The organism is Streptomyces sp. NBRC 109706, assembly GCF_000974485.1.
Taxonomy (GTDB): Bacteria; Actinomycetota; Actinomycetes; order Streptomycetales; family Streptomycetaceae; genus Streptomyces.
This window is the reverse complement of record NZ_BBOM01000011.1, coordinates 1-226,681: the sequence shown is the minus strand read 5'-3', so window position 1 is coordinate 226,681 and position 226,681 is coordinate 1. Positions and strand designations below refer to the sequence as shown.

General features: G+C 72.4%; 209 protein-coding genes, 6 tRNA genes, 2 pseudogenes and 1 riboswitch. Of the genes and pseudogenes, 66 read left to right on the top strand and 151 right to left on the bottom strand.

The features are described 5' to 3' along the window. Positions 1-85 precede the first annotated feature (85 nt). The 3 genes from AOM46_RS25790 to AOM46_RS25780 all read left to right on the top strand — a co-directional run bounded on the left by AOM46_RS25790 (position 86) and on the right by AOM46_RS25780 (position 2,450). Positions 86-610, top strand: coding sequence for a helix-turn-helix transcriptional regulator (locus AOM46_RS25790; RefSeq protein WP_062215658.1), 525 nt, complete (start codon positions 86-88; stop codon positions 608-610). 164 nt (positions 611-774) lie between these two features. Continuing rightward, positions 775-1,221 carry an ImmA/IrrE family metallo-endopeptidase gene (locus tag AOM46_RS25785; protein WP_062215655.1) on the top strand — a complete coding sequence of 149 codons (447 nt, stop codon included), beginning with the start codon at positions 775-777 and terminating at the stop codon, positions 1,219-1,221. Beyond that, positions 1,191-2,450 carry a site-specific integrase gene (locus AOM46_RS25780; protein WP_158920627.1) on the top strand — a complete coding sequence of 420 codons (1,260 nt, stop codon included), beginning with the start codon at positions 1,191-1,193 and terminating at the stop codon, positions 2,448-2,450. Before AOM46_RS25785 ends, AOM46_RS25780 begins: the two co-directional genes overlap by 31 nt. An 86-nt stretch (positions 2,451-2,536) precedes the next feature. On the opposite strand, the gene AOM46_RS25775 is transcribed toward AOM46_RS25780, so the two are convergent. Next, complete coding sequence (locus AOM46_RS25775; protein ID WP_062215653.1) at positions 2,537-3,901, bottom strand: C39 family peptidase; 1,365 nt, start codon at positions 3,899-3,901, stop codon at positions 2,537-2,539. A gap of 166 nt (positions 3,902-4,067) precedes the next feature. On the opposite strand from AOM46_RS25775, the gene AOM46_RS25770 reads away from it, so the two are divergent. Beyond that, a complete protein-coding gene (locus tag AOM46_RS25770; protein WP_062215651.1) occupies positions 4,068-4,640 on the top strand; it encodes a uridine kinase in 573 nt (190 codons plus the stop codon). Positions 4,641-4,691: 51 nt separating this feature from the next. Beyond that, the gene (locus tag AOM46_RS25765) at positions 4,692-6,563 is read left to right on the top strand and encodes an AAA family ATPase (RefSeq protein ID WP_062215650.1); all 1,872 of its coding nucleotides are present in this window, start codon (positions 4,692-4,694) and stop codon (positions 6,561-6,563) included. 249 nt (positions 6,564-6,812) lie between these two features. On the opposite strand, the gene AOM46_RS25760 is transcribed toward AOM46_RS25765, so the two are convergent. The 8 genes from AOM46_RS25760 to AOM46_RS25725 all read right to left on the bottom strand — a co-directional run bounded on the left by AOM46_RS25760 (position 6,813) and on the right by AOM46_RS25725 (position 13,499). After that, positions 6,813-7,304 (bottom strand): PH domain-containing protein, encoded by a 492-nt coding sequence (locus tag AOM46_RS25760; RefSeq protein WP_062215648.1) that lies wholly within the window; start codon positions 7,302-7,304, stop codon positions 6,813-6,815. Continuing rightward, positions 7,301-8,149: an ATP phosphoribosyltransferase gene (gene hisG, locus AOM46_RS25755; RefSeq protein ID WP_062215645.1), complete on the bottom strand. Its 849-nt coding sequence runs from the start codon at positions 8,147-8,149 to the stop codon at positions 7,301-7,303. The genes AOM46_RS25760 and hisG overlap by 4 nt, the downstream gene beginning before the upstream one ends. A 77-nt stretch (positions 8,150-8,226) precedes the next feature. Continuing rightward, entirely contained in the window at positions 8,227-8,499 is a 273-nt protein-coding gene (locus AOM46_RS25750) for a phosphoribosyl-ATP diphosphatase (RefSeq protein ID WP_062215643.1), read from the bottom strand. Between the two features lie 13 nt (positions 8,500-8,512). Next, positions 8,513-9,019, bottom strand: coding sequence for a 6,7-dimethyl-8-ribityllumazine synthase (gene ribH, locus AOM46_RS25745; RefSeq protein ID WP_062215641.1), 507 nt, complete (start codon positions 9,017-9,019; stop codon positions 8,513-8,515). 46 nt (positions 9,020-9,065) lie between these two features. Beyond that, positions 9,066-10,412, bottom strand: a complete 1,347-nt coding sequence (locus AOM46_RS25740) for a bifunctional 3,4-dihydroxy-2-butanone-4-phosphate synthase/GTP cyclohydrolase II (protein WP_062215639.1) — start codon at positions 10,410-10,412, stop codon at positions 9,066-9,068. Then, complete coding sequence (locus AOM46_RS25735; RefSeq protein WP_062215637.1) at positions 10,409-11,074, bottom strand: nicotinamide mononucleotide transporter family protein; 666 nt, start codon at positions 11,072-11,074, stop codon at positions 10,409-10,411. The genes AOM46_RS25740 and AOM46_RS25735 overlap by 4 nt, the downstream gene beginning before the upstream one ends. After that, positions 11,071-11,703 carry a riboflavin synthase gene (locus AOM46_RS25730; RefSeq protein ID WP_062215635.1) on the bottom strand — a complete coding sequence of 211 codons (633 nt, stop codon included), beginning with the start codon at positions 11,701-11,703 and terminating at the stop codon, positions 11,071-11,073. The genes AOM46_RS25735 and AOM46_RS25730 overlap by 4 nt, the downstream gene beginning before the upstream one ends. A gap of 326 nt (positions 11,704-12,029) precedes the next feature. Further along, positions 12,030-12,160, bottom strand: a riboswitch (FMN riboswitch). A 115-nt stretch (positions 12,161-12,275) separates the two neighbouring features. Then, the gene (locus AOM46_RS25725) at positions 12,276-13,499 is read right to left on the bottom strand and encodes an ROK family transcriptional regulator (protein WP_062215633.1); all 1,224 of its coding nucleotides are present in this window, start codon (positions 13,497-13,499) and stop codon (positions 12,276-12,278) included. A gap of 132 nt (positions 13,500-13,631) precedes the next feature. On the opposite strand from AOM46_RS25725, the gene AOM46_RS25720 reads away from it, so the two are divergent. Then, positions 13,632-14,849, top strand: a complete 1,218-nt coding sequence (locus AOM46_RS25720; RefSeq protein ID WP_062215631.1) for an MFS transporter — start codon at positions 13,632-13,634, stop codon at positions 14,847-14,849. A 17-nt stretch (positions 14,850-14,866) separates the two neighbouring features. On the opposite strand, the gene AOM46_RS25715 is transcribed toward AOM46_RS25720, so the two are convergent. The 3 genes from AOM46_RS25715 to AOM46_RS25705 all read right to left on the bottom strand — a co-directional run bounded on the left by AOM46_RS25715 (position 14,867) and on the right by AOM46_RS25705 (position 17,688). Next, positions 14,867-15,319, bottom strand: coding sequence for a phospholipase (locus AOM46_RS25715; protein ID WP_062216258.1), 453 nt, complete (start codon positions 15,317-15,319; stop codon positions 14,867-14,869). A gap of 161 nt (positions 15,320-15,480) precedes the next feature. Continuing rightward, positions 15,481-16,173 (bottom strand): bifunctional 2-polyprenyl-6-hydroxyphenol methylase/3-demethylubiquinol 3-O-methyltransferase UbiG, encoded by a 693-nt coding sequence (locus AOM46_RS25710; protein WP_062215629.1) that lies wholly within the window; start codon positions 16,171-16,173, stop codon positions 15,481-15,483. Between the two features lie 75 nt (positions 16,174-16,248). Next, positions 16,249-17,688: a GuaB1 family IMP dehydrogenase-related protein gene (locus AOM46_RS25705; protein ID WP_062215626.1), complete on the bottom strand. Its 1,440-nt coding sequence runs from the start codon at positions 17,686-17,688 to the stop codon at positions 16,249-16,251. A 268-nt stretch (positions 17,689-17,956) separates the two neighbouring features. Here AOM46_RS25705 and AOM46_RS25700 point away from each other — a divergent pair, with 268 nt between their 5' ends. Then, positions 17,957-18,874, top strand: coding sequence for an LLM class flavin-dependent oxidoreductase (locus AOM46_RS25700; RefSeq protein ID WP_062215624.1), 918 nt, complete (start codon positions 17,957-17,959; stop codon positions 18,872-18,874). Positions 18,875-19,000: 126 nt separating this feature from the next. Here AOM46_RS25700 and AOM46_RS25695 read toward each other — a convergent pair whose 3' ends face one another. From AOM46_RS25695 to fmt, 4 genes are all read right to left on the bottom strand, one after another. Further along, positions 19,001-20,032, bottom strand: coding sequence for a sugar-binding transcriptional regulator (locus AOM46_RS25695; protein ID WP_062215622.1), 1,032 nt, complete (start codon positions 20,030-20,032; stop codon positions 19,001-19,003). Between the two features lie 83 nt (positions 20,033-20,115). Further along, positions 20,116-20,778 (bottom strand): ribulose-phosphate 3-epimerase, encoded by a 663-nt coding sequence (gene rpe / locus AOM46_RS25690; protein ID WP_062215619.1) that lies wholly within the window; start codon positions 20,776-20,778, stop codon positions 20,116-20,118. 65 nt (positions 20,779-20,843) lie between these two features. Continuing rightward, positions 20,844-22,259 (bottom strand): RsmB/NOP family class I SAM-dependent RNA methyltransferase, encoded by a 1,416-nt coding sequence (locus AOM46_RS25685; RefSeq protein ID WP_062215617.1) that lies wholly within the window; start codon positions 22,257-22,259, stop codon positions 20,844-20,846. A gap of 97 nt (positions 22,260-22,356) precedes the next feature. Continuing rightward, positions 22,357-23,289, bottom strand: coding sequence for a methionyl-tRNA formyltransferase (gene fmt / locus AOM46_RS25680; RefSeq protein ID WP_062215615.1), 933 nt, complete (start codon positions 23,287-23,289; stop codon positions 22,357-22,359). Between the two features lie 315 nt (positions 23,290-23,604). Between fmt and AOM46_RS25675 the strand changes: the two genes are divergently transcribed. Continuing rightward, a complete protein-coding gene (locus tag AOM46_RS25675; protein WP_062215613.1) occupies positions 23,605-24,096 on the top strand; it encodes a hypothetical protein in 492 nt (163 codons plus the stop codon). A gap of 44 nt (positions 24,097-24,140) precedes the next feature. Here the strand turns inward: AOM46_RS25675 and AOM46_RS25670 are convergent, their stop codons facing one another. Beyond that, positions 24,141-25,055, bottom strand: a complete 915-nt coding sequence (locus tag AOM46_RS25670; protein WP_062215611.1) for a chlorophyllase — start codon at positions 25,053-25,055, stop codon at positions 24,141-24,143. A gap of 145 nt (positions 25,056-25,200) precedes the next feature. Between AOM46_RS25670 and AOM46_RS25665 the strand changes: the two genes are divergently transcribed. Continuing rightward, positions 25,201-25,581 carry a MerR family transcriptional regulator gene (locus tag AOM46_RS25665; RefSeq protein ID WP_062215609.1) on the top strand — a complete coding sequence of 127 codons (381 nt, stop codon included), beginning with the start codon at positions 25,201-25,203 and terminating at the stop codon, positions 25,579-25,581. Between the two features lie 14 nt (positions 25,582-25,595). Here the strand turns inward: AOM46_RS25665 and AOM46_RS25660 are convergent, their stop codons facing one another. The 14 genes from AOM46_RS25660 to pyrR form a co-directional block, all read right to left on the bottom strand. Continuing rightward, on the bottom strand, positions 25,596-27,719 hold the full coding sequence (locus tag AOM46_RS25660) for a primosomal protein N' (protein WP_234314004.1): 2,124 nt from the start codon (positions 27,717-27,719) through the stop codon (positions 25,596-25,598). A 370-nt stretch (positions 27,720-28,089) separates the two neighbouring features. Further along, on the bottom strand, positions 28,090-29,298 hold the full coding sequence (gene metK, locus AOM46_RS25655) for a methionine adenosyltransferase (protein ID WP_062215608.1): 1,209 nt from the start codon (positions 29,296-29,298) through the stop codon (positions 28,090-28,092). A gap of 167 nt (positions 29,299-29,465) precedes the next feature. Beyond that, entirely contained in the window at positions 29,466-30,677 is a 1,212-nt protein-coding gene (coaBC, locus tag AOM46_RS25650; protein WP_062216254.1) for a bifunctional phosphopantothenoylcysteine decarboxylase/phosphopantothenate--cysteine ligase CoaBC, read from the bottom strand. A gap of 137 nt (positions 30,678-30,814) precedes the next feature. After that, positions 30,815-31,087: a DNA-directed RNA polymerase subunit omega gene (gene rpoZ, locus AOM46_RS25645; RefSeq protein ID WP_062215606.1), complete on the bottom strand. Its 273-nt coding sequence runs from the start codon at positions 31,085-31,087 to the stop codon at positions 30,815-30,817. Between the two features lie 50 nt (positions 31,088-31,137). After that, positions 31,138-31,689, bottom strand: coding sequence for a guanylate kinase (gene gmk / locus AOM46_RS25640; RefSeq protein ID WP_062215603.1), 552 nt, complete (start codon positions 31,687-31,689; stop codon positions 31,138-31,140). A gap of 63 nt (positions 31,690-31,752) precedes the next feature. After that, positions 31,753-32,073, bottom strand: coding sequence for an integration host factor (locus tag AOM46_RS25635; protein WP_062215601.1), 321 nt, complete (start codon positions 32,071-32,073; stop codon positions 31,753-31,755). Between the two features lie 351 nt (positions 32,074-32,424). Beyond that, positions 32,425-33,261 (bottom strand): orotidine-5'-phosphate decarboxylase, encoded by an 837-nt coding sequence (pyrF, locus tag AOM46_RS25630; RefSeq protein WP_062215598.1) that lies wholly within the window; start codon positions 33,259-33,261, stop codon positions 32,425-32,427. After that, positions 33,258-34,379, bottom strand: coding sequence for a quinone-dependent dihydroorotate dehydrogenase (locus AOM46_RS25625; protein WP_062215596.1), 1,122 nt, complete (start codon positions 34,377-34,379; stop codon positions 33,258-33,260). The genes pyrF and AOM46_RS25625 overlap by 4 nt, the downstream gene beginning before the upstream one ends. Further along, complete coding sequence (gene carB / locus AOM46_RS25620; RefSeq protein ID WP_062215594.1) at positions 34,376-37,702, bottom strand: carbamoyl-phosphate synthase large subunit; 3,327 nt, start codon at positions 37,700-37,702, stop codon at positions 34,376-34,378. The genes AOM46_RS25625 and carB overlap by 4 nt, the downstream gene beginning before the upstream one ends. Beyond that, positions 37,695-38,840 (bottom strand): glutamine-hydrolyzing carbamoyl-phosphate synthase small subunit, encoded by a 1,146-nt coding sequence (carA, locus tag AOM46_RS25615; protein ID WP_062215592.1) that lies wholly within the window; start codon positions 38,838-38,840, stop codon positions 37,695-37,697. The genes carB and carA overlap by 8 nt, the downstream gene beginning before the upstream one ends. Continuing rightward, positions 38,837-39,454, bottom strand: coding sequence for a hypothetical protein (locus AOM46_RS25610; RefSeq protein WP_234314002.1), 618 nt, complete (start codon positions 39,452-39,454; stop codon positions 38,837-38,839). The genes carA and AOM46_RS25610 overlap by 4 nt, the downstream gene beginning before the upstream one ends. After that, positions 39,451-40,746, bottom strand: a complete 1,296-nt coding sequence (locus tag AOM46_RS25605) for a dihydroorotase (protein ID WP_062215590.1) — start codon at positions 40,744-40,746, stop codon at positions 39,451-39,453. The genes AOM46_RS25610 and AOM46_RS25605 overlap by 4 nt, the downstream gene beginning before the upstream one ends. Beyond that, positions 40,743-41,744, bottom strand: a complete 1,002-nt coding sequence (locus tag AOM46_RS25600) for an aspartate carbamoyltransferase catalytic subunit (protein WP_062215588.1) — start codon at positions 41,742-41,744, stop codon at positions 40,743-40,745. The genes AOM46_RS25605 and AOM46_RS25600 overlap by 4 nt, the downstream gene beginning before the upstream one ends. A 113-nt stretch (positions 41,745-41,857) precedes the next feature. Then, entirely contained in the window at positions 41,858-42,472 is a 615-nt protein-coding gene (pyrR, locus tag AOM46_RS25595) for a bifunctional pyr operon transcriptional regulator/uracil phosphoribosyltransferase PyrR (RefSeq protein ID WP_370592770.1), read from the bottom strand. Positions 42,473-42,680: 208 nt separating this feature from the next. On the opposite strand from pyrR, the gene AOM46_RS25590 reads away from it, so the two are divergent. Next, the gene (locus AOM46_RS25590; RefSeq protein WP_062215586.1) at positions 42,681-43,181 is read left to right on the top strand and encodes a transcriptional regulator; all 501 of its coding nucleotides are present in this window, start codon (positions 42,681-42,683) and stop codon (positions 43,179-43,181) included. 96 nt (positions 43,182-43,277) lie between these two features. On the opposite strand, the gene nusB is transcribed toward AOM46_RS25590, so the two are convergent. From nusB to AOM46_RS25520, 14 genes are all read right to left on the bottom strand, one after another. Continuing rightward, entirely contained in the window at positions 43,278-43,703 is a 426-nt protein-coding gene (nusB, locus tag AOM46_RS25585; protein ID WP_062215584.1) for a transcription antitermination factor NusB, read from the bottom strand. Positions 43,704-43,705: 2 nt separating this feature from the next. Then, positions 43,706-44,272 (bottom strand): elongation factor P, encoded by a 567-nt coding sequence (efp, locus tag AOM46_RS25580; RefSeq protein ID WP_062215582.1) that lies wholly within the window; start codon positions 44,270-44,272, stop codon positions 43,706-43,708. A 69-nt stretch (positions 44,273-44,341) separates the two neighbouring features. Next, entirely contained in the window at positions 44,342-45,448 is a 1,107-nt protein-coding gene (locus tag AOM46_RS25575) for a M24 family metallopeptidase (RefSeq protein ID WP_062215580.1), read from the bottom strand. 61 nt (positions 45,449-45,509) lie between these two features. After that, on the bottom strand, positions 45,510-46,232 hold the full coding sequence (locus AOM46_RS25570) for an AAA family ATPase (RefSeq protein WP_078857186.1): 723 nt from the start codon (positions 46,230-46,232) through the stop codon (positions 45,510-45,512). 123 nt (positions 46,233-46,355) lie between these two features. Next, positions 46,356-46,817: a type II 3-dehydroquinate dehydratase gene (gene aroQ / locus AOM46_RS25565; RefSeq protein ID WP_062215576.1), complete on the bottom strand. Its 462-nt coding sequence runs from the start codon at positions 46,815-46,817 to the stop codon at positions 46,356-46,358. Continuing rightward, a complete protein-coding gene (aroB, locus tag AOM46_RS25560; RefSeq protein ID WP_062215574.1) occupies positions 46,817-47,944 on the bottom strand; it encodes a 3-dehydroquinate synthase in 1,128 nt (375 codons plus the stop codon). The genes aroQ and aroB overlap by 1 nt, the downstream gene beginning before the upstream one ends. Next, on the bottom strand, positions 47,941-48,456 hold the full coding sequence (locus AOM46_RS25555) for a shikimate kinase (RefSeq protein WP_062215572.1): 516 nt from the start codon (positions 48,454-48,456) through the stop codon (positions 47,941-47,943). Before AOM46_RS25555 ends, aroB begins: the two co-directional genes overlap by 4 nt. Further along, positions 48,453-49,637, bottom strand: coding sequence for a chorismate synthase (gene aroC, locus AOM46_RS25550; RefSeq protein WP_062215571.1), 1,185 nt, complete (start codon positions 49,635-49,637; stop codon positions 48,453-48,455). Before aroC ends, AOM46_RS25555 begins: the two co-directional genes overlap by 4 nt. 109 nt (positions 49,638-49,746) lie before the next feature. Continuing rightward, positions 49,747-50,583, bottom strand: a complete 837-nt coding sequence (locus AOM46_RS25545; RefSeq protein ID WP_062215569.1) for a shikimate dehydrogenase — start codon at positions 50,581-50,583, stop codon at positions 49,747-49,749. Further along, positions 50,580-52,631: an endolytic transglycosylase MltG gene (gene mltG / locus AOM46_RS25540; protein WP_062215567.1), complete on the bottom strand. Its 2,052-nt coding sequence runs from the start codon at positions 52,629-52,631 to the stop codon at positions 50,580-50,582. Before mltG ends, AOM46_RS25545 begins: the two co-directional genes overlap by 4 nt. An 83-nt stretch (positions 52,632-52,714) precedes the next feature. After that, on the bottom strand, positions 52,715-53,179 hold the full coding sequence (gene ruvX / locus AOM46_RS25535; RefSeq protein ID WP_062215565.1) for a Holliday junction resolvase RuvX: 465 nt from the start codon (positions 53,177-53,179) through the stop codon (positions 52,715-52,717). Next, positions 53,179-55,848 (bottom strand): alanine--tRNA ligase, encoded by a 2,670-nt coding sequence (gene alaS / locus AOM46_RS25530; protein ID WP_062215563.1) that lies wholly within the window; start codon positions 55,846-55,848, stop codon positions 53,179-53,181. Before alaS ends, ruvX begins: the two co-directional genes overlap by 1 nt. Next, on the bottom strand, positions 55,848-56,207 hold the full coding sequence (locus AOM46_RS25525; protein ID WP_067226585.1) for a DUF6167 family protein: 360 nt from the start codon (positions 56,205-56,207) through the stop codon (positions 55,848-55,850). The genes alaS and AOM46_RS25525 overlap by 1 nt, the downstream gene beginning before the upstream one ends. Then, on the bottom strand, positions 56,204-56,623 hold the full coding sequence (locus AOM46_RS25520) for a DUF948 domain-containing protein (RefSeq protein WP_078857185.1): 420 nt from the start codon (positions 56,621-56,623) through the stop codon (positions 56,204-56,206). Before AOM46_RS25520 ends, AOM46_RS25525 begins: the two co-directional genes overlap by 4 nt. Before the next feature lie 207 nt (positions 56,624-56,830). Here AOM46_RS25520 and AOM46_RS25515 point away from each other — a divergent pair, with 207 nt between their 5' ends. Next, complete coding sequence (locus AOM46_RS25515; protein WP_107080177.1) at positions 56,831-58,957, top strand: tetratricopeptide repeat protein; 2,127 nt, start codon at positions 56,831-56,833, stop codon at positions 58,955-58,957. A gap of 1,013 nt (positions 58,958-59,970) precedes the next feature. Here the strand turns inward: AOM46_RS25515 and rpsD are convergent. After that, positions 59,971-60,582, bottom strand: a complete 612-nt coding sequence (rpsD, locus tag AOM46_RS25510; protein ID WP_062215559.1) for a 30S ribosomal protein S4 — start codon at positions 60,580-60,582, stop codon at positions 59,971-59,973. Positions 60,583-60,706: 124 nt separating this feature from the next. On the opposite strand from rpsD, the gene AOM46_RS25505 reads away from it, so the two are divergent. Beyond that, positions 60,707-61,483 (top strand): DUF2470 domain-containing protein, encoded by a 777-nt coding sequence (locus AOM46_RS25505; protein WP_062215557.1) that lies wholly within the window; start codon positions 60,707-60,709, stop codon positions 61,481-61,483. Positions 61,484-61,490: 7 nt separating this feature from the next. On the opposite strand, the gene AOM46_RS25500 is transcribed toward AOM46_RS25505, so the two are convergent. The 4 genes from AOM46_RS25500 to AOM46_RS25485 form a co-directional block, all read right to left on the bottom strand. Further along, positions 61,491-62,852, bottom strand: a complete 1,362-nt coding sequence (locus AOM46_RS25500) for a replication-associated recombination protein A (protein ID WP_062215555.1) — start codon at positions 62,850-62,852, stop codon at positions 61,491-61,493. A 62-nt stretch (positions 62,853-62,914) separates the two neighbouring features. After that, positions 62,915-63,583: a vitamin K epoxide reductase family protein gene (locus AOM46_RS25495; protein ID WP_078857183.1), complete on the bottom strand. Its 669-nt coding sequence runs from the start codon at positions 63,581-63,583 to the stop codon at positions 62,915-62,917. A 245-nt stretch (positions 63,584-63,828) separates the two neighbouring features. Next, positions 63,829-65,121, bottom strand: a complete 1,293-nt coding sequence (gene hisS, locus AOM46_RS25490) for a histidine--tRNA ligase (protein WP_062215553.1) — start codon at positions 65,119-65,121, stop codon at positions 63,829-63,831. A gap of 8 nt (positions 65,122-65,129) precedes the next feature. Beyond that, positions 65,130-65,843 (bottom strand): MBL fold metallo-hydrolase, encoded by a 714-nt coding sequence (locus AOM46_RS25485; RefSeq protein ID WP_062215551.1) that lies wholly within the window; start codon positions 65,841-65,843, stop codon positions 65,130-65,132. 179 nt (positions 65,844-66,022) lie between these two features. Between AOM46_RS25485 and AOM46_RS25480 the strand changes: the two genes are divergently transcribed. Together AOM46_RS25480 and AOM46_RS25475 are read left to right on the top strand one after the other, a co-directional pair. Further along, positions 66,023-66,862, top strand: coding sequence for a peptidylprolyl isomerase (locus tag AOM46_RS25480; RefSeq protein WP_062215549.1), 840 nt, complete (start codon positions 66,023-66,025; stop codon positions 66,860-66,862). A 190-nt stretch (positions 66,863-67,052) separates the two neighbouring features. Further along, a complete protein-coding gene (locus AOM46_RS25475; protein ID WP_062215546.1) occupies positions 67,053-68,282 on the top strand; it encodes a DUF349 domain-containing protein in 1,230 nt (409 codons plus the stop codon). Positions 68,283-68,369: 87 nt separating this feature from the next. Here the strand turns inward: AOM46_RS25475 and AOM46_RS25470 are convergent, their stop codons facing one another. From AOM46_RS25470 to pgsA, 15 genes are all read right to left on the bottom strand, one after another. Beyond that, a complete protein-coding gene (locus tag AOM46_RS25470) occupies positions 68,370-70,820 on the bottom strand; it encodes a bifunctional (p)ppGpp synthetase/guanosine-3',5'-bis(diphosphate) 3'-pyrophosphohydrolase (RefSeq protein ID WP_062215544.1) in 2,451 nt (816 codons plus the stop codon). 208 nt (positions 70,821-71,028) lie between these two features. Further along, a complete protein-coding gene (locus tag AOM46_RS25465) occupies positions 71,029-71,598 on the bottom strand; it encodes an adenine phosphoribosyltransferase (RefSeq protein WP_078857181.1) in 570 nt (189 codons plus the stop codon). After that, the gene (gene secF, locus AOM46_RS25460; RefSeq protein ID WP_062215541.1) at positions 71,595-72,812 is read right to left on the bottom strand and encodes a protein translocase subunit SecF; all 1,218 of its coding nucleotides are present in this window, start codon (positions 72,810-72,812) and stop codon (positions 71,595-71,597) included. Before secF ends, AOM46_RS25465 begins: the two co-directional genes overlap by 4 nt. Position 72,813: 1 nt before the next feature. Further along, positions 72,814-74,727 (bottom strand): protein translocase subunit SecD, encoded by a 1,914-nt coding sequence (gene secD / locus AOM46_RS25455; RefSeq protein ID WP_062215539.1) that lies wholly within the window; start codon positions 74,725-74,727, stop codon positions 72,814-72,816. A 91-nt stretch (positions 74,728-74,818) separates the two neighbouring features. Continuing rightward, a complete protein-coding gene (gene yajC, locus AOM46_RS25450) occupies positions 74,819-75,286 on the bottom strand; it encodes a preprotein translocase subunit YajC (protein WP_062215537.1) in 468 nt (155 codons plus the stop codon). A gap of 173 nt (positions 75,287-75,459) precedes the next feature. Continuing rightward, positions 75,460-76,524 (bottom strand): Holliday junction branch migration DNA helicase RuvB, encoded by a 1,065-nt coding sequence (gene ruvB / locus AOM46_RS25445; protein ID WP_062215535.1) that lies wholly within the window; start codon positions 76,522-76,524, stop codon positions 75,460-75,462. Between the two features lie 71 nt (positions 76,525-76,595). Beyond that, positions 76,596-77,231 carry a Holliday junction branch migration protein RuvA gene (gene ruvA, locus AOM46_RS25440; RefSeq protein WP_062215533.1) on the bottom strand — a complete coding sequence of 212 codons (636 nt, stop codon included), beginning with the start codon at positions 77,229-77,231 and terminating at the stop codon, positions 76,596-76,598. Further along, complete coding sequence (gene ruvC / locus AOM46_RS25435) at positions 77,228-77,812, bottom strand: crossover junction endodeoxyribonuclease RuvC (RefSeq protein WP_062215532.1); 585 nt, start codon at positions 77,810-77,812, stop codon at positions 77,228-77,230. The genes ruvA and ruvC overlap by 4 nt, the downstream gene beginning before the upstream one ends. A gap of 256 nt (positions 77,813-78,068) precedes the next feature. After that, the gene (locus tag AOM46_RS25430) at positions 78,069-78,821 is read right to left on the bottom strand and encodes a YebC/PmpR family DNA-binding transcriptional regulator (RefSeq protein WP_062215530.1); all 753 of its coding nucleotides are present in this window, start codon (positions 78,819-78,821) and stop codon (positions 78,069-78,071) included. Positions 78,822-78,888: 67 nt separating this feature from the next. Then, the gene (pdxT, locus tag AOM46_RS25425; protein ID WP_062215527.1) at positions 78,889-79,500 is read right to left on the bottom strand and encodes a pyridoxal 5'-phosphate synthase glutaminase subunit PdxT; all 612 of its coding nucleotides are present in this window, start codon (positions 79,498-79,500) and stop codon (positions 78,889-78,891) included. Then, positions 79,490-80,413 (bottom strand): pyridoxal 5'-phosphate synthase lyase subunit PdxS, encoded by a 924-nt coding sequence (gene pdxS, locus AOM46_RS25420; RefSeq protein ID WP_062215526.1) that lies wholly within the window; start codon positions 80,411-80,413, stop codon positions 79,490-79,492. Before pdxS ends, pdxT begins: the two co-directional genes overlap by 11 nt. Positions 80,414-80,591: 178 nt before the next feature. Further along, on the bottom strand, positions 80,592-81,152 hold the full coding sequence (locus AOM46_RS25415; protein ID WP_062215524.1) for a hypothetical protein: 561 nt from the start codon (positions 81,150-81,152) through the stop codon (positions 80,592-80,594). A gap of 23 nt (positions 81,153-81,175) precedes the next feature. Continuing rightward, positions 81,176-82,336: a glycosyltransferase family 4 protein gene (locus AOM46_RS25410; RefSeq protein ID WP_062215516.1), complete on the bottom strand. Its 1,161-nt coding sequence runs from the start codon at positions 82,334-82,336 to the stop codon at positions 81,176-81,178. Then, complete coding sequence (locus AOM46_RS25405; protein WP_062215514.1) at positions 82,333-83,265, bottom strand: phosphatidylinositol mannoside acyltransferase; 933 nt, start codon at positions 83,263-83,265, stop codon at positions 82,333-82,335. The genes AOM46_RS25410 and AOM46_RS25405 overlap by 4 nt, the downstream gene beginning before the upstream one ends. After that, entirely contained in the window at positions 83,262-83,987 is a 726-nt protein-coding gene (gene pgsA / locus AOM46_RS25400) for a phosphatidylinositol phosphate synthase (protein WP_062215512.1), read from the bottom strand. Before pgsA ends, AOM46_RS25405 begins: the two co-directional genes overlap by 4 nt. Positions 83,988-84,277: 290 nt before the next feature. Between pgsA and AOM46_RS25395 the strand changes: the two genes are divergently transcribed. Further along, a complete protein-coding gene (locus tag AOM46_RS25395) occupies positions 84,278-85,954 on the top strand; it encodes a Yip1 family protein (RefSeq protein WP_062215509.1) in 1,677 nt (558 codons plus the stop codon). 42 nt (positions 85,955-85,996) lie between these two features. On the opposite strand, the gene AOM46_RS25390 is transcribed toward AOM46_RS25395, so the two are convergent. From AOM46_RS25390 to AOM46_RS25375, 4 genes are all read right to left on the bottom strand, one after another. Beyond that, positions 85,997-86,554: an HIT domain-containing protein gene (locus AOM46_RS25390; RefSeq protein ID WP_062215507.1), complete on the bottom strand. Its 558-nt coding sequence runs from the start codon at positions 86,552-86,554 to the stop codon at positions 85,997-85,999. A 62-nt stretch (positions 86,555-86,616) separates the two neighbouring features. Further along, entirely contained in the window at positions 86,617-88,596 is a 1,980-nt protein-coding gene (gene thrS / locus AOM46_RS25385; RefSeq protein ID WP_062215505.1) for a threonine--tRNA ligase, read from the bottom strand. Between the two features lie 151 nt (positions 88,597-88,747). Continuing rightward, positions 88,748-88,819 (bottom strand) — tRNA-Val (locus tag AOM46_RS25380). Between the two features lie 42 nt (positions 88,820-88,861). Continuing rightward, positions 88,862-89,329 carry a hypothetical protein gene (locus tag AOM46_RS25375; protein WP_062215503.1) on the bottom strand — a complete coding sequence of 156 codons (468 nt, stop codon included), beginning with the start codon at positions 89,327-89,329 and terminating at the stop codon, positions 88,862-88,864. A 162-nt stretch (positions 89,330-89,491) separates the two neighbouring features. Here AOM46_RS25375 and AOM46_RS25370 point away from each other — a divergent pair, with 162 nt between their 5' ends. Further along, complete coding sequence (locus AOM46_RS25370) at positions 89,492-89,905, top strand: SsgA family sporulation/cell division regulator (protein ID WP_003959770.1); 414 nt, start codon at positions 89,492-89,494, stop codon at positions 89,903-89,905. Between the two features lie 127 nt (positions 89,906-90,032). Here AOM46_RS25370 and AOM46_RS25365 read toward each other — a convergent pair whose 3' ends face one another. Next, complete coding sequence (locus AOM46_RS25365; protein ID WP_062215501.1) at positions 90,033-90,242, bottom strand: hypothetical protein; 210 nt, start codon at positions 90,240-90,242, stop codon at positions 90,033-90,035. Between the two features lie 124 nt (positions 90,243-90,366). Further along, entirely contained in the window at positions 90,367-90,789 is a 423-nt protein-coding gene (locus AOM46_RS25360) for a hypothetical protein (protein WP_062215499.1), read from the bottom strand. 103 nt (positions 90,790-90,892) lie between these two features. Between AOM46_RS25360 and AOM46_RS25355 the strand changes: the two genes are divergently transcribed. Next, positions 90,893-91,402 (top strand): DsbA family protein, encoded by a 510-nt coding sequence (locus AOM46_RS25355; RefSeq protein ID WP_062215497.1) that lies wholly within the window; start codon positions 90,893-90,895, stop codon positions 91,400-91,402. Positions 91,403-91,606: 204 nt separating this feature from the next. On the opposite strand, the gene AOM46_RS25350 is transcribed toward AOM46_RS25355, so the two are convergent. The 3 genes from AOM46_RS25350 to AOM46_RS25340 form a co-directional block, all read right to left on the bottom strand. After that, positions 91,607-92,449, bottom strand: coding sequence for a GNAT family N-acetyltransferase (locus AOM46_RS25350; protein WP_062215494.1), 843 nt, complete (start codon positions 92,447-92,449; stop codon positions 91,607-91,609). Between the two features lie 85 nt (positions 92,450-92,534). Then, complete coding sequence (locus tag AOM46_RS25345) at positions 92,535-93,359, bottom strand: aminotransferase class IV (protein ID WP_062216248.1); 825 nt, start codon at positions 93,357-93,359, stop codon at positions 92,535-92,537. Then, complete coding sequence (locus AOM46_RS25340; protein ID WP_062215492.1) at positions 93,334-94,413, bottom strand: chorismate-binding protein; 1,080 nt, start codon at positions 94,411-94,413, stop codon at positions 93,334-93,336. Before AOM46_RS25340 ends, AOM46_RS25345 begins: the two co-directional genes overlap by 26 nt. Before the next feature lie 108 nt (positions 94,414-94,521). Here AOM46_RS25340 and AOM46_RS25335 point away from each other — a divergent pair. From AOM46_RS25335 to AOM46_RS25320, 4 genes are all read left to right on the top strand, one after another. Next, a tRNA-Gly gene (locus AOM46_RS25335) sits at positions 94,522-94,594 on the top strand. Positions 94,595-94,617: 23 nt separating this feature from the next. Beyond that, positions 94,618-94,688 (top strand) — tRNA-Cys (locus tag AOM46_RS25330). A 1-nt stretch (position 94,689) separates the two neighbouring features. After that, positions 94,690-94,761 (top strand) — tRNA-Val (locus AOM46_RS25325). A gap of 22 nt (positions 94,762-94,783) precedes the next feature. Then, positions 94,784-94,858 (top strand) — tRNA-Val (locus tag AOM46_RS25320). A 222-nt stretch (positions 94,859-95,080) separates the two neighbouring features. Here the strand turns inward: AOM46_RS25320 and AOM46_RS34800 are convergent. Beyond that, a complete protein-coding gene (locus AOM46_RS34800) occupies positions 95,081-95,251 on the bottom strand; it encodes a hypothetical protein (protein ID WP_199824073.1) in 171 nt (56 codons plus the stop codon). 339 nt (positions 95,252-95,590) lie between these two features. On the opposite strand from AOM46_RS34800, the gene AOM46_RS25315 reads away from it, so the two are divergent. Together AOM46_RS25315 and AOM46_RS25310 are read left to right on the top strand one after the other, a co-directional pair. Beyond that, entirely contained in the window at positions 95,591-96,649 is a 1,059-nt protein-coding gene (locus tag AOM46_RS25315; protein ID WP_062215489.1) for a serine/threonine-protein kinase, read from the top strand. Between the two features lie 244 nt (positions 96,650-96,893). Next, a complete protein-coding gene (locus AOM46_RS25310; RefSeq protein WP_067226612.1) occupies positions 96,894-97,589 on the top strand; it encodes a D-Ala-D-Ala carboxypeptidase family metallohydrolase in 696 nt (231 codons plus the stop codon). Positions 97,590-97,660: 71 nt separating this feature from the next. Here the strand turns inward: AOM46_RS25310 and AOM46_RS25305 are convergent, their stop codons facing one another. From AOM46_RS25305 to AOM46_RS25265, 9 genes and pseudogenes are all read right to left on the bottom strand, one after another. Continuing rightward, entirely contained in the window at positions 97,661-98,107 is a 447-nt protein-coding gene (locus AOM46_RS25305) for a GNAT family N-acetyltransferase (protein WP_062215484.1), read from the bottom strand. 59 nt (positions 98,108-98,166) lie between these two features. Then, the gene (locus AOM46_RS25300; protein WP_062215482.1) at positions 98,167-98,997 is read right to left on the bottom strand and encodes an RNA methyltransferase; all 831 of its coding nucleotides are present in this window, start codon (positions 98,995-98,997) and stop codon (positions 98,167-98,169) included. After that, positions 98,994-100,199 carry a uroporphyrinogen-III C-methyltransferase gene (gene cobA, locus AOM46_RS25295; RefSeq protein WP_062215480.1) on the bottom strand — a complete coding sequence of 402 codons (1,206 nt, stop codon included), beginning with the start codon at positions 100,197-100,199 and terminating at the stop codon, positions 98,994-98,996. Before cobA ends, AOM46_RS25300 begins: the two co-directional genes overlap by 4 nt. Positions 100,200-100,398: 199 nt before the next feature. After that, positions 100,399-102,621, bottom strand: a pseudogene (gene cobT, locus AOM46_RS25290) (nicotinate-nucleotide--dimethylbenzimidazole phosphoribosyltransferase); the annotation flags it as partial. A 600-nt stretch (positions 102,622-103,221) separates the two neighbouring features. Beyond that, positions 103,222-104,460: a precorrin-6y C5,15-methyltransferase (decarboxylating) subunit CbiE gene (gene cbiE, locus AOM46_RS25285; protein WP_062215477.1), complete on the bottom strand. Its 1,239-nt coding sequence runs from the start codon at positions 104,458-104,460 to the stop codon at positions 103,222-103,224. 51 nt (positions 104,461-104,511) lie between these two features. After that, positions 104,512-105,129, bottom strand: a complete 618-nt coding sequence (locus AOM46_RS25280; protein WP_062215475.1) for a GNAT family N-acetyltransferase — start codon at positions 105,127-105,129, stop codon at positions 104,512-104,514. A gap of 135 nt (positions 105,130-105,264) precedes the next feature. Then, positions 105,265-106,134, bottom strand: coding sequence for a MetQ/NlpA family ABC transporter substrate-binding protein (locus AOM46_RS25275; protein WP_062215473.1), 870 nt, complete (start codon positions 106,132-106,134; stop codon positions 105,265-105,267). A 72-nt stretch (positions 106,135-106,206) separates the two neighbouring features. Then, entirely contained in the window at positions 106,207-106,875 is a 669-nt protein-coding gene (locus AOM46_RS25270) for a methionine ABC transporter permease (RefSeq protein ID WP_062215471.1), read from the bottom strand. Next, on the bottom strand, positions 106,875-107,924 hold the full coding sequence (locus AOM46_RS25265; protein ID WP_062215468.1) for a methionine ABC transporter ATP-binding protein: 1,050 nt from the start codon (positions 107,922-107,924) through the stop codon (positions 106,875-106,877). The genes AOM46_RS25270 and AOM46_RS25265 overlap by 1 nt, the downstream gene beginning before the upstream one ends. Positions 107,925-108,320: 396 nt before the next feature. Between AOM46_RS25265 and AOM46_RS25260 the strand changes: the two genes are divergently transcribed. Beyond that, positions 108,321-108,698, top strand: coding sequence for a hypothetical protein (locus tag AOM46_RS25260; protein ID WP_062215466.1), 378 nt, complete (start codon positions 108,321-108,323; stop codon positions 108,696-108,698). Next, positions 108,691-109,146 carry a hypothetical protein gene (locus AOM46_RS25255; protein ID WP_062215464.1) on the top strand — a complete coding sequence of 152 codons (456 nt, stop codon included), beginning with the start codon at positions 108,691-108,693 and terminating at the stop codon, positions 109,144-109,146. The genes AOM46_RS25260 and AOM46_RS25255 overlap by 8 nt, the downstream gene beginning before the upstream one ends. A 69-nt stretch (positions 109,147-109,215) precedes the next feature. Here the strand turns inward: AOM46_RS25255 and AOM46_RS25250 are convergent, their stop codons facing one another. Continuing rightward, on the bottom strand, positions 109,216-109,737 hold the full coding sequence (locus AOM46_RS25250; RefSeq protein ID WP_062215462.1) for a GNAT family N-acetyltransferase: 522 nt from the start codon (positions 109,735-109,737) through the stop codon (positions 109,216-109,218). A 195-nt stretch (positions 109,738-109,932) separates the two neighbouring features. Beyond that, entirely contained in the window at positions 109,933-111,126 is a 1,194-nt protein-coding gene (locus AOM46_RS25245; RefSeq protein WP_062215460.1) for a glycerophosphodiester phosphodiesterase, read from the bottom strand. Between the two features lie 267 nt (positions 111,127-111,393). Between AOM46_RS25245 and AOM46_RS25240 the strand changes: the two genes are divergently transcribed. Further along, positions 111,394-112,074 carry a 1-acyl-sn-glycerol-3-phosphate acyltransferase gene (locus tag AOM46_RS25240; RefSeq protein WP_062215458.1) on the top strand — a complete coding sequence of 227 codons (681 nt, stop codon included), beginning with the start codon at positions 111,394-111,396 and terminating at the stop codon, positions 112,072-112,074. A 1,007-nt stretch (positions 112,075-113,081) separates the two neighbouring features. On the opposite strand, the gene AOM46_RS25235 is transcribed toward AOM46_RS25240, so the two are convergent. Continuing rightward, positions 113,082-114,056, bottom strand: coding sequence for an aldo/keto reductase (locus AOM46_RS25235; protein WP_062215456.1), 975 nt, complete (start codon positions 114,054-114,056; stop codon positions 113,082-113,084). Between the two features lie 133 nt (positions 114,057-114,189). Here AOM46_RS25235 and AOM46_RS25230 point away from each other — a divergent pair, with 133 nt between their 5' ends. Next, the gene (locus tag AOM46_RS25230) at positions 114,190-115,194 is read left to right on the top strand and encodes a Gfo/Idh/MocA family protein (RefSeq protein WP_062215454.1); all 1,005 of its coding nucleotides are present in this window, start codon (positions 114,190-114,192) and stop codon (positions 115,192-115,194) included. A 101-nt stretch (positions 115,195-115,295) separates the two neighbouring features. Here AOM46_RS25230 and argH read toward each other — a convergent pair whose 3' ends face one another. Together argH and AOM46_RS25220 are read right to left on the bottom strand one after the other, a co-directional pair. Continuing rightward, a complete protein-coding gene (gene argH / locus AOM46_RS25225) occupies positions 115,296-116,744 on the bottom strand; it encodes an argininosuccinate lyase (protein ID WP_062215452.1) in 1,449 nt (482 codons plus the stop codon). Continuing rightward, entirely contained in the window at positions 116,741-117,937 is a 1,197-nt protein-coding gene (locus AOM46_RS25220) for an argininosuccinate synthase (RefSeq protein ID WP_062215450.1), read from the bottom strand. Before AOM46_RS25220 ends, argH begins: the two co-directional genes overlap by 4 nt. Before the next feature lie 506 nt (positions 117,938-118,443). Here AOM46_RS25220 and AOM46_RS25215 point away from each other — a divergent pair. Further along, positions 118,444-119,499: a polyprenyl synthetase family protein gene (locus AOM46_RS25215; RefSeq protein ID WP_062215448.1), complete on the top strand. Its 1,056-nt coding sequence runs from the start codon at positions 118,444-118,446 to the stop codon at positions 119,497-119,499. A gap of 47 nt (positions 119,500-119,546) precedes the next feature. Here the strand turns inward: AOM46_RS25215 and AOM46_RS25210 are convergent, their stop codons facing one another. From AOM46_RS25210 to AOM46_RS25180, 7 genes are all read right to left on the bottom strand, one after another. Continuing rightward, positions 119,547-120,104 (bottom strand): arginine repressor, encoded by a 558-nt coding sequence (locus tag AOM46_RS25210; protein WP_062215446.1) that lies wholly within the window; start codon positions 120,102-120,104, stop codon positions 119,547-119,549. 16 nt (positions 120,105-120,120) lie between these two features. After that, complete coding sequence (locus AOM46_RS25205) at positions 120,121-121,311, bottom strand: acetylornithine transaminase (protein ID WP_062215445.1); 1,191 nt, start codon at positions 121,309-121,311, stop codon at positions 120,121-120,123. Further along, on the bottom strand, positions 121,308-122,345 hold the full coding sequence (gene argB / locus AOM46_RS25200) for an acetylglutamate kinase (protein WP_078857177.1): 1,038 nt from the start codon (positions 122,343-122,345) through the stop codon (positions 121,308-121,310). Before argB ends, AOM46_RS25205 begins: the two co-directional genes overlap by 4 nt. Before the next feature lie 52 nt (positions 122,346-122,397). Beyond that, on the bottom strand, positions 122,398-123,522 hold the full coding sequence (locus tag AOM46_RS25195; protein WP_062215442.1) for a bifunctional ornithine acetyltransferase/N-acetylglutamate synthase: 1,125 nt from the start codon (positions 123,520-123,522) through the stop codon (positions 122,398-122,400). Then, positions 123,519-124,547 carry an N-acetyl-gamma-glutamyl-phosphate reductase gene (gene argC, locus AOM46_RS25190; protein ID WP_062215440.1) on the bottom strand — a complete coding sequence of 343 codons (1,029 nt, stop codon included), beginning with the start codon at positions 124,545-124,547 and terminating at the stop codon, positions 123,519-123,521. Before argC ends, AOM46_RS25195 begins: the two co-directional genes overlap by 4 nt. A 100-nt stretch (positions 124,548-124,647) precedes the next feature. Next, positions 124,648-125,571 carry an RNA polymerase sigma-70 factor gene (locus AOM46_RS25185; protein WP_062215437.1) on the bottom strand — a complete coding sequence of 308 codons (924 nt, stop codon included), beginning with the start codon at positions 125,569-125,571 and terminating at the stop codon, positions 124,648-124,650. An 83-nt stretch (positions 125,572-125,654) separates the two neighbouring features. Beyond that, positions 125,655-126,431 (bottom strand): SDR family oxidoreductase, encoded by a 777-nt coding sequence (locus AOM46_RS25180; protein ID WP_062215435.1) that lies wholly within the window; start codon positions 126,429-126,431, stop codon positions 125,655-125,657. A 159-nt stretch (positions 126,432-126,590) separates the two neighbouring features. On the opposite strand from AOM46_RS25180, the gene AOM46_RS25175 reads away from it, so the two are divergent. Next, entirely contained in the window at positions 126,591-127,736 is a 1,146-nt protein-coding gene (locus tag AOM46_RS25175; protein ID WP_062215433.1) for a hypothetical protein, read from the top strand. Between the two features lie 22 nt (positions 127,737-127,758). Here AOM46_RS25175 and AOM46_RS25170 read toward each other — a convergent pair whose 3' ends face one another. After that, the gene (locus AOM46_RS25170; protein WP_062215431.1) at positions 127,759-128,451 is read right to left on the bottom strand and encodes a TetR/AcrR family transcriptional regulator; all 693 of its coding nucleotides are present in this window, start codon (positions 128,449-128,451) and stop codon (positions 127,759-127,761) included. 57 nt (positions 128,452-128,508) lie between these two features. On the opposite strand from AOM46_RS25170, the gene AOM46_RS25165 reads away from it, so the two are divergent. Beyond that, entirely contained in the window at positions 128,509-129,165 is a 657-nt protein-coding gene (locus AOM46_RS25165; RefSeq protein ID WP_234313997.1) for a class I SAM-dependent methyltransferase, read from the top strand. Between the two features lie 64 nt (positions 129,166-129,229). Then, positions 129,230-130,312: a pyridoxal-phosphate dependent enzyme gene (locus AOM46_RS25160; protein WP_062215429.1), complete on the top strand. Its 1,083-nt coding sequence runs from the start codon at positions 129,230-129,232 to the stop codon at positions 130,310-130,312. Here the strand turns inward: AOM46_RS25160 and AOM46_RS25155 are convergent. Both AOM46_RS25155 and AOM46_RS25150 read right to left on the bottom strand, forming a co-directional pair. Continuing rightward, the gene (locus AOM46_RS25155; protein WP_062215427.1) at positions 130,309-131,073 is read right to left on the bottom strand and encodes an ATP-grasp domain-containing protein; all 765 of its coding nucleotides are present in this window, start codon (positions 131,071-131,073) and stop codon (positions 130,309-130,311) included. The genes AOM46_RS25160 and AOM46_RS25155 overlap by 4 nt on opposite strands. Positions 131,074-131,243: 170 nt before the next feature. Then, a complete protein-coding gene (locus AOM46_RS25150; RefSeq protein ID WP_158920625.1) occupies positions 131,244-131,777 on the bottom strand; it encodes a RodZ family helix-turn-helix domain-containing protein in 534 nt (177 codons plus the stop codon). A 188-nt stretch (positions 131,778-131,965) separates the two neighbouring features. Here AOM46_RS25150 and AOM46_RS25145 point away from each other — a divergent pair, with 188 nt between their 5' ends. The 3 genes from AOM46_RS25145 (at position 131,966) to AOM46_RS25135 (ending at position 133,582) form a co-directional block, all read left to right on the top strand. Then, positions 131,966-132,466, top strand: a complete 501-nt coding sequence (locus tag AOM46_RS25145) for a helix-turn-helix domain-containing protein (RefSeq protein WP_062215423.1) — start codon at positions 131,966-131,968, stop codon at positions 132,464-132,466. A 131-nt stretch (positions 132,467-132,597) separates the two neighbouring features. Beyond that, entirely contained in the window at positions 132,598-133,158 is a 561-nt protein-coding gene (locus AOM46_RS25140) for a histidine phosphatase family protein (protein ID WP_078857229.1), read from the top strand. Positions 133,159-133,186: 28 nt separating this feature from the next. Beyond that, entirely contained in the window at positions 133,187-133,582 is a 396-nt protein-coding gene (locus tag AOM46_RS25135; protein WP_062215419.1) for a thiol-disulfide oxidoreductase DCC family protein, read from the top strand. Between the two features lie 584 nt (positions 133,583-134,166). Here AOM46_RS25135 and AOM46_RS25130 read toward each other — a convergent pair. Beyond that, positions 134,167-135,432, bottom strand: a complete 1,266-nt coding sequence (locus AOM46_RS25130) for a glycoside hydrolase family 10 protein (protein WP_067226577.1) — start codon at positions 135,430-135,432, stop codon at positions 134,167-134,169. A 182-nt stretch (positions 135,433-135,614) separates the two neighbouring features. Here AOM46_RS25130 and AOM46_RS25125 point away from each other — a divergent pair. From AOM46_RS25125 to AOM46_RS25115, 3 genes and pseudogenes are all read left to right on the top strand, one after another. Next, a pseudogene (locus AOM46_RS25125) lies at positions 135,615-137,965 on the top strand (xyloglucanase). Positions 137,966-138,062: 97 nt separating this feature from the next. Continuing rightward, complete coding sequence (locus AOM46_RS25120; protein ID WP_062215417.1) at positions 138,063-138,932, top strand: 3-hydroxybutyryl-CoA dehydrogenase; 870 nt, start codon at positions 138,063-138,065, stop codon at positions 138,930-138,932. Positions 138,933-139,082: 150 nt separating this feature from the next. Further along, positions 139,083-140,237 carry a low temperature requirement protein A gene (locus AOM46_RS25115; protein WP_062216239.1) on the top strand — a complete coding sequence of 385 codons (1,155 nt, stop codon included), beginning with the start codon at positions 139,083-139,085 and terminating at the stop codon, positions 140,235-140,237. Here the strand turns inward: AOM46_RS25115 and AOM46_RS25110 are convergent. Then, positions 140,217-141,260 carry a Ku protein gene (locus tag AOM46_RS25110; RefSeq protein ID WP_062215415.1) on the bottom strand — a complete coding sequence of 348 codons (1,044 nt, stop codon included), beginning with the start codon at positions 141,258-141,260 and terminating at the stop codon, positions 140,217-140,219. The genes AOM46_RS25115 and AOM46_RS25110 overlap by 21 nt on opposite strands. A 29-nt stretch (positions 141,261-141,289) precedes the next feature. Between AOM46_RS25110 and ligD the strand changes: the two genes are divergently transcribed. Continuing rightward, positions 141,290-142,180: a non-homologous end-joining DNA ligase gene (gene ligD / locus AOM46_RS25105; RefSeq protein WP_062215413.1), complete on the top strand. Its 891-nt coding sequence runs from the start codon at positions 141,290-141,292 to the stop codon at positions 142,178-142,180. Between the two features lie 90 nt (positions 142,181-142,270). Here ligD and pheT read toward each other — a convergent pair whose 3' ends face one another. The 7 genes from pheT to infC all read right to left on the bottom strand — a co-directional run bounded on the left by pheT (position 142,271) and on the right by infC (position 149,715). Then, a complete protein-coding gene (gene pheT / locus AOM46_RS25100; RefSeq protein WP_062215411.1) occupies positions 142,271-144,790 on the bottom strand; it encodes a phenylalanine--tRNA ligase subunit beta in 2,520 nt (839 codons plus the stop codon). Further along, positions 144,790-145,911 (bottom strand): phenylalanine--tRNA ligase subunit alpha, encoded by a 1,122-nt coding sequence (pheS, locus tag AOM46_RS25095; protein WP_062215409.1) that lies wholly within the window; start codon positions 145,909-145,911, stop codon positions 144,790-144,792. Before pheS ends, pheT begins: the two co-directional genes overlap by 1 nt. 154 nt (positions 145,912-146,065) lie before the next feature. After that, positions 146,066-147,148 (bottom strand): ATP-binding protein, encoded by a 1,083-nt coding sequence (locus AOM46_RS25090; protein WP_062215407.1) that lies wholly within the window; start codon positions 147,146-147,148, stop codon positions 146,066-146,068. 119 nt (positions 147,149-147,267) lie between these two features. Then, the gene (locus AOM46_RS25085; RefSeq protein ID WP_062215405.1) at positions 147,268-148,161 is read right to left on the bottom strand and encodes an RNA methyltransferase; all 894 of its coding nucleotides are present in this window, start codon (positions 148,159-148,161) and stop codon (positions 147,268-147,270) included. A gap of 155 nt (positions 148,162-148,316) precedes the next feature. Continuing rightward, the gene (gene rplT, locus AOM46_RS25080) at positions 148,317-148,700 is read right to left on the bottom strand and encodes a 50S ribosomal protein L20 (RefSeq protein WP_062215403.1); all 384 of its coding nucleotides are present in this window, start codon (positions 148,698-148,700) and stop codon (positions 148,317-148,319) included. Between the two features lie 108 nt (positions 148,701-148,808). After that, a complete protein-coding gene (rpmI, locus tag AOM46_RS25075; protein WP_062215402.1) occupies positions 148,809-149,003 on the bottom strand; it encodes a 50S ribosomal protein L35 in 195 nt (64 codons plus the stop codon). A gap of 58 nt (positions 149,004-149,061) precedes the next feature. After that, on the bottom strand, positions 149,062-149,715 hold the full coding sequence (gene infC, locus AOM46_RS25070; protein WP_078857174.1) for a translation initiation factor IF-3: 654 nt from the start codon (positions 149,713-149,715) through the stop codon (positions 149,062-149,064). 286 nt (positions 149,716-150,001) lie between these two features. Between infC and AOM46_RS25065 the strand changes: the two genes are divergently transcribed. Then, complete coding sequence (locus AOM46_RS25065; protein WP_062215398.1) at positions 150,002-150,373, top strand: DUF1844 domain-containing protein; 372 nt, start codon at positions 150,002-150,004, stop codon at positions 150,371-150,373. Here the strand turns inward: AOM46_RS25065 and AOM46_RS25060 are convergent. Both AOM46_RS25060 and AOM46_RS25055 read right to left on the bottom strand, forming a co-directional pair. Next, entirely contained in the window at positions 150,363-151,211 is an 849-nt protein-coding gene (locus AOM46_RS25060) for an MIP/aquaporin family protein (RefSeq protein ID WP_062215391.1), read from the bottom strand. The two genes, AOM46_RS25065 and AOM46_RS25060, sit on opposite strands and share 11 nt — an antisense overlap. Before the next feature lie 109 nt (positions 151,212-151,320). Continuing rightward, positions 151,321-152,040 (bottom strand): SseB family protein, encoded by a 720-nt coding sequence (locus tag AOM46_RS25055; protein WP_062215390.1) that lies wholly within the window; start codon positions 152,038-152,040, stop codon positions 151,321-151,323. 151 nt (positions 152,041-152,191) lie between these two features. Here AOM46_RS25055 and AOM46_RS25050 point away from each other — a divergent pair, with 151 nt between their 5' ends. Then, the gene (locus AOM46_RS25050; RefSeq protein ID WP_078857173.1) at positions 152,192-153,178 is read left to right on the top strand and encodes a serine hydrolase; all 987 of its coding nucleotides are present in this window, start codon (positions 152,192-152,194) and stop codon (positions 153,176-153,178) included. Positions 153,179-153,189: 11 nt separating this feature from the next. Here the strand turns inward: AOM46_RS25050 and mycP are convergent, their stop codons facing one another. From mycP to AOM46_RS25030, 4 genes are all read right to left on the bottom strand, one after another. Then, the gene (mycP, locus tag AOM46_RS25045; RefSeq protein ID WP_062215388.1) at positions 153,190-154,395 is read right to left on the bottom strand and encodes a type VII secretion-associated serine protease mycosin; all 1,206 of its coding nucleotides are present in this window, start codon (positions 154,393-154,395) and stop codon (positions 153,190-153,192) included. Beyond that, positions 154,392-155,159 carry a hypothetical protein gene (locus tag AOM46_RS25040; RefSeq protein ID WP_234313995.1) on the bottom strand — a complete coding sequence of 256 codons (768 nt, stop codon included), beginning with the start codon at positions 155,157-155,159 and terminating at the stop codon, positions 154,392-154,394. The genes mycP and AOM46_RS25040 overlap by 4 nt, the downstream gene beginning before the upstream one ends. Before the next feature lie 243 nt (positions 155,160-155,402). Then, entirely contained in the window at positions 155,403-156,410 is a 1,008-nt protein-coding gene (locus tag AOM46_RS25035) for a DUF2510 domain-containing protein (protein ID WP_062215386.1), read from the bottom strand. Between the two features lie 265 nt (positions 156,411-156,675). Beyond that, complete coding sequence (locus AOM46_RS25030; protein ID WP_062215384.1) at positions 156,676-157,875, bottom strand: cation:proton antiporter; 1,200 nt, start codon at positions 157,873-157,875, stop codon at positions 156,676-156,678. Between the two features lie 256 nt (positions 157,876-158,131). Here AOM46_RS25030 and AOM46_RS25025 point away from each other — a divergent pair, with 256 nt between their 5' ends. Beyond that, complete coding sequence (locus AOM46_RS25025) at positions 158,132-159,058, top strand: 5'-3' exonuclease (RefSeq protein ID WP_062215382.1); 927 nt, start codon at positions 158,132-158,134, stop codon at positions 159,056-159,058. 24 nt (positions 159,059-159,082) lie between these two features. Here AOM46_RS25025 and AOM46_RS25020 read toward each other — a convergent pair whose 3' ends face one another. The 11 genes from AOM46_RS25020 to AOM46_RS24970 all read right to left on the bottom strand — a co-directional run bounded on the left by AOM46_RS25020 (position 159,083) and on the right by AOM46_RS24970 (position 170,935). Further along, the gene (locus AOM46_RS25020) at positions 159,083-161,893 is read right to left on the bottom strand and encodes an RNA helicase (RefSeq protein WP_062215379.1); all 2,811 of its coding nucleotides are present in this window, start codon (positions 161,891-161,893) and stop codon (positions 159,083-159,085) included. A 129-nt stretch (positions 161,894-162,022) separates the two neighbouring features. Next, a complete protein-coding gene (locus AOM46_RS25015) occupies positions 162,023-162,919 on the bottom strand; it encodes a diacylglycerol kinase (protein ID WP_062215377.1) in 897 nt (298 codons plus the stop codon). Then, positions 162,916-163,824 carry a twin-arginine translocase subunit TatC gene (gene tatC, locus AOM46_RS25010; protein WP_062215375.1) on the bottom strand — a complete coding sequence of 303 codons (909 nt, stop codon included), beginning with the start codon at positions 163,822-163,824 and terminating at the stop codon, positions 162,916-162,918. The genes AOM46_RS25015 and tatC overlap by 4 nt, the downstream gene beginning before the upstream one ends. A gap of 91 nt (positions 163,825-163,915) precedes the next feature. Next, on the bottom strand, positions 163,916-164,194 hold the full coding sequence (tatA, locus tag AOM46_RS25005) for a Sec-independent protein translocase subunit TatA (RefSeq protein WP_062215373.1): 279 nt from the start codon (positions 164,192-164,194) through the stop codon (positions 163,916-163,918). Between the two features lie 140 nt (positions 164,195-164,334). Then, entirely contained in the window at positions 164,335-164,610 is a 276-nt protein-coding gene (locus tag AOM46_RS25000; RefSeq protein ID WP_234313991.1) for a hypothetical protein, read from the bottom strand. 2 nt (positions 164,611-164,612) lie between these two features. Then, positions 164,613-165,581 carry a YafY family protein gene (locus tag AOM46_RS24995; protein ID WP_062215371.1) on the bottom strand — a complete coding sequence of 323 codons (969 nt, stop codon included), beginning with the start codon at positions 165,579-165,581 and terminating at the stop codon, positions 164,613-164,615. Between the two features lie 58 nt (positions 165,582-165,639). After that, positions 165,640-166,593 carry a YafY family protein gene (locus tag AOM46_RS24990; protein WP_062215364.1) on the bottom strand — a complete coding sequence of 318 codons (954 nt, stop codon included), beginning with the start codon at positions 166,591-166,593 and terminating at the stop codon, positions 165,640-165,642. A gap of 122 nt (positions 166,594-166,715) precedes the next feature. Beyond that, a complete protein-coding gene (locus AOM46_RS24985; protein WP_062215363.1) occupies positions 166,716-167,087 on the bottom strand; it encodes an FKBP-type peptidyl-prolyl cis-trans isomerase in 372 nt (123 codons plus the stop codon). A 94-nt stretch (positions 167,088-167,181) separates the two neighbouring features. Then, positions 167,182-168,216 carry an FKBP-type peptidyl-prolyl cis-trans isomerase gene (locus AOM46_RS24980; protein ID WP_067226574.1) on the bottom strand — a complete coding sequence of 345 codons (1,035 nt, stop codon included), beginning with the start codon at positions 168,214-168,216 and terminating at the stop codon, positions 167,182-167,184. Positions 168,217-168,301: 85 nt separating this feature from the next. After that, the gene (gene pafA, locus AOM46_RS24975) at positions 168,302-169,663 is read right to left on the bottom strand and encodes a Pup--protein ligase (protein ID WP_062215359.1); all 1,362 of its coding nucleotides are present in this window, start codon (positions 169,661-169,663) and stop codon (positions 168,302-168,304) included. A 9-nt stretch (positions 169,664-169,672) separates the two neighbouring features. Beyond that, a complete protein-coding gene (locus tag AOM46_RS24970; RefSeq protein ID WP_062215357.1) occupies positions 169,673-170,935 on the bottom strand; it encodes an MFS transporter in 1,263 nt (420 codons plus the stop codon). 52 nt (positions 170,936-170,987) lie between these two features. Here AOM46_RS24970 and AOM46_RS24965 point away from each other — a divergent pair, with 52 nt between their 5' ends. Then, complete coding sequence (locus tag AOM46_RS24965) at positions 170,988-172,028, top strand: LacI family DNA-binding transcriptional regulator (RefSeq protein WP_062215355.1); 1,041 nt, start codon at positions 170,988-170,990, stop codon at positions 172,026-172,028. A gap of 43 nt (positions 172,029-172,071) precedes the next feature. Here AOM46_RS24965 and prcA read toward each other — a convergent pair whose 3' ends face one another. The 5 genes from prcA to arc all read right to left on the bottom strand — a co-directional run bounded on the left by prcA (position 172,072) and on the right by arc (position 177,693). Beyond that, a complete protein-coding gene (gene prcA / locus AOM46_RS24960; protein ID WP_062215353.1) occupies positions 172,072-172,845 on the bottom strand; it encodes a proteasome subunit alpha in 774 nt (257 codons plus the stop codon). 56 nt (positions 172,846-172,901) lie between these two features. Beyond that, the gene (gene prcB / locus AOM46_RS24955; protein WP_062215351.1) at positions 172,902-173,747 is read right to left on the bottom strand and encodes a proteasome subunit beta; all 846 of its coding nucleotides are present in this window, start codon (positions 173,745-173,747) and stop codon (positions 172,902-172,904) included. Between the two features lie 140 nt (positions 173,748-173,887). Then, entirely contained in the window at positions 173,888-174,106 is a 219-nt protein-coding gene (locus AOM46_RS24950; RefSeq protein WP_062215349.1) for a ubiquitin-like protein Pup, read from the bottom strand. A 123-nt stretch (positions 174,107-174,229) separates the two neighbouring features. After that, positions 174,230-175,741, bottom strand: a complete 1,512-nt coding sequence (dop, locus tag AOM46_RS24945) for a depupylase/deamidase Dop (protein ID WP_078857172.1) — start codon at positions 175,739-175,741, stop codon at positions 174,230-174,232. Between the two features lie 167 nt (positions 175,742-175,908). Further along, positions 175,909-177,693: a proteasome ATPase gene (arc, locus tag AOM46_RS24940; RefSeq protein WP_370592765.1), complete on the bottom strand. Its 1,785-nt coding sequence runs from the start codon at positions 177,691-177,693 to the stop codon at positions 175,909-175,911. A gap of 236 nt (positions 177,694-177,929) precedes the next feature. Here arc and AOM46_RS24935 point away from each other — a divergent pair, with 236 nt between their 5' ends. Beyond that, positions 177,930-178,247, top strand: coding sequence for a ferredoxin (locus AOM46_RS24935; RefSeq protein WP_062215344.1), 318 nt, complete (start codon positions 177,930-177,932; stop codon positions 178,245-178,247). A gap of 24 nt (positions 178,248-178,271) precedes the next feature. On the opposite strand, the gene AOM46_RS24930 is transcribed toward AOM46_RS24935, so the two are convergent. The 3 genes from AOM46_RS24930 to AOM46_RS24920 form a co-directional block, all read right to left on the bottom strand. Beyond that, complete coding sequence (locus tag AOM46_RS24930; protein WP_062215341.1) at positions 178,272-178,862, bottom strand: hypothetical protein; 591 nt, start codon at positions 178,860-178,862, stop codon at positions 178,272-178,274. Positions 178,863-179,019: 157 nt separating this feature from the next. Then, positions 179,020-179,910 carry a tRNA (adenine-N1)-methyltransferase gene (locus tag AOM46_RS24925; protein ID WP_062215339.1) on the bottom strand — a complete coding sequence of 297 codons (891 nt, stop codon included), beginning with the start codon at positions 179,908-179,910 and terminating at the stop codon, positions 179,020-179,022. Between the two features lie 68 nt (positions 179,911-179,978). Continuing rightward, positions 179,979-181,223, bottom strand: a complete 1,245-nt coding sequence (locus tag AOM46_RS24920; protein WP_062215337.1) for a site-2 protease family protein — start codon at positions 181,221-181,223, stop codon at positions 179,979-179,981. Between the two features lie 125 nt (positions 181,224-181,348). Here AOM46_RS24920 and AOM46_RS24915 point away from each other — a divergent pair, with 125 nt between their 5' ends. After that, positions 181,349-182,290: a PD-(D/E)XK nuclease family protein gene (locus tag AOM46_RS24915; RefSeq protein ID WP_078857171.1), complete on the top strand. Its 942-nt coding sequence runs from the start codon at positions 181,349-181,351 to the stop codon at positions 182,288-182,290. A gap of 90 nt (positions 182,291-182,380) precedes the next feature. After that, on the top strand, positions 182,381-183,049 hold the full coding sequence (locus tag AOM46_RS24910) for a response regulator transcription factor (RefSeq protein ID WP_062215333.1): 669 nt from the start codon (positions 182,381-182,383) through the stop codon (positions 183,047-183,049). A gap of 34 nt (positions 183,050-183,083) precedes the next feature. Here AOM46_RS24910 and AOM46_RS24905 read toward each other — a convergent pair whose 3' ends face one another. The 3 genes from AOM46_RS24905 to metH all read right to left on the bottom strand — a co-directional run bounded on the left by AOM46_RS24905 (position 183,084) and on the right by metH (position 189,224). After that, positions 183,084-184,676 (bottom strand): ABC transporter substrate-binding protein, encoded by a 1,593-nt coding sequence (locus AOM46_RS24905; protein ID WP_062215331.1) that lies wholly within the window; start codon positions 184,674-184,676, stop codon positions 183,084-183,086. Positions 184,677-184,793: 117 nt separating this feature from the next. Next, complete coding sequence (locus AOM46_RS24900; protein ID WP_062215330.1) at positions 184,794-185,546, bottom strand: HAD family phosphatase; 753 nt, start codon at positions 185,544-185,546, stop codon at positions 184,794-184,796. Between the two features lie 165 nt (positions 185,547-185,711). Further along, positions 185,712-189,224, bottom strand: a complete 3,513-nt coding sequence (gene metH, locus AOM46_RS24895) for a methionine synthase (protein WP_062215328.1) — start codon at positions 189,222-189,224, stop codon at positions 185,712-185,714. Positions 189,225-189,439: 215 nt separating this feature from the next. Between metH and AOM46_RS24890 the strand changes: the two genes are divergently transcribed. The 9 genes from AOM46_RS24890 (at position 189,440) to AOM46_RS24850 (ending at position 200,864) form a co-directional block, all read left to right on the top strand. After that, positions 189,440-190,204, top strand: a complete 765-nt coding sequence (locus AOM46_RS24890) for an IclR family transcriptional regulator (protein ID WP_062215326.1) — start codon at positions 189,440-189,442, stop codon at positions 190,202-190,204. 150 nt (positions 190,205-190,354) lie between these two features. Next, positions 190,355-191,170: an MIP/aquaporin family protein gene (locus tag AOM46_RS24885; RefSeq protein WP_062215324.1), complete on the top strand. Its 816-nt coding sequence runs from the start codon at positions 190,355-190,357 to the stop codon at positions 191,168-191,170. Between the two features lie 72 nt (positions 191,171-191,242). Next, a complete protein-coding gene (glpK, locus tag AOM46_RS24880) occupies positions 191,243-192,787 on the top strand; it encodes a glycerol kinase GlpK (protein ID WP_062215322.1) in 1,545 nt (514 codons plus the stop codon). 6 nt (positions 192,788-192,793) lie between these two features. Continuing rightward, the gene (locus tag AOM46_RS24875) at positions 192,794-194,392 is read left to right on the top strand and encodes a glycerol-3-phosphate dehydrogenase/oxidase (RefSeq protein WP_062215320.1); all 1,599 of its coding nucleotides are present in this window, start codon (positions 192,794-192,796) and stop codon (positions 194,390-194,392) included. Between the two features lie 210 nt (positions 194,393-194,602). Further along, entirely contained in the window at positions 194,603-196,174 is a 1,572-nt protein-coding gene (locus AOM46_RS24870) for an ABC transporter substrate-binding protein (protein ID WP_062215319.1), read from the top strand. 9 nt (positions 196,175-196,183) lie between these two features. Further along, complete coding sequence (locus AOM46_RS35620; RefSeq protein WP_062215317.1) at positions 196,184-197,134, top strand: ABC transporter permease; 951 nt, start codon at positions 196,184-196,186, stop codon at positions 197,132-197,134. Then, a complete protein-coding gene (locus AOM46_RS35615; RefSeq protein ID WP_062215315.1) occupies positions 197,131-197,964 on the top strand; it encodes an ABC transporter permease in 834 nt (277 codons plus the stop codon). Before AOM46_RS35620 ends, AOM46_RS35615 begins: the two co-directional genes overlap by 4 nt. A 199-nt stretch (positions 197,965-198,163) precedes the next feature. Beyond that, positions 198,164-199,771 (top strand): ABC transporter ATP-binding protein, encoded by a 1,608-nt coding sequence (locus AOM46_RS24855; RefSeq protein ID WP_234314035.1) that lies wholly within the window; start codon positions 198,164-198,166, stop codon positions 199,769-199,771. Between the two features lie 34 nt (positions 199,772-199,805). Next, positions 199,806-200,864 carry an LLM class flavin-dependent oxidoreductase gene (locus AOM46_RS24850; RefSeq protein ID WP_062216229.1) on the top strand — a complete coding sequence of 353 codons (1,059 nt, stop codon included), beginning with the start codon at positions 199,806-199,808 and terminating at the stop codon, positions 200,862-200,864. 23 nt (positions 200,865-200,887) lie between these two features. On the opposite strand, the gene AOM46_RS24845 is transcribed toward AOM46_RS24850, so the two are convergent. Continuing rightward, positions 200,888-201,784: a LysR family transcriptional regulator gene (locus AOM46_RS24845; RefSeq protein WP_062215313.1), complete on the bottom strand. Its 897-nt coding sequence runs from the start codon at positions 201,782-201,784 to the stop codon at positions 200,888-200,890. Between the two features lie 102 nt (positions 201,785-201,886). On the opposite strand from AOM46_RS24845, the gene AOM46_RS24840 reads away from it, so the two are divergent. The 3 genes from AOM46_RS24840 (at position 201,887) to AOM46_RS24830 (ending at position 203,643) form a co-directional block, all read left to right on the top strand. After that, on the top strand, positions 201,887-202,291 hold the full coding sequence (locus tag AOM46_RS24840) for a nuclear transport factor 2 family protein (protein ID WP_062215311.1): 405 nt from the start codon (positions 201,887-201,889) through the stop codon (positions 202,289-202,291). A 42-nt stretch (positions 202,292-202,333) separates the two neighbouring features. Then, a complete protein-coding gene (locus AOM46_RS24835) occupies positions 202,334-202,588 on the top strand; it encodes a hypothetical protein (protein ID WP_062215309.1) in 255 nt (84 codons plus the stop codon). 77 nt (positions 202,589-202,665) lie between these two features. Beyond that, a complete protein-coding gene (locus AOM46_RS24830) occupies positions 202,666-203,643 on the top strand; it encodes a PAC2 family protein (protein ID WP_062215307.1) in 978 nt (325 codons plus the stop codon). A 125-nt stretch (positions 203,644-203,768) separates the two neighbouring features. Here AOM46_RS24830 and mshC read toward each other — a convergent pair whose 3' ends face one another. The 5 genes from mshC to AOM46_RS24805 all read right to left on the bottom strand — a co-directional run bounded on the left by mshC (position 203,769) and on the right by AOM46_RS24805 (position 208,434). Beyond that, positions 203,769-204,998 (bottom strand): cysteine--1-D-myo-inosityl 2-amino-2-deoxy-alpha-D-glucopyranoside ligase, encoded by a 1,230-nt coding sequence (gene mshC / locus AOM46_RS24825; protein ID WP_062215305.1) that lies wholly within the window; start codon positions 204,996-204,998, stop codon positions 203,769-203,771. Between the two features lie 81 nt (positions 204,999-205,079). Next, positions 205,080-205,925 carry an SCO1664 family protein gene (locus AOM46_RS24820; RefSeq protein WP_062215303.1) on the bottom strand — a complete coding sequence of 282 codons (846 nt, stop codon included), beginning with the start codon at positions 205,923-205,925 and terminating at the stop codon, positions 205,080-205,082. Continuing rightward, positions 205,886-206,479 (bottom strand): DUF3090 domain-containing protein, encoded by a 594-nt coding sequence (locus tag AOM46_RS24815; protein ID WP_062215301.1) that lies wholly within the window; start codon positions 206,477-206,479, stop codon positions 205,886-205,888. Before AOM46_RS24815 ends, AOM46_RS24820 begins: the two co-directional genes overlap by 40 nt. A 64-nt stretch (positions 206,480-206,543) precedes the next feature. Further along, a complete protein-coding gene (locus tag AOM46_RS24810; RefSeq protein WP_062215299.1) occupies positions 206,544-207,236 on the bottom strand; it encodes an MSMEG_4193 family putative phosphomutase in 693 nt (230 codons plus the stop codon). 148 nt (positions 207,237-207,384) lie between these two features. Then, positions 207,385-208,434, bottom strand: a complete 1,050-nt coding sequence (locus AOM46_RS24805) for an LLM class F420-dependent oxidoreductase (protein ID WP_062216227.1) — start codon at positions 208,432-208,434, stop codon at positions 207,385-207,387. An 85-nt stretch (positions 208,435-208,519) separates the two neighbouring features. Here AOM46_RS24805 and AOM46_RS24800 point away from each other — a divergent pair, with 85 nt between their 5' ends. Both AOM46_RS24800 and AOM46_RS24795 read left to right on the top strand, forming a co-directional pair. Then, positions 208,520-209,506, top strand: a complete 987-nt coding sequence (locus tag AOM46_RS24800; protein WP_062215298.1) for an aldo/keto reductase — start codon at positions 208,520-208,522, stop codon at positions 209,504-209,506. A gap of 47 nt (positions 209,507-209,553) precedes the next feature. Then, positions 209,554-211,455, top strand: coding sequence for an AAA family ATPase (locus AOM46_RS24795; RefSeq protein WP_062216225.1), 1,902 nt, complete (start codon positions 209,554-209,556; stop codon positions 211,453-211,455). Positions 211,456-211,482: 27 nt separating this feature from the next. Here AOM46_RS24795 and AOM46_RS24790 read toward each other — a convergent pair whose 3' ends face one another. Further along, the gene (locus AOM46_RS24790; RefSeq protein WP_062215296.1) at positions 211,483-212,166 is read right to left on the bottom strand and encodes a hypothetical protein; all 684 of its coding nucleotides are present in this window, start codon (positions 212,164-212,166) and stop codon (positions 211,483-211,485) included. Positions 212,167-212,213: 47 nt separating this feature from the next. Here AOM46_RS24790 and AOM46_RS24785 point away from each other — a divergent pair, with 47 nt between their 5' ends. Next, positions 212,214-212,402, top strand: a complete 189-nt coding sequence (locus AOM46_RS24785; RefSeq protein ID WP_062215294.1) for a DUF5703 family protein — start codon at positions 212,214-212,216, stop codon at positions 212,400-212,402. Positions 212,403-212,533: 131 nt separating this feature from the next. Here the strand turns inward: AOM46_RS24785 and AOM46_RS35950 are convergent, their stop codons facing one another. The 3 genes from AOM46_RS35950 to AOM46_RS24770 all read right to left on the bottom strand — a co-directional run bounded on the left by AOM46_RS35950 (position 212,534) and on the right by AOM46_RS24770 (position 215,152). Continuing rightward, the gene (locus AOM46_RS35950) at positions 212,534-213,253 is read right to left on the bottom strand and encodes a chaplin (protein ID WP_062215292.1); all 720 of its coding nucleotides are present in this window, start codon (positions 213,251-213,253) and stop codon (positions 212,534-212,536) included. 148 nt (positions 213,254-213,401) lie between these two features. Then, a complete protein-coding gene (locus AOM46_RS24775) occupies positions 213,402-213,635 on the bottom strand; it encodes a chaplin (protein ID WP_062215290.1) in 234 nt (77 codons plus the stop codon). A 179-nt stretch (positions 213,636-213,814) separates the two neighbouring features. After that, entirely contained in the window at positions 213,815-215,152 is a 1,338-nt protein-coding gene (locus AOM46_RS24770) for a M20/M25/M40 family metallo-hydrolase (protein ID WP_062215288.1), read from the bottom strand. A gap of 138 nt (positions 215,153-215,290) precedes the next feature. On the opposite strand from AOM46_RS24770, the gene AOM46_RS24765 reads away from it, so the two are divergent. Further along, positions 215,291-215,375 (top strand) — tRNA-Leu (locus AOM46_RS24765). On the opposite strand, the gene AOM46_RS24760 is transcribed toward AOM46_RS24765, so the two are convergent. The 5 genes from AOM46_RS24760 to AOM46_RS24740 form a co-directional block, all read right to left on the bottom strand. Beyond that, the gene (locus AOM46_RS24760; RefSeq protein ID WP_078857168.1) at positions 215,341-217,017 is read right to left on the bottom strand and encodes a recombinase family protein; all 1,677 of its coding nucleotides are present in this window, start codon (positions 217,015-217,017) and stop codon (positions 215,341-215,343) included. The two genes, AOM46_RS24765 and AOM46_RS24760, sit on opposite strands and share 35 nt — an antisense overlap. Continuing rightward, positions 217,014-217,205 carry a hypothetical protein gene (locus AOM46_RS24755; protein ID WP_158920623.1) on the bottom strand — a complete coding sequence of 64 codons (192 nt, stop codon included), beginning with the start codon at positions 217,203-217,205 and terminating at the stop codon, positions 217,014-217,016. Before AOM46_RS24755 ends, AOM46_RS24760 begins: the two co-directional genes overlap by 4 nt. A gap of 159 nt (positions 217,206-217,364) precedes the next feature. Beyond that, positions 217,365-218,264, bottom strand: coding sequence for a site-specific DNA-methyltransferase (locus AOM46_RS24750; protein WP_062215284.1), 900 nt, complete (start codon positions 218,262-218,264; stop codon positions 217,365-217,367). After that, positions 218,261-219,415, bottom strand: coding sequence for a site-specific DNA-methyltransferase (locus AOM46_RS24745; protein ID WP_062215282.1), 1,155 nt, complete (start codon positions 219,413-219,415; stop codon positions 218,261-218,263). The genes AOM46_RS24750 and AOM46_RS24745 overlap by 4 nt, the downstream gene beginning before the upstream one ends. Next, a complete protein-coding gene (locus AOM46_RS24740; protein ID WP_062215279.1) occupies positions 219,412-220,281 on the bottom strand; it encodes a DNA methyltransferase in 870 nt (289 codons plus the stop codon). The genes AOM46_RS24745 and AOM46_RS24740 overlap by 4 nt, the downstream gene beginning before the upstream one ends. Positions 220,282-221,813: 1,532 nt before the next feature. Here AOM46_RS24740 and AOM46_RS24735 point away from each other — a divergent pair. The 5 genes from AOM46_RS24735 to AOM46_RS24715 all read left to right on the top strand — a co-directional run. Then, positions 221,814-222,644, top strand: a complete 831-nt coding sequence (locus tag AOM46_RS24735) for a hypothetical protein (protein ID WP_234313987.1) — start codon at positions 221,814-221,816, stop codon at positions 222,642-222,644. Continuing rightward, complete coding sequence (locus AOM46_RS24730; protein WP_062215275.1) at positions 222,635-223,000, top strand: pilin; 366 nt, start codon at positions 222,635-222,637, stop codon at positions 222,998-223,000. The genes AOM46_RS24735 and AOM46_RS24730 overlap by 10 nt, the downstream gene beginning before the upstream one ends. A 6-nt stretch (positions 223,001-223,006) precedes the next feature. After that, the gene (locus AOM46_RS24725) at positions 223,007-224,779 is read left to right on the top strand and encodes a hypothetical protein (RefSeq protein ID WP_158920621.1); all 1,773 of its coding nucleotides are present in this window, start codon (positions 223,007-223,009) and stop codon (positions 224,777-224,779) included. A 14-nt stretch (positions 224,780-224,793) separates the two neighbouring features. After that, positions 224,794-225,933 carry a PrgI family protein gene (locus tag AOM46_RS24720; RefSeq protein WP_067226567.1) on the top strand — a complete coding sequence of 380 codons (1,140 nt, stop codon included), beginning with the start codon at positions 224,794-224,796 and terminating at the stop codon, positions 225,931-225,933. A 300-nt stretch (positions 225,934-226,233) separates the two neighbouring features. Then, on the top strand, positions 226,234-226,681 hold a 448-nt coding region (locus AOM46_RS24715; RefSeq protein ID WP_158920619.1), incomplete at its 3' end, for a transposase.

Sequence of the window (226,681 nt, the reverse complement as noted above, 5' to 3'; positions counted from 1 at the left end):
CGCCCGAGAGTCGCCTGTGACAGCACGGCGAACGCGTGGCACGCTGTTGCCCGCCGTTGCTTGCCGTTGCCTAGGAAGGGCCGAAGTGGACTCCGCACGCACGCAGGACTGGAAGCACCTGGGACGCACCATCCGGCGCTACCGCCTCGACCGCGGTATCCGCCGCCAGCAGGACTTCGCCGAGCAGATCGGCCTCAGCCACAAGACCATCCAGAACTACGAACAAGGCCGCCGCCCCGAGAGCGCACCCGCAATCCCCGACGGCTACATGCTGGTCAGCAAGTTCTTCCGGTGGACCCCCGGGGCCGTTGAGCACGTCCTCGCCGGCGGCGAGCCCGAAGAGGTCGCCCCCACCGCCAATCTTGCCGAGTCGGCCTGGCAGTTGATCGACGCCGCGCGCGACGCCGGAGCGCCCGCCGACCTCGTGCAGCGATCCCGCGCCGCGATCACCGACCTCCTCGTGTGGATCAATGCCTCACGCGCGCCCGCCCAGCAGCGGTACGACCTCGCGGCCTCGCGGCCACACGCCGAGGGCGAGGGGCCGGCCGAGGACGACGCCGAACGCATCCTGCGTGCCCTTGACCCGGATCGTGACGATCCGACGATATAGCTCCGCTCGCCCAAGTCCGCCCCCCCACGGCTTGGTTGTCCCATAGGCGTTCCGCTGCCCCAATAGGCGCGTTCGCCTTCCGCGCAGGGTTACCGATGAGGTACACATAGTGTTCTAATCTGCGGTACATCTGTGCCCACTTGGGCCACACTCAGGGGGGAATATTGCTCAGCACAGACCTAGCGCACGGGTTGTCGTACTCCCCCGCCCAGATCCTCGACCAACTCGGCATCCCCGTGATGCGCGTATGGCTCCGCGACACCTGGGGAGCCTGGTCCCCCTACTACCGCAAGGTCGTTGTCGCCTCCGGTCTCTCGCCCGTGCAGGAGCGGTGTGTGCTTGCGCATGAGCTGGAGCACGTCCTGGCCGACGACGCCGACTGCGTCGGCACCGTCGGCCCGACCGCCATCCACCAAGAGCGATACGCAGACCGCCAAGCCGCCCGAAAGCTCATCGCCATCAGCGACTTGGCGCCCGTCGCCCAGTGGGCGGAGGATGTCCGCACCGCAGCGGCAGAGCTGCAGGTGACCGAGCGGATGCTCCGCATCCGCCTGCACGACCTCGACGGGGAGGGATGGCCGTGGCCGGCTACATCGAGGACCGCTGGCTGAAGAAGCGGCCGAACCCGAAGACGGGACAACGTGAGCGCACCGCCCTGTGGGGCGTGGGGAAGCGCTACAAGGTCACCGGAATCCCGGGTGTGAGGGCACGCAGCTTCGACAAGGCGGGCGACGCCAAGGCGTGGTTGGCGAAGGCCGAACACGAGGCCAGCCAAGGAGAGTTCCTCGACCCGCGTCGCGGCCGGATGCTGTTGGCCGCCTACATCGATGATGAGTGGCTTCCCGCTCGGACCGACCTCCCGCCCACCCGCGACACGGTCGCGGGCCGCCTCGGCCACATCCGCGACCTTCTAGGCGCCCAGTCACTGAACGCGATCCGGGTGCCGCAACTGCGACTGTTCCTCAAGGAGTTGCAGCAGCGGATCGGCCCCTCGACAGTGCACGAGGTGTGGGGCTACCTGTCCTCGATCCTGCAAGCCGCCGTCGACGACGACCGGATCCGGAAGAACCCTTGCAAGGCGAAGAGCATCAAGCTGCCGACGATCCCTCCCCGCGCGGTGCAGCCGTGGACGAAGGACCGTATTCGCACGGTGCGGGCTGCCATACCGGAGCGCTTCCGCGTCATGGTCGACGTCGGTGTGGGCGCTGGCCTGCGGCAGTCGGAGGTCTTCGGCCTGGCGGTGGAGGACATCGACGAGGTGGGCGAGATGCTGCACGTTCGGCGACAGGTGAAGAAGGTCGGGGCGAAGCTCGTCTTCGACCTACCGAAGGGGCGGAAGACCCGCAGCGTGCCGGTACCGGCCTACCTGCTGCAGCGACTGCGCTCGCATCTCAAGGCGTGCCCGGCGAAGAAGGTGACCCTGCCGTGGGGCGACCCGGCGCCGGCGGCGACGGAGAAGGAGGCAAAGGAGCGGGCTGCGCGGACCTTCGAGCTCATCTTCACCGGTCCCCAGGGCGGAGCGTGTCGTAGGGACTCCTGGAACGGCCGGTACTGGAAGCCGGCACTCTCCGCAGCCGGGGTGATTCCGCCCCCGGAGAGCGTGCGGCGGGGAAGCCGGACGGAGCTGAAGTATGCAGAGGCGCGGTCGGACGGCTTCCACGTGCTGCGGCACACCTTCGCCTCGGTGCAACTCCACGCCCGGGAGCCGGTCGTGGCAGTGTCGAACTGGCTGGGCCACGCGGACCCGTCGATCACGCTGCGGATCTACGCGCACATGATGCCCGAGGCCGACGGCCGCGGTCGTCGCGCGATGCAGGACTGGTTCGCCGCAGATTCCTAAAGATCTCCCTGGATTCTCCCTGGGGCCCAACCAGGGGCAGGAAACGGCCCTCTCGCCCGACGCAGCGAGAGGGCCGTTCGCCGCGTTCAGCAGAGCCCCAGACGCCGCAGCGCCCTGCGTTGGGCCGGTGCCGGGTTGGCCGGGAAGTACAGGTAGCACACTCCCCCCGTACCGCCCCTGACCTGGCCCGCCTCGTCGTAGCGCTGCGTCCGCAGCCAGATGTTCTCGAACTGGCGGCGGCGGTAGACGCGGCGGACGGCCGCGTTGGAGCTGCTGGCCGGGTCGTTGGCGATGACGTCGCCGTCGTCGGTGAAGCCGACGACGGTCATCAGATGGCCGGCCGTGCCATAGCCGGCGCCGTCCAGTTCGGCCTCGTAGAAGGACTGCGAGGTGATCAACGGGATGCCGGCGGCGATCAGTTCCTCGGCCTCGTCCAGGGAGGCGATCCGGGTGACGACGCCCTCCAGGTCCGGATAGGTCGCGGCGTAGGCGGCGTTGAACGGCCAGTTGCCGCAGCCCCCGTACTCGTAGTCGTAGGTGAACCTGGCCGCGTGGCAGACCTGCGGGTCGTCGTAGTCCGGGTTGACCCAGGCCAGGTCCTCCGGGGTCGGGGCGCGGCCCCAGGACTCGATGATCATCTGCGAGGAGGTGGGGCTGCACCAGGCCTGCCCGCCGTTGTTGTACTCGGGATAGCGCCCGATGTGGACGTTCTGCGAGTACGGCGGGACGGTCAGCTCGATGCCGGCGGCCACGCCCGGGGTGCTCGCCGGCACCTCGAAGCGGTTGGGGACGTCCGAGGTCATCGCGCCGGCCCGCCAGACGGTGGGAGTGGCGTCGCTGCCCGGCGCCCGGTGCAGGGTGAGCCGCAGCCGGTAGGAGGCGAGACGGAGGCCGGAGTCGGCGTCGTCGATGGCGAGGGTGTCCGTCCAGACGGTGCTCTTGCCGTCCTCCTGGCCGTCCAGCGAGGCGCGGCGGACGTCCTCGTCGCCGGAGGCCCAGACGCCCAGGGTGTACCAGGGGCTCTCGGTGCCGTCGGAGTAGGTGGCGCGGGCCTCGACGCGGATCCAGGTGCCGGCCGGGGTGTCCGTGTTCCAGGAGGCGATCAGTTCGCTGCCCGGCGTGGTCGGGGTGTGCGCCGGGGAGACCCAGGTGGCGTACTCCCAGGTCCTGGTGGTGCCCAGATGGGGGTCGGCGTATTCGAGGGTGCCCACCGGTTCGGCGATCACCACGCCGGGGCGTGCGCCCCCGACGACGGAGACGCCGTCGCCGGTGCCCCGGCGCCAGTCGGCGGCCGTGGTCCAGGCGTGGTACTCGATGGTGGAGTCGGCGTGGGGCCGCCCCGGCCGGCCCGGCCGGCCGGCGGCGAGGGCGGGGGTGGCGGACAGCGCGGTGGCGGTGCCAACGGCGGCGACGGCGGCGGCCAGTACGGTGCGTCGGGGGGTGCTGGTCACGTGTTGGTCTCCCGGTGGTCAGAGCCCACGCCTCGCCCGGCGGCGAGGCGGCACAGGCGCGAGTGCGTACCACTATCTCGGCTGGGCGGGCTGACGACCAGTAAGGTCCGGCGGACGGGGCGTACCAATATTGGTGTCGACCAGTGGCGGCGCTACGCTGGCCGCGATGATCTTCGAAGGGGACCAGGCCGAGTTGGCGGCCCGGCTGCGGGAGCTGCCTCCCTCGGTGGGGCCGGTGCGGCTGGTGGGCATCGACGGGCACGCGGGATCGGGCAAGAGCACCCTGGCCACCGCGCTGGCCGGGCTGTTGCCCGGCACCCCGGTGCTGCGTCTCGACGATCTCGCCTCCCATGACGCGCTCTTCGACTGGACGGACACCCTGTTCGACCGGGTGCTCGATCCCCTGGCGCGCGGCGAGTCGGCGCGCTACCCCGTCTACGACTGGACGCGGCGGGCGTTCACCGGCACCGCGACGCTCCCACCCGCGCCCGTGGTGTTGGTGGAGGGCGTGGGCGCCGGCCGGCGCGCCCTGCGGCCGCGGCTGGCCCTGTTGATCTGGCTGGACGTGCCGTTCGACGAGGCGTGGCGGCGGGGGCGTGCGCGGGACGGACCGGCGCAGGCCGCGTTCTGGGACGGATGGCAGCGGGCCGAGCGGCGCCATTTTGCCGATGACCCGTCAAGACCCTTTGCGGATATCCTGATGACTTCAGGGGGAGACAGTCACCATGCCTGCGAATAAGGTCCACCGGATGCCGGGGGCGGCCGGCGGCACCCGCGTTGCGAGGCGCGCATGACCGCTGGCGGACCGGCCCCGGGGATGCCCTCGCCCATGGCGGATCTGGCCTGGCTGCGGGGGGTGGACGCCTATACGGCCGCCGCGTACCCGGAGGCCGAGGAGGAGTTCCGCGCGGCGGTCAGGGAGGACCCGGGGATGGCCGACGCCTGGCTCGGCCTCCACGCGTTACGCACGGACGTCCCGGTGGCGCTCCGTCAGATGTACCGCAACCGCGCCAGGTTCGGCGAGCAACGGGCCCGCCATGGGCGGCCGTTGAGTTCCTGGTACTGGCTGGGCTGGTGGGTGCAGCCGGTGTTGGAGACGGAGCGGGATCTGGTGCTGGCGCACGCCTCCCAGTTACTCGACGGGCGCCGGATGGCGGAGCTGGACCGCGCGCTCGCCGACTGCCCCGCCCCGGAGTCCGACCCCTACGCCCGCTTTCTGCACGCCTGCCGCTGCTATCTCTCCAAGGACTGGGAGGGCCTGTACCGCTATACGTCGAAGCTCACGGACGACCCCCAACTGGGCGTGGAGGCCGGCCTGTTCGCCGGCATGGCGCGGGTGCGGCTGGAGATGTTCGACCAGGCCGAGCCGCTGTTGGCGGCGGCGTTGGTGCGCTGCCGCAGCGAGCATCCGCAGCGCAAGGAGCTGCGCTACTGGCTGGCCAGGGCACGTGAGGGCAGCGGCCGGGGCGCGGCCGCCATCCCGCTGTACCGCGCGGTCCAGCACGCCGATCCGGAGTTCATGGACACGGCGGTCCGGCTGACCGCGCTCACCCATGACGACGCCGAGGGCCTGCCGTTGGGCGGTCTGGGCGACGGGGACGACGAGGCGGGTCTGGTCGCGTCCGGCGGCCCGGAGGCGTCGCCCTACCCGGATCGACGGGTGCCGTCGCCCGCCACCGCGGCCGGGGGCGACCGGGCGGGCGCGGACGGCGCCGCGCGCTTCGGCGCGGGCGGCCAGGACGCGGCGGGCGGCCCGATGCCGCCGACCCCCGATCCGACGCTGTTGGCGCAGACGCTCGCCGAACTGGACCGGATGGTGGGTCTTGAGCCGGTCAAGGAACAGGTGCGGGCCATGTCGGCCCAGCTGCGGATGGCCCGGCTCCGCTCGGGCCAGGGCCTGCCGGTGCAGCCCCCCAAGCGGCACTTCGTCTTCTCCGGCCCCTCCGGCACCGGCAAGACCACGGTGGCCCGGATACTCGGCCGGGTCTTCCACGCGCTGGGCGTGCTGGCGCACGACCGGCTGGTGGAGGCCCAACGGGCGGACCTGGTCGGCGAGTTCCTGGGCCAGACGGCGGTCAAGGCGAACCGTCTGATCGACTCGGCGCTGGGCGGGGTGCTCTTCATCGACGAGGCGTACAGCCTGGTGCACTCCGGCTACAGCAAGGGGGACGCCTACGGGGACGAGGCGCTTCAGGTCCTGCTCAAGCGCGCCGAGGACAGCAGGGAGCATCTGGTGGTGATCCTGGCCGGCTACCCCGAGGGCATGGACCGGCTGCTGGCCGCCAATCCCGGGCTCGGCTCGCGGTTCGCGACGCGCGTGGAGTTCCCCAGCTACCGTCCGGACGAACTCACCGCCATCGGCGAGCTGTTGGCGGCTGAGCACGGCGACTCCTGGGACCCGGAGGCGCTGGAGGAGCTGCGCAGCATCAGCGGCCATGTGGTCGCCGAGGGCTGGATCGACGATCTGGGCAACGGCCGCTTTCTGCGCACCCTGTACGAGTCCGCCTGCGCCTTCCGCGATGTCCGCCTCACGGAGTCCGGCGCCGCACCGACCCGGCAGGAACTCTCCACCCTGCGCCTCCCCGACCTGATGCTCGCCTACGGCGAAGTCCTCGCCGGCCGAGCCCGCCCCACCGACGACGAACTCCCACCGTTGACCTGACCCGGCCTGGCAGCCGTACTACACGGGTACCGGCTCCCGGAACCGCGTGATGGGCCAGGGGGGCCCGGTCGCGCGGGGTGTTGCAGCCCCAGCGGGCGATCGACCTCTGTCACCAGGACATCGGGGTGGACGGGACCTGTGGCCCCGAGACCCGGAAGGCGATGGCCCGGCCCCTCTTCGTCCGCAGCAACGGCATGTTCCGCAACTGCGCCGAACTCGGCGTCCGATCCGCCGGGCGGCGAACCGCCGTCAGGTGGCCGAGGACCCGGCCGGGCCCTCGGCCGGGTCCTCGGCGGAGCCGAGGGTGTCGGCCAGCGAGCGCAGCGTCTTCGCGTCGGCCAGCGCCTGCCGGCGGGAGACGCCGGGTTGGATGGCCATCACGGGCAGCACGCTGCCGTCCGCGAGGTCGAGCGTGACCCACGGGTCGCCGGGGCGGAGCGTGACGCGGACGATCTCGGGCCAGGCGAGGCGGCGCACGGTGGTCAGGTTGACCACCGTGACGCCGTCGTCGTCGGCCGACAGCCGGGGCCGGCTGAGCAGTGCCAGCATGGCGAAGACCAGCAGCCCGCTGCCGCTCACCGCCAGCCGGTCGCCCAGGCCCCAGGCGACCGCGCCGCCGGCCGGCAGCAGCACCGCGATCAGGGTGAGCACGCCCCAGACCGCGAGGCCGGTGGAGAGGAGGACCACCCGGGTGACCGTGGGGCGGATGGTCAGCGGCAAGGCGCCCCGTTCGGCGGTCACAGCCGGGCCGCGTGGATGCCGGTGGTGAGGATGGCCCGGGCGCCCAGGTCGTACAGCTCGTCCATGACGCGCTGCGCGTCGCGCACCGGCACCATGGAGCGGACCGCGGCCCAACCCCGGTCGTGCAGCGGGGAGACGGTGGGCGATTCGAGTCCTGGGGTGAGGGCGACCGCCTTCTCCACCAGCTCCGTCCTGATGTCGTAGTCCATCATCACGTAGCGGCGCGCCACCAGGACGCCCTGCAGGCGCCGCAGGAACTGCTGGACCCTGGCCTCCTGCGAAGTGTCGTCCCGGCGGCGGATGACCACCGACTCGGACTCCAGGATGGGCTCGCCGATGATGGCGAGACCCGCGTTGCGCAGCGTGGTGCCGGTTTCGACCACATCCGCGATCACCTCGGCGACGCCGAGTTGGATGGCCGTCTCGACCGCGCCGTCGAGGTGCACCACGGACGCCTCGACGCCGTGCTCGGCGAGGTGCGCGCCGACCACGCCGGCGAAGGAGGTGGCCACCGTCAGTCCGTTGAACTCCTGGACGTCGGAGACGGTGCCCGGGGTGGTGGCGTAGCGCAACGTCGAGGCGGCGAAGCCGAGTTGCATGATCTCCTCGGCGTCGGCCCGGGAGTCAAGCAGCAGATCGCGTCCGGTGATGCCGATGTCGAGCCGGCCGAGGCCGACATAGACGGCGATGTCGCGCGGGCGCAGGTAGAAGAACTCGACCTGGTTGTCCACGTCGATCAGCACGAGTTCCTTGCGGTCCTTGCGCTGGCGGTAGCCGGCCTCATGGAGCATGGCCGCCGCAGGCTCGGAGAGGGAACCCTTGTTGGGAACGGCGATGCGCAGCATGAGCGGGCTTTCCTTCGTGTGAGTGGGCACAACGGAGTGGCTGGGGAACGGACGGGGAACGGGCGGGCGGGGTCGGCTCAGAGATGGGCGTAGACGTCGTCCAGCGAGATGCCCCGGGCGACCATCATCACCTGCAGGTGGTAGAGGAGCTGGGAGATCTCCTCGGCGGTACGGTCGGCGCTCTCGTGCTCGGCGGCCATCCAGACCTCGGCGGCCTCCTCGACGACCTTCTTGCCGATGGTATGGACGCCGGCCCCCACCAGCTCGGCGGTGCGCGAGGTGGAGGGGTCGCCGGTGGCGGCCTTCTGCTGCAGCTCTGCGAAGAGCTGGTCGAATGTCTTGTTGGCCATGGTGCCCCTCAGCCTACGGCGTGGGGGCCACCGGCCAGCGCCCGGGTTCGGTCGCGGCCCGCAGCACGGCGGCGGTGGCGACGGCGGCGCTGGCCGCCTCGTGCCCCTTGTCCTCGGTGGATCCGGCGAGGCCGGCGCGGGCGATGGCCTGCGCCTCCGTGTCACAGGTGAGGACCCCGAAGCCGACGGGCACCCCGGTGTCGACGCTCACCCTGGTCAGGCCCTCGGTGACGCCCTGGCAGACATAGTCGAAATGCGGGGTGCCGCCCCTGATGACCACCCCGAGGGCGACCACCGCGTCCACCCCCTGACGGGCCAACACCGCGGCGGCCACGGGGAGTTCGAAGCTGCCGGGGACGCGCAGCACGGTGCGTGTGGTCACGCCCAGATCGTCCAGGGCGCGCTGGGCGCCGTCCAGCAGCCCGTCCATCACCGTCCGGTGCCACTGGGCGGCCACCACGGCCACCCGCAGATCGGTGGCGTCGCTGACCGTCAACTCGGGGGAGCCTGTCCCACTCACGGCTTACTCCTCGGATCTCTCACTCGACTGTCTCTGTGCCGGGGTGCTACTGGTTGCCGCAGGCGGACACCGGGGCGGTGTCCAGCCAGGGCAGGTCGTGGCCCATCCGGTCCCTCTTGGTCCGCAGGTAGCGGAGGTTGTGCTCGCCCGGCGAGATGGGCAGCGGCAACCGGCCGTTGACCCGCAGTCCGTGGCGGGTGAGCGCCTCGGCCTTGTCGGGGTTGTTGGTCATCAGGCGCAGGGAGCGCACACCGAGGTCCGCGAGGATTCGCGCGCCCACCGCGTAGTCGCGGGCGTCGGCCGGCAGTCCCAGCTCCAGATTGGCGTCCAGGGTGTCCCGTCCGCGTTCCTGAAGCTCGTAGGCGCGCAGCTTGGAGAGCAAACCGATGCCGCGCCCCTCGTGGCCCCGGAGATAGAGCACCACGCCGCGCCCCTCGGCGCTGATCCGGTCCAGGGAGGTGGCGAGCTGCGGCCCGCAGTCGCACCGCTGGGAGCCGAAGATGTCGCCGGTGAGGCATTCGGAGTGCACCCGCACCAGCACATCGTCGCCGTCGCCGATATCGCCCTTGACCAGCGCGATGTGCTCGACGTCGTCGGTGGTGGAACGGTAGCCGTGGGCGCGGAAGACGCCGTGCGCGGTGGGCAGTGAGGTGACCGCCTCGCGGCGCACCGCCGGCGTCACGGCCAGCGCCTCGGCGGAGTCCTGGGCGGTGCGGTAGGCGACCAGGTCGGCGATGGAGACCAGGGTCAGGCCGTGCCGGCGGGCGAACGCGCGCAGCGCGGGCAGCCGCAGCATGGTGCCGTCCTCGCCGGCGATCTCCACCACCACGCCGGCGGGCCGCAGCCCGGCGAGCGTGGCCAGGTCGACGGCGGCCTCGGTGTGCCCGTCGCGGACCAGCACGCCGCCGGTGCGGGCGCGCAGCGGGAAGACGTGTCCCGGCCTGGCGAAGTCGCCGGCGGTGGCGGCCGGGTCGGCGAGCAGCCGGATGGTGGCCGCCCGGTCGGCGGCGGAGATGCCGGTGGTGACGCCGTGTTCGGGGCCGGCGTCCACCGAGACGGCGAACGCGGTGGCCATCGACTCGGTGTTCTTCTCCACCATCTGCGGCAGGTCCAGCCGGTCCAGCTCCTCGGGGACCATCGGGACGCAGATCAGGCCCCGGCACTCGCTCATCATGAAGGCGACGATCTCGGGGGTGATCAGCTCGGCGGCCATCACCAGATCGCCCTCGTTCTCCCGGTCCGCGTCGTCGACGACCACGACGGGGCGGCCGGCGGCGATATCGGCGACGGCCCGCTCGATCGGGTCCAGCGGCGCCTCGTCCGGGGCCTCGCCCGGGGTGTCGGGCCGGGACTGCGGCTGGGGCACCTCGGGCGCCCGTTGTGTGACGGTCATGCCGCCGCTCCTTCCAGGGTGCCCACCACGGGGCGCGGTTGGTGCCGTTCCCGGGAGCGCTGCCACCAGTCGCGCATCCCCCAGATGACCAGGAACAGGTAGACGACATAGACGAGGCCGGAGAACGGCAGTCCGCTGCTGAACGCGAGGGGGACGCCGACGAGGTCGACCAGCAGCCAGGCGATCCAGAACTCCACCAGACCGCGTGCCTGGGCGACCATGGCGACCAGGGTGCCGACGAAGATATAGGCGTCCGGCCAGGGGTTCCAGGAGAGTTCGGGCACGGCGGTGAACAGCCCGCCCACCAGCAGGGTGCCCACCACGGCGCCGGCCAGCAGCGCGCCGCGCTCCCGCCAGGTGGCGAAGCGGACGGTGATCTGGCCGTCCCCGGTGTCCCGGCGGCCGATCCGCCACTGCCGCCAGCCCCACAGGGCGACGGTGATCACCAGCAGCTGCTTGCCCACGCCGCCGCCGAGGTCGGCGGCGCTGTAGGCGGCCACCAGGATCAGCCCGGAGAGCAGTTGGACGGGCCAGGTGAGGATGGAGCGGCGCCAGCCGAGCGCGAGCGCGGCCAGCCCGGCGAGGTTGCCGACCATGTCGGACCACATCACCGACTGGTCGAACACCTCGAACGCGGTGGCGTTCAACTGGTCGGGGCTCATGACGCGTTCCCCTCCGCCGCCCCTTCGAGGCCGCCGGTGACGCCGTGGGCCAGCAGCCGCTCGACATGCTTGGCGAGCAGGTCGACCTCCAGGTTGACCAGGTCACCCGGCTGCCTGCGGCCCAGCGTGGTCAGTTCGAGGGTGGTGGGGATCAGGCCGACGGAGAACCGGTCGGTGCCGGCCTCGACCACGGTCAGGCTGACGCCGTCCACCGTGATCGAGCCCTTCTCCACCACATAGCGCGCCAGCCCCGGCGGCAGCGCGAAGGTGACCGTCTCCCAGCGTTCGCCGGGGACCCGTGCCAGGACTTCGGCGGTGCCGTCCACATGGCCCTGCACCAGATGGCCGCCGAGCCGCCCGCCCAGCGCCATGGGGCGTTCCAGGTTGACCTGGTCGCCGGGGGCGAGGCCGTCGAGGTTGGACCGGCGCAGCGTCTCGGCCATCACATCGGCGGTGAACGCGTCCGCGCCCAGCTCGACCACCGTCAGACAGGCGCCGTTGACGGCGATGGAGGAGCCGTGCACGGCGTCCTCGACGGCCACCTTGGAGCGCAGGCGCAGGCGCGCCGAGTCGTTCAGGCGCTCGACGGCGACGACCTCACCCAGCTCTTCGACGATTCCGGTGAACATTCAGGACTCCTCGGTGCTGCGAACGGCGACGGGACGCGGGACGCGGCGGGCCGACGCGCGGGGCGGCGTCGGCGTGTGCCGGGAGGAGCAACACCGGGAGCGGGACGGTGATTCCGCGCGGGTCATGGGACGAACACCGTCCCGGGCGGCGAGAACGCCGCGCACGCGGGCTGCGGATGCGGGGGCCACCGGGTCTCCTGCCTCTTCAGGGCACGACTCCGGGGCTGACTTCAGGGACGGCGGGAGGGCGGTGACGCGGAACCCGACCGGACGACGGCCCTCACGGGAGGGACGACCGAACGGGCCGAACACGCACACCACATCCGCCGCGCACTGCCTCCCATCCGGACTTTAACCGTCGGTCCAGGAATTTCACCTGGTCAACCGGCCGCTGGCAGCGGACGGGTCGCGGACTATAACCGCCGGTTCGGACTTTCACCGACCCCGGAGTGCGCTACGTCACTGGTACGCCCCCCAGTCTGCCACGCGATCCACCGGGGCACGCAACCCTGTGGGCCGCCTCACATCCGCACGGGCTCGCCGGACCCGCCGCGCGTGGGGCGCGGTCGTCGTCAACGGTCGGTGGCGAAGAGGTCGGCGCGCGCGGTGTCCAGGGCGGTGAGCAGTCCGCCGCCGAGGACCGCGCTGCCGGTGACCGTCGAGGCGCGGACCTCCGTCTCCAGCGGGGAGACGGCGCCCAGCCGTTCCGCCACCCGGCGGGCCAGCGCGGCTCCGCCGGCGCGGCCGACCTCGCCGCCGAGGACGAGAAAACCCGGGTCGAGGACGGCGGTCACGGCGGCGGCGCCGAGGGCGATCTGCCCGGCCAGCTCGTCGAGGAAGCCGGCCGCCTGGCCGCCGTCGTCGGCCACCGCGCGGCGGACCAGCGCCTCGGCGCCGGCGACCTCGTCGCCCTGGGCGCCGGCGGCCGGCAGCCCGTGCCGCCGGGCCAGCGCGCGCACGGCCGCGCTGGCGGCGAGCCCGTGGAAGCCCCGGTCGCAGTCGGCCGCCGACGGCACTCCCCCGGTGCCGGGGACCGGCAGAAAGCCGACCTCCCCTGCGCCGCCCGACGCGCCCCGGCGCAGCGCGCCGTCGAGCACCACGGCCGCGCCGACGCTGGCACCCAGCCACAGCAGGACATAGGTGTCCACGTCCTGGACGGCGCCCAGCCGGTGCTCGGCGATCCCGGCGAGGTTGACCTCGTTCTCCAGCAGCACCGGGGCGTCCAGCGTGCCGCGCAGCGCGACCAGGAGTTCCCGGTGCCAGGCGGGCAGTCCGTCCGAGGGGCGCAGCGCGCCGGTGGCCGGGTCGGCGAGGCCGGGCGCGCCGAGCACGACGGTGTGCAGCTCCCGCACCCCGGCGCGCCGCCGTTCCCCGGCGAGCGTGGTGAGCACCGCATCGACCATGGGGTGTCGGCCGCTCCCGGCGCCGTCGGGGGGCGTGGTCGGCCGGTCGAGCGGCAGGGTCGCGCTGGCGACCGTCTCGCCGGTGAGGTCGGCCAGGGCGAGGGTGACGCCCTCGGTGCGGACGTCCAGCGCGGCGACATGGGCCCGGTCGGGGATCAGGCCGTAGACCTTGGCGTTGGGCCCTGGACGGTCGGCGCCCGCCTCGCCGACGACGGTGACCAGGCCCTCGCGGTTGAGCCGGCCCAGCAGATCGGCGACGCTCGGGCGGGAGAGCCCGGTCAGCTCCCGCAGCCGGGGCGCGGTCAACGCCCCGTGTTCGGCGAGGAGTTCGAGCACGGCCCGGTCGTTGATGACACGGGCCGTACGGGGGGTCGCGGTGCGGACGGTGCTCATGGGCCGCATCATATCGGCTTTCTATCAGGAAGCCTTCCTGATAGTTTTTCTCCGGTCGGTCCCGGCAGGCGCCTCGCTGCCCGCCGGCTCGCTCCTCCCCGTCCCCGAGCCTCCCGAGGAATCGGAAACGCCATGTCTCAGCAGATGTCCGCCGATCGCGCGCGGATACGTCAGGCCCGGATCGCCGTCTCCCTCGTCTTCGCCACGCATGGCGCGGCCAGCGGTAGCTTTGTCACCCGCATCCCCTGGATCCAGGACCAACTCGGCCTGGGCACGGCGGCGTTGGGGATCGCCCTGGCGTTCCCCGCGATCGGCGCCGCGACCGCGATGCCGCTGGCCAGCCGGGTGATGCACCGGCATGGCGCGCGGGCCGCGGTGCGCGGCCTGCTGGCGCTCTTCACGGTGGCCTTCGCGCTGGTCGCGCTGGCGCCCAGCCTCCCGGTGCTCTGCGCCCTGCTGTTCCTGTCCGGCGCGACCGGCGGCATGGCGGACGTGGCCATGAACGCCCAGGGCGTGGAGGTCGAGGAGCGCCACGGGCGGTCGATCATGTCGGGCCTGCACGGACTGTGGAGCGTCGGCACCCTGCTCGGCTCGGCGCTGGGCGTCGGCGCCGTCTGGCTCGGCCTGGACGCGCGGATCCATCTCCCGCTGGTCGCCCTGGCGTTGACGCTCGCCGTCCCGTTCCTGAGCCGGGGCCTGCTCGACGTGCGGCCCACGGCCGGCGAGGTGGCGCCGCCCCGGTTCGCGCTGCCGCCGAGGTCGGCGCTGCTGATCGGCGCCGTGGGGATCTGCGCGGTGCTGGCCGAGGGCGCCAGCATGGACTGGTCCGGCGTCTATCTGCGGGATGTCACCGGGGCCTCGGAGACGGTCGCGGCGGCCAGTTACACCGCGTTCGCCTGCACCATGGCGCTGGCCCGGCTCGCCGGGGACGCGGTGGTGCGCCGGCTCGGCCCGGTGCGCACGGTGCGGATCAGTGCCTCACTGGCCGCGACCGGCGGCCTGTTGGTGGTCACCGCCGCCGTCTCGGCACAGGCGGTGCTCGGCTTCGCCCTGATCGGCGTGGGCGTCGCCGTGGTGGTGCCGCTCACCTTCGCGGCCGCCGGGCACAGCGGCCCCAACCCGAGCCGGGCTATCGCCGGCGTGGCCACGGTGACCTACACGGCCGGCCTGTTCGCCCCGTCGGTGATCGGCGCGCTCGGCGAACTCGCCTCGCTGCGGGCCTCGTTCGGGCTGGTGACGGCGGCGCTCACGCTGTTGCTGCTGGGCGCCGGGGTGCTCGGGCAGCGGCCGGCGCGCGAGGTCGCGGCCTCGGACGCGGGCAGCGCCGCCAGGGCGCTGCCCGCCCCCTGAGGCCGGGGCCGGGCCGCTCAGCCGAGGAGCCGGACCGCCTGGTAGTAGGTCCAGGCGGTGCCGTTGCAGGCGGTGGCCGTGGCACCGGAGTAGTTGCCGCAGACGCGGAGCAGATCCTGGTAGAACGCGTTGTCCAGGCGGGCCTTGTTGGCGGAGAACGTGCCGGCGGCCTTGTAGTTGCGGTAGCCGAAGTCGTGCCGCGCACACGAGGTCGCGAAGGGGAAGCCGAAGGGGTTGTCGGGCGACGAGGAGCAGTAGTCGGTGCTCCAGTCGAAGCCGTACGACGACCAGTTGCCCTGGTTGTTGCGGGCTGACACCCAGGCGTTGTAGCTGCTGGCGCTGGTCTGTGTCCAACTGCTGAGCACCTGCGGCTTGTCGGCCGGTGCGGCGTTCGCCGGGGCGGCGGCGACGGCGACCGTGCCGAAGCCGAGAGCGAGGGCGGAGAGCAGGGTGGCGATCCGATGACGCATGCGCATGGCGCATCCTCCCAGGGTCGGCGGCCCGCCCGGTCCGGGCGGGCCGTGTCTTCCGGGAGACGAACCTACGGACCACCGAAGGATTGCTCAACCCTTCGCGCACGCCCAGCAGTTGACGAGCGTGCAAACGACTGCCGGCGGCCGGCCCACCGGGCTCAGGCCGGTCGGGCCAGCACCCAGGTGCGGTCCAGGGTGAGATACCGCTCGACGGGCAGCCCCGCGCCCTCCAGCGCCTCCTCGAACGCCTCACGGCTCCAGCGGTAGGACGGGAAGGTGTGCGTCCACTCGGCGTCCGGGAACTCGTACTCGACCCGGATCCGGGTGAGATCGGGCCCGATCGGGTCCGCCGCGGCCACCCGGATCACCCCGTCGGAACCGGTCCTGGCCTCCCGGGGCACCCGCTGGTGCCAGTCCTCGCCCTCCCGCTGGATCAACACCACGCCGCCGTCGGCGACATAGCGGCGGCAGGTGCGCAACATCCCGGCGCGCACCCCGGGATCACCGTTGTGAATCAGGAACGAGGCCAGCAGCACCACGTCGAACTTCTCGTCGCCCAGCTCCAGTTCCTCGATCGAGGAGCACACCGTACGGGCGTCCCTGACATGCTCCAGCATCTCGGGGGACTCGTCGACGGCCGTCACCGTGAAGCCCCGTTCGATCAGCGGGTGGGTCACCCGCCCGACGCCGGAGCCGAGTTCGAGAATGCCGGCGCCGGGCGGAACCGCGCGTTCGATGATGTTCGGCTCCCGCCCGACCGGCAGTCGGAGCCAGCGTTCCACCGCACAACCGTCCGGCGTGATCGGCCCGGGACCCGTTCCGCTGTATCCCTCACGGGTACGTCCACTCATTCCGTCATCAGATCACGGCCCGTTGCCCCGGGACCAATGTTTCGGATACCTCGAAGACCCGATTCCGCTGATCCCCTACTGCCAACTCACGTGCAGCGGCTGCCCCTCGGCGTATCCGGCCGCGCTCTGCACCCCCACCACGGCCCGCTCGCCGAACTCGGCCAGGCTGCCGGCCCCCGCATAGGTGAACGCGGACCTGACGCCGGCCACGATGGAGTCGATCAGATCCTCGACGCCCGGCCTGGCCGGGTCCAGGAACATCCGCGAGGTGGAGATGCCCTCCTCGAACAGCCCCTTGCGCGCCCGGTCGTAGGCCGACTCGGCCGAGGTGCGGGAGCGCACCGCGCGGGCCGAGGCCATGCCGAAGCTCTCCTTGTAGAGCCGCCCGTCCGCCGACTGCTGGAGATCGCCCGGCGACTCGTGGGTGCCGGCGAACCAGGAGCCGACCATCACATTGGACGCGCCGGCCGCCAACGCCATCGCCACATCCCTGGGATGCCGCACCCCGCCGTCCGCCCAGACATGCCGACCGAACCGGGCCGCCTCGGCGGCACACTCCAACACGGCGGAGAACTGCGGCCGCCCGACGCCCGTCATCATCCGCGTCGTGCACATCGCGCCCGGGCCCACGCCCACCTTGACGATGTCGGCGCCCGCCTCGATCAGATCCCGCGTGCCCTCGGCGGAGACCACGTTCCCCGCCACCACCGGCACCCCCGGATCCAGGGCGCGCACCGCGCGCAGCGCCGAGAGCATCGACTCCTGATGACCGTGCGCGGTGTCGACGACCAGGGTGTCGACGCCGGCCGCGAGCAACGCCTCGGCCCTGCTGGCCACATCGCCGTTGATGCCGACCGCCGCGGCGACGCGCAGCCGGCCCCCGTCGTCCACGGCCGGCTGGTAGAGCGTGGCCCGCAGCGCGCCCTTGCGGCTGAGGATGCCCACCAACCGTCCGTCCGGGCCCACCGCCGGGGCGATCTTGCGATGCGCCGAGTCCAGCGTGGTGAACGCCTCCTGGGGATCCAGATCCGCGGCGAGCACCAGCAGATCGCGCGACATCACCTCACCGACCTGGGTGAACCGGTCGACGCCCGTGAGATCGGCCTCCGTCACGATGCCGACGGGACGCTCGGCGGACACCACCACCCCCGCGTTGTGCGCCCGCTTGGGCAACAGCGCCAGCGCGTCCGCCACCGTCTGGGTCGGGGCCAGCACGATCGGGGTGTCCAACACCAGATGGCGCCGCTTCACCCAGCCGATCACCTCGGTCACCACATCGATCGGGATGTCCTGCGGAATCACCGCCAGACCGCCCCGCCTGGCCACCGTCTCCGCCATCCGCCGCCCCGCGACGGCCGTCATGTTCGCCACCACCAACGGGATGGTCGTCCCGGTGCCGTCCGGCGAGGAGAGATCCACCGCCAGCCGGGAGCCGATGGCCGAACGGTTGGGGACCATGAAGACATCGTCATAGGTCAGGTCATAGGACGGCTGGGCGTCATGGAGGAACTTCATGGGCGCACTCTCACCTGCTGTGGCTCGCTGTCATCGGGCTGGTGGGAGGCTGCGGCTCCTGTGTCATTATCACCCAGGTCGCGACCGACCAGGGTGACCGTCCGCACCCGCCCGCGCGGCAGCGCACACCGGGGCGCGCGCCCGCCCGCACGCCCCCACGCGTGCGGTCACCCGCCGGGGGAACGTTCCGCCGAACCCCGGCGCCTCCCCCGAACCGCTGCCACCATGACGCTCGACGATCAACACCCATCGCGGCGAACGGGGGCCCATGACCGCCCAGCGGCTGAGCTTCGGCATCAAGACCACACCCGCCCATGTCGGCTACGCGGACCTGCTGCGCGTCTGGCGGGAAGCCGACGAGATCGAGCACATCGAACACGCCTGGCTCTGGGACCACCTCTTCCCCGTCTTCGGCCCACCCGGCGGCCCCGCGCTGGAGGGCTGGACCACCCTCGCGGCGCTCGCCGCCGGCACCGAACGCCTGGGCCTCGGCCTCCTGGTCTCCAGCAACCGGCTGCGCCCCCCGGCGCTGCTGGCCAAGATCGCCACCACCGTCGAGGAGATCTCCGCCGGCCGGCTCACCGTCGGCCTCGGCATGGGCACCACCCGCCCGCGCGCCGGCACGGAGCCGGCGCCCGGCCCGGCGGCCAGAGCCGTCGCCGGCTACCGCGCGCTGGGCATCGCGCCGCCCGCGCCGGGCGAGGGCCTGACCCGGCTGGCCGAGAGCTGCCAACTGCTGCGCGCCCTCTGGGACTCGCCGGACCCGGTCGACTTCGACGGCCACCACTACCGGCTGCGCCGGGCCCAGGCCCTCCCCCGCCCCGCCCGCCGCCTCCCCCTGCTGGTCGGCGGCGCCGGCGACGGCACGCTCCGGGTGGCCGCCGAACACGCCGACATCTGGAACATCCAGGGCCCACCGCACCACGACCTCCCGACGATCCGCGCACGGATCGACACCCTGAACGCCCACTGCGCCGCACTGGGCCGGGACCCGGCCAGCCTGGTCCGCTCCGCCCAGACCCATGTCTCCTACGACGACCCCGCCGCCACCCGCGCCACCGTCCACGCCCTCGCGGCCACCGGCATCACCCATATCGTCCTCAGCCTCCGGATGCCCTTCCCTCCGAACGCCGCCACCTGGCTCGACCGACAGATCATCAAACCGGTGCTGGAAACGGAGTCCTGACGGACCGTCCGACGCAGTGCCCGGCTGGCGCGTCAACGTCCGGCCTCCGCCGGCCACTTCTCCTCAAGCCCGGTGGCCGGGCCGACGCGCGGCGGGGGGCGGGTGGCTCAACCCCGGCGGGCAGCGTCACGCGTCGGGGTCGGTGCGTTCCAGGGCCGGGCGGGTGGGGGGTGGGGTGGCGAGGAGGAGGTCCGCCGCGGCCGTGTCGGTGACCAGGCTGGTGACCAGACCCGAGCGGAGCACCGCGTCGATCGCGCCGGCCTTGCGTCGGCCGCCGGCGATGGCCACCACCTCGGGGACCCGACGGAGCCGATCCGGCTCCACCGTGATGCACCGTTCGCCGAGGTCGCGGCCGACCCGGCGGCCGTCGGCGGCGAAGAGGTGGGCCGACATCTCGGCGGCGACGCCCAGCGAGGCGTAGTGGTCCCGGTCCTCCTTGCCGAGCATGTCGTAGACCGTGGAGATGCCGGCCTCCCAGGTGCCGATCGACACGGCGGCGATGGTCACCTTGTCGAAGTAGTCGAAGGCCGCCGAGATCCCCGGCTGGGCGCGCAGCGCCGCCGCCGTGCCCGAGTCGGGCAGCAGCATCGGGGCGTAGATCGGATGCGCCTCTCCCCCGGAAACGGCAGCGGCCCGGCGGACCGCCTCCACCGAGCCGCGTTCGGCCGCCCCCGCGTCATAGACCCCGGTCAGCTGGACCACCGTGCAGGGCGGCAGCTCGCGCAGGGCGGCCGCCATATGGATCGTCGACCGTCCCCAGGCCAACCCCAACACGTCCCCCTCGGTGACCAGCTCCTCCAGCAACTCGGCGGCCACCTCGCCCAGATGCTCCGGATCGGGCGTGTCGTCCACCGCCTCGGACGGCGACTCGGCGACGACCACATGGCGCAGGCCGAAATGTGCGCGCAGCGCGTCCGAGCGGTCGGCGTCCAACTCCGCCGGCACCCGGATCTCGATCCGTACCAGCTCGTGTTCCACCGCTGATTCCAGCACCCTGGCCACCTTGAAGCGGCTGACGCCGAACTCCTCAGCGATCTGGATCTTGGACTTGCCCTCCAAGTAGAAGCGCCGTGCCATCGCCGCCGCCTGCATCAGCTCGGCGGGCCCCATCCGTGTGGCTGACCTTCCGGTCGGCACCGCACTCACCTCACTGTTCATCGGACACTGCGTCGGACACTGTGCCCCCACTGTGCCCCCGGTCACGTTCCGCCTTCATCCTCGCAGATGGAACGCGACGACGTTCACCGCGCGCGGGCCCGTTCGGCCGCCTCGCGCAGGCCGCGCACCGCCGCCGCCGGATCGTCCGCGCCGTAGACCGCCGAGCCGGCGACGAAGACGTCGGCGCCCGCCTCGGCGCAGCGCTCGATGGTGCCGGCCGAAACACCACCGTCGACCTGGAGCCACAGCGGCAGGCCGTGGCGTTCGATCAGCTGCCGGGTGCGGCGGATCTTGGGCAGCATGATGTCGAGGAACGCCTGCCCGCCGAAGCCCGGTTCGACCGTCATGACGAGGACCATGTCCAGCTCGGGCAGCAGATCCTCGAACGGCTCGATGGGGGTGGCCGGCTTGAGCGCCATCGAGGCCCTGGCGCCCAGGGCCCTGATCTCCCTGGCCAGCCGCACCGGCGCGGCCGCCGCCTCCGCATGGAAGGTGACCGAGCCGGCGCCCGCCTCGACGAAGCCGGGCGCCCAGCGGTCCGGTTCGTCGATCATCAGATGACAGTCCAACGGGATGTCGGTCGCCTTCCGCAGCGACTCGACGACCGGCACGCCCAGCGTCAGGTTCGGCACGAAGTGGTTGTCCATCACGTCGACATGCAGCCAGTCCGCCCCCTCGACGGCCCTGGCCTCGTCGGCGAGGCGGGCGAAGTCGGCGGAGAGGATGCTGGGGTTGATCTGGGCCATGGGGCCCAGTATTCACCCCGAAATCAGCGTGGCCGAAACCGGGCCCGACCGGGGGCCGCCCGCCGTCAGCGGGTGCGGCGCAGCAGCGCCAGATACATGGCGTCGGTGCCGTGCCGGTGCGGCCACAGCTGGACGTCGGGCCCGTCGCCGAGATCGGGGACGCCGGGCAGCAGCGGCCTGGCGTCCACCCGTTCGACCTCGATATCCGTCAGCCCCTTGAGCACGTCCGCGACCACCAGACGGGTCTCCGACAGATGCGGCGAGCAGGTGGCGTAGCCGACGACGCCGCCGGGGCGGACGGAGGCGAGGCCGGCGCGGAGCAGCGCGCGTTGCAGGGTGGCCAGCCGGTCCAGGTCCTCCGGGCGACGGCGCCAGCGGGACTCGGGCCGGCGGCGCAGCGCGCCGAGACCGGTGCAGGGCACGTCCAGCAGCACCCGGTCGAAGCTGTCCCGCGGCCACGACGGGTGGCTCGCGTCGGCGACCACGACCTGGTACGGGCCCGGGTTTCCGTCCAGCGCGCGGGCCACCAGCCTGGCCCGGTGCGGCTGGATCTCGGCGGCGACCAGCGCGGCCCCGCGTTCGGCGGCGAGCGCGCCCAGCAGCGCGGCCTTGCCGCCGGGGCCGGCGCAGCCGTCCAGCCAGCGGCGGTCGGCGCCGTCCACCGGCGCGTTGGCCAGCGCGAGCGCCACCAGTTGGCTGCCCTCGTCCTGCACCCCGGCCCGGCCCTCGACCACGGCAGGTACCGCGCCCGGCTCGCCGCCCTCGGCCAGCCGCACGGCCTGCGGCGAGTACCGGCCGGGTTCGGCGCCCTGGCCCTGGAGGAGTTCGTCCCGGCTGCTGCGCCCGGGGCGGGCGGCCAGGGTGACCCGGGGCCGTTCGTTGTCGGCGACCAGCAGCTCCTCGATGCCGGCACGTCCGCCGCCCAGCGCGTCCCAGAGGGCGCCGACCACCCAGCGCGGATGCGCGTGGCGCAGCCCGAGGTGGCCCTCGGCGTCCTTGTCGTAGGGCGGGGCGAGCTGTTCGATCCAGCCGTCCAGATCGTGCGCCGTCACCTTCCGGAGCACCGCGTTGACAAACTTGGCCCGACCGTCGCCCAGCACACAGCGCGCCAGCTCGACGGCCGAACTCACCGCCGCGTGGCGGGGGATGCGGGTGCCGAGCAGCTGGTGGCAGCCGAGCGCCAGCACATCGAGCACCGGCGGGTCGACCTCGCGCAGCGGGCGGTCCACGCACTCGGCGAGGATCGCGTCATAGGTGCCCTGGCGGCGCAGCGTGCCATAGACCAGCTCGGTGGCCAGCGCCGCGTCCCGGTCGTCCAGGGTGCCGGCCTTCTTGGCCTTGGCCAGCAGCGGCGGCAGCACCAGGTTGGCGTAGGCGTCCCGTTCCTCCACCGCGCGCAGCGCCTCGAAGGCGACGATCCGCGCCGGATCGCGCTGGGGACGGCGGTAGGGCTTGGACGGACGGCGCGGCCGACTGCTCACGGGAACGATGACTCCGGCGGTACGAAGGGGGTGACGGGCGTTGCGGGGTTGAGGGGCTGTCAACGGGGAGGGTGTGCGGTGGTCCAGGGTATGCGGCTCAGTCGCCCAGCCGCTCACCCTCGGCGACCCGCACACCGCGCGCCCAGTCGGCGGCCGGCATCGGCTTCCTGCCCTGCGGCTGCACCCAGGCCAGCTCGACGGGGTGCGATCCGGTGCCGACCAGCACCGCACGCTTCTCCGCGACCAACTCGCCGGCGGCCAACGCCGGCCGCTCGGGCAGCGGGCTGACCTGGCGCAGCTTGAGACGTTCCCCCCGGAAGGTGGTCCAGGCCCCGGGCGCCGGAGTGCAGGCGCGGACCACCCGGTCCACCCGCAGCGCCGGCGCCTTCCAGTCGACGCGCGCGTCGTCGACGGTGAGCTTGGGCGCCAGGCTGATCCCCTCGGCCGGCTGCGGCCTGGGGCTCAGCGCGCCGTCCTCGATGCCGTCCATGGTGGCCGCCAGCAGCCCCGAGCCGGCGAGCGCCAGCCGGGTCAACAGGTCGCCGCTGGTGTCCCGGGGCCTGATCTCCTCGGTCAACACCCCGTAGACCGGGCCGGAATCAAGGCCCTCCTCGATCTGGAAGGTACTCGCCCCCGTGACCTCGTCGCCCGCCAGCACCGCGTGCTGGACGGGGGCCGCGCCGCGCCAGGCGGGCAGCAGCGAGAAGTGCAGATTGACCCAGCCGTGCGCGGGAATCTCCAACGCGGCCTTGGGCAGCAGCGCGCCATAGGCCACCACCGGGCAGCAGTCGGGCGCGATCTCGGTCAGCCGGGCCAGGAAGTCGGGGTCCCTGGGGCGGCGCGGCCGCAGGATCTCGATGCCCTCCTCGGCGGCACGCTCCGCCACCGGGCTGGCCACCAGCCGACGCCCACGCCCGGCGGGGGCGTCGGGCCGGGTGACCACGGCGACGACCTGATGCCGGTCGGACGCCAACAGGGCGTCCAGCACGGGGACGGCTACCTCGGGGGTTCCTGCGAACACGAGCCTCATCGTGGGTGGGTGACCTCTCGGAAGGATCTTCGGGACACAACTCGAACGCCTCACCGACGCCTCGCCGGCTCCTCCGTGAACGTGCTTGTGGAGGTGCCCTTGACGCGCGGCGTGAACGTCCGCCGAGTCTACGTTCCGCGCCGGGGCGGTCCCCCGAGGGGCGTGCTCGCGAGGGCGCACGCTCCGCCGAGTTGACGATGCGCGCCGAGGGCGTGACTCAGGCGCTGGGTGGCGCGTTGGTCAAGGCAGATTGACCCGAGGGGCCTTCTTCTCCGGCCCCTCCCCTTCCTTGACGCCGGTTCGAGAGGCTTGTTCATGGCCGACCACGCCACCCCTGACGCCCAGGCGCGGGCCAGCCTGCATCTGCTGGTACGCGACATCGAGCGGGTTCGCCGCCAGGTGGACGCGCTGCGCACGCTCACCGCGCAGTTGGGCAACGTCTACCGCCCCCGCCGCACCGGCCCGTCGGCCGGCTTTGTGGTGTACGGCCGGGCCCCGGCCCCCACGGTACGACTCGCCCAGGAGCTGCGGGACAGTGTGGAGGCACTGGTCACCGCGGCCGTCGAGTTCGACCGTTCCCTCGGCTTCTCCTGGGACGCGGTGGGCTCCGCGCTGGGGGTCACCAAGCAGGCGGTGCACCGCCGTTACGGCGCACGCCGCCCCACGACGGGCGCCCCGCCGGCGGCTCCGCAGACGGCTCCGCCGGCAGCTGCCGCGCCGTCCCCGACCCCACCCCCCCAGCTGGCCCGCCGCCCCCAGCCGACCACCGCCGAACCCCACACCGTCCCCGGTCAACGCGGCGGCTGACGGCCGCCGGCCGGGCGCGGTGCCGGCGGGGGCCGACTCTCCGACTACTTCGACTCCAGTCGCCCCAGCGGGTGGGCGTCGCCGGCCAGGTCGGTGCGGGCCGCGTCCCAGTCGCCGCTGTCGACGCCGGTGACATGGCGCAGATAGGCGAGCGTCACCCGTTGGACCAGGGCGACGCGCTCCGGGTTCTCGTCGGTGGTCTCGGCGGCCTCGTAGCCGGAGATGCCACCGAGGAAGTGCTGGCCGCCGAAGAGGGTGAGCAGGCTTCTGCCGGCGCCGCCGAGGGTGTAGGGGTCGGTGGTCCAGGCCGCTCCCCTTGTCGACAGCAGCGGGAGTTCGTCGTCGTCCCCCGCGACGACGAGCCCGGGCGCGGTGATCCGGGAGAAGTCCTGGTCGCGCAGCCAGGGCAGGTGTTGGTGGGCGAAGGGGGTGAGCCCGTCCCCGCCCCGGCCGGCGGTGGCCAGCTGGACGCTCGCCAGGACGCGGGGGTCGGACAGGTCCTCGGCGGTCCCGGTCCCGGGATCGACGACGCGCAGGCCCACCAGGATGCCGGCCGTCTGGCCGCCGAAGGAGTGCCCGGCCGCGACGACGCGGCTGTGGTCCACCCGTCCGGCCAGCCCCGGCACGGCCGCCTCCACCGTGGCGAGCTGGTCGAGGACGCGTTTCAGGTCCTGGACGCGGTGGCGCCACAGCCCGGGCGAGCGCGGATCGTCCGGCGCGAGTGCCAGCCGCTTGGAGTCGAGGTGGGTGGCCTGGATCACCACGAAGCCGTGCCCGGCCCAGTGGTCGACCAACGGCGCGTATCCGTCGAGGTTCGAGCCGAAGCCGTGCGCGAAGAGGACGATCGGCAGGCCGGCCCCGGTGACCGGGGCGGAGACGCGGACCGGCAGTTCGGCGCCGCGCCCCGGCGCGGGCAACACGATCGGCTTGACCGAGACGATCGGGGTGGACGTGGTCATGGGTGTGCTGCTCTCCGTCGTGGTGGGTGCGGGACAGGGGTGACGGGGCGGGCGCCCGTTCGTCCGTTACGCTAAAACCTGACGTTGACGTCAGGGGCAAGTGCCTGGCGTCCGGCGTGAGCGGAGACGGCGTGAGGGAGAGCAGATGCGCGTCGGAGAACTCGCCGCGAGGACCGGCGTCAGCGTGCGGGCCCTGCGCTACTACGAGGAACGGGACCTGCTGGCCGCCGAGCGCAGCCCCCGTGGGCAGCGCCACTATCCGGAGAGCGCGGTCGACCGGGTCCTGCTGATCCAGCAGCTCTACGCCGCCGGGCTCTCCAGCCGGACGATCGTCGAGCTGCTGCCGTGTGTCCTCGACGGCCGCGCCACTCCCGAACTGCTCACCCGGCTGACGGCGGAGCGCGACCGCATCGAACGGCACCTCACGGATCTGGCCCGCACCAGGGACCGTCTCGACTCCGTCATCGGCGCCGCCGACGCCAACCTGCGCACCGGCAGGCCCTGCCGGCCCGAGCCCACCGGGTAGCCGGACGGGGCAGGTCAGCCGATGTCGTCCGGGTCCATGCGGACCCAGGCCGGGGGGCCGTCGCGGTGGGCGAGGCGGTGGGCCTGGGCGGACTTGAGCGCGGCGGCCAGCCGTCCGCCGGCGCCCGGTGGGACCCGGATCAGGGCGCGGGTCCACTCCTCCCCCGGCGGTGGTCCGCCCGCCGCGCGGGGCCGCCCGGCGGGCGGGGCCGGCAGCGGCACCGGGCCCAACACCTCCGCCTCGGCCGGGAGTTCGGCCGTGGCCAACAGACCGTCGACCGCCTCGGGCGGGCCGCTGACGGCCGCCATCCGGGAGACCGGCGGGAAGCCGAGATCCCGGCGGTCGGCCAGCTCGCGCAGCGCGTGCCCCGCCGGGTCCCAGCGGACCAGCGACTGCACGGGGCGCAGCGTCGCCTCCGCGAGCACCACCACCGCTCCCCCGTCGTGACGCCCCCTGGCCAGCGCCGCCGCGTTGAGCCAGCGGCGCAGCGCCTCCTCGCCGGCGCGCAGATCGGGCCGGCCCAGCAGCGCCCAGCCGTCCAGCAGCAACACGGCGGCATAGCCGGGGCCTTCGGGCACCGGCTCGGCGCCCGGGGTGCTGACCACCAGGGCCGGCTCGTCGGGGACGGTGGCCAGCACCTGGTCCCGGCCGGAGGTGCGCACCGGGACCTTGGGGAACGCTCGGCCCAGCTCCTCGGCCGTGCGGCGCGCGCCCACCACCACGGCGCGCAGCCGGTCGCCACCGCACTCCTGACAGTGCCAGCGCGGCGCCGGCTCGCCGCACCAGGCGCAGCGCGGCTCCTCCCCGCCGGCCGTCGAGGCGAGCGGGCCCTGGCAGCCGAGGCAGCGGGCCGTCTCCCGGCAGCGGGCGCAGGCCAGGCGCGGGGCATAGCCCCGGCGCGGGACCTGGACGAGGACGGGGCCCCGGCCGAGGCCGTCGCGCAGCGCCCGCCAGGCCAGCGTCGGCAGCCGGGCGGAACGGGCGGCCTCGTCGCGCGCCTGGTCCTCGTCGCCGACGGTGCGCAGCAGGGGGGCGGCCGCGCGGACCGTGTCCCGTTCGGCGGCGAGCGGTCTGGCCCAGCCGCTGTCGACGAGTCGGGCGGCCTCGGCGGTGTGCGCGTGGCCGCCGAGGAGCAGGCCCGCGCCCTCCTGAGCGGCGCGCAGCAGCAGCACCTCGCGGGCGTGCGGGTGGGGCGCGCGCTCCTCGCGGTGCGCCTCGTCGCCGTCGTCCCAGATCGCGGCCAGCCCGAGCGAGCGGACCGGGGCGAACATCGCGGCCCTGGTGCCGACGACGCAGCGCACCGCGCCCCGGTGGATCGCGAGCCAGCGGCGGTAGCGGGCCTCGGGCCCGGCGTCGGCGGTGAGCAGCACATGGTGGCCGGGGCCGAGCAGCGCGGTCAGGGCCGCGTCCACCCGGGTGGCGGCCCGTCCGTCGGGCAGCACGGCGAGCGCGCCGCGCCCGCCGGCCAGGGCGGCTGCCAGCGCGGCGGCCAGCTCGTCGGGCCAGCGCCGCCCGGGCAGCGCCGTCCACACGGCGCGCGGCGCGCGGCCCTCGGCGAGGGCGGTCAGAAAGCCGGGGCCATGCGGATAACGGGACCAGCCGCCCGGCGGGGGCGGGGCGGGGACGGGGGCCGCCGGCGGGGTGGGGTGTCGCTCGGCGCGGGCCAGCCGGGGCGGGATCGCCAGCCGCACCACATCGGCCAGCGCACCGGCGTACCGGTCGGCGACCGCGCGGCAGAGCCGCAGCAGTTCGGGGGTGAGCACCGGCTCGGCGGATAGCACCTGCGCCAGCGGCGCCAACACGCCGGCGAAGTCGCTCTCGGCCCGGCGCTCGACGACGAAGCCGTTGATCAGGCCGCCGCCCTCGCGGCGCCCCTCGCGTTGGCCGGCGCCGAACCGGACCCGGACGCGGACGCCCGGCTGGGCGTCGGCGTCGAGCGCGGCGGGCACCGCGTAGTCGAAGCAGCGGTCCAGATGGACCAGGCCCTTGTCGACCAACACCCGGGCGACCGGGAGGTGTTCGGCGAGCGGCGCACCACGCCAGGTGCGCGGCTTGGCCTTGGGGCGGGCCCGGGCGGCGGCCCTGATCAGCGCCAGCTGCTCACCGTCCCGCCGCTGGTCGGCGCCCGCCTCACTCACCCGTCCAGTAGACCAGAAGGGTCCGACAACCCGGCGCGGCGGGCACGTCGCCGGTCGGCCACCGCCGACGAGGCCGGCGGAAAGCCCCGCCCCTGTGGACAGCACACCCGGCCACCGGCACCGAGGGAACATGTCCCGCCGACAACGCCGGATACCGCCCGGCCGCGGCCAGGGCCCGCAGAACACCCGGGCCGCCGGCACCGCGAGAACGGAACCCACCGGCAGCACCGGACACGGCCAGGCACGGGCCGGCCGCCGGCGGGAAGGCGAACCGGCGAGCGCACCCACCGCCGGCGGCCGCGCCACGGCACCGGGGCCGGCGCCGGTCGGTGACCGGCGCCGGCCCCGGGCCGTTGCTGTGGACCGCCGGTCAGGCGCCGGCGGCGGCGCGCAGCGCGTCGACGCGGTCGGTGCGCTCCCAGGTGAAGTCGGGCAGCTCGCGGCCGAAGTGGCCGTAGGCGGCGGTCTGGGCGTAGATCGGCCGCAGCAGGTCCAGATCGCGGATGAGGGCGGCCGGGCGCAGGTCGAAGACCTCGGAGATGGCCTGCTCGATCCGCTCGGGCGCCACCGAGGCGGTGCCGAAGGTCTCCACGAAGAGACCGACCGGCTCGGCCTTGCCGATGGCGTAGGCGACCTGCACCTCGCAGCGCGTGGCCAGCCCGGCGGCGACGACGTTCTTCGCCACCCAGCGCATCGCGTAGGCGGCCGAACGGTCCACCTTGGACGGGTCCTTGCCGGAGAAGGCGCCGCCGCCGTGGCGGGCCATGCCGCCGTAGGTGTCGATGATGATCTTGCGTCCGGTGAGTCCGGCGTCGCCCATCGGGCCGCCGATCTCGAACCGGCCGGTCGGGTTCACCAGCAGACGGTAGTTCTCCGTCTCCAGCTTGATCCCGTCGCCCAGCAGCGCCCGCAGCTCGGGCTCCACCACGAACTCCTGGATGTCGGGCGCGAGCAGCGAGTCCAGGTCGATGTCGGCCGCGTGCTGGCTGGAGACCACCACGGTGTCGAGACGGGCCGCCTTGTCGCCGTCGTACTCGATGGTGACCTGCGTCTTGCCGTCGGGGCGCAGGTAGGGGATGGTGCCGTTCTTGCGGACCTCGGAGAGCCGGTACGAGAGGCGGTGCGCCAGCCGGATCGGCAGCGGCATCAGCTCGGGGGTCTCGTCGCAGGCGTAGCCGAACATCAGGCCCTGGTCACCGGCGCCCTGCTGCTCCAGCGCGTCCTCGGTGCCGCCGACGCGGGACTCGTAGGCGACATCGACGCCCTGCGCGATGTCGGGAGACTGGGCTCCGATGGAGACCGAGACGCCGCAGGACGCGCCGTCGAACCCCTTCTTGGAGGAGTCGTATCCGATTTCGAGGACCTTGCCCCGCACCAGCGTCGCGATATCCGCGTACGCCTGGGTGGTGACCTCACCCGCGACATGGACGAGCCCTGTGGTGATCATCGTCTCCACGGCGACCCGGGAGGCCGGGTCCTCCTTGAGCAGGGCGTCCAGAATCGTGTCGCTGATCTGGTCAGCGATCTTGTCGGGGTGACCCTCGGTCACGGACTCTGAGGTGAACAGACGTCGGGACACAACGCTCCCTGGGGTTGCAGCGGCTGCTGACTATGCACCCGCGCGGGCCTGCGGCCGGCACGGACAGCGACAGTGTATCGGCAGGAGCCAGCCGAGCGGAGTGGTAGACGCGATCCGAGTTGTCTTCCGTGGTCCGACCGCACCCCGGAACACCCGTCCGACGCGGCTCAGTCGTCCGCCCACCGCCGGGCGACGGCGTCCCAGAGGAGGTCGGCCAGCGCCTCCTTCGGGCCCAGGGGAACGGGCGTCGTGGTGCCGTCGGCGGCCAGGATGACGGCCTCGTTCTGGTCGGTGCCAAAGGCGATGCCATCGCCCACCTGGTTGACCACCAGCAGGTCACAGCCCTTTCGCGCCAGCTTGGCCTGCCCGCCGGCCAGCACGTTCTCCGTCTCGGCCGCGAAGCCCACGACGACCTGGCCGGCCGGGCGGGCGGTGGCGAGTTCGGCCAGCACATCGGGGTTGCGGACCAGGGCGATGGGGTCGGGCTCCACTCCGTCGCGCTTCTTGATCTTCTGCTGGGCACGCTGACTCGGCCGGAAGTCGGCGACGGCGGCGGCCATCACCACGGCGTCGGCGCCCTTGGCCGCGGTGTGCATCGCGAGGCGCAGTTCCTCGGCGCTGGTGACCCGCCGGATGTCGACGCCGGCCGGGTCGGGGAGCGCGGTGTTGGCGGCGACCAGCACCACCTCGGCGCCCCTGGCCTGCGCGGTGCGGGCCAGCGCGTAGCCCTGTTTGCCCGAGGAGTTGTTGCCCAGATAGCGCACCGGGTCGATGGCCTCCCTGGTGCCACCGGCGCTGATCACCACGCGGCGGCCGGCCAGATCGGGCTCGGCGGCGGCCTGGCCCCTGGCCAGCACCCGGCGGGCCACCTCGAAGATCGCCGCCGGATCGGGCAGCCGGCCCTTGCCGGTGTCGGCGCCGGTGAGCCGGCCGACGGCCGGTTCGATCACCACCGCGCCACGGCGGCGGAGGGTGGCGACATTGTCCCGGGTGGCCGGGTGTTCCCACATCTCGGTGTGCATGGCGGGGGCCAGCACGACGGGCGCGCGGGTGGTCAGCAGCACATTGGTGAGCAGATCGTCGGCGCGCCCGGTGGCGGCCCTGGCCAGCAGGTCGGCGGTGGCGGGGGCGATCACCACCAGGTCGGCGCGGCGCCCGATCCGCACATGCGGGACCTCGTCGACCTCGTCCCACACCTCGGTGGTCACCGGACGTCCCGAGAGCGCGGCCCAGGTGGGGGCGCCGACGAAGCGGAGCGCCGAGGCGGTGGGCACCACCCGCACCGCGTGTCCCGACTCGGTGAACAGGCGCAGCAGTTCACACGCCTTGTAGGCGGCGATGCCACCGCCCACGCCCAGCACGATCTCCGGCTGACCCACCACTGGCCCCTCTCCTCGCCTGCCTCGCGGCCCACCCGAAAGGGCGACCGCGCCCCATCCTGCCGCACGGCATGCCAGGGGCCCGGCAGCACCCTGGCTGCCGGGCCCCTCAGGCGGACCGCGCGAGGCGGCGCGCGTCAGTCGGTGGCGCCCTCGATGGCCTCGGAGGTGAGCAGACCGGCGTTGATCTCCCGCAGCGAGATGGAGAGCGGCTTCTCGTGCACATGGGTGTCCACGAGGGGGCCGACATACTCCAACAGGCCCTCGCCGAGCTGCGAGTAGTACGCGTTGATCTGCCGCGCGCGCTTGGCGGCGTAGATCACCAGGCTGTACTTGGAGTCGGTCGCCTCAAGCAGCTCATCGATCGGCGGGTTGATGATGCCCTCGGGCGTGGTGATGGGAGAGGACACGCTCTGCCTTCCGGTGGAGGTCGGGGGCCGATTGGACGGGCCCCCGGGGTTCAACGAATCAAGGCTAGCAGTTCGGCGGAGACCTCCTCGACGGAGGTGTTGACGAGCGTGACGTCGAACTCCGTCTCGGCGGCCAGCTCGCCGCGCGCCACGGCCAGCCGGCGCTCCACCACCTCGGGGGGCTCCGTCCCCCGCCCGGTGAGCCGGCGGACCAGCTCGTCCCAGCTGGGCGGGGCGAGGAACACCAGCCGGGCGTCGGCCATGGAGGCGCGGACCAGCCGGGCGCCCTGGAGGTCGATCTCCAGCAGCACCGGCTCGCCCGCCTCAAGGCGGTCGACGACGGCGCGACGCGGCGTGCCGTAGCGGTTGCCGGCGAACTCGGCCCATTCCAGCAGCTCGCCGTTGGCGACGAGCTTGTCGAACTCCTCGTCGCTCACGAAGAAGTAGTGCACCCCGTGCCGCTCCCCCGGCCTGGGACGCCGAGTGGTCGCGGAGACGGAGAGCCACACCTCCGGATGGGCCTTGCGCAGATGAGCGACGACCGTGCTCTTGCCGACCCCGGAGGGGCCGGAGAGCACGGTCAGTCGCGAACGATCGGTCATGCCGGCGATTATCCCGCTTCCCGCCTCGGTGGCGAAAACCGCTTCGGCGAGCGCGGCACGATCTCAGGCGCCGCTGCCGAACTCCCGTTCAAGGGAGGCGATCTGGTTGGAGCCGAGACCACGGACCCGGCGGCTCTCGGAGATGCCGAGCCGCTCCATGATCTGACGGGCGCGGACCTTGCCCACGCCGGGCATCGACTCCAGCAGGGCGCTGACCTTCATCTTGCCGATGACATCGTTCTCCTGGCCCTGCTTGATGACCTCGTGCAGGGACGCACCGGAGTGCTTGAGCCGATTCTTGACCTCGGCGCGCTCCCGGCGAGCCGCGGCGGCCTTCTCAAGCGCGGCTGCGCGCTGTTCAGGGGTAAGGGGCGGAAGAGCCACGCCTACGTCACCTCGGTTGTCGAACTGTCGGATAGGGAACGGTGAGGAACCTAGTGGCACCGCACCAGTGGAGCAACGAGCAACGCGCCCGGGGCTCCGCTCTCGACGGAGACTAGCGGCCGTGACGCCAATAAGTCAGGGAGAATCGACAAAAAGTCCTGGTCAGCTGAGGAGCCTCGGCGACATATCGGATATATGCCCACGCTTTTCGGTGGAGTTGAGTGAACGAGGAACGTTTCCGCGCCCTCCGGGGCGCCCCTCGCGCCGCGTCCGCCCCCCGGAGGCGGACACCGACCGCCTTCGGGCGACGACGTTGCGTGGTTCCGGGCGACCGCACACGGGACAACGTGCCTACCGCAGGACGCCGGCCAGCGCCTCGATCTCCTCGGCCGCCGCCGCGCGCAGCGCGTCGACGCCGGGCCCCCGCCGCAGCAACCCCCGGCTGACGCTGGGCAGCACCTGGCCGACGGCGTCGCCGAACACCCGGGGCAGATCCGCGGCCGTGGCCCCCTGGGCGCCGAGCCCGGGCGCCAACAGCGGGCCGTTGACGGACAGTTCGAGGGCGGCGTCGCCCAGCGTCGCGCCGACGACGGCGCCGAACGAGCCCAGCGGCACCGCGCCCGCGTTCTCCTCGGCCAGCTGCCGCAACACCCGCTGGGCCAACGGGAGTCCGGAGGCGGTGACGGCGGTCTGGGTCTCGGCGCCCTCCGGATTGGAGGTGCGGGCCAGCACGAAGGCGCCCGCGCCGTCGGCCCTGGCCGCGTCGAGCGCGGGGCGCAGCGACTCGTAGCCGAGATAGGGGCTCAGGGTGACGGCGTCGCAGCGCAGCGGGGCGGCCGGGCCGAAGTAGGCGCCGGCGTAGGCGGCGACCGTCGAGCCGATATCGCCGCGTTTGGCGTCCACCAGCACCAGCGCGCCGGCCGATCTGGCGTCGGCGACCACGCGTTCCAGCACCGCGACGCCCCGGGAGCCATGGCGTTCGAAGAAGGCGGACTGCGGCTTGAGCACGGCGACGCGGTCGGCCAGCGCCGCCACCACGGTGTCGGCGAACCGGGCCAACCCGTCGGCGTCGTCGGTGAGTTGCCAGGCGGCCAGGAGTTCCGGATGCGGATCGATGCCGACGCAGAGCGGGCCGCGTCCGTCCATGGCGCGACGCAGCCGGGCGCCGAAGGGCTCGGGGGCGGTCATGGTCGCGGGCTCCTGACGTCGGCGCCGACCGCGTCGGCGAGCGTGGTGTACGGGCTGGCGGCGAGGCGGCGGGCCAGCCCCCGGTGCAGGGCCCGGGTCCAGCCGGGGCCGGCGTAGATGAAGCCGCTGTAGCCCTGGATCAGGGTCGCGCCGGCCAGCACGCGGTCCCAGGCGTCGTCGGCGGTCTCGATGCCGCCGACGCCGACCAGGGTGATCCGGTCGCCGACCCGGGCGTAGAGGCGGCGCAGCACGGCCAGGGAGCGTTCCTTGAGCGGGGCGCCGGAGAGGCCGCCGGGGCCGAGCGCGGCCACCGTGTCCTGGTCGGTGCGGAGTCCTTCGCGGGCGATGGTGGTGTTGGTGGCGATGATCCCGTCCAGGCCCAACTCCACGGCCAGATCGGCGATCTGGTCCAGGTCCTCGTCGGCGAGGTCGGGCGCGATCTTGACCAGCAGCGGCACCCGCCGGTCGGGCACGGCGCGGTCGGCCGCCTCGCGCACCGCGACCAGCAGGGGCCGCAGATGGCGGGTGGCCTGGAGGTCGCGCAGCCCCGGGGTGTTGGGTGAGGAGACGTTGACGACCAGATAGTCGGCATGCGCGGCCAGGCGTTCGGTGCTGGTCACATAGTCGTCGACGGCACCCGTTTCGGGGACCGCCTTGGTCTTGCCGATGTTGACGCCGAGGGCCGGCCGCCGGGAGCCGAGGGCGGCCAGCCGCTCGGCCACGGCGGCGGAGCCGTCGTTGTTGAAGCCCATCCGGTTGACCAGGGCGCGGTCCTCGGTGAGCCGGAAGAGCCGGGGCCCGGGGTTGCCCGGCTGGGGCTGCCCGGTCACGGTGCCGATCTCGACGAAGTCGAAGCCCAGCATGGCCGCCCCCCGGGTGCCGACGGCGTTCTTGTCGAAGCCGGCGGCCAGCCCGAAGGGGCCGGGAAGGTGCATTCCCAGGGCGTGGACGGCCAGCGTCGGATGCGCCGGTGCATAGCGGGCGCGCACGGCGGAGGCCAGTCCCGGAACCCGGGCGGCCAGTCGGATCAGCCCGAAGGCCCAGTGGTGGGCGCGCTCCGGGTCGATCCGACGCAGCACGGAGCGGTAGAGCAGCCGGTAGACGTGGTGTTCGCTCATCGGGCACGCGCCGCGTTGAGTCGTTCGGCGTGCTCCTGCAGGGAGCACACCCCGACCTCGCCGCGCAGCAGCGCGTCGATGCCCTGGACGGCGGCGGCGAGCGCCTGCACCGTGGTCAGGCAGGGCACGCCCCTGGCGACGGCCGCGGTGCGGATGTCGTAGCCGTCGAGCCGACCGCCGGTGCCGAAGGGGGTGTTGACGATCAGGTCGATCCGCCCGTCGTGGATCAGCTGGACGATGGTGGGCTCGCCTTCGGGTCCGACGCCCTCGCTCTGCTTGCGGACCACCGTGGAGTCGACGCCGTTGCGGCGCAGCATCTCGGCGGTGCCCGAGGTGGCGAACAGCTCGAAGCCGTGCTCGACCAGGGCGCGGGCGGGGAAGATCACCGAGCGCTTGTCGCGGTTGGCGACGGAGACGAAGGCCCGGCCGCTGGTGGGCAGGGCACCGTAGGCGCCGGCCTGGGACTTGGCGTAGGCGGTGCCGAACACCGAGTCGATGCCCATCACCTCGCCGGTGGACCGCATCTCGGGGCCGAGCACGGTGTCCACGCCGCGTCCGCGCACATCGCGGAACCTGCTCCAGGGCAGCACCGCCTCCTTGACGGAGATCGGCGCGTCCAGCGGGAGGGTGCCGCCGTCGCCCCGGGCCGGGAGCACGCCGTCGGCGCGGAGTTCGGCGACGGTCGCGCCCAGCGAGATCCGGGCGGCGGCCTTGGCCAGCGGCACTGCGGTGGCCTTGGAGGTGAACGGCACGGTGCGGGAGGCGCGGGGGTTGGCCTCCAGCACATAGAGGATGTCGCCGGCGAGCGCGAACTGGATGTTGATCAGGCCGCGCACCCCGACGCCCCTGGCGATCGCCTCGGTGGAGGCGCGCAGCCGCTTGATGTCATGGCCGCCGAGGGTGATCGGGGGCAGCGCGCAGGCCGAGTCCCCGGAGTGGATGCCGGCTTCCTCGATGTGTTCCATGACTCCGCCGAGGTACAGCTCCTCGCCGTCGTACAGGGCGTCCACGTCGATTTCCACGGCATCGTCGAGGAACCGGTCGATCAGCACGGGGTGTTCGGAGATCAGCCCGGCGTGCCGGCGCAGATAGTCGCCCAGCGAGGGCTCGTCATAGACGATCTGCATGCCGCGCCCGCCCAGCACATAGCTGGGCCTGACCATCACCGGGTAGCCGATGCCGGCGGCGATGGCGCTGGCCTCCTCGAAGGAGAACGCGGTGCCGTACTTGGGGGCCGGCAGCCCGGCCTCGGCCAGCACCCGGCCGAAGTGCCCGCGCTCCTCGGCGAGGTTGATCGCCTCCGGGGAGGTGCCGACGATCGGCACCCCGTTGTCCTTGAGTGCCTGCGCCAGGCCCAGCGGGGTCTGGCCGCCGAGCTGCACCAACACCCCGGCGACCGGCCCGGCGAGGGTCTCGGCGTGCACGATCTCCAGCACGTCCTCCAGGGTGAGCGGCTCGAAGTAGAGCCGGTCGGAGGTGTCGTAGTCGGTGGAGACCGTCTCCGGGTTGCAGTTGACCATCACGGTCTCGTAGCCGGCCTCGCTCAGCGCGAAGCAGGCGTGCACACAGGAGTAGTCGAACTCGATGCCCTGGCCGATGCGGTTGGGGCCGGAGCCGAGGATGATCACGGCGGGCTTCTCGCGCGGCGTGACCTCGGTCTCCTCGTCGTAGGAGGAGTAGAGGTAGGGGGTACGCGCGGCGAACTCGGCGGCGCAGGTGTCCACCGTCTTGTAGACGGGGCGCACGCCCAGCGCGTGCCGCACCTCGCGCACCACGTCCTCGCCCAGGCCCCTGATGTCGGCGATCTGCGCGTCGGAGAAGCCGTGCCGCTTGGCGTGGGCCAGCAGTTCGGCGCTCAACTCGCCCGCGGCGGCCAGCTCGTCGGCGACCTCCTTGATCAGGAACAGCTGGTCGACGAACCAAGGGTCGATCCGGGTCGCGGCGAAGACCTCGTCCGGGGTGGCGCCGGCCCTGATGGCGCGCATCACCGTGCCGAGCCGGCCGTCGGTCGGGGTCGCGGCCAGCTCCAACAGCTTGTCCCTGTCGCCGGGGACGGCGTCGGGGGCGGCGGGCGAGAAGTCGAACGGGGCGTCCTTCTTCTCCACCGAGCGGAGCGCCTTGTTGAGCGCCTCGGTGAAGTTCCGGCCGATGGCCATGGCCTCGCCGACCGACTTCATGGTGGTGGTGAGGGAGGAGTCGGCGGCGGGGAACTTCTCGAACGCGAACCTGGGGACCTTGACCACCACATAGTCGAGCGTGGGCTCGAAGGAGGCCGGGGTCTCCTCGGTGATGTCGTTGGGGATCTCGTCCAGCGTGTAGCCGACGGCCAGCCGGGCGGCGATCTTGGCGATGGGGAAGCCGGTGGCCTTGGACGCCAGCGCGGAGGACCGGGAGACCCTGGGGTTCATCTCGATGACCACGATCCGCCCGTCGTCCGGGTTGACCGCGAACTGGATGTTGCAGCCGCCGGTGTCCACGCCGACCTCGCGGATGACCGCGATGCCGATATCGCGCAGCACCTGGTACTCGCGGTCGGTCAGGGTCATCGCGGGGGCGACCGTGATGGAGTCCCCGGTGTGCACGCCCATCGGGTCCAGGTTCTCGATGGAGCAGACCACCACGACGTTGTCGTTGCGGTCCCGCATCAGCTCCAGCTCGTACTCCTTCCAGCCGAGGATGGACTCTTCGAGAAGGACCTCGGTGGTCGGCGAGAGGGCCAGGCCCTGGCCGGCGATCCGGCGCAGCTCGTCCTCGTCGTGGGCGAAGCCGGAGCCGGCGCCGCCCATGGTGAACGAGGGGCGGACCACCACCGGGTAGCCGCCCAACTCATCGACGCCGGCCAGGATCTCGTCCATGCTGTGGCAGATCACCGAGCGGGCGGACTCGCCGTGCCCGATCCGCTCGCGCACGGCGGCGACCACGTCCTTGAACTGCTCGCGGTCCTCGCCCTTGTGGATGGCCGCCACATTGGCGCCGATCAGCTCGACGCCGTGCGCCTCCAGGATGCCGGCCTCGTGCAGCGCCACGGCGGTGTTGAGGGCGGTCTGACCGCCGAGCGTCGGCAGCAGGGCGTCCGGGCGCTCCTTGGCGATGATCTTCTCGACGTACTCGGGGGTGATCGGCTCGACATAGGTGGCGTCGGCGATCTCCGGGTCGGTCATGATCGTCGCCGGGTTGGAGTTGACCAGGATGACGCGCAGGCCCTCGGCCCTGAGCACCCGGCACGCCTGGGTGCCCGAGTAGTCGAACTCGGCGGCCTGACCGATGACGATCGGGCCCGAGCCGATGACCAGGACGGACTGGATATCGGTGCGCTTAGGCACGCTGGCCCTCCATCAGGGAGACAAAGCGGTCGAACAGGTACGAGGCGTCATGCGGTCCCGCGGCCGCCTCCGGGTGGTACTGGACGCTGAACGCGGGCCGGTCAAGCAGCCGCAGGCCCTCCACCACGTCGTCGTTGAGGCAGACATGGGAGACCTCGGCGCGGCCGAAGTGCGTCTCGGTCGGCGCGTCGAGCGGCGCGTCCACGGCGAACCCGTGGTTGTGCGCGGTGACCTCGACCTTGCCGGTGACCAGGTCCTTGACGGGCTGGTTGATGCCCCGGTGCCCGTACTTGAGCTTGAAGGTGTCGAAGCCCAGGGCCCGGCCGAGGATCTGGTTGCCCAGACAGATCCCGAAGAGCGGGGTGCCGCGCTCCAGGACGCCGCGCATCAGCGCGACCGGATGGTCGGCGGTGCCGGGGTCGCCCGGGCCGTTGGAGAAGAACACCCCGTCCGGGTCGGCGGCGTAGAGCTCCGCCAGATCGGCGCCGGCGGGCAGCACATGGACCTCGATCCCGCGCTCGGCCATCCGCTGCGGCGTCATCCCCTTGATGCCCAGGTCGACGGCGGCGACGGTGAACCGCTTGGGGCCGACGGCCGGCACCACATAGCGCTCCTCGGTGGCCACCTCGTCGAAGAGGTGAGCGCCGACCATCGGGGGCGCGGAGCGCACCCTGGCCAGCCGCGCCTCGCGGCTGTCGGCGAGCGCGGGGCCCGAGAAGATCCCGCAGCGCATGGCGCCGCGCTCCCGCAGATGGCGGGTGAGGGCGCGGGTGTCCACCCCGCTGATGCCGACCACGCCCTGGGCGACCAGCTCCTCGTCGAGGCCGCGCACCGAGCGCCAGTTGGACGGGGTGCGGGCGGGGTCGCGCACCACATAGCCGGCGACCCAGATGCGGCGGGACTCCTGGTCCTCGTCGTTGACGCCGGTGTTGCCGATGTGCGGTGCGGTCATCACCACGATCTGGCGGTGGTAAGAGGGGTCGGTGAGGGTCTCCTGGTAGCCGGTCATGCCGGTGGAGAAGACCGCTTCGCCCTGGGTCTCGCCCTCCGCGCCATAGGCGCGGCCGGTGAAGAACCGGCCGTCCTCCAGGACGAGTTCGGCGGGCCCGGGGGCGCCGGGCCGGGTGGTGGCGCTCATCGGACGCGCTCCGTTTCGGGTCGTTGGACGGACCGGGCGTCATCGGCCGGCCGCGCGGGGTGGTGGTGTCCGAGGGCGTCGACCCAGGCCGCGTGCTCGGCGGCGAGGTCGGAACGGAAGCCGGAGTCCAGGACGCGGTCGCCGTGGCGCCAGGTGATCACCAGCAGCCCGCCCTCGGTGAGGACCTTGCCGGCGATGCCCTTGTCCAGCCGGGCGCCCAGGACGCGGTCGGCCGGGATCAGGAAGTCCCGGGCCCCGGGCCGCAGCACCCGCACACCGTGTGCGGTGAGGGCGACCTCGGCCCGGCTGCGGGTGCCCAGGCCGTGCGCGACGATCCGGTCCAGCCACTGGCCGGCCGTGGTCGAGCCGTGGTACCGGCCGGTGAACGCCAGCCGGGGTTCGACGTCGTCCTCGGGCGGCTCGGGCAGCGCGGGCAGATCCCCCTGGAGGGTGGCGCGCCACTTCCAGCCCTCCCGCATCAGCCAGTAGACCAACGCGACCAGCAGCAGCAGGCCGATCACCCAGCCGATGCGCTCGGCCAGGGCCGTCACCGGCTGGGAACGGCGCTCGGCCTCCTCGGCGAGCACCACCAGCGGGGACGCGGGGGCGCTCATACCAGCTCCCCGTCGCGCAGGGTGGCCCGGCCGCGCAGCCAGGTGTGGGTGACCCGGCCCGGCAGCTCACGCCCCCGGTAGGGGGTGTTGCGGCTGCGTGAGACAAAGCCGGACGGATCCACCTCGGCGCGGTGCGCCGGGTCCAGCAGGGTGAGGTTGGCCGGCTCGCCGGGGGCGATCGGGCGGCCGTGGCCGGCGAGGCGGCCGATGGCGGCCGGGCGGGTGGACATCCGGTCGGCGACCTGGGCCCAGGTCAGCAGCCCGGTGTCGACCATGGTGTGCTGCACCACCGAGAGCGCCGTCTCCAGGCCGATCATCCCCATGGCCGCCGCACCCCATTCGCAGTCCTTGTCCTCGTGCGGGTGCGGGGCGTGATCGGTGGCCACACAGTCGATGGTGCCGTCGGCCAGCGCCTCGCGCAGCGCCAGCACATCGCGTTCGGTGCGCAGCGGCGGGTTGACCTTGTAGACCGGATCGTAGGAGCGCACCAACTCGTCGGTGAGCAGCAGATGGTGCGGGGTGACCTCGGCGGTGACCCGCCAGCCCTTGGACTTGGCCCAGCGGACCAGCTCGACGGAGCCCGCGGTGCTCAGATGGCAGATGTGCACCCGGGAGTCGACATGCGCGGCCAGCAGCACATCGCGGGCGATGATCGACTCCTCGGCGACGGCCGGCCAGCCGGCCAGGCCAAGCTCGGCGGAGACCACGCCCTCGTTCATCTGGGCGCCCTCGGTGAGCCTGGGCTCCTGGGCGTGCTGGGCGATCACCCCGTCGAACGCCTTCACGTACTCCAGGGCGCGGCGCATGATCACCGCGTCGTCCACGCACTTGCCGTCGTCGGAGAAGACCACCACGCCGGCCGCCGAATCGTGCATCGCGCCCAGCTCGGCCAGCTGGCTGCCGGCGAGGCCGACGGTGACCGCGCCGACCGGCTGCACATCGCAGTAGCCGGACTCGCGGCCGAGCCGCCACACCTGCTCGACCACGCCGGCGGTGTCGGCGACGGGGAAGGTGTTGGCCATGGCGTGCACGGCGGTGAAGCCGCCGGCCGCCGCCGCCCTGGTGCCGGTGCGGACCGTCTCGGAGTCCTCCCGGCCCGGCTCGCGCAGATGGGTGTGCAGATCGACCAGTCCCGGCAGCAGCACCCGGCCGGCCGCCTCGACGACGGTGGCGCCCTCGGCGGCGAGGCCGACGCCGATCTCGGCGATGGTCTCGCCCTCGATCAGCACGTCCCGTCGGGCTCCGCCGAGAACTCCGGCACCTCGGATCAGCGTCCGCTCGCTCTGGCTCATGCTCGATTCCCTTGTGTCGCTTCTTCGAGTCCTGCGGTCGGCTGGCCCGGGGCGGGCTGGCCCGTGGTGCCGCCGAGCAGCAGGTAGAGCACCGCCATCCGCACGCTCACGCCGCCGGAGACCTGCTCGACGGCGGTGCAGCGCGGCGAGTCGGCGACCTCGGCGGTGATCTCCATGCCCCGGTTCATCGGGCCCGGGTGCATCACGATGGCGTGCCCCGGCATCCGCGCCATCCGGTCGGCGTCCAGGCCGTAGCGTCTGGCGTACTCCCGCTCGGTCGGGAAGTAGGCGGCGTTCATCCGCTCCCGCTGGACCCGCAGCATCATCACCGCGTCCGATTCGGGCAGCACCGGGTCCAGCGCGTAGGAGACCTCGCAGGGCCAGGCGTCGACGCCGACCGGCAGCAGGGTCGGCGGGGCGACCACCGTGACCTGGGCGCCCAGCGTGGTGAGCAGCCGCACGTTGGACCGGGCGACCCGGCTGTGCAGGATGTCGCCGACGATGGTGACCCGACGGCCCGTGAGGTCGGTGCCGAGCGCCCCGCCGGCCAGCCGGCGGCGCAGCGCGAACGCGTCCAACAGCGCCTGGGTCGGGTGCTCGTGGGTGCCGTCCCCGGCGTTGACGACCGCGCCGCCGATCCAGCCCGAGGTGGCCAGCCGGTGCGGGGCGCCCGAGTCGGGGTGGCGGATGACCACGGCGTCGGCGCCCATCGCCTCCAGGGTGAGCGCGGTGTCCTTGAGGGATTCGCCCTTGGAGACCGACGAGCCCTTGGCCGAGAAGTTGATCACATCGGCGGAGAGCCGTTTGGCGGCGGCCTCGAAGGAGATCCGGGTGCGGGTCGAGTCCTCGAAGAAGAGGTTGACCACGGTGCGACCGCGCAGCGTGGGGAGTTTCTTGATCGGCCGGCCGGCAACGCGGGAGAGTTCCTCGGCGGTGTCGAGGATCAGCACGGCGTCGTCACGGGTGAGGTCGGCGGCCGAGATGAGGTGGTGCTTCATCAAGTGCCTTCCGTAGGCAAGGAAGTGTGCTGGTGAGCGGGGCGCGCGAGCGCTCCGCGGGCGGAAGGGCGCGCGGATCAGCCCGGGGCTCGGCGGAGCGGTGGGGCCACGGCCTAGCGCTCCGCTTCCGGGCCGGGCGCGCGCGTGCCGAGCAGCACGCCGTCGCGGCCGTCCTCCTCGGTCAGCCTGACCTTGACGGTCTCCCGGAGCGAGGTGGGGATGTTCTTGCCGACGTAGTCGGCGCGGATCGGCAGCTCGCGGTGGCCACGGTCCACCAGGACGGCCAGCTGCACCGCGCGGGGGCGGCCGATATCGCCCAGGGCGTCGAGGGCGGCCCTGATGGTGCGGCCGGAGAAGAGCACGTCATCCACCAGGACGACCAGCCGGCCGTCGATCCCCTCGCCGGGGATCTCGGTGCGGCCCAGCGCACGGGCGGGGCGAAGCCGCAGGTCGTCGCGGTACATGGTGATGTCGAGGGAGCCCACGGGGGTGGCGTGGCCGGTGATCTCGCGCAGCTTGGCGGCCAGCCGACGGGCCAGGAAGACTCCCCGGGTGGGGATCCCCAGCAGCACCACGTCGTCGGCGCCCTTGGCGCGCTCCACGATCTCGTGGGCGATGCGGGTCAACGCCCGCGCGATGTCCGGCGCTTCCAGAACGGAGCGGTCTCCGGAGGAACGGGCGGAACGGCTCCCGCCGCCGTCACTGTCACTGTCGATGTCGCTGTTCATACGGCTGTCCATACGAACGAGGACCTCCTTCCCCGCCTCACGGGACGGGCCTTAAAGGATGTCGGGTGGAACGGTCTCGACCCTATCAGGGTGATTTGCGTGTCTCGTATCGCCCCAGGTCAGAAAGAACTCCCCGGTCTCGGCTTGACGAGAGATATCACGCTGCGTAACCTCACAGTGAGTTACGAAAAGCCGTCCGGGGAGACACATGTCCAGCGAATACGCCAAACAGCTTGGAGCCAAGCTTCGAGCCATCCGCACCCAACAGGGTCTGTCGCTCCACGGGGTCGAGGAGAAGTCCCAGGGCCGCTGGAAGGCCGTGGTGGTCGGCTCGTACGAGCGCGGCGACCGTGCCGTGACCGTGCAGCGCCTCGCGGAGCTGGCGGAGTTCTACGGAGTGCCGGTGCAGGAGCTGCTGCCGGGCTCCACGCCGGGGGGCGCCGCCGAGCCGCCGCCGAAGCTGGTTCTCGATCTGGAGCGCCTGGCCAACGTGCCCAGCGACAAGGCGGGGCCGCTCCAGCGTTACACCGCCACCATCCAGAGCCAGCGCGGTGACTACAACGGCAAGGTGCTCTCGATCCGCCAGGACGATCTGCGCACCCTGGCCGTGATCTACGACCAGTCGCCCTCGGTGCTGACCGAGCAGCTGATCAGCTGGGGCGTGCTGGGCGCGGACGCGCGCCGCGCGGTGCAGGCCGAGGAGGGCTGATCCAACCCCACGGGGGCGGGGCCCGGCCCCTCGTCAGGGCCGGCCCCCGCCCCCGTGGGCGGATCGCTCGCGCGCCGGGAGGCGCGCTCTCGACGCCTAGCGGCGCAGGGTCGGCTTGAGATCCTTCAGCCGCCCGAGCAGGCCGTTCACAAAGCTCGGGGACTCCTCCGTGGAGAACTCCCGCGCCAGCTGCACGGCCTCGTCCAGCACCACGGCGTCGGGCGTCTCGTCCTCCCAGATCAGCTCGAAGGCGCAGAGCCTCAGGATGTTGCGGTCGACCACCGGCATACGGTCCAGCGGCCAGCCCACGGTGTACTGGGCGAGCAGCTCGTCGATCCGCTCGGCGCGCTCCGCGTAGCCCTCGACCAGACGCCTGCTGAACTCGCTGACCGGCGGCTGCCGTTCGTCGGTCCCGGCGAGTCGCTGCCAGTCGGCAAGGACCTCGACGGGCGACGCCGCGCGCTGGTCGGCCTCGAAGAGGATCTGGAGGGCTCGTTTGCGCGCCTTGCTGCGGGCAGCCACGGTTAGTTGTTCACCCGGCCAAGGTATTCGCCGGAGCGGGTGTCGACCTTGATCTTCTCACCGGTGGTGATGAAGAGCGGCACGCCGATCTCGTAGCCGGTCTCAAGACGGGCCGGCTTGGTACCACCGGTGGAGCGGTCGCCCTGCACACCCGGCTCGGTGTACTCGATCACCAGCTCGACGGCGGCCGGCAGCTCCACGAAGAGCGGGCTCTCCTCGTAGATGGCCACGGTGCAGTCCTGGCCCTCCAGCAGGTAGTTCGCCGCGTCGCCCACGGTCTCGGGGTTGATCGGCAGCTGGTCGAAGGTCGCGGTGTCCATGAAGACGAAGTCCGCGCCGTCCTTGTAGGAGAACTGCATCCCCCGGCGGTCGACCGTGGCCGTCTCGACCTTGGTACCGGCGTTGAACGTCTTGTCCACCACCTTGCCGGAAAGCACATTCTTGAGCTTGGTGCGCACAAAGGCGCCGCCCTTGCCGGGCTTGACGTGCTGGAACTCGACTACGGACCACAGCTGGCCCCCGTCGAGCTTGAGCACCATGCCGTTCTTGAGGTCGTTCGTGGTGGCCACGGTCGTGGATTCTCCTGAGGCTGCCGCAAGTGGACGACCCGAGGCTCCCGGGCCCGGCCCCACCTGGGGCTACAGCGCCAGAAGCTCCTTGGTCGTGATGGTGAGTAGCTCGGGCCCGCCGTCCGCCGACGGGCGGACGACGAGTGTGTCGTCGATCCGGACACCGCCCCGGCCTGGAAGATGCACCCCCGGCTCGACGGTGACCGGCACACAAGCGCCCAGTCTACCCATGGCGGCGGGGCCCATCCGAGGGTCCTCCCCCATTTCCAGTCCCACCCCGTGCCCGGTGACCGGGCCCAGCGCCTTCCCGTGTCCGGCGGCGGTCAGCACCTCGCGCGCCGCGCGGTCGACGGCGCGGCACTCGGCACCCGGGGTCAGCGCCTCCCTGGCCGCCCGCTGGGCCGCGAAGACCACGTCGTACAGCTCGATCTGCCAGTCCGCCGGGCTGGTGCCGATGACAAAGGTGCGACCGATCCGGCAGCGGTAGCCACGGAAGCGGGCGCCGAGCCGCACGGTGAGGAAGTCGCCCTCCTCCACCCTGCGGTCCGTCGGCCGGTGCCCGGCGAGCCCCGAATGGCTGCCGGTGGCGACGGAGGTGGGGAACGCCGGGCCGTCCGCGCCGTGGTCCACCAGCCGGCGTTCCAGCTCCAGGGCCAGATGCCGCTCGGTGCGGCCCACCAGGATGGACTCCAGCAGCTCGCCCAGCGCCCGGTCGGTGATCTCCGCGGCGACGCGCAGCGCGGCGATCTCGTCCTCGTCCTTGACCACCCGCTGGTCCTCCACCGCCCGGCCCAGATCCGTCAGCCGCACGGCGGGCGCCGCCGTGGCGAGGACGCGGTGCCGGGCGACGGTCAGATGGTGCTCCTCCAGCGCGATCTCCCGCGCCCCCTCCTCGACGGCCAGGGCGACGGCGGCCTCCACCGGATCGGCCTCACCGTCCAGGGCGACGATCCTGGGGCCGCCGAACTCGCCCAGCGGTCCCGCGGGGCTCTGGGCCGGGTCCCAGTGGCCCAACAGCACATCGCCACCCGAGTGGCGCACCAGCAGCGCCGCACCCACGGGGGCGGCTCCGACCAGATAGCGGACATTGGCAGGACCTGACACCACGGCCGCCCCGTTCACGGGGGAACAGCGGGCGCGCAGCCAGGACCGTCGAGCCGCGTGAACCTCGGACATGCGTCGAGCCTACGCACGGCGGCCGGGCACGGCCGCCTGAACACGTCCTAACGAGCGCGCGTCACCACTGCGGTGGGCTGGTCAGACTGCGGCTGACGGCGTCGTCCAGCATCCGGGCCGTGGACGCCACATCGTGCCGGGAGTTGTCGATGATGGGCAGCCCCGAGCCGTACCAGCCGGCCATGCGGCCGTGGATGGTGGCGACTTCCTCGTCCGAGAGCCGCCGGGTGCCGCTGCGCTCCGCGTTGCGCTCCAGCACCACGTCCAGGCCCGGCAGCAGCACGACCGGGATCAGCCCCGGGCCGACATGGCGCTTCCAGCCGCCGAGGCCCACCGCCGGCCGGTCGGGGAAGACCGCGTCGTCCAGGATGCAGGAGATCCCGTTGGCCAGGAAGTTCCGCGCGGCGAAGCCGCAGGTGCGGCGGGCCAGCCGGTACTGGGCCTCGGAACGGTCGTCCCAACCGGTGCGCGGGTCGGCGAAGCCGGCGCGCACCCACTCCCTGACATCGTCCAGGCTGATATGCGCGGTGGGCACCTGGCGCCGCTGCGCCCAGTACCGCGCGACCGTGGTCTTGCCCGCCCCGGCCGGCCCGATCAACAGCACGGCCACGCCCGCGTGATGGGCGTCCGGCATGGCCATGCCCGGGGCGGGGGCGGGGGCCGGCACCATCTGGCCCGGCGGCAGTTGGACATACCCGGTGCCGCCGTCGAGCGGCACGGGCGGCGGCGTGGGCATCCCACCAGCTTGTCGCATCCGCTCCCCACTCCGTCTTCTCCCCGGCACGGCCGACCGGCTCGTGCGCTCCCTTCCGCTGGGACAACGGTACCGTTCGCCCGCCCCGCTCCGGGAGTCGGCGGTGGACGAACGGACCCTCGCGCCCCGGCCCCGTGGGGCCGCTCGGTTCCCTCAGGTGCCAGGCTCCTCGGCCAGCGAGCGCAGCGCCAGAAGATACGAACCGATGCCGAACCCGGCGATCGTCCCGCTGGCCACCTGGGCGATCACCGAGGTGTGCCGGAACTCCTCGCGCTGGTACGGGTTGGAGATATGCACCTCGATCAGCGGCGCGGTGCGCTGCGCCGCCGCGTCCCGCATCCCGTAGGAGTAGTGGGTGAACGCGCCCGGGTTGATCACCACGGGCAGTCGTCCGTCGGCCGCCTCGTGCAGCCAACGGATCATCTCGCCCTCGTCGTTGGTCTCCCGCACCTCGACCGCCAGGCCCAACTCGGCGCCCAGCGCGGTGCATCGGGCGACCAGACCGGCATAGGAGGTGCTGCCGTAGACATCGGGCTCACGGGAGCCGAGCCGGCCCAGATTGGGCCCGTTGAGCACCAGGACGCGGCGCTCGTCGCCGTTCCGCTCCGCGCCCATCAGGCGGCGATCTCCGCGTGCGCGGCCAGCAGGGCGGCCGGGTCGGGGCCCTCCAGCACGGTGGGCCTGGCCAGTCCGTCCAGCACGATGAACCGCAGCCGATCGCCCCTGGTCTTCTTGTCCACCCGCATGGTCTCCAGCAGCCTGGGCCACTGGTCGCCCCGGTAGCTGACGGGCAGCCCGAGCGATTCCAGCACCGCCCGGTGCCGCTCGGCCGTGGCGTCGTCCAACCGGCCCGCGATACGGCCGAGTTCGGCGGCGAAGACCATCCCGACGGAGACGGCCGCGCCATGCCGCCAGCGGTAGCGCTCGTTCTTCTCGATGGCGTGCGCCAGGGTGTGGCCGTAGTTGAGGATCTCCCGGCGGCCCGACTCCTTCAGATCGTCGGAGACCACCCCGGCCTTGACCCGGATGGAACGCTCCAACAGCTCGGCGGTGTGCGGCCCGTCGGGGCGGCGCGCGGCCTCCGGGTCGGACTCGATCAGCTCCAGGATCCGCGGGTCGGCGATGAACCCGGCCTTGACGATCTCCGCGAGCCCCGACACGTAGTCGTGCACCGGCAGCGAGCCGAGCGCCGCCAGATCGCAGAGCACCCCGGAGGGCGGGTGGAAGGCGCCGACCAGGTTCTTGCCCTCGGCCGTGTTGATCCCCGTCTTGCCGCCGACGGCCGCGTCCACCATGCCGAGCACCGTGGTGGGCACGGCGACCCAGCGCACCCCGCGCAGCCAGGTGGCCGCGACAAAGCCGGCCAGATCCGTGGTGGCACCGCCGCCGACGCCGACGATCACATCGCCCCGGGTGAACCCGGACTGGCCGAGCGCCTGCCAGCAGTACGCGGCGACCTCGACGTTCTTCGCGTCCTCGGCGTTGGGGAGTTGGACGGCGATCGCCTGGTAGCCCTGGGCGGCCAGCTCCTCGCGCAGCGTCCGGCCGGTCTCGGCCAGCGCCTCCGGGTGCAGCACCGCGACCCGGGTCGCCGGGCCGATCAGGCCCGGCAGCTCGTCCAGCAGCCGGTGGCCGATCAGCACGTCGTACGGCGCGGTGCCCTGGCTGCCGCCGACGGTGATCCGCAGCGGCTCCGGCTCGGCGGGAACACCTGCGGGAAGGGGATCGGGGGTGTGGCTCATGCGGGATGGCGCTCCAATGCGTCGAGTACGGCCGTGGCCACCTCGTCGGGCGTGCGCTCCTCGGTGGTGACCACCGCTCGGGCGACCTCGGTGTACCAGGGGCGGCGCTCCTCCATCAGGGCGCGCCAGCGCTGTCGCGGGTTGACCGCGAGCAGCGGCCTGGGCACGTCGAGGCCGACCCGTTTGACGGCCTCGCCGAGCGCCACGTCGAGGAAGACCACCGGCAGCCCGGTCAGCAGCGCGCGGGTGGTGGGGTCGAGCACGGCGCCGCCGCCCAGCGAGAGGACGCCCTCGTGCTCGGCGACCGCGTCCCGCACGGCGGCGGCCTCAAGGGCACGGAAGCGCGGCTCGCCGTCGTCGAGGAAGATATCCGGGATGGGCTTGCCCGCGACCCGCTCCACATCCGCGTCGGTGTCCCGCAGCGGCACCCCGAGCCGGTCGGCGAGCAGCGCGCCGACGGTGGACTTGCCGGACCCCGGCGGGCCCACCAACACCACGACGGGCGTGGTCACTTGACCTCCAGGTTGGCGAGGTAGCCGGTGACGTTGCGGCGGGTCTCCACAACGTTGTCGCCGCCGAACTTCTCCGCGACCGCGTCGGCGAGCACCAGCGCCACCATCGCCTCGGCGACGATGCCGGCGGCCGGCACCGCGCAGACGTCCGAACGCTGGTGGTGCGCCCGGGTGGCCTCGCCGGTGGCGACGTCCACCGTGGCCAGCGCCCTGGGCACGGTGGCGATCGGCTTCATCGCGGCGCGCACCCGCAGCGCCTCCCCGGTGGAGAGCCCGCCCTCGGTGCCGCCGGAGCGTCCCGAGGAGCGGCGGATGCCGTCGGGGGTGGCGACGATCTCGTCGTGCGCCAGCGATCCGGGGACGCGGGCCAGGCCGAAGCCGTCGCCCAGCTCCACGCCCTTGATGGCCTGGATGCCCATCAGCGCGGCGGCCAGCCGGGCGTCAAGCCGGCGGTCCCAGTGCACATGGGAGCCCAGGCCGACGGGGACGCCGTAGGCCAGCACCTCGACGACGCCGCCCAGGGTGTCGCCGTCCTTGTGCGCCTGGTCGATCTCGGCGACCATCGCCGCGCTGGCGTCCGCGTCGAGGCAGCGCACCGGGTCGGCGTCCAGCGCGGTGACGTCCTCGGGGCGGGGCAGCAGGCCCTGCGGCGCCTGGGCGGCGCCCAGCTCCACCACATGGGAGACGATCTCGATGCCGGCGGTCTCCCGCAGATAGGAGCGGGCGACCGTGCCGAGCGCGACCCGGGCGGCCGTCTCCCGCGCGGAGGCGCGCTCCAGGATCGGACGGGCGTCGTTCACCCCGTACTTCTGCATGCCGGCCAGATCGGCGTGGCCCGGCCTGGGGCGGGTGAGGGGGGCGTTGCGGCCCAGCTCGGCCAGCTCCGCCGGATCCACCGGATCGGCGGCCATCACCTTCTCCCACTTGGGCCACTCGGTGTTGCCGACCATGATCGCCACCGGGGATCCGAGGGTCAGCCCGTGGCGGACGCCGCCGATGAACGTGACCTCGTCCCGCTCGAACTTCATCCGGGCCCCCCGGCCGTAGCCGAGGCGGCGGCGGGCCAGGGCGTCGGCGACCAGGTCGGTGGTGATCGGCACCCCGGCGGGCAGCCCCTCCAACGTCGCGACCAGTGCGGGGCCGTGTGACTCCCCCGCCGTCAGCCAGCGCAGCCTGCTCAACGGTGCTCCTCGGATGCTCGACCCTGCGTGTCGCCCTCGATCTTGCCACGTTCGGCCTACTGGAGCGTGCCCCTGTCTGCCCCGCGAGACACCACCGACCGGCCCCGGATCAGCCGGCGGCCAGGGCGGCCTCGCCCGCGGCCCGCATCGCGGCCAGCGGGGCGGGGGCGAGGCCGGTCATCAACTCCACCTGGCAGACGGCCTGGTGGACCAGCAGGTCCAGCCCGCCGACCACCTGCCCACCGGCGGCCGACCAGGCGGCGGCGAGCCGGGTCGGCCAGGGCTCGTAGAGAACGTCGAAGAGGACCCCGGGCGCGGCCGGCACCGCCTCGGCGAGGCCGTCGGTGGCACCGGCCGGGGTGGTGGCGACGACCAGCGGCGCGGAGAGCGCCAGCGCCGCCTCGTCCCAGCCGGCCGTGGTCACCGGGACGCCGAGCCGTTCGCCCCAGGAGCGCATCTCGGCGGCCCTGGCGTCGGTGCGGACATAGGCGGTGACCTCCTCGGCGCCGAGCCGGCCCAGCGCGGCCAGCGCGGACGAGGCGGTGGCCCCGGCGCCGAGCACCGCGGCCCGTTCCACCCGGGTCACGCCGCGTTCGGCGAGCGCGGCCACCAGTCCTGGGATATCGGTGTTGTCGCCGACGGTCCGGCCGTCGTCGGTGAGGACGAGGGTGTTCACGGCGGAGACGGATTCGGCGGTCCCGCTGATCTCGTCCAGCAGCGGGATGACGGCGCGCTTGAGCGGCATGGTCAACGAGAGGCCGGCCCACTCCGGCCCCAACGTGCCCAGGAAGTCGGCCAGTTCGTCCTCGCCCACCTCGAACCTGCCGTAGTCCCAGCCGGTGAGGCCCAGCGCCCGGTAGGCGGCCAGATGCAGCACAGGGGAGAGCGAGTGCCGGATCGGGGAGCCCAGCACGGCCGCCCTGCGGATCGGTGCGGGACCTGTCATTCGTCGGCCTCCTCACGGGCGCGGCGCTGGGCCTCGTTGAAGTCCTCGACGTTGAGCTCGTGTTCCTCGTCGTCGGCGGTGAACCGGGTGTCGCCCGGCTCCACGGTGACGAAGAACAGCCAGTCGCCCTCGGTGGGGTTGAGCGCCGCCTCCAGCGCCTGGTGGCCCGGGTTGTCGATCGGGCCCGGCGGCAGCCCGTACTCCTCGTAGGTGTTGTAGGGCGAGTCCACCTCGATGTCGTCGAGGGTGACGTCCAACGTCGACCGGCCCAGCGCGTAGTTGACCGTGGAGTCGAACTGGAGCTTCATGTCGATCTCCAGCCGGTTGTAGATCACCCGGGAGACCTTGCCGAACTCCTCGTCCTCCTGGGCCTCGGCCTGGATCAGCGAGGCGATGGTCAGCACCTCGCGGGGGGTGCGGTCGAGCTGTTCGGCGGCCGTCTCCAGGCTGATCCCCTCGAACTCGGCCTCGGCGCGCGCCACCATCTGCGTCAGCAGGTCCTCGGGGGTGGTCTCGCCGCCGACGTCGTAGCGGGCCGGGAAGAGGAAGCCCTCCGGATCGCCCTCGGCCCACTCGGGCAGGCCGATGGTGCCGGACTCGGCGACCTCCTCGGTGGTGCCCTCCTCGAGTTCGAGGCGTTCGTCGATCATCGCGTAGATGTCGGTGGCCCGGCGGCCCTCGGGGATGGTCAGCACATTGAGCGCCGACGGGTCGGTGAGCGCGGCGACGGCGGCCTCGGCCGACATCTGCTGGCGCAACGTGTAGACCCCGGGCTGGATCTGCGCCTCGGCGGCCTCGGCCGCCTCGACGAAGGCGTCGTGGCTCTTGACCACGTCGGCCTCCTTGAGGATGTTGCCCATCTGGGAGAGCACGGCCCCGGCCGGGATCTCGACCTCGACCTCGCCCTGCCCCTCGCCCTCGTAGTCGGGCGCCGGGCCGAACCGGTCCTGGTAGAACTGGTAGCCGTACCAGCCCACGCCGCCGATGCCGCCGATCACCACGGCGGCCAGCAGCAGACAGCCGCAGCCCTTGCGCCGGCCCGATCTGCCGTCCCCGCGCCGGCCGTCACCGTCGCGGTCGTCGTCCCGGTCGTCCTCGTCGTCGTCGCGGCGGAAGAAGTCGGACTCGCCCTGGTCGGGGCCGGGATCCCAGCCGGTCTCCGGGTCGGGGCCGGGCTCCGGCTCCCCGGCGCGGGCGTGCGGCACCCGCACGGCGTCCATCGCCTGGGTGGCGCCCTGGGGTTCGCCGGGGTAGTCGCCGGGAAGGCGCTGCCCGCCGCCCGGCGGGGAGAGGTCGGAGTGGGCGGCCCCCGGGTCCCCGTAGCCGCCGCGGGCGCCCGTGTCATAGCCGGCGGCCTGGTAGCCGCCGGTGTCATAGCCACCCGTCTGGTAACCGCCGGTGTCATAGCCGCCGGTCTGGTAACCCCCGGTCTGGTAGCCGCCGGTGTCGTACTCGCCCGACGCGTAGCCGCCGGTCTCGTAGGAGTTGCCGCCGTAGGAGCCGCCATAGCCGGCGTCGCCCCGCCGACCACCCTCCTCGTACGGACCGGCGCCGTAACCGCCGTTCCCCTGCGGGGAGTTGCCCCCGTGGACACCGGCGCCGCCCTGAAGGCCCTGGCCCCCCTGGCTGCCCTGGTCGTAGGAGCCCTGCGGATAGCCGCCGGTGTCGTAGCCGCCCTGTTGGTATCCCTGCTGGTACCCCTGCCGCTCGCCTCCGCCCTGGCCCTGGCCGTAGGGATCCGCCGGTTGGGACGGCCCGTTCGGGTCCCAACCCCCCTGTCCCTGCCCCTGGTAGGAAGGATCCTGGTACGACGGATCCTGGTAACCGGGGTTCTGATAGGACGGATCCGGGTAGGACGGGTTCTGGTACCCCGCCGGGGGCTGGCCCTCCGGCCCCTGGCCGCCGTAGGCGTCCCAGGCCCCGGCCCCCGCCTGCGGTGCCTGATGCCGGCCGTGCGGGTCATACCCCTCGGGCCAGTTCTGGTCACCGTGCGACGGGTCGTCCGGGTACCACGGTTCGGAGCCGGCGCCCCGGCCGTAATCAGTCATCGATCCCCTTGTGCAGCAGGTGGCAGCCCCGTACCCCCCGTGCAGCAAACTGCCATGTCGCGCGGAACGTTACCGTATCGCGATCAGACAACCACTTCGACGCACTGCCCCGGGGGCCGCCCCGCACCGCGCTCGGTCTCCAGCGCGGTCTGCAGGATCACCACGGCCGCCGCCTGATCGATGCGCGACCTGCCCTTCTTCGCCGAGACGCCGGAGGAACGCATGTTCCTGGCGGCGCTCACCGTGGACATCCGCTCGTCGACCAACCGCACCGGCAGCGGCGCCAGTCGACGGGCCAGCCGCTCGGCGAACGTCCGCACCCGGTTCGCCGCCGGGCCCTCGCGTCCGTTGAGCGAGCGCGGGAGCCCGACGACGACCTCGATCGGCTCGTACTCGGCGACCAGTTGGTCCAGACGCCGCTCGGCGGCCGGCAGATCGCGCCCCGGCACGGTCTCGACCGGGGTGGCCAGCAGCCCGTCGGGATCGCAGGAGGCGACCCCGATCCTGGCCTCGCCGACATCGATCGCCAGCCGCCTTCCGCGCCGCATCAGGCGGCGTCCGCGACCAGGCGCTCCACGGCGGCCAGCGCCTCGTCGACGGCCGCCGGGTCCTGGCCGCCGCCCTGCGCCACATCGGGCTTGCCGCCCCCACCGCCGCCGAGGGCCCTGGCGGCGGCGCGCACCAGATCGCCCGCCTTCAACCCGCGTTCCCTGGCCGCCTCGTTGGTGGCCACCACGGTCAGCGGGCGGCCGCCCGCGACCGTGAACAGGGCGACCACGGCCGGCCGGTCGCCGGCCAGCCGACCGCGCACGTCCAGCACCAGCTTGCGCAGATCGTCCGCCGTGGTGCCGTCCGGCACCCGGCCGCTGGCCAGCGCCACGCCCCGGACGTCCCTGGCGCTCGCGGCCAGTCCGGCGGCGGCCTGGAGGACCTTCTCGGCGCGGAACCGCTCGATCTCCCGCTCGGCCTCCTTGAGCCGGCCGAGCATCCCCGAGACCCGCTCGGGCAGCTCCTCGGGCCGGCCCTTGACCAGCTCGGTCAGCTGGGCGACCACGGTGTGCTCGCGGGCCAGGAAGTGGTACGCGTCCACGCCGACCAGGGCCTCGACGCGCCGCACCCCGGAGCCGATGGAGGACTCGCCCAGCAGCTTGACCAGGCCGAGTTGGGCGGTGTTGTGCACATGGGTGCCGCCGCACAGCTCCTTGGAGTAGTCACCGATGGTGACCACCCGGACGCGGTCCCCGTACTTTTCGCCGAACTCGGCGATGGCGCCCTGCTTCCTGGCCTCGTCCATCGACATCACCTCGGCGGTGACGTCGAGTTCGCGGCTGAGCACCTCGTTGATCTTCTGCTCCACATCGGCGAGCACGGTGCCGGGCACGGCGGCCGGCGAGCCGAAGTCGAAGCGGAACCGGCCGGGGGCGTTCTCCGAGCCCGCCTGCGCGGCGCTCGGGCCCAGCGCGTCGCGCAGCGCCCGGTGGGTGAGGTGGGTGGCGCTGTGCGCGCGGGCGATGGCCCGACGGCGGCGCACATCGATCTCGCACTCGACGCCGACGCCCACGGCGACCTCGCCGACCAGCACCACACCCCGGTGCGAGATCACCCCGGGCACCGGCTGCTGGACGTCACGCACCTCGACGACCGCGCCGGACTCCGTCCTGATCCGCCCGGTGTCGGCGAGCTGGCCGCCGCCCTCGGCGTAGAACGGGGTGCGGGTGAGCACCACCTCGACCTCGTCGCCCTCCACCGCCACGGGCGAGGGCGCGGCGTCCACCAGCAGGCCGACCACCTCGGACTCGCCGGTGGTGCTGGTGTAGCCGATGAACTCGGACGGGCCGGCGGCGTCGGCGAACTCGCGGTAGGCGGTCAGATCGGCGTGGCCCTGCTTCTTGGCCCTGGCGTCGGCCTTGGCCCGCTCCCGCTGCTCGCGCATCAGCCGGCGGAACCCGGACTCGTCCACGGACAGGCCCTGTTCGGCGGCCATCTCCAGGGTCAGGTCGATCGGGAAGCCCCAGGTGTCGTGGAGCAGGAACGCCTGCTCGCCGGCGAGCACCCGGCCGCCGGCGGCCTTGGTCTCGGTGACGGCGGTGTCCAGGATGTTGGTGCCGGCCCTGAGCGTCTTGAGGAACGCGGCCTCCTCGGCCAGCGCCACCGTCTCGATCCGCTCGCGGTCGGTGCGCAGCTCCGGGTACTGCTCGCCCATGATGCCGATCACGGTGTCCACCAGCTCGCCCACCACCGGCTCGGTGGCGCCCAGCAGCCGCATGTTGCGGATGGCCCGCCGCATGATGCGGCGCAGCACATAGCCGCGCCCCTCGTTGCCGGGGGTCACGCCGTCGCCGATGAGCATCACCGAGGTGCGCATGTGGTCGGCGACCACCCGCAGCGAGACGTCGCCGGCGTCCGCGTTGCCGTAGGAGACGTCGGTGAGCGCGGCGGCCTTGTCGATCACCACCCGCAGGGTGTCCGTCTCGAACATGTTGTGGACGTCCTGGAGCACCATCGCCAGGCGCTCCAGGCCGAGCCCGGTGTCGATGTTCCTGGCCGGCAGGTCCCCGATGATCGGGAAGTCCTCCTTGCCCTCGCCGGGGCCGCGCTCGTACTGCATGAACACGAGGTTCCACAGCTCGACATAGCGCTCCTCGTTGACCTCGGGACCGCCCTCGGGGCCGAACGCCGGGCCCCGGTCGTAGTTGATCTCCGAACAGGGGCCACAGGGGCCGGGTACGCCCATGGACCAGAAGTTGGGGCCCATGCCCAGCCGTTGCACCCGCTCGGCCGGCACCCCGACCTGCTCCGTCCAGATGCGGTACGCCTCGTCGTCGTCCAGATAGACCGTGATCCACAGCCGTTCGGGGTCGAGGCCGTAGCCGCCGTCCGCCTGGGAGGTGGTGAGCAGCTCCCAGGCCTGCGTGATGGCCTGTTCCTTGAAGTAGTCGCCGAACGAGAAGTTGCCGCACATCTGGAAGAACGTGCCGTGCCGGGTGGTCTTTCCGACCTCCTCGATGTCCGGCGTGCGGACGCACTTCTGGACGCTGACGGCCCGCCGGTACGGCGGGGTGGCCTCGCCCAGGAAGTAGGGCTTGAACGGCACCATGCCGGCGGGTACCAGCAGCAGCGTCGGATCGTCCGCGATCAGCGACGCCGAGGGCACCACCGAGTGCCCGCGCTTCTCGAAGAAGCTCAGCCAGCGGCGGCGGATTTCAGCCGACTCCATCAGAGGTCCTCATTTCCGCTCGTGCGGGGCGGTCGGATCGTGCGGGGCGGTCGGGTCGGCCCGGCCGGGCCCGGGGGCGCTTCCAGCGGCGCGCGGGCGGGCGCGGCCGACGGCAGTGCGCGGTCGGACGGCTCGGCGGTCAGACCGAGCGCCTCGTTCAGCTCAGTCTCCCGCTCGACCATGCCGGTGCGCACGTCCAGGGCGAAACCGCGCAGCCGGTGCCCGGTGGCGACGGCCCGGTCCGCGGCCCGGGCGGCCAGGCTCTCCGGGGTGAGCTGCCGCAGCTTGCGCTGCACCCGGGTGGTGGCCCACACACCCGCCGCTGCACCGGTGGTGAACCAGAAGGCGCGACGCATCATCGGGTCCTCGTCCTTCCTGAACGCTGACGACGGCGGGGAACGGGCACCACACGGGGCTCGGGGGCCGGCGCGCCGCGTCGGCCGATCGCCCGGCGCACGGCGTAGCCGAAGGCCGCGACCTTCACCAGGGGCCCGCCGAAGGTGCTGGCCACCGTGGTGGAGAGGGCCGAGGCGTTGGCGGCGACATCCCGCACGTCGGCGGTGATGTGGTCGACCTGCTCCAGCTGGGTCTGGGCGCTGCGCACCGTCCGCGACGCCTCCCCCAGCAGCGGGACGACCTGCTCGGTGACCGACCCGACCAGCTCCGTCGCCGCCCGCAGCGTCCGGGCCAGCCGGTACAGCACCACGGCGAGGAACGAGACCAGGATCGCCCAGAAGACGGCCACCAGCAGGCCGGCCACTTCTCCACCGGACACGAACGCACCGCTTCCCTCGGATGGGTAGTTTTGCCGCCGCGAGGTCGACGCGCGGCCAGCGGGGGTGGCGCCTCGTACCGCGCTCGACGGCAGGTCCGAACCCTATCGCGCTCCCCGCTCGCGCTCGTACCGCAATCCCGCGCGTCTGCCAAGAGGCACCGCCGACAATTGTACGTTCTGCTTACCTACGCGTACCCTGCGTGTCTTATGCGAGGCTTTCAGGGGTCCGAGCCTCCGGCTCGGGAAACGGCTCGGGGAGCTGCGCGGGCGGGCAACCTCCCCGCGGAGCTGACCAGGTTCATCGGTAGGAGCGCCGAAGTCAGCGCACTCACCTCGGCGTTGACCAACGACCGGCTGGTGACGGTCACCGGCGTCGGGGGGGTGGGCAAGTCCCGCTGCGCGATCCAGGCGGCACGCCTGCTGAAGGAACGCTTCTGCGATGGCGTCTGGCTGGTCGAGCTGGCCGGTCTGCGCGATCCCGAACTGCTGGAACACGCCGTGGTCGAGGCGCTGGGCGTCACCGACCAGTCGGGCCGCCCACCGTTGACCGTACTGCTCGAACAGCTTGCCGGACGCCGGATGTTGCTGGTGCTCGACGGTGTCGAGCACCTGGTGGAGCCGACCGCGACGCTGGCCCACGAACTGCTCCGCCGGGTGCCGGACCTGCGCGTCCTGGCCACCGGACGCCGGCCGTTGGGCGTCGCCGGCGAACGGCTCTACCCGCTGCCGCCGATGGCCGCGCCGGGGCCGGTGGCCCGCGCCGACGCCCGGGTCCCGCTCGGCGAGGCGGCCTGGCTCTTCGCGGACCGCGCCACCGCCGTGCTCCCGGGGTTCACCATCACCGACGCGAACCGCCGGGTGGTCGCCGAGCTGTGCCACCGGCTGGACGGCATCCCGTTGGCGCTCGAACTGGCCGCCGGCCGGCTGCGCACCCTCTCCCTCGACCAGACCCTGCAGCGGCTCGACGACCGCTTCCGCCTGCTGGTCGGCGGCAGCCGGGGCGCGCCGCCGCAGCACCAGACGCTGCGCACCGCGATGGGCTGGAGCCACGAGCTGTGCACCCCGCAGCAGCGGCTGCTCTGGGCCCGCCTCTCCGTCTTCGCCGGCCATTTCGACCTGGAGGCCGCCGAGTACGTCTGCTCGGGCCCCGACCTGCCGGCCGACGAGGTGCTGGACGTGCTGACCGAGCTGGTCGCCCAGTCCGTGGTCAGCCGGGAGGAGGCGCCCTCCGGGGTGCGCTACCGGATACTCGACACCGTCCGCGCCTACGGCGCCGACTGGCTGGCCGCCACCGGCGACAGCGACCGGCTGCGCCGCCGCCACCGCGACTGGTGCACCGGCCTGGTCACCTGGTGCGAGCTGGAGTGGTTCAGCCCGCGCCAGTCCGAGGTGGCCCGCCGCATCCACGACGAACTGCCCAATCTGCGCGCCGCGTTCGAGTTCGCCCTGGAGGAGGACGAGGACGCCAGGTTCGGGCTCTACCTCGCCGCGACCCTCTGGTTCTGCTGGGTGGCCTGCGGCCGGCTCGCCGAGGGCCGCCACTGGTTGGACCGCGCGCTGGCCCTGGGCACCGACCACGAGGACACCCGGCTGCGGGCGCTCTGGGTCGTCGGCTATGTCGCCGTGCTCCAGGGCGACACCGTGGCCGCGCTCACCGCGCTCCACGAGTGCCGGGAGGCCGCCGAACGAACGGGCAACGCCAGGGCGGTCGCGTACTCGATACACCTCAGCGGCTGCCTGGCCCTGATCAACGACGAGACGGACCAGGCCGAGACGCTGCTGCGGTCGGCCCAGGAGCGGTACGAGGAGATCGGCGAACTCAACAGCAACGTGCTGATGGGGCAGGTGGAGTTGGCGATGGCGCTGGCCTTCCAGGGCGATATCGCGGGCGCGGCCTCGCTCTGCGAGAAGGTGCGGGACATCTGCGAGGAACACGGCGAGCAGTGGGCCCGCTCGTACGCGCTGCACGTCCTGGGGTTCGCCGCGTGGAACCAGGGCGACACGGCGACGGCCAGGGAGATCCTGGAGGAGTCGCTGCCGGTGAACTACGCCTTCCGCGACCTGGTCGGCACGGTCTTCGCGCTGGAGCTGCTGGCCGGGATCACCGCGAGCGAGGGCGACGCGGTCGAAGCAGCGGTGCTCCAGGGCGCGGCGGCCCGGCTGTGGCGTTCGGTGGGGATGCCGCTCTTCGGCTCCGAGTACTTCAACGACCCGCACAACCGCAGCGCCCGGCAGGTCGCGGAGCGGCTGGGCAAGGCCCGGTTCCGCGAATGCCTCCGCGAGGGCGAACGCCTCGACACCGACGCCGCGGTCGCCCGCGCCCTCCGCCGCTGACGCCTCCGGCGGTCACGCCACGCCGCCGCCCAGCCCCGGTCCTCGACTGCGGCGGGCCACAGGACGAACAACGAAAGCTGCGCGACGCCGTCCGACCACACCATGCACGGCGTCCTGCCCACCATGCGCCATCCGCGGGCCGACGAACCGTTGGGGGGACCGCCCAACGCGCCGCCAGCCGCCGGCCGCCATGCACCGAGCGCCAACCAACGGACCGTGGGGGGCACCGCGCGAGGTACGCAACCCACCAGGGCCAGCAACCCGACACCGCGAGAACGGCCACGCCGCTCACCGGCGCGCCGGGGGAACCCACGCGACACCCAGGGGCCCACCGACCACGCCATGCGCCCTGCACCGGCAACGGACCTTGCGAGAACGGCCACGACGTCCGGCGGACGCCGGACCCCCGCCGGCCACACCATGCGCCGGCAAACCGACCGTTGGGGCACCGCGCCACGCGTGAGGCCCACCACGGCCACCAACCCACCACCGCCAGAACGGCCACGCCGCTCACCGGCGGGCGACGGACCATGCCCCGGCGGGCCAGGGGAACCCACGCGACACCCAGGACCCACCACCCCAGAACAGCCACGGCGTCCGGCGGGCCGGGGGGACTGCTCGCCCGCCGTCGGAGCGGAACAGGGCTTCAACGTGCCGACGGTGCCGCCCGGTTGCAGCTCGCGACCGGCGCCGACGCCGTCGCCGGCACCGGTCGCGCGTGAGCGTCCCGCTCAAGGCCGGAAGCCCGCCTCGGAGAGCCCGGGACCACCCCGCGCGCCACGCCACCCCGAGGGAACGGTTCCAAGGCGCCGCCGCTCTCGCTGTCGCCCGGCCGGGCCGGCCCGTGCCACCCCGCCCCCGGGGAACAGCAAGCCCCGCCGCCCGCCCCGCGCGGAAGCGCCCACGCGCAGACACGCAGACGCGCGAAAGGGCGGTGCTCCGGCCGGCGTGCCCGTGAGGGCACTGCCGGCCGGAGCACCGCCCGGAATCCGCACAGCCGGGCCGGCAAGGCCTCAGCGGGCGTAGTACTCCACGACCAGCTGCTCGTCGCAGATCACGGGGATCTCGCTGCGGTTGGGGTTGCGGTCCAGCCGGAACGCCAACGCGGGGAGGTTGACCTGCAGGTAGCGCGGGGTCTCGCCGTCACCGGCGTAGCCGCCCTCGCGGGCCACCAGGAACGGGTGCTTGTCCCGGCTGCGCTCGCGGACGGTGATCACGTCGTCGGGGCTGACCCGGAACGACGGCTTGTCCACCTTGCGGTCGTTGACCGCGATGTGACCGTGCACCACCATCTGGCGGGCCTGGTAGATCGTCCTGGCAAGGCCCGAGCGGAGCACCAGCGCGTCGAGGCGACGCTCCAGCTCGACGATCAGCGCCTCACCGGCCTTGCCGGTGACCTTCCTGGCGCGGTCGTACGCGCGCACCATCTGCCGCTCGCTGATGTCGTACTGGGCCCGCAGCCGCTGCTTCTCCAGCAGACGGACCTTGTAGTCGCTGTTCTGCTTGCGGCCACGCCCGTGCTCACCCGGCGGGTAGGGGCGCCGCTCGAAGTACTTGACCGCCTTCGGCGTGAGCGCGATGCCAAGTGCGCGTGACTTCTTGACCTTGGGACGCGACTGGTTCACGTTGAACGGACCTCCGTGTAAGTTAGGTGAGGCTTACCTTAGCTGAGGAGTGCGCATGATTCGACCTGGGAGCCCCCTGCCCGAATCCGGTCACCGGAGCCGGGAAGCGAGCCAGCCGCGTCCCATGGAGGAAACCCAACAGCCAACGGCCGCCGAGCGGGTGCGCACTCTGGTGGAGTCGAACGCCTCGGCCGCCCTCACCATTCCGGGTACGGAACGAGACGGAGTCGACAACACCGCCCCCAGTGTGCCGGAGGCCCGAGCGGTCACGCCCACCGGGGATGTGTTGTTGTTGGTCCCGACGGACTCGTTCGCCGGGCGTACGGCGGTACACGCCCATCATGACGAGGTCACGGCCGTGATGGAAATCACAGATGTCGCACCCGTTTCGGTGCCCCAACGCATCCGTGGGCGGTCCTGGGTGGCCGGTTGGCTGACCGCCGTCCCCGCGTCCGAGAGCGGCGCCTGCCGCCGGCTGCTGGCACGGGCGCACCCGGCCGGGCCGGTGCCGGGGCCGGCCTGGACGCTGCTGCGGATGGAGGTCGGCGAGGCGTATGTCGACGACCTCTGGGGGCAGGAGCATGTCGAGCCGGACGAGTTCGCGCGGGCGGACGCCGATCCGCTCTCCCGCCACGAGGCCGAGCTGCTTCAGCACCTCGCCGCCAGCCACGCCTCGCAACTCCGTTCGCTGTGCTCACTTCTGGGCGAGCAGTCCGCCGAATGCGCCAAACCGCGCCAGATCGCCCCGCTGAGCCTGGACCGCTACGGCCTGCGGCTGCGCTGCCGCACCGACAACTCCTGCTTCGACGCGCGCTTCGACTTCCCCGAGCCGGTCAACGACGTCGGGCAGCTGCGCCGCGCGATGCGCTGGCTCTTCGAGACGGCCGCGGAAACGCCCTGACGCGGCCTCATGGCCGCCGGGGGCGGTCCGCCAGCCGCTCGCGGACCCGCTCCAGCACCTCGGCGTACCGAGCCTCGGCGCCATGGCGGGTGGGCTGGTAGTAGCGCTTGCCGTCGACCGCGTCGGGCGCGTACTGCTGGCCCGCGATGCCGCCGGGCAGATCGTGCGGGTACTGGTAGTCCAGGGCGTGGCCGAGCTTCTTGGCGCCCTGGTAGTGGCCGTCCCGCAGATGCGGTGGCACCGGGCCCGCCAGCCCCGCCCTGACATCCGCCTGGGCCGCGCCGATCGCCATGACGGCGGCGTTGGACTTGGGCGCGAGGGCCAGCGCGATGGTGGCCTGGCTGAGCGTGATCGCCGCCTCGGGGAAGCCGATCAGCGCCACCGCCTGGGCGGCGGCCACCGCGGTCCCCAGGGCCGTGGGATCGGCCATCCCGATGTCCTCGCTGGCGGAGATCATCAACCGCCTGGCGATGAACCGGGGATCCTCGCCGGCCTCGATCATCCGGGCCAGATAGTGCAGGGCCGCGTCCACATCGGAGCCCCGCACCGACTTGATCAACGCGCTGGCCACGTCGTAGTGCTGATCGCCGTCCCGGTCGTAGGCGACGGCGGCGCGGTCCACCGCCGCCTCAAGGGCCGCCAGGGCGATCTCGGACCGCCCCTCGGCCAACGCGGCGCCGGCGCCCGCCTCCAGCGCCGTGAGCGCGCGTCGCGCGTCCCCGCCGGCGATCCGCAGCAGATGCTCCTCGGTGTCCTCCGGGAGCGTCACGGCGCCGCCCAGGCCCCGCTCGTCCCGCACGGCGCGCCGCAGCAGGCCGCGCAGATCGTCGGCGGTGAGCGGTTCGAGGGTGAGCAGCAGGGAACGGGAGAGCAGCGGCGAGATCACCGAGAAGTACGGGTTCTCCGTGGTGGCGGCGATCAGCGTGACCCAGCGGTTCTCCACGGCGGGCAGCAGGGAGTCCTGTTGGGCCTTGCTGAAGCGGTGGATCTCGTCCAGGAAGAGGACCGTGTCCTTGCCGAACCCGCCCGACGAGCGGCGGGCGCCGTCGATCACGGCGCGCACCTCCTTGACCCCGGCGGTGATCGCGGACAGCTCGACGAAGCGCTTGTCGGTGGCCTGGCTGACCACATGGGCCAGCGTGGTCTTGCCCGTGCCGGGCGGGCCCCAGAGGATCACCGACGAGGGGCCGGCGGGGCCGCCGGCCCCCTCCCCCACCAGCCGGCGCAGGGGCGCGCCCGGGCGCAGCAGATGACTCTGGCCCACGACGTCGTCAAGGGTGCGGGGACGCATCCGGACGGCCAGCGGACTGGCCGTGGGGTCCTTCTCGGCGCGCTCTTCGGCGGCGGCGGTGAACAGGTCGGGCTCCACGGCACCGACCCTAAGCCACCCCTCTGACAACGCCCTCGGCGCGGGCGGTGGTCAGCGGCCGGTCAGCTGGTCCAGAAGTCCCACCAGCGGGTCAGGATCAGCATCCCGATCACGCCGATGTGCACGACGGGGAAGAGCCAGTGGAACTCCTCCAGGACGTTGCGCACGCCGCGCGGGACGGGGAGGAAGCCCTGCCGGACGTTGTGCAGGGTGGTGTACCAGAACATCACGATGGTGGCGACCCAGGCCAGGCAGCACCAGAGGCAGAGCGCGTTGATCTCGTAGAACGACTGGTACTGCAGCCAGGTGCAGAAGCCGACGCCGAAGAGCGTGCCCGCCTGGAGGCCGAGCCAGAACCAGCGCTGGTAGCGGGCGCCGGCCAACAGGCCCATGCCGATGGCGATCACCACGCCGTAGGTGACCAGGCCCAGCATCGGGTTGGGGAAGCCGAACGCCTTGGCCTGATCGCTCTCCATGATGCTGCCGCAGGAGATCACCGGGTTGAGGCTGCACGCCGGCGTGAAGTCCGGGTCCTCAAGGAGCTTGAACTTGTCCAGCGTGATGACCCAGGCGGCCAACAGCCCGGCGAAGCCGGTGATCACCAGCGTCAGCGCGAAGGCGCGCCCGGCGCCCACCGCGCCGCCGCCCCCGCTCCGCACGGGCTCGTCCGCCGTGCGCGCCTCGTCCACCGCCGCGTCCTCGGCCGCGTCCACTGCCCCATCTACTCCCATGTCGCCCAATCCGCTCTGTCCCGGGTCCGGACCCCATTCTCTACCAGTCAATCAGCGCCGTTGTAAGGCCGTCGTCAACGCCCGAGGCGTATCGGGCCGATTCCCCGCCCGATACGCCCCGTTGATCACCAATGCACCGCCGGTGACCGCGGTCGGTCGACGTTGCCCGAAAAGAGGACCCGGTCAGCCGACCGTTGACGAAAGCCCGCAAGCCGGCAAGCCGGCAAGCCGGCGACCGAGGACGGTCAGCCGAGCAGCTTGGCCACCTCGGCCGGCACCTGGTCGAGCGGGACCGGCCACTGCTCGCCGCTGGAGAGGTCCTTGAGCTGGAGCACGCCGTCCGCCAGATCCCGGTCGCCGGCCACCAGCGCGATCCGTGCGCCACTGCGGTTCGCCGACTTCATCGCCGATTTGACGCCCTTGCCGCCATAGGCGAAGTCGGCCGCGACCCCGGCCCTGCGCAGCTCGGTGACCAGCGGGAAGAGCGCGCTCCTGGCGGCCTCGCCGAGCGGGACGGCATAGACGTCCGTGGTGGCCGGCACCTCCGGCGTCACGCCCTCGGCGCGCAGCGCCAGCACGATGCGGTCCACGCCCAACGCCCAGCCGACGGACGGCAGGGCCGGGCCGCCGATCATCTCCGAGAGCCCGTCGTACCGTCCGCCGCCGCCCACGCCGGACTGGGCGCCGAGCGCGTCGTGGACGAACTCGAAGGTGGTGCGGGTGTAGTAGTCGAGCCCGCGCACCAGCCGGGGATCGTCGACAAAGGGGACGCCGGCCTCCGTGAGCAGGGCGCGCACCGAGGCGTGGTAGGCGCGGCAGTCGTCGCAGAGGTGGTCCGGGATCCGCGGTGCGTCGGCCAGCTGGCTCCGCACGCTCTCCCGCTTGTCGTCCAGCACCCGCAGCGGGTTGATCTCGATCCGCTCCCTGGTCGGCTCGTCCAGGTCGAGCCCGCGCAGGAACGCCTGGAGCGTGGCACGGTACGCGGGGCGGCAGTTCGCGTCGCCCAGGGAGTTGAGCACCAGCCTGACCTCGCGCAGGCCCAACGCGCGGTAGGCGTCGGCGGCCAGGATGATCAACTCGGCGTCGAGCGCCGGGTCCTCGACGCCCAGGGCCTCGGCGCCCACCTGGGAGAAGTGCCGGTAACGGCCGGCCTGCGGCCGCTCGTAGCGGTAGTAGGAGCCCGAGTACCAGAGCTTGACCGGGAGGTTGCCCACCCGGTGCAGACTGGCCTGCAGCGCGGCGCGCAGCACCGAGGCGGTGCCCTCGGGCCGCAGCGCCAGCTGGTCGCCGCCCTTGGTGGTGAGGGTGTACATCTCCTTGGTGACGATGTCCGTCGACTCGCCCACGCCTCGGGAGAACAGCTCGACCTGCTCGAATCCCGGGGTCTCCACATAGCCGTAGCCGGCGGCGCGCAGCGGGGCCGCGACGGCCTCGCGGACCGCGAGGAAGGTCGCGGAGTCCGGCGGCAGGAGGTCGTAGGTGCCCTTGGGGGCGGAGAACGTGCGGGGGGTGGTGGGGGTGGAGTTGTCGTCGCTCACTCGCTGATTCACATTCCTCGTCGCGGTGCCGGGGTCTCCCCGGCGCCGTGGCCGGCGGCCAGCTCCCGCAGAAAGGGGTTGCTGGCGCGCTCGCGGCCGATGGTGGTCTGCGGGCCGTGCCCGGACAGCACCACGGTCGAATCCTCCAGCGGCAGGCAGACTCGGGCCAGCGACCGCAGGATCTCGGCGTGGTCACCGCCGGGCAGATCGGTGCGTCCGATGGAGCCGGCGAACAGCAGGTCGCCCGAGAACAGCACCGGCGGGATGTCCGCCGCCTCGGGTGTCCTGAAGGTCACCGACCCCTCGGTATGGCCCGGCGCGTGCGCGACGGAGAACGAGAGGCCGGCCAGCTCCAGCGTGCTCCCGTCCGTCAGCTCGCGCAGATCGTCCGGCTCGCCCATGGTCAGCTCGCCCAGCAGCGGCTGGCCGATCCGGGCGCCCAGCGCCCGCTCCACGTCGCTGAGCATGTAACGGTCGTCGGGGTGGAGGTAGGCGGGCACGCCATGGGCGCCGCAGACCGGGACGACGGAGGCCACATGGTCGATATGTCCGTGGGTGAGGATGACGGCGGCCGGCCGAAGCCGGTACTTGGCGATGGTCTCCTCGACGCCGGGGGCCGCGCGGTGCCCCGGGTCGATGATCACGCACTCCTCACCGGCCGCGGGCGCCACCAGGTAGCAGTTGGTCCCCCAGGCGCCGGCGGGAAAGCCTGCGATGAGCACAGTCGTCCTTCGGTCGTCTTCTCGGGCGTTCCCAGCGTAGTTCTCAGTGTGGTTCTCTACGTGGTTCTCAGCCCGATCCAAGCCTACCGGCGACGGTACGCGGCCGGCGAACCCGTATACGGTGACGCCACAAGGTCCGGTGGAAGTATGAAGTATCCAGTGGCGTAAAGGAGAGCGCGGTGTCCAGCAAGGAGCGGCGGCGCAGGGAACTCGCGCGGGCCAAGTACGAGCGGCAGGCACGACGCAGGGCCGAGCGGGCCAGGCGGGGACGCAGATACCGCGTCCTGATCGCGGCGGTGGCGGTGCTCGTGGTGGCCGGCGCGGGAACGGCGTGGGCGGTCTGGCTCAACGGCGACGACGAGACCTCGGACCAGGCGACGTCCGAGCAGCCGCTCGACGAGCAGCCGTCCGACGAGCCGGCGGAGCCCCCGGAGGATCCCTGCGACCCACCGGCCGAGGGGGAGCCCTCGGGGCAACAGTGGGACAGCGAGCCGGAGATGACGATCGACACGGAGGGCGAGCAGCTGATGCGGCTCGCCACCACCTGTGGCGACATCGAGTTGACGCTGGACCCGGCGGCGGCCCCGCACACGGTCAACTCCTTCGCCTTCCTGGCCGGCGAGGGCTACTTCGACCACACGCCCTGCCACCGTCTGGTGACGGAGGGCATCTACGTCCTGCAGTGCGGCGATCCGACGGGCACCGGACAGGGCGGTCCCGGCTATTCGCTCCCCGACGAGAACCTCGACGACCCGGCCGTGGCCGACGGCGTCTACCCGGCCGGCACGGTCGCCATGGCCAACAGCGGCCCCGACACCGGCGGCAGCCAGTTCTTCGTGGTCTACCAGGACAGCGAACTCCCCGCGAACTACACCCCGTTCGGCACGGTCACCGGGGGCCTCGACGTGATCGGGATGATCGCCGAGACGGGCGCGGCCGATCCGGATCCGGCCAGCGGGAACACCGCGCCCCACGCGACCGTCGTGATCAATGAGGCGACGGTGGAGCCGGTGGCCTAGGAAACGGCCCCCGTCGCGGGGCAATTTCCGCCCGGCAAGGTGCGGACAGCCGGGTGGGGTGTCGCCTATGTTTGGCCGTGTGCGGGGCCTGGCGCGTCGGCGTGCGGGCCCGGCAGCCGGTGTGGGCCGGCGAGAACTGTGGACGGTGCCGCGGGTGTTGAGCCCGTCGCGCATCAAAAGAGGAGGCGCTGTGAGCAGCGAGCCGTGGGGCCGTGTTGATGAGTCGGGGACCGTGTACGTGCGGACAGCCGACGGGGAAAAGGTCGTCGGCTCCTGGCAGGCGGGCTCTCCCGACGAGGCGCTTGCCTACTTCGAGCGCAAGTATGAGGGCCTGGTCGTGGAGATCGGCCTGTTGGAGCGCCGGGTGCGCACCACGGACCTCTCCGCCAAGGACGCCACGGCCGCCATCGACCATCTGCGGGCGCAGGTGGACGAGGGCCACGCCGTCGGCGATCTGCTGGCCCTGGGCAAGCGTCTTGACGCGCTGGTGGCGACGGTCGACTCCCGCCGCGAGGAACGGAAGGCGGCGCGCGCCAAGCAGAGCGAGGAGGCCAGGGCGGCCAAGGAGGCCCTGGTCACCGAGGCCGAGGAGTTGGCGGCCAGCGACCAGTGGCGGGCCGCGGGCGAGCGGCTGCGCGCCCTGGTGGACACCTGGAAGGGCCTGCCCCGGCTCGACCGCAAGACCGACGACGAGCTGTGGCACCGCTTCTCCCACGCCCGTTCGGCGTTCTCCAAGCGGCGCAAGGCGCATTTCGCCGCGCTGGACGCGCAGCGGGAGGAGACCAGGCGGCGCAAGGAGAAGCTGATCAGCGAGGCCGAGGCGCTGTCCGGATCCACCGACTGGGGCGCCACGGCCACGCGTTACCGCGAGCTGATGCGGGACTGGAAGGCCGCGGGCCGGGCGCACCGGGACGCGGAGGAGGATCTGTGGGCCCGTTTCCGGGCCGCGCAGGACGTCTTCTTCCAGGCTCGTGGCGCGGTGTTCGCCGAGCGGGACTCGGAGCAGCGGGAGAATCTCGCGCGCAAGGAGGAGTTGGCCGCCGAGGCGGAGAAGCTGCTGCCGATCACCGATCTCAAGTCGGCCAAGGCGGCGCTGCGTTCGATCGGCGAGCGCTGGGAGGCGATCGGCCATGTGCCGCGTGACTCCAGGGCCGGGGTCGAGGGGCGGATGCACACCGTGGAACGCGCGGTGCGCGAGGCCGAGGACGCCGAGTGGCGGCGGTCCAACCCGGAGGCCAGGGCCCGCGCCGCGGGGCTGACCGGCCAGCTGCAGGACGCCGTCGACCGGCTGCGGGAGCAGGCGGAGAAGGCGCGGGCGGCGGGCAACACGGCGAAGGCGGAGAAGCTGGAGCAGGAGCTGGCCGGCCGCCAGGCGCTGCTGGACCAGGCGCTCAAGGGCCTCCAGGAGTTCGGTGGTTGACCGGTTCGACAACGGAAACGGCGGCGGGCGGTCGGGAGTTGATCCCGACCGCCCGCCGTTCTCTCCGGGTGTCTCCGTGCCGCGCCCTCAGGGGCGGCGCGGGGAGGTGACCCGGTAGACGTCGTAGACGCCCTCGACGCGGCGTACCGCGCGCAGCACATGGCCGAGGTGCTTGGGGTCGCCCATCTCGAAGGTGAACCGGGATGTCGCCACCCGGTCCCTCGATGTCTGCACGGCCGCCGACAGGATGTTCACATGCTGGTCGGAGAGGACCCGGGTGACATCGGACAGCAGCCGGGAGCGGTCCAACGCCTCGACCTGGATGGCGACGAGGAAGACGGACGACTGGGTGGGCGCCCACTCGACGTCCAGGATGCGTTCCGGCTCCTGGGAGAGGGAGTCGACGTTGACGCAGTCCGCGCGGTGCACCGAGACGCCGTTGCCCCGGGTGACGAAACCGATGATCGGATCGCCGGGGACCGGCGTACAACAGCGGGCGAGCTTGACCCAGACGTCCTCCACGCCCTTGACCACCACGCCGGGGTCGGCCGCCGAGCGGCGGCGGGCGCCGGCCGGCACCGGGGGCGCGGTCTCGGCCAGGTCCTCGTTGGCCGCGTCCTCGCCGCCGACCGCCTGGACCAGCTTCTGCACCACGCTCTGCGCCGAGACATGGCCCTCGCCGATCGCGGCATAGAGGGACGAGATGTCCGGGTAGCGCATCTCATGGGCGAGGGTGACCAGGGAGTCCCCGGTGAGCACGCTCTGGATGGGCAGGTTCTGCTTGCGCATGGCCCGGGCGATCAGGTCCTTGCCCTGCTCGATGGCCTCGTCCCTGCGCTCCTTGGAGAACCAGCCACGGATCTTGTTGCGCGCCCTGGGCGACTTGACGAAGCCTAGCCAGTCGCGGGACGGGCCGGCGCCGTCGGCCTTGGAGGTGAAGATCTCCACGGTGTCGCCGTTGTCCAGGGTGGACTCCAGCGGCACCAGGCGGCCGTTGACCTTGGCGCCTATGGTGCGGTGGCCCACCTCGGTGTGCACCGCGTAGGCGAAGTCGACGGGGGTGGCGCCGGCGGGCAGCGCGATCACGTCGCCGGTCGGGGTGAAGACGAAGACCTCGTTGCGGGAGAGGTCGAAGCGCAGCGACTCCAGGAACTCGCCCGGGTCCTCCGTCTCCTTCTGCCAGTCGAGCAACTGCCGCAGCCACGCCATGTCGTTGACGGTGCCGCTCTTGTCCCCGGCCCGCTTGGGGCTGTCGGTGCGGACCTTGGACGAGCCGGCGACGGCCTGCTGCTTGTACTTCCAGTGCGCCGCGATGCCGAACTCGGCCCGCCGGTGCATGTCGAAGGTGCGGATCTGCAGTTCGACGGGCTTGCCGCCAGGGCCTATCACGGTGGTGTGCAGGGACTGGTACATGTTGAACTTGGGCATCGCGATGTAGTCCTTGAACCGCCCCGGCACCGGGTTCCACCGGGCGTGCACGGTGCCGAGCGCCGCGTAGCAGTCGCGGACGGTGTCCACCAGGACGCGGATGCCCACCAGATCGTAGATCTCGGCGAAGTCCCGGCCGCGCACGATCATCTTCTGGTAGACGCTGTAATAGTGCTTGGGCCGTCCGGTGACCGTGGCCTTGATCCGGGCGCCGCGCAGATCCGCCTGCACCTCGTCGATCACCGTGGCCAGATACTCGTCCCGCTTGGGCGCCCGCTCCGCGACCAGCCGCACGATCTCGTCGTACATCTTGGGGTAGAGGATGGCGAAGGCCAGATCCTCCAGCTCCCACTTGATGGTGTTCATGCCCAGCCGGTGCGCCAGCGGGGCGTAGATCTCCAGCGTCTCGCGGGCCTTCTGCTCCTGCTTCTCCCGCTTCAGGAACCGCATGGTGCGCATGTTGTGCAGCCGGTCGGCCAGCTTGATGACCAGGACCCTGGGGTCCTTGGCCATGGCGACGACCATCTTGCGGACCGTCTCGGCCTGCGCGGCCTCGCCGAACTTGACCTTGTCCAGCTTGGTGACGCCGTCCACCAGCAGCGCCACCTGGTCGCCGAAGTCGCGCCGCAGCGTCTCCAGGCCGTACTCGGTGTCCTCGACGGTGTCGTGCAGCAGCCCCGCCATCAGGGTGGCCGCGTCCATGCCCAGCTCGGCCAGGATGGTCGTGACGGCCAGCGGGTGGGTGATGTAGGGATCGCCGCTCTTGCGCTTCTGCCCCCGGTGCCACCGCTCGGCGACCTGGAACGCCTGCTCGATCTGGCGCAGCGCGGCGGTGTCCGCCTTGGGGTCGTTGGCCCGCACCACCCGCAGCAGCGGCTCCAGGACCGGGTTGTACGGGGTGGAGCGCTGGACGCCGAGTCTGGCCAGCCGCGCCCTGACCCGGTTCGACGAACCCGAGCGGCCGGAGACGCCGGAGACGGCGGGAGTGGCCGGCGGGGCCGTGGCGCCCTGCGCCGGGGAGTCCGCGCCACCGTCGCGCCAGCTCAGGGCCGTGGAGGGCTTGCTGTTCTTCCGCTGCGTGGAGGTGAGCGGCTGGGCGTCGTCGGGCAAGGGCACTCCTTGTGCGGCCCCTCTCCGCGCCTGGTGGGCTCGGCGGGGGGAACGGTCCTCCTGGCCGTACACGGCGTGGAGAAGAGTCCGGCCGGGGAACGATCGGACTGCCATGGTAACGAGGCCGGGCAAACCGTTCGCGTTCAGCCGGCACACGCGCGGGGGCGCCCGCCTCGACGGCGGACGCCCCTGCTGTGTACGCGCTGTGTCAGACGGTGATGAGCGCCTGGTAGGGGGTGTCGCCCAGGGCGGCGAGCACACGTTCCCTGCCGGGAAGGAAACCCAACTCCATCAGCACGGCCAGACCGGCGAGCCGCGCCCCGGTGCGCCGCACCAGGCCGATGGCCGCCTCGGCGGTCCCGCCGGTGGCCAGCACGTCGTCGACGATCAACACCCGGTCGTCGGGGGAAAGATCCTCGGCGTGGATCTCGATCTCCGCGCTGCCGTACTCCAGGTCGTACCGCTGCGCCAGGGTGGCGCCCGGCAGCTTGCCGGCCTTGCGCACCGGGATGAAGCCGATCCCGGCGCGCAGCGCCACCGGGGCGCCGAGGATGAAGCCGCGCGCTTCAAGACCGACGACCTTGGTGGCCCGCTGCTCCCTGGCGATCTCGGACAGCGCGTCGACCGTCGCGGAGAACGCCTCCGGATCGGACAGCAGCGGGGTGATGTCCTTGAACACGATGCCGGGCTTGGGGTAGTCGGCGACCTCCCTGACCCGGCTCAGCAGCAGCTCACCGAGCTGCGGCCGAGCGGCCTCGCGCGATGTCACGCCCGTCACCGCCGCTTGCCCGAGGGACGGCCCCGGCCCCTGCCGCGGGAGACCGGCTGACGGCGCGGACCGCGCCGCTGGCCACCGGCCGCGCCCACCGGGGTGGCCGTGTCGTCGTCGACCGCGTCGGCCCCGCCTTGGTCCGACGCATCGCCCGACGCATCGCCCGACGCGTCGTCCGCCGGGGAGTCGGCCGGCGCGTCGGCGCTCCTGGCCGCCTCCGCCGTCTCGACCAGCTCCGGCTCCCCGCTCTCCTCGCGCTTGCGGCGCTTGAGGAGAACGCGCCGGTCGTTGGCCGCGATCAGCGGCTCCCGCGACTTGAAGTCGGCGACCAGCGGGGTGGCGATCATGATCGAGGAATAGGCACCGGCCGCCAGGCCGACGAAGATCGACAGCGCGATGTCGTTGAGCATCCCGCCACCCAGCAGACCACCGCCGATGAAGAGCAGGCCGGCGACCGGCAGCAGCGCCACCACCGAGGTGTTGATGGAGCGCACCAGGGTGGCGTTGAGGCTGCGGTTGGCCAACTCCCGGTAGGTGTACCTGGATTGGCGGGTGACGTTGTGGGTGGTCTCCTTGAGGCTGTCGAAGACCACCACCGTGTCGTAGAGCGAGTACCCGAGGATGGTCAGCAGGCCGATGACCGTGCCGGGGGTGACCTCGAAGCCGACCAGCGCATAGACGCCGACCGTGATCGTCAGGTCGTGCACCAGGGCGATCAGCGCCGCCAGCGCCATCCGCCACTCGAAGGCGATGGCCAGATAGATGACCACCAACACCATGAAGATCGCCAGGCCCTGCCAGGCCCGCTCGGCGATCTGCTCACCCCAACTGGGGCCGATCACTTCGGCGTTGAGCTCCGAGGTGGGGATGCCCAGCTCCTCGGCGAGGGCCGCCCGCAGCTCGTTGGACTGCTCCGGCTCCAGGCCACCGACCTGGATCCGCATGCTGTCGTCGCTCAGGGTGTTGACCAGCGGCATATGGCCGGTCTCCGCCCTGACCACGTCCCTGGCCTGCTCCTCGGAGATCTCGGTGGGCGGGGTGGTGAACATCGCGCCCCCCTCGAACTCCACGCCCATCTGGAGACCGCGCAGCGGCAGGGCCGCGAACGCGAGGATGGTGATCAGCAGGGAGACGGTGTACCAGACCTTGCGCTGGCCAACGATGTTGAGCTTGACATCGCCCCGATAGAGCCGGGCGCCGAGATCGCCGAGCCGTGACATCTCACGCCTCCTTGGGGTCGGAGGGAACAACGGGGGCCGGACGGCGCGCTCGGCGCAGCGGTGGGGACGCGCCCAGACGCCTGGGGTCGAGCCCGGACCAGGGGTGCCCGCTGGAGAAGAACTTCCGCCGGGCCGCCAGCGTCATCAGCGGCTTGGTGAAGAGGAAGACCACCAGCACGTCCAGCAGGGTGGTGAGGCCCAGCGTGAAGGCGAAGCCCTGCACCTTGCCGACGCTGACGATGAAGAGCACCGCGGCCGCCAGGAAGGAGACGAAGTCGGAGACCAGGATCGTGCGCCGGGCGCGCGGCCAGGCCCGCTCCACGGCGGGACGCAGGGTGCGTCCCTCGCGGATCTCGTCCCTTATCCGTTCGAAGTAGACGATGAACGAGTCCGCCGTGATGCCGATGGCGACGATCGCGCCGCAGACGGCCGGCAGATGGAGCGCGAAGCCGATGGCCGGGCCGAGCAGCGCCATGATCGCGTAGGTCAGGATGCCGGAGATCACGAGGCTGGCCAGCGCGATCAGAGACAGACCGCGGTAGTAGAGCAGCATGTACAGCACGACCAGGCCCAGGCCGATGCCACCGGCGATCAGACCGGCGCGCAGCTGCTCGCCGCCCAGGGTCGGGGAGACGGTGGAGACGCTGGCCTCGTCGAAGCTCAGCGGCAGCGCGCCGTACTTCAGGATGTTGGCCAGCTCTTCCGACGACTCCTGGTTGAACGTGCCGGAGATCTCGGCGCGGCCACCGCCGAGCCGCTGCCGGACGCTGGGCGCGGAGACAGTCTCGCCGTCGAGCACGATGGCGAACTGGTTCTGCGGCTCGACCTGGGTGGACAGCTGCGAGGTGATGTCGGCGAACCGGTTGGCGCCGCCGCCGGTGAACTCCATCTGGACGATCCACCCCTGGTTGGGGTCGTAGACGGAGTTGGCGTCCTTGACGTCGGTGCCGGGGACGCCGACCGGACCGAGGGCGTACTTCACGGGGCGCTCGGCGTCGCAGGAGACGATGGGCTCCTCGTCCTTCGCCTCGGCGGCGGCCCGGCTGGCGGCCAGCCTGGCGTCCGGCGTGGTGCAGTCCAGCTCCTGGAGGCGGGCCTGGAGAGCGGCGGCGTCGGCGGCCGGGTCGTCGCCCTCGGCACCGTCCTCGGCCGGCTCCTCGGACTCTGCACCGTCCTCCGCCGGCTCCTCGGACTCGGCGCCGTCGTCGGCCGGCTCGTCGTCGGTGCGGTAGGAGGCCGGCGACAGGCCGCCGGTGTCCCGGTCGGCGCCGGGGACGCCGAGGCTCTGGTCCTCCTGGCCCTCGCCGGGCTCCTCGGTGGCGTCGTCCGCCGGGTCCTCAGCGGGGTCCTCGGTGGGATCCGCTTCGGGATCCTCCGCCCCCTCCTCGGCCGGGTCCTCGCCGTCGGCACCTTCCTCGGCACCTTCCTCGGCGGGGTCCTCGGCCCCTTCCTCGCCCTCGGGCGCGGGCTCCTGCGGCGGCAGGGCGTCCGCCGCCGCGAGCACGGGGCGGAAGCCCAGCTCGGCGGTGGTACCGACCTGCTCCCTGGCCTGCTCCTCGTCGGTCCCCTTGGGGATGTTGACGATGATGTTCTCGCTGCCCTGGGTCTGGACCTCGGCCTCCTGCACGCCGAGACCGTTGACGCGGCGCTCGATGATGGAGACGGCCGTGTTCAGGTTGGTCTCGTTGACCGCGCTCTCGTCACCCGCGTCGGGGCGGGCGGTGAGCGTGATGCTCGTTCCGCCGGCGAGGTCGATGCCGAGCCGTGGCGTGGTGTGCCCCGACAGGAACATGCCTCCGGTGAGCACGACCACGATCAGCAGGATCAACGCCAGGGCCATGCCCGGCCTGCCCTGGCCCCGGGACCTCAGATCCCGCTTTCGTGAGGGCCCCAGGCCCTTCTTCGGTGTCGCCACCTTCTCGTCTTCTCTCTGTCCAATGCCCCGCGCACCCGGTGCTCGCGGCAGGGCTCAGGGGAATGACTGACGAACGGCCGAAGCCGTAGCCCTACGCCTTGGAACCGCTTTCGCCCTCGTCGTCACCCCGGTCGCGCCGCTTGGCCGACGAGTCCTCGGCCTCCCGCGCCTCGTCCTCGCCGTCGTTCTTCTCCAACTCCACCCGGTCGTCCGCCTCGTCGGCGGTCAGGGCCGAGGCGTCGTCGGGGACGACCACGGACTCCTCGTCCTCGGGCTCGTCGCCGTTGACGATCCGCTCGTACTCGTCCTCGTCCAGGACGACGGCGATCGCGTTCTTGGCGTAGACGGTGTGCACGCCGGGCGCGACTTCCAGCACTACCGTGTCCTCCCGCACCTCCTTGACCTCGGCGTACATGCCGCCGATGGTCCGCACACCGGTGCCGGGCTCAATCGATTCCCGCATCTCCAGCGCCTGACGCTGGCGGTTCTTGGCGGAGCGCGTCATCAGGAACATGACGCCGATGAGCAGAATGAGAGGGAAGAGAAACGCGATATCCACGGCGGGGGAATTTCCTTTGTTTGGCCGCTTTCACGGCCCGGCATTCGGGGGTCAGGGTGCCGACCTAGGGGCGGAAGGCATCGGCGGAGTCTAAGCGAGGCTGCGCCGGGGGAACAACGTCCAGGATGCTATCGAAGTTCCTCGGGGGGCGATTCACGCCTGCTGGGACGCCGTCACGTCCCGAACAGTCCCGGTTGTCCGCCGGGGGGCGCCTCGGGTGGGGTGAGGCCCAGATGCCGCCAGGCCGCCGGGGTGGCCACCCGGCCCCTGGGGGTGCGGGCCAGCAGCCCCTCCCGCACCAGGAACGGCTCGGCCACCTCCTCCACCGTCTCCCGCTCCTCCCCCACCGCGACCGCCAGCGTGGAGAGGCCGACCGGGCCGCCGCCGAACAGCTTGAGCAGCGCCCGCAACACCGCGCGGTCCAGCCGATCGAGGCCCAGGGCGTCCACCTCGTAGACCTCGAGGGCGCTGGCCGCGACCTCCCTGGTGACCACCCCGTCCGCCCTGATCTGGGCGTAGTCCCGCACCCTGCGCAGCAGCCGGTTGGCGATCCTGGGGGTACCACGGGAGCGGCCGGCGATCTCCCCCGCGCCCTCGGCGGTGACCTCGACGCCCAGCAGCCCGGCCGAGCGGTGCACCACCCGCTCCAGCTCGGCCGGCTCGTAGAACTCCATGTGCCCGGTGAAACCGAACCGGTCGCGCAGCGGGGGCGGCAGCAGCCCCGCCCTGGTGGTGGCCCCGACCAGGGTGAACGGGGGCAGCTCCAACGGGATGGCGGTGGCGCCCGGGCCCTTGCCGACGACCACGTCGACGCGGAAGTCCTCCATGGCCATGTAGAGCATCTCCTCGGCGGGCCGGGACATGCGGTGGATCTCGTCCAGGAAAAGGACCTCTCCCTCGGCCAACGAGGAGAGGATCGCGGCCAGATCGCCGGCGTGCTGGATGGCGGGGCCCGAGGTGATGCGGATCGGGGCGGCCATCTCGGCCGCGATGATCATGGAGAGGGTGGTCTTGCCGAGCCCCGGGGAGCCGGAGAGCAGCACATGGTCCGCCGTGCCGCCCCTGGCCCTGGCGGCGCGCAGCACCAGGTCGAGCTGCTCGCGGACCCGTCGCTGCCCGATGAACTCGCCCAGGTCCTTGGGGCGCAGCGCCGCCTCGACCGCCAGATCCTCGCCGTCGGCCACCGCGCCGACCAGCCGGTCAACGCCGCCGCCCACGCTGTCGTCGTCCGGGCTCACTTCGGCTGTCCTCCTGGGGGTTGGGCTCCGCGGTCGGGTACGTCGGGCGATCGGGTCAGCGGGCGGTCGGGTCAGCGGGCGCGGTTGAGGGACTGCAGCGCGGTGCGCAGCAGCGCGGCGACGGCCGGCTGGCCGCCCTCGGCGAGCGTGGCCTCGGCCTGCGGCGTCACGACCTCGACGGCGCGCTCCGCCTCGCGCGGCTGGTAGCCGAGGCCGACGAGGGCGGCGTGCAGCTGGTCGCGCCAGCCGGGCGCCGGCCCGCCACCGGCCCGCTGCGCCGGCGGCTGCGGCGCATGGGAGCCCACGGGGGCGCCAAGCCGGTCCTTCAGCTCCAGCAGAAGCTTCTGCGCGCCCTTCTTGCCGATGCCGGAGACGGCGGTGAGCGCCTTCTCGTCCCCCGTGGCCACGGCGAGCCGCAGCCCGTCGGGGCGGTGCGCGGCCAACATCGCCTGCGCCAGCCGGGGGCCGACGCCGCTGGCCGTCTGCAGCAGCTCGAAGACCTGTCGTTCGTCCTCGTCGGCGAAGCCGTAGAGGGTGAGCGAATCCTCGCGGACCACCAGCGAGGTGGCCAGCCTGGCGGGCTCGCCGACGCGCAGCGCGGCCAGCGTGGGGGGCGTGCAGCGCACGGCGAGCCCGACGCCGCCGACCTCGACCACCGCGGTGTCGGTGGTGAGGGCGGCCACGGGCCCCTGGACAAAGGCGATCATGCGGGGGCGCCGCCCTTCGGTGAAGAGTTCGGTGGGGGGTCCGGTGGGGTGACAGCGGGGACGAGGCGGGCGACCGCCGCCGACTGGGCGGCGCGCAGGCGCTGTTGGGCGGGCGCGCGCCAGATATGACAGATCGCCAGGGCGAGCGCGTCGGCCGCGTCCGCCGGCTTGGGCGGTGCGGCGAGCCGCAGCAGCCGGGTGACCATGGCGCCGACCTGGGCCTTGTCGGCCTGGCCGCTGCCGGTGACGGCGGCCTTGACCTCGCTGGGGGTGTGCAGCGCGACCGGCAGCCCACGCCGCGCGGCGCAGAGCATGGCGACCGCGCTGGCCTGGGCCGTGCCCATCACCGTGCGCACGTTGTGCTGGCTGAACACCCGCTCCACGGCAACGGATTCCGGCTGGTGCGCGTCCAACCACTCCTCCATGCCGCGTTCGATCTCCACCAGGCGGGACGCCGTCTCGGCCTCCGCCGGGGTGCGGATCACGCCGACCGCCAGCATCCGCAGCGGGCGGCCGGCCGCGCCGTCCACCACGCCGATGCCACAGCGGGTCAGCCCCGGGTCAACTCCCAGTACCCGCACCGGCTCTCCTCGCTCTCGCCCCCAGGGGCCGGCCCGCTGGCCAGCCGCCTGGCAGGCTACCTGGCGGCACTGACAACGCGCGGCGCGCGGCAGCCGCCCGGCGTGGCGACGGCCCCCACGCGGCACGTGGGGGCCGTCCAAGAAGCCGCTGCGGCCGGGCCGTTGACCCGCCGGCGGTGCGACGCGCGGCCCAGGACCTGCCCGGCTCTCCCGGACACCGGGCCGGGAGGTACGAGGGCGCTCCGCAGGACAGGCGCTACGCGTCCACCTTGGCCATCACCTCGTCGGCGACGTCGAAGTTGGCGAAGACGTTCTGCACGTCGTCGCTGTCCTCCAACGCGTCGATGAGGCGGAAGATCTTGCGCGCCCCGTCCTCGTCCAACTCCACCTGCATGGTGGGGACGAAGCTGGCCTCCGCCGAGTCGTAGTCGATGTCGGCCTCCTGGAGCGCGGTGCGCACCGCGACCAGATCGCCGGCCTCGCTGACCACCTCGTAGGACTCCCCCAGGTCGTTGACCTCCTCGGCGCCCGCCTCGAGCACCGCGCCCAGCACATCGTCCTCGGCCAGTTCGCCCTTGGGGACGATCACCACGCCCTTGCGGTTGAAGAGGTAGGAGACCGAGCCCGGGTCGGCCATCGAACCGCCGTTGCGGGTCATCGCCACCCGGACGTCGGAGGCGGCGCGGTTGCGGTTGTCGGTGAGGCATTCGATCAGCACGGCGACACCGTTGGGGCCATAGCCCTCGTACATGATCGTCTGGTAGTCCGCACCGCCAGCCTCAAGGCCCGCGCCGCGCTTGACCGCGCGGTCGATGTTGTTGTTGGGGACCGAGCTCTTCTTGGCCTTCTGGATGGCGTCGAAGAGCGTGGGGTTGCCGTCCGGGTCGCCGCCGCCGGTGCGCGCCGCGACCTCGATGTTCTTGATCAGCTTGGCGAACAGCTTGCCGCGCTTGGCATCGATCACGGCCTTCTTGTGCTTGGTGGTTGCCCACTTGGAGTGGCCGGACACAGCGCTGCTCCTTCGATGTCGCCAACTATTTCCGTTACGTCGATCGCCCAGCGATCCTACCGGCAGCTCAGCGGGCCGCCGCGCGCACCATGGCGAGGAAGAGCGCGTGCACCCGGTGGTCGCCGGTCAGCTCGGGGTGGAACGCGGTCGCCAGCAGGTTCCCCTGGCGGACGGCCACGCTGTGCCCCCGGTGTTCGGCGATCGACTCGGCGGCGGCCCCGATGGACTCGACCCAGGGGGCGCGGATGAAGACGCCCCGCACCGGGCCGCCCGGCACCCCGGCGACCTCGACGGCGGCCTCGAAGGACTCGTTCTGCCGGCCGAAGGCGTTGCGGCGGACGATCATGTCGATGCCGCCGACCGTCTCCTGCCCCGATCTCGGGTCCAGGATCTTGTCGGCGAGCATGATCATCCCGGCGCAGGAGCCGTAGACGGGCAGCCCGTCGGCGACCCGGTCGCGCAGCGGGGCCAGCAGGCCGAAGGCGCCTGCCAGCTTGGAGATGGTGGTGGACTCGCCGCCGGGGATCACCAGCCCCGAGACGGCGGCCAGCTCCTCGGGCCTGCGGACCGGCCGGGGCTCGGCCCCGGCCGCGCGCAGCGCCGTCAGATGCTCGCGGACGTCGCCCTGCAGCGCGAGGACGCCCACCGCCGGCGCGGCGGCCTCCGCGTCACCAGCCACGGTTCGCGTAGCGCTCGGCGCCCGGCTCCGCGTCCAGGTTGATGCCGACCATGGCCTCCCCCAGGCCCCGGGAGACATCGGCGACGACCTTGGGGTCGTCGTAGAAGGTGGTGGCCTTGACCACGGCGGCGGCGCGCTTGGCCGGGTCGCCGGACTTGAAGATGCCGGAGCCGACGAAGACGCCCTCGGCGCCGAGTTGACGCATCAGCGCGGCGTCGGCCGGGGTCGCCACGCCGCCGGCGGAGAAGAGGACGACGGGGAGCTTGCCCAGCTCGGCCACCTCGCGGACCAGCTCGTAGGGGGCGCGCAGCTCCTTGGCCGCGGCGTACAGCTCGTGGTTGTCCAGCGCCCGCAGCCGGCCGATCTCGCCCCTGATCTGCCGCATGTGGCGGACGGCCTCGACCACGTTGCCGGTGCCGGCCTCGCCCTTGGAGCGGATCATGGCGGCGCCCTCGGCGATCCGCCGCAGGGCCTCGCCCAGGTTGGTGGCGCCACAGACGAAGGGGGTGGTGAAGGACCACTTGTCGGTGTGGTTGACCTCGTCGGCCGGGGTGAGCACCTCGGACTCGTCGATGTAGTCCACGCCGAGCGCCTGCAGCACCTGGGCCTCGACCAGGTGCCCGATGCGGGACTTGGCCATCACCGGGATGGAGACGGCCTCGATGATGCCGTCGATCATGTCCGGGTCGGACATCCGGGCGACCCCGCCGTCCCTGCGGATGTCGGCGGGCACCCGTTCCAGGGCCATCACGGCCACCGCACCGGCGTCCTCGGCGATCCTGGCCTGCTCGGGGGTGACCACGTCCATGATCACCCCGCCCTTGAGTTGCTCGGCCATGCCGCGCTTGACGCGGGCGGTGCCGGTCTCCGGGTTCGCCGGGGCGGAGCTGGTGCTTTCGGGCGTGCTGGACACGGATCGACCTCACTCGAAGGGGGGTTACGCGACGGTAATCGTGCGACGAGTCGATGGTAGGACGACGGTCTGGGCGGACCGTGGGGGCCTCCCGAGCCCGCTCGTCACGCCGTCGAACGGCTGCCGCACTTCCCCATTTCACCCGAAGGTGGCCTTGTCCGGAAGGGCCAATCGTCCCTCAGTGGCTCGCCGAACCGTCGCCCCGCAACGGCTCCACCAGGGCGGCCGGCGGTTCGTCGTCCATCTCGAAGGCCAGCGGGAACGGCGCGTGCCCGGCCAGCCGGAGCCAGCGGACGGTGCGGTGGCGGCGGACGGCCCTGGCCGCCCTGACCGCGTCGTTGTGGAACCGGCGGGCCATCGGGACCCGGCGCACGGCGGCCACCAGCTCCTCGGCGCCGGCCTCCCCGCCGGGCGCGTCCAACATCGCCCGCACCTGGGCCCGTTCGGCGAAGACCGCGCGCAGCGCCTGGGTCAGCTCGCTCTCCGCGACCTCCCGCTGCTCGTCCTCGGCGAGACGGGCGGCGTGCGCGGCCTGGTAGAGGACCATCGAGGCGGCGGGGTCGAAGACGCCGGCGGTGGCGAGTTCCTGGGTGATGGAGGCACGCCGCAGCAGCTGGGCGTCCAGCGCGGCCCTGGCCGCGTCCATCCTGGCGTGCAGCCGGTCGAGCCGCCCGGCCGTCCAGCTCAGATAGACGCCGATCAACAGCAGCGCGACGACGACGGAGATGACAGTGGTCACGCCCAGTGACCCTACCCGGGTGGTCAGTCCCTGGCGAAGCCCAGGCGGCCCAGCAGCCCGACGCGGTCGTCGGGGGCGACCGCACCGCGCCCGGCGGTGACCGTCTCGTAGACCGCCAGCACATCGGCGCCGACCGTCGACCAGTCGAAGCGCCGCACATGCCGGCTGCCGCGTTCCCGCAGCTCGGCCAGGCGTTCCGGGGCGCCGAGCAGCCGCAGCGCGGCGGCGGCCAGCGCGTCCGCGTCCTCGTTGACGAACAGCTCGCCCGCCGTGCCGCCGTCCAGCACCTGGGCGAACGCGTCGAGATCGCTGGCCAGCACGGGCGCCCCCGCGGACAGCGCCTCGACCAGGATGATGCCGAAGCTCTCGCCGCCGGTGTTGGGCGCCACATAGAGGTCGACGCTGCGCAGCAGGCCGGCCTTCTCCTCGTCGGTGATCATGCCGAGGAACGTCACCCGCTCCCGCAGCTCGGCGGGCAGCGTGGCGACCGCCTCCTTCTCGTCGCCCCGCCCGGCGACCAGCAGCCGGGTGGTGGGGCGGGCGGCCAGGATGGTGGGCAGCGCCCGCATCAGCACCGGCAGGCCCTTGCGCGGCTCGTCGATGCGGCCGATGAAGCCGATGGTGTCGCCCTGCCACTCGGCTCGGGGCTCGGCGTCGGCGAAGAAGCCCACGTCCACCCCGTTGGGGATGACGACCGCGTCGCCGCCCAGATGCTCGACCAGCGTGCGCCGGGCGTACTCGCTGACCGCGATCCTGGCGCTGATCTTCTCCAGCGCCGGCTGGAGGATCGGATAGGCCGCGACCATGGCGCGGGAGCGCGGGTTGGAGGTGTGGAAGGTGGCGACGATGGGCCCGCGCGCGGCCCAGCAGGTGAGCAGCCCGAGCGAGGGCACCACCGGCTCGTGGATGTGCAGCACGTCGAAGTCGCCGTCGTGGACCCAGCGGCGGACCTTGGAGACCGACATCAGGCCGAGGTTCACCCGCGCGACCGAACCGTTGTAGGGCACCGAGACGGCGCGGCCGGCGGAGACCACATAGGGCGGCAGCGGGGTGTCCTCGTCGGCCGGGGCGAGCACCGAGACATGGTGGCCCCGTTCGATCAGGTGCTCGGCCAGGTCGCGCACATGGAACTGCACCCCGCCGGGGACGTCCCAGGAGTAGGGGCAGACGATGCCGATCCTCATGCCCCGCGCTCCTCGGCTCGGTCGGCCGGCCGGGGCGCCGGCCTCGGGTCCAGATCGGCCGTCCACAGCCGTTGCAGCATGTGCCAGTCCTGGGGGTGTGCGGCGATGGCGTCGGCGAACCGGTCGGCCAGGGCCTGGGTCAGCGCGGCGGTGCGCTCGGCGCGGGTGCCGTCCTCCGGCACCGGCAGCGGCGCCATCACCCGCCCCTTCATCACCGGGGTCTCGTCGTACCAGAGGGACACCGGCAGCAGCGCGGCGCCGGTCTGCTGGGCGAGCAGGGCGGGTCCCGCCGGCATGGTGGCCGTCTCGCCGAAGAAGGTGACGGGCACCCCGGAGGCGGACAGATCGCGGTCGGCGACCAGGGCCACCACGCCGCCGGCGCGCAGCCGCCGGGCGAGCTTGCCGAAGGCGACCCCGCCATCGTGCGCCACCACCTCCATGCCCAGGCCCTCGCGGTAGGCGATAAAACGGTCGAACAGCCGCTCGGGCTTGAGCCGTTCGGCGACCGTGGTGAACGGGGTGCGCAGCTCGGTGACCAGCCAGCTGCCGGCCAGATCCCAGTTGGCCAGGTGCGGCAGGGCCAGCACCACGCCCCTGCCCGCGTCGATGGCGTCGGTGAGATGGTGCTGGTCCTCAAGGCGCAGCGCGCCGCCGATCCGTGCCGCGCTCCAGACCGGGAGCCGGAAGGACTCCACCCAGTAGCGGAGATAGCTGCGCATCCCGGCCCGGGAGAGCGCGCGCAGCTCGGCCTCGTCGGCGTCGGGCCGCACCCGGGCCAGGTTGGCCTCCAGCTGCCGCACCCGTGGGCCGCGACGCCGCCAGGCGGAGTCGGCGGCGCGCCGGCCCAGGGCCACGGCGGCCGGCTCGGGCAGGCGCTTGACCGCGCTCCAGCCGAGCTGGTAGCCGAGGTCGGCGAGACGCTCCCTCATCCGCGCTCGCTCTTCCCCTCCGCCGGCTCGGGCGCATCGGCGACGCCGTCCCGGTCGGCAGCGGCGTCGGCAGCGGCTGCGGCGTCGGCGGCGTCGGCCTCGGCCGACTCGCGGCGCACCGTGACCATCCGCTGGACCAGCGTGATCAGGCTGCCGACGGCAACCACCCACAGGGCGATCGGCAGCAGCAGGTCGATATGCGGCACGCCGAACGTGCGCTCCCAGCCGGCGAAGCCCGCGCAGACCAGCGTGATCACCAGCCGTTCGGCCCGTTCCACCAGCCCGTTGACCCGGACCGGCAGGCCGATGCTCTCGCCCCTGGCCTTGGTGTACGACACCACCTGGCCGCTGGCCAGGCAGAACAGCGTGACGGCGCAGAGCACCAGATGGTCGCCGCCGCCGGCGTACCAGAGCGCGATCCCGGCGAAGATCGCCGCGTCCGCGACCCGGTCCAGGGTGGAGTCCAGGAAAGCGCCCCAGCGACTGGACACCCCGAGCTGGCGGGCCATGTTCCCGTCCACCAGATCGGAGAAGACGAACAGGGTGATGACGACGGTGCCCCAGAAGAACTCGCCCCTGGGGAAGAAGGCCAGCGCTCCCGCCATGACTCCGGCGGTTCCGACGAGGGTCACCGCGTCCGGGCTCACCCGCAGCCGAAGCAGCATGGCGGCGAACGGGGTGAGGACACGCGTGAAGAATGCACGCGCGTACTTGTTGAGCATGTCCTTCCCAGGGGGTTCGCATCGGGCCACGCGGGACGGCGGCCACCGGAGGGCCCATCGTAGTCACGCCCGGCGGCCTCCCCCGCCCACCCCGCCCCGGCGGCGGGAACTGGCCTATCCGGCAGCGCCGTTGTGCCCGACGCCGATAGGCTGGCCACGGCAGGTGTCGCGCCCGCCCGGGGCGGGAACGGGCCTGTCGGCGGATCTCGTGTGAGGACGGTTCTTCGTGCGCGTCGAAGCGGTTCATCGATGGCGCTTCTTCCGGTACGGCTCAGGGAGTGGGGGCGGTCATGACGGCGCTTGACGACCTACGGAACGCGGCCGGTGTGGAGTTCGACTTCGCCCCCGGCGCCCAGGTGCCGCTGTCCGGCGCCAACAGCGGGCGCACCGGGCTCAGCCAGCGGATCGCGTCCGTGGCCTACCGGGAGGGCGACCCGGCCGACATCAAGGAGCCCAACGACGGGGCCAGTGTCAACAAGGGCAAGTTCTCCCTGCTGGAGCCCAACCTGGGCGAGGCGTTCACCCGCGCCATCGAGACCAGGATGCTCTCCGACGGGCGCAAGCCGCTGATCCAGTCCTTCGGCGCCGAGCCGCAGGTGGTGGTCGAGCACGCGCTGGCGGCCAAGCGCATCAGACGGCAGCGGGACAGCCGGCTGACGTTGATCATGGTGGTCTTCGGGCTGCTCTTCCTGCCCGGGGTGGCGCTCTATCTCGGGCTCTTCCAGCTGCGCCGCACCTTCGCCGGCTCCCAGGACAAACGCGCCGGCGCGCTGGGCACGCTGCTCCTGTTCGGCATCGGCGGTCTCGCCGTGCTGGCGGTGCTGCGCGCCCCGGTGGACGGCGTGCTCCAGATCTATCTCTGGGCGATGCTGCCGGCGCCGATCCTGGGCTGGTTCCTGGCCCGGCAGGTCAGCGAGCGCACCGCGCAGAACCTCAGGGCGCACTGGGGCGATCTGGCCGGCGGCGGCAAGTCCGGCGCCGCCGTGCCCGAGGCCGTCCCGCAGAACCCCAACGACGCGGAGGCCGAGCGGCTGCGCATCGGGCTCGCCAAGCTGGCCGCCGAGCAGTCGAGCAACCTCACCTACTACGCCGGCACCAAGGGCATACTCGGCATGGGCGTGCGCTGGGGCAGCTGGCAGCTCGCCGAGGATCTGCACCCGCGCGACCCGGGGCGGGAGATCGACCCGTTCCGCAGCTGGGACGTGGCCAGGGCCATCGGCGACCAGCTGCGGATGCTGGAGCGCGGCCCGTTGCACACCGGCGGCTTCACCCCGCCCTCCATAGTCCACTGGGTGGTGCGGCATGTGGGCGAGGGCGCCGGCGAGGTGTCCCGCCCCGACGGGCCGACGGCGGACGGCTACAGCTTCAGCAATATCGAGGTCCAGCGGATCTGTAACGAATCGCAGTTCAACGCCGGGGACCGGCACTATCTGGGCGTCCAGTTCGTGCTGTGGGACGGCGAGTTGATCGTCACCATGATGATCTCGGTGACGGTCCTGCACCACACGCTGCGGATCGAGGTCTCCGGCTACGCGCTGGGCCCGTTGGACGGCTTCTTCGCCAAGGGCCCCAGCCCCGACAAGAAAAAGGTCAGGGACTTCCCCAAGTTCTGGAAGACCCACGAGGTGGAGCTGCCGGCGGTGAAGCCCAGCGAGGTGGTGCGGCTGGCCGCGCGCGCCCCGCTCACCTGGTTCCCCAAGACGCTGGACAAGTACGGCGGCTCGCTCGGCCTGCCGGAGCCCTTCGGGCTGCGGCACACCTGGGCCACCACGCCGTGGAAGAACCGCTTCATGGTGGACGACGTGCTGCGCACCGCGACGCCGGTGCTGCGCGTGGCGCATGCCGCCGCGTTCCGGGTGCTGCGGGAGAACGGCGTGGACATAACGCCGTTCGACGCCAGGTCGCAGGCGCTCAGCGGCCAGATCCAGGATCCGGGCCCCAAGCACGCCGACGACTACAACATGTGACGGCCGTGCCCCGGGCCACGGCCCGGGGCATCGGGAGCGTCGTCAGCTCGGCCAGGCGTCGGCGAGCATCCGCCGGGTGTCGGCGAGGAGTTGGGGCAACACCTTGGTGTGGCCCACCACCGGCATGAAGTTGGCGTCGCCGCCCCAGCGCGGCACCACGTGCTGGTGCAGATGGGGCGCGATCCCGGCGCCGGCCGCCGAGCCCTGGTTCATCCCGATGTTGAAGCCGTGCGCCCCCGAGGCCGCGCGGATGGCGGTCATGGCCCGCTTGGTGAACACGGCCAACTCGGCGGTCTCCGCGTCGGTCAGCTCCGTGTAGTCGGCGACATGACGGTAGGGCACCACCAGCAGATGGCCACCGTTGTAGGGGTAGAGGTTGAGCACCGCGTAGACGGTCTCCCCCCGGGTGATGACCAGGCCGTCCTCGTCGCTCTTGCCGGGGATCGCACAGAACGGACACCCGTCCTCGGCCCCGGGCCCGGTGGGTTTCCCCTCGCCCTGGATATAGGCCATCCGGTGAGGCGTCCACAGGCGTTGGAACGCGTCCGGTGTCCCCACCCCGATCTGCTGCTCCGGCTCGCTGCTCATGCCGGTCAGCATATGGCGTCGGACGCCGGTCGCGGGCCCCGGGGCGGCCCCCGGAACCCGCGCCCAGGGTGGCCTCAGACCTGGGCCCTGGTCTCCACCGCTTCGGCGATCTCCCGCAGCGCCTCGGCACGCGGAACGCCGTTGCGCTGGCTGCCGTCGCGGTAGCGGAAGCTGACGGCGCCGGCGGCGATATCGTCGTCACCCGCGATGATCATGAAGGGGACCTTGGACTTCTGCGCGTTGCGGATCTTCTTCTGCATCCGGTCCGACGAGGCGTCCACCTCCATCCGCAGCCCGGCCGCCCTGGCCTCGGCGGCGAACTCCTGGAGATAGGGGATGTGCCCGTCGCCGATCGGGATGCCCACCGCCTGGACGGGGGCCAGCCACGGCGGGAAGACGCCCGCGTAGTGCTCCAGCAGCACGGCGAAGAACCGCTCGATGGAGCCGAAGAGCGCCCGGTGCAGCATCACCGGGGTCTGCCGGCTGCCGTCGGCCGCCGTGTACTCCAGATCGAAGCGCTTGGGCTGTTGGAAGTCCACCTGGATGGTGGACATCTGCCAGGTCCTGCCGATGGCGTCCCTGGCCTGCACCGAGATCTTGGGCCCGTAGTAGGCGGCGCCGCCCGGGTCCATCACCAGCTCCAGGCCCTGCTTGCCCGCCGCCTCACGCAGCGCGTCGGTCGCCTCGGCCCACTCCTCCGGCTCGCCGATGAACTTGTCCGAATCGCCCCGCGTCGACAGCTCCAGATAGAACTCGTCGAGGCCGTAGTCCCGCAGCAGGTTGAGCACAAAGGTGAGCAGGCCGTCCAGCTCGTCCGGCATCTGCTCCTTGGTGCAGTAGATATGCGAGTCGTCCTGGGTGAACCCCCGGGCCCTGGTGAGCCCGTGCACCACGCCCGACTTCTCGTAGCGGTAGACCGTGCCGAACTCGAACAGCCGCAGCGGCAATTCGCGATACGACCGGCCACGCGCCCGGAAAATCAGGTTGTGCATCGGGCAGTTCATGGCCTTGAGGTAATAGTCCTGCCCCTCGAATTCCATGGGCGGGAACATGGACTCCGCATAGTTCGGCAGATGCCCCGAGGTCTCGAACAGCTTTCGCTTGCTGATGTGCGGGGTGTTGACGAATTCGTACCCCGCGGCCTCGTGACGGCGTCGCGAATAGTCCTCCATCACCCGGCGGACCGTGCCGCCCTTCGGATGGAACACGGCCAGCCCCGAGCCCAGCTCCTCCGGAATGGAGAACAGGTCGAGTTCGGCGCCGAGTTTACGGTGGTCCCGCTTCTCGGCCTCGGCGAGAAAAGCCAGATGGGCCTTGAGTTCGTCCTTGGTCGGCCAGGCGGTGCCATAGATCCGCTGGAGCTGCGGATTGCGCTCGCTCCCGCGCCAGTAGGCGGCGGCCGAACGCATCAGCTTGAACGCCGGAATCAGCCGGGTGTTCGGCAGGTGAGGCCCGCGGCAGAGGTCCTTCCAACACAGCTCGCCGCTCTTGGCGTCCACGTTGTCATAGATGGTCAACTCGCCGGCGCCCACCTCGGCGTCCGCGCCCTCGGCCGACTCGGCGGCCGCGCCCTTCAGCCCGATCAGCTCCAACTTGTAAGGCTCGGCCGCCAGTTCAGCCCTGGCCTCGTCGTCGCCGACCACCCGGCGGACAAAGCGCTGCCCCTGCTTCTGGATGCGCTGCATCTGCTTCTCGATGCGGCCCAGGTCCTCCGGGTGGAAGGGCGCCGGCACATCGAAGTCGTAGTAGAAGCCGTCCTTGATCGGCGGGCCGATGCCCAGCTTGGCCTCCGGGTACAGCTCCTGGACGGCCTGGGCGAGCACATGGGCGGTGGAGTGCCGCAGGATGTCGAGGCCGTCGGGCGAGGTCAGCTCGACCGGCTCGACCTCGTCCCCGTCGGCCAGCGGGTGCGTGAGATCGCGGAGTTCGCCACCGATCCTGGCGGCCACCACGGAACGCTCGCCCTCGAAGAGCGCGGCGGCCGTCGTGCCCGTCGTCACCACGCGCTCTTCCCGCTCGGAATCGCGTTGGATGATCACACGGACGTCTGACACCGGTCTCTCCTGACTCTTGCCGGGGGAAGGGCAGCGAGCGCTGCGCACCGCCGCATCGTACCGAGCGCACCGGGGGCGTCGCGCACCCGGCATCGTGGCCCGACACAGCGAAAGACCGGCCCGCCTGAACGACGAACCGGCCTTCCCGGGGTGGGCGATACTGGGTTCGAACCAGTGACCTCTTCGGTGTGAACGAAGCGCTCTCCCACTGAGCTAATCGCCCGGTGTTGTGCTCTGCGGCACGTGAAGAACCATACAGGGCAGGTCAGCCGACGTCCAAATCCCCTTCCAGACAGGCCCGCAGGCCACGCTCCCCCGACCGGGTCATCGCGGCGTGGTTGGCCCGCAGCACCGGCCTGGCGGGCGGGCCGAACCTCAGCGGCACCGCCGCCGTCAGCACACAGTCCTGGGCGTGGACGACGAGCGTGCGGCGGCCGTCGGGGAAGAGCGACCAGCGCAGCGCGCCCTCCAGATCGCCGGACAGCAGCACCTCAAGCCGCCCCGTCGCCGGATCGCACCGCCCCCTGCGCACCCCCACCCGCAGTTCGAACGGCAGCACCGAGCGGATGGTGACCAGGCCGTGGTCGACACCGGTGCGTCGCACCGCGCGGATCTGGGGCCACCAGTGCGGATAGCCCTCCGGTTCGTCGAGCACCGCGAAGATCTCGGCGGACGGCGCCGCGACACGCCAGACACCCCCGAATTGGTAACGGGTCCACCAGGGGTGGGACATACCCTTCCTCTTCACTCCGGGCCCTATCAGAGCTCCACCATTGGAATGACGTTAAAGGGAGCAATGCGGGCAGACTGGTTTACAACCGACGGGTATGTGGCATCTCGATTTGGCCGACGTGCGAATCCCCGAGCGCACACTGAGCGAAAGGCCCTGGCGCTTATGAACACCACGGTCAGCTGCGAGCTGCACCTGCGCCTCGTCGTATCGAGCGAGTCCTCACTACCTGTACCCGCGGGGCTGCGGTATGACACGGCGGACCCCTACGCCGTACACGCCACATTTCACACCGGAGCCGAAGAAACCGTCGAGTGGGTTTTTGCCCGTGACCTGTTGGCCGAAGGGCTTCACCGCCCTACGGGAACGGGAGATGTCCGGGTCTGGCCCTCCCGCAGCCATGGTCAGGGAGTCGTCTGCATCGCCCTCAGTTCCCCGGAGGGGGAGGCGCTGCTGGAGGCCCCGGCCCGAGCCCTGGAATCATTCCTCAAGCGGACCGATGCCGCCGTGCCCCCGGGTACCGAGCATCGACATTTCGACCTCGATACGGAACTCTCGCACATTCTCGCCGAGAGCTGACGACCCGCCGGTCCCTCCCACCGTCTGACTCGGGGCGACGGTGCGGGACCGGCGCTGACCCCCACACACCACGGCGCCGTCGCGATTCCCTCGCGACGGCGCCGTGGTGTGCCGCCGGGGCGCGCTCTCAGAGCCAGAACTGGTCATGCACCCCCGCGATCAGCAGCAGCGCGCCGATGAAGGCGAGGAAGAGCATCAGCGGCGGCTGGGAGACGGCGAAGAGGCAGCCCCTCGGCTCGGTGTCCCCCGCGGGGTGCTCCGCGCCCACCTCGGCCTGGGGTTCGGGGGTGGGCGGGGCGACGGATTCGGGAGCGTGCTCCCCGGTGATATGGGCCATGACGCGGTGATCATGACGCAGCGGGCGCCGCCCGCGCGATCAACAGGTCTCCTTCGCGCGGCAATTCCCCGTTTTGCCCACACGGGCGCCCCGGCCTGTGCTAGGGCCTGTCTCTGGCGCGGCTCTAGATGCCGTGCTTCTTCAGGATGGCCTCGATATCGGAGAAGTCGTCCGCCGCACCCGCGCCGCCGGCGGCTTTGGTGCCCTTGCGGCCCGCTGCCGGCAGGGCCGGCTTGCTCGCGCCCTTGGCGGTGACGGCCGGGGTGGAGGGCTCGGCCGCCGGCTCGTCACGGCCGCCCCGGTCGGCCAGCCGGGCCGAGAGGAAGAGCAGGAGGGCGAAGCCCAGCACCCCCACGCCCGCCCAGGCCACCGGGTTGAACGTCATATTGATGATCAGACGCAGGATGCCGGTCATCGCCAGGCCCACCGGCACCAGCGAAACCGCGGCCAGCCGCATCGCGGCGGCATACCGGCGGCGCTTGGCCACCAGCAGCGAGATGCCCAGGCCGGCAGCGGACAGCAAGGTACATGCGATGCCAGTCAACATCTGTCCATGGTGCCGCGCCCGCGCCGCTGAGGCCAGCGTCGGACGCCGGGATCAGGGAGATCTCGGGGTCGACCCCCACGAACCGGATGGAAGACTGTCGGCCATGAACGAGACGACCCCTGCCGCCGTGCTGGACGTGTGGTGCGACCTCCAGTGTCCCGACTGTCACCGGGCGGAGGACGATCTGCGGGCCCTGGCCGAACGTTTCGGCCCCGCGCTGGAGATCAGGCGCCGGCACTTCCCGCTGCCGGGCCACCAGCACGCGCTGGCCGCCGCGCAGGCCGCCGAGGAGGCGTACGCGCAGGGGCGGGGCGACGCCTACTGGACGGCGGTGCTGGCCAGGACCGGGGCGGTGACCAGGCGGGGCGAGGCGGAGCTGCTCGCGGTGGCCCGCGAGACCGGGCTGGACGCGGACGAGGTGGAGACGGCGCTGATCGACGGGCGTCATCTGCTGGCGGTGGACGCCGACCACGCCGAGGGCAAGGCGCTGGGTGTCACCGGCACACCCACCTATCTGATCGACGGCGAGCGGCTGGACGGCGGCCGGAGCCAGGCCGGGCTGCGCGAGCGGATCGCCGAGATCGTCGAACGGCTGCTCGCGCGGCGGGCCTGAGCGGGGCCCTACGCCGGGCAGGCGCGAGCGGCATCCCCCACCGGGCGGGTGGCGGGCGAAATCCTCCCCCGCCGGACGGGCCCGCTGCGGGCCCGAGCGGGGCCCTACGCCGAGCGGGCGGGGGCGGAGTTGCGCCCGCCGGGGGCGGGCGGGGGCTCCCATGGACTGGCGAACGCCGGATGGTCCGCCGGGCGGGGGCGCCCGTCACTTCAGGGGTTTGGTGAGGTGCAGCCGGACCGGGCGGTAGCCGAGGGAGGCATAGAGCCGGGAGGCGGGCACATTGCCGGCGAAGACATGCAGGGTGAGCCGGCCGGTGCCGCTCTCGACGGCGAGGCGTTCGGCGACGCCCAGCAGGGTGCGGCCGTGGCCGTGCCCCCGGTGTTCCTCCGCGACCCGCACGCCGAGCAGCATCGGCCCCCGTTTGACCTCCTCGGGGGTGCGGCCGAGATCCAGCCAGCAGCTGCCCACCGGGGTGCCGTCGTGTTCCAGGACGCGGAGCACCGCGCCGGCGCTGTCCAGGCCGTCGGCGAGCGCGGCGGTCACATCGGTGTCGGCCCGGAAGGCCGCCCACTGCTCCGGCACCCCGCGCGCCACCCAGGACCGGGCGTAGCCGGCGCGCTCCTCCGCCAGCCAGCCGTCGAACTCGGCCTCGGTCATGGGGCGGGCGGAGCTGCCGGCCGGCAGCGGGGCGGGCCGCTTCGTCAACTCCCTGGTCAGGAGGCGGCCGCTGGGCTGGTAGCCGAGCGCGGTGGCGAGCCGCAGCACATCCTCGGCGCCGGCGTCGACGGTGGCGTCGGCCTGGCCGCAGCCCCAGCCGCGCAGCACCTCCTCGGCGGCGAGCACGGCGACCGTGCCCCGGCCGCGTCGACGTTCGGCCGGCTCGACCGTGAGGTCGAGCAACCGCCCCGCCCGGTGGGCGAAGCGGCTGTCCGTGGCCAGCGTGAGCGCGCCGACCGGGCGGCCGTTGTCGGCGATCGCGAACGATCGGCGACGGCCCCCGTCCTCGGCGCGCTCCTCGGGTCCCGTGGGGCGCAACGTGGTGGTCATCGGCGGATCCCTACCCAGCCGCGCGGCGTTTTCCCCGCCCGGCGCGGTGCGCTTGGCACCCGGCACCGGACGGTGGCGTCACCCGTCACGGGTCGATGTCGGCGGCGGCGTTGGCCCGGAAGACGCGAAGCGCCTCGGCGGTCACCGGGCCGGGGGCTTCCGGAAGTTCGCGGTCGTCGACGCGGCGCACCGCCTGCACGTCCCTGGTGCTCGATGTGAGGAAGACCTCGTCGGCCCATCCCAGGCAGTCCATCGGCAGCTCGGTCTCCTTTGCGCCCGACCACTCCACCACCAGGGCCCGGGTGATGCCGGCGAGGCAGCCGGCGGAGAGCGGCGGGGTGTGCAGCTGGCCGTCCAGCACCACGAAGACATTGGTCCCGGTGCCCTCGCACAGCTGCCCGGCGTTGTTCCCGAACAGGGCTTCCGAGGCGGCCTGTTGACGGGCCCTGGCCAGCGCGATGACGTTCTCCGCGTAGGAGGTGCTCTTCAGTCCCGCGAGGGCGCCGCGTTCGTTGCGGGTCCAGGGGACGGTGATCACCGAGGTGCTGGCCGGCGGGGCCTTGGCCTCGCCGTGGGCCACCACCAGCGTGGGCTTGCCCTCGCCCCGGTCCGAGCCGAGCGGCGCCTGCCCGCCGGTGTAGGTGACGCGCAGCCGGCCGCGTTCCAGCGGGACGGCGTCGAGCACCGCCCGCGCGGCGCGGCGCACCTCGTCCCGGTCGGGCTCGGGAAGTCCGAGGCCGGCGGCGGAGACGGCCAGCCGGTCGAGGTGGCGGCTCAACGCGAAGGGGCGGCCCCTTTCGGTCTTGAGCGTCTCGAACACCCCGTCGCCCACGGTGAGTCCGTGGTCGAAGACGGAGACCCGCGCGCTGTCGGCGTCGCGCAACTCACCGTCCAGCCAGATCAGCGCCATCTCGGCTCCTTCTCTTGGTGCTGTGCTGTTCCCCAGCGGACGCTACCCCAAGGAGCCGTTCGGCCTTCAGTACCGTCTCGGCCCACTCGCCCTCGGGTCGCGAGTCCCAGGTGATGCCGGCGCCCGCGCCGAAGCGGAGCCGGGGGCGGCCGCCGGTCCGGTCGATCCAGAAGGTGCGGATGCCGACGGCCAACTCCCCCACCCGCCGGTCGGCGTCCACCCAGCCGATCGCGCCGCAGTAGGGGCCGCGGGGCGCCGGCTCCAGCTCGTCGATGACGGCCAGCGCGCTGGACTTGGGGGCGCCGGTGACCGACCCGGGCGGGAAGGCGTGGGTGAGCAGTTCGGGCCAGCCGGCGTCGGCGGCGAGTTCGCCGCTGACGGTGGAGACCAGGTGGACCAGGCCCGGATAGCTCTCGACGACGCACAGCTCGGGAACGGTGACGGAGCCCGGGACGCAGACCGCGCCGAGGTCGTTGCGGACCAGGTCGACGATCATCACGTTCTCGGCCCGGTCCTTGGGCAGCAGCGCCTCGGGGGTGCGGGCGGTGCCCTTGATGGGCCCGGACTCGACCGTGCCGCCGACCCGGCGCAGGAACAACTCCGGTGAGGCGGTGGCGATCTCGGTGTCGTGCGCGGGGAGCCGGATCGAGCCGGCGTAGCGCGCCGGGTGCCGGCTGGCGAGCCGGGCGCGCAACGCGTCGATGTCGGCGGCCGGGTCCGGCAGCGGGGCGGACAACACCCGGCAGAGGTTGACCTGGTAGACGTCGCCGGCCGCGATGCGGCGGCGGATCTCCTCGACGCCGGCCAGATAGCCGGCCCGGTCCAGGGAACTGGTCCAGCCGTCGGGGGCGGGGCCGTGCCAGGCCGGCTCGGGGCCGGCCGGACGCGGGGCCGGCCGCAGGGTGGCGAACCTGGCGCAGACCAGCCGGCCGTCGAAGTCGGCGGCGACCGCCCACCACCCCCGGGAGTCAAGGGCCTCGGGGTCGTCGGTGACATCGATCAGGTCGGTGGCCACCAGCCCACCGAATCGGGCAAGCGCAGGTTGTTCGTGCACCTGTGCGAGTCTAGAGGGGTGCTCAGCGGAAGGTGAGTTTGAGCTGGCCGTTGAATCCGCTAGAGTTCATGACGTCGCCGGGCCACGACAAAGGGCCCGAGGACAACTGCGGACGTAGCTCAGTTGGTAGAGCATCACCTTGCCAAGGTGGAGGTCGCGAGTTCGAATCTCGTCGTCCGCTCGAAGAGGGCCATGCCCTCATCCGGTGGAGTGGCCGAGAGGCGAGGCAACGGCCTGCAAAGCCGTCTACACGGGTTCAAATCCCGTCTCCACCTCGGACGATTAGCTCAGCGGGAGAGCGCTTCCCTGACACGGAAGAGGTCACTGGTTCAATCCCAGTATCGTCCACTGGGTCCGCGAGGACCCACCCGCGCGATTAGCTCAGCGGGAGAGCGCTTCCCTGACACGGAAGAGGTCACTGGTTCAATCCCAGTATCGCGCACCAGCGGTAGGCCCGTAGTAGGGCTTCGGGGCCGAGGAGATCACTCCTCGGCCCTCCTTCTTTGCCCGGAGGATCTTTGTCCCGGAGGCTTCCCGGGACAAGCACGACGATGCCCGGGCGGCTCCCCAGCCGCCCGGGCACATATGCCGTCCGCTTCCCCGTCCCCACGGGGTTGGTGTGCCGGTGTCCCCGACCCGGGCCGCTCTCCCGGGCCCGGAGCGCCTCTCAGCGCCCCAGCGTGCCGGCCACGGACGACGCCTGTGTGACGACGGCATCGATGCCGCCCGTCATAAAAGCCAGAGCGAACGCCAGCGGCACCACCATCGCGGCGGCCACCAGAGGGTGACGCCGATCCGTCGGGCGGGTGGTTGCCCGCTCTGCCGCCATGCGTGTCATCTCCGCACTCCTGTCCGTCTGTTGGCAGCGGCGGACGGGTGACCTCGGGGGACGGCTTCTGCGCCCGCCGCTGTAGAACAACCCTAGGCAACGCACCCCCCTGGCCACGTCACCCCGGCGTACCGACCTCAAGCCTCCCCGAGGAGGACGGCGAGCCTTCCCGGCTACTCCTCAGGGTGGACAAGGTGCCCGCCAAGCCGAGGGTTTGCCCCCAGGGAAGCGCGGAACGTCACGATCTTGGTCGCGGAACGTGACGACGGTACGCGCGCGGCCTTTCGCTCCTCGCGGGGTCCAGTCCGTAAGCTGTGGCCATCACAAGCCCCGGGCAGCGAGGTGGACATGGCGATGATGCGGCTCCGGCGCGAGGACCCGCGAGTCGTCGGAGCCTTCCGACTGCACCGTCGGCTGGGCGCGGGAGGGATGGGCGTCGTCTATCTCGGATCGGACCGGCGCGGCCAGCGGGTCGCGTTGAAGGTCATCCGCCCGGATCTCTCCGAGGACCAGGAGTTCCGCTCCCGCTTCGCCCGTGAGGTGTCGGCGGCGCGGCGGATCAGGGGCGGGTGCACGGCCCGGCTGGTCGCCGCGGATCTCGACGCCAGTCGGCCGTGGTTCGCCACCCAGTACGTTCCCGGGCCCTCGCTGCACGACAAGGTGGCGGAGCACGGCCCGCTCTCGGCGGCCGAGACGGCGGCCATCGGCGCCGCGCTGGCCGAGGGCCTGGTCGCGGTCCACGAGGCGGGCGTCGTGCACCGCGATCTCAAGCCGTCCAACATCCTGCTGTCGCCCAAGGGGCCCCGCATCATCGACTTCGGCATCGCCTGGTCGACGGGGGCCAGCACGCTCACCCATGTGGGCACGGCGGTCGGCTCGCCCGGGTTCCTCGCCCCCGAGCAGGTGCGCGGGCAGGGTGTCACCCCCGCCAGCGACGTCTTCTCGCTGGGCGCCACCCTGGCGTACGCGGCGCTGGGCGACTCCCCCTTCGGGCAGGGCAGTTCGGAGGTCATGCTCTACCGGGTGGTGCACGAGGAGCCCCAACTGGTCGGTGTTCCCTCGGCGTTGGCCCCCCTGCTGCGGTCCTGCCTGTCGAAGTCGCCGGAGACCAGGCCGAGCACCACGCAGCTGTCGCTCCGGCTCAAGGAGATCGCCGCCCGCGAGGCCAGGGGCGTGCCGCAGCCCGCGCGCCGGCAGCGCGTCACCGTCCCGGAGCGCGCCGCGCCCGAGCGGCCGCGCGCGAAGCGCCCGGCACCACCTCCCGCGCGCCGGCGCCCGGTCCCCTCCACCGCGCGCCGGGTGGCCGACCGCCGGCTGCTGCGGCAGCGGGTGTTCGTCTTTGTCACCGTGACCCTGCTGGTGGTCCTGGGCATCAGCCTGGCCCAGGGCTGCCAGGGCCCGCTCTAGTCGTCCGGGCACGTTCGCGCAGGTGGGGCCCACGGGACGCCGCTTTTCCCGGTGGCCGGCCGTCGCCCCGTCGTTCCCCCGGAGTCCCCCGGACGCCGTTCGGCCGGCCCGAGGTTGTCAACTACCTGCACGCCACTAGTAGTTGACGCGCGTTGACGCGCTCATGCACTCTCGTCACACCCCCTCTTTCCCCTCACGGAGGTGTCACTTGAAACGGCTTCTACGCGCATTGCTCGCGTTTGTCATGCTCGGCTCACTCGCAGTGGTCGGCACCGTGGCAACCGCCACCACCGCCCAGGCCGACGGGTGTTACACCTGGAACCGCACCCTCAAGCAGGGCCACAGCGGTGCCGATGTCACCCAGCTCCAGATCCGGGTCGCCGGATACCCGGGCTATGGCGCCGAGTTGGCGATCGACGGCAAGTTCGGACCGGCCACCGCCGCCGCCGTCAAGCGCTTCCAGCAGGCGTACGGCCTGTCGGCCGACGGCGTCGCCGGCAACCAGACATACAGCAAGATCTACGCGCTGCAGGACAACGACTGCACCCCGGCGCACTTCACCTATGCCGAGATGAACCGCTGCAACAGCACCTGGTCGGGCGGCTCGGTGAGCGCCGCGACGGCCAAACAGAACGCGCTGCGGGCCATGTGGAAGCTGGAGGCGCTGCGACACGCCCTCGGCGACCGGCCCCTCGTCACCAGCAGCGGCTTCCGTTCCACCGCGTGCAACAACGCGGCCGGTGGGGCCGCCGGCAGCAACCACCTCACCGGTCGGGCGATCGACCTGGTGGGCACGCCGACCTTCTGCCAGATCGTGAAGCAGGCGCGCTACCACGGCTTCAACCACATCCTGGGACCGGGCTTCCCGGGCCACAACGACCACGCCCACATCTCGGGCCAGGCCACCCGCCGCTGGTCCGCTCCCAACTGCGGCATCTGAGCACCGCCCCCCGTGGCCGACGCGACGGAGCGCCGGCCACGGGGGTTCGTCGCGTCGGAACGGGCGGCGTCTCAGCCGTTCTCCGGCACGTCAAGGCTCAGCGCCATCACCCGGTCCGGCGGGCCGTCGAGCGGGCCGAAGCCGACCCGGGCGTAGAGGTCGTGGGCGTCGGCGGTGAAGAGCAGCACCCGCTTCAGGCGGTGCGGGGCCAACCGGTCGCGCACCGCGCCGGCCAGCCAGGTGCCCAGGCCGAGGCCGCGGTGGTCCCGGCTCACATAGACGTCGCAGAGCCAGGCGAACGTCGCCAGGTCGGTGACCACCCGCGCGTAGCCGACCTGGCCGCCGTCCGGCGCGTAGACGCCGAAGTTCAGCGAACCGTCGATCGACCGCTCCACGGTCTCCCGATCGCGCCCCAGCGCCCAGTAGGCGTCGGTGGAGAGCCAGTGGTGGACAAGACCGATATCGAGACGGTCGGAGTCGGTCGAGATCTCATAGCCGTCGTCCCTACGGGTCACCATGCCGGCATCGTAAGGTCAAGTCCCCGGCGCGCACCCGGAATTCCGCCGCCCCCGACCCGTCACCTGGGCCTGGCGAGGGCGTAGCAGGCGACGGCAGCGGCGGCGGCCACGTTCAGGGAGTCGATGCCGTGCGCCATCGGGATGCGCACCCGGCGGTCGGCGACGGCCAGCGCGCGGGGCGTCAGCCCGTCGCCCTCGGCACCCAGCATCAGGGCCAGCCTGGCGTCGCCAGCCTCGGCCACCACGGTGGCCAGATCGGTCGCCGTGGCCTCGGGGGTGAGCGCCAACAGCTGGAAGCCGGCCTCCCGCACCTCCCCCACCAGCCCGCCGGGCCAGCGGGACAGCCGGGCGTAGGGGAGGGAGAAGACCGCGCCCATCGAGACCTTCACGGACCGCCGGTAGAGGGGGTCGGCGCAGTCGGGGGAGAGCAGCACCGCGTCCATGCCGAGGGCGGCGGCGCTGCGGAAGACCGCGCCGACATTGGTGTGGTCGTTGACGGCCTCGAGCACCACCAGGCGCCGCGCGTCGGTCAGCAGGTCGGCGGGCGCCGGCAGCGGCCTGCGGTGCATGGCGGCGAGGGCGCCACGGTGGACGTGGTAGCCGGTGACGTGTTCGGCCAGTTCGGGGCTGACCACATAGACGGGGGCCTCGGTCTCCTCGATCACCTCGGCCATCGTCTCGGCCCAGCGCGGGGTGAGCAGCAGGGACCGCATGGGGTAACCGGCGTCCAGGGCGCGGCGGATGACCTTCTCGCCCTCGGCCATGAACAGCCCCTGGGCCGGCTCCAGGCGGCGGCGCAGCGCCACATCGGTCAGCCCCGTGTAGTCGGCGAGGCGAGGGTCGGCCGGATCGTCGACCGGGATCAGCCGCCGGCTCAGGGTGTCGCTCATGGCACGGCCACCACATCGCCGACGACGATCACCGCCGGGGGCCGGATGCCGGCCTCCGTGAGCCGGTCGGCGACGGTGCCCAGGGTGGCGTCCACCCGGCGCTGTGCCGGGGTGGTGCCCTCCTGGACGACGGCGGTCGGGGTGTCGGGGGAACGACCGTGTCGGATCAGGGTCTCCGCGATGGCGCCCATCCGTTCCACCGCCATCAGCAGCACCAGCGTGCCGCGCAGCGCGCCCAGCGCCGGCCAGTCCACCAGGGAACGGGGGTCGTCGGGCGGCAGATGACCGCTGACCACGGTGAACTCATGGGCGACCCCCCGGTGCGTGACGGGGATGCCGGCGGCACCCGGGACGGAGATGGCGCTGGTGACGCCCGGCACCACGGTGACCGGGAGGCCGGCCTCGGCCAGCGCCTGCGCCTCCTCGCGGCCCCGGCCGAAGACGAAGGGGTCGCCGCCCTTGAGGCGCACCACGGAGCGGCCGGCCCTGGCGTGTTCGACCAGCGCGGCGTTGATCGCCTCCTGCGCCATATAGCGGCCGTAGGGGATCTTGGCGGCGTCGATCACCTCGACGCCGGGCGGGAGTTCGTCCAGCAGGTCCCTGGGGCCGAGGCGGTCGGCGATCACCACGTCGGCCTCGGCGAGCAGCCGGCGGCCGCGCACGGTGATCAGGTCGGGGTCGCCCGGGCCGCCGCCGACCAGGGCGACGCCGGGGGTGCGGTCGCGGTGCCGGCGGGCGGCGAGAGTGCCGTCCCGCAGGCCCTCGACGACGGCGTCCCTGACTGCGGCCGAGCGGCGCGGATCGCGGCCGGTGAGGACGGCGACGGTGACCCCGTCGCCCCGGCCGGTGGCCGGCGTCCAGGCGGTGGCGGCCTCGGCGTCGTCGCTGCGGACGCACCAGACCCGGAGCCGTTCCGCCTCGGCCGACGCGGCCTCGTTGACGGCCGTGTCGTCGGTCGCGATCAGCAGGTACCAGGCGCCCTCGACATCGCCGGGACGGTAGCCACGGCGCTCCCAGCGCAGTTCGCCGCTCTCGGCCATGGCCTCGACGGACGGGGTGACGGCGGGGGCGATCAGGATGACGTCGGCGCCGGCGGCGAGCAGCGCCGGCAGCCGGCGCTGGGCGACCGTGCCGCCGCCGAGCACCAGCACTCGGCGGCCGGCCAGGCGCAGCCCGACGGGGTAGGCGGGGTGTTCGGACATCGGCGGGGCGGACTCCTTGACGCGGGGCGCGCCGGGCGGGCGCGCCGCTGCAGCCCCGGCCGCCGGGCCGGGGGCCGTGGCGTGCCGGGTGCGGGGTGGTCGGTTGCGGGGCGCCGCTGCTCCGCCGCCTCAGCTTACGGCGCCGGGCGGCGGGGCCCGGCGCCGCGCCGGTCGGTTCAGCTCCTGTCGGTGCCGCCGGTCAGTTCTTGTCGGTGACGCCGGCCGAGTCGAAGGTGGCCACATCGCGCATGGCGCGGGCGGCGCTCTGCACCAGCGGCAGGGCCAGCAGCGCCCCCGTGCCCTCGCCGAGCCGCAGATCGAGATCGATCATCGGGCGCAGCCCCAGCGCGGTGAGCGCGGTCTGATGGCCGGGCTCGGCGCTGCGGTGTCCGGCGACGCAGACCGAGACGGCCTCGGGCGCGATGGCGCGGGCGGCCAGCGCGGCGGCGCCGGCGCTCACCCCGTCGAGCAGCACGGGCACCCGTTGGGCGGCGCCGCCGAGGATCAGCCCGGCGAGCGCCGCGTGTTCGAGCCCGCCGACGGCGGCGAGCACGCCCAACGGGTCGCTCGGATCGGGCTGGTGCAGTTGGAGCGCGCGGCGGACCACGTCGACCTTGCGGGCCAGCGTCTCGTCGTCGATGCCGCAGCCGCGCCCGGTGACCTCGGCGGCCTCGGCGCCGGTGAACGCGGCGACCAGGGCGGCGGCGGCCGTGGTGTTGGCGACGCCCATCTCGCCGGTGAGCAGCGCCTGGTTGCCGGCGGCGACCAGATCGCGGGCGGTCTCGATGCCGACCTCGACGGCGCGCAGCGCCTCTTCCCGGCTCATCGCCTGGCCGACGCTGAGATCGGCCGTGCCGGGCCGCACCCGGCGCGGCACAAGACCCGGCATCCCGGGCAGTTCGTCGCGGACGCCCACGTCGATCACGCAGACCTCGGCGCCGACCTGGGCGGCGAAGGCGTTGCAGACGGCTCCCCCGCCGAGGAAGTTGGCCACCATCTGGCCGGTGACCTCCTGCGGCCAGGGGGTGACGCCCTGGGCGTGCACGCCGTGGTCGGCGGCGAAGACGGCGACGGCGGCCGGCTCGGGCACGGGCGGCGGGCAGCTGCGGGAGAGGCCGCAGAGCTGGGCGGAGATGACCTCCAGCGCGCCGAGCGAGCCGGCGGGTTTGGTCATCCGTTTCTGCCGCTCCCACGCCTCGCCGAGCGCCTGGGCGTCGAGCGGACGGATCTCGGCCAGGGTCTCGCTCAGCAGGTCGTGCGGTTCGGAGCCGGGCAGCGCGCGGCGGCCGTAGGACTCCTCGTGCACCACCCAGGAGAGCGGCCTGCGGTGCGCGGCGCCGCCCCGGTCCGGCTCCGGCTCGTCGGGGAAGGCGTCCACATAGCCGACGCAGAGGTAGGCGACGACCTCCAGATGCTCGGGCAGGCCGAGCGTGCGGACCAGCTCCCGTTCGTCGAGGAAGCCGATCCAGCCGACGCCGAGCCCTTCGGCGCGGGCGGCGAGCCAGAGGTTCTCCACCGCGAGGGCGGAGGAGTAGGGGGTGGTCTGCGGTTGGAGGTGCCAGCCGTAGGTGTTGCGGCCGCCACGGGTGGGGTCCGCGGTCACCACGATGTTGACGGGGGTGTCGCGGATGGCGTCGACGGTGAGCTGGCGGAACTGCCGGGCCCTGGCCTTGGGCAGCGATTTGGCGTAGGACTCGCGCTGGCGGCGGGCCACCTCGTGGATGGCGGCGCGGGTCTCCTCGGACTTGATGATCACGAAGTCCCAGGGCTGGGCCGGGCCGACGCTGGGCGCGTTGTGGGCCGCCTCCAGGACCCGCAGCAGCACCTCGGGCGGGATCGGGTCGGCGCGGAAGCCGTGTTGGACATCGCGCCGGTCGCGCATCAGCCGGTGCACGGCGTCCCGTTCGGGCTCGGGGTAGCCGGGCGCCGCGGGCGGCTCCGCCGGCCGCGCGGAGGGCGCGGGGGTCGGGGTGGGCTGGGGCTGCGCGGGGACGGGCGCAACGGGCTCCGCCGCCTGCTCGGGGGCGACGGGCTCCGGCGGCAGTTCGGGGGCCTGTTCGGTGGCGGGTGCCTGTTCGACGGCGGCGTGGGCTTCGGCCGGCTGGGGAGGCGGCGCCTCGACGGGGGCCGGGAGAACGACGGGGGCGGCGGGCGGCGTCGGGGCCTGGGGCGAACTCGGCGCGGGCGCCGGCCCGTTGGGCTGCGGCGCGACCGGGACGGCGGCCGGCCGCACCTCGGCCGGCACGGGCGCGGCGACGCCCTGCGGCGGGGTCGGGGCCACGGTCGGGACGGCTTCCGCCGGCCGCGGCTCGGCGGCCTCGGCCGGCACCGCCTCGGCGACACCCTGCGGCGGCGTCGGAGTCGGCGGAATCGGAGCAGGAGTCGGAGTAGGCGGCGGACCGGCCTCGGCCGCCGGGGCCGGGCTCGGCGCGGGGTCGGCCTCGACGGCCGGCGGCGTGACGGGGGCCTGCTCGACGGGCGCCGGGGTCGGCGCCGGCGCGGGTGCGGGTGCGGGCTGGTCGGCCCGGGTCAGCGGGACATCGAGGTATTCGGGCTCCGTCGGGTGGGAGCCGGGGCGTGGGACGGGGCGGACGTTCTGCCGGGGCGCGGGGGCGGGTGGCGCCGGTGCGGCGGGCACCTCGCCCCAGGCGGCGGCGCTGCCCGGCATCAGCAGCTCTTCCTCGTCCGTCTCCTCGGCCTCCTCGGCTCCCTCGATCACGGCTCCCGCCACCGGCGCCACCTGGGGCTGTCCGGGGTAGGGGTAGGCGGCGGGAGGGGGTGTGTCCAACCGCTCCGGCTGCTCCGGCTGTTCCCCCTCGGGGATCGCGCCGGGGGCGTCCGTCATGCGTCCACCTCGCCCATCGCATGTGCTCCTTCCGTTGCCTGACAGGGCCGGACGCCATGGTCGAAACGACCGTGAGAGAACGTGTCCGGCTGACGGCACAACGGTCGTTCAGCCTACCCGGGATGGCGTGCGACGCTGATCGTGGGCGCCGGACTGACCCTGAATGATCCGTATTTGTCAGCCAACGGATGACAACAGACGCGCAGCGAGCAGAAAGACAACTGTTCTGCCCTGTTCCGACCAGTCGCCGACCGCGAGTTCAACGGACTGCACCAGGGTGCACTCCACGGCATAGCCGGCCCCGGTGAGCACCCGGCCGGCCGCCTCCGCCTGGTCGCGGGTCATGGCGTGGCTGACGATGCGCTCGGGCCGCCGGTCGGCGCAGGCGACCAGGGTGCGGTGCCCCCCACCGCCCACCCGGATCAGATCGGGTTGCGGGAGGTCGACCAGCGCCTGGGGCGCGACGCCCTGGACGGTCTCCAGCTGCACCCCGACCCGGCGGGCGGCTGCCTCGGCCAGCGCCAGGGCGCGCGGGTCGCGGTCGACGGCGATCACCGCGGCGCCGAGCCGGGCCGCCTCGACCGCCGTCAACCCGCCGCCGCTGCCCACGTCCCACAGCAGATCCCCCAACCGGGGGCCGAGGACGGAGAGTTCGAGGGCGCGCAGGCGTCGGCTGCGCCCGGCGCCCTCCGCGTCCCGGTCGGGTGCCGGCTGGCCGTAGGCGGCCGGGTCGAGGCCCCAGCCGCGCGGCTCCTCGGGCAGATCGCCGGTGGCGAGGCCGGCCAGCCAGCTGCTGGTGCCGGAGTGGGCGAGGGTGCCGCCGATGACGATCACCACGTTGGGGTCGGTCCAGTGGTGCCGTGGCACACGGTCGGAGGTGAGCACGGAGACCCGTTCGCGGTCGGTGCCCAGCGATTCGCAGATCACAAAGGTGCGTTGCTGGGCTCCGAGGAGCAGCGCGATCTCGGTGGGTCCGGCGCCGGGCGCGGTGAGGACGGCGACCTTGGGGTGCGCGCGGCAGACGTTGACGGCGCGGCGGAGGGTGCGTTCGTTGGCCACCACCACGCGGGCGTCGTCCCAGGGCATGCCGGCGCGGGCGAAGGCGGTGGCGACGGCGGAGACGGCGGGCACCACCTCGACCTCAAGGCCGTGCGTCGGATCGCGCAGCGCGCGTACCACCCCGAAGAAGCCGGGGTCGCCGTCGGCGAGCACCACGGCGGTGCCCCGGTGGGCGGCGATCCTGCGGGCGGCGACCGCGACGCTGCCCAGGGTCACCCGCTCGGCGCGCGGCGGGACTTGGGGCAGGTCCAGATGGCGGGGGGCGCCGGCGACCAGGGTCGCGGCGCGGAGCGCCGTGGTGGCGGCAGGGCCGAGGGGGGACCCGTCCCATCCGATGACGGTGACGCGGTCGGCCATGGATCTCCTGCGGGGAAGGGCTGGTGACGGCGTTGAGCCTACCGCGCCCGGTCAGACGTCGGCCGGCCGCCGGTGGTGGTAGGGGGCCTCCTCGATGTCCTCCGGGAGCAGGCCCCAGACGATCAGGTCGGTGCGGATGTCGGTCCAGCCGCCGTCCTCGGTGCGGGAGCGCACTATCAGCGCGTTGCGCAGCACGCCCTCGCTGACGCAGCCGACCTTCTGGGCGACCTGTTGGGAGGCGGTGTTCCCGGCCGCGGTGCGCAGCTCCAGGCGTTCGAACTTCTGGTCGCGGAAGAGCCACTGGGCGACGGCCTGCACGGCCTCGGCCGCGTAGCCCTCGCCCCTGGCCCAGGGGCCCACCACATAGCCGATCTCGGTGCTGGACACCCGCCAGTCGGTGTTCATCAGGTGCACGCTGCCGACCAGCCGGTGGGTGAGGTACTCGGTGACGGCCAGCACGATGCCCCGTCCCTCGGTGCGTTCGGCGGGGGCCCTGCGGGTGATCCAGTCGTAGGCCTCGCGCCGGGTGTAGGGAAGGGGTGCCGAGGTCCAGGCGATGCTCAGCTCGTCGCTCATCATGGCGGCCAGCTCGGGGGCGTCGGCCTCCTCGAACGGACGGAGCATCAACCGTTCGGTGTTGATGGAGATATCGGGGAAGGTGGATGTCATGCGGGCTCCATGCCTGGCCTGGGGTCTCGTGCACAGCATGGCGCATGGGGCGGGGAACGACCGCGCCGGGCCCCGGCTGTGTCGCGGGGCCCGGCGTGGGGGCGTCGGTGGACGCCGCGGGTGTGGTGGGGACGGTCAGCCGGCGGGCGTGCCGAAGGCCGGGATGACGGAGCCGTTGTAGGTGTCCTCGATGAACTGCCTGACCTCGTCGGAGTTCAGCAGCTCGGCCAGCTTCTGGACGCGCGGATCGTCCTCGTTGCCCGCGTTGACGGCCAGGAAGTTGGCGTAGGGGTTGTTCTCGGCGTCCTCCAGGATCAGCGCGTCCTCGGCGGGCACCAGCTCGGCCTCCAGGGCGTAGTTGCCGTTGATCACCGCGGCGTCGAAGTCCTCCAGGGCGCGGGGCAGCGAGGCGGCCTCCAGCTCCTGGAAGTTGAGGCCGTTGTCCTCGGTGATGTCGCCCAGGGTCGCCTCGGCGCCCACCCCGTCGGCCAGTTCGATCAGGCCCTCGCCGGCGAGCAGCTGCAGGGCGCGGCCGCCGTTGGTGGCGTCGTTGGGGATGGCGACGGTCGACCCGTCGCCCAGCTCCTCGAAGCTGTCGAGCTGGGAGGAGTAGAGGCCCAGCGGCTCCAGGTGGACGTTGATGACCGGCACGATGTCGGTGCCCTGCTGGGCGTTGAAGTCGTCCAGGTAGGGCTGGTGCTGGAAGAAGTTGGCGTCCACGTCCCCGTCGTCCACCAGCGTGTTGGGGATGACGTAGTCGGTCACCGTGCGGATGTCCAGGTCGAGCCCCGCCTCCTCGGCGAGGTTGTCCTTGACGAACTCCAGGATCTCCACATGGGGGACGGGGTTGGCGGCGACGCTCAGCGGCTGCGCGGGGTCCGCGGCGGCGTCGTCACTGCCGGAGCCGCCGGTGTCCGGGTCGGAGTCGGTGCCGCAGGCGGTCAGCCCGAGGGCGAGGGCCGTGATGGTGGCGAGGAGCGCGCCGGACTTGAGGTGAGTACGCACGAAGAGTGCCTTTCGCTTGCTGCGGGTTTTCTCGGGTTCCGGGGGTGGCCCGGGGTCGGTGGCCGCCGCGGGTCAACCGGTGCGGGTGCGGCGGGAGATGAGGCGTACGACGCCGTCGCCCAGTAGTTGGACGGCGGTGACGATGACCAGCAGGACGGCGACGGTGACGAGCATGAACTCGTCCTCGAAGCGCTGGTAGCCATAGGTGTAGGCGAGGGTGCCGAGGCCGCCGCCGCCGACGGCGCCGGCCATCGCGGAGTAGCCGATCAGCGCGATCACCGTGGTCGTCAGGCCGGCGACCAGGGACGGCAGGGCCTGCGGCAGCAGCACCTTGAACACCACCGTCCAGGTGCCGCCGCCCATCGCGTGGGCGGCCTCGACCAGTCCGTGGTCGACCTCGCGCACCGCCGTCTCCACCAGCCGGGCGAAGAACGGGATGGCGGCGATGGCCAGCGGGACCACGGCGGCTGTCGGCCCCATCGCGGTGCCCACCACGAAACGGGTGAACGGGATCAGCGCGACCAGCAGAATGATGAACGGCAACGAGCGGCCGACGTTGACGATCACGCCGATGGCCTTGTTCAGCGGCACGTTGCGCAGCGGCCCGCCGCGGTCGGTGAGGACCAGCAGGACGCCGAGCGGCAGGCCGCCGAGCACCGCGTAGAAGGTGGACCAGCCGACCATGTAGAGCGTGTCGATGGTGCCCTGGCTGAGCAGCGGCTGCATCTGGGACCAGGTCATCAGGCGCCCTCTCCGGTGAGTTCCACGGCCACCGGCGCGGGGGCCGACTGGTCGGGCAGTTCGACGGTGAGCCCGGCCTCGCGGAGGAAGCCGAGGGCCCTGGTGTTCTCCTCGGGACGGCCGGGGAGTTCGATGCGCATCCGGCCGACCTGCCGCCCACCTACGGTGTCCATGGCGGCGCCGAGGATCGACACGTCGACGTCGTGCGACCTGGCCAGCTGGGAGATCACCGGCTGCGCCGTGCTGTCGCCGTGGAAGGTGATGTCCACCACGGTGCGGTCCTCGGCACTGCGGGCGCCGCCGACCGGGAACAGCTCGCCGGCCAGCCGGGAGCCCGGGGTGGCGAGCAGTTCCGAGAGGACGCCCGACTCCACGATCCGGCCCTTCTCCATCAGCGCGGCGGCGTCGCAGACGGCCTTGACCACGTCCATCTCGTGGGTGATCAGCAGCACGGTGAGGCCGAGCTGCCGGTTGAGGTCGCGCAGCAGCTGGAGCACCGAGCGGGTGGTCTCCGGGTCGAGCGCCGAGGTGGCCTCGTCGGATAGCAGCACCTTGGGGTCGCCGGCCAGCGCGCGGGCGATGCCGACGCGCTGCTTCTGGCCGCCGGACAGCTGCGCCGGATAGGCCCTGGCGTGGTCCGCGAGGCCGACCAGGTCCAGCAGGTCGAGCGCCTTGCGGGCGCGCTCGCGGCGGGTGAGGCCGAGGATTTCCAGCGGCAGCTCCACATTGCCGCGCACGGTGCGCGAGGAGAGCAGGTTGAAGTGCTGGAAGATCATGCCGATGCCGGTCCGCGCCCGCCGCAGCGGCCTGCCGGCGCGGTGGCCGCGGCCGGCCAGCGCGGTGAGGTCCTCGCCGTTCACCGTGACCGTCCCCGAGTCGGGACGTTCCAGCAGGTTGACGCAGCGGATCAGGGTGGACTTGCCGGCCCCGCTACGGCCGATGACGCCGTACATCTGGCCGGGTTCGACCCGCAGACTGACGCCGTCGAGCGCGGTGACCTCGCGGCCCCGGGAACGGTAGACCTTGGTCAGGTCCGTGGTGGTGATCACTGGCTTCCATCGCTGTCGGGTGCCGGGCGGCGCACGGCGGCGCACACCTGGCACGGTCAGGTGGTGGTGCGGAGGGAGCTGCGGCGCTGACGGCGGCGTGGCGGGCGCGCCGAAGGGCGCGGGCGGGGCGTCAGCTTCGCTTCGGGGCGCGGAATCGCTGCTCGATCAGGGGCCCTCAGCGGTCACACATTCGACACGGACAGTGAGCACCGGGCGGCATCAGCGCCTCGGTCGCCGGGAAATGGCAGCTCGTCGGTGTCATGAGGTCAAGTAAAACAGACCGGCGCACGGCCCGACGTCGCAGCCAGGGAACCTGTGGCCAACGCCACGTGGTCGGCCCCGGGAGCCGGGCCCGGCCGGCGGGGGGCGGGGGCGCCCGGCGTAGAGTCTCTGCCCATGTTCACCCCGTTGACGGTCACGGTCGTGGTGACCGCCCTGCTGTTGGCGGCCTGGTGCGGCTACGCGGCCGTCCGGGACCAGCCGGTCAAGGACTGGCACTACGGGGGCGCCGCCCTGGTGCTGCTGCTGACGCTGGTCCAGGTCGGGGTCTCCACGGTCGCGCTCGCCGGCGGCGAGCGGCCTGACGGGGACGGCAGCACGCTGGTGTTCGTCTGCTATCTGGTGGCGGTGCCGCTCTGCCTGCCGATCGCGGCGGCCGTCTCGTTGACCGAGCGGACCCGCTGGGGCTCGGCGACGGTGGCGGCCGGCGCCGTGGTGCTGGCCGTCCTCGAAGTGCGGCTGGCCGACGTCTGGGCGGGGGCCGCCGGTGTCTGAGCCCCACTCCCCCACGGCGGCGCGCGGCCCCGACCTGCGGCGTGGCCCCGGCCGGCTGCTGGTGCTGCTCTACGGGGTGTTCGCCGTCGGCGCCGCCTCGCGCTCGGCGTACCAGCTCTCCACCCGCTTCGACGAGGCGCCGCTGGCCTATCTGCTCTCCGCGGTCGCCGCCGTGGTGTACGCGGTGATCCTGTTCTCCCTGGTGCGCGGCGGGGAGCGGGCCCGCCGGCTCGGACGGCTGTGCTGCGCCCTGGAGTTGGCCGGGGTGCTGATCGTGGGCACCTGGTCGCTGGTCGACCCCGGCGCCTTCCCCGACGCCACGGTCTGGTCCGACTACGGCATGGGCTATGTCTTCTTCCCGCTCGTCCTGCCGCTCACCGGCCTGCGTTGGCTGGCCCCCGGCGGACGGCGGACCTCGGCCGAGCCCGCCCTGAACGACCCCGTGTGACGGAACAGGAAAGGCGCGGCGCGGGCCCCTTCGCCCATGCCGCGCCGCCCGTGTCGACCGTTCGGGCCGCTACGCGCTGGCCGCCAACGGCCGTTCGTCCACGCTCCCGAACCCGGCCACCGGCTTCTCCAGGGTGACCAGGCTGAGATGCCGGGATACCTGCTCCGTGCCGACCTGGGCATAGCCGAGGCGGCGGTAGAGCCGCAGGTTGCCGGCGCTGCGGTGGCCGGTGAAGAGCCGGTAGCGGGCCGCCGCCCGCTCGGCGGCGAGCCGCTGCTCGATCGCCGCCAACAGCCGCCCGCCCAGGCCGTGTCGCTGCATCCGGGGATGCACGATCAGCCGCCCGATGTCGGCGGTGCCATCGGCGCCGACGCCGCCCCGTACGGAGCCCACCACCTCGTCACCGAGCCGCGCCACCAGCACGCAGGTGTCGGCCGCCTCGGCGCGCAGCTCGGCGAGGGTCTGGGTGAGCGGGGCGATCGTGTAGTCGCCGTACAGCTCGGCCTCTGACTGGTAGCAGAGGTACTGCAGTTTGAGGATCTGCTCGACGTCCTGTTCGGTCGCCGACCCGATGGTGACGCTCATGCCCATGCTCACGCCTCCAGCTGAGGAGTCCGGCCGGCCGCGCGTGTTGAGGGTGCGCGCGCACCGGCGATAGCCCTGACGGCGCAGGTCAGACCCGCGCCGTCAGCATTGTGCTAGGGACCGGCGCGCGGGGGAATGCCCCCGGGCCAACTACCGTGTGAGATTGCCGACTCAGCCCCCTGAACGGCCCCGCCCGGGCGGTCAGCGGGCCGCGCGGAAGTCCTCGGCGGCGAGCAGCGCGGTGTCCGGCTGATCGGCGAAGACGCCGTCGATGCCGGCCTCGAAATAGGCGCGCAGCGCGCCGAACGCGTCCCCGAATCCGTTGGGGTCCTCACCGCGCCGGAAGTCGGCGGGCAGAAACGCGTTCTCGTTGCGCAGGGTGTACGGGTGCACCAGCAGATCGGCGTCGTGGGCGTCGGCGACCAGGCTGGTCGGGCTGGTCAGGGACCCGTCGGCGGCACGCGGGATGACCAGGTCCAGCACCGGGCCGATGCCCGAGGCGTAGCCGGCGATCTCGGCGAGCCCCTGAGGGGTGATCAGATCGGCGACGGTCCGCGGATCGCCCGACTCCTGGTAGTCCCAGGGGCGGGAGTCGGCCGCGCCGAGCAGCACCACGCCCGGCGTGTCGACCAGCCGGGCCAGCCGTTCGATGCTGGTGGGCTCGAAGGACTGCAGGAACACCGGCGCGTCCGAACGGTGCAGCCGGTGCCGGCGCAGCAGCCGGGCCAGCGGCTCCTCCAGGCCGAGGCCGAGCGAACGGAAGTACGTGGGGTGCTTGGTCTCGGTGTACAGCCACACCGGACGGCCCCGCTTCCGGCCCTGCTCGGCGGCCCAGTCGAGCACCTCGGCGAAGGTGGGGATCTCCCAACGCCCGTCGTAGAGCGTGTTGTGGGGACGCTGCCCCGGGATGCGTTCGGTGGCCCGCAGGGTCTTGAGCTCGGCCAGCGTGAAGTCCTCGGTGAACCAGCCGGTGTACTCCACGCCGTCCACCGACCTGGTGGTGCGCCGGTCGGCGAACTCGGGGTGGTCGGCGACATCGGTGGTGCCCGTGATGTCGTTCTCGTGCCGGCACACCAGATGGCCGTCCCTGGTGGGCACCAGATCCTGCTCGATGATGTCGGCACCCAGGTCAAGGCCCAACTGGTAGGAGCCCAGGGTGTGTTCGGGACGGTAGCCGGAGGCGCCCCGGTGCGCCACCACGGTCGGCACCGGCAGCCGCCCGCGGCCGCCGCCCCCGCCGCCCCCGCCGTGCCGGCCGGTGGCCTCGGCGGCCTGCGCCGTCCCGGCACCGGCGCCGAGCAGCGCGGCGCCGCCGGCGCCCGCCATCGCCGCGCCCAGCACCGCCCGCCGACCGAGCGCGTTCCTGGTCGTGTCCGCCGCCTGTCGAGCTGACATGTGTTCTCCCTCGCCGATGAGCTGACCGCGCCGATCGTAGGGACGCTTTCCCGGCACCGCGAGAACGCCTCGGCGAACAGCCGGCGAAGCCAGCCCCAACGGCATGGGTGCGGGCCGGACGATGTGACGTTCTCCGCACCATCGAGTGAACCCTGTGCGGGAGGGACCCCTTCGCGCGAGTATCGTCGCTATGCATTCCTATGCATCGCGACGAATGCGCGGAACGCATCGCGAGATGCGCGTGACCATGAACGACCGGAGGGGAAGTTGTCCCGATTCGTGCTGTTGAAGGTGCTGCTTGGCCCCCTGCTGAAGCTGCTGCTGCGCCCACGGGTCGAGGGGCTGGCCAATGTGCCGGGCAACGGCCCGGTGATCCTCGCCGGCAACCATCTGACCTTCATCGACTCGGTCATCCTTCCGCTGGTCTGTGACCGCCAGGTCTTCTTCATCGGCAAGGACGAGTACGTCAAGGGCCGGTCCCTCAAGGGCCGCGTGATGGCCTGGTTCTTCACCGCCGTCGGCATGATCCCGGTGGACCGGGACGGCGCCCGCGGCGGCGTCGCGGCGCTGATGACCGGCCGCCGGGTCCTGGAGCGCGGCGACGTCTTCGGCATCTACCCGGAGGGCACCAGGTCCCCCGACGGCCGCCTCTACCGGGGCCGCACCGGCATCGCCCGACTGACCCTGATGACCGGCGCGCCGGTGGTCCCGTTCGCCATGATCGGCACCGACCGGGTACAGCCGGGCGGCAAGGGCCTCCCCCGCGTCGGCCGCGGCCGACGGATCACCGTCCGCTTCGGCCAGCCGCTGGACTTCTCCCGCTACGAGGGCATGGACCGCGACCGCTATGTGCTGCGCGCCGTCACCGACGAGGTCATGACCGAGGTGATGCGCCTCTCCGGCCAGGAATACGTCGACATGTACGCCACCAAGGCCCGCGCGGCGTAGCCCTGCCCGGGCCGGGCAGAGGCAACGGCCCCCGGCGGGAGCCGGGCAGCGGCCGGCCCCGGGCCCGCACTCCTATCCGGGGCACGGGAGGAGCCCTACCCGGGCCGGGCAGAGGTGGACAACGGACGTGCCGAACCGAACCCGGCCCGGGCTGGGCAGAAACCGCGACCCCGGCGGGAGCGGGACAACGGCGGGCACCGGGCCCGCACTCCCATCCGGGGCACGGGAGGAGCCCCACCCGGCCCTGGCAGAAACGGACAACGGACGTGCCGGGCCAAACCCGGCCCGGGTTCGGCAGAAACCGCGCCCCCCGGCCGGAGCCCGACAACGGCGGGCACCGGGCCCGCACTCCCATCCGGGGCACGGGAGGAGCCCCACCCGGCCCTGGCAGAAACGGACAACGGACGCGCCGAACCAAACCCGGCCCGGGTTCGGCAGAAACCGCGCCCCCCGGCCGGAGCCCGACAACGGCAGGCACCGGGCCCGCACTTCGTTCCGGGGCAGGGGAGGAGCCCTACGCGGCCCGGGCGGAGGCAGCAGCCGCTACCCGAACCAGGCCGAGAACACCCACCCGAACAGGCGAGACCCGCCCGGACCGGGCAGAAACCGCGGCCCCCGGCCGGAGGCGGACAGCGGCCGGCACCGGGCCCGCACTCCCATCCGGGGCACGGGAGGAGCCCTACCCGGGCCGGGCAGAGGTGGACAACGGACGTGCCGGGCCGGACCCGGCCTGGGGTGTCCGGGTCCTGTCCGGGTCGGGTGGGGGCCGCACGGCAACGGCGTTCCCGCCCGGCGGATGGCCGGCCCCGCGGAGGCTTCCGGCCCGAGAGGGAACCGTTCGGTCGCCGGCCAGGCAGACGTCCCCCTGTCCGGGTCGGGCGGGGCGGAAACGGCACGGCCCTGCGAGGGGGCGCCGGGGGAACGACCCACCCCGCCCGGACAGCGGGACCGGCGCGACCGGCCGACGCCCGGTGCGGCCCGTGGCTGAGCCCCCGCCGGTCAGGCGGTTAGTTCCAGGGGAGGGCGGAGCGGGTGCGCCAGTAGGTGGTGGGGGGTTCTACGAGGCGGGCCAGGGAGGCGAGGCGGGCGGGGTCGAGGCTGAGCGTGGCCGCCGTCACGTTCTCGGTCAGCTGACCGACCGTCGCAGCGCCGGAGAGGACCAGGCCGGCCCAGGGCTGGGCCAGCACCGCGGCCAGCGCCACCGCGTCCGGCGTGGTGCCGCTGTCCTGCGCGAGGCGGCGGAGTTCGGGGGGCGCGGCCTCGCCGGCGAGGCGCCCGTTGGCCAGGGCCTCCTTGACGAGCACCGTGCGCCCCGCCGCGTGCGCCTCGGCCAGGGCGGGGCCGGCCGACGGCTCCAGCAGGTTGAACGTGGCCTGGACCGTGGAGTACAGCGGCCGGCCGCCCACCGTGACGTCGAGCGCGGCGCGGATCGCCTCGGCCTGGTCGGGGCCGCTGGTGGAGAGGCCGACCGTCACGCCGTCCTCGACGAGGCGGGCGAGGCGGGCGAGCACCGCCGGATCGCCGAGGGCGGGGCTGCCGGGGGTCACGGAGTGGACCTGGTAGAGGTCGAGGCGGCGGCCGAGCAGGGCGGTGGATTCGCCGAGTTGACGGTCGAGGGTGGCGGCGCCGTGGTCCTTGGTCTCGTGGGTGTCGGCCTCGGTCCGCCAGTCGGCGGTGTAGGTGTAGCCCCATTTGCTGCCCACCACCAGGTCCTTGGCCGCCTCCGCGCGGTTGGCCAGCCAGTCGGCCAGGAACTCCTCCGCTCGGCCGTAGGAGCGGGCCGCGTCCAGGTAGCGGACGCCCTGGGCGTAGGCGGCGTCCAGCAGGTGGTGGGTGCGTTCCCGCAGCGCCTCGACGGTGCGGTCGGCGGGCAGGTCGCGGGTGCGGCCGAGGGTGAGGTAGCCGGGGCGTCCCACGGCGGCCAGGCCGAGGCCGATGCGCGCGGTGGGGGTGGCCTCGGGATCGTAGCGGGTGAACGCCATGGCGGTACCTTTCACACCCTTCGGTCGCCGGAATCAGGTGCACACCGTACCGGTAGGAGCGTGCCGCCGCCGGGGTGACGGCGCCACCGCTGATTACGATGAACCGGTTAATCACCGCACTTGAGGGAGCGATATGGCTGACGAGGGCAAGGGACCGGGCGAACGCCCGGTGCGCTGGGGCATCTTGGCGACGGGGGGAATCGCGGGGAAGTTCGTCGAGGACCTGGCCGAGCTGCCGGACGCCGAGGTGGTGGCCGTCGGTTCGCGTTCGCTCGCCTCGGCGGAGGGCTTCGCGCAGCGGTACGGGATCCCGCGCGCCCATGGCGACTGGGCGTCGCTGGCCGGCGATCCGGACGTGGACGTGGTCTATGTGGCCACCCCGCACAGCGCGCACCAGGAGCCGGTGCGGCTGTGTCTTGAGGCGGGCACCCCGGTGCTGTGCGAGAAGCCGTTCACGTTGAACGCGGCGCAGGCCGAGGAGTTGGTGGGGCTGGCGCGCGAGCGGCGGGTCTTCCTGATGGAGGCCATGTGGACCTACTGCAATCCGGTGGTCAGGCGGATGGCCGAGCTGGTCGCCGACGGCGCGATCGGCGAGGTGCTGGCGGTGCACGCCGACTTCGGGATCGAGGCGCCGATGGATGCCACGCACCGGCTGCGGGATCCGCTGCTCGGCGGCGGCGCGCTGCTGGACCTGGGGGTCTACCCGGTGGCGTTCGCCCAGCTGCTGCTGGGCGAGCCGGACGAGGTGCGGGCCTGGGCCCGGCTGTCGGGTGGCGTGGACGAGAACACCGGGCTGCTGCTCGGCTACGCGTCGGGCGCGGTGGCCGCGTTGACGTGTTCCCTGGTCGCGGACACGGCGCGGACGGCGGTGGTGACGGGGTCGCTGGGGCGGATCGAGTTCCCGCGCGGCTTCTTCCATCCGGAGCGGTTCGTGCTGCACCGGGCTGGCGCGGAGCCGGAGGAGTTCTCGGTGCCGGGTCCTTCGAACTCGTTCATCCACGAGGCGTCCGAGGTGGGGCGCGCGCTGCGGGCCGGTGAGACGGAGTCGCCGCTGGTGCCCCTGGACGGGACCCTCGCCGTGATGCGGACGCTGGACGCCGCGCGGCGGGAGATCGGGTTGCGCTACCCGGGCGAGTGAACGGGCCGGGCGAACGGAGTGGGTGAACGGGCCGGCTGAACGGAAACGCCCGCTCCCGCGCGGCGGCGCGGGAGCGGGCGTGCTCGGTCGGCTCGCCGGGCTCAGACCAGCGGCCCCCGGGCCGCGATCCACTCCCGCTGCTGGCCCAACTCCGCCTTCAGCTCGGTGAGTTGCTGGGCGACGGCGGTGGGCGCCGTGCCGCCCCTGGCGGACCGGGCGGCCAGCGCGCCCTCGACGGTCAGCACCTCGCGGACCTCGGGGGTGAGCTGGGGGGAGATGGCGGCGAACTGTTCGTCCGTCAGCTGGTCGAGCTCGATGCCCTGGGCCTCGCAGACCTTGACGCACTCCCCCGCGACCTCGTGCGCGACCCGGAACGGGACGCCGCGCTTGACCAGCCATTCGGCGATGTCGGTGGCCAGCGAGAAGCCGGCGGGCGCCAGCTCGGCCATCCGCTCCTCGTTGACGGTGAGGGTGGCCAGCATGCCGGTGAAGGCGGGCAGCAGGATCTCCAGCTGGTCGCAGGAGTCGAAGACCGGCTCCTTGTCCTCCTGGAGGTCGCGGTTGTAGGCGAGCGGGAGGGCCTTGAGGGTGGCGAGCAGCCCCGTCAGGTTGCCGATCAGCCGCCCCGACTTGCCCCTGGCCAGCTCGGCGATGTCCGGGTTCTTCTTCTGCGGCATGATCGAGCTGCCGGTGGAGAAGGCGTCGTGCAGGGTGACGAAGGAGAACTCCTTGGTGTTCCAGACGATCACCTCCTCGGCGATCCGGGAGAGGTTGACGCCCAGCATCGCGGTGACAAAGGCGAACTCGGCGGCGAAGTCCCTGGCGGCCGTCGCGTCGATGGAGTTCCCGCCCGAGCCGCCCTCGAAGCCGAGGTCGGCGGCGACGGCCTCCGGGTCGAGGCCGAGGGAGGAGCCGGCCAGCGCGCCCGAGCCGTAGGGCGAGACGGCCGTCCGCGCGTCCCACTGGCGCAGCCGCTCGGCGTCCCGCGCCAGGGCCTGGACATGGGCCAGCACATGGTGCGCGAAGAGCACCGGCTGGGCGTGCTGGAAGTGGGTGCGGCCCGGCATGGCGGCGGACGGATGGGCCTCGGCCAGGCCGATCAGCGTCTCCTGGAGGTCGGCCAGCAGCTCGCCGATGATCCGCGCGTGGTCGCGCAGGTACATCCGGAAGAGGGTGGCCACCTGGTCGTTGCGGGACCGGCCGGCGCGCAGCTTGCCGCCGAGGTCGGGCCCCAGCCGTTCCAGCAGCCCTCGTTCCAGGGCGGTGTGCACGTCCTCGTCGGCAATGGTGCCGGTGAACGAGCCGTCCGCGACATCGGCGGCGAGCCGGTCGAGGCCGGCGAGCATCGCGGTCAGCTCCCGCTCGTCGAGCAGCCCGGCGCGGTGCAGCACCCGGGCGTGGGCCCGGGAGCCGGCGATGTCGTAGGGGGCGAGCCGCCAGTCGAAGTGCACGGACGCGCTCAGCCGCTCCAGGGCCTCGGCGGGGCCGTGCGCGAACCGGCCGCCCCAGAGCCGTACGTCGGGCTCGTGGTGCTCGGTGGGCTGGTTCACGGGGCAACGTCCCGCTTGGCCGCGATCTTCGCGGAGAGCGAGAAGATGTCGATGAAGCCCTTGGCCAGCGACTGGTCGAAGGAGTCGCCGGTGTCGTAGGTGGCGAGGTTGAAGTCGTAGAGCGACTGGTCGGAGCGCCGACCGGTGACGACGGCCCGGCCGCCGTGCAGGGTCATCCGGATGTCGCCGCTGACATGCTGGTTGGCCGCCTCGACGAAGCCGTCGAGGGCCCGCTTGAGCGGGGAGAACCACAGGCCGTCGTAGACCAGTTCGCTCCACCGCTGCTCGACCTGCCGCTTGTAGCGGGCCAGCTCGCGCTCGACCGTGACGTTCTCCAGCTCCTGGTGCGCGGCGATCAGCGCGATGCCGCCCGGGGACTCGTACACCTCGCGGGACTTGATGCCCACCAGCCGGTCCTCGACCATGTCGATCCGGCCCACGCCCTGGGCGCCGGCCCGCTCGTTCAGCTCCTTGATGGCCTGGAGCACGGTGACGGGGCGGCCGTCGACGGCGACGGGGACGCCCGCGTCGAAGGTGATCACGACCTCGTCGGCGTCGCGCGGGTCGGCCGGGTTCTGGGTGTACTCGTAGATGTCCTCGATCGGCGCGTTCCAGATGTCCTCCAGGAAGCCCGTCTCCACGGCGCGGCCGAAGACGTTGGCGTCGATGGAGTACGGGGACTTCTTGGAGGTGGCGATCGGCAGGCCGTTCTCCTCGGCGAAGGCGATGGCCTTGTCCCTGGTCATCGCGTAGTCCCGGACCGGGGCGATGCACTTCAGGTCGGGGGCCAGGGAGGCGATGCCGGCCTCGAACCTGACCTGGTCGTTGCCCTTGCCGGTGCAGCCGTGGGCGACGGTGTCGGCGCCGTGCTTGCGGGCGGCGGCCACCAGATGCTTGACGATCACCGGGCGGGAGAGCGCGGACACCAGCGGGTAGCGGTCCATGTAGAGCGCGTTGGCCTTGATCGCCGGCAGGCAGTACTCCTCGGCGAACTCGTCCTTGGCGTCGACCACCTCGGCCTCGACCGCACCGCAGGCCAGCGCGCGCTTGCGGATGACGTCCAGGCTCTCGCCGCCCTGGCCGACGTCCACGGCGACGGCGACGACCTCGGCCCCGGTGGCCTCGGCGATCCAGCCGATGCAGACCGAGGTGTCCAGTCCACCGGAGTAGGCGAGTACGACGCGCTGGGTCACGGTGTCTCCTTTGGTGCGGGCGATGCTGGTAGCTGGGGTGCCCATGCTGAGCTTGGAATAAGTATGCGGCGCTCCGTATGGTTCGTCAAACGCCCTGGTCAGCGACCCCGGCCGGCACCGTATGGTGCGGTCCGAGGGGCGGGGCGGCGCCGTCAACCCGGCCGGCTCCACGGCCGCGGGGCGGCCGCGCACCCGACCCGGGGGAACGGTGCGCGGCATCGTCGAAATGGCGGGCGGGCCCGATGACTTGGGGCCGGTGGACGGTCCTCGCCGAGGAGCGGCGGGCGGCCCGGGGGTAACCCACACGGGTATATCCCCACGCCCCATCCGTCCCGTGCGTCAAGGCGGGGCCGTTCGGGGAACCCCTGGTCAGCCGGCCGGGTGCGCGGTCGGGACCGGCGCGCGGCCGGGGCAACCGGCGCGTCCGCGCCGTTCCGGTGCTCCCCGGCGACGGTCAAGCTGGGACGCGTTGTCCCTGAACCGGCGCGTTGCGAGGGAGTCCCGTGATGACCACCCATCCCCCCACGAAGGACGGGCAGCAGGCCGCCAAGGAGGTGCTGCACCGGGCCCGGGTGCTGCTCGATCCGGCCCTCCGTACCTGGGTGCACCGGCTGCCGCCGCCCGTGGCGCGGGTGGCGTCCTACCACTTCGGATGGACCGACAGCGCCGGCCGCCCGGACAGCGCCCCCACAGGAAAGGCGCTGCGGCCCGCGCTGGTGTTCAGCTGCGCCGAGGCGGTGGGCGGCTCGGCCGATGAGGCGCTGGGCCCGGCGGTGGCCGTCGAGTTGGTGCACAACTTCTCGCTGCTGCACGACGACATCCTGGACGGCGACACCACCCGCAGGCACCGGGCCACCGCGTGGACGGTCTTCGGCTCCTCGTCCGCGCTGCTGGCCGGGGACGCGCTGTTGATCCACGCCTGCCGGGTCCTGTCCGAGGAGGACGCGCTGCCCAGGACGCTGACCGGGCTGCGCTGGCTGAGCGAGTCGACCACCCAGCTGATCGAGGGCGAGCAGACCGATCTGCACTTCGAGGAGCGCTCCCGGGTCGCGCTGGGCGAATGCCTGCTGATGGCCGAGCGGAAGACGGCCTCGCTGCTGGCCTGCGCCTGCGCCCTCGGCGCGCTCTGGGGCGGCGGCGACCAGGCGCAGACGGAGGCGCTGCGCCGGTTCGGCCATCACCTCGGTGTGCTCTTCCAGTTGACGGACGATCTGCTCGGCATCTGGGGCGATCCGGCGGTCACCGGCAAGCCGGCGGGGGCCGATCTGGCCAGCCGGAAGAAGTCACTGCCCGTGGTCGCCGCGCTCGACTCCGGCACCCCGGCGGGGCGCCGGCTGGCCGAGCTGTACGCCGAGGACGATCCGGAGTCGGACGAGGGAGCGACCCCGCCGTCGGTGCTGGCCGATCTGGTGGTCGAGGCCGGCGGCCGGGAGTGGGCCGAACACGCCGTCGCCGACCAGCTGGCCCTGGCCGAGGGCGCGTTGGCCACGGCCGATGTCGCCAAGGAGGCGGCGGAGCGGCTTACCGCGCTGCTGCGCCTGGTGGGCCAGCGGGACCACTGAGCCGAACCGCCGCCGGGACCCCGCCCGGCGGCCCGGTGGCCCGGCGGCTACTGGCCCTGGCCCGGCTCCCGCTGCGCCAGCCGCAGCAGATGGTCGGCCAGGGACTGGCCGCCGTCGGGAGCCCGGCTGATCAGCAGCACCGTGTCGTCGCCGGCGATGGTGCCCAGGATGTCGTGCACCTCGGCCTGGTCGATGGCGGAGGCGAGGAACTGCGCCGCGCCGGGCGGCGTGCGCAGCACCACCAGGTTGGCCGACGCCTCGGCGGCGATCAGCAGTTCGCCGGCGAGCCTGGCCATCCGCTCCTCCTTGGCCGATTCGCCCAGCGGCGCCCGTGGGGTGCGGAAGCCGCCCTCGCTGGGCACCGCGTAGATCAACTCCCCGCTGGTGCCCCGGATCTTGACCGCCCCCAGCTCGTCCAGATCCCGGCTGAGCGTCGCCTGGGTGACGCTCAGCCCGTCGTCGGCGAGGAGCTTGGCGAGCTGGCTCTGGGAGCGCACCGGACCGTGGTTGAGGATCTCCACGATCCTGCGGTGCCTGGCCGTGCGCGTCTGGGGCACGGCGGGGCCGCCCGTCTGGCCGCCTCTGGGTCGCTCGGGGTCCGTCATGCTCCCTCTCCGGTCGTCATCCGCCCGCCGCTTCGGCGCGCGCGGCGTCCAACACCCCGGGCAGCGCGGCGAGGAGGGTGTCGACCTCCGCTTCGCCGATGATCAGGGGCGGGGCCAGCCGCACCACGTCGGGGACGGCCGCGTTCACCAACAGCCCGGCCTCCTGGGCCGATCGCTGCACCCGCGCGGCCACGGGTTCGGTGAGCACGATACCGACCAGCAGGCCGGCGCCCCTGACCCCCCGGACCAACGGGTGTCCCAGCCGTTCGATCCCGGCGCGCAGCCGCTCGCCCCGTTCCTTGACCCGCTGGAGCAGTTCCTCGTTCTCGATGGTGTCCAGCACGGCGAGGGCCGCCGCGCAGGAGACCGGGTTGCCGCCGAAGGTGGAGCCGTGCCGGCCGGGCGTGAACAGCTCGGCCGCCTCGCCGAAGGCGAGCGTGGCGCCGATGGGCAGTCCGCCGCCCAACCCCTTGGCCAGGGTGATCACATCGGGCTCCACGCCCTGCGCCTGGCCGGCGAACCAGTGCCCCGTCCGGCCGATCCCGGTCTGCACCTCGTCCAGCACCAGCAGCGTTCCGGTGGCCCTGGTGATCTCCCGCGCCGCCGCCAGATAGCCCTCGGGGGGCACCACCACGCCGTTCTCGCCCTGGATGGGCTCGACGATCAGCAGCGCGGTCTCGGTGGTGACGGCGGCGCGCAACGCCTCGACGTCGCCGAACGGCACATGGGTGACCTCGCCCGGCAGCGGGTGGAACCCGTCCTGCTTGCCCGGCTGCCCGGTGAGCGCGAGGGCGCCGACGGTGCGGCCGTGGAACGCGCCCCGGGTGGCGACCATGTGCGGGCGCCCGGTGAGCCGGCCGAGCTTGAACGCGGCCTCGTTCGCCTCGGCGCCCGAGTTGGAGAAGTAGACCCGCCCCGGCCGGCCGGCCAGCGCCAGCAGCCGTTCGGCGAGCGCCACGGTCGGCTCGGCGACAAAGAGGTTGGAGACATGGCCGAGCCGGGCGATCTGCTCGGATACGGCGGCCACCACGGCCGGATGGCCGGTGCCCAGGGCGTTGACGGCGATACCGCCGACGAAGTCGACGTACTCCCGGCCGTCGGCGTCCCAGAACCGCGCGCCCTCGCCATGGGTGAGCGGCACCCGGGGCAGCCCGTAGTTGTCCATCAGCGCGGCCCGCCACCTGGCGTGCAACGACGCGTTGCTCATGACGACGCTCCCTGGTTCGCGGTGTGCGCGATGTCGGTGGTGGAGGTGGCGGGCGGCTCGTCCGGCACGACCATGGTGCCGATGCCCTCGTCGGTGAAGATCTCCAGCAGGATGGAGTGCTGCACCCGGCCGTCGATCACCCGGGCCGTGCGGACGCCGTTGCGCACCGCGAAGAGACAGCCCTCCATCTTGGGCACCATGCCGCTCGCCAGCTCGGGGAGCAGCTTCTCCAGCTCGCTCTCCGTCAGCCGGCTGATCACCTCGTCGCTGGCCGGCCAGTCGGCGTAGAGGCCCTCCACGTCGGTGAGCACCATCAGGGTCTCGGCGCCGAGGGCGGCGGCCAGCGCGGCGGCGGCGGTGTCGGCGTTGATGTTGTAGACATGGTCGTCGTCGGCGCTGCGGGCGATGGACGAGATCACCGGGATCCGCCCGTCGTCGAGCAGGGCCTGGACGGCGCCGGTCTCGATGGCGGTGATGTCGCCGACCCGGCCGAGGTCGACCGGCTCCCCGTCCACCTCGACGAACCGCTTGGTCGCGGTGAGGATATGGGCGTCCTCGCCGGTCATGCCGACGGCCCAGGGGCCGTGCCGGTTGAGCAGCCCGACCAGCTCCCGCTGCACCTGGCCGGCCAGCACCATCCGCACCACGTCCATGGTCTCGGGGGTGGTGACCCGCAGTCCGCCCCTGAACTCCGAGGTCAGGCCGAGGCGTTCCAGCTGGCGGTTGATCTGCGGCCCGCCGCCGTGCACCACCACGGGGCGCAGCCCGGCGTGCCGCAGGAAGACGACGTCCTGGGCGAAGGCCGCCTTCAGCTCCTCGTCCACCATGGCGTTGCCGCCGAACTTGATCACCACCGTTCGGCCGTGGTGGCGGGTGAGCCAGGGCAGCGCCTCGATCAGGATGCGCGCCTTGGGCAGCGCGTTGTGCCGGCGGGTGGCGCCGGGCGCCGCCCCCGCGGGCGTCTCGTCAGGTGTCTCGTCGGGCGTCTCGTCGGGATGGGAACGGGGGGTGTCCCGGGGTTCGTTGACCGTCATCTCAGGCTTTCGGCTCCGGAGGGTCGTGCGTTCGGGCTGGTCGGGCGGGGGCTCAGCCGGCGGCGGCCGGCAGGTCGGTGGTCCACACGGTGGCCGAGCACGCTCCCGCGCCCAGCCCTACGGCGATCGCCACCTCCCTGAACCGCAGGTCCACCGCGGCGCCGACGTCCGCCACCCCGTCGTGGCAGACCCGGACCCCGCCCAGGGTCACGGTCAGGCGGTGCGGTGCGAAGACCGCGTCGGTGGCGCCGAGGGTGGCGACGATCCGGCCCCAGTCGGGGTCCTCGCGGTGGATGGCGTGGCGCAGCGGGGCGTCGCCCGCGACGGCGCGGCCCACGGCGAGGGCGTCCGCCTCGGTGGCGGCGCCGGTCACCTCGATCCTGATCTCCTTGGTCGCCCCGGGCGCGCCCCGCACCAGCCGGCGCGCGAGCTCGGCGCGGAGCCGGCCCACCGCGTCGGCGAACTCGGCCTCGTCCGGGGCGCGTTCGGCGGCGCCCGAGGCCAGCAGCAGGGCGGTGTCGCCGGGCGCGGCGGCCGGCCGGGCGCCGAGCCGGTCGAAGCCGGCCGCGACGGCGGGGCGCAGGGCGCGCTCCAGCGCGGGCGCGGGCAGCTCGGCGTCGGTGGTGAGCACCACGAGGGAGGTGGTCGGCGCGGGACCGTAAGGGCCGGCGGCGGCGACCATCCCGCCCACCGTCCAGCCGTCGCCCCGGACGGCGGCGGTGACGGGCGGGGCCGGCGCGGGGGCGAGGGCCTGGGCGGCCCGTTCCCCGCCGAACTCGTGGGCCTCCTCGGCGACGCGGTCGACGGCGGGCAGCAGGACCTCCAGGGAGGCCGGGACGCCGATCCGTCCGGTGGCGGCGAAGGCCACCTCGGCGGCGTTGCGGCCGGCCGCCCGGGCGGCGCGCTCGACGATGGCGTGCACGGCCTGGAAGCCGGAAGGGCCCGTGCAGGCATGGGCGTTGGCGGCGTCGAGCAGCACGGCGCCGACCGTGCCGCCGCGCAGCACCTGGGCCGACCAGAGCACCGGAGCCGACTGGACGGGATGCCGGGTGAACACGCCGGCCGCCGCGCGGGCCGGGCCCTCGTTGACCACCAGCGCCAGATCCGGCGCGCCGTCCCCGCCCTGACCGGCGGCCACCCCACCGGCGGTGAAGCCGGCCGGCGCGGTGACGCTCACGGGGCGACCCCGGTCAGCGGGAGCCCCGCCTCCTCGGGCAGCCCGAGGGCGATGTTCATGCTCTGCACGGCGCCGCCGGCGGTGCCCTTGGTGAGGTTGTCGATGGCGCCGACCACGATCACCCGGCCGGCGGCCGGGTCGAGCGCGAGCTGCAGCTGCGCGACGTTGGAGCCGGTGACGGCGGCCGTGGTGGGCCACTGCCCCTCGGGCAGCAGCTGGACGAAGCGCTCGCCGGCGAACGCCTTGGCGTAGACCTCGCGCAGCGCCCCGGCGTCGACGCCGGCGACGGCGCGGGCCGAGCAGGTGGCCAGGATGCCGCGCGCCATGGGCGCCAGCGTGGGGGTGAAGGAGACGGTGACCGGCCGGCCGGCCACGGCGGCGAGGTTCTGCGCCATCTCGGGGGTGTGCCGGTGTCCGCCGCCGACGCCGTAGGGGCTCATGGAGCCCATCACCTCGCTGCCGAGCAGATGCGGTTTCAGCGCCTTGCCGGCGCCCGAGGTGCCGGTGGCGGCGACGATCACCGCCTCCGGCTCGACCAGCCCCGCCGCGTAGGCGGGGAAGAGCGCCAGGCTGACGGCGGTCGGATAGCAGCCGGGGACGGCGATGCGGCGGGCGCCGCGCAGCGCGTCCCGGGCGCCGGGCAGCTCGGGCAGGCCGTAGGGCCAGGTGCCGGCGTGCGGGGTGCCGTAGAACCGTTCCCAGTCGGCCGCGTCCCGCAGCCGGAAGTCGGCGCCGCAGTCGACGATCAGCGCGGCATCGCCCAACTCCTCGGCCACGGCGGCGGACTGGCCGTGCGGCAGGGCGAGGAAGACCACATCGTGCCCGGCCAGCACCTCGGCCGTGGTCGGCTCCACCACGCGGTCGGCCAGCGGCAGCAGATGCGGCTGCACGCTCCCCAGCCGCTGACCGGCGCTGCTGTTCCCCGTCAGGGCTCCGATCTCCACCTCGGGGTGCCCCAGCAGCAGCCGAAGAATCTCGCCCCCCGCATACCCACTGGCGCCCGCCACCGCAGCACGCACTGCCATCGCCTCCTCCTACCGATGGCATGACTATACGTAGCGCAGCAGTTTTATGCAATGACACCCCGCCCGGCGCCCGGGCCTCGCGACCTCGGGGCGCCGGCGGTCAACTCCCGGGACGCGGCGCCCGGTTCGCCTCACGGAGGGCCGCCCAGGCGTCGGCCAGGGGGCCGATGTGCCGGAGTTTGTCCGGGTTGTTCACGGCGTGGATCGTCCGGAGCCGCCCGCCCCCGATGTCCAGCGCCCACGCGCTCAGCACCCGCCCGTCCCGATCCCGGAAGACCGCGCCCGGCTGGCCGTTCACCCGCCGTGGTTCCACCGCGCCGGCGCCCCTGATGACCAGCGGGACAAACGTGGCGAGCACCCGGGCCACCGGCTCGGCGCCGACGATGACCGGACGGAACCGGGGCGCCTTGCCGCCGCTGTCGCCGACCATCCGCACCTCGGCCGCCAGCAGCTCGGTCAGCGCGTCGACCTCGCCCTCCCGGAAGGCGCCGAAGAACCGTTCGGCCAGCTCCTCGCGCTCCTTCCGGTCGGCCTCGAACCGGGCCCGGCCGCCGGCCATGTGCCGGCGCGCCCGCGCCGCGAGCTGGTGGCAGGCCGCCTCCGACCGGCCCACGGCCGAGGCGATGGCCCGGAAGTCGAAGGCGAACACCTCCCGCAGCACGAAGACCGCCCGTTCCAGCGGGGACAGCCGCTCCAGCAGAAGCAGGGCCGCCATCGACAGCGAGTCCGCCAGCTCGGCCGACCGGGCCGGATCCTGGTACGGGTCGGTCAGCAGCGGTTCGGGGAGCCACGGCCCGACGTACTCCTCCCGCCGGACGCGGGCCGAGCGCAGCACATCGATCGAGACGCGCGTGACCACGGTGGACAGAAACGCCTTCGCCGACGCGGGCCTGGTGGCGGTGGCCTGGTAGCGCAGCCAGGTCTCCTGGACGGCGTCCTCGGCCTCGCTCACACTGCCCAGGATCCGATAGGCGATCGAGAACAGCAGCGGACGCAGCTCCTGGAACTCATCGGCCCTGGTCACACCGGCTCCTCCTTGACGCTCTACCTTCACGCTTTCACGCTTTCACGCTTTCGCCCTGCCACTCGCACCGTCGGGGACCACCGTCACCAGGGCACCTCGCCCTCCTCGCCGAAGAACCCGGCGGTCGGTCCTTCCGCGCCGAGGGTGGCCAGCCGCACCACGACCGCGGCCCCCTGCTCGACGGTGAGGAAACCCGTGTGGTTGTTGCTGTCCGTGTCGACAAAGCCGGGCGCGGCCGCGTTGACGAGGATCCCGTCCCCGCGCAGCTCGTTGGCGTACTGCACGGTCAGCGCGGAGAGCGCGCTCTTGGACGGCGCGTACGCGGCGGACGGCAACAGCGCGGCGAACGGGCCGTCCGGATCGCCGGTGAGGGTCAGCGAGGCGGCGTGGCTGCTGACGTTGACGACGCGCGGCGCCGGCGACCGTCGCAGCAGCGGCAGCATGGCGTTGGTCACCGCGATCACCCCGAAGACATTGGTCTCGAACACCGCCCTGACCATGTCGAGTTCGACGGTACTGGGGATCTGGTCGTGGGCGTCGCTGGGCGAAACCTGTCCGGAGCCGGTGATCCCGGCGTTGTTGACCAGCACGTCGAGCCGGCCGAACCGCGTCTCGACCAGCTCGGCGGCCGCGCGGACGGTGGCCGGGTCGGTGACGTCCAGGGTGACCGCCCGCACGTCGCCGCCCGCCGCGCGCAGCGCCGCCGCCGCCTCCTCGCCGCGCCCCGGGTCCCTGGCGCCGACCAGAACCGTCATGCCCAGCGCGGCGAGTTGCCCGGCGACCCCGCGCCCGATCCCCTTGTTCGCCCCGGTGACCAGCGCGACCCGGCGCTCCGTGGTCTCCTCGGTCTCCTCGTTCATGACCGGCTCCCTTTCGTCACGGCGGGCCCCTCTCGTCGGAACCCGCCTCCACGACCTGGGACGAGACAGCCCGGCCGGCTCTGACATGGTCGGGCGCGACCGCCCGCGGGGCGGGAATCCGGTCGCCCGGGGCCGGGGCCGCCGACTACTGTCCCTCGAATGTCCGACGGCTTCCCCCTTCTCTGGCTCTGCGGTCCGTCCGGCGTCGGCAAGACCTCGGTGGGGTGGGAGATCTTCGCCCGGCTCGACCGGGCCGGGACCGCCGTCGGCTATCTCGACGCCGACCAGGTCGGCCTCTGCTATCCGGCGCCCGCCGACGATCCGCAGACCCACCGGGTCAAGGCCGCCAACGTCGGCGCCATGGCGCGGACCCTGCACGCGGCCGGGGCCCGTTGCCTGGTCCTCTCCGGCGGGGTCCAGCAGGCCGCGGAGGTCACCGCCTATGCCGAGGCGGTGCCAGGCACCTCGCTCACCCTCTGCCGCCTGCGCGTCGACATCGACCAGCTGCGGGAGCGGTTCCTGGGCCGGGGCTGGCGGCCCGAACTGCTGGCGGAGAACGAACGGACCGCCGCCGCGCTGGACCGCGCCACCTTCGCCGACCTCACCGTCGACAGCACGGGGCTCTCCCGCTCCGCCACGGTCCGGCTGGTGCTGGAACGCGCCGCCGGCTGGCCGGGGCCCGCCGCGCCCGCCCCGCCGCCGAGCCCGGCGCCCGCATCCTCCGTCGGCGCCCCGTCCGGGCCCGTGCCGGTGCTCTGGGTGTGCGGCGCGAGCGGCGTCGGGAAGTCCGAGGTCGCCTTCGCGATCTTCAGCCGGCTCTTCGGCGCCGGCGTCAAGGCGGCCTACCAGGACCTCGCCCAACTCGGCTTCCTCGGCCCCGTCCCCGCCCCCGCCGATGCGGCGGCCCACCGGCTGCGCGCCCGGGGGTTGGCCGCCGTCTGGCCCAACTACCGTGCGGCAGGCGCCCGTTGCCTGATCCTCGCCGGCGACATAGCCGACCCCGAGACCGTCCGCGACTACGCGGCGGCCGTGCCGGAGGGCAGGTTCACCCTGGTCAGACTGCACGCCGGCGCCGACGCGCTGCGGGAACGCGTCCTGCTGCGCGGCCGTGGCCTCGGCCCCCAGCTGCCGGGCGATCCGCTGCGCGGCCGTTCGACCGAGGAACTGCTGGCACACGCCGAGGCGTCGGCGCGTACGGCCGAGGCACTGGAACGCGCCGGCGTCGGCACGGTACGGGTGACGACGGACGGCCGCACGATCGAGGACATCGCCACCGAGGCGGCCCGTTCCCTGCCCGCTCTCTGAACCGTCCGCCGGGGCCGAAGCGTCATCCGCCGCCTGGCCAGGGGACGTGGCCGTCGTCCCGGGGCCGGGGCGGCTCCGCGCAAAGCTGGGCGTGCAGGGTGGCGTACGCCCATTCCTCCCACGCCTCGGGGGACCAACCACGGTCGCGGACGAAGAGCAGATACAGCTCGGGGCTGAGCAGGCCGAACAGCAGGTCGGCCGCCGTGTCGACGGAGACGTCGGGGCGGACGTCGGGCCTGGCGACCAGCACCTCGGCCGCCACCCGCTGCACGGTGTAGCGGGGATCCTGGCTCTGCGGCCACTGGGCGGCGATCTCCGGGTCGGTCGCCGAGGCGGCCGCGATCACCGGCATGATCGGCGCGACCCGTTCGAGGACCCCGCGCGCGCCGCGCACCTGCGCACGCAGCTGCCCGGCCGCCGTGGGCGCGGCGCAGGCGGCACGGAACCAGGGACGGTCGAGCGTGGCGACGGGTTCGGTGTCGCCGGCGATCGAGGCGTCGACCATGCCCTTGAACAGGGTGCGCTTGTTGCGGAAGACGAAGTAGATCGTCTGGACCGCGACGCCGGCCCGGTCCGCGATCTGCTGCAGGCTCGTCGCGCCATAGCCCTGCGCGACAAACAGCTCGCGCGCCGCCTCGACGATCTTCTCGTGGGTACGCCGTGCGCGCTCCGCCCGCTTGTCCGGCGGCTTCCGCGTTCGCTTGACGGGATCCATGAGCCGAGCCTATATCTAGAGTCAGCAACTAGAGTTCAACTCTAAATACTTGGGGGCATGATGACCGAACCGTCCGGCACCGCACCACGGGCCAGCGCGGGGCCGGCCGCTCCGAGCGACCAGGAGCGCGCCGTCCGCCGCGAGTTCGAGGAGTACTACCGTTCCGGCAGCCCGCCGTGGGACACCGGGGTGACGCCGCCCGAGCTGGTCGCCCTGGTCGAGGGACCCGACGCGCTGCCGCCCGGCCGGGCCCTCGAACTCGGCTGTGGCACCGGCACCAACGCGATCTATCTGGCCCGGCACGGCTGGGACGTGGTCGGCGTCGACCTGGTCGAAGCGCCGATCCGCCAGGCCAGGGCGAAGGCCGAGGCGGCGGGGGTGGCGCCCCGGCTGCTCAACGGCGACGCCACCCGACTCGACACCCTGGAGGCACCGGGCCCCTACCAGCTGTTCTTCGATCTGAGCTGCTACTGCGGCATCCCACCGCACCGCAGGGACGCCTACGCCGCCGGCCTCACCGCCCGCGCGGCGCCCGGCGCACGACTGCTGATGTTCGGATACGGCCCCGAGGCGTTCGACGATCCGATCTCCGGCGTCACCACCGACGAACTGCGTGACCGGTTCGCCGGTTGGGAGCTGACGCGGACCACGCCCGGCACCAACGAGGTGCCCACCTTCTGGTTCGACCTGCGCCGCGTCACCCCCGGGGGCTGAACCCCAACTCCCGTGATGCCACCGCGCCTTGCCCGGCGGCGTCCGGGCAGGGAAGAGTGCGGCCATGACACGGGACACCCCTCGGGACTGGGCAGCCGACGCCGTCGCGCGGCTGCGCGAGGAGGCGGCGAGCCGGGGTCCGACGCCGCTCCGCGCGGTGCCGCTGCCCGCGTTCCCCGGGATCACGGTCCTGCTCAAGGACGAGTCCGCGCAGCCAACCGGCAGCCTCAAACACCGCCTGGTGCGCGCCCTCTACCGGCAGGCCATCACCCGGGGGCGGCTCGGCGCCGGCACCCCGGTGGTCGTCGGCACCGCGGGCGCGGTCGCCGTCGCCGGGGCGTACTTCGCCCGGCTGCTGGGGCTCCCGTTCACCGCCGTGGTGCCGGCCCGAACGCCGGCCGATGTGCGCGCCGACATCGAACGGGAGGGCGGGCACTGGCAGTTGGCGAAGCAGCCGCCGGCCGCGCTGCTCGCCGAGGCCGCGACGGTGGCGCGCGGGCTCGGCGGCCACCTCCTGGACCACTTCGCCGAGGCCACCCCGGCCCTCGCCGAACACGGCGGCCCCTCGCTCGCCGAGGAGGTGCTGGACCAACTGCGTGGCAGCGCGCATCCGGAGCCACGCTGGCTGGTGACCGGCGTCGGCACCGGCGCGACCTCCGCCACCTCCGGGCGTCACCTGCGGGAGCACTCCCCCGCCACCCGGCTGGCCGTGGTGGATCCGGAGAACTCCGCCTACTTCCCCGGCTGGGCGAGCGACTGCGCCGACTACGCCACCGGCATGCCGTCGCGCATCCCCGGGATCGGCCGCCCCAGGATCGAGCCGGGCTTTCAGCCCTCGGTGGTCGATCTGGTCGTGCCCGTGCCGGACGCCGCCTCCGTGGCGGCCATGCGCTGGCTCGACGACCGCGCCGGCCTCGCCGTCGGCCCGGCGGCCGGCGCCGGCCTGTGGGGCGTCTGCCAGCTGGTGCGCCGGATGGCGGAGAACGGCCGAGGCGGCAGCGTGGTCACCGTCGCCGGCGACGGCGCCGCACCCTACCGACGAACCCACCGGAACCCGGCCTGGCTCGCGGAACACGGGCTCGACCCGACACCCCACGAAGCCACCATCGAACGCTTCACCACCACCGGCGAGTGGCCCACACCCTAGAGCCCGCCCCCCTCCGGCGCGGTGCGGACGAACGGGCGGTCGCGCGGGTCCAGGGCGGATACCGGCCGGGCAGCGCGGAGCACCACGTCCAGCGCGCGGTCCGGATCGGCGTCGTAGATCCCGCTGGCCCAGGCCGCGTTGGCCTCGATCACCGCCCAACGGCCGCCCGTCAGCCCGATGTCCACCACGATCGCGGACGGCAGCGTGTGGCCGTGGGCGGCGAGCAGTTCGGCGGCGAAGGAGAGCGCCGCCGGGGGCAACGGCGCCCGGCGCGAGCGGCCGTCCTCGGCGTACTGGCTGCCGGTGCGCACCGCGCCGTCCAGCACATGGAGCCGGTACTCGGCCGAGAACGCGACGATATCGCTGACCAGCACCTCGGTCTCGGGCGCGAACGCGTCGAGCCCCGGCAGCCGGGAGCCGTCCGCGTAGACCCGCGCCGGTATGGACTTGTCGTTGGGCGACTTGACGAACACCGGGCGGCGCAGCGCGTGCGCCCGCGCGAGCGGCAGCAGGGCGATCTCGCGGCCGGTGTGGACGCGGGGCAGCGTGGCGAGCCAGTCCCCCGGGGCCTGGAGGGTGGCGATGCCCAGGGCGGGAGCCACCGCGTCGGCGAAGGAGGGCCCGGCATGCAGATGCTCGGCGCGCAGGCCGGGCGGCACGGCGAACGACGGCAGCGCCACCGTGGCGAGCCCACGGCGCTCGGCCGCGGCACGGACCGAGCCGGCGGAGGCGGTGAGCCGGGGCGGCAGAACGAGAGTCATCGGCCCAGACTTTCGCGCCGGGGCCGCCGGGTGGTGGGCGGGGCCCACCCGGCGGCCCCGTCACCGCGCTCCGGCGAACCGATGGCGAGTTACTGCACCTCGCGGCACCGTACGGCCGCACCGGGGGTGTCCCGTGCCCCGGCCGGGGCACGGGACACCCCCGGGCCCGGTCAGCCGCCGGCGCCGCCCTGCTCCTCGTCGAAGGCCCGGTTGATCGCGGTACGCAGCCGCGCCCAGACCTCGCCCGCCTCGTCCAGCTGCGCGCCGGAGGCGCCGGGGACGCCACGGGCGACGATGGCCACCCGGATCTCGCCGTTGGGGGTGCGGACGGACTCCACGTCGGAATCGATCAACTCCCCCTCGTACATGGCCTTGCGCACCAGGAGCGAGAGCCCGCCGGTGTTGTGGTCGGCGACGGAGCCCGCGGTGTCCGCCCGGCGGCCGGACCCCGAGGCGCGGTCCGCGTCGCCCGCCGTCTCCGGCTCGCCGCCTTCGAGCACCACGCCCAGCGACTCCGGGTTCCACCCGACCAGCTCGGCGTAGTGGTGAATGGTGCCGGTGAGCTTCTTGATCGCGCCCTTCTCGATGTTGTAGATGGCGCCGCGCTCCACTTTGAGGGACTTGGCGACAAACTTCTGTTGGAGCCCACGGCCTTCCCGCGCCTGCTTCAACAACGTTCCCAGCCGTGCCCAGTCTTGAGTCATGAAATCTATGTTGCCGCACCTCTGTGCAACGCAACAGGCCCAAAATCGGCCATTGAGCAGCATGTACAGCGCCATATGGTTGTGTCATGCCAAGCCGGCGCCTCAAATAGGCAACCACAAGCCTCTGACGTGCAGAAACTAAGCATCAATATTTGCTCGCTAAACATCTGTGGCCTTATCCTCTGAACGTGACACCGAACGGCACCGCGATTCGGGCCATCCGCACGGTTCGGCGGCTCAGCCTTCGTGACCTCGCCCGACTCACCGGCCTGGATCGAGGCCATCTCTCCCGCCTGGAACGCGGCCTCGCCGGCGCCAGCGAGACGACACTGCACCGGATCGCCTCGGCCCTCGGGGTGCCGGTCAGCGATCTGCTCCGCAACGACGAGGACCCGGCCGTCGAGCCCGAGCCCGGACGTGAGGTGCCACCCCCCGGCTCCCCGGAGGGCGAACTGTTCCACTACACACCGGAGGAGGCCGCCAAATGGCTTCCCTGGTCGGCCAGTTGGATCCGCCGCAAGGCGCGGCTCCGGGAGTTCCCGCACAACAGGGGCGGCGGGCAGATCACCCTCACCGGCCGCGACATCAGGGAGATCTCCGCCATGACGGCCATCCGCCCCACCCCCACGCCCCCACCGGACCGCACCCCGGCGGACGCAGAGCCCACGACCGACCGCCATCGTGGCTGAAATCAACTGGACACAGAGCGTGATATCGCACCTCGGTGATCAGCGGGCCACCAGCGGGACACCTTCATGGATCGCGGAGATTTAACGCGCGAGTAGTGGTCTACTCCTGCATGTGTTCGTACCATCGCGCCATGCTGGTCACGCTGATAGCCGCTGCCCGCAGTTCCTCCCTCCTCGACGCCCGTTTCGACGATGAACGGCCGCTCGACGCGGCGGGCTGGCTGGCGCTGGAGCGGGCGATCCCCGCGCTGCTGCCACTGGCCGCCGCCGAGCTGCGCTACTGCTCGCCCACCCCGTGCAGTCGGCAGACCGGCGACGCGCTCGGCCTCTCGCCGCTCGCGCAACCCGCCCTGCGGGACTGCGATATGGGCCGTTGGCGCGGAATGACCCTGCAGGAGGTGACCGCGCGCGAACCACAGTCGGTCGACGCCTGGCTGGCCGACCCCAGAGCCGCCCCGCACGGCGGCGAATCGCTGCTGGCGTTCGTCTCCCGCATCGGCGGCTGGCTGGACACCCGGCCCATCGAGGGCGACGGCCTGGTGGTGGCCGTGACCGAGCCCACCGTGATCAGAGCCGCGATGCTGTACGCGCTCAAGGCGCCGCCCGCCTCCTACTGGCGCACGGAGGTGCATCCGCTCTCGGTGGTCAGCCTCAGCGGCGGACGCGGACGATGGAGCCTGCGCCTCGGATGAACGGGGCCGCGTCCGGCACGATGGGGGCATGCGCGCACAACCGGTACTGGTCTATGACGGCGACTGTGGCTTCTGCACCACCTCCGTGCTCTTCGCCGAACGTCGGGTCCGCCCCGACTGCACCATCGTGGCCTGGCAGTTCGCCGACCTGGACGCGTTGGGCACCGACGCGGAACGCGCCCGGCACGAGGTGCTCTGGGTGACCCCGACGGGCCGGGTGTACGGCGGGTCACGAGCCGTCGCCAAGGCCCTGCTCTCCGCCGGACGCTGGTGGGCCCCCCTCGGCGCGCTGCTCACCCTGCCCCCGATCAGCTGGCTGGCCCACGGCATCTACCGCGCCATCGCCACCAACCGCCACCGCCTCCCCGGCGGCACCCCCACCTGCGCCGTCACCCCCGACGCCCGCGTCCGCCCCGGTGGATGACACGGCCGGCACGCGCCTGTCCAGGGAGATCCGGCCCGTACGAACCACCCGCCGGACGACACCGGCGAGGCCCGGCAGGACGGCCCCAGACGCACCACCCGCAGCCCCCCTCAGGCACCGGGCGAACGAGCAACCCACCGCCGGCCGTCGACCACCCCCCGGGTACACGCCACCGGCCGACCACCGCCATACCGATCTCCACCGCACCGCCCGCCCCCGACGGCCCCCACCCATCATGAACCCACCCCTGAGCGCCAGAAGCCTTCCGCCTACCACGGCCCCCGCCCGCCCCGTCGATCCGACCAGCACCCCCACCACCCGAGTGCCCCTCACCCCCACCGGACGTTCCATCCACCCCCGTCCAGCACCCAGGAACGCCGAAACCCCGCCCCACACCTCAGGCCGACCACCCCCACCCCGGAAACTCCGCCCCTCACCCCCACCGGACGTCCATCCACCGCCACTCACACCTCCACGCGAATTCAGCCGTCCCCCCTACCCGGCCGCCCACCGCTCCCCATGGCCCGCGCACCCGCGCGTCCACGCGCACCCGCCACGGCGTCCCCGTAAAAGCGCTGGCGCGCTCAGCCATAGTGGTCCTCGTACACCCGGCTGATCGCCCCCAGCGGGTCCGCCGCGACCTGCTTGGCGGAGTAGAAGACATGGCCGCCGACCTGCGGATGCTCCTCCGCGCAGAGCGTCAGATGGCGGGACAGCTCCGCCGGGTCCTGCCAGGCCGCCGGCTGGGCCGGGTCCCCGACCTTGTAGACCGCCTCGCCGAGATAGAGCGCGACGCCCGTGCCGTCGGCGACGTCGGACCACCACGCGGCGAGCACCGCGTAGTCGGCCGCCTCGTTGCCGATATGCCAGTAGATCTGGGGGATCACATAGTCGATCCAGCTCTCCTTGACCCACGTGCGGACATCCGCGTAGAGGTCGTCGTAGGTCTGGACGCCGCCCCTGGTGTCGGAGCCGAGCGGGTCCGTCGAGCGGTTGCGCCAGACGGCGAACGGGCTGACGCCGAACGGGATGTCCGGCTTGGCCTCGGCCACCCGCGCGCGCATCTCGCGCACCAGCAGGTCGATGTTGTGGCGGCGCCAGTCCCCCAGGTCGTCGAAGTCCCCGCCGTGTTCGCGGAAGGCGGCCGCGTCGTCGAAGGCCGCGCCCGCCACCGGGTAGGGGTAGAAGTAGTCGTCCCAGTGGACGCCGTCGATGTCGTAGTTGGCGACCGCGTCCAGCATCGCGTCCTGGACGAAGGCGCGGACCTCGGGCAGCCCGGGGTTGTAGTAGAGCCGGCCGCCGTAGGCGACGGCCCAGTCGCTGTTGCGCCGCGCCGGGTGGTCGGCGGTGAGCCGGGAGCGGTCGGTGTGGGTGGCCACGCGGTACGGGTTGAACCAGGCGTGCAGGGCGAGGCCCCGCGCGTGCGCCTCCTCGACGGCGAAGGCCAGCGGATCCCATCCCGGATCCTGCCCCTGGGTGCCCGTCAGCCACTCGGACCAGGGCTCGTGCGGGGAGGGCCAGAACGCGTCGGCGGTGGGCCGCACTTGGAAGAAGACCGTGTTCAACTCCCAGCGGACGGCGACATCCAGCAGCTCCAGCAGATCGGCTTTGGCCGCGTCGGCCGACTGCCCCTGGGCGGCCGGCCAGTCGATGTTGCTCACCGAGGCGATCCACATCCCGCGCAGCTGCTCGGCGAACGGCGCCGCGCCGCCGCCGGCCGGCCGCGCGTCGGCCGCCGTGGGCGGGACCCGCTCGACGGCGGCGGCCTGGGCCGGCGTCAGAGCGCCGGCCATCGTGCCCATCGCGACCAGCGCGAAGCTCCTGCGGCTGATCCGACCCGTACGACCCATGAGTGCCCCCTGACGCTCGTCTCCGTTATCCATGCCCAGCACAGAGTGACGGAATGCGGCGCGGTCGATCCGCCTTTGACACACCCTTATGCGAACAACATTCGATAGTTAGCATCAACAGCGCACATCTCCGGGAGCGCTCCCATGTTTTCGCCCACCCCCCACGCCGCCTTCGGGCGGTCATGCACGGAGAGGACGACAGCGTGCGCAGAGGGAGACCAACGGTCGTGCTGGTAGCGAGCCTTGCCATGGTAGGGGGCCTGATAGGCAGCCTGATGGGCGGCCTGGCCACGGCCAACGCCACCGACGCGACCGACGCGACAGCCCCGGAGCACACCGGCGACGCCGAGCCGACGCTCGCCGTGAGCTACACCTGGGACAACGTGCAGATCGGCGGTGGCGGCTTTGTGCCGAGCATCGTCTTCAACCGGTCCGAACCGAACCTGTTCTATGCACGAACGGACATCGGTGGCGCCTACCGGTGGAACGAGTCCGACCAGTCCTGGATCCCGCTGCTCGACCACGTCGGTTGGGACGACTGGGGCTACACCGGGGTCGCCTCGCTGGCCACCGACGCGGTGGACCCCGACCGGGTCTATGCGGCCGTGGGCACCTACACCAACGACTGGGATCCGGCCAACGGCGCGATCCTGCGCTCGTCCGACCGGGGCGAGACCTGGGAGACCAGTGAGCTGCCCTTCAAACTCGGCGGCAACATGCCGGGCCGGGGCATGGGCGAGCGGCTGGCGATCGACCCCAACGACAACGACGTGCTCTATCTCGGGGCGCCAAGCGGCGAGGGCCTGTGGCGTTCCACGGACGCCGGGGAGAGCTGGAGCGAGGTCGGTTCCTTCCCCAACCCCGGGGACTATGTGCTCAATCCGGACGACCCCTGGGCTACGAGAACGACATCATCGGCGTCACCTGGGTGACGTTCGACCCGCGATCCGGCAGCCCCGGCAGCGCCACCCCCACCCTCTACGCCGGCGTGGCCGATCTGGCGGAGAGCGTCTACCGGTCCACCGACGCCGGCGCCACCTGGGAGGCGGTGCCGGGTCAGCCCACCGGATTCCTGCCGCACAAGGGGGTGTTGGACGAGGCCACCGGGGATCTGTACATCGCCACCAGCGACAACCCCGGCCCCTACGCCGGCGAGGACGGCGAGGTCTGGCGCCTCGACACGGCCGACGACACCTGGACGGACATCTCCCCCGTGCCGTCGGGCGGCGACCGTTACTTCGGCTTCAGCGGACTGACCGTCGACCGGCAGGCCCCGGGCACGCTGATGGTCACCGGCTACAGCTCCTGGTGGCCCGACACCCAGCTGTTCCGTTCGACGGACGGCGGCGACAGCTGGACCAGGGCCTGGGAGTTCGGCAACTACCCGGAGCGGAACAACCGCTACACCATCGACATCTCCGAGGTGCCCTGGCTGGACTTCAACGGGAACCCGACGCCGCCCGAGGAGGTGCCCAAGCTGGGCTGGATGACCGAGGGCATGGAGATCGACCCGTTCGACTCCGACCGGCTGCTCTACGGCACGGGCGCGACGGTCTACGGCACCACCGAGCTGACCAACTGGGACAGCGACACCCTGTTCACCATCCGGCCGGTGGTCAAGGGCCTTGAGGAGACAGCCGTGTTGGACCTGGCGGCCCCGCCCGGGGCGGTGGAACTGCTGAGTGGCCTGGGGGACATCGGGGGCTTCCGCCACGACGACATCACGGAGGTGCCCGAGTCGATGTACGCCTCGCCCGGGTTCGGCACCACCACCAGCCTGGACTTCGCCGAGCTGAGCCCGAACACGGTGGTCAGGGTCGGCCACCATGTGGGCGAGGGCACCGATCCCACGATCGGGTTCTCCACCGACGGCGGCGCCAACTGGTTCGCCGGCACCGCCCCCGAGGGCGCGGCCGGCGGCACGGTCGCGGCGGCGGCGGACGGCGGCTCGTTCGTGTGGAGTCCGGAGAGCGGTCCGGTGCGTCACACCGCCGGTTTCGGGCAGGGCTGGACGGAGGCCGACGGCATCCCGGCCGGCGCCCGGGTGGAGGCGGACCGGGTGGATCCGCAGGTGTTCTACGGCTTCTCGGCCGGCACGTTCTATGTGAGCGTCGACGGCGGCCGGAGCTTCGCGGCGAGCGCGGCTGACGGGCTGCCGGCCGAGGCCGACGTCCGGTTCACCGCCGTTCCCGACGCGCGCGGCGAGATCTGGCTGGCCGGCGAGGGCCTGTGGCACTCCACGGACGCCGGCGCCACCTTCACCGAGGTGGCCGGGATCGCGGCGGACACCATCGGCCTCGGCGCCCCGGCGCCCGGCGCCGACCACCTCACGCTCTACAGCAGCGGGGTGGTGGACGGAACGCGCGGGATCTTCCGCTCGACCGACGCCGGCGCGGCGTGGACCAGGATCAACGACGACCAGCACCAGTGGGCCTACACCGGCGACGCCATCGCCGGCGACCCCGACGTCTTCGGCCGGGTCTATGTCGGGACCAACGGCCGGGGCGTGATCGTCGGCAACGCCACCGACTGACCGCCGTCGGGGAGGACCGGACCCGGCCGGTCCTCCCCCGGCGCGCCGGGGGTAACGTCGGGTCCCGAGAAGCGGACGGACCGGCGAAGGGGCAGGCGTGACGGACATCGAACGCGTTGGGGTGGTGGGCTGCGGCCAGATGGGGGCCGGCATCGCCGAGGTGTGCGCCCGCGCCGGTCTCGACGTGCGGGTCGCCGAGACCACCGGCGAGGCCCTGGAGCTGGGGCGCACCCGGCTGGTCAACTCGCTGGAACGGGCCACCGAACGCGGCAAGCTCACGGTGGCCGAACGGGACGCCGCGCTGGACCGGCTCACCTTCACCACCGATCTGGGCGAGTTCGCCGACCGCGATCTGGTGATCGAGGCGGTGGTGGAGAACGAGCAGGTGAAGACGGAGATCTTCCAGGTGCTCGACCAGGTGGTGACGCGGGAGGACGCCATCCTCGCCTCCAACACCTCGGCGATTCCGCTGGTCAACCTGGCGGTGGCCACCGGGCGGCCGGCGCAGGTGCTGGGGGTGCACTTCTTCAACCCGGCGCAGGTGCAGCGCCTGGTCGAGCTGATCCCGGCGCTGACCACCAGCGAGGCCACCGTGAAGCGGGCCGAGGCCCTGGTCACCGGCGTGCTGGGCAAGCACGCCATCCGCGCCCAGGACCGCTCCGGGTTCGTGGTGAACGCGCTGCTGATCCCCTATCTGCTCTCCGCCGTGCGGATGTTCGAGTCGGGGGCCGCGAGCAGGGACGATATCGACAACGGGATGGAGCTGGGCTGCGCCCATCCGCAGGGTCCGCTCAAGCTGGCCGATCTGATCGGTCTGGACACCGTGGCCGCCATCGCCGACTCGATGTACCAGGAGCTGAAGGAGCCGCTCTACGCCCCGCCGCCGCTGTTGCTGCGGATGGTGGCCGCCGGCCAGCTGGGACGGAAGACCGGCGCCGGCTTCTACTCGTACCCGCCCCGGGGCTGAGCACCCCGCCGCGCGGCCGCACCTCCCCGCCCCGTCCGTCGCCGTACGCCACAATTGCCCCCGAATCGCCCCCCGAGGGGGCTGATACCGGACCCCACGACGGACGGGCGGGCCACGACGATGTCCGTGAACTACCTGTGGCATCGCCGGATGACCGCGCGGGACACCGGGGAGCCGCACCGCACGGCCACCCCGCTGGAGCTGTTCTTCGACCTCTGCTTCGTGGTCGCGGTGGCGCAGGTCGCCCGCGAGCTGCACGAGTATCTGGCCACCGGGCGCTCGTTCACCGCCGTCACCAGCTTTCTCACGGTCTTCTTCGCCGTCTGGTGGGCCTGGATGGGGTTCACCTGGTTCTCGTCGGCCTACGACCCGGGTGATGTGCTCTTCCGGCTGGCCACGCTGGCGACCATCACCGGCGCGCTGGTGCTGGCCGCCGGGGTGCGGCTGGCGTTCGAGAACCACGACTTCGTGGTGGTGGTCGTCGGCTACTCCGTGATGCGGCTGGCCATGATCAGCCTGTGGCTGCGGGCCATGTTCGCCGGGGCCGCGCCCCGTTCGGTGGCCCTGCGCTTCGCCGGGGGCCTGGCCGGGGTGCAGGGTCTGTGGTGTGTCTGGCTGCTGCTGCCCGAGCTGTGGCAGCGCTGGACGTTTCTGGCGCTGGCGCTGCTGGACCTGGCCGTTCCGCTGGTCGCCGAGCGGGGGCACCGCACCAGTTGGCATCCGCATCACATCGCCGAGCGATACGGGCTGTTCACGATGATCGTGCTCGGCGAGTCGGTGATGTCGGCGACCTCGGCGGTGCGCCGGGCGGTCGACGCGGCGTACGCGGGCGACGATCTGTATCTCCTCGCCGGCGGCGCGCTGTTGACGGTGTTCGCCATGTGGTGGATGTACTTCGCGACGCCGGCCGGTGAATTTCTCGAGTCCAGCCGGCAGGCTTTTCTCTGGGGCTATGGCCACTTCCTGATCTTCGGCGCGGCGGCGGCGGTCGGCGCCGGGCTGGCGCTCAACATCGACTCGCTGACCGACGAGGCCGAGCTGGCTCCCCTCACCGCCGCGGCCTCGGTGACGCTTCCGGTGGCCGTCTATCTGGTCGCGGTCTGGGCCCTGCACCTGCGGCCCAACCGCCCGGACGGGTGGGGCGTCTATCTCTTCCCCGGCGGCGCTGTCCTGGTGCTGGCCGCGACCTTTGTGCCGATGCCGATGCCGGTGCTGGCCGTCGGGCTGATCAGCGCCGCCCTGGTCACGGTCGGGGTGGTCAGGGAGCGCGACGCCGAACGGCGGTCAGGAGGCGCGCTTGCGTGAGGCCGCGGACTTCTTCGCGGTGGACTTCTTGGCCGCGGTCTTCTTGGCGGTGGACTTCTTCCCGGTGCTCTTCTTCGTGCTCTTCCCGGCAGTGGACTTCTCCGCCGTGCTCTTCTTGGCCGCCTTCCTGGCGGCGGACTTCCTGGCGGTCTTCCGGCCGCCGGAGCCCGCGCCGATATCGGTGACCGTGGCGCCCTCTCCCTCGTCCTCGCCCCCACCCTCGCCCTCGTCCTCGCCTTCGCCCCGGGAGGCGCGGGCGTTGCGCACGCTGTCCTCCAGGGCCGCCATCAGATCGACCACCCGGCCGCCGCCGGCCGCCTCCTCGCCGAGGCTGGGCGGCTCGACGCCCTCCAGCTTCGCGTTGACCAGGGTCTCCACGGCGGCCCGGTACTCGTCGTGCAGCTCGGACATGTCCACCTCCCCCAGGGTGTCCATCAGGGTGTCGGCCATGTCCAACTCGGCGTCCCTGACGTTCACCTGCTCGGTGGGGGCCAGCCCCTGGGCGGAACGGATCTCGTCCGGCCAGAGCAGCGTGTGCATGCCCAGCACATCGTCCTCCTCCCGGGTGCGCACCAGAGCAAGGGTCTCCCGGCCGCGCATCGCCAGCTTGGCGACGGCACCCTGTCCCGACCGCCGCAGCGCCTCGCGCAGCAGCACATAGGGTTTGGCCGCGCCGCTGTCGGGAGCCAGGTAGTAGGAGCGGTCCAGCTGGATGGGGTCGATGCTGGCGACCGGGACAAAGCCCAGGATCTCCACGGTCCGCGCGGTGGGCAGCGGCAGCGCGGCCAGATCGTCGTCGCTGATCTGCACCAGGGTGCCGTCGGCCGCCTGGTACGCCTTGCCGATCTGGTCGCCGGACAGCTCCTCGCCGTCCAGCTCGCACACCTTGCGGTAGCGGATCCGGCCCTCGTCGGTGGTGTGCACCTGGCGGAACGAGACCGAGTGGTTCTCCGTCGCGCCCACGACCTTGACGGGGATGGTCACCAGCCCGAAGGAGATGGACCCTTTCCAGATAGTTCGCACGATCTGCCCCTTTCATGCAGTCTCAGGGTATGCCCGTGGTCACCGTCGAGGGCCGTCGTCTGACGCTCTCCAACCTGGAGAAGGCGCTCTATGACGACGGCACCACCAAGGGCGAGCTGCTGCACTACTACGCCTCGCACGGCGCGCTGCTGCTGCCGCACCTGGTGGATCGCCCGCTGAGCCTGCTGCGCTACCCGGACGGGCACACCGGGCAGCGGTTCTTCACCAAGAACGTGCCGCCCGGCACACCCGACTGGGTGATGACGGGCGAGGTCCCCACGTCAGGCGGCGGGACCATCCGGCAGCTGGTGGTGGCCGATCTGCCGTCGCTGGTGTGGGTGGCCAACCTGGTGGTGGAGTTCCACACCCCCCAGTGGACGCTGACCGAACCCGGGGTCGCGGACCGGCTGGTCCTCGATCTGGACCCGGGGCCCCCGGCCACCGTGGTGGACTGCTGCCGGGTCGCGCTCTGGCTGCGCGACCGGCTCACCCGCGACGGGCTGACCGTTCACCCCAAGACCTCGGGCTCCAAGGGACTGCATCTGCTCAGCCCGCTGCGGCCCGTCGACTCGGCGGACGCCTCGGCCTATGCCAAACGGCTGGCCACCGAGGCGGCCGGGGCGCTGCCCGAGCTGGCGGTCGCGGTGATGGCCAAACGGCTCCGCCCGGGGAAGGTCTTCATCGACCACAGCCAGAACTCGGCCCGCAAGACCACCGCCACCCCCTACACGCTGCGCGCCAGGCCGCTGCCCACCGTCTCGGCGCCGGTCACCTGGGACGAGATCGCCGGCTGCGAACGTCCCGAGGATCTGGAGATCACCCTGGCCGACCTGCCCGCCAGGCTGGCCGAGCACGGCGACCTCTTCGCCCCGCTGGCCGAGCACGCGGACGCCGCCCCGCTCCCCGACCCCGGCGACTGACCCCGACGACCGACCCCGGCGACTGACCTCGCTCAACGAAAAGGGGCCGACGCCCGCCGGCGTCGGCCCCCTCGGTGCGATGCTCCGCCGCTACGCGCCGCGCAGCGAGGCGCCCGTGCGGGAGATGGCCGTCGCGACCGCCGCCTCCCTGGCCGCGGTGGCCTCTTCGGCGGTGAGCGTCCGGTCCTGGGCCCGGAACCGCAGCGCGTAGGCCAGCGACTTGCGCCCCGCGCCCAGCTGCTCCCCGGTGAACACGTCGAACAGCCGCACGGACTCCAGCAGTTCGCCGGCGCCGGCGCGCAGCGCGGCCTCCACCTCGTAGGCGGGCACCGCGTTGTCCACGACCAGCGCGACATCCTGGGTGGCCACCGGGAACGAGGAGATCGTCGGACCGTTGACCGTCCCACCGCCGGCGCGGTGCAGCAGATCGAGATCCAGCTCCATCGCGCAGCTGCGCTCCGGCAGGCCCAGGGCCTTGACCACCCGGGGGTGCAGCTCGCCCGCGTGGCCCACCAGGGTGCGCTCGCCGGCCAGCCGCAGCGCGGCGCAGCGCCCCGGGTGCCAGGGCGCGTGCTGGTCGCGCTCGACGATCAGCTCCACCCCCGCCTCGCCCGCGACCGTCCGCGCGGCCTCGATCGCGTCCGCCCACTCGGCGGGACGGCCGCCGCCCCACCAGCCGGCCGGCTCCCGCGCGCCCGCCAGCACCACGGCGACCCGGCGCGGCTGCGGCGGCAGCGCGGCATTGAGCGCGGCCACCTCCTCGTCGGTGGGTCGGCGGGTGACCGGCGGCCTGATCTGGGCCGTCTCCCGGCCGGTCGGCCGGAACACCAGGCCGGTCTCGAAGAGCGCCAGATCCTGGCTGCCCCGCCCGTGGTTGCGGCGCAGGGTCTCCAGCAGGCCGGGCAGCAGCGTGGTGCGCAGCCAGGGCTCCTCGTCGGAGAGCGGGTTGGCCAGCCGCACCGCCCGCCGCCTGGGGTCGTCCCCCGGCAGCCCGAGCGCGTCCAGCGCGGCGGCCCCGACGAACGGGTAGTTCAGCGTCTCGACATAGCCCTGGCCGGCCAGCGCCCTGCCGACCCGGCGGCGCAGCCGCTGGCCCTCGGTGAGCCCGCGCCCGGCCGGCGGCCTGGGCAGCGTGGCCGGCAGCGACTCGTAGCCCTCAAGCCGCAGCACCTCCTCGGCCAGATCGTTGGGGTCGGTCAGATCGGGCCGCCAGCTGGGCGCCGTCACCGTCAATGTGTCGCTGCCGGTCACCGAGCAGCCGACCTCCTGGAGGCGGCGCACCACGACCTCCCGGCCGTAGGCCACGCCGGCCACCCGGTCCGGATGGTCCGCCGGGATCTCGACGGTGGCGGGCGGCACCGGCGTGCCCTGGTCGGTGACCCCGGCCCCCGCGGTGCCACCGGCCAGCAACACCAGGAGATCCACGGCGCGTTGGGCGGCCGCGTCGGCGGCCCCCGGGTCGACGCCGCGCTCGAAGCGGCGGGACGCCTCACTGCTCAGCCTGTGCCGACGGGCCGTCCTGGCGATGGTGACCGCGTCGAAGTGCGCCGACTCGATGACGATCTCCGTGGTGCCCGAGGCGCCCAGCGGCGAGGGGTCGGCCGGCGTGTCGGCGATCTCGGTGTGGGCGCCGCCCATCACCCCGGCCAGACCGATCGGGCCGCTGCCGTCGGCGATCACCAGATCCTCCGGATCCAGCTTCCGCTCGGCCCCGTCCAGCGTGGTGAGCTTCTCGCCCGCCTCGGCCCGGCGGACCACGATGGTCCCGTCCAGGCGGCTGTGGTCGTAGGCGTGCAGCGGCTGGCCGATCTCCAGCATCACGTAGTTGGTGATGTCGACGGCCAGCGAGATCGGCCGGACCCCCGCCTTCTGCAGCCGGCGCCGCATCCAGATCGGGGACCTCGCCTCGGGCCTGACCCCGGTCACCGTGCGCGCGACGAACCGGTCGCAGGCCGCCGCGTCCTCGATCCGCACCGGATGCCCGTCGCCGTTCGCCTCCGGCACGTCGAGCAGCGCCGGATCGAGCAGCGGCAGCCCGAACGCGGTGGCCGTCTCACGGGCGACACCGCGCATCGACAGGCAGTAGCCGCGGTCGGTGGTGACCGCGATGTCCAGGACCTCGTCGACGAGTTGCAGCAGCGCGATGGCGTCCGTGCCGACCTCGTGCTCGGGCGACAGCACCAGGATGCCGTCGTGGTCGTCGCCGATGCCCAGCTCGCGCACCGAGCAGATCATGCCCTCGGAGACATGCCCGTAGGTCTTGCGTGCTGAGATCTTGAACCCGCCGGGCAGCACCGCGCCCGGCAGCACCACGACGACCTTGTCGCCGACGGCGAAGTTGGACGCGCCACAGATGATGTTCTGCGGCTGCCCGGTGCCGTTGGCCTCGCCGACATCCACCTGGCAGTAGCGGATCGGCTTCTTGAACTCGGTCAACTCCTCGATGGCCAGCACCTGTCCGACCACCAGCGGCCCGGTGAGGTCGGCGCCCAGACGCTCGACCAGCTCCACCTCAAGCCCCGCCGAGATCAGCCGGGTGGCGACCTCACGCCCGGTGACCTCGACCGGCAGGTCGACGTACTCCCGCAGCCAGGAAAGGGGAACGCGCATCAGATCTCACTCCCGAACGGCCGGGTGAACCGCACGTCACCCTCGATGATGTCCCGCATGTCGGCGACGCCGTGCCGGAACATCAGCAGGCGCTCGATCCCGAACCCGAAGGCGAACCCGCTGTACCGCTCCGGGTCGACGCCGCAGGCGACCAGCACCCGGGGGTTGACCACGCCGCAGCCGCCCAGCTCGATCCAGCCCTCGCTGCCGCAGGTGCGGCAGGGACGGTCCGGATCGCCCACGGACTCGCCCCGGCAGCGGAAGCACACCATGTCCATCTCGGCCGAAGGCTCGGTGAACGGGAAGTAGTTGGGCCGCAGCCTGGTCCGCATGCCGGCCCCGAACAGCGACTGCACCATATGGTCGAGGGTGCCCTTGAGATCGGCCATGGTCAGCCCCTCGTCCACGGCCAGCAGCTCGACCTGCCCGAAGACCGGGGTGTGGGTGGCGTCCAGCTCGTCGGTGCGGTAGGTGCGCCCCGGGCAGATCACATAGACCGGCGGCTCCCGGTCCAGCAGCGTCCTGATCTGCACCGGCGAGGTGTGGGTGCGGAGCACCAGACCGCTGTCCGGGCCGCCCTTCTCGTCCGCGACGAAGAACGTGTCATGGGTGGAGCGCGCCGGATGGTCGGGGTCCAGGTTGAGCGCGTCGAAGTTGAACCACTCGGCCTCCAGCTCGGGCCCCTCGGCCACCTCGTAGCCCATGGCCACGAAGATGTCCTCGATGCGCTCCGAGAGGGTGGTCAGCGGATGCCGGGCGCCGGCCGGCCGCCGGTCGTAGGGGAGGGTGACATCCACCGCCTCCTCGACCAGGACCCGCTCGTCACGCTCCGCCTCCAGGCGCTCCCTGCGGACGGCGAGCGCCTTGTTCACCGCGCCCCTGGCCTGCCCGACCCGCTTGCCGGCGGCCGCCCTGGCCTGCGGCGGCAGGGCACCGATCTCCCGGTTCGCCAGCGCCAGCGGCGAACGGTCGCCGGTGTGCGCGACCTTGGCCTCGTGCAGCGCCTCCAGATCGGCGGCGGCCTCGAAGGCGGCCAGCGCCGCGTCCCTGGCCGCGTCGATCTCCTGCGGTTTCAGTGCCTCGACCTCGACCGGGTCGTACGACTTGTTGGGTGCCGACATCTCTTCCCGTGCTTCCGTTGGCTTGGGCTCCGCTGCGCCCCCTCCGGACCCGGCGACCGAGTCTACGGGGGCACGCGGTGGATTTCTGTGACCGAAGGTCGGCCCGCGGGACCGGCCGGGCGCCTCGGCTGAGCGGCTTCAGCGACTCGGCGGCTCAGCGGAGAAAGGCCGGAACGCCCGCGGGCAGGATAAATCGGAAGCGAGCGCCGCCCCCCGAGGAGCGACCGACGGTGACCGTGCCACCGTGCGCCTCGACGATTCCCTTGACGATATAGAGCCCGAGGCCCGTGCCGCCGTGTTCGCTGCCGCGCCAGAAGCGCGTGAAGACCCGCTGCATGGCGTCCTCGGGGATGCCGGGGCCCTCGTCGCTCACGGTGACGGCCGTCCCTTCCTGGCGGGTTCTGCTGGGCGGTACGCGATGTACCTCAATGGTGACCCTACCGCTCCCGTGGCGCACCGCGTTTTCCAGGAGGTTGACCAGGACCTGATCGATCTTGTCCGGATCGGCCCAGAGGCTCGGCAGCGACTCCTCGATCTCCAGCAGAAAGCGCTCGGCGTCCTGACCGTTGTTGACCAGAAGCTCCACATGGCGGCGCACCGCCTCGTCCAACGCGACCGGCTGGCGGCGGATCTCCAGCCGCCCCGAGTCGATCCTGGAGACGTCGAGCAGCTCGGTGATCAGCCGGGTGACCCGGTCCGCGTCGCTGTCCACGGTCTGCAGCATCAGCCGCTTCTGCTCGTCGGTGAACCGCTCCCATTTGGCCAACATGGTGGCCGTGAAGCCCTTCACCGAGGTCAGCGGCGAGCGCAGCTCGTGCGCGACGGTGGCGATCAGCTCGGCGTTGCCCCGTTCGGTGCGCTTCCTGGCCTCGGTGCCGCGCAGCGACACCACCAGCCGCCGCAGCGGCCCGGCCGGCCGGTCCCGCACATAGCGGGCGGCGACCAGCACCTCGCGGCCGCCCGGCAGCAGCAGGTTCCGCTCCGGCTGGCCGGTGCGGATGGCCAGCCCGCCATAGGGATCCGTCAGCCGCCACCAGAGCCGCCCGTCCGGGTCCTCAAGCGGCAGCACCCGCTCGATGGGCCGGCCGAGCGCGTCCGCCGCCGACTGCCCGGTGAGCCGCGCCGCCGCGGCGTTGCAACACACCACCAGACCACGGCGGTCCGCGATCACCAGGCCGTCGGGAAGGTCGTCGGGAGCCAGGTGCTCAGGCTCCTCGTCGCCGGCCGCCGTTTCCATCCCCCATCGCCCCTCTCCCCTTGGGTGTCAGCGTCACCACATGCCCAACCGGACCTGTCCCACCCCCGGTTGAACGCGCAATCATTCCCTACCCGGTCACCGCCGAGCACCTGCCGGAGCTACAGCCCTGACCCGGGAACGTTGTCGGGGGTGCGCTGGAAACCGGCCGCCGCCCGACAGCCGCCGGGACCGCGCTGGGCGCGGGCGGAGGCGTAGAGGCACACGGCCGCGGCGGTGGCCAGGTTGAGACTCTCCGCGCGGCCATGGATCGGGACCCGCACCACGGCGTCGGCCAGCTCCCTGGTCTCGGCCGGCAGCCCCCACGCCTCGTTGCCGAATATCCACGCCGTCGGCCCGCCCATGGTGCCCCGGTCCAACTCGGTGTCCAGATCGTCCGCGCCGCCCCCGTCCGCCGCCAGCACCCGCACCCCCGCCTCGGCCAGGCCCGCCACCGCCCGGTCGACCGGCACCCCGACGGCCACCGGCAGATGGAACAGGCTGCCGACCGAGGCGCGCACCGCCTTGGGGTTGTAGAGGTCGACGGAGGCGTCGGTGAGCACCACCGCGTCCGCCCCGGCCGCGTCGGCGCAGCGCAGCACCGTGCCCGCGTTGCCCGGATCCCTGACATGCGCCAGCACGGCCACCAGCCGGGGCCGCGCGGCCAGCACCTCGTCGAACGGCCGGTCCAGGAAACCGCAGACGCCGACCAGGCCCTGCGGGGTGACCGTCTGGGAGATGCCGGCGACCACCTCGGGGTCGGCATGGTGCACCGGGACCCCGGCCGCCCGCGCCGCCGCCACCAGCTCCGCGTACCGCTCGGCGGCCTCGGGGGTGGTGAACAGCTCGCGCAGGGTGCCCCCCTCGGCGCCCCGGTGCCCCACCGCCTCGCGCACCGCCTGCGGCCCCTCCGCCAGGAAGCGCCGCTCCCGGCCCCGGAAACTGCGCCGGGCCAGCCGCCGGGCGGCGGACACACGGGGGGAGCGCGCGGAGATCAGCTGTGGGGCAGCGGCCATGGGCGACGAACTCGCTTACGGAAGAGGGCGGTTGAACGGACGGGCCGCCATGGAAGGGCGGCCGGGGGGACGGCCCGGCGCCGTGCTCGGGCTGAGAAGCGACGGACCCGCAGGCGGTCTGCCTGCGGGTCCGGAAAGCGCGTGCCGCGAGTGGGTCAGGCGGCCTTGGGCGCGTTGACGTCGCTCGGAAGCGCCTTCTGCGCCGTCTCGACCAGCACCGCGAAGGCGCCCGGGTCGTTGACCGCCAGCTCGGCGAGCATCTTGCGGTCCACCTCGATCTCAGCGGCCTTCAGGCCCTGGATGAAGCGGTTGTAGGTGACGCCGTTGGCGCGGGCGGCGGCGTTGATCCGCTGGATCCACAGCTGCCGGAAGTCGCCCTTGCGCTTCTTACGGTCGTTGTAGTTGTAGACGAGGGAGTGGGTGACCTGCTCCTTCGCCTTGCGGTACAGCCGCGAGCGCTGGCCGCGGTAGCCGCTGGCCTGTTCCAGAATCGCCCGGCGCTTCTTGTGGGCGTTGACTGCCCGCTTGACGCGTGCCACGTGTGTACTCCTTGTAGCGGGGCCGTGGGAATCGTCACACGGCCCGGAACGGATGGGTCCCGGTCGGTCCGCCGACCGCCGCCGGGTGTCGGGGCGGTCGTGGGCGGATCACTTCGCGAGAAGCTTCTTGATCCTCTTGGCGTCGGCCGGGGCGGTCTCCGCGGTGCCGGCGAGCCGCCGGGTCAACGTGGACGACTTGTGCTCCAGGTAGTGACGGCGACCTGCGCGCTGGCGCATCACCTTGCCGGAGCCACTGAGCTTGAACCGCTTGCCGGCACCGGTGTGGGACTTGTTCTTCGGCATGTCGCCGTACTCTCCTCGTCGTTCCTGAATCCTCGTAACCCAGCGGGGCCGCGGCCGGTCAGGCCGTCGTCTTGCCCTGCTGGCGTTCGGCCTTGCGAGCGGCCTGAGCCTCACGCGCCTCGGCCATCGCCTCGGTCTTCTTCTTGTGCGGACCGAGAACCATGATCATGTTGCGTCCGTCCTGCTTGGGGTTGGACTCCACAAAGCCCAGATCCTGGACGTCCTCCGCGAGGCGCTGGAGCAGTCGGAAGCCCAACTCGGGGCGGGACTGCTCACGACCGCGGAACATGATCGTGATCTTGACCTTGTCCCCCTGCTTGAGGAACCGGACGACATGACCCTTCTTGGTGTCATAGTCGTGCGGGTCGATCTTCGGCCGGAGCTTCATCTCCTTGATGACCGTGTGCGCCTGGTTCTTGCGCGCCTCACGTGCCTTCAGGGCCGACTCGTACTTGAACTTTCCGTAGTCCATGAGCTTGCAGACCGGCGGGCGGGCGTTCGCCGCCACCTCGACCAGGTCCAGGTCGTACTCCTGCGCAAGCTCCAGGGCCTTGGCAAGCGGCACGATGCCGACCTGCTCGCCGCTGGGACCGACGAGTCGCACCTCGGGGACGCGAATCCGGTCGTTGATACGGGGCTCGGCGCTGATGGGGCCTCCTCGGTTACGCCGCGCGGATGTCTGGCGGACAGCCGCGCTAGATCGTGTGACCACCGTTCGACGGCGTAAAAAACGCCCCGACCGGTAACACAGGCGGGGCTCCGAGACAGACCGGGAGCACCGACGCGGCGAAACCACGGGGCGCTGCCTGACCAAAGACCTCCCGACCCCGTGGGTCGGTGAGGTGGGAGCGCGGAGCCTCCACTTGCGGGCCGCACACACAGATGTCCGGCCGGTCACCCTCCAGGTTACACCACCTCGCGGAGGGCACACAGCCGCTCCCGGCGGCGGGGCCCGCCCCCGGTTCTGGCGCCGGGAAACGCGACCTAGGCTGGGCGCCATGAGCGACGCAGCCCCCGCCCCCGAGCCCGCCCAGAGCCCCGACGTGGCGGACCTGACCAGGGATATCGCCGATGTCCCCGCGGTCGAGGTGATCACCACCGTCGCGGTCCATCTGATGAGTTCGGCCGCGGTCAACCTGGGGCTGGCCGAGGGCGGCGAGGGGCACAAGGACCTGGACGAGGCCCGCAAGCTGATCACCGCGCTGGCCGGTCTGGTGACCGCCAGCGCCGGCGAGATCGGCACCTATCACGCGGCGCCCCTCAGGGACGGGCTCAAATCGCTCCAGCTGGCGTTCCACGAGGAGTCGGCCGTGCCGGACGAGCCGGGGCAGGGACCGGGCGAGAAGTACACCGGCCCTGTCATTCGCTAGTCCCCGCGTCCGTACCGACCCCGCCCGCCTTCCGCGCTCCGGCCGGCTTCCCCGATTTCCCCGACTTGCCGAGCTTGTCGGAGAGCCAGGGGATGTCGTGGAACCACGCCTCCGGACGTTCGTGGGTGAAGCGGTGGGCCAGCACCGCGACGGCGGCGCCGACCAGTGGCGCCAGCACGAAGAGCCAGAGCTGGATCAGCGCGTCGCCGCCGGCGAACAGCGCCGGGCCGATGGAGCGCGCCGGGTTGAGCGAGGCCCCGGTGAGCGGGATGCCGATCAGGCTGACCGCCGCCAGGGTCAGGCCCACCGGCAGCCCGTCCAGGCTGCGGAGGGTGATCGTCCTGGTCACCGAGAGGTAGACGAAAACCAGCAGCGCGGCCAGCATCACCTCGGCGACAAACGAGCCGGCGATGCTCAGGCCGACGGCGGAACGGTGCCCGTACCCGTTGCTGCCGAACGCCTCCCCGGTCTTGAGCCCGGGCACCTGGTGCGCCACCAGGAAGAGCAGCGCGGCGCCGACGATCGCGCCCACCAGCTGGGCCACCCAGTAGCCGAGGGCGGCGCGCGGGGACATCCGGCCGGCCAGCAGCATGCCCAGCGTGACCGCCGGGTTCAGATGCGCGCCGGAGACGGGGCCCAGCACATAGGCGAGGGCGACCAGGGTGAAGCCGAAGGTGAGGGCGATGCCGAGGCTGCCGATGAACTCCCCGGCCAGCACCGCCGACCCCACGGCGAAGAAGACGAGGACCAGCGTTCCCAGCAGTTCGGCCACCAGCGACCTGGGGTCGCTCTCGGCCGACGTACCGGCCGTTCTCTCGTCGGAGCTCTCGGCGGACATGGCGCCCTCCAGTGCCTAGCGGAAGTGCCCAGCAGATCTGCTCGCAGTCTTGGCCACCCGCCGGCGCCTCGCATGTCGGCGGGGCCGGCCGGGTGACGCCGCCGGGCGGTCACCGCCGATAGGTGGGCTCTCCCGGCAGGCCGCTGCCGGGCGGCAGGATCGCCAGCTGGAGACCGCGCACCAGATGGGCCCTGAGGTCCTGGTGCGCGGCGAGCGCGCCGGCCAGCGCGCGGGCCACCACGGCGGGCTCGGCGGACGGCTCCAGCAGCACGGCGAGGGTGCCGTCGGCCTCCCCGCCGGGGACCAACTGGGCGGCGAGGACGTCCGGTTGGCTCCGCAGCACCGCCCGCACCCCGTCGAGCACCGCCGGCCGGCCGGCCGGGGCGCCGCCGTCGGCCAGGGCCCGCAGCGCGGGCCCGGCCACCTCGAAGGCCACCGGCCCGGCGACGTCGAGCACCAGGGCGCCGGCGCCCTCCTGGACGGCGGCGGCCAGCGCCTGCGCGGGGGTGACGGGCACCGGGCGCGCCTCGGGCCGCCAGCGGGTCAGCGTCTCGATGGCGGTGAACACCGGCAGCGCGCGCCGGCCGTCGGGCAGCCGGAGGGTGAGCAACGCCATCTCGCTGCTCTTCTCCCGGCGGAGCCCGGCCTCGTCCGTCTCCGTCTCCCCCAGGACCGCGACGACGGGGGCCAGCAGGCGGGTCCCGGCCAGGGCGGCGAGCACGGCGGGGCGGGCGCCGGCCGGATCATCGACCCAGCGGTCGAGGGCCGCGCGCAGGGCGGGGTCGGCGGTGCCGTCGTCGTCGGCGAAGGCGGGCTGGGGAATGTTCATGAGAGCCACCCGTCGAGGGTATCCAGCGCGTCCGCCTGGCCCCCGGCCGACCACCGGCCACCGGTGGGCGGCCCGGCGCTCACCCGCTGTTACCCGGTTTTCATACATCAACCGGTGACTCGCGTAAGTGTGCGAGTTACCGTTCAACATTATGAATGTGAACGCCCCGCCGCCGGCACGACGGTTTCGTCCCGTCCTGCTGGTGAACACCGCCCTGGCGGGCACGCTGCTGGCGTTCTCGGTGTCGGGGGACGCCTCGCCGCTGGCGCTGTCGGGCGGCGACGCGGGGGCCTCGGCGCAGGATGTGGCGGAGGCCGGAGCGGCGCGGGAGGACAGCCTGGTGGAGGACTCCCTGGATCAGCGTCCGCCCGCAGGGGAGGCGCGGCTCCCGCTGTCCGATCCGAGGTCCGACGCGCGGCTGGCGAACGCCATGGCCCCGCTGGCGGTCGAGCCCAGCGCCCGGCTCTCGGTGTCGGTGCTGGCCCTGGAGAGCGGCGCGAGCGCCACCTTCGGCGCCGAGCGGTTCGACACCGCGAGCATCGTCAAGGTGGAGATACTGGCCGCGCTGCTGCTGCGGGCGCAGGACGAGGGGCGGGAGCTGACCGACCTGGAGCAGGAGCGGGCCGATGTCATGATCCGGGCCAGCGACAACGCGGCGACGGACGCGCTGTGGTGGCTGATCGGCGGCGCGAGCGGCCTGGCCGAGGCGAACGAACGGCTCGGCCTGACCTCGACCATCCCCGGCCACGACGGGCACTGGGGGCTCACCCAGACCACCAGCGCCGACCAGATAGCCCTGCTGCGGGCCGTCTACACGGCCGATTCGCCGCTCACCCCGACGTCCCGGGACTATCTCCAGGAGCTGATGGCGACGGTGGTCGACGGTCAGCGGTGGGGGGTCTCGGCGGCGGCCGACGAGACGTTCGAGCTGAAGAACGGCTGGCTGCCCAGGACGGAGACCGGGCTGTGGGACGTCAACAGCATCGGCCGGGTGCGGGCCGGGGGGCAGGAGTATCTGATAGCCGTGGTGTCCGACGGCCATCCCACCCAGGAGGCGGGGATAGCGGCCGTCGAGTGGGCGGCCAGGACGGCGGTCGCGGCGTTGGACCCGGCCGAGCCGCTGGCGCCGACCACCTGAGTCAGGGTCGATCAGAACCGTCGGTCCAGGGCGGGGTGCGGGCGTCCGGCCCTGGCGCGACGCACCAGCAGCCAGCCCCCAGCGCCGAGCAGCAGCACCCCCGTGGCGCCGGCCGCCGGGGCCAGCCAGCCGCCACCACCGCCGCCCTCCCTGGGCGTGGGCCCCGGGCCGAAGTACTCGCCGCCGTAGGTCTCGGCCGGCTCGACGACCGGGGCGCCGGCCCGTTCGTTGGCCGCCTCGATCGCGGCCCCCGCGTCGACGATCCCGCTGCCCAGCGCGTCGTTGCGGCCGCCGTCCGGCGGGTGTTGGGCGGTCTCGGTGAGCAGTTCGCGCACCTCGGCCGGGGTGAGGTCCGGATGCGCGGAGAGCAGCAGCGCCGCGCATCCCGAGACGAAGGCCGCGGCCGCCGAGGTGCCCCAGCCGGTGTAGTAGCGGCCGTCCGGGTCGGCCACGATCACGTCCTTGCCCGGGGCACTCACCGCCGCGTACCAGCGCCGGGTGGAGAACTCGGCGGGGCTGCCGCTCCGGTCCACCGCCGTCACCGCGATCACCCCCGGGTACCCGGCCGGGTAGGAGACCGGATCGCCGTTCTCGCCGCCGTTGCCGGCCGAGGCCACCACCACGGCGCCCCTGGCGAGCGCGTAGCGGACGGCGGCGTCCTCCTCCGGGTCGGGGTGGGCCGATTCGCTGTCGTCGCCCAGCGAGAGGTTGATCACGTCGGCGCCCTGGTCGGCGGCCCAGCGGATGCCGTCGGCCAGGGCGCCGGCCCGCTCGTCCCTGGCCTCGTCGCGCTGCGGGTCGTCGTCCTCAAGCAGCACCCGCACCGGCAGGATCCGGGCCCGGGGGGCGACGCCTATCACGCCGTCCTCGTTGTTCCGGCCGTGGCCGGTGCCGGCGATGATGCCGGCCATGGCGGTGCCGTGCTCGGCCCAGTGCCGCTCGCCGGGCTCGGCGCCCATCCCGACGAGATCGCGGCCCGGCAGGACGTTGCCCGCCAGATCCTGGTGGTCGGCGTCCACCCCGGTGTCCAGCACGGCGACGGTGACCCCCTCGCCCTGGGTGAACTCCCAGGCGGCGGAGGCGTTGATCTGGTCCAGCGCCCAGCGCTGCTGCTCCCTGGTGGTGTCGGCGGCGGCCGGGCCCGCGCCCGGGCCGACGAGGGCGACCAGCGCCCCCACCACGGCGAGCGCCGCCCCCGCCAGCCGACGCGTCCTCATACCCCGCCCCCGGTGCGGGCGGCATGCGCCTCGTGCAGCGGTTCGACGATCCGTTCCAGCACGCCCAGGCTGTCATGCCCGAGACCGGCCAACGCCACCGCGCTGTCGGCGCCTTCGGCGGTGGCCTCGGCGGCCGGCACCGGCGTGCCGACGGAGCGCCCGTCGGCGAAGCCGGTCACCGACCAGGCGACGACGGGCAGTCGCTCGTCCACCTCGATGCTCCAGGAGCCGCGTTGCCGGTCGCCGAAGTCCTCGGCCGGGGTGCCGGAAACGGCGAACGGGCGGGGCAGCAGATCGGTGCGCTCGCCCAACCCCTCGTCGGCGAAGCGTCCGACGAGCGCGGCGGTGCCGCCCGGGTCGGCGGTGGTGAAGAGCAGTCCCACGGTGGTGACGGTGGTCCTCGTCTCGTCGGTGTAGGTGGCGCGGACCAGCCGGTGGCAGCCGGCGGCGGACAGCACCTCGCTGAGCAGCGGGTCGAAGGCGTCGGCGCAGCCGCCGTCCGGGGCGACGCCGAGGCGCAGCCAGCGGCGGTCGGCGCCGCCGGGGCCCGCCTCGGCCGAGGTCAGCTCGGGCGGGAACAGCTCGTCGACCGGCAACTCCCGCCAGAGATCACGCCCTTCGGTCCAGGCCGTCGCGTCCGCCCGCGCCCGGTCCTCCCCGCCGGAGAGCCAGCTGCCGGCGGCGGCACCGCCCAACAGCCCGGTGCCCAGCACCAGACAGACGATCGCGCCGACCAGCCGCACCGGCAACCGTGGGACCAGCACGCGCGGCGCCCGTCCCTCCCGCGAGACGGCGTGGGGCGCGTTGACGGGACGGGGCGGCGCGAACGGGCGGGGCGGGACGCTCGGTTGGGGCGGGGCGCCGGGGCGCGGCGGTGCACCGGGCAGCGGTGGAACGGCCGTTGGGCGCGGTGGCCCCGCCGAACGCGCGGAGAGCAGCCGGGACGCAGGTGTGGAACGCGGCCCCTGCTCGGTGTTCATCCGCCCACTCCCCGGCCAACCGGCGACCTAGTCGTCGCACGCGAACGGGGTTACTTTACGTGCGCGCCAGGCGGCGGCGGTACCTGACCCGGTGGAGACGGTGGTGGTACCGCGCAGGATCTCCGCCAGATCCTCCAACGGCGGCGCGCTGTCGACCTCGTCCCAGGTGAGCCGCAACAGCAGCAGGGTGTCCCGGTCCTGGGGCGAGACAAAGGCGACCGACTCGATCTGCGCGTGGCCCAGCGGGGTGGAGAGCCGGACCCGCACCCGGTAGCCGGGTTGACCGGCCACCGTCACCGGCTCGGCGGCCAGTTCTTCGGTGCCGAAGACGCCGCCGTAGGCCGTCGGCGGGTAGGCGTCGCGCTGCAGCTCGGGGATGTCGGCGCGGGCCACCCCCTCGGTGGAGAGGGTGCCGGCGCCGGGCAGCGCCCGGAGTTGGGCCCCGCCCTCCAGACAGTCCAACTCGGCGTCGGCCGGGCAGGGATAGCCGCCGTGGACCAGCAGGACCCCGCCGGCCGCCTCGCGTTCGGACCAGCCGTCGAGCAGTGGGAGGGCGACCCCGTCCACCCGCTGTTCGCTCAACTCGGCGCCGGTGTCGGCCCCGTTCCCGCCGTCCGGTCCGCCCTGTTCGGTGGAGGGACCGGGCCGGGGACCGCCCCGCTGTCCCCCGTCCCGGCCGCCGCCGTCCAGCAGCAGCGGGACGAGGACGGCGGCGGCCAGGGCGAGGCCGAGCGCGCCCAGGCACAGGAACAACAGCGCCGTCCGCCGGCGCGGCCGGCGCGGCGGCGGCCCGGCCGGGACGCCGCTGGGCAGCGTGGGCAGGGCATGGCCCGGGGCCCGGGACGGCGGCGGGGTGCCGGGACCGGTATCGGTGCCGGAGGGACCCGAGGGAAGCGTGGGCGTCTTGGCCAACGCCTCGGCCGTGGGGCGCACATGGGCGGTCCACTCGGACCCGTCCCACCAGCGCTCCCTGGCCGGCTCCCCCGGCACGCCCTCCGGATCGGGGTACCAGCCGGGCGGTGTGGTCAGGCTCACCCAGTGAACTTCTCATACCCGGGCCATGGCGGCCAGTATCGGTGCGATCACGGAACAACGCCCGGCACCTGGCCGGGCGTTGTCCTGTGTGCGGGGGAGATCCGTCGCGGGTTTCGTCGAAGGTTCCGCAGGTAGTTCGCTGGCATATGCCACCACCCCGGGGACCGAAGGTGGCGCCCAGCTTTCGAACGAAGGTGACCGGTGGAGCCGGTCGAGCCGGACGGGCTTGCGGGGGAACGGGTCGAGGCCGACCGGTCGAACCCGGCTATCTGCCGGAACTCGCCGGTTCCGGCTCGGGTTGGGGAACTTCCCGTTTCCTGAGATCCGACTTGTCCCCCGGCAGGATCCGGGCCAGCCAGTGCGAACGGCCCGCGATCATCGGCGCCAGGACGGCGAGGATCAGCACATAGCCCGCGATGAACGGGGAGAGCCGATCGTCGAGGCCGGCCGCGGCCGCCATGGTGGCCAGGATCAGCGCGAACTCACCGCGCGCCAGCAGCGTGGTGGAGACATTGGCCGTCGGCAGCGCGCCGAAGCCGTAGATCCTGGCGGTGAAGAGACCGGCGCCGACGTTCATCGCCAGGGTGATCGCCACGGCGATCAGCACCGGCCAGATCACGGTGGGCAGGTCGCCCGGCGCGATGGAGAGGCCGAAGCCGAAGAAGAAGATCGCGGCGAAGGCGTCCCTGAGCGGGTGGACCAACTCCCTGATCCGTTCCCCGGAGGCGGTGTTGCCGAGGATCAGCCCCACCATGAAGGCGGCGATGGCGTCGGCCACGCCGAAGTTCTCGGCGATGCCGGAGACCAGCACGGCCGCTCCCAGGAAGGAGATGGTGAGCAGTTCGTCGTCCTTGGTCGCGAAGAGCCGACCGATGATCTGGGTGCCCCAGCGTGCGGCGATCGCCAGCACCAGCAGGAAGCCGAACGCCTTGGCGATCTGCCAGGCGGTCTCGCCGGCGCCTTCGGAGCCGGAGATGATCGGCTGGAGCGCGGCCAGATACAGCGCCAGGAAGATGTCCTCGACCACGATGATGCCCAGGATGGGCTTGGTCTCGGGGTTCCCGATGCGGCCCGCGTCCACCAGGATCTTGGTGACGATGGCCGACGACGAGATTCCCAGCACACCGGCCAGCACCAACGCCTCGGAGGTGCCCCAGCCGAGCGCGAACCCGAAGGCCAGCCCGGCGCCGACGTTGAGCGCCAGATAGATGGTGCCGGCCACGGCCATCTTCTTGCCGCCGGTCTTGAGGTCGTCCATGTGGAACTCAAGGCCCAGGTAGAACAGCAGCAGCACGAGGCCGAGCGCGGAGAGCATCTCCAGGTCGTGCTGGTCTTCGAGCAGCACGAAGCCGGGGGTGTTGGGGCCGAGGAGAATCCCGGCCAGGATGAAGAGCGGAATCGTGGGCAGACCTATCCGGCCACCCAGGCGGGCGAGGAAGGCGGTGGCGACGAAGGCACCACCCATGGCAAGCAGCGTGTCAGCGTGTCCCATTCGCCCTCACTCCCCGTTGCCGGGGCTTGACAGGGCGGGGATCAGAAGAGCGGCGGGACCAGAGCGGGTGCCGGGTCGGTTGGGCGTCGGCAAGTGAATGTCTCCTCCTCGGCGTCCGGACGGCTCGGCAATGTGAGCGTCAAGAAAACGTTAATATTTAGCTTACCAAACGATTTTTGGTCGGCCAGAGGGCATCGGGATTTTGTGACGATTGCGGCATGATCGCTACGTGACCACACGTCTGATGCTGCTCGACACCGCCTCGCTGTACTTCCGCGCCTACCACGGGGTGCCCGACAAGGTGCGTGCCCCCGACGGCACCCCCGTCAACGCCGTGCGCGGACTGCTGGACTTCATCGCCCGGCTGGTCGCCGACCACCGCCCCGACGCCCTGGTGGCCTGCATGGACGAGGACTGGCGGCCCGCCTGGCGGGTGGCGTTGATCCCCACCTACAAGGCCCACCGGGTGGCCGAGGAGGTGGCGGACGCCCCGGACACCGAGGAGGTGCCCGACACCCTCACCCCCCAGGTGCCGGTGATCGAGGCGGTGTTGGACGCGGTCGGCATCCGCCGCCTCGGGGCGGCCGACCACGAGGCCGACGACGTCATCGGAACCCTCAGCCACCGGGCGACCGGGCCGGTGGACATCGTCACCGGCGACCGCGACCTCTTCCAACTCGTCGACGACACCAGGGGGGTCAGGGTGCTCTACCCGGTGAAGGGGATGGCCAACCTGGCGGCCTTCGACGAGGCGGCACTGCGCGAACGGTACGGCGTGGACGGCCCCGGCTACGCCGATCTCGCGCTGCTCCGCGGCGACCCCAGCGACGGACTGCCGGGGGTGGCCGGAATTGGCGAGAAAACAGCGGCCACGCTGCTGGCCAGATTCGGCGATCTGGCCGGAGTGCTCGCCGCGCTCGACGATCCCCTGGCCGCCCTCACCCCCACCCAGCGCCGCCGGTTGACCGAGGCGCACGACTATCTGGCCGTCGCCCCCCGGGTGGTCCGGGTCGTCACCGACCTGCCGCTGCCGGACCGGGACCCGACGCTGCCCCGCGCACCCCGCGACCCCGAGACGCTGGCCGCCCTCAACGAACGCTGGGGCCTGGGCGGTTCACTGACCCGACTGCTGACCGCACTGGCCGCGCGGCCCTAGCCCACCGGCACCCTGCCGGCGGGCCTAGCCCACCGAGCTGTAGGCGACGACCCCGCGCAACAGCTGGTCCACGGCCTTGCGCGCGGTCCTGCCCACCGAACTGCCCGCCGGCGCGGCCGAGGAGAGCTGTCCCAGCACATCGATGACCTGCTTGCACCAGCGGACGAAGTCGCCCGCCGGCATCTCGGCGTCCCGCAGCACCGCGTCCAGGCCGAGGCCCTGGGCCCAGCGGTACACCGGCCAGGCGAAGCCCAGATCCGGCTCGCGCTGCCCGACGCCCGTGACCTGGTTGATGCGGTGCCGCTCCTCCAACGCGTCCAGCCGGCCCCAGATCCGCACCATCTCGCCCAGCGCCTGCCGCGTCGCCCCGGCCGGCACATCCGGCGCCGGGGCGTCGTCCGCCGAACGCGCCTCGTAGACCAACGCCGAAACACAGGCCGCGAGTTCGGCCGGATCCAGCCCCTCCCAGACGCCTTCCCGCAGGCACTCGCTTGCCAGCAGATCCAGCTCGCCGTAGAGCCTGGCCAGCCGGCGCCCGTCGTCCGTCACCTCGTCGCCGCGCAGATAGTCCAGCTCGGTCAGCAGCGCGGACACCTGGTCGAAGGTGCGGGCGATGGTGTTGGTCCGGCCGGCGATGCGGCGTTCCAGCTGCTTGGTGTCCCGCTTCAGCCGGTGGTACCGCTCGGCCCATCTGGCGTGGTCCTCGCGCTCGCCGCAGCCATGGCAGGGATGCGCCCTGATGGCGCCCCGCAGCCGGGCGATCTCCTGGTCGTCCGCCGCCTGGGCCCGCTCCTTGCGGTGCCGGTGCGGCTCCAGGTGCCCGGCCTTGGTGCGCAGCGCGGAGGCCAGGTCCCGACGGGACTGCGGGCTGCGCTGGTTGAACGACTTCGGGATCCGCATCCGCCCCAACGCCTCGACCGGCACCGGGAAGTCGATCGCGCCGAGCCGCTTCACCTGCCGCTGCACGGTGAGCACCAGCGGACGGGGCCCGTCCTGGTGGTCCCAACCGCGCGGCCCGCCGCTGCGGCCCTCCGGCATCCCCGGGTCCAGCACCAGCGCCAGACCGGCGAACTTGCCGGTCGGCACATGGATGATGTCCCCCGGGCGCAGCCGCTCAAGGGCGTCGGACGCCGCCGCCCTGCGCTGGGCCACCCCCTGCCTGGCCAGCTCGGTCTCCCGCTCCTTGAGCTTGACCCGCAGCGCCGCGTACTCCTGGAAGTCCCCCAGGTGGCAGGTCATCGCCTCGCGATAGCCCTCAAGCCCGGTCTCGTTGCGCTGCACCTGCCGGGAGATCCCGACCACCGAACGGTCCGCCTGGAACTGCGCGAACGACGTCTCCAGCAGCTCCCGCGACCGCCGGCGCCCGAACTGGGCGACCAGGTTGACCGCCATGTTGTAGGACGGCTTGAACGAGGAGCGCAGCGGATAGGTGCGCGCGCCGGCGAGCCCGCCGAGCGCCCCCGGATCCATGCCGCGCTGCCACAGCACCACGGCATGGCCCTCGATATCGATGCCGCGCCGCCCCGCCCGGCCGGTGAGCTGGGTGTACTCGCCCGGCGTGATGTCGGCGTGCTGCTCGCCGTTCCACTTGACCAGCTTCTCCAACACCACGGAACGCGCCGGCATGTTGATGCCCAGGGCCAGCGTCTCGGTGGCGAACACCGCCTTGACCAGGCCCTTGACGAACAGCTCCTCGACGATCTCCTTGAACGTCGGCAGCATCCCGGCGTGATGGGCCGCGAGCCCGCGCTCCAGCCCCTCAAGCCACTCGAAGTAGCCCAGGACATGCAGGTCCTCGTCGGGGATGGCGGCGGTGCGCCGCTCCACGATCTCCCGCACCCTGGCCCGGGCCGCCGCGTCGTTCAGCCGCAGCCCGGCGCTCAGACACTGCTGCACGGCGGCCTGACAGCCGGCCCGGCTGAAGATGAACGTGATCGCCGGCAGCAGGCCCTCGGCGTCCAGCCGGTCGATGACCTCGGCCCTGCTGGGCGTGTAGATCCGGTTGCGCTGCCGCTTCTCCCGCTCCCGATCCGCCGCGCGCCGGCTGTCCCGCCCGTTGCGGTTGCGCTCCCTGGCACCCCAGGAACGGGTGTTCTCCAGCCTCGCCATCCGCAGCAGATCCGGGTTGACCTCGCGCTTCAGCTCCGACTCGGCGAACAGGTCGTACATCCGGCGCCCCGCGAGCACATGCTGCCAGAGCGGCACCGGACGGTGCTCGGAGACGATCACCTCGGTGTCGCCACGCACCGTGTCCAGCCAGTCGCCGAACTCCTCCGCGTTGGACACGGTCGCGGAGAGCGACACCAGCGAGACGGACTCCGGCAGATGGATGATCACCTCCTCCCACACCGCGCCCCGGAAGCGGTCGGAGAGGTAGTGCACCTCGTCCATCACCACATAGCCGAGACCGTCGAGCGACGAGGAGTTGGCGTAGAGCATGTTCCGCAGCACCTCGGTGGTCATCACCACCACCGGCGCCTCGGAGTTGACGCTGTTGTCCCCGGTCAGCAGCCCCACCCGGTCGCCGCCGTAGCGCTGGACCAGATCGGTGTACTTCTGGTTGGAGAGCGCCTTGATGGGCGTGGTGTAGAAACACTTGCGCCCCTGCGCCAGGGCCAGGTGCACGGCGAACTCGCCCACGATCGTCTTGCCCGAGCCGGTCGGCGCCGCGACCAGCACGCCTCGGCCGGCCTCCAGGGCCTGACACGCCTCGATCTGGAAGTCGTCCAGCGCGAAATCGTAGAGTTCACGGAAGGGCGCGAGAGCGGTCCGCTCGTCCGCGGCCCTCCGCCGGGACTCGGCGTACCGCTCGGCGGGAGACATGTGCTCGATCATCGTGCTCCGAGCCTACCGGGCCGGCGGCGAGCCGCCCCGGGGCTTTTTCCGAGGCGGTCAGGAGTTCGCCCCCGGGAGCGGGGCAAAGCGGTACAGCCTGGTCAGGCGGCTGCGGCCGGGGCGCAGGACTCAGTCGGCGGCGGTCAGCACCCGCACGGCGCCGGGTACGCACTCGGCCACCAGAGGGAGCGGGCCCACCCGCTCACCGTCCGCGTAGCCGACGACACCGGGCGCGGTCAGCGCGACCCGGCGGGCCCGGTAGCCGGTGACGACCGGATGGTCGAGATGGGTGCCCCGATAGACCCGGGGGAAGACCCGCAGCAGGGTGCCGCGCCCGCAGGGGCCGACCACCGTGACGTCCAGCAGGCCGTCGTCCGTCCTGGCCTCCGCGCAGATCCGCATGCCGCCGCCGTAGCTGGGCCCGTTGCCCACCGCGACCAGCGTCGCGTCCAGCTCACGCCAGGGGCCGCCGTCCAGGCTGATCCGGTAGGGCGCGGGACGCAGGGTGGCCAGCTCGGCCACCACCGCCAGGTCGTAGCGCAGTCCGCCGCGCGGCCAGCGCATCCGGTTGGCGCGATCGTTGACCCGGGCGTCGAAGCCGGTGGCCAGCACGCTGCCGAACCAGGTGTCGCCCACCCGCCCCAGATCGACGGCGCGCGGCGCGCCGCGCTTGAGCGCCTCGGCGACGACCCGGGCGGCGGCCACCGGATCGCGCACCGGCAGGCCGAACGCCCTGGCCACATCGTTGCCGGTGCCGACCCCGACCAGCCCCAGCGGGGTGGCCGTGCCGGCGACGACGCGCAGGGCCAGCGCGGCCATCCCGTCCCCGCCGACCGCGACCAGGGCGCCCGTGCCGGCGGCCACCGCCGCCCCGGCCCGGCGCACCGCATCCTCGGCGTCGAGGCCGACGAGCACCCGTACGGCGATCCCGGCGTCGCGCAGCGTCCGCGCGACCGGCGCGGCGGCACGCCGTCCGCGCCCCTGCCCGGCCACCGGATTGACCAGCAGGGTCACCTCGCCGCTCATGTCACGTCGTCGTCGTATCCGTTGACCGGGCCGCCGTCGTCGCTACGGATCCGCTCGGCGGGGCCGACCGGCTCCGGCGTCAGATCGAGCCTGGATGCCTCCTCGTCGTCCAGCTGGGCGTCCGGGTTGTTCCTGCGGCGCCTGCGGTCGTTGAGCAGGGCGATACCGCAGGCCAGGAAGTAGAGGCCGGTGACGGGGACCTGGAGGGCGATCATCGTCATCACATCGGTCGGCGTGATGATGGCCGCGAAGATCGCGATGCCCATCACCATCCACCGCCACCAACTGATCATCCGCTGGCCGGAGACCACACCGCCCAGGTTCAACAGAACGAGCAGCAGGGGCAGTTCGAAGGAGATACCGAAGGCGAGCGCCAGTCGGACGCTGATGTCCAGCACTTCCTCGACGGTGACGAAGTTCTGCGCGTCGTCGGCGCTGAAGCTCAGCAGCACCGGAATGGCCCGGGGCAGCAGCCAGTAGGCGAAGTAGGTGCCGACCAGGAACAGCGGCACCCCGACCGCGACCACGGCGCGGCTGTACTTCTTCTCGTTCCGGTGCAGGCCGGGGGCGATGAAGGCCCAGAACTGGTAGAGCCAGACCGGCGAGGCCCCGATGAGGCCCACCAGCAGCGAGACCCTGAGGTAGGTGGCGAACGGAGCGGTCAGGCCGTTCTGCGCGAGGACGGCACAGCGCTTGTCCTCCGCCGCGGGGTCGCCGTAGTCGCACATGGGCACCGGCTCCACGAGGAAGTCCATGATGTCCTTGGCGAAGAAGGCGGCGACGATCGCGACGATGACCACCGCGAGGACCGCGATCCCGAGCCGGTTGCGCAACTCCCGGAGATGCTCCGTGAGCGGCATCCGCCCCTCGGGGTCCTTCTCCCGCTTCCGCGTGGTCTTGGGCACCCACGTCCTCATCTCGTCGGGCGGCCGGCATCCGCCCGACCGCCTGCTCTCACTGCCCCTTCTCCGGCTACCGGTGCGGCACCGGCCAACGTCAGCCCTGGGACGTGCCCTTGGGCTCGTCGACGGGCCGGGCGGCGCTCGTCTCACCGGGGGCCGGCTGAATGCTCCGGGGGGCGACGGTCGGCTCCGCGTCGGACGGCGCGGACGCCTCCGCGTCCTTGCCGTCCGCCTTCATGGCGGCCGTCTCGCTCTTCATGATCCGCATCGACTTGCCCAACGCCCTGGCGGTGTCCGGCAGGCGCTTGGAGCCAAAGATCAACACGACGACAAGGGCGACGAGCAGAAGCTGCATAGGGGAGATACCGCCCATGGCGTGTCTTCTCTCTCTTCGAGTCTCTCCACAAGAATGGAGCTGACGCTGCGCGGACGCGGACATTCCTGTCCACCATGCCGCACGATCAGCAATCTTAACGCCCAGGGGTAAACCGAAAGCAATGCTTGGGCGTCGTCCTATTCTTTCCGGATCTTCCCGCTGTTCCCCCCGCCGGGGCCGGTGCCACGGCTCCCCTCGGGCGCCCCGTCGAACTCCCGGCGCAGTGCCCCGGTGCGCGCGGCGAGCGGCGCCGCCGACTGTTCCAGCTGCTCCGTCGCGCGGCTGATCCGCTCCGCGCCGTCCCCCACGGCCCGGGAGAGACGCCGCACCTCAAGACCCACCCGGACCGCCAGCACGCCCAGCACGGCGGTGCCGACGAAGGCGAGCGCCACCTGCAGCATCGGCCAGAACACGACTACCCCTGCTCCTCGTAGTGCCGCAGCGCGGCCCTGGCCGCCTCCCGCGCGCTGGTCGCCAGCTCGGGCGGCGAGATGATCCGGCCGTCGCCGCCGAGCCGCAGCGCCAGCCGCCGCAACGTGGCCGGATCGGGGGTGCGCAGCGTGACGCGCAGCCCGCCGTCCGGCAGCTCATCGGCGGTGTCGTGCGCGTAGTACTCGGCGACCCAACGCCCGCCGGGCCCCACCTCGATCACCACCTCGGGATCGGTGGGCGCGGCCTGCACCAGGCCCTCGCTCAGATCACGCGGCTCGATCGGCGGCGGATCGGCCGGCACGTCCAACAGCTCGATCCTGGCCACCCGGTCGAGACGGAAGGTGCGCCTGGCCTCGGTGCGGTGGCACCACGCCTCCACATAGGTGTGGCCGACGGCGAACAGCCGGATCGGGTCGATCTCCCGGTCGGTCAGCTCGTCCCGCCCCGGCGAGTAGTAGCGGATGCGCAGCCGGCGGCGCTCCGCGATGGCCCGGTCGACCTCGGCGAAGACCCCGCCCTCGGACTCGAAGGTGACGGAGACCCGGGAGCTGGCCCTGGCGCTCTCCCCGGCCGCCGCCTCCAGCTTGGCCGTCAGCCGCAGCAGCGCGTCGCGGTCCCCGTCCCGCAGCCCGGGCATGGTGGCCACCGCACGGGCCGCGACCAGCAGCGCCGTCGCCTCGTCGGCGGCCAGCCGCAGCGGCTGCCCGCTGGATGTGCCGGTGGCCTCGGCGTTGTGCCACCAGATGTGCTCGCCGTCGGTGTCGATGTCCAGGAGATCGCCGCCCCGGAAGCTGGTGCCGCACATCGGCAGCACGCTGAGGTCGGAGATCAGCTCGTCCTGGGTGACGCCGAAGGCGCGCGCGACCTCGTCCACCCGGGCGCCGGGCCGCTCCTTCAGATAGGTCACCAGGGACAGCAGCCGCCTGGTGCGGTCGATGGCGGTTGTCGCCATGTCGGTCCTTCCCCCTCGCTGCCGTTCCTTGCTCGTCTCCCCCGGCCGTCCCGGCCGCTCAGCCCTTGGCGACCGCGCGCAGCCGGTCCAGCACATCGGCCCGCAGCTCGGCCGGCTCCAGCACCAGGACGTCCGGGCCGAACTCGGCGAGCCAGGCGTCCAGTCCGTGCCCGTAGGGGATCTCCAGATCGTCCCACTCCGCGTCCCGTCCGGTGACCCGGGTGGCCCGGGCGCGCAGCGGATAGCCGGCGCCGACGCGCAGCCGGATCCTGGCCTGCGCGGTGGCATGCTCGCCGGCGAACCCGGCGACCTGCTCGCGCACCGCGATCTGGTCGGGCACCGGGGCGGTGAACTCCCCCACGCGGGAACGGACGTTGCCCACGATCCTGGAGAGCCGGAAGACCCGCTCGGCCCCTCGGCCCCGATCCCAGCCGGCCAGATACCAGTTGCCGTGCCAGCACTCCAGCGCCCACGGCTCGACCTGCCGGCTGCCGGGGCTGGCCGCGTTGGACTTGCGGTAGGCGAAGGTGACGACGCGCCGGTCGCGGCAGGCGATCATCAGCGGCTCGAACGCGGCCTCCCCGGCCGGCACCCGGGGCTCCAGGGCGCTGTAGCGGTCCTGTTCGGCCTCGGCCAACGGGATGCCGGCGGCGCGGAGCTTCTGCAGGGCGCCACTGGCGGCGCCGGCGAGCCTGGCCTGCTGCCAGACCTTGGCGACCAGACCGAGGGCGGCGGCCTCCTCGGCGTCCAGGGTGACCGGCGGCAGCTGGTTGCGGTCCCGCCGGGCGAGATAGCCCACCTCGCCGTCGATGCTCTCCACGGTCTCGATCACCATGCCGAGTTCCCGCAGGTCGTCCTTGTCGCGTTCGAAGGTGCGGTTGAACGCGTCCTCCGAGGTGACCTCGATATACGCCTCGATGGACGTGCGCAGTTCGCGCTTGCTCAGCGGGCGGCCGGTGTTCAGCAGGCACAGGGCCAGGTTCATCAGCCGCTCGGCCTTGGCGATCGCCATCGCCGCGCCACCCCTCTCTACGACGAACCCTCGAAACAACCGGGCGAACCCCGCCCCATGGGACGCGCGTGGGCCCATCCCACGAGGGGATGGGCCCACGGTACCGCCTGTGTCCGGTGCGATCAGACCGAGACCAGATCGCAGACGAAGATCAACGTCTCCCCCGGCTTGATCCGGCCACCGGCCCCGGCGTCGCCGTAGGCCAGGTGCGGCGGGATGGTCAGCTGCCGCCGGCCGCCGACCCGCATCCCCTGCACACCCCGGTCCCAGCCGGAGATGACCTGCCCGGCGCCGAGCTGGAAGCGCAGCGGCGTGCCACGGTTCCAGCTGGCGTCGAACTCCTCACCCGTGCTGAACGAGACGCCCACGTAGTGGACGGAGACCTGGGCGCCGGCCTCGGCGACCGGGCCCTCGCCCAGCCAGAGGTCCTTGATCTCCAGGTCGGCCGGCGGCTCGCCACCCGGAAAGTCAACCTCGGGCTTGTCGATGTTCACCTAAAACCACTCCTACGAAGGATCGTTCCACTGCGATGGTGCCGACGCGGCGCGCTCGGCGGGGCGATCGACGGATCCCCCCGGCCGGCCACGCTCAGGCGGCACCGATGATGTCCACCACGAAGACCAGCGTGGAGCCGGCGGGGATACCGCCGTTCTCCTGGTCGCCATAGGCCATGTCGGGCGGAAGCACCAGCAGGACCCGGTCGCCGACGTTCTTGCCGACCAGGCCCTGGTCCCAACCGGGGACCACGGAGCCGGTGCCGATCTGGAACGCGGATGCGGACTCACGTTCCCAGGAGGAGTCAAACACCTCGCCGTCCGCCCAGGTGACACCGGTGTACTGCACGACGAGCGCCTGCCCGTCGGTGACCTCGGGTCCATCGCCCTCGACCAGCAACTGTTCACGCAGCTCGGCGGGCGGGTCCTCGCCCTCGGGGATGGTGATCTCGGGCCCGGCGTCCGTCAGCTCCACGGCCGGCAGCCCGTCCTCGGTGGCCGCCTGCTCGCCCTCGACCGAACCCGCCGGATCGACGTCGGACGCCCCCCGGATGTCGAAGACCCAGACCACCCCGTCGTCCTCGGAGAGGCTGGGGATCTGCTGCACGGCCGGGCCGAGCAGGTCCCCCACGTTGCCCTCGACCTGCACCCGGCTGCCGACCTTCTGCCCGACCAGCGGCGCGGTCACGGCCTGCGGCAGCGAGGACTCGACATTGGCCTGGGCGATCACCTGGGGCCTGGCGCCGTTGTCGGCGGGCTCGATCGGCTCGCCCTCGGCGTTGATCCAGGTGTTGACCAGCTCCGTCTCCTGCTCGACCGTGGTGGCCACCACGTCCATCCGCAGATAGGCGCCCTCGGCGATCTCCGGCCCGTCCCCCTCGTTCAGCACCTCGACGGAGACGCCGCCGGGCACGGAGGCGTCCTCGTCGATCTCGATCTCCGGCTGCTCGCCCGGCTTGCCCGAGACGGTGGCCAGGGACGCGCCCTCCTCGAAGACCTCCTCGGTGGCCTCCTCGGAGGTCTCGGCCGAGGACTCGTCGGCGGAATCGGACCCGCAGGCCGCTGTCAGCAGGAACGCCGGCACTGCCAGCGCCGCGAGGACGCGGTGCGCTCGTTGTGTGGGGATCATGAATCCAACTCGCGGTAGGAACGGCCGGGGCGGGACCCCGCTGGTCCCGCCCACCCTACGGCCTCGGCTCCTTCTCAGGGGCCGCTCACATGCCCGCGATCAGCTTCTCCACCCGCTCGTCGACCGACCGGAACGGGTCCTTGCAGAGCACCGTGCGCTGGGCCTGGTCGTTGAGCTTGAGATGCACCCAGTCCACCGTGAAGTCGCGCCGCTGCTCCTGCGCCCTGCGGATGAAGTCGCCGCGCAGCCTGGCCCTGGTGGTCTGGGGGGGAACGGACTTCCCCTGGAAGATCTTGAGGTCGTTGCAGATGCGTTGTGCCTGCCCGCGGCGTTCCAGCAGGTAGTAGAGGCCGCGGCGGCGGTGGATGTCGTGGTAGGCGAGGTCTATCTGGGCGACCCTGGGATGCGACATGGTGAGGTTGTGCTTGGCGCGGTAGCGCTCGATCAGCTGGTACTTCATGACCCAGTCGATCTCGGTGTTGATCTTGTCCAGCTCCTCGGCGCGGATCGCCTCCAGCGTCCGCCCCCACAGCTCCAGGACCTGCTCGGTGGTGCCGGAGCGCATCCCGCGCCGCTCGCAGAAGTCCAACGCCTTCTCGTAGTACTCCTGTTGGATCTCCAGGGCGGAGGCCTCCCGCCCGGTGGCCAGCCGCACCTTGCGCTGCCCCGTGGTGTCGTGGCTCACCTCGCGGATGGCCCGGATCGGGTTCTCCAGGGTGAGGTCCCGCATCACCGTGCCGGCCTCGATCATGCGCAGCACGAGGTCGGTGGCGCCGACCTTGAGCAGCATCGTCGTCTCGGACATGTTGGAGTCGCCCACGATGACATGCAGCCGGCGGTACCGCTCGGCGTCGGCGTGCGGCTCGTCCCTGGTGTTGATGATGGGCCGCGAGCGGGTGGTCGCCGAGCTGACCCCCTCCCAGATGTGCTCCGCGCGCTGGCTGACGCAGAACACGGCGCCACGCGGCGTCTGGAGCACCTTTCCGGCGCCACAGATCAGCTGCCGGGTGACCAGGAACGGGATCAGCACATCGGCCAGCCGGGAGAACTCCCCGTGCCGGGCGACCAAGTAGTTCTCGTGGCAGCCGTAGGAATTCCCGGCGGAGTCGGTGTTGTTCTTGAAGAGGTAGACGTCCCCCGCGATGCCTTCTTCGTGCAGGCGGCGTTCCGCGTCGACCAACAGCCCTTCGAGAATGCGCTCACCCGCCTTGTCGTGCGTGATGAGTTCGGTGACGTTGTCACACTCGGGAGTGGCGTACTCCGGGTGCGAACCCACGTCCAGATACAACCGGGCGCCGTTACGCAGAAACACGTTGCTGCTACGGCCCCATGACACGACGCGACGGAAGAGGTACCGCGCCACCTCGTCCGGGGACAGCCGTCGCTGGCCACGGAACGTACAGGTGACGCCGTACTCGTTCTCCAGCCCGAAAATGCGGCGATCCATGAGTGAACATTACGCCTGATGCCCGCTTCTGAAACCGGGTTCGAGCGCGGCGTTTCGATCATTTCGCGATTCCGGCGCAGGCGTTGGCGCGCGGTCGGGAACCGCGAGAACCCGCCGGGTGGCGAGCAGCACCAGGACCGCGAGCCAGCCGGCGACGCCGGCCACCGCGAACCCGGCGGCCTCCTCGCCCCACTCGATCACCGGCCCCGCGGCGGCGGTGCCCAGCGCCGCGCCGACGCCGAAGGTGGTCACCAGCCAGGAGAACGCCTCGGTCACGGTGCCGCGCGGCGCATGGCGGTCGATCACCACGAACGAGCAGGCCAGGGCGGGTGCCAGAAAGATCCCGCTGATCCCGGCGAGCAGGGTCATCAGCGGCACGGAGGCGGGCACCAGCGCCAGCGGGACATAGCCGGCGGCCAGCAGCCCCACCAGCCACACCAACCGGGGCTCGGGGGCACCCGCCCAGGGCCTGGCGCCGTAGGCGAGGCCGCCGACCAGGGCGCCGACCCCGAGCGCGGAGAGCAGATAGCTGGCCACCAACTCCTCGCCCCTGGCGTCGGCGTAGGCCACGGCGGCCACCGAGATCGCCCCCAGCGCCATGCCCACGCAGAGGAAGCAGCCCAGCACGGCGAGCAGCCCGCCGGAGCGCAGCGCGCCCAGCCAGTGGGCCTCCCGCTCCGCGCCCCGCCAGCTCCGGGACGGCGCCGACACCACCACGGACGCCGCGCCGAGCAGCCCGACGATGTTGATCACCAGCAGCGCCGCCGCCTCGGACCAGGCCGCGACAAGCAGCATCACCAGCAACGGGCCGCCGGCGAACATCAGTTCCTGGGCCACGGCGTCCAGCGCGTACGCCCGGCGCAGCCGGTCGCCGGCACCCAGCACGGTGGTCCAGAGCGCCCGCAGGGCGCCTTCGAGCGGCGGCGTGGTGAGCCCGGCGAGCGCCACGGCGGCGAAGGCCGGCACCACGGCGCCGGTGCCCAGCAGGGCGAAGGCGATCATGGCCAGGGCCGAGACCAGCGCGGCCGGGAACATCACCCGGGGCTGCCCGTACTTGTCGACGAGCCGCCCGAGCAGCGGCTGACCGACGGCGGTGGCCAACCCGTGCGCGGCGGCCAGCGCGCCGGCCAGCGAGTAGCTGCCGCCCTCGGCCCGGGTGAACAGCAGGATGGCCAGCGGCGCGGTGCCGTGCGGCAGCCGGCCGACCAGCGTGCCGGTCAGCAGTCGCGCCACATGCGGCGCCGCCAGCAGCTCCCGATAGCCCGTGGCCATCTGTTCACCCTTCGTCGAAGTATTACGTATAACGCCCTTGATTCTACGTACGATGGGCCGATCCGACGACAAGGAAGAGCCAGTGACCGGAACACGTCCCCCCACCAGCCGCGATGTCGCGGAGCGCGCCGGGGTCTCGCAGGCGACGGTCTCGCTGGTGCTGCGCGAGCGCTGGCGCGGCCGGGTGTCGCCGGCCCGGGTGGACGCGGTGCGGATCGCGGCGCGCGAGCTGGGCTACCGGCCCAACCAGGCGGCCCGCAGCCTGCGCCTGGGCCGGGTGCGCACGGCGCTGGTGGTGGTGCCCGCGCTGAGCAACGACTTCTTCGCCCGGATGCACTCGGGCGCCGCCCGGGTGGCGGGCGAACGGGATCTGCGGTTGGTGCTCTACCCCTCGCCCGAGGGGGTGGGGCCCGCGCCCGACCCCTTCGAGTCGGCCAGCGCGACCCTGGACGGGGTGCTGGCCTCCTCGATGGCCGCCGAGGCGCTGACGGCGCTCAGCGGCGGCGGGCTGCCGCTGGTGATGGTGGACAGCGAGCCGGGGCGCGCGCCGGCCGCCGCCACCGTCAACCCCGACATCGAGGCCGGGATGCGGCTGGTGGTGGAGCATCTGCGGGCCCTGGGCCACCGCCGGGTGGCCCATATCGCGGCCGATGTGGACTCCTGGACGTTCGCCGTCCGGGCCCGGGTGCTCGCCGCCGGGCTCGGGCTGACGCCGGGAGGCGCGCCGCCCACGGAGCGCGCGCCGCTGAGCGTGCGGGGCGGCCTGGCCGCGGCGGAGCGCGCCCTCGCGGCGCGGCCCCGGCCCACGGCGCTGGTGTGCGATGACGATCTACTGGCCGCCGGGGCGTGCAAGGCGGCCCGCCGACTGGGCCTGCGGGTACCGGAGGATGTCTCGGTCACCGGCTTCGACGATCTGGCGCTGGCCACGGCGGTGGAGCCGGAGCTGACCACGGTGAACCTGCCGGCCGAGGAACTGGGCGCGGCGGGGATGCGCACCCTGCTCACCGTGCTGGACGGCGAAACGGCGCCGGACGCCGTCCTGCCCGTCCGCCTGATGCGCCGGGGGACGACGGCGGCGCCATCGTCCGACTGACCCCGGGCGGCCCGTGGTTGACGGGCCGCCCGGGGCGGTCGGACTACTCCTCCGAGCTCGCGGAATCGTCGGTGGACTCGGCGGACTCAGCGGCCTCGCCCTCGCCCGCCGCGCTCTCCGGCTCGGCCAGCAGGGAGGTCAGCTGACGGTTCAACAGCCGCTTGAACTTGCGCTGTTGGGGCCGCTTGCGGTCCAGGACCGCGACCTCCAACTGGTCGCTGCTCAACTCCCGCTCGCCACCGCCGCTCTCCCGCGCCAGCGAGGCGACGGCCAGGCGCAGGGCCTCGCCCAGATCCATGTCGTCGCGGTGCCGCTGGCTCAGATAACTGCCGATCTGATCGGAGTTGCCACCGACCGCGACCGAGCCGTGCTCGTCGATGATCGAACCGTCATGGGGCAGCCGATAGATCTCGTCCTCGGCCGGGGTCGCCCCCACCTCGGCGACCAGCAACTCGACCTCGTACGGCTTCTCCACGGTGGCGGAGAAGATCGTACCCAGTGTCTGGGCATAGAGGTTGGCCAGGCCCCTGGCCGTGACATCCTGCCGGTCATAGGTGTAGCCACGCAGATCGGCATAGCGGGTGCCACCGATCCGCAGGCTCTCGTACTCGTTGTACTTGCCGGTCGCGGCGAACGCGATCCGGTCGTAGATCTCGCTCACCTTGTGCAACGCGCGCGAGGGGTTCTCCGCGACAAACACGATGCCGTCGGCGTATTGCAGGACCACCAGGCTGCGTCCGCGCGCGATGCCCTTGCGGGCGTACTCGGCGCGGTCGGCCATGGCCTGCTGGGGTGAGACATAGAACGGCGTGGACACCGGAGTTTGTCCCTTCGAGTCAGGTCGGTCACAGCGGAATGGGCGACGCCGCGAGGCTAGACGATGGGCGCCTGGGGCCCGTTGGGCAGCTGGAGACGGCCCTCGTGCACGGCCCTGGCGACCTCGGAGATCTCCTCCTCGGTCACCCGGCGGATGCCGTCCTCGGTGATCACCATGACGATGGGATAGATCCGGCGGACGAGATCGGGCCCGCCCGTCGCCGAGTCGTCGTCGGCGGCGTCATAGAGGGCCTGCACCACCACGGTGACGATCTGATCCTCCGTCAGATCAGCGCGGTGCAGCTTCTTCAGGGAGCCACGGGCGAAGACGGAGCCCGAGCCGACCGAGGCGAAGCCCGTCTCCTCCGTGCGACCGCCGGCCACGTCGTAGGAGAAGATCCGGCCCCGGCCCTGGTCGAGGTCGTAACCGGCGAAGAGCGGGACCACCGCCAGGCCCTGCATGGCCATGCCCAGGTTGCCCCGGATCATGGCGGCGAGGCGGTTGGCCTTGCCCTCCAGGGAGAGCACCTCGCCCTCGACCTTCTCGAAGTGCTCCAACTCCAGTTGGAAGAGCTTGACCAACTCGACCGCGATACCCGCCGTGCCGGCGATGCCCACGGCGGAGAACTCGTCGGCCGGGAAGACCTTCTGCATGTCCTTGGTGGCGATCACGTTGCCCATCGTGGCGCGGCGGTCGCCGGCGAGCACCACGCCGTCGGCGAAGCCGGCCGCCACGATGGTGGTGCCGTGCACCGCCTCCAGCGGGCCCTCGATGGGCGGCAGACCGCGGTTGCCCGGAAGCCGCTCCGGCGCGTGCTCGGTGAGGAAGTCCAGAAACGAGGACGACCCCGGCCGCAGGAAGGCCGCCGGGAGTCGCCCATGATCGTGGGAGTTGGCTGCCACAGGTTTCCTTCCAGGTAGGAGAAACGGTCCGCTGCTCCGGACCAGCGGTGCGGCCGGGCAGGGGCAGCGTACGTCACGGACCCTACCCGTCATATGGACATGATCCACATGAGTCGGAGGCGATACCTGGCAGCCGCCGGCTACTGGCCGCCCTTCTGAACGAAGCTGCGCACAAAGTCCTCGGCGTTGGACTCGAGCACCTCGTCGATCTCGTCCAGAACCGAGTCCACATCGTCCGTCAGGGCCTCCTGACGCTCCTTGAGGTCCTCCGAGACCTCGGCGTCCTGAGCCTGCTCCTCGACCTCTTCGTTGGTACGCGACGCCCGTTGCTGGCCGCCGCCGGTGTCCTTGGTCGCCATCTCCCTCACCCCATGCTCAGCTGTGACGTAACAAGATCAGACCCTACTAGCCGGGGCTGACATCGGCTCCTCGTCGGTACAACGTCCGGGGACCACCTGGATCATTCCCTGCTCGGGCCCCGATCAGCCGCCGGAGAGCGCGCGGACCAGATCCTGGGCGGTGGCGCTGCTCTCCAGCAGGCCCTCGACGTGTTCCCTGGTGCCTCGCAACGGGTCCATCGTGGGCACCCGTTGGAGCGAGTCACGCCCCGGGAGGTCGAAGATCACCGAATCCCAGGAGGCGGCGGCCACATGCTCCGCGTAGCGCTCCAGGCACCGCCCCCGGAAGTACGCCCTGGTGTCCTCCGGCGGATCGAGACGCGCGGCCGCCACCTCGTCCTCGCCGAGGAGGGTGGTCATCCGGCCCCGGGCGACCAGCCGGTTGTAGAGGCCCTTCTCCGGGCGGACGTCCGCGTACTGGAGATCCACCAGATGCAGCCGGGCGGCGTCCCAGTCCAGGCCGTCGCGCCGCCGGTAGCCCTCCATCAGCTCGCGCTTGGCCACCCAGTCCAGCTGGTTCGCCAGGCTCATGGGATCGCTCTCCAGCCGGGTCAGGACCTCCTCCCAGCGGGTCAGCACATCCAGCGTCTGGGCGTCGGCGTCCGCGCCCCAGCGCTCCTCGACATACTTCCTGGCCAGCTCGTAGAACTCCATCTGGAGCTGCACCGCGGTCAGTCGACGGCCGCTGCGCAGCGTGACCAGCTCGCGGAGGGACGGATCGTGGCTGACCCGGTGGAGGGTGCGAACCGGCTGGTCGACCGCCAGATCGACGGCGATGAACCCGTCCTCGATCATCGACAGCACCAGGGCGGTGGTGCCCAGCTTGAGGTAGGTGGAGATCTCGGAGAGGTTCGCGTCGCCGATGATCACATGGAGCCGGCGATAGCGCTCGGCGTCCGCGTGCGGCTCGTCCCTGGTGTTGATGATGGGCCGCTTGAGCGTCGTCTCCAGGCCGACCTCGACCTCGAAGTAGTCGGCGCGCTGGCTGATCTGGAAGCCGTGCTCGCCACCGTCCTGCCCGATGCCGACCCGGCCGGCGCCGCAGACCACCTGCCGGGAGACGAAGAACGGCGTCAGATGGCGCACGATCTCGGAGAACGGCGTCTCCCGCTTCATCAGGTAGTTCTCATGGGTGCCGTAGGAGGCGCCCTTGTTGTCCGTGTTGTTCTTGTAGAGCAGGATCGGCTGGGCCCCCGGCACCTCGGCGGCGCGCCTGGCCGCCTCGGCCATGATCCGCTCCCCCGCCTTGTCCCAGCGGACGGCGTCCAGCGGGTTGGTGGTCTCGGGGGCGCTGTACTCGGGGTGCGCGTGGTCGACGTAGAGGCGGGCGCCGTTGGTGAGGATGACGTTGGCCAGGCCGATGTCCTCGTCGGTGAGCTGGCTGGAGTCCGCGTTGTCCCGCGCCAGGTCGAAGCCGCGTGCGTCGCGGAGCGGGTTCTCCTCCTCGAAGTCCCAGCGTGCTCTTCTGGCCCGGTGCATCGCCGCCGCGTAGGCGTTCACGACCTGGGAGGAGGAGAGCATGGCATTGGCGTTCGGGTGGCCGGGGACGGAGACGCCGTACTCGGTTTCGATGCCCATCACTCGCCGTACGGTCATGCGACCCTCCTTGCCTCGCGGCGGCCCTCGGCCGTCCGTTCGCTGGCTAGAAGCCTAGGCGACACGGGGTGCGGTGGGGAGATCACCGCGAGTTTCCTTGGGGACTGTCTGGGAATGCGTCCGGCTGCGGGCCACGCCTCGCGTGCCCCGCAGCCGGATGCGCTGTCTTACAGGTACTGGCCGGTGTTCGCCACCGTGTCGATCGAGCGGCCGGTGTCGCCGCCCTGCTTGCCGGTGACCAGGGTGCGGATGAAGACGATCCGCTCGCCCTTCTTGCCGGAGATCCGGGCCCAGTCGTCCGGGTTGGTGGTGTTGGGCAGGTCCTCGTTCTCCTTGAACTCGTCCACACAGGCCGAGATCAGATGGGAGACGCGGATGCCCTTCTGCTGGTGGTCGAGGAAGTCCTTGATCGCCATCTTCTTGGCCCGGTCCACGATGTTCTGGATCATGGCGCCGGAGTTGAAGTCCTTGAAGTAGAGGACCTCCTTGTCACCGTTGGCGTAGGTGACCTCCAGGAAGCGGTTCTCCTCGGTCTCCGCGTACATCTGCTCCACGACGGTCTGGATCATGCCGTCGATCGCCGCGTCCGGGCTGCCCTGGTGCTCCTGCACGTCGTCGGCGTGCAGCGGGAGCCTGGCGGTGAGGTACTTGGAGAAGATGTCGCGGGCGGCCTCGGCGTCGGGACGCTCGATCTTGATCTTCACATCGAGCCGCCCCGGGCGCAGGATCGCCGGGTCGATCATGTCCTCGCGGTTGGAGGCGCCGATCACGATGACGTTCTCCAGGCCCTCCACGCCGTCGATCTCGGAGAGCAGCTGCGGGACGATGGTGTTCTCCACGTCCGAGCTGACGCCGGAGCCACGGGTGCGGAAGAGGGAGTCCATCTCGTCGAAGAAGACGATGACCGGGGTGCCCTCGCTGGCCTTCTCCCTGGCCCTCTGGAAGACCAGGCGGATATGCCGCTCGGTCTCGCCGACGTACTTGTTGAGCAGCTCGGGGCCCTTGATGTTGAGGAAGAAGCTCTTCCCCGCCGGCTTGCCGGTGACCTCGGCGACCTTCTTGGCAAGGGAGTTGGCGACCGCCTTGGCGATCAGCGTCTTGCCACAGCCGGGCGGGCCGTAGAGCAGCACGCCCTTGGGGGGCCGCAGCTCGTGCTCGCGGAAGAGGTCGGGGTAGAGGTAAGGAAGCTCGACGGCGTCCCTGATCAGCTCGATCTGGCCGCCGAGGCCGCCGATCCTGGTGTAGTCGATGTCCGGGACCTCTTCGAGGACCAGCTCCTCGACCTCGCTCTTGGGCACCACCTCGAAGACATAGCCGGAGCGGGGTTCGAGCAGCAGCGCGTCCCCGGCCCGCAGGGTGGCCGCCATCAGCGGCTCGGCGAGCTTGACCACCCGCTCCTCGTCGGTGTGGCCGACCACCAGGGCGCGCTCGCCGTCCTCCAGGACCTCCTTGAGGGTGACGATGTCGCCCGCGCTCTCGAACTCCATCGCGGCCACGATGTTGAGCGCCTCGTTGAGCATGACCTCCTGGCCACGGCGCAGCTCGTCGAGCTCCAGGCCCGGGCTGACGTTGACCCGGAGCTTTCGGCCGCCGGTGAAGATATCGGCGGTGCCGTCCTCGTTGGCGACGAGAAAGACTCCGAAGCCGGACGGCGGCTGGGCGAGCCGGTCCACTTCTTCCTTGAGAGCCACGATCTGGTCGCGGGCCTCGCGCAGTGTGGTCGCGAGCCGCTCGTTCTGCGCGGAAACACCGGCCAGATTCGTCTGGAGCTCGACAATCCGCTCTTCGAGAATCCGAGTGTGCCGCGGCGAATCGGCCAGCTTTCGGCGCAGGACGGTGATCTCCTGCTCAAGTTCGGCGATCTGGCGGGTCGGGTCGTCGGAACCTCGCCCGGACCGGATGCCGCGGTTGCTGTCGTCGTTCTGGGATACCACGGTCCTCACCTCCTCCAAGGGGAGCTGGACGCTTCCAGACCCTACCTGGACCGGTGCAGTTCGAAACCCCTAGATCACAAAGACGGTCGGGGCGTGTCCGATCTTCACCCTTGCGCACTCCCTCACGCCAGGGGGATACCCACCCGGGGCGTTCCAAAAGCAGCCGGCTGTATCGTCGTGAGTGGTCAACACCCGTCGGGGACAGCTTCCTTTGCTGTGTCGCCCACGAGGAGCCGACAGGAGCGGTAGCCGATATGACCACGAGGAACGAAGTGACCCAGGCCGATGAGCTTGAGGTCTGGATCGACCAGGACCTCTGCACCGGAGACGGAATCTGCGCGCAGTACGCGCCCGAGGTGTTCGAGTTGGACATCGACGGTCTCGCCTATGTGAAGCCGCCGGCCGAGCCGGGGGCGGAGGCCGAGTTGCTGACCGCGCCGGGGGCGACGGCCCCGGTGCCGCTGCCGCTGCTGCGGGAGATCTCCGACTCGGTCAAGGACTGTCCGGGCCAGTGCATCCATGTCCGCAGGGTCGCCGACCGCACGGAGGTGCTGGGCCCCGACGCCGACTGAGGGCGCCGGGGCGCTCGCGGCCGATCAGACGCTGTTGGGGGCGCGCCCGGGGACCAGTTCCAGCCGTCCGTCGCGCCACTGCCAGCCGACGTCGCGCAGCAGGTCGGGGCAGCAGCGCGGGATGTCCAGCGAGGAGTAGCCGACGAGCCGGGCGGTGAAGCCGGTCTCCTCGGCCCGCAGGTCGTCGACCGTCATCCCCTCGTCGGGCTCCACCAGGGTGGCCGCCACCCGGGGCGGGGCCGACGCGTCGCCGTCCCGGTCCCCGTGGGTCAGCAGGTACATGCCGTTGGGCGGGGTGCCGGAGCCCGCGTCGCAGCGGACCACGGCCACCGTCTCGGACCGGCCGTCCGCGTCCAGGTCCAACTCGGCCTGGTCGGTGACCAGCACCTCGAAGGGGCCGCAGTCCAGCGGGTAGACGGCGGCCAGCGGATCGGGCCCCGTGCTGTCGGCGGGCTCGGCCGCCGTGGCGCCCGCGTCGTTCGGCTGGACGAGGGCCGCCGCCCCGGCCACCGCGGCGACGGCCACGGCGGTCACCAGCCAGTGGCGCGCGCCGGTGTGGGTGTGGGGAAGCCCTTCGGGCGCGGTGCCCGGGGAGGACGCTGCCGATTGCTGCACGCTGGGGGTCTCCTGGGAGGCGGGGTGAGCGCTGGGGATCGAACGGCCTGCCGGCCGGCAGGGCCGCATCGTGCCATATCTCACACCGCCGCGGAACGGCGGGGTACCGCTGGTGACCGCGGACCACCGCCACAGGAACCGCCCGTGGGCGTGGAGTTCAGCCGGCCGACCCGGGACCCGTGTAGTCGGAGCCGTAGGCGCCGGGCGCCGGGCGGCGGCGGCGCAGCGGCGGGGTGACGCCGTCGGCCAGGCGCCGCGCGGTCAGCAGGAAGCCGGTGTGGCCGATCATCCGGTGGTCGGGACGGACCGCCAGACCCTCCACATGCCAGGTGCGGACCATGGTCTCCCAGGCGGACGGCTCGTTGAACGTGCCGTGCTCCCTGATGGTCTCGACGGTGCGCGCCAGCTGGGTGGTGGTGGCGACATAGGCGCAGAGGATCCCGCCGGGGACCAGCGCCTTGGAGACCGCGTCGAGGCATTCCCAGGGGGCCAGCATGTCCAGGATCACCCGGTCCACCTCGGTGTCCGAGAGATGGTCCTGCAGATCGCCGACGGTCAACTCCCAGGCGGGGTGCGGGGCGCCGAAGTAGCGGGTGACGTTCTCCCGCGCGATGTCGGCGAAGTCGGTTCTGCGCTCGTAGGAGTGCAGCATCCCCTGGTCACCGATGGCCCGGAGCAGGAACGCGGAGAGCGATCCGGAGCCGACGCCGGCCTCCACCACCCGGGCGCCGGGGAAGATGTCGGCCATGGCCAGGATCTGCCCCGCGTCCTTGGGGTAGACGACGGCGGCGCCGCGTGGCATGGACAGGACGTAGTCGGGGAGCAGTGGGCGCAGCGCCAGATAGGCGACGTTTCCCGTGGTGCGGACCACGGTTCCCTCGGGGGCACCGATCAGCTCGTCGTGGGGGAAGGCTCCCTTGTGGGTGTGGAAGCTCTTTCCCTCTTCGAGCGTGAAGGTGTAGTGGCGTCCCTTGGGGTCGGTGAGCTGGACCTGGTCCCCGACCTGGAAGGGCCCGCGACGGCGGGCGGCACCGGTCGGTTCGGACATGGCGGTCAGCCTAGTCCAGAGGCGCGGTGCGGCCGTAATCGAGGGCCTTCCGGGGCCCGGGCGAGCGGTCAGGCGGAGGGCGCGGTGCCCGGGTCGGGGGCGGTTCTGGCCATGGCGTCGATGAAGGCGCGCTCGACGTCCCGGGTGGAGAGCACGCCGTAGATCTCGCCGGTCTCCTCGACCACCAGGTACTCGGTGGCCGGGGTGGCCCGCAGATGCGCCAGCAGATCCTCGCCGGTCAGCTCAGCGGGGACCCGCATGCCCTCCGTCAGCTCCTGGGCGAGGCCGCTGACCGCGACCCAGGGGCGGCGGTGCTCGGGGACGCCGGCGATGCCCGCCTCCCGCACCACCGAGGTGGGCGCGCCCTCCGGGTCGACCACCACCAGGGCGCGGGCGCCGGCCTCGTTGGCGCGGCGCAGCGCCTCGGAGAGCGGCGTCTCGCCGGTGACGGGGACCGCCCGGCGGGTGAGGGCGCGGGCGTTGAGCGCGGGGAGCCGTTCCCGCAGCCTGGCCATCCGCAGGCTGTTGCCGGCGCCCGTCCAGATGATGGCGGCCAGCACGGCGGCGAGCAGGGCGTCGGTGAGGGATTCCAGTCCGCTGAACGAGCCGCGTTCGCCGAGCCCGCCGAGGTGGGTGGCGAGCGGGAAGCCGATCAGCACCAGGATGGCCAGCCCACGGCCGGTCCAGGCTGCGGCGACGGTGCCGCGCATCGGGCTGCCGGTGATCCGCCAGACCAGGGCGCGCAGCATCCGGCCGCCGTCCAGCGGCAGTCCCGGCAGCAGGTTGAAGACGGCGACGATGAGGTTGGAGATCATCAGCCCGGCGAGCAGCACCCCGGGCACGGTGCGCGGTTCGACGGTCAGCATCCCGAGATAGAAGACGCCGGCCAGCACCAGGGAGAGCAGCGGGCCCACGCCGGCCAGCACGAACTCCCGGCCGGGCGTGGGGGATTCCTTCTCGATCTCCGACACCCCGCCGAAGAACTGGAGCTGGATGCGGCGCACCGGCAGGTCGAAGCGGAGCGCGGCGACGGTGTGCGCCAGCTCGTGGACCAGCACGGAGCCGTAGAAGGCGACCGCGAAGAACAGCGCCACCAGATAGCGTGCGGCGCCGAGTTCGGGCAGTACCCGGTCGAGTTGGTTGCCGAAGAACCAGGTGATCAGGGCGGCGACGAGGAACCAGCTGGGGGCGACATAAACGGGGACGCCCAGCACCCGGCCCATCAGGAATCCGCCGCCTCGGCGTCGTGGCTCCTCGGCGGATTCGTCCCGCTTCTCCGGATCGGGCGTCTGGTCGGTCGTGGAGTCTCCCACCTGTTCCCCTCGTCGCCTCGCGGCTGCGCGCGACGCCTGCCGCGTCGCGGTCGATCGTCCCGTGCCGTGGACGTGAAGTCGATGGTATGGGCTGGCTGTCAGTGACGCGCCGTAGGGTTCGCTCCATGACTCGGACCGCCGCCTCCCCGCCACGTTCGCTTTCGCCGTCCCGGGCCGCCGACTTCCAGCAGTGCCCCCTGCTCTACCGCTTTCGGGTGATCGACAAACTGCCGGAGGCGCCCAGCGCGGCGGCCACCCGGGGCACGGTGGTCCATGCGGTGCTTGAGCGGGTGTTCGACGCGCCGGCGGCGGAGCGGAGCGTACCCAGGGCCCGGGAGTTGGTGGCCCCGGAGTGGCGGCGGCTGTTGGCGAAACGCCCCGAGCTGGCCCAGCTGTTCGGCCGCGCGCCGGCGCCGGAAGCGGAAACGGAAGCGGAGGGCGAGGCCGAGGGGGCGGCGGGCGAACCGGAGTTGGACGAGGAGCGGTTGTCGGCCTTTCTCGCGGAGGCCGAGCGGCTGGTGGAGCGGTGGTTCTCGTTGGAGGATCCGACGCGTCTTGAGCCGGCGGAGCGGGAGTTGTTCGTGGAGGCCACGCTGGATTCGGGGCTGCTGCTGCGCGGGGTGATCGACCGGGTGGATGTGGCGCCGAGCGGCGAGATCCGGATCGTGGACTACAAGACGGGCAAGGCCCCGCCGGCGGCGTACGCGGCGGGCGCGCTCTTCCAGATGAAGTTCTACGCCCTGGTGCTCTGGCGGCTGCGGGGCACCGTGCCGCGCCGCCTGCAGCTGGTCTATCTGGGCAGTGGCGAGGTGCTCACCTACGACCCGGCGGAGGAGGATCTGCGCGGCGTCGAGCGGAAGGTGCACGCGCTGTGGGACGCGATCCAGCGGGCCACCGAGTCGGGCGACTGGCGGCCTCGGCGGGGTCGGCTCTGCGACTGGTGCGATCATCAGGCGCGCTGCCCGGAGTTCGGCGGCACTCCCCCGCCGTATCCGCTCCAGGTCGGGCCGGTCGGGGTGCCGGAGCAGTCCGGCGGGGTCTCGGCGCCGGCCGTGGCGCGGGAGTAGCGCCCGGCGCCCCCCGGCGGGTGGGCGTGAGCCAGAATGGCGGGTGGATCTCGGCGGCCGTGGCCGTCCCCCCGAGTGAAGGGCCCTTTGATGCCGATCCGCGTTCTGCTGGTGGACGACCAGCCGCTGTTGCGCACGGGTTTCCGCATGATCCTGGAGGCCGAGCACAACCTGGCCGTGGTGGGTGAGGCCGGGGACGGCCTGCAGGCGCTGGACCAGGTTCGGGCGCTCCAGCCGGACGTGGTGCTGATGGACATCCGGATGCCCCGGATGGACGGTGTGGAGGCGACGCGGCAGATCACCGGGCCGGCGAAGGACGGCCCGGTCAAGGTGCTGGTGCTGACCACCTTCGATCTGGACGAGTACGTGGTGGAGGCGCTTCGCGCCGGGGCCAGCGGCTTTCTGTTGAAGGACGCGCCGGCCGCCGAACTGGTGCAGGCGATCCGGGTGGTGGCGGGCGGCGAGGCGATGCTGGCGCCCAGCGTCACCCGCCGGCTGTTGGACATGTACGCCGCCAAGCTGCCGTCGGGCGAGGAGCCGGTCCCGGACGCGTTGGACACGTTGACCGAGCGCGAGGTCGAGGTGCTCAAGCTGGTGGCCCGCGGGCTGTCCAACGCGGAGATCGCGGCCGATCTCTTTGTCAGCGAGACCACGGTCAAGACCCATGTGGGCCACGTGCTCACCAAGTTGGAGCTGCGGGACCGGGTGCAGGCGGCGGTGTTCGCCTACGAGAGCGGCCTGGTCCGGCCGGGCAACTAGGCCCTCGCCGGGTGCGGCGCCCCGGGGCCCGGGGTCAGAGGTCGACCTTCTCGATCTCCCAGAAGCGGAAGACGGTGGAGGCGTCCAGCGTCCACTGGAGGCCGCCGATGCTCTCGGCGGCGACCGCGTACTGGCGGCCCTGCCAGATGGGGATCAGGGGGATGTCCTCGGCGACGATGTCCTGGAGGGTGGCGAAGTCGGCCACGGACTGCGCCCGGTCGGCCTGGGCGCGGGTGGCCGGCAGCAGTTCCTGGCTGATCCGCTCCGAGACATAGCCGTTGGCGAGGACGTTGTCCGGGCCGAAGAACGGGTCGGTGAAGTTCTCCGGGTCCGGGTAGTCGGGGACCCAGCCCCGGACGAACGCGCCGAACTCGCCGGCGGCCACGCCCTCGGCGAACTCGTCGGCCGGGACGCTCTCCACGGTGGCGCGGAAGAGGCCGCTCTCGTTGAGCTGGTCGGCCAGCCGCTCGAACGCCTCGACGGTGTCGGGGCCGAAGCGGGTGGGGGTGACCCAGAGCGGCAGCTCCACCGGCTCGGTGATCCCGGCGGCGCGCAGGGCTGCCTCGGCCGCCTCGGGGTCGGGGTTGCTGCCGTAGCGGTCGAAGAAGGCCGTGGTGTGTCCGGTGATCCCGGCGGGGACGACCGAGTAGAGGGGTTCGACGGTGCGCTGGTAGACGTCGCGCACCAGCGCCTCGCGGTCGAGGAGTCGGGCCACGGCCTCGCGGACCGCCGGCTCCCCCGCGACCGGGTCGTCGAGGTTGAAGACCAGGTACTGGGCCTCGGCGCTGCTGCCCTCCACCACCTTCAGCTCGCCGCTTCCGCTGCGGTCCGCGGAGTGCAGGTCGGCGGTGTCCTCGGCGGTCAGGCCGCGGTAGGCGACGTCCACCTCGCCGGCGCGCACCGCCGCGTCCAGGGCCTGCTGGTCGCCGTGGTAGAGCCGCATGGTGACGCCGGAGTTACGCGCCTCGGCGGGGCCGTGGTAGTCCGGGTTGACGGCGAACTCGGCCTCGTCGGCGGTGTACTTCTCCAGGGTGTAGACGCCGGATCCGACCGCCTGCCCGTCGGTCCGCAGGGTGTCGGCCTGGTACTCGCGGTGGTCGACGATGGAGCCGGCGCCGGAGGCTATCTTCTGCGGGAACGTGGCGTCGGGTTCCTTGAGGTGGAAGGTGATCGTCCGGTCGTCCGGGGTCTCGATCCGGTCGATGGAGGCGAGCATCACCGCGGGCCCGTCGGGGTCGTCGATGCCCAGCGTCCTGTCGAAGGAGAACTTGACGTCCTTCGAGGTCAGGGCGTTTCCGTTGCTGAAGCTGAGGTCGTCCCGCAGGGTGCAGGTGTAGCGCTGGCTGACCCGGTCGGTGAATCCGCACTGCTCGGCGGCCTCGGGCTGTGGCTCGGTGGCGCCGGGCGGGAAGCTCAGCAGGGACTGGAAGACGTTGTTGAACACCAGCCAGGAGCCGGGGTCGTAGCCGGAGGCCGGGTCGACGGAGAGCACCTCGTCGGTCATGCCCAGCGTGATCGGCCGGCCCCGTCCGGCGCTGTCGTCGCCGGTCAGTCCACAGCCGGCGAGCAGGGTCGCGGCCACCGAGAGGGCGAGCGCCGGGCGGGCTCTTCCCGAGCGTGTCTTCACGTGGCGTTCCTTCGTCTCCCGGGGCTGGCGGTCGCGGCCCCCTCTCCTCAAGCTCCTCAGCCCAACCGACCTTAGTCGGCGGGGTGACCTCAACGCGACGAAATCGGGTGAGAAGACTCACGGGCGGCGATCGGGGACGGCCGTGACCTGCGGTTCCTGCCCCGGACCCACAGGCGGGGCCGGGACGAGGGAGCGGAGGAAGGCGAGATCGACCTCCTCCAGGGAGCGGACCACGGTGCGTCCCGGCGCGGCCGGCACGGCGGCCACCGAGGGGACGACCACCACCGGGCAGCCGGCGGCCTCGGCCGAGGCGACGCCCGTCGCGGTGTCCTCGACGGCGACGCAGCGCGCGGGCTCGGCGCCCAGCCGCAGCGCGGCGGTGAGGTACGGGTCGGGGTGCGGTTTGGTGCGCTCGATATCGTCGCCAGCGACGGTGCAGGCGAAGAACTCCGGGCCGAGCGAGCGCAGTATCCGGTCGATGACGGTGCGGTGGCTGGCGGAGACCAGCGCGGTCGGCACCTCGTGGGCGGCCAGTTCGGTGAGGAGCCGGCGGGCCCCCGGCATCAGGGGCACGCCACGGTCGAGGCGGCGCAGGAACGCCTCGTTGAGCAGGTCGCGCAGCGCGTCGAGGCCGATGTCGGCGCCTGTGACCTCGATCAGGTAGCCGGCCGAGCGGGTCATGGGGCCGCCGACCACCACCTCGCGGTGCTCCTCGGCGAGCACATGGCCGAGGGCGCCGAAGACCTCCACCTCGGCGTCCCACCAGAAGCCCTCGGTGTCGACCAGGGTGCCGTCCATGTCCAGCAGGACGGCCTGGGGCAGGGGCCCGAGCGGGCGTCGGGTGTCCAGTGCGGGCGTGGAGCTCGTCATCCGTACGCACCTCCGTCGGGGGTGGACCGGCCGGCCGTCGGATGGACGGCCGGCCGGTACCGGATCGATCAGTCTACGTCGGACGAGGGAACCACTCCGAGCCGAAGAGCTGACCTCACCCGGTCGGCCCAGTGACGGAACACTGAACGCCGACGGGAGGACGGCTCAGCGGGCGTTGAAGTAGTTCGCCTCGGGGTGGTGGACCACGATCGCGTCGGTCGACTGTTCGGGGTCGAGCTGGAACTCCTCGGAGAGGGTGACGCCGATGCGCCGGGAGTCCAGCAGCTCGGCGATCTTGGCGCGGTCCTCCAGATCGGGGCAGGCGGGGTAGCCCAGGGAGTAGCGGCAGCCCTGGTACTCGGTGCGGAACATGCCGGACAGCTCCACCGGATCGTCGTCGGCGATGCCCAGCTCGGTTCTGACGCGTGCGTGCCAGTACTCGGCCAGGGCCTCGGCGAGCTGGACGGAGAGGCCGTGCAGCTCCAGGTAGTCCCGGTAGGCGTCGGCGGCGAACAGTTCGGCGGTGGCCTCGCTGACCTTGGGGCCGATGGTCACGGTCTGGAGCGCCACCAGGTCGGTCTCGCCGCTGTCGGCCGGGCGGAAGAAGTCGGCGAGGCAGAGCCGGCGCCCACGGCGTTGGCGGGGGAAGGTGAACCGGGTGCGCTCGCGGCCGTCCTCGTCGAGGATGACCAGATCGTCGCCCTCCGCGTGGCAGGGGAAGTAGCCGTAGACCACGGCGGCCTGGAGCAGGTTGTCGGTGTGCAGCCGGTCGAGCCAGCCGCGCAGCCGGGGGCGGCCCTCGGTCTCCACCAGCTCGGCGTAGTCGGGGCCGCCGTCTGCCCTGGCCGCCTTGAGTCCCCACTGGCCCTTGAAGAGCGCGTCCTCGTCCAGCCAGTCCGCGTAGTCCTTGAGCGGGACGCCCTTGACCACCCGCGTCCCGACGAACGGGCGCTTGGGCAGCGGGACGTCGGTGGCGGTCTCGGAGCGGGCGGGTGCCTCGTCGGCGCGTTCGGTGACGACGGGGCTGTCCCGGCGGGCCACCCGGCGCGGCTTGAGTTCGGGCAGGGTGGCGCCGGGCACGCCGCGCTTGACGGCGATCAGCGCGTCCATCAGCCGCAGCCCCTCGAAGGCGTCGCGGGCGTAGCGGACCTCGCCCTGGTAGATCTCGTGCAGGTCCTGTTCGACGTAGGCGCGGGTGAGCGCGGCGCCGCCGAGGATCACCGGGTAGCCGGCGGCCATGCCCCGGCGGTTCAGCTCCTCCAGGTTCTCCTTCATGATCACGGTGGACTTCACCAGCAGCCCCGACATGCCGATCACATCGGCGCTGTGTTCCTGGGCGGCGTCGAGGATGGCCGAAACCGGCTGTTTGATACCGAGGTTGACGACGTTGTAGCCGTTGTTGGTCAGGATGATGTCGACCAGGTTCTTGCCGATGTCATGGACGTCGCCGCGCACGGTGGCGAGCACGATGGTGCCCTTGCCGTCGTCGTCGGTCTTCTCCATGTGCGGCTCCAGATAGGCCACCGCGTTCTTCATCACCTCGGCGGACTGGAGCACGAACGGCAGCTGCATCTGGCCCGAGCCGAAGAGCTCGCCGACGACCTTCATGCCCTCCAGGAGCGTGTCGTTGACGATCTCAAGGGCGGGGCGTTCGGCGAGCGCCGCGTCGAGGTCGGCCTCCAGGCCGTTGCGTTCGCCGTCGACGATGCGTCGGCGCAGCCGCTCCTCCAGCGGGAGGGCCGCCAGCTCCTCGGCCTTGCCGGCCTTCATCGACTTGGTGTCCACGCCCTCGAAGAGGGTGAGGAACCGCTGGAGCGGGTCGTAGCCCTCGCGGCGCCGGTCGTAGATCAGATCGCGGGCGACCTCGACCTGTTCGTCGTCGATCCTGGCGATGGGCAGGATCTTGGCGGCGTGCACGATGGCGGAGTCGAGGCCGGCCTTGACGCACTCGTCCAGGAAGACGGAGTTGAGCACCAGTCGGGCGGCGGGGTTGAGGCCGAAGGAGATGTTGGACAGGCCGAGGGTGGTGCCCACGTCGGGGTGGCGGGCCTTCAACTGCCGGATGGCCTCAAGGGTGTTGATGCCGTCCTTGCGGGACTCCTCCTGACCGGTGCAGATGGTGAAGGTGAGGAAGTCGATCAGGATGGCGGAGGGGGCGAAGCCCCAGTTCTCCGTGAGGTCGGCGATCAGTCGTTCGGCGACGGCCAGCTTGTGCTCGGGGGTGCGGGCCTGCCCCTCCTCGTCGATGGTGAGCGCCATCAGCGCCGCGCCGTGCTCGGCGGCCAGCGTGGCGACCCTGGCGAACCGGGACTCGGGGCCGTCGCCGTCCTCGTAGTTCACCGAGTTGATGACCGCTCGGCCGCCGAGGCGTTCCAGGCCGGCTTCGAGGACGGCCGGTTCGGTGGAGTCCAGCACGATGGGCAGCGTGGAGGCGGTGGCCAGCCGGCCGGCCAGCTCGGCCATGTCGGCCACGCCGTCCCGGCCGACGTAGTCCACGCAGAGGTCCAGCAGATGGGCGCCCTCCCTGATCTGCTCGCGGGCCACCTCCACGCAGTCCTCCCAGCGGCCGTCGAGCATGGCCTGCCGGAACTTCTTGGAGCCGTTGGCGTTGGTCCGCTCGCCGATGGCCAGATACGCCGTGTCCTGCCGGAACGGCACGCTCTGGTAGAGGGAGGAGGCCCCGGGCTCGGGGCGCGGTTCGCGTTCGGCCGGGGTCAGCTCCCTGACCCGTTCCACCACCCGGCGCAGATGCTCGGGCGTGGTGCCACAGCAGCCGCCGACCAGGGAGAGGCCGAACTCGCCGACGAACTGCTCGTGGGCGTCGGCCAGTTGTTCGGGGGTCAGCGGGTAGTGGGCGCCGTCCTTGCCGAGCACCGGCAGGCCGGCGTTGGGCATACAGGACAGCGGCAGCTCGGTGTGCCGGGCGAGATGGCGCAGATGCTCGCTCATCTCGGCGGGCCCGGTGGCGCAGTTGAGGCCGATCATGTCGATGCCGAGCGGTTCGAGGGCGGTCAGCGCGGCGCCGATCTCCGAGCCGAGCAGCATGGTGCCGGTGGTCTCGACGGTCACCTGGACGATCAGGGGGAGGTCCACGCCCAGAGCGCGCAGCGCGCGGCGGGCGCCGAGGGTGGCGGCCTTGGTCTGGAGCAGGTCCTGGCTGGTCTCCACGAGCAGCGCGTCGGCGCCGCCGGCGATCAGCCCCTCGGCGTTCTGCTGGAAGGCGTCGCGCAGCGGTCGGTAGGCGGTGTGCCCGAGGCTGGGCAGCTTGGTGCCGGGGCCCATGGAGCCCAGCACCCAGCGGAGGCGGCCGTCCTCGGCGGCGAACTCGTCCGCCACCTCCCTGGCGATCCGGGCGCCGGACTCGGAGAGTTCGTGGACCCGTTCGGGGATGTCGTACTCGCCCAGCGCCGCGAGGTTGGCGCCGAAGGTGTTGGTCTCCACGCAGTCGATGCCGGCGGCCAGGTACTCCCGGTGGACGTTGCCCACGATGTCGGGGCGGGTCACGTTGAGGACCTCGTTGCAGCCCTCCAGCTGCTGGAAGTCCTCCATGGTGGGGTCCTGCGCCTGGAGCATGGTGCCCATGCCCCCGTCGGCGACCACGACGCGGGAGGCGAGCGCCTCGCGCAGTTCCCGGGCGCGTTGGGCTTGGGGGACGGATGGCAGGCTGACAAAAGCCATGGGCTCTCCCGAAAGTGCGACGGCTGTCGGCTATGCGCCACCGCGGAGCGGCGCACCTCAGCAGCGTAACCGGCCGACGCCGATCGGGAGCCGAACATTCCGGAGAGCGGACGGCCGTAAACTCAGTTCCGGCCTGGGGGTATCGACATCCCCTACCAACGTTCGACAATGCCGAACGGACCCGAGTATCTGCTGGAGTGCAAGGAGGCGGCCTCATGGCTCGGACCATCCAGTCCCTAGAACGCGCCGCGGCGGTACTGCGACTGTTGGCCGGCGGCGAGCGGCGGCTCGGCCTGTCCGACATCTCCTCCGCCATAGGACTGGCCAAGGCCACCACCCACGGCCTGCTGCGCACCCTGGCGCAGGAGGGCTTCGTGGAACAGGACGCGATCTCGGGCAAGTACCAGCTGGGCGCCGAGCTGCTGCGCCTGGGCAACAGCTATCTGGACGTGCACGAACTGCGCGCGCGGGCCCTGGTCTGGACGGACGACCTGGCCAGGGCGAGCGGGGAGAGCGTCTATCTGGGCGTGCTGCACAAGCGTGGCGTGCTGATCGTGCACCATGTGTTCCGCCCCGACGACAGCCGTCAGGTGCTGGAGGTGGGCGCCATGCAGCCGCTGCACAGCACCGCGCTCGGCAAGGTCCTGGCGGCCTTCGACCCGGTGGCGCACAACGAGGTGATGGAGTCCGACTTCGCGGCGATCACCCCGCTCACCACCACCGACCCCGGCGCCTTCGACGAGGGGCTGGCCGAGGTGCGGGCCCGGGGCTGGGCGAGTGATATCGGGGAGACCTGGGACGGGGTGGCGTCCGTCGCCGCGCCGATCGTGGACCGCCGCCGGATGCCGGTGGGAGCCGTGGCCGTGACCGGCGCGGTGGAGCGGATCCTCGACGAGGAGACGCTGCGCCCCCGGCTGATCGCCGCCGTGCGGGACTGCGCCCGGTCCGTGTCGCGGGACCTGGGAGCCGGTCGCTTCTAGGACAATCCAGACACCGGCGAGGTATCTGGCGCTCACCCACTTGACGATGCCTTCTCCGGGGAGAACACTGCCGTTCGATGGTCGATAATGTCGAACACCGGACGGATGTCGGCCAGGAAGCCCCCTGGACGAAGGACAAAGGAGTCACGGGTGTCCAGCTCCGATATCTTTTTCGGCGAGGTGCTCGGCACCGCCGTACTGATCACGCTCGGGGCCGGCGTAGTCGCCGGCGTCATCCTCAGGAAATCGAAATCGTTCGAGGCCGGTTGGGTCGCCATCGCCTTCGGCTGGGGTTTCGCGGTGCTGACCGGCGTCTACGCCTGCACCGAACTCTCCGGCGCGCACATCAACCCGGCGGTGACCCTCGGCATCGCCATCGACACGGGCGAATGGGGCGATGTCCCCACCTATGTCGCCGGCCAGCTGCTCGGCGCGATGATCGGCGCCGTGTTGGTATGGCTCGCCTACTACGGCCACTTCCAGGCCCATCTGCTGGACCGGGAGGAGGTCAGCGGCTCCCGCACGCCGGGGCCGCGGGCCTTCGACGAGACCGCGGCGAAGACCGAGGAGCGGCGCCCCGCCGATCCGGGCGAGCCGGGCCCGGTGCTCGGCGTCTTCGCCACCGCCCCCGAGATCCGCAACACGGTGCAGAACCTGGCCACGGAGATCATCGCCACCGCCGTGCTGGTGTCCGCGGTGCTGTCCATCGGGCGCAGCGACGACCTGGCGCTCTCCGGGACGGGCGGGCTGATGGTGGCCCTGGTCGTCGTCGGCATCGGCCTCTCCCTGGGCGGGCCCACCGGCTACGCCATCAACCCGGCCCGTGACCTCGGTCCCCGTATCGTCCACGCGCTCCTCCCGCTGCCCAACAAGGGCGGCTCCGACTGGGGCTACTCCTGGATTCCCATCGTCGGCCCGCTGATCGGCGCCACGATCGCCGCCGTCCTCCACAACCTCCTGTTCTGACCGCGCCGCGCGCTCAGGAAACGGGTACCCGCGGCCGCACGACCGCACCATCACGACACAGGAGTCGCCACCATGTCCGACGCTCAGGACCCCGCACTCACCACCGAGGCGCGCGAGTACATCGCCGCCATCGACCAGGGCACCACCTCCAGCCGTTGCATCGTCTTCGACCGCGACGGGCGCATCGTCTCCGTCGAGCAGAAGGAGCACGAGCAGATCTTTCCCAAGCCGGGCTGGGTGGAACACGACGCCACCGAGATCTGGGCGAATGTCCAGGAAGTCGTGGCGGGCGCGCTGGCCAAGGCCGAGATCAGCAAGGACGACGTCAAGGCCATCGGCATCACCAACCAGCGCGAGACCACCCTGCTCTGGGACCGCACCACCGGCGAGCCGGTGCACAACGCGATCGTCTGGCAGGACACCCGTACCGACGCGCTCGTCCGGGAGCTGGGGCGCAACGTCGGCCAGGACCGGTTCCGCCGCGAGACGGGGCTCCCGCTGGCCTCCTACTTCGCGGGGCCCAAGATCCGTTGGCTGCTGGACAACGTGGACGGCCTCAAGGAACGCGCCGAACAGGGCGACATCCTCTTCGGCACCATGGACTCCTGGGTGATCTGGAACCTCACCGGCGGCACCGAGGGCGGGGTGCACGTCACGGATGTCACCAACGCGTCCAGGACGATGCTGATGAATCTGCGCACCCTCCGCTGGGAGGAGCGCATCCTCAACTCCATCGGTGTGCCGGCCGAGTTGCTGCCGGAGATTCGTTCCTCCTCCGAGGTCTACGGCCACGCCAAGGGCGGCCCGCTGGACGGGGTGCCGGTGGCCTCGGCCCTCGGGGACCAGCAGGCGGCGCTCTTCGGGCAGACGTGTTTCTCGGTCGGCGAGGCCAAGTCCACCTATGGCACCGGCACCTTCCTGCTGATGAACACCGGCACCAAGGCGATCAACTCCTATGCCGGTCTGGTCACCACCGTCGGCTACCGGATCGGCGACCAGCAGCCGGTGTACGCGCTGGAGGGGTCCATCGCGATCACCGGCGCCCTGGTGCAGTGGATGCGGGACCAGATGGGCCTGATCCACAGCGCCGCCGAGATCGAGACGCTGGCGCGTTCGGTGGACGACAACGGCGGCGCCTACTTCGTGCCCGCGTTCTCCGGGCTGTTCGCGCCCTACTGGCGTTCCGACGCGCGCGGCGTGATCGCGGGGCTGACCCGCTATGTGACCAAGGCGCATATCGCCCGGGCGGTCCTGGAGGCCACCGCGTGGCAGACCAGGGAGATCGTCGACGCCATGCACAAGGACTCCGGCGTCGAGCTGACCTCCCTCAAGGTCGACGGCGGAATGACGTCCAACAACCTGCTCATGCAGAACATCTCCGACTTCCTGGACGCGCCGGTGGTGCGCCCGATGGTCTCCGAGACCACCTGTCTCGGTGCCGCGTACGCGGCCGGCCTCGCGGTCGGTTTCTGGTCCAACATCGAGGACCTGCGGGCCAACTGGCGCCGTGCCGCGGAGTGGACCCCGGAGATGGACCCGGCCGAGCGCGACCGGGAGTACCAGTTCTGGCTCAAGGCCGTGCAGCGGTCCATGGGCTGGCTCGACGAGGAAGGCTGACAGCAGATGAACACCCCGCACCCGACCATGGAACCGGCCGCCATAGCCCGCGCCGAACGCCGCGCCGAGACCCGGCAGCGGCTCGCCGAAGGGACCTATGACCTGCTGGTCGTCGGGGGCGGCATCCTGGGCACCTCGGTCGCCTGGCACGCCGCCCAGTCGGGTCTGCGGGTGGCGATGGTGGACGCCGGCGACTTCGCCGGCGCCACCTCGTCGGCCTCCTCCAAGCTGGTGCACGGCGGGCTGCGCTATCTGCAGACCGGCGCGGTCCGGCTGGTGGCCGAGAACCACCACGAGCGGCGGGTGCTGGCCAGGGACGTCGCGCCGCATCTGGTCAACCCGCTCACCTTCTATCTGCCGGTCTACCGGGGCGGCCCGCACGGCGCGGCCAAGCTGGGCGCCGGCGTCTTCGCCTACTCCGCGCTGTCCGCCTTCGGCGACGGCGTCGGCCGGGTCATCTCGCCGGCCAGGGCGGCGGCCCGGGTGCCGGCGCTGCGCACCGAGAACCTGCGCGCGGTGGCCGTCTACGGCGACCACCAGATGAACGACGCCAGGGTCGCCGTGATGACGGTGCGCGCGGCGGTCGACGCCGGCGCCACGGTGCTCAACCACGCGGCGGTGGTCGGGCTCAGGAAGACCGCGGGACGGGTGACCGGCGCCGAGCTGCGGGACGGCCTCGACGGCACGGAGTTCGGGGTCGACGCCCGGCTGGTGCTGAACGCGACCGGGCCGTGGGTCGACCACCTCCGGCGGCTTGAGGACCCGGGCGCGGCGCCCAGCGTGCGGCTGTCCAAGGGCGTGCACGTGGTGCTGCGGCGCTCGGCGCCCTGGCCGGTGGCGCTGGCCACCCCGGTGGACAGGTACCGGATCACCTTCGCGCTGCCCTGGGAGGACCAGCTGCTGCTGGGCACCACCGACGAGACCTACGAGGGCGATCCGGCCGAGGTCGCGGCCACCGAGGCGGACATCGCCCAGATCCTGGACGAGGCGGGCCGTTCGGTCAGGGACGAGCAGCTGAACCGCGATCTGCTGACCTACAGCTTCGCCGGCCTGCGGGTGCTGCCCGGAGGCCCGGGCGAGGTGGCCAGCGCCAAACGCGAGACGGTGGTCACCGAGGGGCGCGGCGGAATGCTGTCGGTGGCCGGCGGCAAGTGGACGACCTACCGGCATATCGGCCGCACCGTGCTCCGCGAGCTGGCCAAGCTGCCGGGCGCGCCGTTGGGCGACGCCATGGAGCCCGTCTCCGACCTGGTGCGTCGGGTGCCGCTGCCCGGGGTGGCGCAGCCCAACGCGGTGGCCCACCGGCTGCTGGCCGACCCGGATGTCGGCCCGCTGCTCGGCCCGGCGACGGCGACCCATCTGGCGCGCCACTACGGCTCGTTGGCGTTGGAGATCGCGGAGCTGGTGCGGCGGGACCGGTCCCTGGGCGAGCGGGTGCATCCGGAAGGACCCGAGATCGTCGCCCAGCTGGTCCACGCCCGCGACCGGGAGTGGGCCGAGACGGTGGACGACATGCTGCGCCGGCGCACCACGCTGACGGTGCGGGGCCTGGACACGCCCGAGGTGCGCTCGCGGGTGGCCGAAGTGCTGGGCGACGCCGGCTGAGGCGGCGGCGACGGACGGTACCACCGGCGCCCCGGGGGACCACCGGCGACTGTCGCCATGCTCACTTCATATTGCGTCAACACCCGGGCGGGAGACTGAACCGACATCAAGGGCTGAAGGGAGCACCCGCCCGTGCGGTTCGGTCTTCAAGGACGTTCAGATTCCGCCCCATCCGGCAGCTTCGCCTCTCGCCGGCACCCCCTCGTCGCCATGGTGCTCGGCGGGGCGCTCGCGGTCTCCGGCTGTTCATCCGCCACCTCTTCGGAGACCGGCGACGACCCCGGGGAGCCGGTTTCGGGCGGTGAGTTGACGTTCGCCCTGGCCTCGGCGCCGACCTGTGCCGACCCGCAGCAGGTGGGCAGCAACGACTCCATCTATCCGGCCAGACAGCTGGTGGACTCGCTGACCGACCAGGACCCGGAGACCAGGGAGATCGTGCCCTGGCTCGCGGAGTCCTGGGAGGTCGACGACGAGGCGACGGCCTTCACGTTCGTCCTGCGGCCCGGGGCGACCTTCAGCGACGGCGCCCCGGTCGACGCGGCGGCGGTGGCGGCCAACCTGGACGGCGTCGTCGAGCTCGGCGCCCGCGCGGTGCTCGGCGCCAGCTATCTGGCCGGGTACCGGCAGAGCGTGGTGCTGGACGAACACACCGTGCGCGTCGAGTTCGAGCAGCCCAACACGCAGTTCCTGCAGGCCACTTCGACGCCTGCCCTGGGGCTGCTCTCGCCGGCGACGCTGGCCACGCCGGCGGCGGACCGCTGCACGGAGGTGATCGGCTCGGGCCCGTTCGTCCTGGAGGAGTTCAACATCAACCGCTCGGTGAAGCAGACCCGCCGGGAGGACTACGCCTGGGGCTCCTCGCTGTGGCGCCATGAGGGACCGGCCTATCTGGAGCGGCTGAACTTCGAGGTGATCGCCGAGTCCGGAGTGCGCACCGGTGGTCTCGCCTCCGGCCAGGTGGACGCCATCGGCGGCGTCGCCCCGCAGGACGAGGAGACCCTGGCGGCCAGCGGGCACACGGTGATCAGCCGGCCCAACCCGGGCCTTCCGTTCTCCCTCTTCCCGCAGTTGGAGCGGCCGGTGGCGGGCGATCCCGCGGTCCGGCGAGCCGTCTCGCTGGCCATCGACCGGGACGAGGTGGTGGCGACCGTGCTCTCCGACTCGTTCCGACCGGCGACCAGCGCGCTGGCCTCCACCACCGACCTCTACGCCGACCACTCGGAACTGCTCCGCCACGATCCGGCCGAGGCCGAACGGCTGCTCTCCGAGGCCGGCTGGGAGCCGGGCCCCGACGGGGTCCGCGTCAAGGACGGCGAACCGCTGCGTCTGACGCTGATCTGGGGCGCCAACTTCGGCCCCAACCAGCCGTCCCTCGAACTGATCCAACAGCAGCTGAACGCCGTGGGGTTCGACGCGACGCTGCGGACCGTGACCATCGCCGAGTACAACGCGGTGCGCGAGGGCGATGACTACGACTTCGCCTGGAGCAACACCACCCGCACCGACCCCGATCTGCTGCGCGCCGCGTTCTCCGGCGAGTTGGCCAACCTCTCCCGGGTGGACGATCCCGACCTGGAGGAGCTGCTGGCCGAGCAGAACGCGACCCCCGACCCCTCGGCGCGGGCCGAGCTGGTGGCACAACTCCAGGCCGAGGTGCTGGAGAAGGGCTATCTGATCCCGGTCTTCGAGCTGACCACCGTGCTCGGCCTCGGGGAGCACGTCCACGACCTGGACTTCGAGGCCAGCTCCCGGCTCCAGTTCCACGACACCTGGCTCGGCTGAGCCGCGGCGATGGGACGTTATCTGTTACGGCGGCTGCTGCAGGCCGTGTTCGTGCTGTGGGCCGCCTACACGGTCTCCTTCGCGGTGCTCTACCTGCTGCCCGGCGACCCCGCGGAGATCATGGTCGCCGGCGGCGGCGACGGCATCGACATATCCGACGAGCAGCTGGCCGAGGTACGCGCTGAATGGGGCCTGGACGCGCCGCTGACCAGCCAGTACCTGGACCGGCTGACCGATGCGGTCGGCGGCGATCTGGGGGTCTCCACCCAGACCGGCGAACAGGTCGTCACCATGATCGCCGACCAGCTGCCGGCGACGCTCCAACTGACCGCGACGGCCGGCGCCCTGGCCGTGCTGCTGGGCGCGGCCGTGGCGCTGGCCGGGGTGTACACCGGCCGGCCCTGGCTGCGTCAGCTGCTGCTCTCGCTGCCGGCGCTCGGCGCCTCGGCGCCCACCTTCTGGGTGGGGCTGCTGCTGATCCAACTGGTGTCGTTCCGCTGGGGGTTGCTCCCCGCGATCGGGGACCAGGGCTGGCGGAGCCTGATCCTGCCGGCCGTCACCCTGGCGCTGCCGACGGCGGCCGTGCTGGGCCAGGTCCTCGCCAAGAGCCTGGCCACCACGCTCGCCGAACCGTATGTGGAGACCGCGCTGGCCAAGGGCGCCAGCCGGGCCAGGGTGCTGCTGCGGCACGCGGTGCGCAACGCGGCGCTGCCCGCGTTCACCGTCCTCGGCGTGCTGGTGGGGAACCTGCTGGCGGGCTCGGTGGTGGTGGAGACGGTGTTCTCCCGCACCGGCGTCGGCCGGATCACCGCCAACTCGGTCACCGTCCAGGACATCCCGGTGGTGCAGGGCCTGGTGGTGCTGGGCTCGGTCGCGTTCGTGCTGGCCAGCCTCGCCGTCGACCTGGTCTATCCGCTGCTCGACCCACGGGTCACCGCCGGCCGGGCGGTGGCGCGGTGAGCGCGCTCGCCCGCCGGGCGCGGGCCCTGTCGCGCGGCCCCGGGCTGCTGCTCTCCCTGGTGCTGCTGGCCCTGGTCGCGGTCGCCGCGCTGACCCCCGGGCTGCTCACCGGGCACGATCCGCTGGTCGGGGTGCCGGCGGACAAGCTGCGGCCGCCCAGCCTCGACCACCCCTTCGGCACCGACCAGTTGGGCCGCGATCTGCTGTCCCGGGTGGTGCACGGCACCGGCGAGACGCTGCGCGCCACCGTCCTCGCCGTGGCGATCGGGCTGGTGCCGGGATCGCTGATCGGACTGCTCGCCGGGCATCTGGGCGGCTGGGTGGACGACGCGCTGATGCGGCTGGCCGATGTGCTGCTGGCCATTCCCGGGCTGCTGCTGTCGCTGGCGCTGATCACCGCGCTCGGCTTCGGCACCACCAAGGTCGCCGTCGCCGTGGGCGTGGTCGGGGTGGCCGGGTTCGCCCGGGTGATGCGCTCCGAGGTGCTGCGGGTGCGGGAGAGCGGCTATGTGGAGGCCGCGCTGGCCTCCGGCACCCGCACCAGCGGCATCCTGCTGCGCCATGTGCTGCCGGGCGCCAGGGGGCCGGTCGCGGTCTTCGCCGCGGTGGAGTTCGGCACCGTGGTGCTGGCCATCTCCTCGCTCAGCTTCCTCGGCTACGGCGCCGCTCCCCCGCAGCCCGAATGGGGCTCGCTGGTCGCCGGCGGACGCGACCATCTGGCCACCGCCTGGTGGCTGACCACCCTGCCGGGGCTGACCATCGCGGCGACCGTGCTGGCCGCCAACCGGGTGGCACGCGCCCTGGACCAGAAGCCGGGAGGGCTCTCGTGACCACAACGCCAGGAGGGCTCTCGTGACCCTGCGGAAGAACCCGCGCCAGGCCCCGCCGGCGGCCGAACGGGCGGCCGGCGAACGGCCGGTGTCCGAACGGGCGGCCGGCGAACGGGCGGCGCCGGAAGGGGCGGCGTCCGAACGGGCCACGCCCGAAGGGCCGTTGCTCTCGATCCGCGATCTGCGGATCTCCTACCGGATGCGCGGCGGCCCGGAGCCGGCGGTGCGCGGGGTGAGCCTGGACGTGGCGCCGGGCGAGGTGGTCGCGCTGGTCGGCGAGTCGGGCTCGGGCAAGAGCAGCACCGCGCACGCCGTGATCGGGCTGCTGCCCAGGGGCGGGGTGCTGGACTCGGGCCGGATCCTCTTCGACGGCACCGACCTGGCCACCGCCGACCCGGCCCGGCTGCGCGCGTTGCGCGGCCGGGAGATCGGCCTGATCCCCCAGGACCCGACCGTCTCGCTCAACCCGGTGCAACGGGTGGGCGGGCAGGTCGCCGAGGTGCTGCGGATCCACCGGCTGGCCGACCGGGAGACGGCCGGCGAGAGGGCCGTCGCCCTGCTGGAACGCGCCGGCGTGCCCCAACCGGCCATGCGCGCCCGGCAGTTCCCCCACCAGCTCTCCGGCGGTCTGCGGCAACGCGTGCTGATCGCCGTCGCGTTGGCCGCCGACCCCCGGCTGGTGATCGCCGACGAGCCGACCAGCGCGCTCGATGTCACCGTGCAGCGGCGGGTCCTCGACCATATCGAGACGCTCACCCGGGAGACCGGCACCGCCGTCCTGCTGATCACCCACGACCTCGCGGTCGCCGCCGACCGGGCGCACCGGATCGCGGTGCTCTCCCAGGGGCGGGTGGTGGAGACCGGGCCCGCGCGCCGGGTGCTCACCGATCCCGAACACCCGTACACCCAGGCCCTGGTGAGGGCGGCGCCCAGCCTGCGCGACACCCGCCCGGCGGCGGCGCGGCCGAGCCAGCCGGCGGCGGCCGAACCGCTGCTGACCGCCGACGCGTTGGTGAAGGTCTTCCCCGCGCAGCGCGGCGGCGCGCCGATCCGCGCCGTGGACGGGATCAGCCTGCGCCTGGCGCGCGGCGAGACCCTGGCCCTGGTCGGCGAGTCCGGCAGCGGCAAGTCCACCACGGCGCGGCTGCTGATCCGGCTGGCCGACCCTACCTCGGGCCGGGTCAGCTTCGACGGCCGGGACATCACCACGCTCCGCGGCGGGGCGCTGCGCCGGCTCCGCCGCCGGATCCAGTTCGTCCCGCAGAACCCGTACGCCTCGCTCAACCCCCGGTTCTCGGTGGCCGAGGTGATCGGCGAACCGCTGCGCGCCTTCGGCGTGGGGCCGCGCCGGGTGCGGGCGGCGCGCGCCGCCGATCTGCTGGACCGGGTCGGGCTGCCGTCCGGCATGCTGACCAGGCGGCCGGCCGAGCTGTCCGGCGGACAGCGTCAACGGGTCGCCATCGCCCGGGCGTTGGCGCTGCGCCCGGATCTGGTGGTCTGCGACGAGCCGGTCTCGGCGCTCGATGTCACCTCCCAGGCGCAGATCCTGGACCTCCTGGCCGAGCTGCGGCGGGAGTTGGGGCTCAGCTATCTGGTGATCTCCCACGATCTGGCCGTGGTCCGCCAGATCGCCGACCGGGTCGCGGTGCTGCGCCACGGGCGGGTACGCGAGGAGGGCCCGGCCGAACGGCTGCTGACCGCGCCGACCGACCCCTACACCAAGGAACTCCTGGCCGCGATCCCGGGAACACGCGCCCGCGTGCCCGGGGACGAGCAGTACACCGCCTCCGGCCGCACCCCCGACTGAGGCGGGGGGACCAGCCCCTATCCGAGGAGTCGTGTTGAAGTTCTCCGTGCTCTCCCTGATCGGTAACGCACCCCACCCACTCACCGGGGAACGGGTCCCGGCCGCGGAACGCCTGGCCGACGTCGTCGAAGTGGCCGTCGCCGCCGAACGGTTGGGCTTCGACGCGGTGGCCGTCGGGGAGCGGCACGCCGGGGACTTCCTGTCCTCAAGCCCGGGCGTGGTCCTGGCCGCCATCGCGGCCCGCACCTCCAGGGTGCGGCTGCTGACCGGCGTCACCGTGCTCTCCGTCCTGGACCCGGTGCGGGTCGCGGAGGAGTACGCCACCCTGGACCAACTGAGCCGGGGCCGGCTGGAGGTGGTGATCGGCAAGGGCTCCGAGGCGGGCCACTTCGGCCTCTACGGGCTCGACGAGGACCGCCAGTGGGACTATCTGGCCGAGAAGTACGGGCTGCTCCGTCGCCTCTGGCGCGAGGAGAACGTCACCTGGAGCGGCGAGTTCCGGCCACCGCTGGCGGGGGTGACCACCGTGCCACGCCCGTTCGCCGGGCCGCCCCGGGTCTGGCACGGCTCGGCCACCAGCGAGATCTCCACCGAGCTGGCCGCCCGACACGGCGATCCGCTCTTCACCGCCAACGCGGTCCAGCCGCGCGAGGCCTATGTCCGGCTGGTGGACCACTACCGGCAGCGCTACGCGGACCACGGCCACGACCCGGCCCACGCCTATCTGGGCGCCGGCTCCGGCGGCCTCTACCTGGAGGACACCACCGAGCGCGCCATCGCCCGCTACGGTCCGCTCTACGAGGCGAGGGTGCGTCAGACGTTCAAACCCGAACTGGTCGGCAAACCCGGTTACAACACCCCGTTCCAGACCATCGAGGACGCCGTCGCGCACGGCCCCGCGCTGATCGGCGACCCCCAGCGGGTGATCGACAAGATCCTGGACTTCCATGTCTCCTACCGCCATGACCTCCTGTCCCTCACCGTGGACGGCCTGGGCCTCAGCCGCACCGAGCAGATAGAGACCCTGCACCGCTTCGCCGAGGAGATCGCCCCGACGCTGCGCCGCGAGGCCCCCACCACCCTCTGGGCCTGAGCCGCCGGCCGCCCACCCGCCGCCTACCCTCCGACGGGTTCCCGGGGTTCGCCGAACGACTCCCGGCAGTGCGCCAGCAGCTCCTGGAGGGCCGGGCTCTTGGTGGGCGCCGAGACCAGCGCCAGGATCGCGGGGATCTCCGCGTCGGTGATGGACACCGTCACCAGCCCGGGACAGCCGGCGAGCATCGAGGCGGACAACACCGCGACCCCGAGCCCGCGTTCGGCGAGGTTGACCACCGCGCCCGGTGCGGCGGCCTGCAGCGCCACGCTCGGGGCGAGCCCGCGCGCCGCCGACGCCCGGTCCAGCACCGCGCGGATCCCGGTGCCCCGGGGCAGACAGATGACCGGATGGGCGTTCAGCTCGGCGAGGGTGACCCCGTCCCGCCCGGCCAGCGGATGGCCGGGCGGCACCGCGGCGACGATCGGCTCGCTGATCACCTGTCGGCCGTCCAGATCCGCCGGCATCCGGCCGGCCGCGCCGATCAGCGCCAGATCGACCCCGCCCTCCCTGACCTCCTCGACCAGCTTCGCCGAATCGTCCTCCACCAGGCTGATCTCCACCGCCGGATGCGCCAGGTGAAAGGCCGACAGGGCGTCGAAGAGCGGGGTCACCGTGCACGCCGTGACCATGCCGACCACCAGCCGCCCACGGACCAGACCGTTCATCTCGTCGACGGACCGGCGCAGCGCCTCGACGGCCGCCAGCACGGATCGCGCATGGCCGAAAACCACCTCTCCGACCGCCGTCAGGCCCGCACTCCGGCCGGAGCGGTCGACGAGCGTCGCGCCCAGCTCGTTCTCCAACTGGCGGATCCCCGCGCTGATCCCCGGCTGGCTGACATGCACCCGTTCGGCGGCCCTGGTGAAGTTGGCCTCCTCGGCCACGGCGAGGAAGTACCTCAACTGCCTGAATTCCATAATCCTGGATTATAGAACCGATCACAACGATTGATTGGACTTATTCCTCCCCGTCGACGGACCATGGTCGGGCCGGTACTCGCCCCGAGGAAAGGAACCGCCGTGTCCGAGAACGTCGCCGACAGGGTCGCCGAGAACGTCGTCGCCGAGAACGAGAAGGCCCTCACGCCGGAGGACCTCACCCGCCTCTTCGTCGAACGCGCCAACGCGGGGGACGCCGCCGGCCTCGCCGCGCTCTACGAGGAGGAAGCCGTGATGGCCTACCCGCCGGGCAGCGTCACGGTCGGCCGGGAGGCCATCCGCCAACTGTGGGAGAAGGTGCTCGCCAACGCGCCACGCTTCGAGCCGGAGCAGCCGCTGCCCACCCTCGTCCACGGCGATATCGCGCTGACCGCCACCCCGCCCCGGGACGGTTCCGGCGCCCGCGCGCAGGTGGTCAGGCGGCAGCCGGACGGCAGTTGGCAGCGCCTCATCGACCAGCCGGAGTTCCGCCCGCCAACCGACTGAGCCGGCCGCCCCACGGGCCGGGAGCGGCCCGGCGCACGGCGGTTGACCTCCCGGCCCGCCGCCGCGCCGGCCGCCCGGCGTGAACAGATCAGCGAGTACGCCGACTTCGCCACCCGCCGGGGCGGCCGTCACGGCCCGCGCCCCGGGCATATGCCCGGTGACCTGCCGCGCACCGGCCGCCCGGGGGCCGGCCGGGGGCCGTGCGGCGCCCCTCCTTCCGACCCCGAGGGCCGCATGGACAACCGTGCCCCCCTGCAGGCGTACGAGGACGGCCAGCTGGGCACGGTCACGCCGTAGGCTGGGGCCGCACGGATGACTTATGGCAGCCGGGATTCGGACACGACCGTCCCGTCCCGGCCGGGAGGAGGCGCTGGGTGATCGAGCTCGACGGAGTTCCCGAGCTGGTTGACCCGGTCATGGTGGCCGCGTTCGAAGGCTGGAACGATGCTGGTGACGCCGCCTCCGCAGCGGTGGCTCACCTGGAACGGGAATGGAAGGGCGAGGTGTTCGCGGCGCTGGACGCCGAGGACTACTACGACTTCCAGGTCAACCGGCCGCATATCTGGCTGGATGGCGGCGTACGGCGCATCACCTGGCCCACGACCAGACTCTCGGTGGTGCGCATCGGTTCCGAGGACGGCCCGGTCAGGCGCCGGGACCTGGTCCTGGTGCGCGGCATCGAGCCCAGCATGCGCTGGCGCTCGTTCTGCAACGAGATCCTGGGCTTCGCGCACGAGTTGGGCGTGGAGATGGTGGTGGTGCTGGGCGCCCTGCTGGGCGACACCCCGCACAGCCGTCCGGTCCCCGTCACCAGCGTGACCTCGGACGAGGATCTGGCGCGCACCCTCGATCTGGAGGAGTCCCGTTACGAGGGGCCCACAGGCATCGTGGGCATCCTGCAGGAGGCGTGCGGACACGCGGGCGTCCCGGCGGTCACGCTCTGGGCGGCCGTTCCGCACTATGTGGCCCAACCGCCCAACCCCAAGGCGTCGCTGGCCCTGCTGCACGCGTTGGAGGATCTGCTGGGCCTCGGCATCCCGATGGGGGATCTGCCGGAGGACGCCAGGGCCTGGCAGATCGGCGTGGACCAGCTGGCGGCCGAGGACAGCGAGGTCGCCGAGTATGTGAAGTCCCTCGAAGAGGCCAGGGACACCGCGGAGTTGCCCGAGGCGTCGGGCGAGGCCATCGCCAAGGAGTTCGAGCGGTATCTGCGCCGCAGGGACGGCCAGCCGCCGCCCGGCGACCAGAGTTCCTATCTGCGGGATCCGGGCAGCGGGCGCACCCGCCGCCGACGGCCCCCGGAGGGCGATCCCGGGGCGACGGAGCCGGGCGGCAAAGAGCCGGAGGAATAGCCGCCGGCCACCCGGAACAACCGGCGACGCGCGTCAACTTCCGAGCGCTGTTACGGAAGTTGACGCGCGTTGCGGCACGTCGGGGGCCCGCCGTCCCGGCATGTCCCCGACGGCCGGACGTGACGCTAGAGCGCGACGCCGAGCAGCGCGTCCACGGCCCGGGAGACCTGCCCGGGCCCGCCGGTCTCCGTACCGCCCTCGCGTTCCTGTGTCTCGACCCAGCGGTCGACGGCCGCCAGCGCCCCGGGCGCGTTCAGATCGTCCGCCAGCGCCGCCCTGAGCTCGGCGATCAGGCCGTCGGCCGAGGGCCCCTCGGGGCGGGACACGGCGTGCCGCCAGCGCGCCAGCCGGGCCACGGCCTCGGCGAGCACCGCGTCCGTCCACTCCCAGTCGGAGCGGTAGTGGCGCCCCAGCAGGGCCAGCCGGATCGCGGCCGGGTCGACACCGTCGTTCCGCAGCTGCGAGACCAGCACCAGGTTGCCCTTGGACTTGGACATCTTCTCGCCCTGGTAGCCGACCATCCCGGCATGCACATAGCCCTGGGCATAGGGGAACTCGCCGGTCAGCACCTGCGCGTGCGACGCGCCCATCTCGTGGTGCGGGAAGACCAGGTCGGAGCCGCCGCCCTGGATGTCGAAGCCCATGCCCAGATGGTCGAGCGCGATGGCCACACACTCCACGTGCCAGCCGGGACGGCCCGGGCCCAGGGCGCCACCGTCCCAGGACGGCTCCCCCGGCCGCACGGCCCGCCACAGCAGCGGGTCCAGCGGGTTCTTCTTGCCGGGACGCTCGGGATCGCCGCCGCGCTCGGCGGACAGCTCCCGCATCAGCGCGGCGTCGAACCCCGACACCGAGCCGAAGCGCGGATCCGACTCCACCGAGAAGTAGCAGTCGCCCTCAAGCTCGTAGGCCGCCCCCGCGGCCCGCAGCCGCTCGATCACCGGCACGATCCGGGGTATGGCCTCCACCGCGCCGACATAGTGCTGCGGCGGCAGCATCCGCAGCGCGGTCATGTCCTCACGGAAGAGCGCGGTCTCCCGCTCGGCCAGCTCGGTCCAGTCGACGCCGGTGGCCGCGGCCCGCTCCAGCAGCGGATCGTCGACGTCGGTGACGTTCTGCACGTAGTGCACCTGGCGTCCCGAGTCCAGCCACAGTCGGTACACCAGGTCGAACGCGGTGTAGGTGGCCGCGTGTCCCATATGGGTGGCGTCGTAGGGGGTGATACCGCACACATAGAGTCGTGCGACGGGGCCGGGCTCCAGGGTGCGGAGACGGCCCCTCGATGTGTCATGGACCGTGAGATCTGGGCCCTGACCGGGCAGAACGGGAACCTTTGAGGCGGGCCAGGCATACATGCCACGAGCCTAACCGCAGCCGGGTGCCGGGCACGACCTCGCCTCCGACCCCACGCGGGCCGGCCCCGTCCGGTAGGCCCCCTAGACCAGCGGCCAGGGGATCGCGGGCCACTCGCCGCTCGGCGCCGGATGGCTGCCGGCGGCCAGCAGCGCGGCAACCCGTTCCCTGACGGCCTGACACTCGGCCTCGGTGAGCAGCTCGCCCAGCCGGCCGAACAGCGGCCGGTCGTCCGCGAGTTCGGCCGCCAGCCGGCCCAGCGCGACCCGGATCTCGGCGGGCAGCGGCTCCCCGGCCCACCCCCACAACAGGGTGCGCAGCTTGTTGTCGACATGGAACGTGACGCCGTGGTCGATGCCGTAGAGCCGGCCGTCGGGCAGCGGCAACAGATGCCCGCCCTTGCGGTCGGCGTTGTTGATCACCGCGTCCAACGTGGCCAGCCGCCGCAGCCTGGCGTCGTCGGCGTGCACCAGCAGGGCCGTGCGCCCCTCGGCCACCTCGGCGAAGCCGACCGCCTTCCAGCCGGGCTCGGGATGCTCCCCCTCGACCAGCGCCAGCAGGCTCTCGGCACCCCGCGCGAAGTCCGCCGCCTCGGGCGCGGGACCCACCCAGAGCTGGCACATCCCGTCCCCCAGCGGGCCGTCCCGCAGCACGGTCGGCGGCACCAGATCCCAGCCGAGCGCCCGGCACACCTCGTAGGAGGCGACCTCGCGCTCGGCCAGCGTGCCGTCAGGGAAGTCCCACAGCGGGCGCTCCCCCGAGACCGGCTTGTAGACGCAGCGCAACCGCCGACCGGCCAGCTCGACCTGTCCGTAGAGCACCGCGTTGGAGGCGTCGGTGATCCGCCCCACCACCGTCAACTCGCCCTGGGAAAGGACCTCCTGGGTGGTCACGCCCTGCTGCGACGGTATCCGTTCTGGCGCGGACATACATGTCCCTCCGGGTCGAGCGGCAGGCTGCACAACGGGCAGGGCGGCCGGCCGGCGTTGACGACGTCCAGGGCGCGTTTCGCGAAGGCGCGGGCCATGGTCCCGCTGAGCCGGACCCGCAGCATCGGCGGACCGTTCTCGTCGTCCCGCAGCAGCCGCTCCTCGGCCTCGGCGAACTCCTCCTCGGACTCCGCCTCCAGCTCGACCAGCGCCTGCGCCTCGACGATCAGGCGCTCGGCCTCCCCGTCCCAGGCCAGCGCCATGGTGCCGACGCGGAACTCCTCATCGACCGGGGAGGCCAGCGGGGCGGTGTCGGTCAGCTCCGAGGGCGCCACGGCGGGGACCGAGGTGTTGCCGCCCGACCGCCTGACCACCTCGTCCAGCAACTCGTCTATGCGCTCGGCGAGCGCCTCCACCTGTGCCTTCTCCAGGGCGACACTGGTGGTCCGGCCCGCCGCCGACGCCTGCAGGAAGAAGGTACGGCGGCCAGGCAACCCGACAGTCCCGGCGACAAAGCGTTCGGGAGGGTCGTAGAGGAAGACCTGACGGGACACGTACTGCTCCGGGGGATTGATTGCTGGGACACGAGCACCCTACTGCCCTTGGCGATCACTCCGCCTAGGCACCGCCGCCCACCGGGGTCTCGGTGGACTCGGCGGTGTCCCTGGCGGCGGCCTCGGTGCGCGGCACGAACTCGCCCAGGTCCCCGGTGTCGCCGAAGCGCAGCAGCAACGGCGGTTCGGCGTAGCGAATCGCGGTGATCGAGGCGGGATGCGGCAACAGCCGCTGGAACAGGTCGAGATGCATGCCCAGGGCGTCGGCTGCGATGGCCTTGATGTTGTCGCCATGGGTGCACATCAGCCAGATCGCGTCCGGGCCGTGCTCCTCGCGCACCCGGGCGTCCCAGTCCCGGACGGCGTCCACCACCCGCCCCTGCACGGCCCGCAGCGACTCCCCGTCGGGGAAGACCACGGCCGACGGCTGCGCCCTGACGGTCCGCATCAGTGGGCTTTCGGCCAACTCCTTGAGCGGCTGGTTGGTCCACTGCCCGTAGTCGCACTCGGTGACCCGCTCGTCCTCGTGGAGAGGCAGCTCGGGGCGCGCCTCGGCGAGCGGCGCCACCGTGCGCGCGCAGCGCAGCAGCGGGCTGTGCACGACCAACGCCAACGGAATCCCGGCCAGGCGCTCCGGCAGCGCCCTGGCCTGCTCCTGTCCGTAGGAGTCCAGATCGACGCCTGGGGTACGCCCGGCGAGCAGGCCGGAGGAGTTGGCGGTGGTCCGGCCGTGCCGGAGAAGCAGCAGCGTGGGCATGCCGACCAGCCTAGAGCAGCCGACCGGGGCGGCGCGGCGGGCCCGGGGGGAGGTAATCCCCCCGGGGGGTGCGGTGTTGAACCCGTTGAAACCCGTCGAACCGCCCGGGGCGCGCCTCGGGGCCTCGGGGCCTCGGGGCCTCGGGGCCTCAGGCGAGGCCGGCGCGTTCCAGGGCGGTCACGCCGGCGCGCAGCGAGGCCAGGCGCTCCTCCAGGGTCAGTCCCGCCGGTGCCAGGGAGAGCGTGGTGACGCCGGCCTCGGCGAACGCCCGCATCCGGTCGGCGATCCGCTCCACCGGGCCGATCAGGGTGGTGGCGTCGATCAGCTCGTGCGGAACGGCGGCGGCCGCGCCCGCCTTGTCCCCGGCGAGATACCGCTCCTGGATCGTGTCGGCCGCCTCGCCGAAGCCCATCCGATGGGCCAGCCGGTGGTAGAAGTTCTGCTTCCTGCTGCCCATCCCGCCCACATAGAGCGCGGTGTACGGACGGAAGTGGTCGGCGAGCGCCGCGAGATCGTCACCGACGGCCAGCGGAGCCGTCGGTACCAGATCGAACCCGTCCAACGTCTGACCGTTCTTGGCGCGGCCGGCCCGCAGCGGCTGCAGCGTCGTCTCCTCGGCGTGCTCGGGGGAGAAGAAGACCAGCAGCGCGCCGTCGGCGATCTCCCCCGTCTGTTCGAGGTTCTTGGGGCCGATCGCCGCGATGTAGACCGGGATCCGCTCCCGGATCGGGTGCACGGTGAGCTTGATGGGCTTGCCCGGCCCTTCGGGCAGCGGCAGCGTCCAGTGCTCGCCCTGGTGGCTCAGCCGCTCCCGGGACAGCGCCTTGCGGACGATCTCCACATACTCCCTGGTGCGCGCCAGCGGCTTGTCGAAGCGGACGCCGTACCACCCCTCCGAGACCTGGGGGCCCGAGACGCCGATGCCGAGGCGGAAGCGCCCGCCGGAGAGATTGTCCAGGGTGGCGGCGGTCATCGCCGTCATCGCCGGGGTGCGCGCCGGGATCTGCAGGATGGCGGAACCGACGTCGATCCGCTCGGTCTGCGCGGCCACCCAGGAGAGCACCGAGGGGACGTCGGAGCCGTAGGCCTCGGCCGCCCAGCAGACCGCGTAGCCGAGCCGATCCGCCTCCTGGGCCACCGCGAGGTTGTCCGCGTCCATTCCCGCACCCCAGTAGCCGAGGTTGATCCCAAGCCGCATGAGCATCCCTTCACCGACGCCTACTCACCGGTAACGCACCGGTCCCTCGGACTGTAGCGCGTGGCCGCAAGTACGCTCAACGCCCATGGATCTCAGGCACCTCGGCCATACCGGCCTGCGCGTCTCCCGGCTCGGACTCGGCACCCTCACCTGGGCCAGGGAGATCGACGAACGCGGCGCCGCCGAGCTGCTGCGGGCGTTCTGGGAGGCCGGGGGCACCCTGCTGGACACCGCCGACGTCTACGCGGACGGCGGCGCCGAACTGCTGATCGGGCGGCTGCTCGACGGCCTGGTGCCGCGCGAGGACCTGGTGATCGCCACCAAGGCCGGCAGCGTGCCCGATCCGGACCGCAGGTTCGACACCTCGCGCGGCCATCTCCTCGGCGCGCTCGACGCCTCGCTGCGGCGCCTGGGCACCGACCATGTCGACCTCTGGCAGGTGCACGCCTTCGACCCGCACACCCCGTTGGAGGAGACCCTGCAGGCGGTGGACGCCGCCGTCAGCAGCGGGCGGGCCCGGTACGCGGGGGTCTCCAACTTCTGCGGCTGGCAACTCGCCAAGGCCGCGACCTGGCAGCTGGCCGTGCCGGGCGCGGCGACCCGGCTGGCCAGCACCCAGATGGAGTACTCGCTGCTGCAACGCGGGGTGGAACGCGAGGTGTTGCCGGCGGCCAGGAACCTGGGCATCGGACTGCTGCCCTCGTCCCCGCTCGGGCGCGGGGTGCTCACCGGCAAGTACCGCGACGGGGCCAGGCCCGCCGACTCCCGGGGCGCCGACGAGGTACTGGCGCCCTTTGTCGCGCCCTATCTGGACGAGACGGCGGGCCGGGTGGTGGACGCGGTGGCGATAGCGGCCGACGGCCTGGCGGTGACCCCGGCCCAGGTGGCGCTCGCCTGGGTACGGGACCGGCCCGGCGTGGTCGCGCCGCTCATCGGCGTTCGCACGGTGCGCCAGCTCGACGAGGCGTTGTCAGTGGAGGGACTTAGTCTTCCCGATGAGATCCGCCGGGCGCTCGACGATGTCTCAGCCCCGGTGCACCACTACCCCGACCAGGACTGGAGTTCCCTGTGACCTCGGAGAACGCCCCTTCGGCCGCGGACCGGGCCGCGGATCCGGCCGTGGACCACGCCGCGGATCCGGCGGCGGCGCTGCGGGCCGCGGTGCGGGCCGTGGAGAGCGGGGAGCGTCCCGCCGCCTCCTTCTTCAACCGGCCGGCCCCGCCGCCCAGGCCGCCCGCGGCCAGGGCCCAGAGCCCGGCGGCGCCGGCCGCGCCGCCGGCCGGGGGCGGCCCGGCGGCGGTGCCGCCGGGGCTGCCGGCGCTGCTCGCCGCGGGCGGCGCGCCCGAGGCGCTGGCGGCGGGGGTGGCGGCCGCGCTGGGCGAGAGCGCCGAGCAGGAGCTGCGCGCCGACCCCTGGCGGCTGCTGGCCGCGCCAGGCGTCCAGCCGCACCAGGCCGACGAGTTCGCCAGGGCGCTGCTCGGCGCCGAGGCCGGCCCGGCGGACGAGCGGCGCGGACAGGCTCTGGTGGGCTGGCTGTTGGAGCGCGCGGCGCTGGTCGGGCACACCGTGCTCACGCCCGGCGCGCTGGCCGACGGCCTGGCCGAGCACGGGGTCCCGGCGCCGGACGAGGCCGTCGGGGCCGCCGTCGAGGCCGGCGCCCTGCTGCTCTTCCAGGACCGCGACGAGGACGCCCCCGAGCCGGCCGAGGGGGAGGCCCCCGCCGTGCGGGTCTCGGTGGGGCTGGACCGCTACGGGCTGGCCGAGGAGAGCCTTGCCGACGGCCTCGCCCGGCTGCGCGGCACGTTCGAGCCGCCGGCCGGCCCGGCGGCCGCCGGCTGGGCCGAGGCCGGCGCGGCCGCGCCAGGCCCCTCGGCGGCCGAGCTGATCGCGGCGGTGGCGGCGTCGGCCGTGGTGGTGCACACCGGCGGCGAGACGGCCAAGGCCGAGCCGGTCGCGCTGGCGGCCGCCGCCGGCGCGCTGGGCCTTCGGGTCTGCCTCGCGGCCCATCAGGCGGACGGGCGGCGGCGGTTGGCCGCCGCGCTGGGCGCCGAGGCCGCCGAGGCGGCGGTCACGGTGGCCGGGCTGCTCGCGGGCCGGGAGGGGCCGGCGCGGGACGCCGAGGGTCTGTGGCCCGTCGATCTGCTGGTGGTCATGGATGCCGGCCTGTTGGGCGCCGAGCCGGCCGCCGCCCTGGTCGAATCGCTGCCGGACGGCTGCCGGCTGGTGCTCAGCGGCGATCCGCTGCTGCTGGGCTCGGCGGGCCCTGGGCAGGTGTTGGCCGATCTGCTGGCCTCGGGCGGCTGCCCCCGCGTCGTCTCCCGCACCCCCGATCCCGGCCCGCTGGGCGAGTTGGTCTCCGGCGTCGGCGTCGGCGAGCTGTCGCAGGTGGCCGCGCCCGAGCGGGAGGTGGTGATCGTCCCGGTCGGCGATCCGGGCGAGGCGGTGCACCGCGCGGTCCAGTTGGTCGCCGAGTCCATCCCCCGGGCCTTCGGGACATCGGCCGACGAGGTGCAGGTGATCACCGCTTCGCACGGCGGCCCGCTCGGCACCCGCGCGCTCAACGCGGCCGTCAAGGAACGGCTGAACGCGGGCCCCGGGCGGTTCGCCGGCTTCGATCCCGGCGACCGGGTGGCGTACTCCCCCGCCCCCAACCACACCCGGCTGGCCACGGTGGTCGAGGCGGACGCCGAAGGGCTCTGGCTGGCCGACGGGGCGGGGCGGTTCGCGGTGCCGAAGGACGCGGTCGCCGGCACCCTCAGGCCCGGCTGGGCGATCACCGCCCACCAGGCGGCCGGGCTGCGCTGGCCCGCCGTGGTGGTGGTGCCGCCGGGCGAGGCCGGAGGCGTGCTGGATCGCCGCTGGGTGTACACGGCGTTCGGCCGGGCCGAGCGCCATCTCTCCGTGGTGCGGGGCCCGGGCCCCGCGTTGGCGGACGCGGTGGCGGCGCCGCCGAGGGGCGAACGCGCCACGCGGCTGCGCACGTTGCTGCGCGAGCAGCCGCGGTCGGACACGGCGGGCTGAGCGGCGCTCGGGTCCTGCCCCAGGGGGTCAGGACCCGAGCCAGCGGGGCACCTCGTCCACCGCGTCGAGATCGTCGTCGTCAAACGCGTCGCTGATGTCGAAGCGGCAGATCACCCGTTCGGGATCGACCGCGTCGAAGGGCGACGCCAGCCATTCGCCCGGCTCGGCCGGCTCCGGCTGGGCGGTCACCCAGAGCGTGGCGTCCCCCTCCGCGAGGCCGAACTCCTCGTGTCGGGAGGCGATCTCGTCCGGGTCGTACTCGCCGAAGAGCACCCCGATCGCGGCCCTGACGCTGCGGCCGGCCGGCGCCTCGGCCGCCGGCTCGGGCGCCTCCGCGTCCTCGGGATCCAGCTCGGCGACCCGCTCGGCCTGGGCGATCACCCGTTGCGGCTCGGCGACGGTGTAGTCGCGGCGGAGGAAGACGCTCAACACCTCCGGGTCCTCCGGGCCCTCGTAGGTGGCGCCCTCGGAGGCCGGCACCTCGAAGGGGGTGACCTCGTCGTAGACGTCGTACAGCAGCTCGTCGTACACCTCGCCCGCGGCCGCCATCTCGTTGAACGCGGCGAAGACGGCGGCGTCAGCTGCCTCGATCTCCGCCTCGGGGGCCGCCGCGCGTCGCTCAATGGCGGCCAGGTGCCGGTCGAGCGCTTCCTTGAGCGCGTCGGCGGCGGCGCGGACTTCGGCAGCCGTCGGCTGCACAGCATCAGACATGGTGCAGACGGTATCGGCATCCAGGGCTTGCCCGCACAATAGATTCGATGCCGGAATATGAGTTTCGCGATGTGTATGTGCCACGTGGGGTCTCCCGCGCGGCCACCACACGCCTGCTGACCGAACACGCCGAGTACGGACACTGGGAGTTGGCCAAGCTCCGCCTGTATCCGGACGGCAGCCGCCGGGTACGTCTCAAGCGCCGCATCATCCGCCAACTCAGGGCCACCTGGTGAGCCATGGGACCGGGTGACGAGCGGCTGGGTGCCCGGGCGCCGACGCGCGGCGTCCGGAGGCATGGCGACGAGTGGGCCCGATGTCGGGTCCCACTCGTCTGGGGTGGCCGATGGGCTCGGCCCAAGCTGCCTCAGCCCTGCTGAACCGACCGTGACCTGCGGTACAGCAAGGTGCCGCCGAGCAGCAGACCGGCGCCCAGGGGCAGCGCGGCCACCAGGGCGAAGTTGCTACCGGTCTGCGCCAGCTGGGTGCCCTCCCCGCTCGGGGTGGGCTCCTCGGCCGGCACCACCTCGGAGGTGTCGACCACCGGCTCGGTCTGCTCCACCGGGGTCTCGGGCCGCTCGCCGGGGGTCTTCGGCTCGTTCGGCTCCGGGTCGTTGGGGTTCGGCGCCGGCTGCTCGGGGCCCGGCTGCTCGGGCTCCGGCTCGGTCGGCTCGGGGAGTTCGCCGTTGGCGCAGCCGTTCCCGGAGGCCGAGTTGCCCACCCCGACGACCGAGACGCCGTTCCCACAGGCGTTCACCGGCACCTCGACGGGCACCTGCACCTGGTTGCCGGAGACAAAGCCCGGGGAGTTGCTCGCCGAACCGCCGGCCCCCGTGCCCCCGCCACCCGCGTTGACGCAGGTGTTGCCGAACGCCGGGTTCAGCAGACCCACCACGTTGACCGTGTTTCCACACACGTTGACGGGCACATGGATCGGCGCCTGAACGCTGTTCCCGGACACCACCCCGGGTGAGTTGGCGGCTCCACCCTCCGCCTCGGAGTCGGCCCAGGCCGCTCCACCGGAGGCGGCCAGCATGCCGCCGGCGGCGAATACGGTGAGCAGGCCGTTACGCGTGACCTGTCGCATGGTTGTTTCCCTGCCTTGCGTTGGGATGGGTCGCGGGGTGGGGGGTGAGGGCACCCGCGCCCGACGTAGAGCCCTGAGCGGTCCCGGAGCGTGTGCGCACGCTCCGGGACCGCTGGCCCAAGCCCTCGTGGAGATGGGGGAGTTGGCTCTAGTTGTTGACGCAGACGTTGCCGAACGTCGGGTTCAGCAGACCGATCACGCTCACGGTGTTGCCACACACGTTGACGGGCACGTGGATCGGCACCTGAATGGTGTTCCCCGAGATCACACCGGGCGACTTGGCGGCAGCGCCGACGGCGCCGGAGTCCGCGACGGCGAGCCCGGCACCGGCCAGCGCCAGACCGCTGGCGGCAGCCGCAGTGGCGACGACCTTCTTGATCATTAATTCCTCCTCATGGACAACGCGGGTCCCAGCCGGGGACCGCATGTGTTGCAACGAGAAGGCCAAAACAAGGGCACGAAACCTCGCGATCATTCACCTGACCTGAGGAATTCCGCACGCCCGACCGATTATTGACCGGCCGGACGCGCGGTTGGCCCCTCCTACCCGATCAGCACTGGTCAGCACTGGTCGATAAAGCGATCGAGCACCCGCACGCCGAACTGGAGGCCGTCGACCGGCACCCGCTCGTCCACCCCGTGGAACATGCCGGCGAAGTCCAGCTCCGGTGGCAGCTTCAGCGGGGCGAACCCGAAGCCCCTGATGCCCAGATCGTCAAAGGACTTGGCGTCCGTACCCCCGGAAAGCATGTACGGCACGGCGCGCGCCACCGGGTCCTCGGCGACCAGCGCGGACTGCATGGCCTCCACCAACGCTCCGTCGAAGCTCGTCTCCAGGGCCTTGTCGCTGTGGATGTCCTCCCGCCGCACCCGGGGCCCGAGCACCCGGTCCAGATCGGCCAGGAACTCCTCCTCGAAGCCGGGCAGGAAGCGACCGTCCACGGCGGCCGTCGCCTGGCCCGGGATGACGTTCACCTTGTAGCCGGCGTCGAGTTGGGTGGGGGCCGCGGTGTTCTGGAGGGTGGCGCCGATGATCTTGGCGATGCCACCGAGCTTGGCGAGCGTCTCCTCCATGTTCTCCGGATCGAGCGGGGTGCCCAGCGCGTCGGACAGTTCGTCGAGGAAGGAACGCACCGTCTTGGTCACCCGGACGGGGAACCTGTACCGGCCCAGCCGGGCCACCGCCTCGCACAGTTCGGTGATGGCGTTGTCGTTGTTGGTCATCGAACCGTGCCCGGCGGTGCCGTCCACGGTGAGCCGCATCCAGTGCATGCCCTTCTGGGCGGTCTCGATCAGATAGAGCCGCAGATTCTCGTTGACGGTGAACGAGAACCCCCCGACCTCGCTGATCGCCTCGGTGACGCCCTCGAACAAATCGCGGTGGTTGTCGACGAGATACCGGGCCCCGTGGATCCCGCCGGCCTCCTCGTCGGCCAGAAAGGCCACCACGATGTCGCGCGGCGGCTTCCGGCCGGTGCGCAGCCGGTCGCGCACCACGGCCAGGGTCATGGCGTCCATGTCCTTCATGTCCACGGCGCCCCGGCCCCAGACACAGCCGTCCGCGATCTCGCCGGAGAACGGATGGTGCGTCCAGTCCTCGGCGTTGGCCGGAACCACGTCGGTGTGACCGTGGATCAACAGCGCGGGCCGGGACGGGTCCTCGCCGGCGATGCGCGCCACGGTGGAGGCCCGACCCGGCTGCGACTCGAAGATCCGCGGCTCAAGCCCGACCTCGGCCAGCTTCTCCGCCACATACTCGGCGGCCACGCGCTCACCGGGGCCGGAGCCGTCCCCGTAGTTGCTGGTGTCGATACGGATCAGATCGCGACAGAGATCCACGACCTCCCGCTCCGCGGTGCCACGGACGCCGCCGTCCCGGTCGGGGCTGGTCTCACTCACGCTGCCTCCTCCTGCGATGCCTCCCCTCATCCTCCCTCCCCGCCCCCACCTTCCCCAAGCCCCGCCCCCGATCACCCCCGCCGACCTTTGCTATGGTTTCCCACGTCAACGTGGCCATCGGCCACGCACACACCTGTTGTCCGGGTGGCGGAATGGCAGACGCGCTAGCTTGAGGTGCTAGTGCCCTCTTATGGGCGTGGGGGTTCAAGTCCCCCCTCGGACACGGACTTTATCCCCAACTCGTGCGGGTCGAGGCTAGCCGCGACCCGCACGAGTTGTTTCTCGGGCTGGTAAGTCAGGGTCAGGCCCAGACTCCGGTAGACGTCGGCCTTCGCCTCCGGGTCCGCGGTGGCGAGGGTCTCTCTGATCGATCCGAGCGGTTTGATCATGCGGTGGATCTCCTCCCTGGTCATCCTGCGCTGTGCGGAGACCTTGCGACTCCGCGCGGCGGCTTCGGCTCGGCGGGCCTGGACCTCAGCGGTCCAGGCGGCGACGAGCTTGGGGTCGGTGCCGGCTTCGAGGGCTTCTCGGTAGCGGGCGAGCTTGGCATCGCAGTCGGCGATCACCCGTGCGGCGCTCTCGGCAGCCGGGGCAGGGGTGATGTCGGGCTGGGCGGTCTGCATCCGATCGATGGTGTCGGCCAGGCGGTCGGCAGCGAAGGCACCGGCGAGCCAGTCGTCGAGCCGTGGCAGGAGATCGGCCTCGTTGAGGTAGACGTTGCGCGGGTGGTCGACGGTGTTGGCCAGGGAGTACTCGTTGGGGAAGCGGCAGCGGTAGTACAGGCGCAATTTGCTCTGCTGGCCCTGCATTCGCCGGTTGCAGATGCCGCAGCGGAGCAGTCCCCGGAACACGTAGGGGTGCCGGGTGGTCTGGCGTTCGCGGTGCTTACGGCCGGTTCCCTTGCCGGCGAGCATCTGCTGGACCGCTTGGAAGGTCTCCATGTCGATCAACGGTTCATGGACGATGCTGGTGGACCAGACCCAGGTCTCCTTGTCGTTCCAGCGCAGCTTCGTCTCGTGGCCCAGGGCGACGTTGTCGACGTCGATGAGGACCTCGTCCTTGCGCTGCTTGTTCCACACCTGATGGCCGGTGTAGCGGGGGTTGGTCAGGATCACGCGCACCGCTCCCTTGGACCAGGCGACGCCGCTGCGGTGGCGGTTGCGGGCCCGGTCGTGGGCCGAGGGGCAGGGGATGCCGGCCCGGGTGAGGGCTTCCGCGATGGCGTACAGCCCGCGTCCGGCGCTGTAGTGGACGAAGATCCGTTGGACGACCGCAGCGGTGTCCTTGTCGGGCTCCAGGCGATGGAGGCGACGTCCGTCGGCGGCCTTGGTGGGATTGGGGTGCGCTCCGGCGTCCGCGAGGCGGTACCCGTACGGGGGACGTCCGCCGAGGAAGCGGCCTTCGAGTTTCGTCTGGGCGGACATCGCGGTGCGCACCCGGATCTTGATCCGGGTGCGTTCACCCTTGCTCATCCCGCCGAAGACGGACATCACCATGTCGTGGGCTTCAGATTCGGGGTCCACGGGACCGCCGACCTCCGGCACCCACAGGGGCACTCCGTAGTGGGTGAAGATGGGGAACGTCAGGCCGAACTGGTTGCCGTAGAAGGCACGTTGCGGCTCGCCGATCACCACGGCGTCGAAGCTACGGTGGGGATCCTTGAGGGCGTCCAGCAACGCGGCGGCACGTGGCCTGCGCGCCCAGGGGATCGACCGGGACTGTCCGGAGTCGAAGAACTCCGCCACGATCTGCCCATGCGCCCCGATCAGCGCCTCGGCTCGGGTGATCTGCCAGGCACGGGAAGACTCCGGATCCTGGAGATCCTCCGTGGAGCATCGCCCAGCGAAAGCGAACCTGGTCGTCATGCAGCCCTCCTTTCCGACTGATGTGCCCCGGTGTTCTCGTCACCGAGGCCGTGTTCTCCCGGTCTCCTGGTGCGCCGCTGGTGGGCGATCCGCAACAGCCGCAGCAGCGCACGGGCCGCCACCGGGTTGAGCACCGGAGGCTGATCGGGCACCAGAACGGTCAGTTCCTCGGCCGACCGATTGGTCATCGGTCGTGGCTGCTCGTCGTGGTCACCCACGGGCACCATCCGGAAGTGCAACACCCGTTCTGTCCGGATCTCCGTAGAGGGCCCCGGAGCCTACAGCAGGCCGGGCGAAAAAGGAGGCCTCATCTAGATATGTCACGAGCGAGGGGTGGTGGCGGGCCGTCATGCCTTCGCGCCTCTCCTCTGCTGTTCGCGCTGAGGGCGTTGGCGGCCCGTGCGGGCGAGGGCGATGTCGTGGTAGTCGGGGCGTAGGTCGATGCCGAGGTAGCGGCGGTGGAGGCGGTGGGCGGCCAGGGCGGTGGTGCCGCTGCCGGAGAACGGGTCGAGTACGAGCCCGTTGTCCGGGCAGGCGGCGGCGATGCACCGTTGTGCGAGGTCCACGGGGTAGCTGGCGGCATGTGAGCCGGCGCCCCGGCTGACCGACAGGGTCCACACATCCCCGCTCGGGGCCGCCTGGCTGTCGTAGTGGTAGCGGCGGTTCTTGGTGAGGAGGAAGAGTGGTTCCCAGCGGCGGGCGGGTCGGTCGGCTGCCGGGTCGGGCAGGCACGCGGTTTTCGCCCAGGCGATCTTCGAGCGGAGCAGCCAGCCGTCGTCCTGGAGCGCCAGGATCAGCCGTTCGGGTAGGAGCAGCAGGCTCTTCTCGGGAACGGGCCGGCCGTTGATGAGGTTCTGGGCCGGGTGTCGGGTGCGGCCGGCCTTGGTCAGCTCTCGCCAGGCCGGGCGGGCGCCTCGTTCCCCGTGGAGACCGTCCTGGTGGGAGGAGCGGCGGACGGCGGTGCGTTGGGAGTAGCTGTCGGCGAGGTTGAGCCAGAGCGTGCCGTGCGGGGCGAGCACGCGGTGCACTTCGGATATGACGGTCCGGAGGGTGTCGAGGTAGTGCTGGGGTGTCGCCTCCAGCCCGTACTGCCCGTCGATGTCGTAGTCGCGGGTCCAGTAGTAGGGCGGGGAGGTGACAACGCAGTCGGCCAGGTTGTCGGGCAGTTCGCGCAGCGCGGCGAGCGCGTCACCGACCAGCAGTCTGATCCGGTTGTCTGCGTAGTGCTCCCGGGGCGGTGGCGTCATTCGGGCCGCTCCGTTCGGTCACAGTGTGCGTCGGATCTGCTCAGGCCGAGGCGGTCCAGGGCAATGGCGTGGAAGTCGTCACGCAGGTCGATACCGACGTAGGAGCGGCGGAGTTGGCGGGCGGCCAGGCCGGTGGTGCCGCTGCCGGAGAACGGGTCCAGGACGACTCCGTCCTCGGGGCAGCCGGCGGCGATGCACCGCAGCGGGATGTCGACGGGGAACGCGGCGAAGTGCGCGGCTTTCAGCGGTCGGGTGGGCAGCGTCCACACGTCGCCGGGGTTCTTGCCCCGGGGGTGCACGGAGGTGTGCTTGCGCCCGGTGGGCCGGAGCCCGGCGCCGGGTCGTTCGATGAAGGAACCGGTGTCGGTGTATTTGGCGGCCTCACGAGCGCTTGAGCGGCGGCGGGCGCTATGGCCAGCATGGGCCCGGCGGCCGGCATCCACGCCCTGTGCCTCAGCGCGGGCGAGTGGTTCGCGGATGGCGTCCAGGTCGAAGAAATAGTGGCGTTGCTTGACGAGGAGGAACAGCAGCTCGTATCGGCAGGACAGCCGGTCCGTGACCGACTGCGGCATGGCGTTGGGTTTGTGCCACACCACCGCGTTGCGCAGGATCCATCCGTCGCGTTGCAGGGCGAAGGCCACTCGCCAGGGCAGGCCGTGGAGGTTCTTCTGTGGCAGTTCACCGGTGCGGTCGACGGCGGCGTGCCGCACGCTGTCCCGTAGCCGTCGGGCCGATGCGCGGCTGGTGAGGGTGCTGGTGCCCATCGGTTCGGCGGTGCGGCCGGGGGGTGTGGTCGAGTAGGAGTCGGCCAGGTTGAGCCAGAGGGTGCCGGTGTCGGACAGGACGCGGTGGAGTTGGGCGAAGACCCGTCGCAGGTTGTCGATGTAGTCGTTGAGGGTGGGTTCGAGTCCGCACTGCTGGTCGTGGCGTGCGGCGCCGCAGCGCCGGCAGACGCGCGGGCTGCCACCAAGGACGTGCGGGCAGGCCGGGTCGCCGCCGGTCCAGGTGCCGGTGCCGTAGTCGCGCAGGCCCCAGTACGGGGGTGAGGTGACGACGCAGTCCGCGCTGCCGTCGCGGAGTTGAGCGAGGACGTCCACGGCGTCGCCGGTGTAGAGGGTGATCCGGTGGCGGTCGAAGTACGGGGGCGTCACGCGGCGCCTCCCACCAGTTCGCGAACGCTGCGTTCGGGGCGGGCCAGCAGCCGCTGCGGGATGGGCGCGTCGGCCGGTGGTTCGGCGGCAGCGGCCTGGGTGGAGAGGTGGGGTGAGCGGAAGACCAGCACGTCGTGGTGGGCGGTCAGCGCGATGGGGTGGCCGGTCAGGCGCTCGGTGCGGGCCACGGCCCGCTGTTGCGCCCTGCTCACGCGGAGGGCCAGTTCGCCGTGGCGCAGCGGGACTTGCAGCGCGATGCAGCGCCCGATAGGGACGAGACGGGCGGCGAGGGCGGCCCGCTGAACATGTCCGGGTCCGTCCAGCAGGTAGCCGAGGCGACGCTGTGGGCGGGCGACGACCACCAGATGCGCGCCCGGTTTGAGCACGTCCCGGGACCAGGCCAGCATCTCGGTGAGCCGGTCTCCGCGCGCGCCGCTGCCGTCGGCGGGGTGGCGCCAGGCGGTCAGGATCAGGTCGGCGCTGCCAGTGAGGTCGCCGGCTCGGCTGGTGGGCAGCACCATCCCATCGGCTGCGGCGCCTTGGCGTTTGGCGGCGGTGAGGTTGGCACGGGCCAGGGCCCACCAGCGGCGGCCCCGGGCAACGCCGACGGCGTGGCGCCCGCAGTGCAGGGCTTCGACCAGGACTGTTCCGGCGCCGCAGTCGGGGTCCAGCACCATGTCGCCGGGCTTGGTCAAGGCCCGGACGGCGTAGGCGGCTGTGGCCGGCGGGACGCGGAGGTGATCCCGCTCGGTGTCCGGGAGGTAGCCGTGCTCGACCAGGTGCGTGCCTCGTTGGCCGGTCGGCCAGACCACCGGCATCGCCCCTCGGCTCGGCACCTCGGAGGCCACCGCGGGCAGTTCGGGCAACGGGTGCCAATTCAACGGCCCACCCCCGTCCGACTGCCGGCGGCGGCCACGCGGGTAAGGAGCAGCAGTTCGGTATGCGCCCCTGCTCCGACGTCAGTTGCCGGTGAAGCTCCGGAGGGCACTTCATTGGTGGCTGCCAAGAAGGCAATGCGGTCGAGCAGAGCCATCTCACCCCGGCCTGAGAGGTGCGCCAGCAAACGACTTGCGGGGCCTGGGGATCTCCTGGATATGTCACTTTGGGTTATGACGGCGAGGATGCCGTTGGGAACCAGCAGGTCGTCCCAGGCCACTCTCGTGGCCCAGTCGGCCGGCTGTGAATCCACGGGAGTGATCACGAGGGAGTAGCGGTCGGCGGCGCCCACGGCGACCGACTGCCCGGACCGGTCGGGTCGGTGGTCGGTCGGCCCGAGGGGAGAGACCAACGGAGCCGATACCACCAGTCGGGGTCGGTATCCGGCGGCGGGCTGGGGAGCGCTGGAGTCGGTAGGACTCGGGTAGGTGAGGGCGCGTACGTCGGCGGGTCGGTTGAGTCGGGACAGCAACTCGGCGGAGGCCAGCAGGCTGGCGAGGGTTCCCCCTTCAGCATCGCCGGCTTTCGCCCCCGACGCGCGATCGGGTGCCGGCGGAGCGAGGAGGAGCACGCGACTTCCACGGCGGGAGTAAGTAGTGGCAACGCGGTGAACGGCCGCTTCCAACCAAGCGGGCCGGGGCGGGGAGGGCGCGACCGCGCGCTGTTGGGGCAGAGGCCACACGGTGGCTGGGCGTCGGCGGAAGTGACGCAGTGGCGTCGAGCCGTCGTGGCTGTGCGTACCGTCGGACGGAAGATTGTGCTCAGGGCCTGAGGTCATGCGGCCTTCCAAGGTCGGTGGAGGATTCAGACACTCAAGAGGCCGGAATCTGGGCCGTTTTTGGACACCGACTCCCGGACTTTTTCAAGTGGCCTCGACGCCCGCAGCGGAAGGACCAGTGGACGAGCTGAGCCAACCACTCCCTCTCGCTCCCGGCCGCCATCCCTTTCCGCGCACCAATATGCCGCATCGCTGCTGCTCTCCCGAAAGAAATAGGGTCCCCTCTTCCGGGAGATCCCACAAGGCGGGCCAGCAGGGCTGCGGACACGACGCTTCCGCCACTTAAGACAGGGTGACGCGCCACTTAAAGCCGCAGCTCAAACACCATTTAAGCGGCCCCACAGGCACGCGGCCCACCGCCTCGGATGTACCTCGATTCCCGCCTGAGAGCCTTGCTCTTGTTCAGCTTCCTTTAAGTGATTCGACACCCTGCAAGCCGATCTTCTTGTTCCGCGTTGTCGTTTCCTTGTCTCTTTCTTGTCGCCGGGATGCATTGATTTGGGCGTCATTTCTCGACCGTGAGAAGGGGACGCTCTGATGAGAGCTATACCGTCAACTGATCGGGCTGCGGCCGGAGCCCGGGAGCTTCCGCTGGATACCGCGCGGGTGTGCTTCGGCTGGTTGGTGACCGGGCCGAGGCCGTTGGCTTTGGATGTACGTGCCGTTCGCGGGCTGCCCAACCGGGTGCTGCCGCTGGACGAGTTGCGCGACCGGTTGATGCGCCGCAGTTGCCCGAAGGCGACTCGCGATGCGGTGTGGACCGAGCTGGTGAAGCGGGCGCGCAGCGAAGGGGCGACCTGGACGCTGGCGTGCACCGGGATGGCGCTGCCGGCACTCGTTTCGACCGCTCGGTGGCTGACATCCCGCTACCCCGGTGATCCGTTCGATGTCCAGGCCGAGGTTCTGGCGGGGTTCATCGGAGCCATCGCCACCGTGGACATCGACCGGCCGCAGGTGTTGCCACGGCTGCGGTGGGCGGCCTACCGGGCCGGGATGGCCGCGTTGTTCGAGGCGCTGGACGCACCCACCCCTGTGCCGCCCGGCTTTCGCTCCACGCCGCCCGCGCCCCCGTGGGGTCACCCGGACCTCGTCCTGGCACGGGCGGTCCGGGAGGGAGTGCTGACGCGGACCGAGGCGGATCTGATCGGCTCCACCCGACTCGAAGACGTCCCGGTCGGTCGGTGGGCGGCCGACCACCAGGTAACCGTCGCGTCGGCCTACAAGGCCCGCCAACGCGCCGAGCGTCACCTGACCGACTATCTGCGCCAGCCTGCCGACCCGGGCGACTCCACCGACCCGGTCGCCGACCACGTCGCCGCCGAGTTGAGCCGCCCGCCGGCCGAACAGGCCTCACAGCAAGTAGTCAATCTCCGGAGTCGTGCGCGAACTGAGCAAACGAAGAAAGTTGCTCGTGCGGTGTCCAAAAAGGACTCGGATTCCGGCCTTCTCCAGTGCGGGCGAAGCACGCCCGACCGACCGGAAACCGAGTCCTCGGAGGTACCCCGATGCGCCTGATACCCCGGCTTTCCCTCTCACTGCGGCGTCGGCACAAGCTGACCATCGTCGCCGCAGTGATCGCCCTGCCCCTGCTGTTCGCCTCACCCGCGACGGCGCAGCCGCTTCAGGTTCTGGCGGCGGAGGACTCCTTCGAAGGGGTCCTGGGCAACGTCCGGAACTGGATCATGGGACTCGCCGCCCTGCTGGCCACGGTGATGCTCTCGGTCGGCGCGGTGATCCGCATGATGGCCACCGGTGACCCGGGTGAGATCGAGCGCTCCAACAGGGCCTTCAAGTCGGCTGGTTGGGGCTACGGGATCGCGGCGCTCGCGCCGCTGATCGTGGCCGTCCTCCAGGGAATCGTCGGGGAGTAGTCGACGATGCCCCGCGCCCAGCCCCCGAAACGACGCCGCCGCACGGCCAGGCGCCGAGGTCAACGTGCCCGCGCGCTGTGGGTGTTGGGCGCGGGGGCGGCTGTGGCGCTCCTCGGCCTCTTCGGCGACGGCCCCCAGCCCGACCCCACTGCGTCGTACGCCAGTTCAGCGGCACCGGTGGCGGCGCCCGCCTCCCCGTGTGACCCGGTGGAGGACTGGGACTGCATCCCGCAGCCGCTGCCCCGGGATCCCGATCCGGTGCCGGACGATCCGGATGGTGGCGAGGAGCGGGAGGAACCGGACACGCCGAGCGGGCCCGGTGGTATGGCGGGGTGGGTCTTCGAGGGCATCACCTCGGCGATCAACGCGTTCTTCGTCGAGTTGGCCGTCGCCGCGCTCAATCCGCTGCTTGAGCTGCTGGGCGAGACGCTGCTGACCACGCCGACCCCGAACGAGCTGCCGCATGTCGATCGTCTGTGGTCGAACTCCTGGTACATCGCGCTGTCCGCCTACACGGTCCTGGTGATGGCCGGCGGGCTCATCGTGATGAGCTACCAGACGCTGCAGACCCAGTACACCGTCCGGGAGATCGCTCCCAGGCTGGTCGTCGGCTTCCTCGCCTCCGCCCTGTCCCTGTTCTTCGCGACCCGGATGATCGTCCTGGCCAACGGACTCTCCGATGCCCTGGCGAGTCAGGGCATCGATCCGGATGCCCCCAGGGTCGCCCTGACCGACATGGTGTTGGGCGCGCTCGGCGATGCAGGCATGTTCACCATCCTGCTCGGCCTGGCCGTCGCCGGATTTCTGGTGGCGGTGTTGGTCACCTATGTGATCCGGGTCGCCCTGGTCACGATCATGCTGGCCGCCGCCCCGCTGGCGCTGATGTGTCACGCGCTGCCGGGGACCGAGGCGATCGCCCGATGGTGGTGGCGCGCGTTCGCCGGCCTGTTGGCCATCCAGGTCGCACAGTCCCTGACGTTGATCGCCGCCTTGAACGTCTTCCTGTCGAGCCAGGGATTCGCCTTCATCGGCTCCAACCCCACCGGGTTGACCAACATGTTGGTCGCCCTGGCCCTGCTCTACATCCTCTTCAAGATCCCGTTCTGGATTCTCTCGGCCACCAAGCTCACCTCGCTCGGCCCCTCGGCGGTCGGCCGGCTGGCCGGGGCCGTCCTGGCGTACAAGACCTTCGGCCTGCTGCGCGGGGGAGGCTCCGGCCCCCGCCCCGCCCCCGGGCGCGGCAGCAGAGGCAGTGGCCGTGGCCCGGGGCCCGGTGCCGGCCCCCATCCCAACACCCGACGGCATCGCCCACCCGCAGGAGGCCCGAACATGCCCGCGCATCTGCCGGGGCCGCAGCGTCGGCCACCTGGCCGCCCGCGCTTCCAGCAGCCCAACCAGCAATCCACTCCCCCGCCCTACCGAACCAGCCACGCCCCGGGCATGCCTCGCTTCCAGGCGCCGAACTCCCCGGGCTCACCCACCACTTCCCCACCTCCGCCCGCTGGACCACCCGGGCAGCCGCACTTCCGTGCTCCTGGCCAAGGCCAGCGCGCCCAGCCACGCGCCGGGCGGCCATCCACCGCACCCGGCCGCCCGCGCTTCCAGCAGCCCAACCCCCAACCCACCCCGCCACCACGCCAGTCCAACCGGCCACCGGCAGGAACCACCTTCCGCTCCCCCACCCCTCCGAGCGGCAACATCCCCGCGCCACCGCGCCGGCAGCCCCCGCGCCGGACCACGTTCAGTTCTCCGCCACCACGCCCGCCGAGGAATCCGTAAAAGGAGAGTCCACCATGAGCACCCCGGTACACATCCCGGCGGACGTCGATCGCGAGGACACCATCCTCGCCGGTCTCACCGCACGCCAAGTCCTCCTGCTCTCCGGCGCCGCGACCATCCTCTACGCCCTCTACACCGCCACCCGAACTCTGCTGCCCGTCGGCGCCTTCCTGGTCGCCGCGCTTCCCCTGGCCGGCGTCGCGGTGCTCCTGGCCCTGGGGCGACGGGACGGCCTGCCGCTGGATCGACTCCTGCTCGCCGCACTACGCCAACGCCTCTCCCCCCGCTACCGCATCGCCGCACCAGAAGGTGTGCAACCCGCCCCCGCCTGGCTCGCGGCCCGCGCCCACCCGGCCGACGAACCGGCCCAGCCCACCGGGCAGATCTCGCCCGCCCCGCTGCGGCTGCCAGCCCAGTCCGTCACCGAGGCCGGGGTCATCGATCTGGGCCGGGACGGCATGGCGGTGGTCGCCGTCTGCTCCACGGTTAACTTCGCCCTACGCACCCCCGCCGAACAGGAATCGCTCACCGCGGCGTTCGGCCGTTACCTGCACTCACTGACCGCACCGGTCCAGATCGTGGTGCGCGCCGAACGGCTCGACGTCTCCGCGCAGATCGCCGAGCTGCGCAGCGACGCTCCGCATCTCCCGCATCCCGCGCTGGAGCACGCCGCGCTCGAACACGCCGACTACCTGGAGCAGCTGCGGGAGACCAGCAACCTGCTGCGCCGCCAGGTCCTGCTGGTGATCCGGGAACCGCTGCGCACCACCGGGCCAGCCGATCTCTCCTTCGGCGGCCCGCGTCGGACGCCCCGGCGCGGCGGCCGGAACCGACAAGCGGAGGTCGGGAACGCGGCGCGGCGGGCCGGCGAAGCACGGTTGGCGCGCCGGGTGGAGGAAGCCTCCGAGCTGCTCGGGCCTGTCGGGATCACGGTGACACCGCTGGACGCGGGTCAGGCCACGGCCGTGCTCGCCGCCGCGTGTAATCCCGACAGTCTCATCCCGCCCTCCTCCGACATGGCCGGCGCGCATGACGTCATCACCACCACCGCCCCCGCCTACGAGGAGGAGACCGAGCAGGACACCCCCGAGGATCAGCCCCCGGAGGGAGCGCTCCACGACGCGGCGTGGAACGGCGGGGGTGGTGCGCTGTGATCCGCCAGCTGTTGGGCACCCGAACCGCCACCGACGCGGGCGGGGAGAGCGGGGCGTTCGCACCTGACAGTGAGGATGTACGTGAGCGTTCCCCGGCGGGGTCTGACCCAGCACCTGACTGACTCAGGGTCCTCAACGGGATCTGTCGGCTCTGTCCGGGGGACGCTCGCCCGCATCCGTCGGGCCGGGGGACGTGACTTCATAAGAGCCTGGCCAGAGGCCCCATCACTGTCTTGTCCGTCCTCCCGGCCGACGGGTGCCAACCCACCCGGTCGAATGGACAGGACGGCACACCCCACGATGTCACAGCACGAGGTCGAGGTCACCGGCGGCGTCGACACCCACAAGGACACCCACACCGCGGCCGCGATCGACTCGGCGGGCCGGGTCCTGGGCTCGGCCCAGTTTCCCGCCTCCGCGCTCGGCTACCGCAAGCTCCTGGCCTGGCTCCGGTCCTTCGGGGCCCTGCTGGTGGTCGGGGTCGAGGGCACCGGCGCCTACGGCGCCGGACTCGCCCGCCACCTGCGTGAAAGTGACGTGAGGGTGGTCGAGATCGACCGCCCGGACCGCAAGGCACGTCGGTGGCAGGGCAAGTCCGACCCGGTCGACGCCGAGGCAGCGGCCCGGGCCGCGCTCGCCGAACGCCGCACGGGAACACCGAAGTTCCGCGACGGGCGGGTCGAGGCCCTGCGGGCGTTGCGGGTCGCCCGCCGCAGCGCGGTCCAGCAGCGCTCGGACGTGCAGCGGC

What these genes read in the sequence shown, in the direction of transcription:
- AOM46_RS25770 (WP_062215651.1), top strand. Translation starts at nt 4,068, where the DNA reads ATGATCTTCGAAGGGGACCAGGCCGAGTTGGCGGCCCGGCTGCGGGAG.
- AOM46_RS25765 (WP_062215650.1), top strand. Translation starts at nt 4,692, where the DNA reads ATGACCGCTGGCGGACCGGCCCCGGGGATGCCCTCGCCCATGGCGGAT.
- hisG (WP_062215645.1), bottom strand. Translation starts at nt 8,149, where the DNA reads ATGCTGCGCATCGCCGTTCCCAACAAGGGTTCCCTCTCCGAGCCTGCG.
- AOM46_RS25750 (WP_062215643.1), bottom strand. Translation starts at nt 8,499, where the DNA reads ATGGCCAACAAGACATTCGACCAGCTCTTCGCAGAGCTGCAGCAGAAG.
- AOM46_RS25740 (WP_062215639.1), bottom strand. Translation starts at nt 10,412, where the DNA reads ATGACCGTCACACAACGGGCGCCCGAGGTGCCCCAGCCGCAGTCCCGG.
- AOM46_RS25735 (WP_062215637.1), bottom strand. Translation starts at nt 11,074, where the DNA reads ATGAGCCCCGACCAGTTGAACGCCACCGCGTTCGAGGTGTTCGACCAG.
- AOM46_RS25730 (WP_062215635.1), bottom strand. Translation starts at nt 11,703, where the DNA reads ATGTTCACCGGAATCGTCGAAGAGCTGGGTGAGGTCGTCGCCGTCGAG.
- AOM46_RS25725 (WP_062215633.1), bottom strand. Translation starts at nt 13,499, where the DNA reads ATGAGCACCGTCCGCACCGCGACCCCCCGTACGGCCCGTGTCATCAAC.
- AOM46_RS25720 (WP_062215631.1), top strand. Translation starts at nt 13,632, where the DNA reads ATGTCTCAGCAGATGTCCGCCGATCGCGCGCGGATACGTCAGGCCCGG.
- AOM46_RS25715 (WP_062216258.1), bottom strand. Translation starts at nt 15,319, where the DNA reads ATGCGTCATCGGATCGCCACCCTGCTCTCCGCCCTCGCTCTCGGCTTC.
- AOM46_RS25710 (WP_062215629.1), bottom strand. Translation starts at nt 16,173, where the DNA reads ATGAGTGGACGTACCCGTGAGGGATACAGCGGAACGGGTCCCGGGCCG.
- AOM46_RS25705 (WP_062215626.1), bottom strand. Translation starts at nt 17,688, where the DNA reads ATGAAGTTCCTCCATGACGCCCAGCCGTCCTATGACCTGACCTATGAC.
- AOM46_RS25700 (WP_062215624.1), top strand. Translation starts at nt 17,957, where the DNA reads ATGACCGCCCAGCGGCTGAGCTTCGGCATCAAGACCACACCCGCCCAT.
- AOM46_RS25695 (WP_062215622.1), bottom strand. Translation starts at nt 20,032, where the DNA reads ATGAACAGTGAGGTGAGTGCGGTGCCGACCGGAAGGTCAGCCACACGG.
- rpe (WP_062215619.1), bottom strand. Translation starts at nt 20,778, where the DNA reads ATGGCCCAGATCAACCCCAGCATCCTCTCCGCCGACTTCGCCCGCCTC.
- fmt (WP_062215615.1), bottom strand. Translation starts at nt 23,289, where the DNA reads ATGAGGCTCGTGTTCGCAGGAACCCCCGAGGTAGCCGTCCCCGTGCTG.
- AOM46_RS25675 (WP_062215613.1), top strand. Translation starts at nt 23,605, where the DNA reads ATGGCCGACCACGCCACCCCTGACGCCCAGGCGCGGGCCAGCCTGCAT.
- AOM46_RS25670 (WP_062215611.1), bottom strand. Translation starts at nt 25,055, where the DNA reads ATGACCACGTCCACCCCGATCGTCTCGGTCAAGCCGATCGTGTTGCCC.
- AOM46_RS25665 (WP_062215609.1), top strand. Translation starts at nt 25,201, where the DNA reads ATGCGCGTCGGAGAACTCGCCGCGAGGACCGGCGTCAGCGTGCGGGCC.
- gmk (WP_062215603.1), bottom strand. Translation starts at nt 31,689, where the DNA reads ATGACCGATCGTTCGCGACTGACCGTGCTCTCCGGCCCCTCCGGGGTC.
- pyrF (WP_062215598.1), bottom strand. Translation starts at nt 33,261, where the DNA reads ATGACCGCCCCCGAGCCCTTCGGCGCCCGGCTGCGTCGCGCCATGGAC.
- AOM46_RS25625 (WP_062215596.1), bottom strand. Translation starts at nt 34,379, where the DNA reads ATGAGCGAACACCACGTCTACCGGCTGCTCTACCGCTCCGTGCTGCGT.
- carA (WP_062215592.1), bottom strand. Translation starts at nt 38,840, where the DNA reads ATGAGCGCCACCACCCGGCCCGGCGCCCCCGGGCCCGCCGAACTCGTC.
- AOM46_RS25610 (WP_234314002.1), bottom strand. Translation starts at nt 39,454, where the DNA reads ATGAGCGCCCCCGCGTCCCCGCTGGTGGTGCTCGCCGAGGAGGCCGAG.
- AOM46_RS25605 (WP_062215590.1), bottom strand. Translation starts at nt 40,746, where the DNA reads ATGAGCCAGAGCGAGCGGACGCTGATCCGAGGTGCCGGAGTTCTCGGC.
- AOM46_RS25600 (WP_062215588.1), bottom strand. Translation starts at nt 41,744, where the DNA reads ATGAAGCACCACCTCATCTCGGCCGCCGACCTCACCCGTGACGACGCC.
- pyrR (WP_370592770.1), bottom strand. Translation starts at nt 42,472, where the DNA reads ATGAACAGCGACATCGACAGTGACAGTGACGGCGGCGGGAGCCGTTCC.
- AOM46_RS25590 (WP_062215586.1), top strand. Translation starts at nt 42,681, where the DNA reads ATGTCCAGCGAATACGCCAAACAGCTTGGAGCCAAGCTTCGAGCCATC.
- AOM46_RS25575 (WP_062215580.1), bottom strand. Translation starts at nt 45,448, where the DNA reads ATGTCCGAGGTTCACGCGGCTCGACGGTCCTGGCTGCGCGCCCGCTGT.
- aroQ (WP_062215576.1), bottom strand. Translation starts at nt 46,817, where the DNA reads ATGGGCGCGGAGCGGAACGGCGACGAGCGCCGCGTCCTGGTGCTCAAC.
- aroB (WP_062215574.1), bottom strand. Translation starts at nt 47,944, where the DNA reads ATGAGCCACACCCCCGATCCCCTTCCCGCAGGTGTTCCCGCCGAGCCG.
- AOM46_RS25545 (WP_062215569.1), bottom strand. Translation starts at nt 50,583, where the DNA reads ATGACAGGTCCCGCACCGATCCGCAGGGCGGCCGTGCTGGGCTCCCCG.
- mltG (WP_062215567.1), bottom strand. Translation starts at nt 52,631, where the DNA reads ATGACTGATTACGGCCGGGGCGCCGGCTCCGAACCGTGGTACCCGGAC.
- ruvX (WP_062215565.1), bottom strand. Translation starts at nt 53,179, where the DNA reads ATGCGGCGCGGAAGGCGGCTGGCGATCGATGTCGGCGAGGCCAGGATC.
- alaS (WP_062215563.1), bottom strand. Translation starts at nt 55,848, where the DNA reads ATGGAGTCGGCTGAAATCCGCCGCCGCTGGCTGAGCTTCTTCGAGAAG.
- AOM46_RS25525 (WP_067226585.1), bottom strand. Translation starts at nt 56,207, where the DNA reads ATGATGCGTCGCGCCTTCTGGTTCACCACCGGTGCAGCGGCGGGTGTG.
- AOM46_RS25515 (WP_107080177.1), top strand. Translation starts at nt 56,831, where the DNA reads ATGCGAGGCTTTCAGGGGTCCGAGCCTCCGGCTCGGGAAACGGCTCGG.
- AOM46_RS25505 (WP_062215557.1), top strand. Translation starts at nt 60,707, where the DNA reads ATGGAGGAAACCCAACAGCCAACGGCCGCCGAGCGGGTGCGCACTCTG.
- AOM46_RS25495 (WP_078857183.1), bottom strand. Translation starts at nt 63,583, where the DNA reads ATGGGAGTAGATGGGGCAGTGGACGCGGCCGAGGACGCGGCGGTGGAC.
- secF (WP_062215541.1), bottom strand. Translation starts at nt 72,812, where the DNA reads ATGTCACGGCTCGGCGATCTCGGCGCCCGGCTCTATCGGGGCGATGTC.
- ruvA (WP_062215533.1), bottom strand. Translation starts at nt 77,231, where the DNA reads ATGATCGCCTTTGTCCAGGGGCCCGTGGCCGCCCTCACCACCGACACC.
- AOM46_RS25410 (WP_062215516.1), bottom strand. Translation starts at nt 82,336, where the DNA reads ATGAGGATCGGCATCGTCTGCCCCTACTCCTGGGACGTCCCCGGCGGG.
- AOM46_RS25405 (WP_062215514.1), bottom strand. Translation starts at nt 83,265, where the DNA reads ATGAGGGAGCGTCTCGCCGACCTCGGCTACCAGCTCGGCTGGAGCGCG.
- pgsA (WP_062215512.1), bottom strand. Translation starts at nt 83,987, where the DNA reads ATGCTCAACAAGTACGCGCGTGCATTCTTCACGCGTGTCCTCACCCCG.
- AOM46_RS25395 (WP_062215509.1), top strand. Translation starts at nt 84,278, where the DNA reads ATGACGGCGCTTGACGACCTACGGAACGCGGCCGGTGTGGAGTTCGAC.
- AOM46_RS25390 (WP_062215507.1), bottom strand. Translation starts at nt 86,554, where the DNA reads ATGCTGACCGGCATGAGCAGCGAGCCGGAGCAGCAGATCGGGGTGGGG.
- AOM46_RS25375 (WP_062215503.1), bottom strand. Translation starts at nt 89,329, where the DNA reads ATGTCCCACCCCTGGTGGACCCGTTACCAATTCGGGGGTGTCTGGCGT.
- AOM46_RS25370 (WP_003959770.1), top strand. Translation starts at nt 89,492, where the DNA reads ATGAACACCACGGTCAGCTGCGAGCTGCACCTGCGCCTCGTCGTATCG.
- AOM46_RS25365 (WP_062215501.1), bottom strand. Translation starts at nt 90,242, where the DNA reads ATGGCCCATATCACCGGGGAGCACGCTCCCGAATCCGTCGCCCCGCCC.
- AOM46_RS25360 (WP_062215499.1), bottom strand. Translation starts at nt 90,789, where the DNA reads ATGTTGACTGGCATCGCATGTACCTTGCTGTCCGCTGCCGGCCTGGGC.
- AOM46_RS25355 (WP_062215497.1), top strand. Translation starts at nt 90,893, where the DNA reads ATGAACGAGACGACCCCTGCCGCCGTGCTGGACGTGTGGTGCGACCTC.
- AOM46_RS25350 (WP_062215494.1), bottom strand. Translation starts at nt 92,449, where the DNA reads ATGACCACCACGTTGCGCCCCACGGGACCCGAGGAGCGCGCCGAGGAC.
- AOM46_RS25345 (WP_062216248.1), bottom strand. Translation starts at nt 93,359, where the DNA reads ATGGCGCTGATCTGGCTGGACGGTGAGTTGCGCGACGCCGACAGCGCG.
- AOM46_RS34800 (WP_199824073.1), bottom strand. Translation starts at nt 95,251, where the DNA reads ATGACACGCATGGCGGCAGAGCGGGCAACCACCCGCCCGACGGATCGG.
- AOM46_RS25315 (WP_062215489.1), top strand. Translation starts at nt 95,591, where the DNA reads ATGGCGATGATGCGGCTCCGGCGCGAGGACCCGCGAGTCGTCGGAGCC.
- AOM46_RS25310 (WP_067226612.1), top strand. Translation starts at nt 96,894, where the DNA reads ATGCTCGGCTCACTCGCAGTGGTCGGCACCGTGGCAACCGCCACCACC.
- AOM46_RS25305 (WP_062215484.1), bottom strand. Translation starts at nt 98,107, where the DNA reads ATGGTGACCCGTAGGGACGACGGCTATGAGATCTCGACCGACTCCGAC.
- AOM46_RS25300 (WP_062215482.1), bottom strand. Translation starts at nt 98,997, where the DNA reads ATGAGCGACACCCTGAGCCGGCGGCTGATCCCGGTCGACGATCCGGCC.
- cobA (WP_062215480.1), bottom strand. Translation starts at nt 100,199, where the DNA reads ATGTCCGAACACCCCGCCTACCCCGTCGGGCTGCGCCTGGCCGGCCGC.
- cbiE (WP_062215477.1), bottom strand. Translation starts at nt 104,460, where the DNA reads ATGGCCGACCGCGTCACCGTCATCGGATGGGACGGGTCCCCCCTCGGC.
- AOM46_RS25280 (WP_062215475.1), bottom strand. Translation starts at nt 105,129, where the DNA reads ATGACATCCACCTTCCCCGATATCTCCATCAACACCGAACGGTTGATG.
- AOM46_RS25270 (WP_062215471.1), bottom strand. Translation starts at nt 106,875, where the DNA reads ATGACCTGGTCCCAGATGCAGCCGCTGCTCAGCCAGGGCACCATCGAC.
- AOM46_RS25260 (WP_062215466.1), top strand. Translation starts at nt 108,321, where the DNA reads ATGTTCACCCCGTTGACGGTCACGGTCGTGGTGACCGCCCTGCTGTTG.
- AOM46_RS25250 (WP_062215462.1), bottom strand. Translation starts at nt 109,737, where the DNA reads ATGGGCATGAGCGTCACCATCGGGTCGGCGACCGAACAGGACGTCGAG.
- AOM46_RS25245 (WP_062215460.1), bottom strand. Translation starts at nt 111,126, where the DNA reads ATGTCAGCTCGACAGGCGGCGGACACGACCAGGAACGCGCTCGGTCGG.
- AOM46_RS25235 (WP_062215456.1), bottom strand. Translation starts at nt 114,056, where the DNA reads ATGGCGTTCACCCGCTACGATCCCGAGGCCACCCCCACCGCGCGCATC.
- AOM46_RS25230 (WP_062215454.1), top strand. Translation starts at nt 114,190, where the DNA reads ATGGCTGACGAGGGCAAGGGACCGGGCGAACGCCCGGTGCGCTGGGGC.
- AOM46_RS25215 (WP_062215448.1), top strand. Translation starts at nt 118,444, where the DNA reads ATGACCACCCATCCCCCCACGAAGGACGGGCAGCAGGCCGCCAAGGAG.
- AOM46_RS25210 (WP_062215446.1), bottom strand. Translation starts at nt 120,104, where the DNA reads ATGACGGACCCCGAGCGACCCAGAGGCGGCCAGACGGGCGGCCCCGCC.
- AOM46_RS25205 (WP_062215445.1), bottom strand. Translation starts at nt 121,311, where the DNA reads ATGAGCAACGCGTCGTTGCACGCCAGGTGGCGGGCCGCGCTGATGGAC.
- argB (WP_078857177.1), bottom strand. Translation starts at nt 122,345, where the DNA reads ATGACGGTCAACGAACCCCGGGACACCCCCCGTTCCCATCCCGACGAG.
- argC (WP_062215440.1), bottom strand. Translation starts at nt 124,547, where the DNA reads ATGGCAGTGCGTGCTGCGGTGGCGGGCGCCAGTGGGTATGCGGGGGGC.
- AOM46_RS25180 (WP_062215435.1), bottom strand. Translation starts at nt 126,431, where the DNA reads ATGAACGAGGAGACCGAGGAGACCACGGAGCGCCGGGTCGCGCTGGTC.
- AOM46_RS25175 (WP_062215433.1), top strand. Translation starts at nt 126,591, where the DNA reads ATGTCCGACGGCTTCCCCCTTCTCTGGCTCTGCGGTCCGTCCGGCGTC.
- AOM46_RS25170 (WP_062215431.1), bottom strand. Translation starts at nt 128,451, where the DNA reads ATGGATCCCGTCAAGCGAACGCGGAAGCCGCCGGACAAGCGGGCGGAG.
- AOM46_RS25165 (WP_234313997.1), top strand. Translation starts at nt 128,509, where the DNA reads ATGATGACCGAACCGTCCGGCACCGCACCACGGGCCAGCGCGGGGCCG.
- AOM46_RS25160 (WP_062215429.1), top strand. Translation starts at nt 129,230, where the DNA reads ATGACACGGGACACCCCTCGGGACTGGGCAGCCGACGCCGTCGCGCGG.
- AOM46_RS25155 (WP_062215427.1), bottom strand. Translation starts at nt 131,073, where the DNA reads ATGACTCTCGTTCTGCCGCCCCGGCTCACCGCCTCCGCCGGCTCGGTC.
- AOM46_RS25150 (WP_158920625.1), bottom strand. Translation starts at nt 131,777, where the DNA reads ATGACTCAAGACTGGGCACGGCTGGGAACGTTGTTGAAGCAGGCGCGG.
- AOM46_RS25140 (WP_078857229.1), top strand. Translation starts at nt 132,598, where the DNA reads ATGCTGGTCACGCTGATAGCCGCTGCCCGCAGTTCCTCCCTCCTCGAC.
- AOM46_RS25135 (WP_062215419.1), top strand. Translation starts at nt 133,187, where the DNA reads ATGCGCGCACAACCGGTACTGGTCTATGACGGCGACTGTGGCTTCTGC.
- AOM46_RS25130 (WP_067226577.1), bottom strand. Translation starts at nt 135,432, where the DNA reads ATGGGTCGTACGGGTCGGATCAGCCGCAGGAGCTTCGCGCTGGTCGCG.
- AOM46_RS25115 (WP_062216239.1), top strand. Translation starts at nt 139,083, where the DNA reads ATGACCGCGCGGGACACCGGGGAGCCGCACCGCACGGCCACCCCGCTG.
- ligD (WP_062215413.1), top strand. Translation starts at nt 141,290, where the DNA reads ATGCCCGTGGTCACCGTCGAGGGCCGTCGTCTGACGCTCTCCAACCTG.
- pheT (WP_062215411.1), bottom strand. Translation starts at nt 144,790, where the DNA reads ATGCGCGTTCCCCTTTCCTGGCTGCGGGAGTACGTCGACCTGCCGGTC.
- pheS (WP_062215409.1), bottom strand. Translation starts at nt 145,911, where the DNA reads ATGTCGGCACCCAACAAGTCGTACGACCCGGTCGAGGTCGAGGCACTG.
- AOM46_RS25090 (WP_062215407.1), bottom strand. Translation starts at nt 147,148, where the DNA reads ATGGAAACGGCGGCCGGCGACGAGGAGCCTGAGCACCTGGCTCCCGAC.
- AOM46_RS25085 (WP_062215405.1), bottom strand. Translation starts at nt 148,161, where the DNA reads ATGGCCGCTGCCCCACAGCTGATCTCCGCGCGCTCCCCCCGTGTGTCC.
- rpmI (WP_062215402.1), bottom strand. Translation starts at nt 149,003, where the DNA reads ATGCCGAAGAACAAGTCCCACACCGGTGCCGGCAAGCGGTTCAAGCTC.
- AOM46_RS25065 (WP_062215398.1), top strand. Translation starts at nt 150,002, where the DNA reads ATGAGCGACGCAGCCCCCGCCCCCGAGCCCGCCCAGAGCCCCGACGTG.
- AOM46_RS25060 (WP_062215391.1), bottom strand. Translation starts at nt 151,211, where the DNA reads ATGTCCGCCGAGAGCTCCGACGAGAGAACGGCCGGTACGTCGGCCGAG.
- AOM46_RS25055 (WP_062215390.1), bottom strand. Translation starts at nt 152,040, where the DNA reads ATGAACATTCCCCAGCCCGCCTTCGCCGACGACGACGGCACCGCCGAC.
- AOM46_RS25050 (WP_078857173.1), top strand. Translation starts at nt 152,192, where the DNA reads ATGAATGTGAACGCCCCGCCGCCGGCACGACGGTTTCGTCCCGTCCTG.
- mycP (WP_062215388.1), bottom strand. Translation starts at nt 154,395, where the DNA reads ATGAGGACGCGTCGGCTGGCGGGGGCGGCGCTCGCCGTGGTGGGGGCG.
- AOM46_RS25030 (WP_062215384.1), bottom strand. Translation starts at nt 157,875, where the DNA reads ATGGGTGGTGCCTTCGTCGCCACCGCCTTCCTCGCCCGCCTGGGTGGC.
- AOM46_RS25020 (WP_062215379.1), bottom strand. Translation starts at nt 161,893, where the DNA reads ATGATCGAGCACATGTCTCCCGCCGAGCGGTACGCCGAGTCCCGGCGG.
- AOM46_RS25015 (WP_062215377.1), bottom strand. Translation starts at nt 162,919, where the DNA reads ATGAGCGGCGAGGTGACCCTGCTGGTCAATCCGGTGGCCGGGCAGGGG.
- tatA (WP_062215373.1), bottom strand. Translation starts at nt 164,194, where the DNA reads ATGGGCGGTATCTCCCCTATGCAGCTTCTGCTCGTCGCCCTTGTCGTC.
- AOM46_RS24995 (WP_062215371.1), bottom strand. Translation starts at nt 165,581, where the DNA reads ATGGCGACAACCGCCATCGACCGCACCAGGCGGCTGCTGTCCCTGGTG.
- AOM46_RS24990 (WP_062215364.1), bottom strand. Translation starts at nt 166,593, where the DNA reads ATGGCGATCGCCAAGGCCGAGCGGCTGATGAACCTGGCCCTGTGCCTG.
- AOM46_RS24980 (WP_067226574.1), bottom strand. Translation starts at nt 168,216, where the DNA reads ATGATCCCCACACAACGAGCGCACCGCGTCCTCGCGGCGCTGGCAGTG.
- pafA (WP_062215359.1), bottom strand. Translation starts at nt 169,663, where the DNA reads ATGGATCGCCGCATTTTCGGGCTGGAGAACGAGTACGGCGTCACCTGT.
- AOM46_RS24970 (WP_062215357.1), bottom strand. Translation starts at nt 170,935, where the DNA reads ATGGCCACGGGCTATCGGGAGCTGCTGGCGGCGCCGCATGTGGCGCGA.
- AOM46_RS24965 (WP_062215355.1), top strand. Translation starts at nt 170,988, where the DNA reads ATGGGCCGATCCGACGACAAGGAAGAGCCAGTGACCGGAACACGTCCC.
- AOM46_RS24950 (WP_062215349.1), bottom strand. Translation starts at nt 174,106, where the DNA reads ATGGCGACCAAGGACACCGGCGGCGGCCAGCAACGGGCGTCGCGTACC.
- dop (WP_078857172.1), bottom strand. Translation starts at nt 175,741, where the DNA reads ATGACCGTACGGCGAGTGATGGGCATCGAAACCGAGTACGGCGTCTCC.
- AOM46_RS24935 (WP_062215344.1), top strand. Translation starts at nt 177,930, where the DNA reads ATGACCACGAGGAACGAAGTGACCCAGGCCGATGAGCTTGAGGTCTGG.
- AOM46_RS24925 (WP_062215339.1), bottom strand. Translation starts at nt 179,910, where the DNA reads ATGTCCGAACCGACCGGTGCCGCCCGCCGTCGCGGGCCCTTCCAGGTC.
- AOM46_RS24915 (WP_078857171.1), top strand. Translation starts at nt 181,349, where the DNA reads ATGACTCGGACCGCCGCCTCCCCGCCACGTTCGCTTTCGCCGTCCCGG.
- AOM46_RS24910 (WP_062215333.1), top strand. Translation starts at nt 182,381, where the DNA reads ATGCCGATCCGCGTTCTGCTGGTGGACGACCAGCCGCTGTTGCGCACG.
- AOM46_RS24900 (WP_062215330.1), bottom strand. Translation starts at nt 185,546, where the DNA reads ATGACGAGCTCCACGCCCGCACTGGACACCCGACGCCCGCTCGGGCCC.
- metH (WP_062215328.1), bottom strand. Translation starts at nt 189,224, where the DNA reads ATGGCTTTTGTCAGCCTGCCATCCGTCCCCCAAGCCCAACGCGCCCGG.
- AOM46_RS24890 (WP_062215326.1), top strand. Translation starts at nt 189,440, where the DNA reads ATGGCTCGGACCATCCAGTCCCTAGAACGCGCCGCGGCGGTACTGCGA.
- glpK (WP_062215322.1), top strand. Translation starts at nt 191,243, where the DNA reads ATGTCCGACGCTCAGGACCCCGCACTCACCACCGAGGCGCGCGAGTAC.
- AOM46_RS24875 (WP_062215320.1), top strand. Translation starts at nt 192,794, where the DNA reads ATGAACACCCCGCACCCGACCATGGAACCGGCCGCCATAGCCCGCGCC.
- AOM46_RS24870 (WP_062215319.1), top strand. Translation starts at nt 194,603, where the DNA reads ATGGTGCTCGGCGGGGCGCTCGCGGTCTCCGGCTGTTCATCCGCCACC.
- AOM46_RS35620 (WP_062215317.1), top strand. Translation starts at nt 196,184, where the DNA reads ATGGGACGTTATCTGTTACGGCGGCTGCTGCAGGCCGTGTTCGTGCTG.
- AOM46_RS24855 (WP_234314035.1), top strand. Translation starts at nt 198,164, where the DNA reads ATGCGCGGCGGCCCGGAGCCGGCGGTGCGCGGGGTGAGCCTGGACGTG.
- AOM46_RS24845 (WP_062215313.1), bottom strand. Translation starts at nt 201,784, where the DNA reads ATGGAATTCAGGCAGTTGAGGTACTTCCTCGCCGTGGCCGAGGAGGCC.
- mshC (WP_062215305.1), bottom strand. Translation starts at nt 204,998, where the DNA reads ATGTATGCCTGGCCCGCCTCAAAGGTTCCCGTTCTGCCCGGTCAGGGC.
- AOM46_RS24820 (WP_062215303.1), bottom strand. Translation starts at nt 205,925, where the DNA reads ATGTCCGCGCCAGAACGGATACCGTCGCAGCAGGGCGTGACCACCCAG.
- AOM46_RS24810 (WP_062215299.1), bottom strand. Translation starts at nt 207,236, where the DNA reads ATGCCCACGCTGCTGCTTCTCCGGCACGGCCGGACCACCGCCAACTCC.
- AOM46_RS24805 (WP_062216227.1), bottom strand. Translation starts at nt 208,434, where the DNA reads ATGCGGCTTGGGATCAACCTCGGCTACTGGGGTGCGGGAATGGACGCG.
- AOM46_RS24800 (WP_062215298.1), top strand. Translation starts at nt 208,520, where the DNA reads ATGGATCTCAGGCACCTCGGCCATACCGGCCTGCGCGTCTCCCGGCTC.
- AOM46_RS24790 (WP_062215296.1), bottom strand. Translation starts at nt 212,166, where the DNA reads ATGTCTGATGCTGTGCAGCCGACGGCTGCCGAAGTCCGCGCCGCCGCC.
- AOM46_RS24785 (WP_062215294.1), top strand. Translation starts at nt 212,214, where the DNA reads ATGCCGGAATATGAGTTTCGCGATGTGTATGTGCCACGTGGGGTCTCC.
- AOM46_RS35950 (WP_062215292.1), bottom strand. Translation starts at nt 213,253, where the DNA reads ATGCGACAGGTCACGCGTAACGGCCTGCTCACCGTATTCGCCGCCGGC.
- AOM46_RS24775 (WP_062215290.1), bottom strand. Translation starts at nt 213,635, where the DNA reads ATGATCAAGAAGGTCGTCGCCACTGCGGCTGCCGCCAGCGGTCTGGCG.
- AOM46_RS24760 (WP_078857168.1), bottom strand. Translation starts at nt 217,017, where the DNA reads ATGACGACCAGGTTCGCTTTCGCTGGGCGATGCTCCACGGAGGATCTC.
- AOM46_RS24755 (WP_158920623.1), bottom strand. Translation starts at nt 217,205, where the DNA reads ATGACCAATCGGTCGGCCGAGGAACTGACCGTTCTGGTGCCCGATCAG.
- AOM46_RS24750 (WP_062215284.1), bottom strand. Translation starts at nt 218,264, where the DNA reads ATGACGCCACCGCCCCGGGAGCACTACGCAGACAACCGGATCAGACTG.
- AOM46_RS24730 (WP_062215275.1), top strand. Translation starts at nt 222,635, where the DNA reads ATGCGCCTGATACCCCGGCTTTCCCTCTCACTGCGGCGTCGGCACAAG.
- AOM46_RS24725 (WP_158920621.1), top strand. Translation starts at nt 223,007, where the DNA reads ATGCCCCGCGCCCAGCCCCCGAAACGACGCCGCCGCACGGCCAGGCGC.
- AOM46_RS24720 (WP_067226567.1), top strand. Translation starts at nt 224,794, where the DNA reads ATGAGCACCCCGGTACACATCCCGGCGGACGTCGATCGCGAGGACACC.